Raw genomic sequence first — 230,686 nt, forward strand, 5'->3', positions numbered from 1 at the left:
AACTAGACCTGCAATTGTTCCACCAACTTGATTCCAATTTGCACCATCCCAGTCATAAATACGCACACGACCCGAATTACTAGTTTCTAATGGCGCTCCTAAAGCAATACGCTCACCATCATCACTGATTGTAATTGTTTTCCAACGTACACTACCAAGAGGGACTACACCTCGTTGAACCCAATCTGTACCATTATATTCATAAACAACGGGTCTAATTGATGCTGTCTGATCAATTTCTGAGGCAATAAAGACATTACCATCACCACTAAAATCTAAATATGTACCTAATCTTGCATTATTATCCCCATCTATTGAAGAGCCAAGCTGCACCCAATCTGTGCCATTATATTCAAATACACTAACCTGACCAATATTTGTACCCGCTCCCTGGTAATTAAATGCGCCAATAACTAAACGTTGCCCATCATTACTTAAAACAACACTATAGCCAAACTGATCGTTTGCATTTGCACCATCAATATCTGAACCTATTTGAATCCAACTAGAACCATTCCACTGATAAATTCTTACATGACCACTATCAACACCATTAGCACCATCATTAAATGCAGCACCAATTGCAACGATATTACCATCTGCGCTAAATGAAATTGAATTACCACTTTCATCACCAGCTGCTTCTCCATTAATATCATTACCTAATTGTTGAAATTCATATAGTGCTAACTCCGATGCATCATTAGTACCTGCAATATTAATTGTAACTGTCTGTGTATCCTGTGCTGTACCATCATCAGCTTCTAAAGTGTAAGTTAAAGTTAATGTCTCACCAACAGACAGATAGTCAAAGGCTTCTGCTCCTGAGTCAAACTGCCAAGTAAATTGATCTGATGTCTCTGATGAATTTAAAATTGGATTACTATCAACGATTGATAACATATTTAATAAAGTGGCATTGGCAATACCAGAGGTTGTACCTGATTCAACAACACTGATTACGTTTACTGGTACGGTATCTGTCGTATTTGTATCTTCAACAGTTAAAGTATCTGAAATACTTAAACCATTATCTGTTTCTGTTAAATTTCCTACCGCTGAATCACCAGCACCACTCGTATTGATATCTGGTGGATCATTTATAACATTATCAAAAGATAAACCTATTTCAATACCATCATTACCCGTACCATCATACCCTATACCTGACATTCTAAATTGAATGGTAGTAAAGGTACCATTAACTTGAACTGATCCAGCAGCTGTACTTCCAGGGTTAGTTGATGCTTCAGGGCTACCATTTAATGATTGAAAAGGAGTACGGCTAACTGTAGTTGATGTAACATCTAAGTGATTAACACCTGATAATTTAGTTAATGTACCACCTGAAATAAGTGTAAATAACGCACCATTACTAACTCCATTACCCGCACCACCAACTCTATCAAAATTAATAATCGGGTTGGTTCTGGCAGTTGAGAATGTAATAGTTAATAGACTTGTTCCACCATCATCAGTTGCAAGAATAGGCCCATCTTCATCTGAAGTATCCCAGACGAATGTAAATCTTAATGAAGGAGAATTCGCCACAGAAGAATCATGCCAGAAACTTGTATTCGAGTTAAGTGTCTGGTTAAAGTTAAGATTTGTAATTGAATTTGAACTTTCCTGAGTAAATGTTAATGTTGTTGTAATCCCACTTGTCGTATTTGTAGCAGTACCACCTGTTGCAGTATCTGAAATAGACCAGTTACCCGTATTAACATTAGCTAATAAATGCTCATAATCCTCAAAATCAACAATTTCCTCTGTTTCTACTAACTCATCAATTTCTAATATACTATCACCACCTAATTCTTCTCCACCTGTTAAATCAGTTGATGCTGCAATATCTGCATCCGTATATCCTTTTAATGCATCTATAAAAGCTAATCCTTTCTCTCCCTCTGCAACATTACACCCATAAAATAGTAAATCACCACTGGAAGAAAAAGATTGCCCCCAAGTAGCTAGTTGATTTTTATAAAATGATAAACTAGCTGAATTCAATACTGTATTTCCTAAGTATAATTCACCTTGATTACCATGCGAAATAATATGTACTGCATCAAGATTATTATATTTGCTTAATATCCTTGCAATCTCATCAACTCCGTTTTCATCAATATCTATAATTTCAACTGATGCTTTTCTTGAAATATCTTCAATCAGTGTATGCGGATCTTTTACTCTTGAATCAAAAATAACAACCTCTTGATAGACAGAATAGTCCTTTTCTAAATTAGAATTATTAATGCCTGTTAATTCTAATAAGCTCTCTGCAGCTTCAGTATTATCATTAACATTCAATGCTTCAAGAACTTTGCCCTGCTCACTTTCAGAAACCTCATCAGCAAGATCAACCGTTTCAACTGCAGCACCATCAAACATATAGCGAGGCTCTAAAGCTTGCCTTAATATAGAAATTTCCGTGGATTGATCTAAATTTAAATCCGTTTTTAAAGATAATATTGAGCTTATTGCATTACTTAATTTATTTTTTTGCAGATCTTTCTTTTTTATTTTTTTAATTTTTCTTACAATATCACCTAATTTATTGTTTTTAATAGTCATCACAGCACCAATCATCAATTTTAATTACACAAAAGCAATATTCGTAACAATAATTATATCAATTATTTTCAATATTGCTTATTGATTGATTTACAATGGATAATTATTTATTATATTTATTTATATAATGAGTTTTGTAATCTTTTTAGCTGCTGGAGAATAATTTCAATAAATATTGTTTGGTACGCTCAATATCCAAACGATGAATTAAATATTGCTGCTTACCGTCCAAATTATTAAAACTATCCCTCTCTGAATCTGATAATAATGACTCTTTTAATGTTGATAAATAGCCTGGGTTTATCACAGCGATTGATCTAAACTGCATTAAATTATCCGCAACTTTTATATCTAAATGATCACTTACTGTATCTAAAAACTGATCTGCTATTTCCTTATTTTTTTCTAATAATACTTGGTAAATATTTAAAATAAGATCTGAATCAATATGTTGGTTATTTAATACTGCTTGTATAACTTCTTGTCTATTATCACTTTCGATATTTAATATCATATAAGCTGTTAAATCTGCATATGCTTGACTGCCTAATAGATAGTTTGATGACTCGTTCATCACAAAATCAACCGTATCTGATAATTGATTTAAGTTAGTTGAGCTACTTAATAACCTTGAAGTAATTTTCTCTATTGCAGATAATGATTGTTCATGATTCAAGGCGTTAGTTAAATCAGATGCTAACCTATCAAGGTCTTGTGATGAATTACCTCCTAATAGATGTGAATAATAGTTATTTTCTCCTTTAATTAATGCTGTAAATTCTTTTTGATTAGAATTTGGGGCACTTAAAATGCGATCATTTTGATTAATATTCAGTTTATAATAAATATCATCACTTACTTTTTGCGAATCTTTTAATATAGATACCTGTAAGCTAATCTCACTTACATCTGCTCCTGTACGAATATAAATATCATTTTCATTGGCATCAACTAATGAATAAAATGAACTTTGCGTTGGATCCTTTTCTAATACATTAATATTTAAATTATTTGCTTGTAATGAAGTTAGTAAAAATATATGTTCAAAGTTTTGCACATTCAATATAAATGGATCACCTTCTGTACCAGAACCAGCAATTATATTTTCATTAACTCTAATAATAAAGCTTTCATAATTATTTCCAATTTGAACAAAATTATTTTCAAATAATATTTTTTCAACCTCTAAATCTCTTAATGCCAGCTCTTCTGTTAATTCACCAGTTTGTTTATTACTGTGATGGTGCAATATGATATTACTTGATTGTCGCGTTTCAAAAGTTGGCTCGTCAATAAGAGGCTCTTCATTTGGAGTTACATTAATAGTCATTACATTTGGAGTTGGATCTAAATCAATACCACCATTTGTTGTACCACCATCATCTCTTAATTGATATTCAAAACTAGCATAATCTGTACCATGTTCATTAATAGCAGGTTTAAATATCAAACGAGCCAAATCACTGGTAGAAATTTCCTGATTTGTTGTAATAGCTAAACTATCTAATTCTAAACTACTACCACTTGGTAAAGTTAAATTACTAATAATAACAGAACTCATATTATGATTTTCAAGATCAGTAAAATCAAAATCTAAATGACTAAATAAATGTTCTTTATTTTGTAAAATATTAATGGTTTTATCAATACCTTCAGGTGGATCATTAACTTCGGTTACATGAATTGTGATTGTATAACTCATTATCGAATCATCCAGGCCATCTGATACTGTAAAAGTAAACTGACTATAATTTAAACCATTTTCATTACTTTCAGGTGTAAATACTAAATTGCCCAAAGCAATATCTGCTGATAATATAATTTGATTTGATACTACATTAATACCATTTAGTATAAGACTACCTGCCGTTTCTAACGATACAATTTTAATACTCTCTAAACTAGCACTATCAACATCATTAAACCCAAAATCAGCCAATTCAAAAATATAACTACTATCTTCTAATACAGTTACTGTATTATCTGTACTTTCAGGTGGATCATTAACTAAATTAACCGTGATATTAAACGTATTTGGTGAATTAATACCACCATCTTCATCTAAGACACTGAAAGTAAAGCTATCAGATGTTGTTTCACTACCATTATGATCATAGGTAATTAAATTACTATTAATATCACCTTGACTAAAGGTATCATTAATACTTGCTGCAATACCATTAATATATAAAGTACCATTTGTTGTTAGACTATCTACTCGATAGATAATCGTATCTGCTAATACATCACTAAAAGCTAAATCAGCTGTTGCTATTATATTACCGCTACTACCTTCATCAACAGCAATGGCTAAGTCTCCACCTGAGGCTGGGGCAACATTATTAACTACAAAATCTATCGTTGTATTATCTACTGTTGCACTTACACCTGTATGGCCATTATCTGTGACATTAACATGTAAGGTATAACTATCATCGACTGTATCATCATCAGGTGCATTATAACTTAAGCTATTTAAAGCCGTTGCTACCTCTGTTTTAGTACCTGTAAATGTAATTAGATTTGCTGCACCATTACCATTACCTAAACCTGATGATCCAACACTAACGGCTGCCGGTGCTGTGAAACTAAAGCTACCAAAGGTTGAACCATCTAAACCAGTTAAATAAATACTTACTGTTATATCATCGACATTATCTGTATCCCCTGCATCATTATCTGTAATGCTAAAGCCACTAAATGAAACACTATTGCCTTCATTAATCGCTGCTGGATCGGCTGGATCATTGATATCGATTGGATCATTAATTGGATTAACCGTGATATTAAATGTATTGGATGAATTAATACCGCCATCTTCATCTAAGACACTGAAAGTAAAGCTATCGGATGTTGTATCACTACCATTGTGATCATAGGTAATTAAATTACTATTAATATCACCTTGACTAAAGGTATCGTTAATACTTGCTGCAATACCATTAATATATAAAGTACCATTTGAAACTAAGCTATCTACTCGATAGGTAATCGTATCTGCTAATACATCAGTAAAAGCTAAATCAGCTGTTGATATTATATTACCGCTACTACCTTCATCAACAGCAATGGCTAAGTCTCCACCTGAGGCTGGAGCAACATTATTAACTACAAAATCTATCGTTGTATTATCTACTGTTGCACTTACACCTGTATGGCCATTATCTGTGACATTAACATGTAAGGTATAACTATCATCGACTGTATCATCATCAGGTGCATTATAACTTAAGCTATTTAAGGCCGTTGCTACCTCTGTTTTAGTACCTGTAAATATAATTAGATTTGCTGCACCATTACCATTACCTAAACCTGATGATCCAACACTAACGGCTGCCGGTGCTGTGAAACTAAAGCTACCAAAGGTTGAACCATCTAAACCAGTTAAATAAATACTTGCTGTTATATCATCAACATTATCTGTATCCCCTGCATCATTATCTGTAATACTAAAGCCACTAAATGAAACGCTATTGCCTTCATTAATTGCTGCTGGATCAGCTGGGTCATTGATATCGATTGGGTCGTTAATTGGATTAACCGTGATATTAAACGTATTCGGTGAATTAATACCACCATCTTCATCTAGGACACTGAAAGTAAAGCTATCGGATGTCGTATCACTACCATTATGATCATAGGTAATTAAATTACTATTAATATCACTTTGACTAAAGGTATCATTAATACTTGCTGCAATACCATTAATATATAAAGTACCATTTGTTGTTAGACTATCTACTCGATAGGTAATCGTATCTGCTAATACATCACTAAAAGCTAAATCAGCCGTTGCTATTATATTACTACTACTACCTTCATCAACACTAATGGCTAAGTCTCCACCTGAGGCTGGGGCAACATTATTAACTACAAAATCTATTGTTGTATTATCTACTGTTGCACTTGCACCTGTATGACCATTATCTGTGACATTAACATGTAAGGTATAACTATCATCGACTGTATCATCATCAGGTGCATTATAACTTAAGCTATTTAAAGCCGTTGCTACCTCTGTTTTAGTACCTGTAAATGTAATTAGATTTGCTGCACCATTACCATTACCTAAACCTGATGATCCAACACTAACGGCTGCCGGTGCTGTGAAACTAAAGCTACCAAAGGTTGAACCATCTAAACCAGTTAAATAAATACTTGCTGTTATATCATCGACATTATCTGTATCCCCTGCATCATTATCTGTAATACTAAAGCCACTAAATGAAACACTATTGCCTTCATTAATCGCTGCTGGATCGGCTGAGTCATTGATATCGATTGGGTCGTTAATTGGATTAACTGTGATATTAAACGTATTCGGTGAATTAACACCACCATCTTCATCTAAGACACTGAAAGTAAAGCTATCGGATGTTGTATCACTACCATTATGATCATAGGTAATTAAATTACTATTAATATCACTTTGACTAAAGGTATCGTTAATACTTACTGCAATACCATTTATAAATAAAGTTCCATTCGTTGTTAGACTATCTACTCGATAGGTAATCGTATCAGCTAATACATCACTAAAGGCTAAATCAGCCGTTGCTATTATATTACCGCTACTACCTTCATTAACAGTGATGGCTAAGTCTCCACCTGAGGCTGGAGCAACATTATTAACTACAAAATCTATCGTTGTATTATCTACTGTTGCACTTACACCTGTATGGCCATTATCTGTGACATTAACATGTAAGGTATAACTATCATCGACTGTATCATCATCAGGTGCATTATAACTTAAGCTATTTAAAGCCGTTGCTACATCTGTTTTAGTACCTGTAAATGTAATTAAATTTGCAGCACCATTACCATTACCTAAACCTGATGATCCAACACTAACGGCTGCCGGTGCTGTGAAACTAAAGCTACCAAAGGTTGAACCATCTAAACCAGTTAAATAAATACTTGCTGTTATATCATCGACATTATCTGTATCCCCTGCATCATTATCTGTAATACTAAAGCCACTAAATGAAACGCTATTGCCTTCATTAATCGCTGCTGGATCGGCTGGGTCATTAATATCGATTGGGTCGTTAACTTCCGTAATATTAATTAATACGCTTATAACATTTGAATCAAACTCACCATCATTAACACTAAATTCAAGCATTCTTGGCGTTGTATTTGGTGCATCACTTGTATTTTCATAGGTAACAGAATCAAATATTGATTGATACTCTGCTAATGTTCCTGTTCCAGTTAGTGTAATTGCACCTGGGGTTGTAACATTAAAATCACCAGTAATACTACCTACTAATGTAAAGTCTAAAATATCTTCACTTGATTGGAATGTACCACCTGTAAACTCAATCAGTGCACTTTCAAGTGATGTATCATCCATATCTGTGACACTATAATCTGTAGAGATAACAACTGGTCCACTATTTTCAGTATAATCGATTGTTTTAGTCAATGATGTTAATTCATAGACTCTAACATGGCCATTATTGCCACCAGGGCCATCATCACTGAGTCTTGCTCCAATAACTATATGTTCCCCATCAGTACTTAAACCAATGCTTGAACCTGATAAATCATCTAATGCCTCACCATCTATATCAAAACCAAGCTGTGTCCATTGACCATTAAATAACTCATAAATACGTACATGACCACTTCGTATGCCATTAATACCATCATTTTGTTCTGCACTAATAGCAATACGATTACCATCTGAACTTAAATTAACTCTATGACCGCTTTCATCACCTAACGCCTCGCCATCAATATCACCACCTATTTGAGCCCAAGCCGTTCCATCCCAAATATAAACACGTACATGACCACTATCACTACCATTGCCATCATTAAACTTAGCTCCAACTGCTACACGAGAACCATCTGCATTAAGACTAACACTACTGCCTAACTGATCTAAACTAGCTTCTCCATCTATATCAACTCCTCTCTGAATCCAAGCTGTACCATTATAATCAAAAATGCGTACATGACCTGAGTCTGAACCATTACCATCATTTAAAATTGCGCCTATAGCAATCGTTAGACCATCATCACTTAAAGATAGTGAATGCCCAAATTGATCATTTGCTGATTCACCAACAATATCTGAACCCATCAGTGTCCAAACACCTGCAATCAACTCATAAACTCTAACATGGCCACTATCAGTACCATTGCTATCATTTAATGAACCACCTATAGCAATTCGTGAACCATCTGCATTTAGTTCAATACTACTACCAAATTGATCACCAGCAGCTGCACCATCAAGATCACTACCAACTTGAGTCCATACACCTGCAATCAACTCATAAACTCTAACATGACCACTATCTATTCCATTACCATCATTTAACAATGCCGAAATTGCAACTCTTGAGCCATCCGCATTTAAAGAAACTCTACTACCGGATCGATCATCAATCGCTTCACCATCAATATCATCTCCTACTTGAGTCCAAGCTGTACCATCCCAGTCATAAATACGCACATGACCACTTTGAGCACCATTACCATCATTTAATCTTGCACCGACTGCAATACGAGACCCATCAGAATTAATAGCAACTCCCTGACCTAAACGATCATTTAACCCTTCAGCTTCAATATCCACACCTTGCTGATTAAATAGTAAAAATTCTAGTTCAGGTGGATCATTTGAAGGGTTAACATTTAAAGAGGCTGTTTCTGTATTACTACTAAATGCTGTAATACCACCATTACTACTAACATTAACATTTACATCTCCATTATTGCCTGATGTTTGGTCCCATGCTCGATAAGTGATATTTCCTGAATTACCATTATAATCAGGCGATGGTAAAAAACGAACCTTACTATTCAAATCATCCGATACTAAAATTGCATTAAAATCGGATACATCTGTTGGAATACTAACCCAATTTGAACCACCATCTAATGAATATTGCCACTGCCCACTGCTATTATCAACACCAATAATTGCAATACCTTCAACTGCCAAACTATCTACATCACTAACTGTACTACCTAATAAAGAAGTAATTGTATCTCCAATAGGATTGGTATCATCTTCATTAATATCTGTTAAAGTACCTTGGCCACTTAGAACTGGTGCATCGTTAATTGGTATTACATTAATTGTAACGGTTAAAAAATTAGAGTCATCATCACCATCATTTACACTAAACTGAAGTGTTCTTGGTGTTGGGTTTGGTGCTTCACTTATATTTTCATAAGTAATGGAATCAAATATTGACTGATATTCTGCTAGTGTTCCTGTTCCAGTTAATGTAATTGCACCTGGGTTTGTAACATTAAAATCACCAGTAATGCTACCTACTAATGTAAAGTTTAGGACATCTTCACTTGACTGAAATGTACCACCTGTAAATTCAATCAATGCACTTTCAAGCATCGTATCATCAATATCTGTAATACTATAATCTGTAGAGATAACAATTGGTCCACTGTTTTCAGAATAATCAATTATTTTCGTTAATGATGTTAATTCATAAACTCTAACATGACCACTATTACCCCCTGGACCATCATCATTTAATCTTGCTCCAACAACTAAATGCTCTCCATCAGCACTTAAACCAATGCTTGAGCCTGATAAATCATCTAATGCTTCACCATCTATATCAATACCAAGTTGTGTCCAATTACCATTAACAAATTCATATATGCGAACATGACCACTTCGTATACCATTAATACCATCGTTTTGTTCTGCACTAATTGCAACACGATTACCATCAGCACTTAAACTAACTCGATGACCACTTTCATCATCAGTTGCTTCTCCATCTATATCTGTACCTAATTGTATCCAGTTTGAAGCATTCCATTGATATATTCTAACATGACCACTATCACTACCATTACCATCATTGAACTTAGCGCCAATTGCTAAACGATTACCATCAGCACTTAAACTAACACTACTTCCTGACTGGTCTTGATTTGCCTCACCATCTATATCAGTCCCGCGTTGAATCCAAACTGTACCATTATAATCAAATACACGTACATGACCACTACTTGTACCATTGCCATCATTTAATATAGCCCCAACTGCAAGTGTAAAACCATCATCACTTAAAGATACTGAATGCCCAAACTGATCACCTGCTGCCTCACCAAATAAATCAGAACCCATTAGTGTCCAAAAACCACCAAATAATTCATACACGCGTACATGGCCGCTATCAACACCATTACCATCATTTAATGTCCCACCAATAGCTATAATGGAACCATCTGCATTTAATTCAATATTACTGCCAAATTGATCATTAGCTGCTAATCCATTTAAATCTTGGCCCACTTGTGTCCAAACACCTGCAACTAACTCATAAATTTTGACATGCCCACTATCTGCACCACCATCATCATTTAATTTTGCAGCAATTGCTACACGAGAACCATCAGCACTTAAAGAAACACTACTACCTGATTGATCATTAGCTGCTTCACCATCAATATCACCTCCTACTTGAGTCCAAGCTGTACCATCCCAGTCATAAATACGCACATGACCACTTTGAGCACCATTACCATCATTTAATCTTGCACCGACTGCGATACGTGAACCATCAGCATTAATAGCAACTCCTTGGCCTAAACGGTCATTTAATCCTTCAGCATCAATATCCACACCTTGCTGATTAAATAATAAAAACTCTAACTCTGGAGGGTCATTTATTAAATTAAAATTAATTGTAATCACTGCAGCACTAGAGTCATTGTCTCCATCATTGACCACATACTCAATAAGTCTTGGTGTTACAGTTGGCGTTCCTATTATATTTTCATACGTAACTGTTGCCAATAAAGCTTCATATTGTGTTTTTGTCACTGTATTAGCTGTATTAGATGTAAATGTAATAACATTATCAATAATGTTACCTGTCACACCAATTGATATTGCAAAAGCATTATCAAAAGATAAAGAATCTTCAATCGCTTGATAAGTTGCAGGTGTAATCAATATAGTTGCAGATTCAATAAATTCATCATCTAAATCTGTAATGGTAAACTCTGAATATATAATTTTTTCGCCTTCACCTTCAGTGTAAGTTATTGATTCTGCCAATGATCCTAATTCATATATTCTAACAACACCATTTTCTGAAGCTTGTTCATGTGGGATACCGACAACTAAGCGTTTTCCATCACCACTTATCGTCAATGTACGGCCACGAGCTGTTACTTCTGAGCCTTCTCCTGAATAAGGTGCACTTAGATCAAAACCAACTTGTACCCAATCACTACCATTAAAGTCATAGATTCTTACTTGATTAGTATCTGGACCTCCATCGTCATTTAATGGTGAACTAATGACTAAACGACTACCATCTGAGCTTAAAGAAATACTTCGCCCAGAATGATCACCTGCAACTTCACCATCAATTTGACTGCCTAGTTGACTCCAAATTGAACCTCCTTGATATTCATAGACTCGAGTAAAACCACTATCTGTACCATTATCATCTCCTAATGGCGCACCAATCGCTAAACGATTACCATCAGCACTTAATGAGATTGAATAACCCCCTTGAACCCCTGCTGCATTAGTCTCAATGCCTGTTGCTCCACTAATATTAACCCAGTTTGCGCCATCCCAATCATAAATAACAACATGGCCTTCATCAGTTTCTACATTGTCAAACTGAACTGAACTAATCGCAACGCGTGTACCATCTTCATTTAAGGCAACTGAATAACCACTTTGATCATTGGCAGTTAAGCCATCAATATCTAAGCCTACTTTAACCCAACCTAATGTACTATTACTCCATTCATATACACGAACACTACCACTATTAATACCACCGTCATCATCATTTATTGCACCAATGGCTAATCTTAAACCATCATCGCTTAATGCAACTGAAAAACCACCTAAATCAGCTGCACCTGGACCATCAATATCTGCTCCCGCTTGAACCCAAGCACTACCATCCCACTGATAAACCTTTACATGACCTATTTCATTACCAAAACTATCATCACCTATAGCACCAATTGCTAATGTCAAACCATCACTACTTAAGCTTAACGAGCCACCAAACTGATCACCGCCTGTCTCTCCTGATAACGTTAAGCCCATTTGATTCCAGCTTGAACCATCCCATTGATAGACTCTAGCATTATTAGCATTAATCGCACCAATTGCTACAATTGAGCCATCTTCACTTGCAGATACTGCATAACCACTTTGAGCACCACTTGTACCAACTATCACATTACCTAATTGTTGAATATTAATAAATTCTACTTCTGGTGTATCTTCAACTCCTGTAACATTAATTAAAACAGTAGCTGGATTTGATACATTACTTTCATTATCTGATACTCTAAATTCAACAATACGCTGAGTTGTATCTGGATTAACTAAATTATTATTAACATAAGTTACTAAGCCTAAAGCACGCTCATAATTCTCTATCGTATCTAAACCTGTAAATGTTAAAGTTCCCGATGGAGTATCAAAACTACCGGTGATATTACCTAAATTTGTAAATCCTAATATATCTTCTCCTGATACATACGTACCGCCACCTATAATAACCGTCGCACTTAAAATATTCGTATCATCTAAATCAGTTATAGATACTTCTGAATTAAGCACTACTGCTGGATCACCTTCTGTATACTCAACTGGTAATGCTGGACTTGTTGATACTAAATCATAAACACGTACAACACCATTTTCTGAAGCTTGCTCATGTGGGATACCGACAACTAAGCGTTTTCCATCACCACTTATCGTCAATGAACGACCGCGAGCTGTTACTTCTGAACCTTCTCCTGAATAAGGCGCATTAATATCAAAGCCAACTTGTAACCAATCACTACCATTAAAGTCATAAATTCTAACCTGGTTGGTATCAAAACCTAAATCATCATTTAATGGTGAACTAATGACTAAACGACTACCATCTGAACTTAAAGAAACACTTCGCCCAGAATGATCACCTGCAAGTTCACCATCAATTTGACTGCCTAATTGACTCCAAATTGAATCTCCTTGATATTCATAGACTCGAGTAAAACCACTATCTGTACCATTATCATCTCCTAATGGCGCACCAATCGCTAAACGATTACCATCAGCACTTAATGAGATTGAATAACCCCCTTGAACCCCTGCTGCATTAGTCTCAATGCCTGTTGCTCCACTAATATTAACCCAGTTTGCGCCATCCCAATCATAAATAACAACATGGCCTTCATCAGTTTCTACATTGTCAAACTGAACTGAACTAATCGCAACGCGTGTACCATCTTCATTTAAGGCAACTGAATAACCACTTTGATCATTGGCAGTTAAGCCATCAATATCTAAGCCTACTTTAACCCAACCTAATGTACTATTACTCCATTCATATACACGAACACTACCACTATTAATACCACCGTCATCATCATTTATTGCACCAATGGCTAATCTTAAACCATCATCGCTTAATGCAACTGAAAAACCACCTAAATCAGCTGCTCCTGGACCATCAATATCTGCTCCTGCTTGAACCCAAGCACTACCATCCCACTGATAAACCTTTACATGACCTATTTCATTACCAAAACTATCATCACCTATAGCACCGATTGCTAATGTCAAACCATCACTACTTAAGCTTAACGAGGCACCAAACTGATCACCGCCTGTCTCTCCTGAGAGCGTTAAACCCATTTGATTCCAGCTTGAACCATCCCATTGATAGACTCTAGCATTATTAGCATTAATCGCACCAATTGCTACAATTGAGCCATCTTCACTTGCAGATACTGCATAACCACTTTGAGCACCACTTGTACCAGCTATCGCATTACCTAATTGTTGTATGTTAATAAATTCTACTTCTGGTGTATCTTCAACTCCTGTAACATTAATTAAAACAGTAGCTGGGTTTGATACATTACTTTCATTATCTGATACTCTAAATTCAACAATACGCTGAGTTGTATCTGGATTAACTAAATTATTATTAACATAAGTTACTAAGCCTAAAGCACGCTCATAATTCTCTATCGTATCTAAACCTGTAAATGTTAAAGTTCCCGATGGAATATCAAAATTACCAGTGATATTACCTAAATTTGTAAATCCTAATATATCTTCTCCTGATACATACGTACCGCCACCTATAATAACCGTCGCACTTAAAATATTCGTATCATCTAAATCAGTTATAGATACTTCTGAATTAAGCACTACTGCTGGATCACCTTCTGTATACTCAACTGGTAATGCTGGACTTGTTGATACTAAATCATAAACACGTACAACACCATTTTCTGAAGCTTGCTCATGTGGGATACCGACAACTAAGCGTTTTCCATCACCACTTATCGTCAATGAACGACCGCGAGCTGTTACTTCTGAACCTTCTCCTGAATAAGGCGCATTAATATCAAAGCCAACTTGTAACCAATCACTACCATTAAAGTCATAAATTCTAACCTGGTTGGTATCAAAACCTAAATCATCATTTAATGGTGAACTAATGACTAAACGACTACCATCTGAACTTAAAGAAACACTTCGCCCAGAATGATCACCTGCAAGTTCACCATCAATTTGACTGCCTAATTGACTCCAAATTGAACCTCCTTGATATTCATAGACTCGAGTAAAACCACTATCTGTACCATTATCATCTCCTAATGGCGCACCAATCGCTAAACGATTACCATCAGCACTTAATGAGATTGAATAACCCCCTTGAACCCCTGCTGCATTAGTCTCAATGCCTGTTGCTCCACTAATATTAACCCAGTTTGCGCCATCCCAATCATAAATAACAACATGGCCTTCATCAGTTTCTACATTGTCAAACTGAACTGAACTAATCGCAACGCGTGTACCATCTTCATTTAAGGCAACTGAATAACCACTTTGATCATTGGCAGTTAAGCCATCAATATCTAAGCCTACTTTAACCCAACCTAATGTACTATTACTCCATTCATATACACGAACACTACCACTATTAATACCACCGTCATCATCATTTATTGCACCAATGGCTAATCTTAAACCATCATCGCTTAATGCAACTGAAAAACCACCTAAATCAGCTGCTCCTGGACCATCAATATCTGCTCCTGCTTGAACCCAAGCACTACCATCCCACTGATAAACCTTTACATGACCTATTTCATTACCAAAACTATCATCACCTATAGCACCGATTGCTAATGTCAAACCATCACTACTTAAGCTTAACGAGGCACCAAACTGATCACCGCCTGTCTCTCCTGAGAGCGTTAAACCCATTTGATTCCAGCTTGAACCATCCCATTGATAGACTCTAGCATTATTAGCATTAATCGCACCAATTGCTACAATTGAGCCATCTTCACTTGCAGATACTGCATAACCACTTTGAGCACCACTTGTACCAGCTATCGCATTACCTAATTGTTGTATGTTAATAAATTCTACTTCTGGTGTATCTTCAACTCCTGTAACATTAATTAAAACAGTAGCTGGGTTTGATACATTACTTTCATTATCTGATACTCTAAATTCAACAATACGCTGAGTTGTATCTGGATTAACTAAATTATTATTAACATAAGTTACTAAGCCTAAAGCACGCTCATAATTCTCTATCGTATCTAAACCTGTAAATGTTAAAGTTCCCGATGGAGTATCAAAACTACCGGTGATATTACCTAAATTTGTAAATCCTAATATATCTTCTCCTGATACATACGTACCGCCACCTATAATAACCGTCGCACTTAAAATATTCGTATCATCTAAATCAGTTATAGATACTTCTGAATTAAGCACTACTGCTGGATCACCTTCTGTATACTCAACTGGTAATGCTGGACTTGTTGATACTAAATCATAAACACGTACAACACCATTTTCTGAAGCTTGCTCATGTGGGATACCGACAACTAAGCGTTTTCCATCACCACTTATCGTCAATGAACGACCGCGAGCTGTTACTTCTGAACCTTCTCCTGAATAAGGCGCATTAATATCAAAGCCAACTTGTAACCAATCACTACCATTAAAGTCATAAATTCTAACCTGGTTGGTATCAAAACCTAAATCATCATTTAATGGTGAACTAATGACTAAACGACTACCATCTGAACTTAAAGAAACACTTCGCCCAGAATGATCACCTGCAAGTTCACCATCAATTTGACTGCCTAATTGACTCCAAATTGAACCTCCTTGATATTCATAGACTCGAGTAAAACCACTATCTGTACCATTATCATCTCCTAATGGCGCACCAATCGCTAAACGATTACCATCAGCACTTAATGAGATTGAATAACCCCCTTGAACCCCTGCTGCATTAGTCTCAATGCCTGTTGCTCCACTAATATTAACCCAGTTTGCGCCATCCCAATCATAAATAACAACATGGCCTTCATCAGTTTCTACATTGTCAAACTGAACTGAACTAATCGCAACGCGTGTACCATCTTCATTTAAGGCAACTGAATAACCACTTTGATCATTGGCAGTTAAGCCATCAATATCTAAGCCTACTTTAACCCAACCTAATGTACTATTACTCCATTCATATACACGAACACTACCACTATTAATACCACCGTCATCATCATTTATTGCACCAATGGCTAATCTTAAACCATCATCGCTTAATGCAACTGAAAAACCACCTAAATCAGCTGCACCTGGACCATCAATATCTGCTCCCGCTTGAACCCAAGCACTACCATCCCACTGATAAACCTTTACATGACCTATTTCATTACCAAAACTATCATCACCTATAGCACCAATTGCTAATGTCAAACCATCACTACTTAAGCTTAACGAGCCACCAAACTGATCACCGCCTGTCTCTCCTGATAACGTTAAGCCCATTTGATTCCAGCTTGAACCATCCCATTGATAGACTCTAGCATTATTAGCATTAATCGCACCAATTGCTACAATTGAGCCATCTTCACTTGCAGATACTGCATAACCACTTTGAGCACCACTTGTACCAACTATCGCATTACCTAATTGTTGAATATTAATAAATTCTACTTCTGGTGTATCTTCAACTCCTGTAACATTAATTAAAACAGTAGCTGGATTTGATACATTACTTTCATTATCTGATACTCTAAATTCAACAATACGCTGAGTTGTATCTGGATTAACTAAATTATTATTAACATAAGTTACTAAGCCTAAAGCACGTTCATAATTCTCTATCGTATCTAAACCTGTAAATGTTAAAGTTCCCGATGGAGTATCAAAACTACCGGTGATATTACCTAAATTTGTAAATCCTAATATATCTTCTCCTGATACATACGTACCGCCACCTATAATAACCGTCGCACTTAAAATATTCGTATCATCTAAATCAGTTATAGATACTTCTGAATTAAGCACTACTGCTGGATCACCTTCTGTATACTCAACTGGTAATGCTGGACTTGTTGATACTAAATCATAAACACGTACAACACCATTTTCTGAAGCTTGCTCATGTGGGATACCGACAACTAAGCGTTTTCCATCACCACTTATCGTCAATGAACGACCGCGAGCTGTTACTTCTGAACCTTCTCCTGAATAAGGCGCATTAATATCAAAGCCAACTTGTAACCAATCACTACCATTAAAGTCATAAATTCTAACCTGGTTGGTATCAAAACCTAAATCATCATTTAATGGTGAACTAATGACTAAACGACTACCATCTGAACTTAAAGAAACACTTCGCCCAGAATGATCACCTGCAAGTTCACCATCAATTTGACTGCCTAATTGACTCCAAATTGAACCTCCTTGATATTCATAGACTCGAGTAAAACCACTATCTGTACCATTATCATCTCCTAATGGCGCACCAATCGCTAAACGATTACCATCAGCACTTAATGAGATTGAATAACCCCCTTGAACCCCTGCTGCATTAGTCTCAATGCCTGTTGCTCCACTAATATTAACCCAGTTTGCGCCATCCCAATCATAAATAACAACATGGCCTTCATCAGTTTCTACATTGTCAAACTGAACTGAACTAATCGCAACGCGTGTACCATCTTCATTTAAGGCAACTGAATAACCACTTTGATCATTGGCAGTTAAGCCATCAATATCTAAGCCTACTTTAACCCAACCTAATGTACTATTACTCCATTCATATACACGAACACTACCACTATTAATACCACCGTCATCATCATTTATTGCACCAATGGCTAATCTTAAACCATCATCGCTTAATGCAACTGAAAAACCACCTAAATCAGCTGCACCTGGACCATCAATATCTGCTCCCGCTTGAACCCAAGCACTACCATCCCACTGATAAACCTTTACATGACCTATTTCATTACCAAAACTATCATCACCTATAGCACCAATTGCTAATGTCAAACCATCACTACTTAAGCTTAACGAGCCACCAAACTGATCACCGCCTGTCTCTCCTGATAACGTTAAGCCCATTTGATTCCAGCTTGAACCATCCCATTGATAGACTCTAGCATTATTAGCATTAATCGCACCAATTGCTACAATTGAGCCATCTTCACTTGCAGATACTGCATAACCACTTTGAGCACCACTTGTACCAACTATCGCATTACCTAATTGTTGAATATTAATAAATTCTACTTCTGGTGTATCTTCAACTCCTGTAACATTAATTAAAACAGTAGCTGGATTTGATACATTACTTTCATTATCTGATACTCTAAATTCAACAATACGCTGAGTTGTATCTGGATTAACTAAATTATTATTAACATAAGTTACTAAGCCTAAAGCACGTTCATAATTCTCTATCGTATCTAAACCTGTAAATGTTAAAGTTCCCGATGGAGTATCAAAACTACCGGTGATATTACCTAAATTTGTAAATCCTAATATATCTTCTCCTGATACATACGTACCGCCACCTATAATAACCGTCGCACTTAAAATATTCGTATCATCTAAATCAGTTATAGATACTTCTGAATTAAGCACTACTGCTGGATCACCTTCTGTATACTCAACTGGTAATGCTGGACTTGTTGATACTAAATCATAAACACGTACAACACCATTTTCTGAAGCTTGTTCATGTGGGATACCGACAACTAGGCGTTTTCCATCACCACTTATCGTCAATGAACGACCACGAGCTGTTACTTCTGAGCCTTCTCCTGAATAAGGTGCATTAATATCAAAACCAACTTGTACCCAATCACTTCCATCGAAATCATAAATTCTAACCTGGTTGGTATCAAAACCTAAATCATCATTTAATGGTGAACTAATGACTAAACGACTACCATCTGAACTTAAAGAAACACTTCGCCCAGAATGATCACCTGCAAGTTCACCATCAATTTGACTGCCTAATTGACTCCAAATTGAACCTCCTTGATATTCATAGACTCGAGTAAAACCACTATCTGTACCATTATCATCTCCTAATGGCGCACCAATCGCTAAACGATTACCATCAGCACTTAATGAGATTGAATAACCCCCTTGAACCCCTGCTGCATTAGTCTCAATGCCTGTTACTCCACTAATATTAACCCAGTTTGCGCCATCCCAATTATAAATAACAACATGGCCTTCATTAGTTTCTACATTATCAAATTGAATTGAACTAATCGCAACGCGTGTACCATCTTCATTTAAGGCAACTGAATAACCACTTTGATTATTGGCATTTAAACCATTTAAATCAGAACCAACCTGTCCCCATGTAGATCCATTATATTCATAAACACGTACTTGACCACTATTAGAACCACCACCATCATCATTAATCGCACCAAGGGCTAACCTTAAACCATCATCACTTAATGCAACTGAAAAGCCACTTAAATCGCCGCTATTATTTCCATCAATATCTGAGCCTATCTGAACCCAAGCACTACCATCCCACTGATAAATCTTTACATGCCCACTTTCGGCACCAAAACTATCATCACCTATAGCACCGATTGCTAATGTCAAACCATCACTACTTAAACTTAACGAGCCACCAAACTGATCACCGCCTGTCTCTCCTGATAACGTTAAGCCCATTTGATTCCAGCTTGAACCATCCCATTGATAGACTCTAGCATTATTAGCATTAATCGCACCAATTGCTACAATTGAACCATCTTCACTAGCAGATACTGCATAACCACTTTGAGCACCGCTTGTACCAACTATCGCATTACCTAATTGTTGAATATTAACAAAATTTAGTTCAGGCTCATCATTAACTAGATTAATTGTAATATTAAATAAATTGCCAACATTTATTCCACCATCTTCATCCAGTGCGCTAAAAGTAAAGCTATCTGAAATTGTGTTACTAGCATCATGGTCATAAGTTATTAAATTTGTATTTATATCGGTTTGGCTAAAGATATCATTAATACTTGCAGCAATACCATTAATATATAAAGTACCATTTGAAACTAAGCTATCTACTCGATAGGTAATCGTATCTGCTAATACATCACTAAAAGCTAAATCAGCCGTTGCTATTATATTACCACTACTACCTTCATCAACGCTAATGGCTAAGTCTCCACCTGAGGCTGGGGCAACATTATTAACTACAAAATCTATTGTTGTATTATCTACTGTTGCACTTATACCTGTATGGCCATTATCTGTGACATTAACATGTAAGGTATAACTATCATCGATTGTATCATCATCAGGCGCAGTATAAACTAAAGTATCTAGTAAATTTGCTACATCTGTTTTTGTACCTGTGAAGGTAATTGCATCCGCCATACCATTACCACTACCACCAGCTACAGTCACATCACCTGCCAAACCATGACTAAAGCTGCCAAAGACCGCACCATCTAAACCAGTTAAATAAATACTTGCTGTTATATCATCGACATTATCTGTATCCCCTGCATCATTATCCGTAATACTAAAACCACTAAATGAAACACTATTGCCTTCATTAATTGCTGCTGGGTCGACTGGGTCATTGATATCGATTGGGTCATTAACTTCTGTAATATTAATCAATACGGTTGCAATATTCGAGTTATCATCACCATCATTAACAATAAACTCAACCATTCTCTGTGTGGTATCAGGCCCATTAGATGTATTTTCATATGTAACTAAAGAAAAAATAGTTTCATATTCTGCTAATGTCACTGTATTTGGCGCATTGCTTGTAAATGTTATGGTATCACCAGCTGGATTTATTGAACCTGTAATATTTGCTGTATTTGTAAATGCTAAAACATCTTCTCCAGAGACTAAATTAGTTAGTGTTACAACAGCGCTTTCAAGAAAAGTATCGTCTACATCTACAACTTCAAATAAGTTACTAAGTGCAACTACTCCATCATTTTCTGTATATTCAAGTACATCTGTTATTGTAAATAAATCAAAAACTTGAGCATAACCTCTACTAGAAAAAGCGTGTCTTGAAGAATTAATTACTCGAGTTCCATCACCACTTAACTGTAAATCCCAGCCATATAACTCTCCAGAACCACCAAAAAACTGTACTCCTGAATAAATCCAGTCTGCTCCATCCCAATTATAGGTTCTGACAATTCCATTATTTCCATTATGGCCAGTTCCACTAACAGCTAGCCTTGTCGCATCATCACTAACTGATACAACAGCACCAAAAGCCATACCTGCCTGAAAACCTGTCAATGTATGTATCAGATTCCAGTTTATGCCATCAAATTGATAAGTGTAGACTTGGCCTAGGTTGGATGATACACCTGCTGCACCAACAACTAGTGTATTCCCATCATTGCTTAATGACGTACTATAACCAAAAAAATGATTTCCTCCACCTGTTAATAAATCACTTCCTATCTGATTCCAACTACTTCCATCATATCGATAAATTTTCACCACACCACTATTTGCTGGATTACCGGTAATTTGTTGAGAAGTTATTGCTACTGTATCACCATCAGCATCAATTGATACTTCAGTCCCAGAAAATTGAGTACCAAGCCCATCAATATCACCAATTTGAGACCAAATTGAACCATCATATTCAAATATTCTGACATGCCCCTGATTACCAGTTGTATCATGCCATGCTGAAGCAGCAGCTACTCGATTACCATCATCACTAAAAACAGCAACAGAGCCAAATCGATCATGAATTAGTTCTGATGGGATATAACCACCATTCATTAATACCCAATCAGTGCCATTAAATTCATAAATTCGAATACTACCATCAATGGTTCCACCAGGATGTTCATCACTTGCCCAAGCACCGACAACAACACGCATTCCATCAGCACTTAAATGAGTCGAATAACCTGCAAGCTCTGAAGCGGCCAAGCCATCTATATCAGAACCCATTTGAACCCAAGCAGTTCCATCAAACTGATAAATTCTTACATGACCAGCTTCAGCACCACCATCATCATTTCTAGGTGCGCCTATTGCAATAATATTTCCATCACTACTTGTTGAAACACTCCAACCTGACATATCGACTGCAGCTTCACCTAATAGGTCTCCACCAAGCTGAGTAACACCAAATGATAGTATTGGTGGATCATTAACCGAAATCACATCAACCAGTACTGTTGCAATATTTGACTCATCATCACCATCATTAACTGTAAATTCGATGATTCTTTGTGTTTCATCTGGATCTTCTGATGTATTTTCAAACGTTATTGTCTCAAGAAATGACTCATACTCTGATAATAAAGCCGTACCTATAAAAATTAAATCAGTTGCTGTTGATGCACCATCTAAAGTTAAGCCTAGACTTGTGAATAACCCTAAATCATATGAAAGCACATCATCTGTTTGTGCGTTGGTTATTTGTATGCGAGCTGACTCTATATTTATATCATCTACATCTGTAATTAATAACTCAGAATGCAAAACCACTGCTGACTCATTTTCTGTATAAGTTATCATTTCTTGTAATGACGTTAAATCATACACTTTCACATGACCACTATCACTACCATTTCCATCATTACCTTCTGCACCAATTGCAAGGGTACTACCATCATAACTTAATGATACTGAACTATGTGTCGCACTATTATCATCTGCTGCCTCTCCATTTATATCAAAGCCTACTTGAATCCAATTAGAACCATTCCATTTATACAAACGTACATGACCACTATTATTACCATTACCATCATTTCCATCTGCACCTATGGCAAGTAAGTTACCATTACCACTTAAAGAAAGTGATCTACCAGAAAAATCATTTGCAGCCTCTCCATCTATATCACTACCCGCTTGTACCCAAGCTGAACCATTCCAATCAAAAACACGAACATGACCACTTAAACTTCCATTACCATCATTGCCATTGGCACCGATTGCAACACGTGAACCATCTGAACTTAATGCAATTGAATAGCCAAGTTGATCACCTGCTGCTTCCCCGTCTATATCTAAGCCAAGTTGAACCCAGTCACTTCCATCATATTCATATATTCTAGCATGCCCACTTTGACTTCCATTTCCATCATTATGTTCTCCTCCAATAGCTACACGTGAACCATCTGAACTTAATGAGACAGACCAACCAAATTCGTCATTTAAAGCTTCTCCATTTAGTGTTGAACCAATTTGTACCCAAGCACTACCATTCCAGTTAAATATACGCACATGACCATTTTGCCCAGCAGTACTTTCAACAGCACCAATAGCCAAATAATTACCATCTTGATTAAAGGAAACTGAATAACCGGATTGATCGCCAGCAGCCTCTCCATCTATATCTGTACCAAGTTGAACCCAATTACTGCCATCATATTCATATACTCTTACATGACCACTATCACTGCCATTACCATCATTAAGTGGTCCACCTATAGCTAGTCGACTACCATTTGCATTTAGTGTAATTGAGCGTCCAAATTCATCATTTGTTGCTTCTCCATCTATATCTGTACCAAGCTGCACCCAATTACTGCCATCATATTCATATACTCTTACATGACCACTATTACTGCCATTACCATCATTAAACCTTGCGCCAACTGCAACTCTTAAACCATCTGCACTTAATGCGACCCTGCTTAAACGATCGCCTGCTGCCTCACCATCAATATCAGATCCTAACTGTTGAAAACCAATAAGTGCTAACTCAGGTGGATCATTAACAGGTATCACATCAATTAAAATAGTTGCAATATTTGAATCATCATCCCCATCATTAACAGTAAACTCTACTACTCTTTGTGTTGCATCCGGATTATCTGAAGTATTTTCAAAAGTTATTGTTTCTAAAAATGACTCATATTCTGATAGTAAAGCAGTGCCAGTAAAAATTAAATCTGTTGAAGTTGATGCAACATCTAAAGTTAAGCCCAAAGTGCCTAATAGTGTTGCATTATAAGAAAGTACATCATTTCCTTGAGCATTGGTAATTTGTACGCGAGCTGATTCTATATTTATATCATCTACATCTGTAATTAAAATGTCTGAGCTAAGTACAGTAACTGGGTCATTTTCAGTATAAGTAATATTATCTAAAACTGTGGTTAACTCATAAACGCGCACATGACCACTTGCTGAACCATTACCATCGTTAAAATGTGCGCCAATAATCACTCGACTACCATCAGCACTGATTGCTGCACTCGATCCAAATCGATCTGCTGCTGCTTCTCCATCGATATCAATACCAAGCTGCACCCAGTTAGAACCATCCCAATCATAGATGCGTAGATGACCACTATCTGTACCATTACCATCATTTTTTGAAGCTCCAATTGCCACTCGATTACCATCATTACTTAGAACGACACTAGCACCTAAACTATCACCTGCAGCTTCTCCATCAATATCAACACCAGCTTGTACCCAAGTGAAGCCATTCCAGTCATAAATACGTACATGACCACTATTGCCACCATTACCATCATTTTGAGGGGCATTAATTGCCAATCGATTACCATCTGAACTTAACGAAACTTCCAGACCTGACCTATCTTGTGCTGCTTCACCATCAATATCAACACCAGCTTGTACCCAAGCTGAACCATTCCAATCATAAACTTGTACATAGCCACTATCAGCTCCATTACCATCATTTAAATATCCCCCAACTGCCACGCGATCACCTGCAGCATTTAATGATACACTTGCACCTAATTGATCTCCCGCTGCTTCTCCATCGATATCAGCACCCACTTGAATCCAACTTGTACCATTGAATTCAAAAATTCTTACATGACCACTGCCTGCACCATTTCCATCATTTCCAACAGCTCCTATTGCTAGTCGACTACCATCTGAACTTAATGAAACTTCTGTACCAAAATTATCAGCTGCAGCTTCACCATCAATATCAACTCCAACCTGAATCCAATTGCTTCCGTCCCAATCAAACACCCTAACATGGCCACTATCAGCACCATTGCCATTATTTGATACTGCACCAACTGCTAGTCGATTACCATCAGCACTTAAAGTAACTGAACGACCAAAGCGATCCCCTGCTGCTTCTCCATCAATATCAATTTCTGCTTGAATCCAAGCTGAACCATTCCAATCATAAACACGAACATGCCCTGCATCTGGACCAGTACCATCATTATTCCATGCACCAACTGCAATACGATTTCCATTATCACTAATAGTTGTACTAACACCAAAGTTATCTGTTGCAGCTTCACCATCAATATCTAAACCTAACTGTTGAAATTTAACAAATGACATATTTGGCGCATCATTAATTGGATTAATTGTAATATTAAATGTATTTGGTGAATTAACACCCCCATCTTCATCTAAAACACTAAAAGTAAAGCTATCAGAAGTTGTCTCACTACCATTATAATCATAAGTAATTAAATTAGTATCAATATCGTTTTGACTAAATGTATCATTAATACTTACCGCTACAGCATTAATATATAAAGTTCCATTCATAGGCAAGCTATCTATGCGATAAGTAATCGTATCAGCTGCAACATCAGTAAAGGCTAAATCTGTTGTAGCTATAATATTATTTATACTACCTTCATCAACTGCAATTAATAAATCACCACCTGAAGCTGGGGCAACATTATTAACAACAAAATCAATCGTAGTGCTATCAGTTGTCGCTGCAATTCCTGAATTGGCATTATCAGTTACTTCAACATTTAAGGTATACGTATCATCATTAGTATCATCATCAGGTGCGCTATAACTTAAACTATTTAATGTTGTTGTTACATCTATTTTAGTGCCTGTAAAACTAATAGCATTTATTAAACCATTACCATTACCTAACCCAATTGAAGTAACACCAACAGCTGCAGGCGCTGTATAACTAAAACTACCAAAGGTTGAACCCTCTAAACCAATTAAATATATGGTAGCTGTTATATCATCAACATTATCTGTATCTCCTGCATCATCATCTGTAATACTAAAGCCAGTAAATAAAACACTATTACCTTCACTAATTGCTGCTGGATCAGCCGGATCATTAATATCAATTGGATCATTTATTGGAATTACATTAACACTCGTTGATATAATTGCTTCACCAGTATCATCACCACCTAAAACAACACCACCGTTATCGGTTAAACTAGTAACCGTAATAACTCTAATACCTGGTGTTGGGTCATCACCTATATGTTCATACTGTAAATTATCTACCAATGTCTCAGCCTGGGCTTCTGAAATACCAGCACCTGTAGTTTCAACCGTAATAAATGCATTCTCTGAAACTACATTAACAGTAACACTTTCAAAATTAGCTGTAGATGTTGAACCATTGACTAAATCAACTGCTGTACCATCAATATATAATTTTTCTAAATTACCATCAACTACATCTTCAACAGTAAATGTAAAACCAATAATAGTCTGATTCGTTTCAATTGTAGAAACAGATGCATTTTCAAATAAATTAACTGGAGGATCATTTTCAGTATAATCAATTACCGACTCAAAAACACGCACATGACCTGAGTTTGAGCCACTCCCATCATTTAGATAAGCACCAACGGCAATTCGATTACCAGATTCATTAGTAGCAACTGAAGTACTAAATCTGTCTCCATTATCTTCACCAACAGCACTATCAATGAGATTCCAATTAGTACCATCAAACTCATAGATATGTACCTTACCCGCATTCGTTCCTAAGCTTGTTGGTGATCCTACTATTAAACGATTACCAGTTGCATTTAGTGCAACAGATGTTCCTGATTTATCATTAGCTGCTTCTCCATCAATATCTGCACCAACCTGATCCCACATTAAGGTTGAATTATTCCATTGATATACACGAACATGACCCCCATTAGAAAATACATCTGAATTATCCGGAGCTCCAATAGCTAACCGCTGACCATCACCACTGATAGAAACTGAAGTACCAGCCTCATCACTTGCAAACTCTCCATCAATATCCTGGCCTATTTGGTTCCAGGATCCTGCAACTAATTCATATACTCTGGTATGCCCGCTTGCTCCACCATTACCATCATTTAAAGGGGCGCCAATCGCTAGTCTTGTACCATCTGAGCTTAAAGAAATAGAATAACCTGAATCATCACCAGGATTTTCACCATCAATATCTGAGCCTAATTGGTTCCAAGATATACCATCCCAACTATAAACACGCACATGACCTCGAGAACTTCCAGAAGCACCATCATTATTTGGCGCCCCAATTGCAACTGTATTACCATCATTACTTAGCGCTACTGAATGACCTGAATCGTCTTGAGCTGCTTCACCTATTATTTCACTACGTAATACCCAATTAGTGCCATTCCAGTCATAAATATACACATTACCTGCACTTGCACCAGATGCATTATCATTATTTCTTGCACCAACTGCTAATACTAAACCACCACTACTTAATGAAACTGAACTACCGAATTCATCATTATCAGCAACACCATCAAGATCACTACCCATTTGTACCCAGTTACTTGCAACTAGCTGATAAACCCTAACATGGCCTCTTCCATTACCTCCACCATCATTTTCAATTGCTCCAACTGCAACAATCGTACCGTTTTCATTAAAAGCAATTGCTTCACCAGAATTATCACCCGTTATTTCACCATCAATATCTAAACCTAGCTGTTGAAATGTTCCTAAAGAATCGGCCGTTAATGTTGGTGGGTCATTAATTGGCAGTACTCTAATACAAGTAGAAAAAGCAAAATCACCTGTATCATCACCTCCGCCTACTGTCCCCCCATTATCAACTAATTGTGCTATTGTTATAGTTCTTGTACCTTCTGTTGGATCCTCACTTAAGTGTTCATAAGTTATCGTATCAATCAAAGTTTCAGTAAGTGCTTCTGAAATACTACCACCAGTTAAAGCAATTGTTGCTGTGTTACCTGTAAAACTGACAAGATAGGTAAATCCATTAGTTGCTGTTGTATTGGTATTTGTGTCATATAATGAAATAGCAGTGCCATCTATAGTTAACACTTCATCACTGGTTAATCCAATATCATTGCGATCAATGATATTAGTTATTGTAAATGTTATCTCAGTAATATTTTGTCCGCCTTCAACAGTAGATACGGATGCATTTTCAAATAAAGTAATTGGTGCTGCATTTTCAATATAATCTATATGTGGTGCACGGTAAGCTCTGACATGACCACTATTACCACCATTTTCATCATTTTTTGGCGCACCAATAGCAATCACTTCACCATCACCACTTAATGCAACCGCCCAACCTGAGTTATCATTTACATTAGGTGAACCTTCACCATTAATATCACCCCCTTTTTGAACCCAGTCCGATATATCCGTATCATAGACATATAATCTTGTTTGACCAACATTACCACCAGGAACGTCATTATTATGTCTTGCACCAATTAAAACAGCATATCCATCATCACTGATTGAAACAGAATAACCTGACTGATCTGCACCATCTTCACCATCGATATCATTACCTAACTGATTCCATGAGCTTCCATCATATTCATACACACGAACATGACCACTATTTGCACCATTAATACCATTATTAAAATGTGCACCAATGGCAACAATATTTCCTGCGCCACTTAAAGAGACACTATTACCAGACTGATCACTACTTGCTTCACCATCAATATTTGAACCTAATTGAACCCAGTTTGAACCAATATAACGATAGATCTCAACATGACCACTGCCTGTTGCATCAATTACAGGTGCGCCAATCGCTACAGTATCTCCATCACTACTTATTGATACAGAGCGACCAAAATCTTCATTAGCAGAACTTGCATCAATATCTAAGCCCTTTTGCACCCATGTTGCACCATCATATGTATAAACTCTGACATGTCCACCATTAGAAGCACCATCATCGTTATTAATTGCACCAATAGCAACTGTTAAACCATCATCACTTAATGAAACTGAATGTCCTGAACGATCACCAGCTGCTTCACCATCAATATCTGCGCCTAACTGATTCCAGTTTGAGCCATCCCATTGGTATAGACGTACATGACCTCGGTTATCTGATCCCACACCAGAAATCCCATCATTTCTTGGCGCACCAACAGCTAATATCGTACCATCAAAACTTAATGCAACTGAAATACCAAAGTCATCATTAATTGCTTCACCATTAATATTTACCCCTAACTGATTCCATGTAGCACCATCATACTGTAATATTTTGACATAACCAGTATTCCCTGCAAGTTGATCATGAGGCGCACCAACAGCCATAATAGTACCATCACCATTTAATGCAACAGATCCACCTAATCGATCACTTGGATTATCTCCATCGATATCTCCGCCAAGCTGTTCTAAAGCACCTGTAGAATCTACTGATAACGTTGGTTCATCATTAATTTCAGTAACATCAAATGTAATGGTATTGGCAGTTTGATCTGTATCTTGGCCTCCATTTGCCGTACCACCATCATCAGTTACTTGAAAATCAAAACTAGCATAATTACTACCACTACCATGTTCAGCTGGTGTAAATACTAAATTACCTAAGCTTGCAACAGGAATAACATCTAAATTAATTACATCGACAGTACTTAACTGTAATGTACTACCTACAGGTAATGTAATATTATTAACTATAATTGATAAAAAATTATGTGCTGGGCTATCACCTGAGTCGCTAAATCCAAAATCACCTGCACTAAACGTATGAGTTGCATCCTCATTAATTATGATTGTATTATCTGTACCCTGTGGCTCATTATTAATCGCATTAACATCAATACTTGTTTTGATATCTAATGTCGTCGTATCACTGCCACCATTGGTTACTCCACCATCATCTGTAATATTTTTAAAGTTAACTAACCTATCAATTTCATTTGGATTAGTACTAATATTTTCATAGCTAATTGCATTAATTAAATTTTCAGCTTGCGTGGCTGTTAAAGTACCACCTGAGATTGTAACTGTTGTAATTGAACCTGAAAGACTAACATTATAACTTAAGCTATTACCACCTGTTGTTGTACCTGAGTTACCATTATTTAAAGAAATTGCAGTATTATCTATATATAAAATCTCATCACTGCCATCAGATACATTAAATACTTCTAGTGTAAATCCAGTAATACTCTGAGTACTTTCAACTGTTGAAATAGCCGCATTTTGAAATAATGTAAGTGCACTATCGCCTTCATTAAAAACAACATACGGGCAAAAAGTACTTACATGACCACTATTTGAACCATTATCATCATTATTGAATGCACCAGCTATAAATACTTGTCCATCATTACTAATTGCAACTGAATAACCTAACTGATCACCTGCATTTTCACCGTCAAAATCTGAACCTAACTGTACCCAATCACTACCATCATATTCATAAACACGCACATGACCACGATTATCACCAGTACCACCACCAGCATCATTTTCAGGTGCACCAACAATTAATATATTTCCGTCAGCACTTAATGCAACTGCCTCCCCAGTATGTGCTGTATTGCCTTCTCCATTAATATCAGAACCCAACTGAACCCAAGCTGAACCATTATATTCATAAACACGTACTTGACCACTTGTACCACCTGCATCATCATTTAAAGGTTCACCAACTGCTAACCTTAATCCATCACTACTTAATGAAACTGATGAACCTGATTGATCTCCATTTGACTCACCATCAATATCTGATCCCAGCTGAACCCAAGTAGTTCCATTGTATTGATAAACCCGTACATGACCGCTATTACCACCATTACCATCATTTTGTGCAGCTCCAATGGCAACAATTGTTCCATCACCATTTAATGAAACAGCTCTTCCTGACTGATCCGTTGATGCCTCACCATCAATATCTTGCCCTATTTGATTCCAACTAGCGCCATCCCATTGATAAATTCTTACATGGCCACGATTATTAGTTGGTCCGAAAGCACCATCATTAATTGGTGCACCAACAGCTAAAATAGTACCATCATCACTTAAATCAACTGAGGTACCACTATCATCATTGGCAGCTTCACCATCAATATCAGCACCTAATTGAACCCAGTTAGTTCCATTGTATTGATAGACTCTTGCATGACCACTTGATCCACCAGCATCATCATTTAATGGTGCACCAATGGCTAGTATTGTCCCATCATTGTTTAATGCAACTGAACTACCTGACTCATCTGCATTCGCTTCACCATCAATGTCTTGTCCAATTTGATTCCACGTTGTACCATCAAACTGATAAACACGTACATGACCACTATTGCCACCATTACCATCATTTTGTGGCGCACCAATGGCAATAATGCTACCATCACCACTAACTGCTACTGCTGACCCTGATAGATCATTTGCAGCTTCACCTAAAATGCTTGGGCCTATTTGTGCAAATAAACCTGTTGATTCGAGTGTAATCGTTGGCGCTTCATTAACTGACAGTACATCAATATAAGTTGATATACCAATAAGGCCTGTATCATTACCACCACCGACTATACCACCATCATCTTTAAGACTTTCAATGGTTACTTTTTTACGTACTTCAGTTGGATTATTACTTGAATGTTCATAAGTTATTGTATTAATAATAGTTTCAGTTTGTGCTTCTGAGATACTGCCACTAGTTAAAGCAATAGTTGCAGTATTTCCTGTGAAATTAACATTATAATTAAAATTAGTAGTTGTACCGAAACTACTGTGAAATAATGAAATATCCGTTCCATCGATGTTTAATATTTCATCACTTGTTAGTCCTATATCATTACGATCAATAATATTTGTAATGCTAAGTTCTATTTCTGTAATACTATCCACTATTTCAATTGTAGAAGTAACCGTATTACCAAAATTTAAATCTACAGGAAGGTCACCATCAATATATTCAGTTACTAATGAATAAACTCTAACTTGACCACTCTCAGCACCATTGCCATCATTTCGAGGAGCCCCGATTACAAAGTGACTTGCATCTGCACTAACTGCAACAGACCAGCCATTTTCATCATCTGCCGCCATACCATCAATATCACGTGATAATGCCCAAAACGAACCTGTCCATTGATAAATTCTTACATGACCACTATCTGAACCATTATCATCATTTTTAAATGCACCTACTACCAATGTGTTGCCATCAGAACTTAATGAAACAGACCAGCCACTTTGATCATCTTCAGCCTCACCATCAATATCATTACCTACTTGAACCCAAGCTGAACCATTCCAATCATAAACCCTTACATGGCCACTACCTAAACCGTTATCATCATTTTCAGGTGCACCAATAGCAACACGCGTACCATCAGAACTGAGTGAAACTGATGCGCCACTTTGATCATTTACCGCTTCTCCAACTATATCACTTCCTAATTGCACCCAGGCTGTTCCATTATATTGGTATATACTTACAAATCCATTACTTCCAGCGCCAAGTGAACCAATGGCTAAAATATCGCCATTATCACTTAATGAAACTGACCAACCTTTAAGTTCAGTTAGTATTGCACCATCAAGATCAGCACCTTTTTGCACCCAGGCTGTACCATTATATTCATAAACTCGTACATGACCTGCCCAAAATGTAACTTGACTATTTTGCGCAGCGCCTATGGCAATGGTATTACCATCACTACTTAATGAAATAGATCGACCACTTTGATCGTTTGCTGCTTCTCCATCAATATCCGCTCCTAACTGAACCCAAGCTGTCCCATTAAACTCATAAATACGAACATGACCTGAATTTGCACCATTATCATCATTATTCATTGCACTTACTGCAATACGACTACCATCATTATTAAACGTAATACTATGGCCAACCAAATCATCTGCTGCTTCCTCTAAAATATTACTACCCACCTGATTCCAACTTGAACCATCCCAATCATAAACTGAGACGTAATTATCTAACGATGAAAAAGCAATACGACTACCATCATCTGTAATGGTCACAGCACGACCAACTTCATCACCTAAAGCGCCATAAATATCAGAACCTACTTGAGTTGAAACATCTGAGAATAAGGTTGGTGGGTCATTAATTGCAGTTAGATTAATCGTACTTGTAACTGTTGAAGAATCAGAAGTACCATCATTTAATGTCCAAGAAACTGTTCTTGATAATGTGTTTGGATCATCAGATGTATTTTCATAAGTTACTGCCCTTAATGCAGTTTGAAAATCTGCTGGAGTCTGTCCTAATGCACTTGTAATTGTTAACGTTCCTGTAACATCATCCCAATTTTGTATCATATCACCTATTAAAGTTGGCGCATTTAATGCATCCTGTGTATTATTATAATTTCCTGTAATTTGTATAGCAGCACTAGAAATATTACTATCTGGATCACTTACAGTTATTGTCATATCAATAGCTACTGGTGCATCATTTTCCGTATAATTTAAAGTAGCACCAGCTGTAATTGTGGGTGGCACTAGTAAATGCTCATAACTGCTAAAATCAATAATTTCATCTACATCAATAGCTATATCATATTCTAGTTGACTGTCACCACCTAAGACTTTACCACCAGTTTCATCAATTGATGCTGCAATATCTGCATGAGTATAACTTTTTAATACATCAATAAAGGTCATTCCTTTTGTGCCTTCTGCAACATTACAACCATAAAATAATAAATCACCATTTGATGAAAGTGATTGTCCCCAATTAGCTAGCTGATTTTTATAAAAAGATAAACTATCTGAATTTAATATTACATTCCCTAAATATAGCTCACCCTGATTTCCATGAGAGATAATATGCACGGCATCCAAATTGTCATATTTACTTAATATTCTTGCTATCTCATTAACACCATTTTTATTAATATCAATAATCTCAACTGATGATTTTCGTGAAATATCTTTAATTAAGGTATGAGGGTCCTTCACTCTTGAGTCAAAAATAACAACTTCTTTATAAACTGAATAATCCTTTGTTAAGTTATGATCATTAGCACCTATTTGTTCTAACAAACTCTCTGCTGCATCTGCGTTGTCATTTATATTGAGTGCTTGTAATACTTCATTTTGTTCATTTTCAGAAATATCATCGGCAAGATCAACCGTTCCAACAGCGGCACCATCAAACATGTAGCGTGGTTCTAGAGCTTGCCTAATTGTCGAAATATGAGTTGACTTATCTAAATCAAAGTCTTCTTTTGGAGCAAATATCAGGTTTATTGCAGTACTTAATCTATTCTTTCGTAAATTTTTATTTTTTACTTTTTTAATTTTTTTTACAATACCACCTAATCCTAATGTTTTATTCACTTTAGTCATCACAGCACCAATAGTTTTCAACAGTATTAATATAAATAAAATATTTGTAACAATAATTATATCAATTATTTATTATTTTTACTTTTATTGTATTATTTGAAATAAACATTGATATTTTTTAGATTAAAAATTATTTATATTAAATAAAAATTATATTTTATTAGAAATTAATAATGCTATAAAAAACAATATAATACTTAAGCTAAATTAGAGTTTTTAGAATTAAAAGTGTTAGACTGTGATATTTTCTGGATTTGTGATAATAGCGTTTAAGATAACCATTTGTTTACGTTCAGGTCCCGTTGAAATCATATCAACAGGGATAGAAGACTTCTCTTGAATATAGTTTAAGTATCTTTGAGCATTTAAGGGTAATTGTTTCCAATCTGTTACGCCATATGTAGATGACTGCCAGCCTGGCAATGTTTCATAAATTGGTTTACAACGAAGATAATCATCTGAATCATAAGGTGGATAATAACGAATATCCCCATCTAAGTCATAAGCAACACAAACTTTAATTTCTTCTAAATCATCTAAAACATCTAATTTAGTAATACACAAACCAGATATACTATTAATTTCAATTGCTCTTCTTAAAGCAACTAGGTCTAACCAACCTGTCCTTCTTTTACGTCCAGTTACCGTACCAAATTCATGTCCAACTTTTGCAATATACTCACCAACATCATCAAATAACTCTGTTGGATAAGCACCACTACCAACGCGTGTTGTATATGCTTTAGTAATACCTAAGACATAATCAATATAACAAGGGCCAAAGCCAGCACCAGCTGCTACTGCTCCTGCAGTTGTGTTTGACGATGTAACATAAGGATAAGTGCCGTGATCAATATCTAATAATGTACCTTGTGCACCTTCAAAAATTATTTTCTTATTATTTTTTCTTAATTGGTGTAATTCAGAACATACATCACCAACCATAGAGCGAACAACCTCAAATTGTTTCAACGTTGTTTCATAACACTCATCTAACTCTACAGCATCTTTGCCATAGCGCTGAGTGAGTATCTGGTTATGATAAGTAATTAAATAAGTTAATTTTTCTCTAAAACGTTCTGGCTTTAATAAATCACCTAAACGAATTGCACGACGCGCTACTTTATCTTCATAAGCAGGGCCAATACCTCGTTTAGTCGTACCAATTTTTTTATTACCTAACGACTCTTCTCTAGCATGATCTAATAAAATATGTACCGGTAATATTAATGGGCATGCTTCAGAGATCATTAAGCGCTTTTCTACTGGAACACCACGACTTTGTAGTTCTGTCATTTCTTCAATGAACGCTTCTAAAGAAAAAACAACACCATTACCAATATAGTTTTTTACATGACCATGTAAAATACCTGATGGAATTAATCTTAACTTAGTTGTTTCTCCATTAATCACTAATGTATGACCAGCGTTATGTCCTCCTTGAAAACGTACGACTGCATCAACCTGATCGGTTAATAGATCAACAACTTTACCTTTGCCTTCATCGCCCCATTGACTTCCTAAAATGACAATATTTCGATTCACATGGTGATCCTCATTCATTTATAACTTGATCATGTTATCATCTTCTAAAGGAAAGACAACCACGAATGATAAAAATTCTTGACTAAATGAATTAAATGCTCGAAGTTGAATTATGATCTAATTTAGAACTTCTTAGAGATGTAGAAGCTAACATAAAGATACTTGGAGCCTGGCTTATTTGATCAATTGTACTTTTAAAGTGATCATAATCGGCCTCTGTTTTAAGCATTTCATCTCTTAATAATATAAAATCTTTATATCCATCATTATCCATATAAGCACCCGCTCTAACATCTCTTAATACAGGTGTTTTATGATAAGGTGATTTAACATCAAAACTTTCATAATCCAATAAATTCATCATTGAGTTAAAAATTTCTTCTCGATACTCTTTTGGCCAATTATAGTCATAAAAACCACCAAGATCATCAATTAGCTCTTTTACATAGACATGCTGCATAAAAGCAGTTTGATCAAACCACTTTTGATACCAACTTAATTGATATTGACCATTTGATTTAGTAAATGATTCAAACTGAGGCCACCTAGATGAATCTGAAGCAGCTTTTTTAGTCTTTTCACAGCGCCATAATGAGACACCTTGTACTGGCGTATCAATCTTACTTTGTTTTAGATAATCACTTAGTAAATTGTAGACAGTAAAAATACTCTCACCACTGGTTGAGTAATCAATTAATACAATTTGTTTAAGACCTTTCTTTAGATATGGGGCAATCATATGATCAAAATGAGCTTTAGTATGCTTTCTTGCTTCTCCTATTGATTCTTTTGATAATTGATCTAACCTTGCTGATGAAAATGGTAAAATACACATCATGGGTGTATTGGCTGATAGCCATGCTGCAATTGGTGTTGGTGAACGCCCTAAACATACAAATAAACTAGACTTACCATGCTGCTGTAATAGATGTTTACTTAATTTAGCAAAACCTAAAAATGCAGCTTGACGATTTAATGATGGTGATGAACTTATCGACAACTGACTTTGATTAGCTGTTATACCATTTCCTTGCATACCATTTTCTAAAAGTCTTTTCATATTTCTTCTTGAGACATTATCAATTCTATATTTAATATCTCGAATAATAGTTTGATCTACATCATACTCAGATAAAATTTTTGGTTTTGATAATGTTGCCATATCATCGAAGCTAGTTGGCCTTTGTTCTGCCTGAATACGTATTTCTCTTAAAAATTCTTCTTTTTGAAGAAAGCCATAGGTAAATTTTACTTGATCATTTGTAATTAAATAAGACAAAGCATCTTTTTCTTTTCTACTTAATTTATCATAATCACGACCTAAAAAACTTTTTGCATCTTCAATTCGTTTAAATTCTTTTTTACCAAATAATGTATTTATATAAATCATAGCAACCCACCATTTAAATTGATCTCTTAAAAATCATATATTAAATAATCACATTTTTAATTATATCTTTTAGCAAATACAAATAATTTGATACAAACACGTAATCACTGATAGATTATTTTTCTAAATAATCGCTTATTTAAAAGATCGTAACTTTAAAATAAATACTACAAGCTAATCCATTGATAGAAGTAAAAATAATAAGATAATTAATTGTTAATTATTTAGCTAAAGAAGCCTCTTTTCCTTTAAACCAACGAATTGATTTTTTTTGATACAAAAGTATTAGTGCTGCAATGGTCAAACAAAACTGACCAAATAACGAAACGGTATTTAATGTGTGACCATATTTCCATGGCAATATACCGATTAAGATACCATACCAAACAACGGCAACTACGATATAAAGGATAATTGCTAAACTAAACCTTTTTGAAATAAAATAAGCAATAATAATCAACACAGCATAAGCAATTAAATCTAAATAAATAAGAGGGGTAAAAAACTTTAGCATTCTACCTGACATTAATAATTCCATTGCACCTAAAACGCTTGATGCATACAACAAAGCAACGGCAACAGATACACGTTGTGGCTTCATCATAAATGTATCCTCCTATCTGACTATCAAATTTTCCTAATAACAAAGCTCGTGGCCAGTTTAGCTTATGCGTTTATGAAATACCATCATTAATCTTGAAATTCCTAGGCGTTTTAGTATTTTTTTAGCATATCTGAAAAAAAATTGGTGCTGACCTAGCAAACTACCAACAACAACTAAAAGCACTTGATAAATTGGGAAAATAATTGCAATGCGAATCGGCCAAAAAATCCATGGATTGGTTGTTTCTCTACTTAAACCAAATAAATGCACAACTGGGTGCGCTAGTGCAACAGCCATAGACCCTGTAATTGAAAAAACAATAAATATCATGATAACTTGCCAATTAGATTGACAGCCCCAACGTTCCCTAAATGTACTACGTTGAGTTTGCTTAACTTCTGATTTAGACTTACTCATGATGATAGTACGCATTAACAATTATCTATTTTGATCACTATATTGCCATAAAAGTGGCTAAAATCAACAGGCTTTTTTTGTAGATATTATTTTTTTATTTTTGTATGATGTCGCTGTGTAGCTCTTACTCTTAAAAGGGAAACCGGACATTGAATAAGGGCATGGAACAAAAAGGAGCCGAAAAAACCCATGATTAAACAGATAGTTAATAGACTATTATGTCAAAAAAATAGACATCATTTTAGTCTCAATACAAAAACGCTTTTTAATGCGTTAAAAATATTAACGCTATCTATTGGCGCTATATTTTTATTAAGCGGTTGTAGCAGTATTATTAGTTGGCATCCAAAAGGAGCCATTGCAGCAGAAGAAAAAGAACTTTTCATTATTGCTACGTTATTAATGCTAATAGTTGTTATTCCTGTGATAGTGCTTACCTTATTAATCGCATGGCGCTATCGAGCATCTAATAAAAAAGCTACTTACAAACCAAAATGGGCGCATAGCACTATATTAGAAGTTGTTTGGTGGACGATACCCTGCATCATTATTATCATTTTGGCTGTTATTACTTGGGTTACAACGCATAAGCTTGATCCATATCGCCCTTTAGTTACAAAAGATAAAGAGAAACCATTAGTTGTTCAGGTGATATCACTTGACTGGAAATGGTTATTTATTTATCCAGAGCAAAATATTGCTACCGTTAACTACCTTCAAATACCAACCAATCGCCAAGTTGCATTTAGAATTACAGCTGATGCACCAATGAGCTCATTTATTATTCCACAGCTTGGTGGTCAAATTTATGCAATGGCTGGTATGCAAACTCAATTACATTTAATTGCTGATCATCCTGGAATTTATCGCGGGTTTAACGCAAATTATACTGGTAAAGGATTTGCTGGTATGCACTTTAATGCAAAAGCCACTTCAGAGTCACAATTTAATCAGTGGATAAGTCAAGTTAAACGTTCTGGCAATACATTAACTGAAAAGAAATACATGCAGTTGGTTAACCCAACGATTAATGCCCCAATTCAATATTACTCTTCTGTTTCACCAAATCTTTATCATGAGATATTAATGAAATTTATGATGCCGTCTAGTCGCTTGATTGAACAGCACCCTAAAAAAGAAGAAATCAAATTTTAAATAATGGAATAAAGCGTAGGAAACTAACATGCTTGAGAAATTTATTTTTGGAAAACTAAGCTGGGACTCCCTTGAGTTTATGCATGAAACACCCGTGTTACTTGCATTTATCTTAACAGTTGTTGTTGGAGTTTTAGTCCTTGGATCAATCACATATTATAAAAAATGGAAATGGTTATGGACTGAATGGCTTTGTACCGTCGATCACAAAAAAATCGGCATCATGTACATTATTGCAGCACTGATTATGCTTTTTAGAGGCTTTACTGACGCTGCTATGATGAGATCACAACAAGCCTTATCCAATGGTGATAACTATGGCTACTTAAGTGCACAGCACTTTGATCAAATCTTCTCTGCTCACGGCGTTATCATGATCTTCTTTATGGCAATGCCTTTAATGTTTGGTTTGATTAACTTAGTTGTTCCTTTACAAATTGGCGCACGTGATGTTGCATTTCCATTCCTAAACTCATTAAGTTTCTGGTTATTTGCAATGGGTGCCATCCTAGTTAATATTTCACTATTTGTTGGTGAATTTGCGCATACAGGTTGGTTAGCATACCCACCTTTTTCTGAACTACAATACAGTCCGGGGGTTGGCGTTGACTACTATCTCTGGTCGTTACAGATATCGGGGGTAGGAACACTTCTCTCCGGTATTAACTTCTTTGTCACAATCATTAAAATGCGCTGCCCAGGCATGTCTTTAATGAAAATGCCTATTTTCACTTGGACAGCTTTATGTAGTATGATTCTTGTAATTGCTGCCTTCCCTATTCTTACAGCAACATTAGGTCTTTTATATTTAGACCGCTTTATGGGCATGCATTTCTTTACCAATGGATTTGGTGGCAACATGATGATGTATGTCAACTTAATCTGGGCTTGGGGACATCCTGAAGTTTATATCTTGGTACTACCTGCATTTGGTGTTTTTTCAGAAGTGGTTGCAACTTTCGCTCAAAAAAGATTATTTGGTTATGCCACAATGGTATGGGCAACATTTGCGATTACTTTCTTATCATTTGCTGTATGGCTACACCATTTCTTTACTATGGGCTCTGGTGCAAACGTCAATGCCTTTTTCGGGATTGCAACGATGGTTATCGCCATTCCTACCGGTGTTAAAATCTTTAACTGGATGTTTACCATGTATCGTGGTCGTATTTTATTTACTTCCCCAATGTTATGGTCAATTGGATTTTTAATTACATTTACTATTGGTGGTATGACTGGTGTTTTATTAGCTGTACCAGGCGTTGATTTTGTTTTACACAATAGTCTTTTCTTAATTGCTCACTTCCATAATACAATTATTGGTGGTGTTGCATTTGGCTTCTTTGCTGGTTTAACTTTCTGGTTCCCGAAAGCATTTGGCTTTAGATTACATGAAGGTTGGGGTAAAGCAGCATTTTGGTTCTGGTTTATTGGTTTCTTTGTTGCATTTATGCCACTTTATGTTTTAGGTGGTATGGGCATGACTCGTCGTTTATATCACTATGATAACCCAGTATGGCATTCTCTATTAATTGTCGCAGCTTGCGGTGCCTTCTTAGTTGCTTGTGGTATCTTTTGTCAGTTTGCACAAATTATCTTAAGTTTCAAAAACCGTGAAAAATTAGCCGATGAAACAGGTGATCCTTGGAATGGTAGAACACTTGAATGGTCATTGCCATCCCCAGCACCATTTTATAACTTTGCTCATTTACCAACAGTTGACAGCCGTGATATGTTCTGGGAAATGAAAGAGCGTGGTGCCGCATATCCACAAAATACAAAGCCATATGAAGACATTCACATGCCAAAAGATACGCCATTAGGATTTATTATCTCTGCTTTTGCTGCAATCTTTGGTTTTGCTATGATCTGGCATATTTACTGGCTTGCTATTGCAGGGTTTGTCTGCATGTTCTTAAGTATTATGTGCCGTTCATTCAACTACAATCAGGACTATTATGTAAAAGCATCTGAAGTCGAACGTATTGAACGTGAAAATACACAAAAACGAGCTAATGCAAAATATAAATATCATGGTTTAAATGTTGAAAATAAACCTGATTCTGAGATTCATTTGCCACTTGATGGAGCAACCTTATGAGCACAGCAACAATGACACATGATGGTCATATTGATCATCACGAACACCACGACACCGGAGGCAATACTGTTTTTGGCTTCTGGATCTACATTATGAGTGACTGTATTTTATTCTCCTCACTTTTTGCAACGTTTGTTGTAATGAGACATAATACATTTGGCGGCCCAACGGCTGCTGATTTAGTCAGTATTCCTTATGTATTCGTTGAAACGATATTACTTTTATGTAGTAGCTTTACTTATGGCCTTGCCATGCTAAGCCGTTATAAAGGTAATAAAGCAACTGTACTTAAATGGTTACTATTAACTTTTATCTTAGGTGCTTCATTTATCGCAATGGAACTTTATGAGTTTTATCACTTAGTTCTTGAGGGTAATGGTTGGTATCGCAGTGGCTTTTTATCATCATTTTTCACCCTAGTTGGAACACATGGACTTCACGTAACCATTGGTTTGATTTGGATGGTTGTTTTAATGATTCAAGTTTCAATCCATGGTGTTAATAACCAAACAACAACTAAATTAAGCTGCCTTGGCTTATTCTGGCACTTTTTAGACATTGTTTGGATTTTCGTCTTTACCATCGTTTACTTAATGGGAGCTATCTAATATGTCACATCATCAACATATTGATCATGGAACTGGTAGCGATCATGGCACCTATACTTCATATATAGTTGGCTTTATCCTATCTATTGTTTTCACACTTTTATCATTTGGCGCAGTAAGTTATCATTTACTAAGTAATACTGGCCTTTATATAGCAATTACTGTGTTTGCTTTAGCACAGCTTTATGTACAAGTTGTCTTTTTCTTACATTTAAACACCAAATCCGAATCCAGGTGGAATCTTGTTGCATTCTTCTTTAGTCTTGTCGTTGTCTTAATCTTAGTCTTCGGCTCAATTTGGATTATGATTAATCTAAACTATAATATGATGCACTAGAATAATTATGAAACAATATGTCTCTCTTGCCAAACCTGGCATTATCATGGGTAATGTAATTACTGTATCTGGCGGTTACTTCTTAGGTATTGCCGGTAATTTCAGCTTTTTAACCCTACTTGCGACTTTAATTGGCATGTCATTAGTAATGGCTTGCGGTTGTGTTTTAAATAACCATATTGATCGTGATATTGATAAGTTAATGGAACGCACTAAAAACCGTCCTTCTGCAAAAGATTTAATTTCTAATAAAGTTGCAATTATATATGCAATTATTCTTGGCATTTGTGGACTTGGAATCTTATATCTTCTAACTAATACATTGACAACGTTAGTTGCCTTTTTAGGTCTTGTCTTTTATGTTGGTTTTTATACGCTATTATTTAAACGTGCTTCTATTTATGGCACAATTATTGGTGGTATTGCAGGCGCAGTCCCACCAGTTGTTGGTTTTACAGCAGCTACTAATGAATTAAATTTTGGTGCGTTATCATTATTTTTAATTTTATTTTTATGGCAAATACCTCACTCATTTGCTATTGCAATCTATCGATTTAATGATTACGCCAATGCGTCTATTCCAGTATTACCTGTCATTAAAGGTATTTCTTATACAAAAACCAATATGTTAATTTATATTTTAATCTTTTTATTTGCAGCAATTATGCCTAGCATATTAGGTTATACCGGTGTTATTTATTTTGTTGTGGCATTACTATTAAGTTTAGGATGGTTAATCCTTGGCTTAAAAGGCATTAACTCTGATGATGACCGAATCTGGGCACGCAAAATGTTTTTATTTTCAATTATTGTCATCACGCTTTTAAGCATTATGATGATGTTGCCATTGTATTAGTAATAAATAATTAAACTTACTTAATCATCAGTTGTCCATGGGCATGCTGGCTGTCCTGATTCTGTTTGAGCACAAGCAAAAATCAAATTATTATCATCATCACTTAAAAACTCAACACATGAAGGGCATGAGACTAGCTTATCTCTTATCAAACAATATTTTGAAGTCTTAGAAAATCTGATATAATAAGTCTCTTTTTCTTGAAAGCTAATTGAATGTGTTAAAGGTTCTACTGGAATTTGTTTTCCAAAACCATCAGTAACCACAACATCGCCTAAATTAATCGTATTGACTTGATACTGATAACCCGTTTCTTCAACAGTTACTTTAAAGTTAGACCCGCCATCTACCCAATCTGAACAGTTTACCCAACCATCACCATTTTCACATAACATATTGGTATAAGTCATAACATGGCTATAATACTCATCATCTATAATGTTCATCATTATAGTTTCCCAGTTATCATCATGGTTATCATGCATCCATCTAAGGACAGCCTCATAACCCACATCATCCAGTGGATCTATATCGTCTACATCAGCAGTAGCAACCATGTCAAATCGTTTACTATGGCCACCATTACAATCACTTCCGTCACCATCATCTTGGAAATCAAACCGACCTACTTTGCCAGGCCTAATTCTGATTTGAAAGTATTTTTCAATATTCTCATAAACATTACCTTCATTTTCAATGCGGTCAATACATTTGACGTTTTTTGCACTAATGATTATGTCAAAGCTAGTATTATTAGTGACATCCATCCAATATGTCGAATCTGCATACATCAAAGCAGGATAAAATAAAATAATTATAAATAATATTAAAATATGTTTCAGTTTATTCATTTTGCAACCCAATAAAAGTTAACCTTATCAAAAAAATAAAATTTTATATTGAAAATAAGTTACTTAATTTCAACAACACATGGTTTAAATAAACACAGCATCGCTACATCTACCATTGAAAAATTATTTCTTTTATTAAATTTATTACAATTAAAACAGAAATGCTCACACATTTCAAATAAAATTATCAAATATTTTTATATTATTTTTATATTAAAATTTAATTTAATCATTGAAGATTTATTAATTAAGACAAAAATCAAACCAGTAATATTAAGTTGAAGATATCTAGACTATGATGCTTTATAATATCGTACAACGTGAACTATCTTTTTTCTTTATTTTAACTTTGTCTTCTGTTGAAGCAACTTTAAATACGAAAGTCGGCTGTTCTTTAGCTTTTACTTTTAAGTTATCAAGTTGTTCCTGTATATCTCTAACATCACTTGAAGACTCTAAAATTGTTTTACATTCTTCTGGAAAATTTAATAATTTTTGAACATTAGCTTTATAGTCTATTTGTAATAATCTTAGCTAAATTAAATTATCAACAAAGCCATCTGTTTTAATCGATTTTAATTTATTCATATGATTATTTAAACCATAGCATTGAAGCATATCACCACACTTATCCATTGTTTTTTTGACTAGGTCAATTGGTAGCATAGATTCATCTTTCTGCTCATTATGTTTTTCAATTGTTGTAACTCGGTCTTCTTCAGTTAAAATATTTTCATTTTCTAAACCCATGTTATCTTGTGGCTGAAAACTTCCTTCAACAAGAGCACAAGCTAAATTGAAAAAAAATTGTTCTTTTTTAGCATATCGGTCTGGGTAATGATCTATTTTAGCTTTCATATGAGCTCTTATATCATCAATTGTATGAAATGTTTCTAAATATCCTTTTGACTTACTATAAATACTATCATCTTGATCACTTCTATGATTATCTGTAGTTACATCTGTATCTAATACTTGTTTATATACTTCAAAATATTCTATTTCACTTGTTTCAGTATCATAAATAACTAAATCTCTTCTAACAATCCCTGTTTTATCAGCTTGTTGATGTTTAGCGTTAAACCGTTCTAGCTCATCATGTCTAGTTCTAGTTAACATTTCCTGCTGTTCAATAACAAACGGTCTACCTTTAGCCAGCGCATCATTAATTACATCAAGAATTGCTTCTACACCCATATCGTTAGTAAAAATATTTCCATTACCTAGTACATCTTCTGTTTTAATAACTACTTTATTATTATGTTTTAATAAAAAGCCTTTTATTTTAGCTATTTCTTGATCATTCAGTGGGTCTTTAGATCCTCGATTAATAATCATAAAATCTGGATTATATTGAGCAGTTTCTGGATATTGCTGCAATAAGGCTCTTTGCTGTGCTTTATACTTAATTTTAAAGTTATTTACTTCATTCAAGTCATTAGGCAATGACCGATAAAACTGGTATGCTAACATCCCTTTATCTATATTAACTTGAATGATTTTATGAAGATTAGAAGCTAAAACATCCTGCAATTCATAAACTTTAAAATTGCCATTATCATCAGTTGTATAATCCACAATAAACGCTATTTTCATAAAACAACCATTATTTAATTAATATAAACCTTTGAAAATAAATAATAACTTTAAATTGAATAATGACTCCAATAAAATAGTGATAAAATTATATAAATTATTTTGGAATTTTTTTATCAGACGCAAGTTAAATACTTTTGGCTCTAATAACAAATTTAACTTGCTTGCTAGATAAATTAGCTATCCTATATTACTGACATTGACTGATCTTAAATTATTTGATTAAATAACGCATTGCTTTATATTTTTAATCTTATTTATCCAAATAAATTTAGGGGTTGTATATATGAATTATTTTAAAAGCAGAGTAGCTGCTTATAGTTATCTAATTAAATTATTGTTGGAGTATCGTACCAAACCTATTTGTAATTTAAATCAAAGCGCTATTAATCATTTTGTAAATAACCTATTTATAGCACTAGAAAATCATGAACAAAATATTAATAAACACTTAAAACCACTTAAATTTGTTATTAATAAAACACTTTCTACAGATCCAGAAAGTGCTAAATCTCTTAGTGAGATTATTAATGCTATAGACATTATCAACAATTCAAAATTTGATCAAACCCCTCAAGAAATGTGGGAGAATGAGATTGGACGACAGTTTGAATCACTAATTGCTATTGAATTATTATTAGACCCAACCTCAAAAATGATGGAACGTGTTTCTGAAGTTTCTAGCGCTATTGTAAAAAATCTAAACAATGATAATAATAAACATTCAGACAGAATTAATCTATTTTTAATATCATTAGAAGAAAACTTTAGCCCCATTGCATTAGGTGCATTTAAAGAAATACCAACACTTGATAAAGTACTAGAAATTTTAAACAATAATGACTCTGATCAATTATCAGAAATTATTCATATACACTTTAAATTTGCTCAAGTTCTATATAGACGCTTATCTATTTATAATTTAAATAATGAGTTAGTTGAGCATCCCTCATATTTACCTGATGATATAATTTACCCAAGCTCATTATTTAAACAATCACCTAACCGTGGAAGGTTCGGCCGTTTAGATACTAATAAAAAAACAGACCAATTAGGCATTATGTTAGAGTGCCAAACTAAAGGCACCATACCCAAGCGTATTGATAACAAATGGACCCCAGATTGTATTGCTCAACAACCACAACTAGATAATAAACATAATGATTATTGGATTGTACGTGACATGATAGAAAATGATACGCCTTATGTAGCAGGATATTCTGGAATGACATCGTTACTAATTCCCCAAATGATGGCACTATGTGCTATTGATGACCAATCAAAAATAAGAGATTATTTAAATGCAGTAATTGGTTATATTTGTGGTGGTGGATTTCATTCAATTCATGAAATATTAGGGCCGTGTGCTAAATTTTTAAGTCTAATACCCGGCTATCAAGTTGCTGATCCTGGAGTTACAAAATCCCTACCTCCAAACTATAATCACTACTTTACACTTATTCAACGTTATGATCAGGATCCAGAGCTTAAAGAGCGTTTTGCTCAAGTTAAAATAAAATTTATTGAGTACTTGATCAGTGTTGACTGGAGTAAGCACTTAACATCAAATAATAACCAAAACTCACTATTGTTTTATGATCAAGATGATGTTAAAAAAGACCAAAAAACTATAAATTTAAAAGCTAGTTAATAATAGCTTTAATCGCCTGCTTTTATTTCACAACCTACATTTTCCCAACTCACATCCCATACTTCCTTATTTGAGCTATATTTTTGAGGGTTTGGTCTATAACCTCCTTGAGCTTGTGTCTTACTACCAAGGTTATCTAGTTTAAAACCTGTTGGCAAAGTAAATGAAAAACCAACACAACCATCAATTGGACAAGCTACATCGTTACCAACCCAACTACAAGCTGTTCTTTGCTTAGGTTTATAATTAAGCGGTTTAATACATTCATTATAAAATGGTGAAGCACTATTACAACCACAAACATTTTCAGAAGCATCCCAAGTACAAATCGTATTACCATTACACTCCTCTTCTTGTGACTGTATTAATTTATCTTTAAACCCACTCATATCTATTTTAACGGTTAATATACCTGTATCTGCATCAAATGCACTTTCTCTTTTAGTCCACTGTGTTGGCCATTGCGCAGGTTTAAAATCAAAGTTATCACTATTTAATTCTGTTCTAATTGCTTTTAGTGATCCATAGTCAAAGTTTTTGCCGACATAAATTTGATAGGTTTGCTTAGTTTCAGGTGTCGTAAATAAAAAGAAAACATTATAGGTTTTTCCACCTGAAAACTCAGAAAACTGTATAAAAGCATTACTGCCGGGGTCACTTGGTGTAGATGCTTGTTTATCACGAGAGACGGTTGTATCTAAAAAATAAACACCATTATTAATTGTCAAAGAGCTACGCTGTGCATTACCTTGCCCCATAAGCAATATATATGGACTTTCACCATTACTAAATTCATCATCTGTTAATAATTGACGATATAATGGCACACCGAAACATTCAAAATTAGTACAAGCACTTGCCCAAGGTAGGCCTCTTTGCTCATTTCCTTTTTTTGTAATTGAATTATAATCACTTGGCACAATTGCTGTTGTTATATACTGATACGGACTTGTTTTAGCTGTATTTTCTGATAAACACTCAAATTCTTCAATAGGTGCTTTAAAAAATGGATCCTCACTAATAGAAATCGTACTTTTACCACTTAAGCGACCATTTTTATCATTAATACGACCTGTTAAAGTACCATCATCATCATTAAGAAATGTTTGTCTATCTACATCACTATAGCCTGTAAACATATTTGTTTGCGAACTTGTACAATAGAGTTTATCAAGCTCTGCTTTATCAATTGTTTTTGCAGTTCCTGGTATAAATCGCGGCACAATAACAAAATGTCGAATATCTACATTATCAAAAAATAAGTTCGTTGAATGGAATGCCGGTGGATAATAAAAACCATTTGGTTGCTTCCAGGCAATAGCAGCATGAGGTAAGTAACACTCATTGGTTTGCGTATCTTTTGGTATGCCTAACACAGGCCTGAATAAAAACTTATCACTTAATTTAATTGTTTTTTTATGAATATCAAGATAGGCATTTGAATCTTGCTGCATTGGTCCATCATAAATACTCAACATACGCTGCCCTGTATTGAAATTAGACATTAAGTAACTTACCCCTTCATCTTTCAAAATACATGGGTTGTTAGCTGGCCCATTATCACAAACTAAATCTGTCTCAGAATTAATTGGCCCCAAAGCATAAGCATATTTATTGTTAGGTTGCGTTTCTCCAACAAATACACTTTGTTTTACTAATGCTATATATCCAACTCGCGCATCTGACCTTGTATAACTACCCCCACTGACCATTGATACACCACCACCTAAAACATCTGTAATAGCACTATTTGTTAAAAAATACGAACTCGTTCTTAACCAAATAGCAGAAAAATTAATATCCGTTATCGTATTAAAAGATGATGTATAATAATCTATATGATTAACTGTACAGTTTTCAACTGAAGTCCCTGAGCATGGTATCACAGTAGAGCAATCTAGCGAGCCATCTGCATTGGGTGATATTTTATTACCACCTGCCCCGAGTGAGTTTGAATCACAGATAGTCGCTTTAATACCACCAATCACATTTGGATAGTACATTTTAGAATCCGGATTTAGAATTTTTCCTTCGGGGTTTTTAGGGTCAGGTATAATTTTTGGTGGTGCTAATTTATTAATTACACCCATCGATCCATAATTTTTTGTATTTTCAAAAAAACCTTGGCAAGCTGCTACATTATCAATTGTATTAAATGATATATAAGCTGAAGTACAAGAATTACCAACAAATGATTTAAGTGGTGCTAAACCATTTTGTTTTTTGATCAAAGATGCATATGAATCCCAGTTTTGTCCCATAGAGTGGCCACTAATTCTTGATGGCAACATCCAATAGCACATCCCACAAGCGCTAGCACCTGCTGCCATATTATGCCTAAAATCATTCCATCCATTCATAATCCAAAATACAGTTGGATGAACTGCATCTGATTTATATGGCACATCTTCGCTGGGAATTTGTACAATATCTGGTGCTGATAAAATCCCTGGTACAGTTCTTGGATTTTGAATATTATCCACAGCTGCACGTGCCAAAATTCCAATATTAGCAATTAATTGATTATTAATTTCGCTACCATCTTCAATATAATAACCATGACCAATCGATAAAAATCCAACATTTCTTTGTAATGTAACACCTTCTGTCGCATGTATTGTATACCAACGCGTCATTGAGTCATGCACAGAACTATCTTTAACAAAAGTATCTTTAGGTACTTTACGAGCCATATGAAAATGCACAGGATAATGCCCCATTTTACCACCTTGGCCCATTTGATAAAATTCAACACCTTGAATTTGTAATGCTTTAAATCCTTGTCTAAATACGCTATGCCCTCCAAAATAATAACCTGTTTCAGCAGCTGGAAATTGATCACCATAATTATCTCCTGCTGAAACAATACGTATACTACGTGTTAGTAATGCAACTGCTGCACGAGTTTCGATAGCTGGCAGTCCATTTACTTTAATATCTAAGTTTAATCTATCAGGAACTTTTTCAAGGGAATATGTTTCACCATTGTGCGTATAGCGAACGCCTGTATTTAATGCTTTATTTGTATAAGCATCATAAGCTGTTACTTCAAGTTTATTATCATCAATATCTTCAATAGTCAGTAATTCAGAGTGACCAGGCATATAGTCTGTTGTTGTAATAACAATTTGATCACCTTTTTGCCAATTATCATCAATCTTATATTTAGAGTCTATTAGCAAACTAGATGATTTACCATCTGAAGTTGGATTGACAGTTTTTGCCAAACGAACCCAACTAGGTCCAGTATGACTTTCTGGTATAGAGTGATGATAGTTAGCTCCTTTATAACCAAATAATTTAAGTGCGCCACCAAATGAAACAGCAAACACTTTATAGCCAAAGTATGCAGCTGAATCCCCTTTATCACCAAACATTGGCTTATACTGATAAAAATAATCAGTTACGCCATTTTTTAAATCTACTTTTGATTTTCCATTACTGTTCCAGATAGAATCTGGAATACCACAATGATCTTGAACACATCTAACACCTAAACCATTTTCTCCTTGATCTTTACCATAAAGATATATCGTTAGCTCCTGGCCAGATATACTACCAAATGGCTTTTGTGGGCTACCAGCAATTAAGCTACCATTATTTTCAATAACAATATTTTTTGCCCAAAAATTAGTTTTACCTTCACCAATAAATTCAAGAGAGCCACCACCATAAACATTTACATTGCCATAATGATATATTCCATTATTAACTGTACATTGACCAGTTACTCTTAAGTTTTCACCTTCTCCAGTAGCAATGCTACCGTTTTTACATTCCGTATAAGTTGCAGAAAAAGCTGAATTATAAACTCCAAGTGATACTAAAAAACAGATCACTAAACGTGATATATTCTGATATACATTCATTTTTATAATTCCAGAATTAACACAACATCAATATATTAATTATAGCTAAGAAATATAATTTTATTACTTAAATGGGATGTCTATCTTTCATCAAAATAAGTTAAATAAATATTATAATTGACAGCACAATCAAATCCATGAATAATCTTGCCAATAATATATAAACATAACAATTTAATATGGCTAAATCATCCAGCAGCAAGCGCTGGCTACAAGAACATTTCACTGATCAATACGTTCAGCAGTCTAAAAAAGATGGTTTTCGCTCTCGAGCGGCATATAAACTAATAGAACTTAATAATAAATATAAGCTTTTTAAACCTGGTATGACGCTTGTTGATTTAGGTGCTGCACCAGGTGGTTGGTCACAAGCTGCATTAAGTATACTCAAAGATGAAGGTAAAGTATTTGCACTTGATATTTTACCAATGGATCCAATTGCAGGTGTCACGTTTATTCAAGGAGATTTCACTGAAGATACGCCCTATCAAGAGTTATTAAAATTAACTGCAAATGATTGTATTGACTGGGTTATATCTGATATGGCACCTAATTTCAGTGGTAATAAAACAACTGATCAAACAAAGTCTATTTATTTAGTAGAGTTAGCCATTGCATTTGCTCAAGAAACACTTCAACCTCACGGATCATTTTTAGCAAAAGCTTTCCATGGAAAAGGCTTTGAAAAACTAGTTAAATCACTAAAATCACAGTATAAACAAGTAATTATATCTAAGCCTGATGCTTCTCGTGCTCGCTCTAGTGAAGTATATCTTATTGCACGTGATAAAAATCAATAATTATTGTCATTTATTGGTTACATTTATAGCGTTTATTTGTTATGATGAGCCCACTAGTTTATAGTTAATAATTATTTTATAGATATTATAGGATTACAAAAATGTCTCAAAAACAAAAAACAAAGATTCAAGAGTTAATGTTTTTATTAACTGACTCATCAAATATTGTGCGTCGAGTTTATAATAGCCATGCAAAAAAATTAGGTATCAACTCAATTGATCGTCGTGCTTTAGTTTATATCAATTATTGTGCAGGTTTAACTCAAGTAGAATTAGCTAAATTTCTTGATATTGAAGCACAAAACTTAATTTTGATCTTAGATCGTTTAGCTAAGCAAGACTTAATTAGAAAAGAACAGCACCCAGAAGATCGCCGTGCTAAATGTCTTTTCTTAACTGATAAAGGTAAAAGCTTACTTGATAAACTTAATCGTACTTTACAATCTAAGGTACACCCTCAGATTATTGATGGTTTAGAAGATGAAGAATTTGAAACGTTATACAATGCTATTATTAAAATCAAATCAAACCTTCAAAACGTTGACACAGCAAATATCTAACTCTTTTTTTATCTTCATATTTCAATTAATTATAATATAGCAAACCTTTTCAAATAGATAAAACTAATCCTCTACTAAGCCTGTTTTAGGAAAGTTTTCAAATTGTTTTCTATATTCTAACGTATGATACTCACGCCATTTTTGGACTTTATTAGCATCTGAAAACTCAACGATTGCAACAATTGGTAATGCAATCCATTGATTATCAATTTGCCAATGATCCACACGTTCAACCCAAACAGTTCTACCGTCAACACAATAACGTAACACTTCTTTTTTACCTGCTTGAACCCAATTCATAAAATCAATAACTCCCTGATTCCATGCAGTTTTGCCTTCAATCGCTACATGCTCTGGTACAAGTTCAAACACAAAATTATCTTCATAAAATGTCATTAAGCTATCTATATTTTTAGCACTTAGTGACTCCAATAATTGATCGAGTATATTAGCTAAATTTTCATTATTCATAATACCGCCTTAATGGATTAATAACGTATAAATTCTAGAAGCCGATTTGCTAGAAGGCAAATTTGTATTTAACTTATATTTATTAAGTCTAACCATTATTGGTTTTCACTATTTTATACATTATTGACCTAAATCAATTTTAAATTGATTAATTATATTTAAAGTCCCTCATCTCTTTATTACTACATCTAAAAAAGTAAACTAAGGTAATATTTTAAATAGCTTGGAGATTTAATAAAATGTTCTGTAATCAATGTGAACAAACGTTTAGACACGATCAAAGTATTGGATGTACCCTAAAAGGTGTTTGCGGCAAAATGCCCTCAACTGCAGCATTACAAAATGTCATTATCTATGCATTAGAAGGTTTATCAGTCTATCTATATAACCTAAGAAAAAATCAAATCATTAATGAAGAAATTAGCAAATATATCTTATATTCAACTTTTAGCACTTTAACTAATGTTAATTTTGATGATCAAGCACTTATTAATATAATTAAAAAATTAAGCGGCTATATCACTGAAATGAGAAATAAATGCAATATGCTTAATATTAAACTTGATAAGACACCCAAAGAAATTTTATTTAATGTATCAGAGCATACAAATGCCTCTTTAGTACAACTAGGAAATACGATTGCAAGAAAACAAAAAAATAACCTTATAAATGAGGATATCGACAGCCTTAGAAATCTCATTTTATATGGAATTAAAGGCATTTGCGCCTATGCGCATCATGCTTCAATATTAGATAAGACTGATCATGCAATATTTGAAAAAATTGAATACTCATTTTATTTATTAGCTATTAAAGAATCTGATAATAACACACTACTTAATTGGGCTGTTAACTTAGGTTCTGTTAATTTTGAAGTTTTAAAATTATTAAATGATGGGCATTTAGATGCTTTTGGCACCCCTCAACCAACTAAAGTAAATATCACAGCTAAAAAAGGCAAAGCGATCTTAGTGAGTGGCCACGATTTAAAAGACCTTGAAGCAATACTCAAAGCTACTGAAGATACAGGAATCAATGTATATACACATGGTGAAATGCTACCTGGAAATAGTTATCCTAAACTTAGTCAGTATAAACATTTAATTGGAAATTATGGTGGCGCTTGGCAAAACCAACACATAGATTTTGCCAAATTTCCAGGCGCTATTATAGTAACCAGCAACTGCATTCAAAAACCAATGCCAGAATATGAAAATAGGCTATTCACAACAGGTCCTGTTGGCTGGCCTGGCATTCAACATATTAGTGACAATGAATATAAACAACTTATCGACAGCGCCATGAAACAACCTGGTTTTAATGAGGATGAAGCTGAAAAACAAATTATGGTTGGCTTTGGAAAAGATACTGTTTTAAGTCTTGCTGATAAAATCATTGACAATGTTAAATCGGGTTCAATTAGACGATTCTATCTTATTGGAGGTTGTGATGGTGCTGAGCTCAGTAGAAATTATTTTACTGAAATAGCAGAACATATTGATAAAAATTCTATCATTCTAACATTAGGTTGTGCAAAATACAGGTTCAATAAGCAAGAGTTTGGTGATATTAATGGTATTCCAAGATTATTAGATATTGGCCAGTGCAATGATTCATATTCTGCTATACAAATTGCTATTGCTTTAGCTAATGCTTTTCAATGTAGCGTCAATGAATTACCATTATCTTTTTATATTTCATGGTTAGAGCAAAAAGCTGTAGCTGTATTTTTAACTTTACTATATTTAGGAATTACAGATATACACCTAGGGCCAAAATTACCTGGTTTTCTAAGCCAAAATATCCTAAACACCTTAATAGAAAAATATAATATTAAACCAACTACTAATGCCCTTAGTGACCTTCAAGCAGAAGCAATCTATTAAAGGGTTTTATGTCCCTTAATTAATTTTACTAGAATCTGATTTATATAACTTTTTTTACTTACGAAATAACACAACAACATATTGTTGACTGACTTTCTATCTCTTTCTGGGAAAAAACAAAGGTGCTTCATATGTATCATAAGTAGGTGATGATAATAATGGTTGCTGTAGCATAGTATTTTGATCAAGATCTTTTTGCTTAGTTTCATAATTCATTTTAATTGCTCTACTTAAATCATCTGTCCTAAATTGTCCAAACTCTTTTACATGCTCATATAACTCCAAAAAAGTAGTTTTTTGTCGCATCATCTGAATCATTATAATAAACAATAATTGGAAATTTTTCACACAAGTATGTCAATAAATCTTCTTTACTTTCAAAAAATGAACCATCATAAGCATTAAGTGAATTACTTATAAACTCAACCATAAAGTGTAGTGCATTAGTAGCTTTATGATGGAAATGACCACTATGAAAAAAGATATCATTTTTTCGAATGATTCCAGCACAATTGACAAGGCCTTGTGTACTTAAGCCTGGATGGCCAGCAGAACTACCGTAGAATTTTCCATAAACCCTAATTTCATTTGAGCTCTCCCAAACAAAATCACCAGTATAATGATCATCTATTAAATCATCAGCTTGAAAAATATTCTGATAACAATTGGCTAACTTTGTCGCTGCTGATGAATTTAAATCTCTAAATGCATTATCATATCTAACACCACTTTGTTGTAAATAATCACAATCTATATCGCTTGCAATATACTTAGATATTTCTTTAAACTGAGCTTCTTTCATCAATATCTCCATGACTAACACAACTATTATTTATCTTAAATAATAAAATGCCACAGATCAATTAATCAGATATTTCATAATCAAGCTAAATAATAAAGATAAAAATCAAGATGAAACAAATTTAATCACATTATTAATATTACAATTTGTTTAATAATAAATGGTTTATATATAACTTAAATTAATAGACTTCAGAACTAAAAAAGCCCCCAATGAAGGAGGCTTTTTGAATTAAATCCCCGGTAATGCCCTACTTTCACATGGCAACTGCCACACTATCATCGGCGCAAAGTGGTTTCACTTCTGAGTTCGGCATGGAATCAGGTGGTTCACACTCGCTATACTCACCGGGAAACTTTTTAGGTTTGACCCTTAACAATCTAGTCTACTGATATAACCAATTCACTCGAATCATTAGTACTGGTTAGCTTCATACATTGCTGCACTTACACACCCAGCCTATCAACGTCCTAGTCTCGAACGTTTCTTAAGGGAATAAATTCCCGGGATGTCTTATCTTGAGGGAGGCTTCCCGCTTAGATGCTTTCAGCGGTTATCCCTTCCGTACATAGCTACTGGGCAATGCATCTGGCGACACAACCCAAACACCAGAGGTACGTCCACTCCGGTCCTCTCGTACTAGGAGCAGATCCTCTCAAACATCCGACGCCCACGGCAGATAGGGACCGAACTGTCTCACGACGTTCTAAACCCAGCTCGCGTACCACTTTAAATGGCGAACAGCCATACCCTTGGGACCTGCTTCAGCCCCAGGATGTGATGAGCCGACATCGAGGTGCCAAACACCGCCGTCGATATGAACTCTTGGGCGGTATCAGCCTGTTATCCCCGGAGTACCTTTTATCCGTTGAGCGATGGCCCTTCCATACAGAACCACCGGATCACTAAGACCTACTTTCGTACCTGCTCGAGCCGTCACTCTCGCAGTCAAGCGCACTTATGCCTTTATACTCTTGGTATGATTTCCGACCATACCGAGTGCACCTTCGTACTCCTCCGTTACTCTTTAGGAGGAGACCGCCCCAGTCAAACTACCCACCATACACTGTCCTTGGTATTTCTACCTAAGTTAGAACTTCAACCATACCAGGGTGGTATTTCAAGGTTGGCTCCATATAAGCTAGCGCCTATACTTCTAAGCCTCCCACCTATCCTACACAGATAGGGTCAAAGTCCAGTGCAAAGCTGTAGTAAAGGTTCACGGGGTCTTTCCGTCTAACCGCGGGTACGCAGCATCTTCACTGCGATTTCAATTTCACTGAGTCTCAGGTGGAGACAGTGTGGCCATCGTTACGCCATTCGTGCAGGTCGGAACTTACCCGACAAGGAATTTCGCTACCTTAGGACCGTTATAGTTACGGCCGCCGTTTACTGGGGCTTCGATCCAGAGCTTCACTTACGTTAACCCCTTCAATTAACCTTCCAGCACCGGGCAGGCGTCACACCCTATACTTCCTCTTACGAGTTCGCAGAGTGCTGTGTTTTTAATAAACAGTCGCAGCCACCTGGTATTTGCAACCCACTTCTGCTTAGAGAGTAAATCTCATCACATAATGTGGGCACACCTTCTCCCGAAGTTACGGTGTCATTTTGCCTAGTTCCTTCACCTGAGTTATCTCATCGCCTTAGTATTCTCTACCTGTCTACCTGTGTCGGTTTACAGTACGGTTTCTTGTGCTATAAGTTTAGCTGCTTTTCCTGGAAGCCGAGCATCAATCACTTCGTAAAACCTAAGTTTTACTTCGTCTCGTATCTCGTCTATAACATAGCGGATTTGCCTACTATGCCAAACTACATACTTTCACCTGGATAACCATTCACCAGGATGATCTAGCTTTCTCCGTCACAACATCACTAACACAATAAGTACGGGAATATTAACCCGTTTCCCATCGGATTCGCCCTTCGGCTACTCCTTAGGGGCCGACTAACCCTACGTTGATCAACATTGCGTAGGAAACCTTAGACTTCCGGCCAATAAGAATCTCACTTATTTATCGTTACTCATGTCAGCATTCGCACTTCTGATACCTCCAGCATGCTTCTCAACACACCTTCATCGGCTTACAGAACGCTCCCCTACCCAGTACTTAAAGTACTGCCGCAGCTTCGGTTGTTTGCTTTAGCCCCGTTGAATCTTCCGCGCATGCCGACTCGACCAGTGAGCTATTACGCTTTCTTTAAAGGGTGGCTGCTTCTAAGCCAACCTCCTGGATGTCTCTGCCTTCACACTTCGTTTTCCACTTAGCAAACAATTGGGGACCTTAGCTGGCGGTCTGGGCTTTTTCCCTCTCCACGATGGACCTTAGCACCCACCGTGTGTCTCCTATAATTAAACTTCATCGTATTCTGAGTTTGCATCGGTTCAGTAAGATACGAATATCCCCCTAGCCGATACAGTGCTTTACCCCGATGAGTTACTTATAAGGCTCTACCTAAATAGATTTCGGGGAGAACCAGCTATCTCTGTGCTTGTTTAGCCTTTCACTCCTATCCACATCTCATCCCATAATTTTGCAACATTACCGGGTTCGGGCCTCCAGGTGGTGTTACCCAACCTTCACCCTGGACATGGATAGATCGCTACAGTTTCGGGTCTATTCCCAGCGACTTAGACGCCCTATTAAGACTCGGTTTCCCTTCGGCTTCACTATTCGCTTAACCTTGCCACTGAAAATAACTCGCTGACCCATTATACAAAAGGTACGCCGTCACATTTCTTAAAAATGCTCCGACTGCTTGTACGCAAACGGTTTCAGGTTCTATTTCACTCCCCTTAAAGGGGTTCTTTTCGCCTTTCCCTCACGGTACTGGTTCACTATCGGTCAATTGGTCATATTTAGCCTTGGAGGATGGGCCCCCCATCTTCAGTCAAAATTTCTCGTGTTCCGACCTACTTATTCGTATGCTTAGTTCCTAATCAATACTTTCGTGTACGGGACTATCACCCTCTATCGTTAAGCTTCCCAACTTATTCCACTAACATCAATTATAAATCATACAAGGCTAATCCCCGTTCGCTCGCCGCTACTAAGAGAATCTCGGTTGATTTCTTTTCCTACAGGTACTTAGATGTTTCAGTTCCCTGCGTTCGCTTTCCAATCAAAGATTAGAATATCCACCTTACAGTGGATGGGTTCCCCCATTCGGACATCAACGGATCAACGCTCTTTTGCCAACTCCCCGTTGCTTTTCGCAGACTTACACGTCCTTCTTCGCTTCCAATTGCCTAGGCATCCACCGTTTGCGCTTTTACCCTTGGCTATATCAGTAAACTAAATTGTTAAAGATCAACTATGCTAAAAAATAGTTTCATATGTAAACACTTAACGTTCTTTTGTATTTTTACCTTTAAGGAGGTGATCCAGCCGCAGGTTCCCCTACGGCTACCTTGTTACGACTTCACCCCAGTCATGAATCACACCGTGGTGACCGTCCTCTAATAGTTAGACTAGCCACTTCTGGTGCAACCCACTCCCATGGTGTGACGGGCGGTGTGTACAAGACCCGGGAACGTATTCACCGCGACATGCTGATTCGCGATTACTAGCGATTCCGACTTCATGTTCTCGAGTTGCAGAGAACAATCCGGACTACGAACACCTTTGTGAGTTTCGCTCCAAGTCGCCTCTTCGCTTCCCTCTGTAATGCCCATTGTAGCACGTGTGTAGCCCTACCCGTAAGGGCCATGATGACTTGACGTCGTCCCCACCTTCCTCCGTGTTAACCACGGCAGTCTCTATAGAGTGCCCAACTCAATGATGGCAACTATAAATAAGGGTTGCGCTCGTTGCGGGACTTAACCCAACATCTCACGACACGAGCTGACGACAGCCATGCAGCACCTGTATCTGAATTCCCGAAGGCACCGATCTATCTCTAAATCGTTCTCAGTATGTCAAGGGTAGGTAAGGTTCTTCGCGTTGCATCGAATTAAACCACATGCTCCACCGCTTGTGCGGGTCCCCGTCAATTCCTTTGAGTTTTAGCCTTGCGGCCGTAATCCCCAGGCGGAGTACTTAGCGCGTTAGCTACGCCACAAGAACCTTAACACCGATTCCTACAGCTAGTACTCATCGTTTACAGCATGGACTACCAGGGTATCTAATCCTGTTCGCTAACCATGCTTTCGTCCCTCAGCGTCAGTATTCGGCCAGAAAGTTGCCTTCGCCATTGGTGTTCCTTCTGATATCTACGCATTTCACCGCTACACCAGAAATTCCCCTTTCCTCTCCTATACTCTAGATACACAGTTTCAAATGACATCCCAAGGTTGAGCCCTGGACTTTTACATCTGACTTATTTATCCGCCTACGGACCCTTTACGCCCAGTAAGTCCGATTAACGCTCGCACCCTCCGTATTACCGCGGCTGCTGGCACGGAGTTTGCCGGTGCTTCTTCTGAAAGTAACGTCACAGTATTTAACTCTTAATCTAATACCTTTCCTCCTTCCTGAAAGTGCTTTACAACCCTAAGGCCTTCTTCACACACGTGGCATTGCTGGATCAGGGTTGCCCCCATTGTCCAATATTCCCCACTGCTGCCTCCCGTAGGAGTCTGGGCCGTGTCTCAGTCCCAGTGTGGCTGATCTTCCTCTCAGAACAGCTATGGATCGCAGCCTTGGTGAGCCCTTACCTCACCAACTAGCTAATCCAACGCAGGCTCATCTCAAAGCGCCAGGCCCGAAGGTCCCCAGCTTTGGTTCGTAAACTTTATGCGGTATTAGCACGAGTTTCCCCGTGTTATCCCCAACTTTAAGACAGATTCCTACGCGTTACTCACCCGTCCGCCACTCGCCATCAATCTAGCAAGCTAGATCATGCTGCCGTGCGACTTGCATGTGTTAAGCATGCCACCAGCGTTCAATCTGAGCCAGGATCAAACTCTTCAGTTTGTATCTCTGTAATTCATTGACAAGAACGTAAGTGTCTACATATCAATCTATTTTTTAAACATCTTTGCCGCTGACCACTCTCAGGCGACAAGGGTGAATTCTACCGATTCTGTAGGCTTTGTCAACTAATTAAAATCACTTTTTTAATTTTATTTCTATTCTTAATCAATCTGCCTATAATATGAACCAAAACCAATACAAATTCAGGAATTTTTATGGACTATTTAAGTAATGCACGTGAAGTGTTTACTATTGAGACTGACGCAATTAATCAAGTTAAAAAAAGTTTAGATCAACAATTTGTTGAAGCTTGTGAAATTCTGTTTAATGTTAAAGGACGCGTTATTGTCATTGGTATGGGTAAATCTGGTCACATTGGCAATAAAATTGCTGCAACATTAGCAAGCACTGGAACGCCATCTTTTTTTATCCACCCTGCTGAAGCAGCTCATGGTGATTTCGGCATGATTACTAAAGATGATATTATTGTCGCTATTTCAAACTCTGGCAATACAGAAGAAATTATTAAACTACTACCTTTAATTAGTCGCCTTAATATCCCACTTATTTCTATTACAGGAAATAAAAACTCAATGCTTGCTAAGTCAGCTACGGTTAATTTAGATATTCATGTCAATAAAGAAGCTTGCCCACATAACTTAGCTCCTACCGCAAGCACAACCGTAACTTTAGTTCTAGGTGATGCACTTGCCATTGCATTATTAAAAGCTAGAGGATTTACAGAAGAAGACTTTGCTTTTTCACATCCAGCAGGAACTTTAGGAAAACGTTTAATTTTGCGTGTAAAAGATTTAATGAAAACTGGTGATAAAATCCCGAAAGTTGCACCTAAGACTTCTTTAGAAGAAGCCATTATAACTATTACTGAAAAAGGCCTAGGTATGACAACTGTCGTTGATGATAAAAACCATTTACTAGGTATTTTCACTGATGGCGATTTAAGACGTATTTTTGCTAGTGGTTATGATATTAAAACAACACCAATTGCTAATATCATGATTAAAACGCCTAAAATAATTACTGAAAATGACATGGCAACTAAGGCAGTTCATATGATGGAGTCTTATAAAATAACTTCTTTAGTTGTTATCAATGATAAAAGAGAAATACTTGGCATTATTCATATGCATGATTTATTACAATCTGGCGTTGTTTAACCAAAATTTAATGCTTCTTCAAATGCCATAAAATCTAAATACTCTTCATCAATAGAAGGTTTTGTAAATATCTGCTTAGGTGATGATGACTCAAATGTTTGCAGCTCTAATCCCCTTTCAATGTTTGTTGGAATATATGACTGGTTTTCAAACCTCATGTTATTGACTACGATCTCATTAGTAAATATTTCTTCAAGCTTATTTATTATTGCTTGTGAACATGTATTTTTTTCAAATTCTTCATTATTAAATTCTGTTCCATAATTTTTCATAATATAAAATGCATGATGTTTTACGTATGCACCTGTCAAAATGCCTGTATTTGTTTCTTGATCAAGATTAACGACTGAACTATGTGTTCCTGGAATATTAATTTGTTTTGCCGCATGTTTAGTTTTTATAGACTTAAATTCTAAATCTGAACAGGTTAACGGGGAAAAACCATATCTATCTTCATCCATTGCATTAATAACTGTAATATTATTTACATTTTCAGGAATAGTCATCATATCTTCAGTTCTAGTTATCAAATCACCAGGAACTGGATCTAGCAATAATAAATTAACGTTAATGGATGGGTAGCTTTCATTCAATGCATTAGCAATCATAATAGAGGCAACCGCCCCTCTACTCCAACCAACCAAGTTAATTGTATCTGGTAATAGATCTATATGTTTTAACGATTCAACAAACACTCGAACATTCGCTCTCATTCCTGCTTCACCGTGCAATAGTCCTTCCATTATTACTTGATGTTCAATTTTACTTTTAAATTTTATTCTCTCTGGATCAGAGACTTTTCTATGCGCTCCTTTATCGAATATATCAGCTGAATATCTAAATGTTCCAGGTGTTCCTTTAGGGCCTTGAGAACCAGGCCCTGAAAGCTCAATGGTATGGCCACAACTTTCAGCAGCCCTTGCTATTAAATTAACTATTTCTTTTTCTGATCCTGGTTTATTAGCATAAAAATTTGTTCCATGAACAAATCCCGTATAAATCTTTGGCATTATTATGCAACTCCCATATTTGAGCAAAGTAAATTCAACTAAAATTCAAAAAATATTATAAAAACATATTTATTTAAATAAATATATAAATTACATTTATTGAAATTTAAAAACAAATAAAAAAACACTTTGAAACTTCAAGCTATATATTTTAGCAACTTTTTTACTTAAAAATAAAGACAAACCATATGAAATAATTTAATTGAATCTAAACTTAATGCTCTCGTGTTGCCCGAAAAACAACATCAGGGTGACGCTCTTCAGTTAAAGATAAATTTACTCGTGTTGGCGCAAGATAAGTTAAATTTTCAGCAGAATCTAATGCAAGATTTTCAAAACATTTTTTTCGAAAAGTATCCATTATTTTACCATCCGAACACTCAACCCAACGAGCGGTATGAACATTAATTGTATCATAAGCACATTTTACACCATACTCATATTGTAAACGGTGAGCTACCACATCAAATTGTAGCACACCTACTGCACCTACAATTAAGTCATTACTACTGAGTGGTCTAAATACTTGTGCAGCACCTTCTTCAGATAATTCAGTCAAGCCTTTTTGCAAAGCTTTCATCTTAAGTGGGTCTTTTAATTGAATTCGACGAAACAACTCAGGTGCAAAATTTGGAATACCGGTAAATTTAAGTGATTCTCCTTGTGTAAATGTATCACCGATTTGAATACTACCATGATTATGCAAACCAATGACATCACCAGGATATGCTTCTTCTACATGTTCACGATCACCAGCCATAAAAGTTAAGGCATTCGCTATTTGCATTTGCTTATTTGTTCTAACATGAAATAACTTCATACCTTTTTTATAATGACCTGAACAAACTCTAAAAAATGCAATACGATCACGATGTTGTGGGTCCATATTGGCCTGTATTTTAAATACAAAACCAGTTAATTTTTGTTCATCAGGATTCACTTCGCGCGTGGTTGTTTTCCTTACTAACGGGACTGGCGCATAATCAGCAAACGCATCTAATAGTTGCTTAACGCCAAAATTACCTAATGCTGTACCAAAAAATACAGGCGTTATTTTACCTTCTAAATATTCTTGATGATTAAATTCATTGCCAGCACCTTTAACAAGCTCTATCTCCGAACGAAGATCATCTGCAAGATCTCCTAATTTTTCATCAACTAAAGGATTATCAAGCCCATCGATGGTTTCAAAGTCATGTATATGTGAACCATGACCAGTTTCATACAAATAAATACGATCTTCATATAGGTGATAAACACCCTTAAAAAACTTGCCCATCCCAATTGGCCAAGTCATAGGCACACAATGAATATTTAAAACTGACTCTACTTCATCCATTAGTTCTAACGGATCACGCACATCACGATCAAATTTATTTATAAAAGTGATAATCGGTGTCGTTCTAAGTCGACAAACTTCCATCAATTTAATTGTACGCGCTTCAACACCTTTAACACCATCAATAACCATTAATGCAGAATCAACTGCAGTTAACGTGCGATAAGTATCTTCAGAGAAGTCTTCATGGCCTGGTGTATCTAATAAATTAATAACTGTATTTTTATAATCAAATTGCATAACAGAAGTTGTGACTGAAATACCACGCTGCTTTTCAAGCTCCATCCAATCTGAAGTAGCATGCCTAGATGCTTTTTTACCTTTAATTTCACCAGCAAGTTGGATTGCACCACCAAAAAGTAACAGTTTTTCAGTAATGGTTGTTTTACCTGCATCTGGATGGGAAATAATGGCAAAGGTACGGCGCTTAGATAATTGTTCTTTTAATAAACTACTCATTTGAGTCAGTATCTTTTTGCTTTGTCGTTTCTAATTCATTTTCAGGTTTAGATGTTTCTACTTGCTCAGATGTTGTAGTTGCCTCGTCAGAATCATTTTCACTTGACTGACTAGTGTATTCTTTTTCTTCTTCATTTTTATACTTTGACATCACAGTTCTTGGATCGACACCTTGTGCTCTTAAACGTGCTTTTTCTTGAAGTTCTTCTAATCTAATTTGAGCATGTTCTAAATGTTCATCAGAGATATCTTCTACTGCTTCACCTTCTAAATTAAAACGCTTTTTATGCTCAAGAATTGCTTTTTGATATGCTTGATCACCAACATAACGACGTAAAACACGAGTTAAAACACCAAAGTGAATTTGTCTTTGAGTACGCGCTAAGAAAGCTTGAACGATATCGTCATTAATACCAACTTTTAGTGGCTTTTTAGCTTTAGGGTTAAAGCAACCCGGAAAATTTCTACATAGCCAGCCAAATAAACGTCGAGATTCAACTTCCATCTGATCTTGAAGATTAACAGAAACCATAACTTCTGCTTCTTTTTGCGTATCTGGTCGAACACTTTGTTGCTGGCGATTCATTTTTTGACCAAACTGTGGTGTGCGCATTTGCTGGTTATGGCCGCTTGTATGACCTCGTTGCTGGCTGGGACGCTTTTGATTAGGTTTTCTATTATCTTGTCGATTTGTATAATCCGACTTACCTTGGTGCTTATTAGTACTCTTTTCTGATTGTGAAGTACCTTTTTTACCTTTTACCAAAGATTTTAATTGTTCAAAAGCACTTAGTTTTTTTCTACCATCAGACATTTTAGACCTTATACAATTATTCGTTCACACTCAATTACATTTGCTATATGGGGAACATCTCCCTTTAAAGTCCTCAAAGGGTAATCGAAGCAAGTGCATTTGTCTAGTCTTTCTTTGTTTAAAGTTATGGGGCATAAGGGGAAGAAGAGTAGAAAAATTTAGACAATATAGACAATTTTCTAGTAAAATAAACCTTCAACTAGGTTAATCAATTTATTTAAAGTATTTTAAGATAGCATATGGATAAAAAAATTAAAGCGCTTATTTATGTTCCTCACGGATCAGTACCTGATCAAAGAGGATTTGCTCCAGCAATTGTAGCACTGAAACAAACGGAATTATTATCTCGAAAACGTTTCACGCCATCTATACTCTCTGCAGTTGAGAATTTAAAATCATACGATGAGTATAACAACATACCTATTTATCGTTATGAACATAGCAAACTATATAAAAGACTTTTTACTAAAATCACAAAACTAAACCCTTATCCTCTAGAAAAGGTAGCAGCAAAATACCTTAATAAGATTAAGGCAGATTTACTCCATGTTCATCAATTAGATTTTAATGTTAAGCAGTTTCGTAAATATAACCCTAAAATTCCAGTTATTTTACATGCTCACATATCTGGTCGTTCTTACAATGATAAACTAGAAGAAGCCAATTATTATATTGCTGCATCTGACTTTATTAAAGACAATATGATAAGCAAAGGCTTTCCAAAAGATAAAATTTCAGTTATTTCAAATGCTGTTGATACAAATGTTTTTAAACCTCTTACTGAACAAAAAAACAATCAATTTAAGCAAGAAAATAAAATTTCAGACCAGTCATTTGTTATAACTTTTGCAGGCAGGAAGCAAAATATAAAAGGATTTCATACTTTTTTAACTACGTTAGATAAGCTAACAAAGAGTCACCCCCAAGTAATCGGTATTGCTATCGGTGCAGATATTATTGAAAATAATACACATTTAGAAAACTATAATAACTTATCTCAACTAAGAGCAAAGCTTAAGAATAATCATAAATTAATTGATTTATCCCCTTGTCCTCACCAAATATTAAATCAATGGTTTAATATTTCTGATGCAGTTATTTGTCCTTCACTTGCTGAGCCTCAGGGAATGATTATGATTGAAGCAATGTCTTCAGGCTCAATTTTAATTAGTAATCGAATTGGCGGTATTGCCAAGTCAGTAATTAATCAAAAGACTGGCATTTTATTAGATGACTTTGAAAATTCAGATCTATATACACAAGTAATAGAAGATATAATTGCAAATAAGCCTAACTATAGTTTTATGAAGTCTAATGCAAGATCACATATTTTAGAAAACTATACATGGCAAAAATGGGTCAAACAATTAGAATCTATCTATATAAAAGTATTAGTCTAAATAGATTAAGTATAACTTAACTTAGTTGATTTCACTCGTTGAATAAATGCTTCAAATAGCTCTTTACCATAGCTTGTTTGAATACTCTCTGGGTTAAACTGAACACCCTCTATAGGATATACTCGATGCTTTATTCCCATAATTGAATAATCATTATCAACTTGTGCTGTAACCATGAGCTCATCATGTGGAAAAGTATTTTGATCAGCAACAAAAGCATGATAGCGAACGACACTAAATCGCTTAGGTAGATCAGTAAAAACACCTTTATTAAAATGTTTAATAACACTTTTTTCTGCAAATGAAGGATTTTTAGATTTTACAACCTTACCATTAAATGCACATACAATTGCTTGCATCCCAGAACCTATACCAAAAATTGGTATTTGTTGTTTTATTTGCGCTATAATTTTATAATCGTCTGCTTGATTAGATTCTTCACTACTTCCCGCATAAATCATTCCATCATACTTCTGAATCATTTCGGTTTTTTCAATCAAATCAAATGATGATATAATTTCAGATCCTACATTTAACTCATGTAATATATGACTTATAACTTCAGAAAATACATTTTCAGCACTAACGATTAATAGCTTTAATTGCATAGTCCCCACCTTAACTTCCTTTCACTGCTTTTATCATTGGATTTAGGCTATCCTCTAATGTATTGATAACCACATATTCTGTTGTATTTGCCATCACACCAGCAGAAGCACAAGCCATATACATGCTATCTTGATAGATTAATGTTCTAACACAAAGTGCCGTTTGTACTATATTTCTAAAATCAATGTACCCTATACAGCCACTACAGTAAGATTGTTGAGCTATTTTTGATAAATGTGATGCTGCATTGGCTCTTGGTGCTCCAGTTAGCACAACAGGTGGCAACATTGAAAATAACACCTCATATTTATCGTGGCTTTCTGAGCAGTCACCACTAATATCTGAAACCAATCTCAATTGATTTAAATTAGACTCTTTTGTCGCATACTCATTTATTTTTAAACTACCAGCAGTTGATACTTTAGCAACATCATTTCTACATAAATCAACCAACAGTAAATGCTCTTTATTCAAAAGTGCATCATCACTACCATCTTTATAAACACCTAAAGAAACTGGTCGCATTGTGATTGTATCATCTTCTAATCTCATTAATAATTCTGGTGAAGCACCTATAATACGGAATGATTTAAAGCTTGCATAATACATATAAGGGGCAGGTGCTATTTTACATAACCTCTGATAAACATCAAAAGGGGCAACTGGTGTATTCATTGAAACTTGTTGGTTAACAAAAGCTTGAAATAATTCACCATCTGCTATAGAAGATTGAATTGTGTTTACATTTTCTATTAGTTGATGAGACTCATTAAGTATGGCTTCATTTTCAACTTCAGGTAATTTCTCATCATCAATTAAACTATAATTAATTTCTTTTTCATCAAATAATAATGCTTCAATTGACTGACGTGAATAACAAGGTGCTCCCTGTATCTGATTAATAATCAACGAAGTACTTTTACTAACTAAATCACTATAAACAAGCCCTTGATAAATACTTAAATGCAAATTAGGTAAATCAATACATACTTCATCTTTATTTGACACTAGCGCTTGATCAAAAGCTTCATTAATCCCACCATCAATATAACCAAAAAAGCCAAACTGAAACCCACGGTGGCTACCTAAATAATCAATATCAAATAGCGATTCTACTAGTCGTAAAGTTTCCAATAATTGAGCTTTACTTGATAATTTAAATTGATTTTTATCTACCTCAGAAAGCTCACAATTACTTTTGATCTCACCTACCACTGCGTCAGATAAATAGTCATTACCCGTAACTTTGAGCAAGTTATTTTGTAAGATTAAGTTAAGCATCGGATTAAAACCTACCAATACTTTATTTTTATCTGCCTTTGATCCAGATAAAGACTCAAGCAAAAATAGCTCATCTTCTGATAGTACTTGCCGCAATTTCAAATAAGCATTATTTGCGCTAACAAATCGATCTAGTTTTTGTAATTTACTTTTAACTTCAATCATTTATTCTTCCAAATCAAAATCAAACTGTTGCTTTATATTATCTGATGTATGTTTAAGTAAATTAGAGCATCGAGTAATTGTAGTTAAACTAACCTCAAGCTCTTTAGCAATTGTTCTTTGTGTTTTATCACCATAAATAAGGTAATGAGTTAAAATCACACGCTTTGCCATTTGTGCTTTTTCTTCATCCGTTAGTAAAAAATCTAATAATTGGTCTAGCTCTACTATATCATCCTTTGTATTATGAATTAATTGAACGAACTGTTGCCAACCTGATTTAACGTGCATAGACTTATCTCCAAAAACTACATCGTACTTATGTAACGTTACATAACTATAAATTAAAAGTCAAGCTTGATTATCAAGCTTTCTTTCATTTCAACTTACAAGCAAACATTTTAAATATTACTTAATGCCCACGATACCAATTATAGAGTCAAACAAAACCGAACGCTGATAAAATAAGGCATAACCTGAATTAATATGATTTGAATCACTTTTAGAAATTTTTATTTGCTTAGTAACTGGAATCGGATAATTAGTATTTATTAATGTTGCTTGTTTAATTTTACCTTCTAAATAACCATTTTTAGCATTTTCTTGAAGTATTTTAGGTAGTTTAGCTAATGCAAATTGAGTATGAACACCACCAGAGTCAAATAAAGTTCCAAAAGTATTTTTTAATATAATTTGCCCTTTAGCATCAGCAAAAGTATAGGTCACTGGAATCCTACCAGCTTGCCAACAGTTCACTTGATTAATTGGTACAGGTGGTGCAACAATATTAAAACAAAACCCTTTTCTAAGCTTATAAGAATGATAATTTTTTATTAACTCTTTAGATGATTGACCGAATATTAATTTTTTATTCGGTGCATCTAATATAACTATTTCGTTATAAGGTGATGGCAGATAATTTAACAGTGAATTTTGCGTATTAATTTTAAGCCCTAAAATACCTGAGATACCTTTAATACTGCCATTTGGTATCATCACAATAGGCACTTTTTTTGCTATTAACTTAGGCATGCTACTTAATAAAACATCTGCATAAACCAACTTACCAACAACTTTTTTTATTTCCTTATCATAACCATAACCTGTTTTAATGGTTTTATTCGTAGGCTGATAATTTGAAATAAATCGCTCTTCAAGTAACAACCAAGGTGAACCTGTATCAACAATAACTAATGCCTTTGGTGCTGTTTTTCCAACTTTAATACTGGTATATAGCCTTACTTTATTTGCTTTAATTAATGGTAAAATACTGTATTTTTCATGGTTATTTATTAACTTATTAAGGTTTGTTTTATTTTGACTTGATGCATATAAACTAACTGATAAAATCATAAAGAATATTAACAATAATATCCATCTTACTAAATATTTCACTTTTATCATATGCCAAAATTTATTATTTACCTCTTTGAGTATAGTTAATTTTTAATACAAATACTTATCTTCCCAAGTATGCATATGTAGATAATATAAATGCTTTTCATACTGAGTAACAATATCAGCAACTACTTGCGCTTGAGAATAATACATAATGTCATAATGTTGCCCACCATGTTCTAAGAATACCTCTGCTCGATAATAATGTTGATCTATTTCTTTATTTTCTAAAAAGCCAGGTATTAAAAATGGCCTAAGCTTGACACTATACATAAAATTATCACCATCTATCTTAGGTACAGTTAATGTAATTGAATCGACTTCAGGTGTAATTGATGCATCAATTTGATGCTTTTTAAAAATAGTTAAAAATTCTCTTATCGCAGGTAATACAGTTTCATCTAAAAATACTTTTGCTTTTTCATAATTAGGCTTATCTAACAACTCATTCAAGCGTTTTTGCCAACTAACATTAGCATTATCAAACTGAATAACTGTCTTATGTGTTTTAATACTTGAAGTTTTTAAATAATCCTCTCTTAACGCCTTAATTAATGAGAAACACATTAATAAAACAATCACTAGAAATGGAAAAGCACTAACAATAGTTGCAGTTTGTAATGCAACAAGACCACCTGAATATAATAAAGAAATTGCTAATAAGCCTTCTAATAATGACCAACACATTCTTTGAACTACAACTGATTTTTTCGCATTACCTGTCGCAATAATATCAACGACTAATGCACCTGAGTCTGCTGATGTTACAAAAAATATAATCACTAAAAGCATAGCAACTAATGAAATAATTGATGAAAAAGGAAAATATTCAAAAAAAACAAATAAGGCTTTTGGTACATTATTTTCAACTGCATGAACTAAATTTTCTGCAGTACCACTTTGTACTAGATCAATGCTTGAATTACCAAATACAGTCATCCATAAAAATGTAAACCCCGCTGGAATAAACAACACACCAATTAAAAACTCACGTATCGTACGTCCTTTGGAGACTTTTGCAATAAACATACCAACAAAGGGAGACCAAGCAATCCACCACCCCCAATAAAATAAAGTCCAACCACTTAACCAGCCTTGTTTATGTTCATAAGCATATAAATTAAATGTCTTATGAATAATCGTACTTAAATATACACCAACATTTTGTACATAAGCTTGTAATAAATGTGCAGTACTTCCAACAACAAGTATAAAAATCAATAAGACAACTGCAACAATTAGATTAAAATTACTTAATATTTTGATGCCTTTCTGTAATCCTAATACAACAGATACCGTTGCTATTAGTGTAACAGTAGTAATGATAAGCATTTGCATTGTTATATTATCTGGAAACTGAAATAAACTATTTAAGCCTGCATTGACTTGACTGGCGCCAAGCCCTAGTGAAGTTGCAATACCAAAAATTGTCCCAATAATGGCAAAAATATCAATTAAATGCCCCACAAGACCAAAAATTCTCTTTCCAAAAATAGGATATAATGCTGAGCGAGGCAAAAGTGGTAGCTTATGACGGTAGGCAAAATAAGCTAAAGATAACCCAACAACTGCATAAACACCCCAAGCTTCTAAGCCCCAATGAAAGAAGGTAATATTCATGGCTTCTCTAGCTTTATCAACTTGATTATCAAAATTACCTGGAGGTGCTAAATAATGCTTTAATGGTTCTGCCACTGAAAAAAACATCAATCCAATCCCCATGCCTGCAGCAAATAGCATTGCAAACCATGATAGATTATGATGCTCTGGCTGTTCATGATCTGAACCAAGTTTAATATCACCTAAACGGCTAACCATTAAAAATATACAAACACATAGAAAAACTGCCATTCCTACAACATATAACCAACCTAAATTATTTGTAAGCCAGTTTTGTATCGCTGAAAAAATTAATCTTGTCTTATATGGAAAAAGTATTCCAACTAATGTTAATAACACTACTAATATAATGGATGGAAAAAATACAGGTGCATAGATTCCCTTTACTTTACGATTCATACAATCCCTACCCTAATAGCTACTGTTGTGTACTATTTTATCACTTTAATTTTTAAAATTTAATTTGATTATTAAGTATTTATGCTTGTTAATATATTTGTATATTTAGTTTGGGTAATTTATATATACTTTAAACAAGATATTTTCATCTGTTCGATACAATAATATAAACAAACGTCTGATTTTTTAAATATGTATATTTCTGCTCACCTCTATAGTATATTGTCCAAACAGTACAGATTCACAGAAATTTATTCTTAGGAATCTGCTCTTTCCTAGGGGTTGCACTTAATAAAATTTTCACAGCATTCATGATAACAATTTAACATTCTCAATTGCTTTTCTAGTATTAAGCATTTTGATAAAATGTCATGTAAATAATTTTATTATTAAAGATTAATCATACAATGATCAACTACCCTCATATCTCTTATGCATTAAGTACAGCAACACTATATTTATTGCTTTTAATTGTGCCCTTAATTATTGGGTTATTCCATCAACTCATCCTAAAGCCAAAAAATAATTTACTAATTTATACAAACTACTTCATTAGCTTTAATATGACTTTAAGCTCACTTTTTATTGCCTGTGGGTATATTTTTAATGCACACTCTATGGCAAAACTTCAAAATTGGCCTTATTCACCAATGTTCATTGAATATGGTATCTTACACGCTGCTATCTTTATTATCTCTTTAGTTGCATTATGGAAAGGAAATCTTTTTAAAGCTGCAATTATAGGATTTTATAGCATCTATTTATTATTTTTTTCGATTGCTCAAGTCATACAAATTATTCAACAAACAACACAATATCAAGCAAGCCAATTAGTTGAATTAATCTATTCATTAGTGCTTTCTACTGTTTTCATAATTTTTTATAGGTTATTATCTAAAATGACGTCAAAATAACAAGGAATCACTTAGTATGTCGCCAAATAAACTAATCTATACTATCATCATTTTTATAATAAGCTGCTCTTTTGTATATGGAGAAAATATGATGTCTGATCGATTTAATAATAAAGTTGTTTTTATCACTGGTGGTACTTCTGGCATTGGACTTGCCACTGCAGTTGAGTTTGCAAAGCAAGGTGCAGCTCATGTTATTGTCAGTGGTAGAAGCGAAGAAAAATGGCAGCATGCACAGGCTTATATCAAAGAACATTTATCTAAAGAACAAGCTAAACACATCGAGTATATGAGCTGTGATATCAGAGTTGAATCACAGGTACAAGAAACGTTAAAGAAAATTTATGATCAATATGGACGCTTAGATATTGCATTTAATAATGCAGGTGTACAACCTGGCGATGTTACAGCTAAAGGAAATATTGAAGACTTTGACTTTAAGTCAGAAGTTCAGTCAGATGGTTCAATTGCTTATGTTTTACCTACACCGCAACCTGACTCTAAAAATAATCATCACGATACTAACTGGCGAGAAGAAATTCCTACACAGTCAACTGCAGCTTCTCATTACCGTGAAAGCCCAATTGCAACCAATGTGTTAGGCACTTTTTATTGTATGAAATGGGAAATAGCTTATACCTTCTCAAGACAACCTAAAGATCTACCAGTATCAATTATTAATACTTCTAGCCGAGTTGGCACACTACCAACTCCAAGTAGACCTTTATATAGCGCCTCTAAAGCATTTATTAATTCATTAACTCGCTCGCTTTCAAACCAAGCAGCGCAACGTGCTAATGCAGATGATAGAGCAATGGTTCGAGTTAATGCTGTTGCACCAGGACCTGTTGATACACCACTTGAACGTGCAGCATTTCCAGGCAAAAGCTTTGACACAGCTAAAGCAGGTGTACCTATGCAACGCATTGCTGAACCAGAAGATATTGCAGAAGCTGTTTTATTCTTAGCCGATAATAATATGTCAAATTATATTACTGGTGCCATTCTACCCGTTGATGGCGGGCATGTAGCAGCGCCTGTGATTAAGCCTTAAGATCAATCCTATACACTATAAGAACTTGAACTAATATTTAAGTGGCTACCAATCCAATCAGTATGGAAAAACTCACCTCTTTGTTTATCTGTACGCTCATAAGTATGCGCGCCAAAATAATCACGTTGTGCTTGTAGTAAATTTGCTGGCAAACGCCCTGTAGTAAAGCCATCAAAAAAGCTAATTGCTGAAGTCATTGCAGGTGTTGCAATACCTGACTGAATTGCTGCTGCTGCAACTTGACGAATATGCTTTAATTCTTTTGTTAAAATTACTTTAAAGTAATCATCAAATAATAAATTTTCAAGCTGCGGGTCCTTATCATATGCTTTTTTAATATGCTCTAAAAAGACACTTCTAATAATACAACCCTCACGCCACATTAAAGCAATACCACCATAATTAAGTTTCCAATTATAATGTGCTGCAGCCTCTGTCATTAGCATATAACCTTGTGCATAGGATATCACTTTAGCAAATAATAATGCACCACGAATCGCATCAAGTTCTATGCTACTTTGACTAATTGCTTGTTTATCAGTATAAAGCTTTTCAGCTTTAACTCTTGTTTCTTTTAAAGCTGATAGGCAACGAGCAAAAACACTCTCACCAATTAAAGTTAAAGGCACACCTAAATCCAGTGCATTTATACCTGTCCATTTCCCAGTACCTTTCTGGCCTGCTGTATCTAAAACCTGATCAACTACATAGTGACCATTTTCATCTTTAAATGAAAATATATTGGCTGTAATTTCTATTAAGTAACTATCTAACTCAGTTTGATTCCAAGAATTAAACGTATCACTTAATGCTTGATTATCGATTTGATTTAAATTTTTCATCAAGTGATAAGTTTCACAAATAAGCTGCATATCACCATACTCAATACCATTATGCACCATTTTAACAAAGTGACCTGAACCACCATCACCAACCCATTGACAACAAGGTTCACCATCTTTAGTTTTTGCTGCAATAGCCTGAAAAATTGGTTTTATAATTGGCCATGCTTTCTCATTACCACCTGGCATTAATGAAGGACCAAAACGCGCACCTTCTTCACCTCCTGAAACACCTGAACCAACAAAATAAATATCTTTCTCAGCTAATGATTTGCAGCGTCGTTCAGTATCTGGAAAGTTTGAATTCCCGCCATCAATAATGACATCGCCACTATCTAAAAATGGTACAATCTGTTCAATAAAATGATCAACTACATCACCTGCTTTTACCATTAACATAACAATGCGTGGTGACTGTAATTTAGAGATCATATCTTCAATAGAATAAGCACCGACAATATTAGTATCTTTAGCAGCTCCATTTAAAAAATCATCAACTTTTGATGTTGTACGATTATATGCAGCTACTTTAAATCCATGATCATTCATATTCAAAATAAGATTCTGTCCCATAACAGCTAATCCAACAACTGCAATATCTGCCTGACTCATACTAAGTATTCTCCTAACAATTATATAATTTAATGATATTATTTTTATAGTGTACTTGTTGACTGACTATCAGATACATCGCTTGTATAGGTTTCAAGTACTTTTTTTACTTTCATACCTTGTATGCCTTCAAATTTAACACCAACCCCTTCTTCAGTGGCCGATGCTTCGAAAGAAAGCCAAATAATCGAACCACGAAAGCTAAATGATTTACCTAATTCAGCTATATTTAACGTCACTTGAACCTGATCACCTAACTGATAATTTGAAGCATCAGTAGCAACAAAAATCCCACTTTCTTTTATAAAAGGCATCAATGCTTTATAAGCTGATATTTTATCATGAAAATTTATCGTATTAAGCGTCATAATCAGCTCCTTTTTGCCTCACTATCATGATCAACTGGATGCTTAATCAATTCATCAGCTAATTGAACATTTTTTTGTGATAATTGATCTGTTTCATTTTGCTTTTTTTCAAGCTCTGCTTGCATTATTTTTTGCGCTTGTGCATTTGCTTTATCTAACTCTATTTGTAATTGTTTTTTACGTTTACGATGTTTTCTATACCACATAATAAGAAAGTAAACCAAAAAAATAAATAAAATCAAAATAATGGCAGATAATAACCAATGTTCTCTAATTAAAGGTCCTAAATTTAACTTTTGTATAAGAATAATTAATCCTTGTCCAAAATAGTAGCCGCCAATAATAAAAAAACATGACCAAAGTATTGCGCCAATGGTATCAAAGAACATAAATTTTAAATTGGATATTTTACTAATACCTAAAGCAAATGGAATAATGGTTCTAACACCATACATAAAACGAAAAGCAATAATTAACCCAGCATCATATTTTTCTAATAAGCGTGTTACTTTTTCAATTTTACTTTGTGTTTTTGGGAATCGCTCAACAATTTGACGGCCAAAAAAGCGCCCTGAATAAAAGAAAAATGCATCATGGATCACACAGCCTACAATTGCTAAAAGAATCAAGCCAGGCAGGTGCAGCATATCATGAGCTGCTGCAATTCCACCAATAATTAAAAATGTTTCACCTTCTATGATTGCACCAAAAGCCATTAACCAATAACCCCAAGTTTGGATTAATGCTTCCCACTCAGCAGACATTGGCGCCGCTTGTACTACCACATCTGGTGTCATTTGTTTACCTCTCGATCAAAGTTTTGAGCTCTATGCCTAAGTAAATGATCCATTAACACAATAGCAACTTGAGCTTCTACAATTGGAACTGCACGAATTCCAACACAAGGATCATGACGCCCTTTAACTTGAATTTCAACTTCTTCATTATTAATATTAACTGTTTTTCCAGATTTTAAAATGCTTGATGTTGGCTTAAAAGCCACATGCGCAATAATTGGTTGGCCTGTAGTAATTCCGCCTAAGATGCCACCTGCATGATTAGATAAAAAGCCTTGTGCATTCATTTCATCTCGATGTTGGCTGCCTCTTTGTTCAACTGAATCAAAACCATCACCAATACTAACCGCTTTTGCAGCATTAATATTCATCAATGCATAAGCAATTTCAGCATCCATTCGATCAAATACAGGTTCACCTAATCCCACTGGGACATTAGATGCTTCAACCATCACTTGAGCACCAACAGAATCACCTTCTTTTCTGATTTGATTAATAAAATCTTCTAGTTGTGAAATTTGATGTTGATTGGGGCAGAAAAATACATTTTCTGCTGTATCCGCCCATGCATTAAAATCAGTTTTAATATGACCAATTTTTGAAATGCATGCACGAATTTCAATCTTATAAGCTTCTTTTAAATATTTTTTAGCAATCGCACCTGCTGCAACTCTTAATGCAGTCTCTCGAGCAGATGAACGTCCCCCACCACGGTGATCACGAATACCATATTTATGCCAATAGGTAAAATCTGCATGTCCCGGACGAAACTTATCTTTAATATCACTATAGTCTTTAGATTTTTGATCTGTATTTTCTATTAATAAACCAATCGGCGCTCCTGTGGTTTTACCTTCAAAAACACCAGATAGTATTTTGACTTCATCAGGCTCTCGTCTTTGTGTCGTATAACGGTTAGTACCTGGCTTTCTACGATCAAGTTCAAGTTGAATATCTTCTTCGGATATCACTAAGCCTGGTGGCATGCCATCAATAATTGCACCTAAAGCTTTTCCATGACTTTCACCAAATGTTGTTACGGTAAATAGTTTACCAATTGTATTACCAGCCATTGATTAGTTAACCTTTTAAAAACGTTTCATGATATTTTACCAGTTCATCTGCTGTTAATAAAAAAACACCATCGCCACCATCTTCAAACGTAATCCAAGTAAATGGCACTGATGGAAATTGTTCAGCTAAAGCATATTGTGAATTACCTACTTCAACAACCAGTATACCATTTTCATTTAAATGATGGACTGCTTGACGTAGAATTCGTTTAACAATGTCCAATCCATCTTGCCCTGCTTCTAGTCCTAGTTGTGGCTCTTTATGATATTCTAGTGGCATATCATTTAAATCTTTTCTATCAACATATGGTGGGTTAGAGACAATCAAATCAAAACGCTCACCCCCTAAGTTTGCAAATAAGTCTGACTGGACCACATCAACTTGATTATCAAGTTGATGAAGCTTAATATTCCTTTTAGCCACTTCTAAAGCATCTGTTGAAATATCTGATAGCACAACTTCAGCATTAGTGAAAACATCAGCTGAAGCAATACCAATACAACCACTACCAGTACATAGATCTAAAACTCGATGAACATTATTCGCATCAAGCCATGGTTGAAAATCATTTCGAATTAATTCACCTATTGGCGATCGAGGAATTAAAACACGCTGATCAACGTAAAACTCCTTATTGGCAAAATAAGCTTTATTAGTAATATAAGGCAAAGGTACACGATCAATTACCCGTCGATAAATCCACTCAATAACACGTTCACGCTCAATGGTTGTTAAACGAGAATCTAAAATTCTTTGATCAATATCTAATGGTAAATATAAAGCTTGTAGAACTAAATGTACTGCTTCATCCCACACACTATCACAACCATGGCCATAATAAAGTTCAGACTCTTCAAAACGACTCGTAGCCCAACGCAAATAATCACGAACTGTAATTAATTGATCAATTAAATGCTCTTTTTCATGTAAGTGTTCAGACATTGGTTATTTTTTCCTCCAAATTGTACCTTCACTTGTATCTTCTAAAGTAATATCCATCTTGGTTAATTTATCTCGTATTCTATCTGCTTCTGTCCAATTTCTTTCTTCTCTTGCAGTATTACGTTTAACGATTAGTGCTTCAATTTCACTTGCTAAATCATGATCTAAGTGAAAAAAGATTTCAGGGTCTTTCTGTAAAATGCCTAATACACTACCTAATTTTACCAACAGTGAACCTAAAGTTTGCGCTTTATCATAGTCTTTATCTGCTTTTAGGCGATTAATTTCCTTAGCCAAGATAAATAGCTGAGACAAAGCTTCAGGCGTATTAAAGTCATCATCCATTGCAGAAATAAATGCTTCTTCAAATACTGTATTTTTTTCAGCTTTATTAATATCAATTAATAAACCACGAATTGCAGTATAAAGGCGTGTTAATGCAGCATGCGCATTTTCTAAACTTTCTTTTGAATAATTAATCACACTACGATAGTGGCCTGACAGCAAAAAATAACGTGCTACTTCAGCATCAAATTCAGCCAATACTTCACGAATCGTAAAAAAGTTATTCAATGACTTTGACATTTTTTCTTCATTAATATTAACCATGCCAGAATGCATCCAGTAATGCGCAAAGGTACAACCATTATGTGCTTCTGATTGAGCAATTTCATTCTCATGGTGAGGAAATTTCAGATCATTACCACCAGCATGAATATCAAAGGTATCACCTAAACATTTTTTTGTCATTGCTGAGCATTCTATATGCCAACCAGGACGCCCCATTGACCATGGTGACTCCCAAGCTGGTTCATTTGGTTTTGCTGATTTCCATAGTGCAAAATCTAAAGCATCTTCTTTTTGTTCATCCACTTCAAAGCGAACACCCTCACGTAAATGTTCAATAGATTGTTTACTTAGTTTTCCATAGTCTTTAAATTGCCCAACACGAAAATAGACATCACCTTTATCAGTGCTATATGCAAAACCTTGGTCTACTAAACCTGCAATCATTTGAACAATTTCTTCAACTGTTTCAGTTGCTCTAGGTTCAAAGTCAGGTCTTAATAAATTTAAACTATCAAAATCTTCATGCATTCGTTTAATATAGTGATCTACTAAGTTATCACAGGAACAGTCCTGATCATTTGCACGATTAATAATTTTATCATCAATATCTGTAATATTTCTGACATATGTTACTTCATAGCCTCTATAGCGAAGATAACGAATCACCACATCAAATGCTGTATAGGTTCGGCCATGACCAATATGACAATCATCATAAACAGTACTACCACAAACATATAATTTTACTTTGTTAGGCTCAATTGTTTTTAATGGTAGTTTTTGCTGAGTTAATGAATCATATATCTGTATCATCTATTTTTTCCATTATATTTGGTATTTATCACAGTTATTTCTAAATAACTAATTTGACACTTTAGACTTAGCATCTAATAATCTCAAGCGTATTAGCTGATCTGACATTAAAGCACAAAACTCACTCATTTGTGGTCCATGCTCCATACCACTGATTGCAACACGCAATGGCTGAAATAACTTTTTACCTTTAACACCTTTTGTACTTTTTATATGTGATGTAACATCAGACCATATAAACTGTGCTTGTGATACTTCTAGTGCAGCATCAAAAAATCCGCTTCCTGCTTCAGATAAAATTGTCAATGCTTCATCTGAGTAAGCTAGAGATTCATCTGAAAATAATATATTACAATAAGCTAATGCATCATTAGGAGACGTTACATTATCACGAACAATCTGTATAAATGCATCTTTTTTATCTTCAGGCACTTGTCGAGAAATTTCATCACCTAACCACTTCCAAAGTTCTGCATCATTCGCATTTAATACGGCTTCTTTTTGCCAATAGTTAAGCTGATTTTCATCATAACGCGCAGCAGATGAGCCAAGACGTTCTAAAGAAAACTTCTCTGCCAACGCTTCAAAAGTCATTAAATCATTTTCTTCATAATAATGACCCAAGCGCGCTAAGTAATTAATAACGGCTTCAGGTAAATAGCCTAAATCTTGTAGTTGCTCTAAACTTCGTGAACCATTTCTTTTTGATAATGGTTTGCCATCAGAACCGATAATTAACGAAATATGAGCATAATGCGGTTTTTGTAATCCTAAAACATCTAAAATCATTAGTTGTCTCGGTGTATTAGTTAAATGATCTTCACCTCTTAAAACATGTGTAACACCCATTAAGGCATCATCAATTGCATTACAAAACATAAATGAAGGACTTTGATCATTTTTACGAATAATAAAATCTCCAAGATCATCCGCATTAAATTTTTGCTTGCCTTTAACGACATCTTCAAACTCTATTACTTGCCCTTGGGGTATTTTAAATCTTAAAGCTGGTTTTAAGCCTTCAGCTAATTTTGCTTGAACTTCATTTTTTGATAAATGTCTACATGTACCGGGGTATCTAGGCGCCTGGCCTGATGCACGTTGTACTTTACGTGTTAATTCCAGTTTTCCTTCTGAACAAAAGCATAGATAAGCTAAGTCTTCATCCATTAGTTTTTGGTAGAAATCTTCATAAATTTGATTTCTTTGTGACTGAAAATAAGGTCCATTACCTAAATCTTTATTAGGCCCTTCTTGCCATTGGCATTTTAGCCATTTCAAATCATTTTGTAACTGATCACTAAATTCAAGCTTTGAGCGCTCTTTATCCGTATCTTCAATTCTCAATAAAAATACATCATTATCTTTTTTTGCTAATAATGCACTAAAAAGTGCAGTTCGAGCATTACCTGTTGTAATTAATCCAGTTGGTGACGGTGCAAATCTTGTCTTCATCTTCTTATAAATAAATTTATCTTTATCAATGTGTAGATATCTTAGCGCGGATTGATTATCTAAGACAAGGTTAAAAGCGTTTAGAGTGAAAATTATCTATAGATTTCTTATCATATCTAAAGCTGTAATCCTAATTTGGTTTTATATAGACAAACCTAACACCTTATCATAAGCTTAAAGTTACCATTATTAAATATAACAAAACCTTAAAATACATAATATGACAGATAAAAACATATCCCAATTTGGAAGATGGAATTTATATCAAGTTGAAATTATTGAGCGATTTTCATGGGCAGCACTATCAGGCATCATGGTTGCTTATTTAGTGACAACTTTTAATGTCGATTATAAATACAGTTATCTTTTATATTCAGGCACTTCAGGCATGACCTACGCCATTATGGTTTTAGGGGGTTATTTAGCAGATATATTTGGCGCCAAACGTATCGTTTATATAGGGTTATTTACCAAAAGCATTGGATTTTTAGTACTTGCATTAGCAACCAACATCCATATTGCAACTGCTGCTTTATCAATTATATGTGTAGGCATTGGGCTATTTAAAGCCGCGCCTTCAGCATTACTTGCTCAAGTGACACAAAAAGGTGATGAAGATAAAAATTTTACAGCACTTTATATGTCTATTAATCTTGGTTCACTAATTGCCAAATTAGTACTAATGCTGATTGCCTTTAAATATATTGGCTATGTTACTTTATTTTGGGTTAGTACAATTTCTAGCTTTTTAGTTATTATCACATTTTATTTAATGCGCCATACGTTAAGTAATGTATCAACTAAAGGTGGTAGTGGACTATTAAATAAAAAATATTTGATTAATATTGGTATTACTATTCCAGTTTTATGTCTATTCGTATCAATCATATTAACTTACAAACTATTACTTGTTAGTCTAACACTCATTGTTGGTGTAATCGCAATCTTATATTTGATAGCGCTTGCTTTGAAAACACCAAGTGTTTGGGCAGTCGTTGCCTTAATGTTTATAATCGCACCATTTAATATTGTCTATGTACAGTTATATACAAGCTTTTTAACAGAAGCAAAATCAAACCTTGGCGTAGAAATGGGTCAATTGATGCTTGTACTTAACCCATTAACAATTGTTATTTTTGGAGGTATTTTCCTAAGGGTATATAAACAATTTAAAATACACAATTTTTATAAAATGGCACTAGGTACTGCTTTTATAGGCCTCTCTTGCCTAATCATTTCAAACTGGAATAACAATGAAGGCCTTATTCTTACTTATATTATCAATGCAATTGGTGAACTATTAGTCAGCGCAATTGGGCTTGGTGTTGTTGCATACTATATGCCAAAAGATAAAGTTGGTGTTGGCACAGGCATCTTTTTCTTATTTTTAGCAATTTGGAATATTGCAGGGGGCCATGTAGCCTCTCTAACCGTTGATTACTCAACGCAAACTATCGCATTATTTATTAGCATATCAGCATTTGTAATCGCGTTTATTATTTTTTTAGTGACTTATCTAATCACCAAACATATTGGTGATTAATTAAATTTCTATCAGTTAAATCTTCAATATAATGATTAAAATATACCCTACATAACTATACATTTACAGCCATTTTTAGGCTCTTTTTCATCATTAAATTCACTAAATACTTGTCTTGGTACATGCACTTGATTTTGTTGTAATTTTTCATAGCTAAATTGGCTCATTGCTTCTTCTATGCTTGTTCTTCTAATGGGTACATTTACAATGACAACATTGCTTAAGCCTTCTACTTGCTCTCTAAAATTATCACATCTAGTCTCTGTTGCAGAATACAAGATAAAGTTTGTTTGGGGATTTTGATTAATTGCAGCTAATAAGTTTTCTGAAATATACTCACCATTATCTAAATTACCATCACCAATATATAATTGATCAGGCTGTAAGTTATAACTATCCTCAAATTGAGGATCAAAATATTTATCCATATCACTTTTGGCTTGTGGGGCTGGATAAAACTCCTCTATTTGGTTTGTATAGGATGATAACACTTTCATAAGTACTGCATGCGTGACTGACTTTGGTTTATTAGCTGTAATATAAAGCTTCATTTTTGCTTAAACAATTTGATTATTTTAAGTATGATTATAATTAAAATAGATTTATATTCAACTTGTTAATAGCAAACTCAAGTAAAACTAATGGGCATTATATTTAAAGAATTTTAATAAAGGTCGCATTTCTATAAATAAACAATAAATTAAGCTTTTTCTTTATGCTTAACTGCTGCTTCAACAAAACTAATAAATAATGGATGACCATCTCTTGGATTAGAAGTAAACTCTGGATGAAATTGACAAGCAACAAACCAAGGGTGATCTTTTACTTCAACCATTTCAACTAGCCTTTTATCTGATGAACGACCACTAACGGTTAAACCCGCCTCAATTAATGGCTTAACATAACAATCATTGACCTCATAACGATGACGATGGCGTTCAGTAATAAATTCATTATTATAAATATCTCGAGAGTTAGTACCTTCCTCAAGATAACAGAGTTGTCCACCTAAACGCATTGTACCACCAAGGTCAGAATCTTCAGATCGCTTCTCTTTTTGGCCTTCTTTTGATTCCCATTCTGTTACAAGAGCGATTACAGGGTTTTCAGCAGATTTATCAAACTCAGTACTATTGGCATCATTTAGTTGTGCTACATGACGAGCATATTCAATTACTGCAACTTGCATACCAAGACAAATCCCTAAATAAGGTATATTATTTTCTCTAGCATACTTTGCAGCTTTAACCATACCTTCAACACCACGCTTACCAAAACCACCTGGGACTAGAATTGCGTCTAAATGATTTAATAAATCAACACCATTTTTCTCGATATCTTCACTGTCAATAAAGTCTATTTTAACTTTGGTTTTTTTATGAATTCCACCATGAAATAACGCTTCATTAATTGATTTATAAGCATCAGATAATCCGACATACTTACCTACCATACCAATGGTAACTTCACCTTTAGGATTTTTTTCAGCTTCAACAACACAATCCCATTCACTTAAATCAGCTGACTTAACTGGTAATTCTAATTGACCAACAACACAAACATCTAAGCCTTGATCATGAAAGTTACGTGGAATTTCATAAATACTCTCAACATCCATTGCAGCAAAGACATTACTCATCGGCACATTAGTAAATAAAGCAAGTTTTTGTCGTTCTGAATCAGAAAACGGCACTTCACAGCGACAAACTAAAACATCTGGTTGTATACCAATCGAGCGTAATTCTTTAACTGAATGCTGCGTTGGTTTTGTTTTCATTTCACCCGCTGCTTTAATATAAGGTAATAAAGTTAAATGTAAAAATAATGCGCGTTGCCTTCCAAGCTCTACACCTAATTGTCGAATTGCTTCTAAAAATGGTAGTGACTCAATATCACCTACTGTTCCACCAATTTCAACAATGGCAACATCAACATGATCAGCACCATCAATAATTTTTTGCTTTATCGTATCTGTAATATGAGGAATTACTTGTACTGTACCACCTAAGTACTCACCTTTACGCTCTTTTCGTATAACTTCTTGATAAACTTGGCCAGTTGTAAAGTTATTTTTCTTAGTCATTTTACCACGGACAAATCGCTCATAATGACCAAGATCAAGATCAGTTTCAGCACCGTCTTCTGTTACATAAACTTCACCATGCTGATATGGACTCATAGTACCTGGATCTACATTAATATAAGGGTCTAATTTCATAATCGTTACACTAAGGCCACGAGACTCTAATAAAGTCGCTAATGCTGCAGCTGTTATGCCTTTGCCTAGAGATGATACAACACCACCAGTGACGAAAATAAAACGTGTTTTTGAGTTTAATTGCATTGATATTTCCTCCGATTATCAACGCTGATACAGACTATCAGATAATATAGGTTACTACCAGAGATAAATGTAAAAAAGTTTACCTACAATAATATTAGGAATTCAATATATTAGATGAATTACGTATTGAAACTTCATTATATAAACTTTGCTCAAGATTAATTAATTGTGGTTGAACTAGCTCATTATTACTGTCAGGCTTGACATTCAATCCATTTGATGGCGCCTGATCAATTATTTGATGTATCTTGGTATTTCTTGTCAAATCTCTTGGTATTTCTCTATGTATATTTATCGCTTCTATATCTGCTCCACACTCAATTAAAAATTCAACCATTTTAACATTTTGCTTTAAGGCGGCTATATGTAATGGGGCATTGTTACTTAAAGCATTTGGTTGGTTAATAATATTATGATCCTTTTCATATAACGCCTTCACCACCGGCAAATGCCCATTTATAGCAGCTAAATGAATAGGCCCTTGTCCCCCATCACCTAAAGCATCAATATCTGCCCCATAATATGACAAGATTCCTACCATTCTGACGCTGCCTTTTTCTGCTGCTTTATGTAGTAAAGTATTATGATCTAAATCACGAATATTAACTAACTCTGGATCAGATTTTAATATTTGTGAAACTTTATCTATATCATCATCATCAACTGCCCAAAATAAATTTGCTGCATTATCTGTTTTTATTCTTTTTTGAGGATTTGAAGACTCTGTAGCAATTTTTCGTTTTCCCATTAATTAATATTCCTTTATTAATTATTTTTTAAAAAAATTTTAAAGATAGCTTTCTATTATACCACCAATAAATTCAATGCAAAAACAACTGCATCTTCTCTTGATTTACCATCAGCACTAGGATAATACCCATTTCTAACATTCAACATTTCAAAGTCATTTAGTTTATATAACTCTATAGCTCGATTATTTGATAAGCGTACTTCTAAAAAAAGTTTTTCTGCTTTATTTTTTTTTGCTTGTTTAATTAAAAATGATAATAATTCACGACCATAACCATAACCTTGTAACTTAGGCTCTATACAAATACTTAATAATTCAGCTTCATCCAAAATAATTGATAAAATACCAAAGCCAATTAGCTTTTCATCTTTAAACATGCCCCAAGCTCGTGTATGTGCTGCTAAAATACTATCTCGCATCATCGTCATCGACCAAGGTGGGTTATAAGTTTTGCGCTCGATCGCCATCATTGTACTCAACTGATCAAGACCGAGTGATAGAAACTGAGTTTCTGAAGACATCTAACATCACCTGTTTTTTTATTTGTGGCTTTTGTAACATTGATTCAAACATTGTGCTGTTTATCTTAATCACACTAGCTGTATCCTGGCAAGTACTTTGTGTGAAATTTATTACTAAATTTCCTGCGTAATTTAATTGTTTTTCTACGTTTTCTAAATCTTTTGCTAAATAAATGATTTTTGATTTACGTTGGTTGAACATCGAATTTAAAAACCAAAACATTAAATGTTTGATTTTTTTATTGTTTTCCCAAGATTTTGGACATAAACATAAAATATCAATTAACGACTTATTTTCAAATGTTTGATCAGGTGCATAATAAAGCATTACATCTTTTTTTAAATGCCAACAGTCAAGTCCTAATGCCCTTAAATATTCCTCTTTCAACATGACTGTTACTCCAAAATCAATCTCATTTTAAACAAAAAATAGTCTCTTATTCTTTAATAGTAATCAATTGATTAATAACACACAAGACTGAATTTCTATTTCAATTTATACTAAAACAGATATAATTAAACACATAAACATTTGATAAATAAAGTGATTCATAGACAGGCTTTGCTTTAGCATTAAATTAGCTTATTATAAATAGCTTATAAATAATCAATGAGGTATTAGAATTCCATGTGGAATCTTTTTAGAACAAAACGATTTTTGCCTTTATTTATTGTCCAATTTTTAGAAGCACTTAATGATAATTTACTAAAATATGCATTTATTATCCTAATTACTTATACACTGAATTATGAAACATCCACTGTTAATGCTATCAATGCAATTGCTGGTGGTATTTTCATACTTCCTTACTTTATTCTTTCTGCTTTTTCAGGTCAGCTAGCTGACAAATATAATAAAGCAACACTAATTCGGTGGATCAAAGTATTTGAAATTGCTGCTATGAGCATCGGTGGGTTTGGTTTTTACTTTCAAAGTACGCCTATTTTATTATTTACCTTATTCTTATTAGGTACTCACTCTACTTTGTTTGGACCAATTAAGTACTCCATCTTACCGCAACATTTAAAAGATAAAGAATTAGTTGCAGGTAATGCATTAATTGAAGGGGGTACTTTTGTTGCGATTTTAACTGGTACTATGCTAGGTAGTCAGTTATTTCCACTTCATTTTGGCCCAGAAATTGTTACAACACTTGGAATTGTATTAGCTGTAATTGGCCTTATGACTGCCTTTAAAATTCCACCAGCCCTCCCAGCTGATAAAGAGATTCAATTAAACCCAAATATTTTTGCTTCAACTTATCAAATTATCAAACGAACTAAATCAAATCGCCGTGTATTTATGGCAATTTTAGGTATTTCTTGGTTTTGGTTGGTTGCAGCATGTTACATGACATTATTTCCTGCATTTGTTAAAGATATTTTAGGTGGAACGCCAACTGTTTTTAACTTTTTCATTATATTATTTTCAATTGGTATTGCAGTTGGTGCATTGATTAGTAATCGAATTCAGCGTGGAGAAATTAGTGCGCGCTATGTTCCTTTAGCTGCACTCTTAATGAGTTCATTTATGCTATTACTCTATTTTGCTAGCCATATTTATACCATAACGCATCCAAACTTAACGACAGATCATCTAAATTTAAGTGAATTCTTATCATCAGGTACTGCATGGTTTGTATTTTTAATGACCTTTTTCATTTCCATTACTGGCGGTATTTATACCGTACCTTTATATGCAATGATTCAGCATTTAAGTAATGAAAAAGAATGCTCACGTACCATTGCTGCAAACAATATTATAAACGCACTTTTTATGGTGATTATGTCTGTTTTTGTGGCAATCTGGATGCAAGTATTTCAAATGTCAATTGGAAGCATCTTTTTAATACTCGCAATCCTAAATTTCTTTGTCAGTATCTACATTTGTCGACTACTACCTGAAGATTTATTTAAATCCCTAGCAGAGCGATTATTAAAATTTTTCTATCGTGTTGAAGTTAAAGGTATTGATCATTATAAAGAAGTAGATGATCGGGCATTAATTATTGCTAATCATACTTCATTTTTAGATGCATTATTACTGGCTGTATTCTTACCACAAAAGCCTATTTTTGCTATTAACACTTTCATTGCTGAACGTTGGTGGGTGAAAATTTTCTTACCCCTAGTTGACGCTTACCCGATGGACCCAACAAACCCAATGAACCTTAAAGGTTTAATTAATGAAATTAAAAAAGGTAAGCATTGTGTTATATTTCCAGAAGGTCGCTTAACAATGACGGGCGCTTTGATGAAAGTTTATCAAGGTCCTGGTGTTGTAGCTGACAAAGCGCAAGCACCTATTTTGCCAATTCGAATTGATGGCGCAATGTATACACCATTTACACGCCTAAAAGGTAAAGTAAAAATACGCCTTTTCCCTAAGATTACTTTACATATTTTACCACCAAGAGAATTTAAACTAAGTGATCAATTATCCCTACGAGAAAAACGTAAAATTGCTAGTCAAGAGTTATATGACTTAATGACAGATATGATGTTTGAATCAAGTCAAAGTCATAAACCACTAATTCAAGCATTATTTGACGCTAAGAAAACACATGGGGCTAGTACTAAAATAGCTGAAGATATTAAGCGTCACCCAATTAGTTATCGTCAAATACTTAAAAAATCATTAATTCTTGGCGCGCATATTAAATCATTTAGTAGTAGGCAAAAAAATATTGCCCTACTACTACCAAATATAAATGCAACCATTGTCAGCTTTTTTGCAACGCAAGCTGCACAATGTACGCCAATTATGCTGAACTTTTCTAGTGGTGTTAAAAATATACTAAGTGCTTGTCAAACTGCAAAAGCAAAAAATTTAATCACATCAAAAGCATTTATTGAGCAAGCTGAGCTTACTGAAATAGTTGAAGCACTCAAAAAAACAGGCATAATGATTCATTATCTTGAAAATATACCTGAAATACTAACTAACTGGGAAAAAGTAAAAGGTTTATTAAGCTATTATTTTTCAAGTATCTTTTTAAAACTCTATAAACGTCGTGTTAAACCAGATTCAAGTGCTATTATACTTTTCACATCTGGTTCAGAAGGCACACCAAAAGGTGTTGTTTTAAGCCACAAGAATCTACAAGCTAATCGTTATCAGTTAACAGCTAAAATAGATTTTAATAAAAGTGATCGTATCTTTAATGCATTACCATTATTTCACTCATTTGGCTTAACTGTTGGTACACTTATACCTATTTTCTCTGGAGTTCCGGTCTTTTTCTACCCATCACCACTACATTTTAAAATTGTTCCTGAATTAGTCTATGATACCAATTCAACCATTCTATTAGGCACTGATACTTTCTTAAATGGTTATGCACAACATGCACACCCATATGATTTTTATAATGTGCGTTATATTTTTGCTGGCGCTGAAAAATTAAAAGATGATACACGTAAACTCTATATTGAAAAATTTGGCTTACGTATCTTTGAAGGCTATGGTGCAACAGAAACAGCACCTGCACTTTCAATGAACACGCCAATGGAAAATAAAATAGGCTCTGTTGGCAAATTATTGCCTTTAATTCAATCAAAACTTAAACCGATTGAGGGCATTGATCAAGGTGGTAGACTTTGGGTAAAAGGGCCAAATATTATGACAGGCTATATGCTTTTTAATGAACCCGGTGTTTTACAACCTCTAAAAGATCACTGGTATGATACAGGTGATATTGTCACTATCGATGAACAAGGCTATGTTTTTATACTTGGTCGAGCCAAACGGTTTGCTAAAATAGCCGGTGAAATGATTTCATTAACTCAAATTGAAAATGAACTGACGAATCTATGGCCTAATTATTTACATGCGATTATCAATCTCCCGGATGAGAAAAAAGGTGAACGCTTAGTGCTTGTAACAAATTACCCTAATGCCGAACGTAATCAAATTAGAGAGCATTTTAAATCTATAGGCTTAAGTGAATTAGGTATTCCAAAAGAAATTATTATTCAAGATAATATACCACTATTAGGTACTGGAAAAATTAATTATGTTGAGATTCAAGACCAGCTGAAGCGCCAAAACTAATTTCTTGTTGAAGCCTGAATCTTGAAAATAAATAGTGACTCTTTTTTGAACTTTTTTGCTTTACGGTATTATCGCAATTATTAGACTTTACTTGATTAATTTTAGTTTTATAACTTTCTCTATCTGCATAAGTTTGGCCTTCACTATCCAATGCAAAAAATACGCTATTAGATTGATTATCAGCTTGATTGATCTCATATAAAAAATTAATGCATGTGTTTCTTTGTATTGTTCTAGCCAATTTTTAATATCTTTTTCAGCTGAGTTATACTTGATATTTCCTTGACTAAAATAACCCCCGATAGGACCAACATGCAATAAAATTTTCACATGACTATTATTTTTTGCAGTATCAAGCATTTGAGTAAATGCACAAGCAAAATAACTTTGATCAAATGACTTTAGAGATCTACTAATCTTAGGATCAAGTAATTGCTCTCTTTGATCAAAACTGAATTTTTTTATAATTTTGCAATAATTTTTCTATTTCACCTAAATTAGATGAATAGTGCTCACTAATTGAGTGACATATCGAAATTTGATCCAATTTATTACTTTCATTATAAACTAACACTCCAATGCCTAAACAATCACTAATGCCATCTGTATGTAAAATAGTAAAATTACCATTACACTTAGTATTAGATACCACCCTATGGCAATTTGGTGCTCCTCTACATTGATCATCTGTATTTGTAATTATTTTCATTAAACAACCCCGCATATATGAATCTTTGCTTCATGTATTATATGATATAAAAATAAACGTCAACCTCAAAATTAAAATTACCTAATTACCAACATAAACAGCTTGAGTAAACTTATCGTAAACTATAAAATAACAATAAGTTAATTACTCAAGGACGAAACATTGACTACATGTAAAATCTTATCGATTGATGGTGGTGGCATTCGCGGTATTATTCCAGCGGTTATTTTAAAATGTATCGAAGATGAAATAAATACACCGATTTATGAAAAATACGATATCGGTGCTGGTAGTTCTGCAGGCGCATTAATTATGCTGCAATTAAATGGATTAAAACTATCTGCAACAAGCATTTTATCAAATTTTACTGATCATAATATGATTGGGCAAATGTTCCATAAACGCCTTTTTAGATTTTTTTCAGTATTTTATGGCCCCATTTATGATGGTACTTCAAAGTCTAAAATGATTGAATCTATTTTAAGTATTGATAGAAAGTTTATTAGTATTGAAAAACCGACATTAATTACCGCTTATGATTTAACCAATAAACAATCTGTCGTTTTTAAAAGTACCGGTGGTAGTGACTCAGAAAGAAATGCAACCATTGCCCAAGTTGCTGATGCATCCAGTGCAGCACCAACTTACTTTCCTCCTGTTAAAGTTGGTAATGACTGGCTAGTAGATGGTGGTATTGCAGCAAATGATCCATGTATGTGTGCATTAAGCTATGCTTTAAAATTAGGCCATTCACTTGAAAATATTAAAATTTTATCACTGGGAACAGGTCTTTCAAAAAAACAGTCTAATATACGGAAAAAACATGTTCAAGACTCTGATCATTGGGGAAAGTTAAGTTGGCTTAAACATGGTATTATTGATGATTTGATGCGTGGTAATACAACGATTAGTGAATATCAATGCCGTACATTATTAGGTAATAACCACTTACGTATTAACCCTGATATTGAAACTGCAGACCCTGCTATGGATAATATTACAGAAGATAATATTAAAAATTTAATTGATGTTGGTATTAAAGCCTATAGCCAATATCGAGAACAAATTATTGGTTTTTTATCTTAGTTACATATAGCTATAATCATCGTATAATTAGTTTTTTTATTTATTTAGAAAATTGAGACTTTACTATGAGTGATAAACCAAATCGTATTTTTATTATTGGGCATTCCGGCGCTGGTAAAGGCGTACTTGCTCAAGCTGTTGCTGAAAAATTAAACTGGAAATTTATTGATGCAGATTTTTCATTAGAACCCTCCATTGGCCAGTCTATGACTGATACTTTATCAGAGTCTGGAAAAAGTGCATTTCAACAAACTTTATCCAATATTTTAAAATATCAAACGACATTAGATAACATCGTTGTAACAACGGATGATAGTCTTATTGAGTTAGCTGAAAATCGCGCAATTTTAAAATCCGAATTTAGCGTATTTCTTCAAGTCAGTTTATCTGTTCAACTTGATCGAATTGCTCATAACCGACCTTTATTGCCGAACAAACAATATAGTGATTTTTTATATAACTTTCGCACCAAAAGAGATCATCTCTACAATGAAGTTCAAAGTTATGCCTTAAGCTCTGATGATGGTGATATAGACCAACATGCCCAAGCTATCATTAAAGCATTTAATGCTAAAAATAATTAACTTGGATTAAAAGCAGATTTTGTTTCATATAATTTCGGGTATATATCTGTTGGTTTAGTTGTATCTACTGTTTTTTTAATAATCTCTTTATCAATATCATGTGATAGAAATAAAAGACTTGCATCATGCGGTAATTTTCTTTTAAAAAGTTTATCTGAAGCTTCTTTAAAATCCTTACAATCATCAACCTCAAAGTTTTGACTAAATTCTATATATTCAGATACTTTAAAAGCATATTTATCATCAAAATATCTACCCACATGTTGTGTTAAACCTTCTATATTTTTATCACTTGCCCATGGATCAACTGCTATTATCCATGATGTAATAGGTTTCTTTACTGTTGTTAATCTTAGTGTACAAAAGGCATGTGGTGCTTTATTATCCATTGCTTGCTCAATTTCACTGATTTGAACATTGGTCTTTTTTTCTATTTCATTTTGTAAAGATCTGATAAAGTATTCAGAAATGATACTGAAGTGATCACAATTACCGCCCCCTTTAAAAAAAGCTGTTGCTGCACTATATAAATTAATATCTGCTAATTTAGTACCATGAATTGGAATTTCATCATTACGCATTTTTTTCTCCAAAAGATCACCAAACTCATAGGCTTGGAATGAACGAATTGAATGAATAAGCTCTGATTGTATTTTATTTCCAGGAGACATTTGCTTGCGAATTTTATAAGCTATGTTATTAATTTCATATATAGCATACGCTAAGTCTTTTTCTCTATTTAGCTTACTAACTTGATTATCAGTAACATCATGTGACATTATTCCGTTCTCCCCTATAATAAATCTCTAATATTATGGACTTTAAAATAAACAATTAAAATAAAAGCAATAATAATAATTTATATAGGCTATCAGTTATTCTGATTGTACATCTAATTTAGCTAATGTTATGCTTCAGTCTTATGCTATCTTTTCCTTAATATTAAGTGATACAGTCATGAAAGAAAAACAACAAGAAAATCCATCTTCAACCCCAAGCCAGCTACCACTATTAACCTTAATTTTATTAATTTCAATTGCATCAGTTGGTAGTGTTTTACCTTCTGCAGCTTTACCTGCTATTGCTAAACATTTCAATATCAGCCTAAGTTACAGCGAATTAGTTATTACTATCTTTGTTTTAGGTTATGCTATCAGCCAACTCCCTTATGGTGCATTAGCCAATCGTTATGGTAGAAAAAATTCACTTTATATTGGCCTTATTATCGCATTAATAGGTGGTATTATTTCATCTATTTTTGATAATTTTACAACCGTTATTATTGGCAGATTGATTATGGCTTTAGGTTGTGGTGCAGGATTAACATTAACATTTACAATGATTGGTGATGTCTATCAAAGTACAACTGCAAGAAGAGTAACAGCTTATGCAACAAGCTCTTTTGCTATTATGCCAGGTATTGGTATTTTTATCGGTAGTCAATTAACGACTTATTTTAACTGGCAGAGTAATTTTATATTCTTAACTTTGTATACATTATTAGTCTTAGTCTTGACGTATTTTTTACCTGAGACAAAACCAAGACACATACCAAAAGCATCATTAAAAGAAATTCTAAATCGCTACCGTATCGAATTAGGTAAATCCAATGTTTATCGTTATGGCCTAATTTGGGGATTAACTGTATCAATTATTTATATTATGGCAGCAACGGCTTCTATTATAAGTATCCATGAGATAGGACTATCTAGTACTGCATTTGGTATTGATTATTTAGTCATTATGTTTGGCTATTTTATTGGCAACTTATTGACTGCTAAATTAAACCATCGCTTAAAAGCATCCTATATTATGTTTTTAGGTACAGTGATCGCTTTAATTAGCTCGTTTTTCTTAATGCTATTTCCTTTATTTAAAACACCTGACCCTTATGCATTTTTTATCCCATCAATTATTATGTTTGTTGGACTGCCAATGATTTTTTCAACCGCAGGTGCTTTAGCTGTTCAAAATTCAGATGATAAACCAACTGCATCTTCTTTAACGACATTTATCGCTATGACAATTGGATTTATTGCTTCAACCTCTGTTGGATTTATCCACCAGGAATTATATTTTAAAGTACCTTTAGTAATGCTAATCATTAGTATCTTAGTACTTTTAGTTGTGCTTTATGAAGTAATACGTGAATTAAATTCAAACTGATAGTTGCCTCTAGTTTATTAACTGCTATTACTTAAATATAAGTTTATTCTTTTATATGAGGGTAATATGAAATATATCATTTCAAGTATATTAGCTGGCTTATTATCTATTAACAGCTTTGCTAGCGCGCCTAAAGGTTCTGGAATTCCAATTTATGATTTATCATCTGACTTAGTATGTAGCTCAACTAATAAGTGTCAATCAGCCAATTGGTATAAAAATATTTTACAACAACATGCCAGTAGTACTAATTTAAAGTATATTTATCCTAATTATCCTTATATTAATTATTTTGTAAATGTCGATCCAACTCAATATAAAGACCAAATGAATGATATGGTTGATAATAACTGTAGCCAAACTTCTCCTGTATTTATCTCTTACAATGTTTATCCTCAAGGCTCAAGTCAATGCACTGCAACAGGTCAAGCTGCCAATAATGCTTATAATTTATCAAAACAATTTAATGTATTACCTACATTTTCATTTAACACTGTATTAGTTGATTATGCTAATCAATGTTATGATAAGTCTGGTCAGTTTAATGCCAATAACTGTTATATACCATGTAATACCAAAAACACTAATCCACTATTCAATCAAGATAAATTACCTGCCGAATGTGTTTATGATCCAAACGATCCAGCGTATGATAAAATGCATATTACAAATGCTACTACACTTAACAAACTGATCTATCAAACTGGTCAATTAGTCGGCATGATTATTACAAATGATACAAGTGCTGATGGTGCATCATTTGATATAGAAGGCCCTCCTTTTATTTCTACTCTAGCTGAACAGTTTTATAGCGGGCTAATTGATCAAATTAATAATAAATTCATTGGTATATGGCGTGGGGTTAATATTTTTGGTCGTGATCAACAAGATTTTACGACCTTAGAGAAAATTGCTAATAATAATGGTTTTATCATCCTATCAATGTATGACATCGGCCCAACTGATGCAGTAACCGTAATTCCAGATAAAGGCATACAGCTAAGCTATAACCACAGTGGTGGACTAGAAGTAGCAAACCCAGCTAACTGGTATGCTGGAAACCCAGTTTCATCCATTACGCCAATACTTCAGCCAGGTCAAGGTGGCTTTAGTAATTACAGTAATTTTGAAATTACATTATTTGGTGTGCCAGTCTATTGGAATAATGTCACCGTACTTGATTGCCATCCAAAAGAGTTAATGATGAGTAAAAATGCCCAACAAAAATATACCTGGATGACTGGCTTTAATGGCTGCACTGGTAGTGTTTCTTTTATGCAACGATTTGCTTTGAATAATCAACTTAATATCCCCTTTCAAGTTGGCATTCCCGCTGTTTCATCTACAACTGAGTGGGTTAATGCAATTGCTTGGGGAATGGAAGAAAAGCTAAACCAATTAGAACTACATACATCTTTTGCAGGTTCAACTTGGATAACAAGCCAAGTTTGTCCTAAGAATATGAACATCAATGGTGTTCAATGCCAACAGTTTTCATTTAAAAAAGATTATCAATCTACAAATAACAGCCAAGCTGATTTTTTAAGTTCAGGATATGATGGTGCTTTAAACATCCTATCAAATTACTTAAAAGGTACGCAAACATCCAAACACAGTCCAAGTTTTAAGCAAAACCAAACGACCCAAGCAACACTTAAATTACTACAACAATATATGAGAAAAAACTTCATGGGTCTATATATCTATGGATTAAAGCCATCTGACTTTGATAAAACAAACTGCGAATATCAAATCAATAATAGAGGTGCGAGTATTTGCTTTGCGAACTATCCAAATAATAATTTAAACAATCAAATTCCTGATGATGTATGGGCTGTAATTAAGTCATTTACTGAAAATGCACTTTAAATTATTCGGCCACACATTTATGAACAGCCTTACTTGACTGCCATTTACCATATTTATAAAAATTTTTAATTTGATTATAATAAAAGTCGAAGTCTACTAACTCTTTCGTAACCCAATGGTTATTATAGTAAGTATCATTATACAAATCACCTGAATCACAACATAGCGTTACAATTGATCCTTCTTTACTAGAGCAATACATTTCATACGCTAATAAAAATGCACTATATATATTTGTTCCAGTGGACCCACCAACTTTTAAGCCCAAAACTTCTTTAATAAAATGTATAGCAGCAATACTCGCCGCATCTGGGACTTTAATCATTTTATCTATAAAAGCCGAATTAAAAGAAGGTGAAATTTGCCTCCTACCAATTCCTTCAATTCTAGAAATTTGACTTGTAGTAAAATTTTTAGAATTGGTAAGATATCCTTGATAGTAAGCAGAAAACTCTGAATCTACAATACAAAGTTTTGTAGATATTGAATTTTTTAATATACATTCGGTTAATGATTGAGCGGTTCCTCCTGTACCCACTCCACAAATAAACCAATTTGGAATTGGATTATCTTCTGATTTCATCTGATCTAATATTTCATCACCAAAATTATCTGAATAAGAAATACCAAATACTTGTTTAGCTGACTCAAATTGATTCATAAAATAGCCATCAGTTATCTCTTCTGCAAGAGCTTCTGCAACAGCAACGTCATTTTGTTCTTTCTCAATTAAATAGCATCTTCCTTTGTACTTTTTAATTCGATCAATCTTTTGTTTAGATGTAGATTTAACCATTACAGCAATATATGGTAAATCTAATAATTTTGCGAAATAAGCCTCAGATATTGCTGTATTTCCAGAAGATGCATCTATAACCGTAGAGTTTTTTGTCAGCTTACCTTGAAGAACTGCATGAGCAAAAAGAGATTTAGCAAGACGATATTTTAAACTACCTGTTGTATTACTTGATTCATCTTTTAAATAAATTTTCACTTTTGAGGTAAAAGGTAAATCAATTTTAATTAAATTTGTTTCTAAATTTTTCTGTGAATCTTCGCTAAGTTTATATAAAGAATTTCTAGCCCAATTAATATCATTTATCATTACTTTTTATCTCAACATTCATTACTATTTATTGATTTTTCCGCTTTTTCTTCTTCTATTCCTTTCTGATAGTCATATAATAAATAAAGACTTGTATCTTTTACTGTTTGAAAATCGCTTAACGTTGTTTTTTCATTAGATTCAAGAAACATCTCACATGCTTGTACCCATACATCACCTACCAATTTAATATTGCAACCCCCTGATTTCCTATGATGTGTATCAGATGAGCGCTTTAAATAAGTATTATATGCCTTATTTCTATTTTCATAGGAATCAAACTCAAGATAAAAGCCCCTATCATGGCTTTTATCATTGCTTTTAATTCTTGTCATTTTCTCAAATCCATCTGATTGTATCAAATATTTAAGTAAACAATCTTTTTGAGATAATAAATATAATTCTTGGTAACCAAAATTATTGTTTTTCATTAGTTTTATTTGTTTCTTTTATTAAAAAGATTAATATAAAACATTTAGTTGTGCAATACAATAATAATATCACAATGCTTTTTGCATCATTTCTGATGCAGCCATAACTAAAGGAGATATAATAAACTGCGCACCTAAGCTTTTTGCTTTTCTTATATTTGACTTCTGGTTAATACGTGTAATTACCTTAACATCATTGATGTTTTTTTCTTTTGATAATTCAGCCACTGTTAACAATGCCAAAATATTATCTGCGTCTTTTTCATAAGCTAAGATAACTGACCGTGCTTTATCAATATTTGCTTTTTCTAATATGACCTCATTGGAAGCATTTCCCTTTACAACAAATTGGTCTAGCTCCTGTAATAAAGGATCATGCGTATTATCTTCAACAATCAAAAATGGCGTTTCATTTTTTTGACACTGATTAATAATAATTTGTGTTAATGTATTATAACCACAAATAATAACATGATTTTTCATATATTTTTTCCCTTTATTCAGTGTCTTAAATAAATCTTGAATACGATCAGATAAAGCACCAATTACATAGGTTAGAATCGTTGCAAAAGCACCCAAACCAACAAATATCATCGACACAACAAATAATTTTGCATTTTGTGTTACTGGCGTTATATCACCATAGCCAACTGTACTAAATGTTTCAATAGTAAAATAAAGTGCATCAGTTAATGATTTTAAATCATTAAATTCATCCTTTAACATATAGCTACCAATTACACCATACAATAAAGCTAATACGAATGACACAATGACAATAAATTGAGAATAACTGAGTGTAAATAACTTTGTTTGCTGATCAAAGATTTGATAACAAGCAACTAAAGCTAGCATCTCAATTAAATAAAACCAAGTCAATAAATTACTACATCCATGAATCATAAAGCTATTGCTTAAAAGTATAAATAGCATTAATAATGCTAATGCCCAAAAAAAGCGTAGCCTTCTATAAATGCCTCTACCGGTTAAAAGCAATAAATAGCCAAATACAATTAAAACCGCCACATTAAACTTTAGCGGTGTACTCATTGTAATAAATTGTGCAATAAATTCGGCATGCGGTAATGATAAAACATCTCTAAAATAAGGATAGGTTCCTAAAAGAATTGACATTAAGCCATTTATAACTAATAAAAATGAAAAGAATAAAGGAATGTAACGAAGTTTTATTTTGTCATTTTTAATTAAACTTAACAGCATGTTTTATCTTTATTTAATCAGTTTACCTAACTATAAATTATATACGAAATAGTAAAATTTGTTAGTTTATAACTATTGATATATTTTATGCTAAACTATCCGATATGATTTCAAGCAAATGCATTTTTTACCAACTTTTCTAAAAAAATCTCACACTACGAAACTGTTTTATTTTAGAAAAGAAACATTCAATTAAATACCTTTCTTTATAAATATGCTTATCAAATTGATGAGGTATAATGGCATTGGATCTTGATGGTATAACAACTTCACAATGATTATCGTTTAACATTTTCTTCATTTTATTTGAATAATAAACTTTATCAGCAAGAGCAGTTGTATGTTTAACATACTTTAACAGTTGGTAAGCTACTAGCATATCATGTTCTTTGCCTTCAGTTAACCTAAATATAATAGGGTTACCTAATGCATCAGCAACAGCGTGAATTCGAGTAGTAAAACCACCAACACTTCTGCCTAAAGCATATGACTTATTACCATTAAGTATTTGACCAGAAGCACAAGCATGTGCCCTAACAATAGTAGCATCAATCATAAGCTCTTGGAAATCAATGACCTTAGCTTGTTGGGTGACTGCACTTACAATATCTACTAAAAACGGTGGGACATTGAAGCTTATCATAGATCTCTGAAACAAAATACCTCTTTAACGAAATCACCAACGAGTACTCAAAAAACACAAATAAATCATATTGGTTTAAGTTTGATTGCATATTCGAGACTTAAAAGTTTAAAAACACTTCAAAAAAATAATCATTATGCTATCAAAAGGAAATTATTAATTGCTGCTAATCAGGCCAACTATAAAGCTTATTTGGATATGAAATTAGAATATGAAAAATAAAAAAGTGCGTAACTCCAGTTATCACTGAAATCTTGACGTCTAAATATAATATTTAATTCCTTTGAATGCCTGGATAATGTGGTGTAATTAGGTGCTTTCAACTTCAAACCCATTTGAGAGAGTGAGCCTTTAATAAATCCTTGTGTTTAACGAAATGGGATTCTAAAGAAATAGCATATGGTTAGAATAAACTCAATAATTTAATCACTATAAGTATTAGAACGGCCTGATTTTGGATCTAAATCATCTGTAGCATACCACCAGATACTTATATCAGCAGAAAATTGTAAAAAAATATTTCCCGCATCAATTTTAGATTAATTATATGATGAACAGTTTTTAGGTTTATACTGCTTCTTTTCCATAACTGCTTAACACTTAAATGAAAAAAAGTATGAATAAAGAATAATAAGAGTGTCAATATCTTAATTATGCAACAAGCCCCATTAATATCTAAAGGTAAGGTAAATTGGGCCATTTTTACAAAATTTTTATTTTTTATGACACCATTGTAACCCTTATCTCTCCTATATCCCAAACCCACAAAAACTGGAAAAGAGCCTATATTTATTTGAAATTATCCAAATAATCTCAGTAAATATTTTTTCATCTTCTCCACTTGATAGCGGGAAGTTATTTCTTTAGTTTTAGCATCTAACTGCTTATCAAGCTTGGAATTTTTATCATTTGAAAATATAGATTCTTTTAAAGCTGCTAAATATCCAGAATTAATAACTGAAACCGAACCTAGTTTAGTGATATTTTTTTCCATTTCTTGTTTGTTTGATGCTACTAAATCTCTAATAGAGTTTTCCAATTCATTTACCACAAGATTTTCATCAGTTTCTTCTTCAGATATATTGATTATAAAATATAATTCATATTGAAGTTGATCATCTTTATAAATTTTAATACTAGTTTGTACAGTATGCCCAACTTCTGCATTTGAGTTAGATTGAAACTCTAAACTTAGTATGCCATTATTATTTTTTTGATTAAAACTACCTTCTCCAGATATTACTGATGTATTTATTGTAACACCAGGGCTTGTAGAAATTGATAGTAAATTAATACTCTTACCTTTAGGAACATCTACAATATATGGATCACCAAATGATCTTTCAGCATCATAAACATTTCTTACATCTAAAGACAATAATAGTGGAAGTTCATACTCTAGATTAGCATTTTGATCTATTTTAAGATTTATTAAAAAATCACTATCTTGTTGGTTTATAAACATCCTATTGATACCATCATTAGGCTTATAAATTCGGTTATATACCTCTGAAATATGTGGATCATCTTGAGTACCAGTAATTGCAATTACCACATCCTGAGTATTCAATCCTCCTTGACTGTCTGTTGCAATAATTCTATAGATTAAAACTAAGTTCTCTCCTTCAGCTAAATAATTAAAAGCATCTATTCCAGTGTCAAAATCCCAATTAAATCGCATACTTGTTGCCGCATTATCTAATATAGGATTACGAATCAAACTAAACATTGCTAATAATTCTGCATTTGTCTGTCCATTTAAATTACCTATCACATTAACTATTGGATTTATAATCAAATTAACTTCATCTGATAAATCTAAATCAGTTATTGTTAATGTGCCTGAAATTGACAAGCTCAAATCAGTCTCTGTTAAGCTTTCAGCTGCTGAATCACCGGCTTCAATAGAGATAACTGGTGCATCGTTGGTGCCATTTATAGTAATCACTACATCTTGTGTATCGGTAGCACTTTCGCTATCTGTTACTGTTAAGCTATAGGTTAATACTAATGATTCACCTGCTGCTAAATAATCAAAGGCCTCTACCCCTGAGTCAAAGCTCCAAGTAAAGGTATCTTGCATTTCTGCACCATCAATAAAGTTACCTGTTGTTGCACTCATCATGCCTAAAAGAGTTACATTGGCAATGCCTGAAGTATCGCCTGACTCTACTACTGAAGTAACAGCAACTGAAACCGTATCGGTTAAATCAAGATCGGTTGTTGTTAACGTATCACTAACTGTTAAACCAGCATTACTCTCTGTTAAGCTTTCAGCTGCTGAATCACCGGCTTCAATAGAGATAACTGGTGCATCGTTGGTGCCATTTATAGTAATCACTACATCTTGTGTATCGGTAGCACTTTCGCTATCTGTTACTGTTAAGGTATAGGTTAATACTAATGATTCACCCGCTGCTAAATAATCAAAGGCCTCTAATCCTGAATCAAAGCTCCAAGTAAAGGTATCAACCGTTTCTGTACCATCAATAAAGTTACCTGTTGTTGCACTCATCATGCCTAAAAGAGTTACATTGGCAATGCCTGAAGTATCGCCTGACTCTACTACTGAAGTAACAGCAACTGAAACCGTATCGGTTAAATCAAGATCGGTTGTTGTTAACGTATCACTAACTGTTAAACCAGCATTACTCTCTGTTAAGCTTTCAGCTGCTGAATCACCGGCTTCAATAGAGATAACTGGTGCATCGTTGGTGCCATTTATAGTAATCACTACATCTTGTGTATCGGTAGCACTTTCGCTATCTGTTACTGTTAAGGTATAGGTTAATACTAATGATTCACCTGCTGCTAAATAATCAAAGGCCTCTACCCCGGAATCAAAGCTCCAAGTAAAGGTATCTTGCATTTCTGCACCATCAATAAAGTTACCTGTTGTTGCACTCATCATGCCTAAAAGAGTTGCATTGGCAATGCCGGATACATCACCACTTTCTACAACACTTGAAACTGCAACTGAAACTGTATCGGTTAAATCAAGATCGGTTGTTGTTAACGTATCACTAACTGTTAAGCCAGCATTACTCTCTGTTAAGCTTTCAGCTGCTGAATCACCGGCTTCAATAGAGATAACTGGTGCATCGTTGGTACCGTTAATGGTAATTACAACAGTTTGGGTATCAGTAGCGCCTGTTGGTGCATCTGTTACTGTTAGGGTATAGGTTAATACTAATGATTCACCCGCTGCTAAATAATCAAAGGCCTCTACCCCTGAGTCAAAGCTCCAACTAAAGGTATCAACCGTTTCTGTACCATCAATAAAGTTACCTGTTGTTGCACTCATCATGCCTAAAAGAGTTGCATTGGCGATGCCTGAAGTATTGCCTGATTCAATTACGCTACTAACTGCTACAGATACCGTATCGGTTAAATCAAGATCGGTTGTTGTTAACGTATCACTAACTGTTAAACCAGCATTACTCTCTGTTAAGCTTTCAGCTGCTGAATCACCGGCTTCAATAGAGATAACTGGTGCATCGTTGGTGCCATTTATAGTAATCACTACATCTTGTGTATCGGTAGCACTTTCGCTATCTGTTACTGTTAAGGTATAGGTTAATACTAATGACTCACCCTCTGCTAAATAATCAAAGGCCTCTACCCCTGAGTCAAAGCTCCAAGTAAAGGTATCAACCGTTTCTGCACCATCAATAAAGTTACCTGTTGTTGCATTCATCATGCCTAAAAGAGTTGCATTGGCAATGCCTGAAGTATTGCCTGACTCAACTACGCTACTAACTGCTACAGATACCGTATCGGTTAAATCAAGATCAGTTGTTGTTAAAGTATCACTAACTGTTAAACCAGCATTACTCTCTGTTAAGCTTTCAGCTGCTGAATCACCGGCTTCAATAGAGATAACTGGTGCATCGTTGGTGCCATTTATAGTAATCACTACATCTTGTGTATCGGTAGCACTTTCGCTATCTGTTACTGTTAAGGTATAGGTTAATACTAATGATTCACCTGCTGCTAAATAATCAAAGGCCTCACTACCTGAGTCAAAGCTCCAAGTAAAGGTATCAACCGTTTCTGTACCATCAATAAAGTTACCTGTTGTTGCACTCATCATGCCTAAAAGAGTTGCATTGGCAATGCCGGATACATCACCACTTTCTACAACACTTGAAACTGCAACTGAAACTGTATCGGTTAAATCAAGATCAGTTGTTGTTAAAGTATCACTAACTGTTAAACCAGCATTGCTCTCTGTTAAGCTTTCAGCTGCTGAATCACCGGCTTCAATAGAGATAACTGGTGCATCGTTGGTACCGTTAATGGTAATTACAACAGTTTGGGTATCAGTAGCGCCTGTTGGTGCATCTGTTACTGTTAGGGTATAGGTTAATACTAATGATTCACCCGCTGCTAAATAATCAAAGGCCTCTACCCCTGAGTCAAAGCTCCAAGTAAAGGTATCAACCGTTTCTGTACCATCAATAAAGTTACCTGTTGTTGCACTCATCATGCCTAAAAGAGTTGCATTGGCAATGCCGGAAGTATTGCCTGACTCAACTACTGAAGTAACAGCAACTGAAACTGTATCGGTTAAATCAAGATCAGTTGTTGTTAAAGTATCACTAACTGTTAAACCAGCATTACTCTCTGTTAAGCTTTCAGCTGCTGAATCACCGGCTTCAATAGAGATAACTGGTGCATCGTTGGTACCGTTAATGGTAATTACAACAGTTTGGGTATCAGTAGCGCCTGTTGGTGCATCTGTTACTGTTAAGGTATAAGTTAATACTAATGACTCACCCGCTGCTAAATAATCAAAGGCCTCTACCCCTGAGTCAAAGCTCCAAGTAAAGGTATCAACCGTTTCTGTACCATCAATAAAGTTACCTGTTGTTGCACTCATCATGCCTAAAAGAGTTGCATTGGCAATGCCTGAAGTATCGCCTGACTCAACTACTGAAGTAACAGCAACTGAAACTGTATCGGTTAAATCAAGATCGGTTGTTGTTAACGTATCACTAACTGTTAAACCAGCATTACTCTCTGTTAAGCTTTCAGCTGCTGAATCACCGGCTTCAATAGAGATAACTGGTGCATCGTTGGTGCCATTTATAGTAATCACTACATCTTGTGTATCGGTAGCACTTTCGCTATCTGTTACTGTTAAGGTATAGGTTAATACTAATGATTCACCTGCTGCTAAATAATCAAAGGCCTCTACCCCGGAATCAAAGCTCCAAGTAAAGGTATCAACCGTTTCTGTACCATCAATAAAGTTACCTGTTGTTGCACTCATCATGCCTAAAAGAGTTGCATTGGCAATGCCTGAAGTATCGCCTGACTCAACTACTGAAGTAACAGCAACTGAAACTGTATCGGTTAAATCAAGATCGGTTGTTGTTAACGTATCACTAACTGTTAAACCAGCATTACTCTCTGTTAAGCTTTCAGCTGCTGAATCACCGGCTTCAATAGAGATAACTGGTGCATCGTTGGTGCCATTTATAGTAATCACTACATCTTGTGTATCGGTAGCACTTTCGCTATCTGTTACTGTTAAGGTATAGGTTAATACTAATGATTCACCCGCTGCTAAATAATCAAAGGCCTCTAATCCTGAATCAAAGCTCCAAGTAAAGGTATCAACCGTTTCTGTACCATCAATAAAGTTACCTGTTGTTGCACTCATCATGCCTAAAAGAGTTGCATTGGCAATGCCGGATACATCACCACTTTCTACAACACTTGAAACTGCAACTGAAACTGTATCGGTTAAATCAAGATCAGTTGTTGTTAAAGTATCACTAACTGTTAAACCAGCATTGCTCTCTGTTAAGCTTTCAGCTGCTGAATCACCGGCTTCAATAGAGATAACTGGTGCATCGTTGGTACCGTTAATGGTAATTACAACAGTTTGGGTATCAGTAGCGCCTGTTGGTGCATCTGTTACTGTTAGGGTATAGGTTAATACTAATGATTCACCCGCTGCTAAATAATCAAAGGCCTCTAATCCTGAATCAAAGCTCCAAGTAAAGGTATCAACCGTTTCTGTACCATCAATAAAGTTACCTGTTGTTGCACTCATCATGCCTAAAAGAGTTGCATTGGCAATGCCTGAAGTATTGCCTGATTCTACTACTGAAGTAACAGCAACTGAAACCGTATCGGTTAAATCAAGATCGGTTGTTGTTAACGTATCACTAACTGTTAAACCAGCATTACTCTCTGTTAAGCTTTCAGCTGCTGAATCACCGGCTTCAATAGAGATAACTGGTGCATCGTTGGTGCCATTTATAGTAATCACTACATCTTGTGTATCGGTAGCACTTTCGCTATCTGTTACTGTTAAGGTATAAGTTAATACTAATGATTCACCCGCTGCTAAATAATCAAAGGCCTCTACCCCGGAATCAAAGCTCCAAGTAAAGGTATCAACCGTTTCTGTACCATCAATAAAGTTACCTGTTGTTGCACTCATCATGCCTAAAAGAGTTGCATTGGCAATGCCGGAAGTATTGCCTGACTCAACTACTGAAGTAACAGCAACTGAAACTGTATCGGTTAAATCAAGATCAGTTGTTGTTAACGTATCACTAACTGTTAAACCAGCATTACTCTCTGTTAAGCTTTCAGCTGCTGAATCACCGGCTTCAATAGAGATAACTGGTGCATCGTTGGTACCGTTAATGGTAATTACAACAGTTTGGGTATCAGTAGCGCCTGTTGGTGCATCTGTTACTGTTAAGGTATAAGTTAATACTAATGATTCACTCGCTGCTAAATAATCAAAGGCCTCTACCCCGGAATCAAAGCTCCAAGTAAAGGTATCAACCGTTTCTGTACCATCAATAAAGTTACCTGTTGTTGCACTCATCATGCCTAAAAGAGTTGCATTGGCAATGCCGGAAGTATTGCCTGACTCAACTACTGAAGTAACAGCAACTGAAACTGTATCGATTAAATCAAGATCAGTTGTTGTTAAAGTATCACTAACTGTTAAACCAGCATTGCTCTCTGTTAAGCTTTCAGCTGCTGAATCACCGGCTTCAATAGAGATAACTGGTGCATCGTTGGTACCGTTAATGGTAATTACAACAGTTTGGGTATCAGTAGCGCCTGTTGGTGCATCTGTTACTGTTAGGGTATAGGTTAATACTAATGATTCACCCGCTGCTAAATAATCAAAGGCCTCTACCCCTGAGTCAAAGCTCCAAGTAAAGGTATCAACCGTTTCTGTACCATCAATAAAGTTACCTGTTGTTGCACTCATCATGCCTAAAAGAGTTACATTGGCAATGCCGGATACATCACCACTTTCTACAACACTTGAAACTGCAACTGAAACTGTATCGGTTAAATCAAGATCAGTTGTTGTTAAAGTATCACTAACTGTTAAACCAGCATTGCTCTCTGTTAAGCTTTCAGCTGCTGAATCACCGGCTTCAATAGAGATAACTGGTGCATCGTTGGTACCGTTAATGGTAATTACAACAGTTTGGGTATCAGTAGCGCCTGTTGGTGCATCTGTTACTGTTAGGGTATAGGTTAATACTAATGATTCACCCGCTGCTAAATAATCAAAGGCCTCTACCCCGGAATCAAAGCTCCAAGTAAAGGTATCAACCGTTTCTGTACCATCAATAAAGTTACCTGTTGTTGCACTCATCATGCCTAAAAGAGTTGCATTGGCAATGCCTGAAGTATCGCCTGACTCAACTACTGAAGTAACAGCAACTGAAACTGTATCGGTTAAATCAAGATCAGTTGTTGTTAAAGTATCACTAACTGTTAAACCAGCATTACTCTCTGTTAAGCTTTCAGCTGCTGAATCACCGGCTTCAATAGAGATAACTGGTGCATCGTTGGTGCCATTTATAGTAATCACTACATCTTGTGTATCGGTAGCACTTTCGCTATCTGTTACTGTTAAGGTATAGGTTAATACTAATGATTCACCCGCTGCTAAATAATCAAAGGCCTCTAATCCTGAATCAAAGCTCCAAGTAAAGGTATCAACCGTTTCTGTACCATCAATAAAGTTACCTGTTGTTGCACTCATCATGCCTAAAAGAGTTGCATTGGCAATGCCGGAAGTATTGCCTGACTCAACTACTGAAGTAACAGCAACTGAAACTGTATCGATTAAATCAAGATCAGTTGTTGTTAAAGTATCACTAACTGTTAAACCAGCATTGCTCTCTGTTAAGCTTTCAGCTGCTGAATCACCGGCTTCAATAGAGATAACTGGTGCATCGTTGGTACCGTTAATGGTAATTACAACAGTTTGGGTATCAGTAGCGCCTGTTGGTGCATCTGTTACTGTTAGGGTATAGGTTAATACTAATGATTCACCCGCTGCTAAATAATCAAAGGCCTCTACCCCGGAATCAAAGCTCCAAGTAAAGGTATCTTCTGTTTCTGCACCATCAATAAAGTTACCTGTTGTTGCACTCATCATGCCTAAAAGAGTTACATTGGCAATGCCGGATACATCACCACTTTCTACAACACTTGAAACTGCAACTGAAACTGTATCGGTTAAATCAAGATCAGTTGTTGTTAAAGTATCACTAACTGTTAAACCAGCATTGCTCTCTGTTAAGCTTTCAGCTGCTGAATCACCGGCTTCAATAGAGATAACTGGTGCATCGTTGGTACCGTTAATGGTAATTACAACAGTTTGGGTATCAGTAGCGCCTGTTGGTGCATCTGTTACTGTTAGGGTATAGGTTAATACTAATGATTCACCCGCTGCTAAATAATCAAAGGCCTCTACCCCGGAATCAAAGCTCCAAGTAAAGGTATCAACCGTTTCTGTACCATCAATAAAGTTACCTGTTGTTGCACTCATCATGCCTAAAAGAGTTGCATTGGCAATGCCGGAAGTATTGCCTGACTCAACTACTGAAGTAACAGCAACTGAAACTGTATCGGTTAAATCAAGATCAGTTGTTGTTAACGTATCACTAACTGTTAAACCAGCATTACTCTCTGTTAAGCTTTCAGCTGCTGAATCACCGGCTTCAATAGAGATAACTGGTGCATCGTTGGTACCGTTAATGGTAATTACAACAGTTTGGGTATCAGTAGCGCCTGTTGGTGCATCTGTTACTGTTAAGGTATAAGTTAATACTAATGATTCACCCGCTGCTAAATAATCAAAGGCCTCTACCCCGGAATCAAAGCTCCAAGTAAAGGTATCAACCGTTTCTGTACCATCAATAAAGTTACCTGTTGTTGCACTCATCATGCCTAAAAGAGTTGCATTGGCAATGCCGGAAGTATTGCCTGACTCAACTACTGAAGTAACAGCAACTGAAACTGTATCGATTAAATCAAGATCAGTTGTTGTTAAAGTATCACTAACTGTTAAACCAGCATTACTCTCTGTTAAGCTTTCAGCTGCTGAATCACCGGCTTCAATAGAGATAACTGGTGCATCGTTGGTGCCATTTATAGTAATCACTACATCTTGTGTATCGGTAGCACTTTCGCTATCTGTTACTGTTAAGGTATAGGTTAATACTAATGATTCACCCGCTGCTAAATAATCAAAGGCCTCTACCCCGGAATCAAAGCTCCAAGTAAAGGTATCAACCGTTTCTGCACCATCAATAAAGTTACCTGTTGTTGCACTCATCATGCCTAAAAGAGTTATATTGGCAATGCCGGATACATCACCACTTTCTACAACACTTGAAACTGCAACTGAAACTGTATCAGTTAAATCAAGATCGGTTGTTGTTAACGTATCACTAACTGTTAAACCAGCATTACTTTCTGTTAAGCTTTCAGCTGCTGAATCACCGGCTTCAATAGAGATAACTGGTGCATCGTTGGTGCCATTTATAGTAATCACTACATCTTGTGTATCGGTAGCACTTTCGCTATCTGTTACTGTTAAGCTATAGGTTAATACTAATGATTCACCCGCTGCTAAATAATCAAAGGCCTCACTACCTGAGTCAAAGCTCCAAGTAAAGGTATCAACCGTTTCTGCACCATCAATAAAGTTACCTGTTGTTGCACTCATCATCCCTAAAAGAGTTGCATTGGCAATGCCTGAAGTATCGCCTGACTCAACTACAGTGGTAATAGCAACACTTACGGTATCTGTTATATCTAAATCAGTAACAGTTAAAGTACCTGATGAAGTTAAACCTGTATTTATTTCATCTAAAGAAATTGATGTATATGAGCGAGGGCTATAAACTCTTACATGGCCACTACTACTTCCACTTCCATCATTACCAACAGCACTAATTGCTACAATATTACCATCAGCACTTAAACTAACTGAAAAGCCGCTTTGATCACCTAGGGCTTCACCATCAATATCATTTCCTAATTGAATCCAGCTAACACCATCCCATTGATAAATCCTAACATGGCCACTAACATTTCCATTATTATCATTAAAAGGGGCACCAATGGCTACTATATTACCATCAGAACTTAGACTGACTGAATAGCCACTTAAATCATCTGCTGCTTTACCGTCAATATCATTCCCTAATTGAATCCAACTTACACCATCCCATTGATAAATCCTAACATGGCCACTATTACTTCCACTTCCATCATTACTAGTAGCACCAATTGCTACAATATTACCATCAGAACTTAAACTGACTGAATAGCCACTTAAATCACCTGCTGCTTCACCATCAATATCATTCCCTAATTGAATCCAACTAACACCATCCCATTGATAAATCCTAACATGACCACTATTACTTCCATTTCCATCATTACCATTAGCACCAATAGCTACAATATTACCATCAGAGCTTAAACTGACTGAATAGCCACTTAAATCACCTGCTGCTTCACCATCAATATCATTCCCTAATTGAACCCAACTACTACCATTCCATTGATAAACTCTAACATGGCCACTACTACTTCCATTTCCATCATTAAGACGTGCACCAATTGCTACAACATTACCATCAGCACTTAAACTTACAGAATGACCATTTACATCAGAACTTGTTTCACCATCAATATCACTCCCTAATTGAACCCAACTACTACCATCCCATTGATAAATTCTTACATGACCACTATTAATTCCATTATCATCATTAAAAGGGGCACCAATGGCTACTATATTACCATCAGCACTTAAACTGACTGAAAAGCCGCTTTGATCATCTAGTGTTTCACCATCAATATCATTTCCTAATTGAACCCAGCTAACACCATCCCATTGATAAATCCTAACATGGCCACTATCACTTCCATTTCCATCATTAGAAGAAGCACCAATGGCTAAAGTATTACCATCAGCACTTAAACTTATAGAGCGACCACTTAGGTCACCTAGTGCCTCACCATCGATATCATTTCCTAATTGCAAAAATTCAAATGCTGCATTTGATGATAAATCATTTATTTCTGGATCATCATTAGTACCATTAATGGTAATTACTATATCATGGGTTCCTATACCACCTTGAGAGTCTGTTGCTTCAATAGTATAAGTTAAGACTAAGGACTGACCTAAAGCTAAGTAATTAAATGCTTCTACCCCTGAGTTAAAGCTCCAAGTAAAGGTATCTTCTGTTTCTGCACCATCAATAAAGTTACCTGTTGTTGCACTCATCATCCCTAAAAGAGTTGCATTGGCAATGCCGGATACATCACCACTTTCTACAACACTTGAAACTGCAACTGAAACCGTATCAGTTAAATCAAGATCGGTTGTTGTTAAAGTATCACTAACTGTTAAACCAGCATTGCTCTCTGTTAAGCTTTCAGAAGCTGAATCTCCTGCTTCAATAGAGATAACTGGTGCATCGTTAGTACCGTTAATGGTAATTGCAACCGTTTGGGTATCAGTAGCGCCTGTTGGTGCATCTGTTACTGTTAAGCTATAGGTTAATACTAATGACTCACCCGCTGCTAAATAATCAAAGGCCTCTACCCCTGAGTTAAAGCTCCAAGTAAAGGTATCTTCTGTTTCTGCACCATCAATAAAGTTACCTGTTGTTGCACTCATCATTGCAAGTAAGGTTGCATTGGCAATGCCGGATACATCACCACTTTCTACAACACTTGAAACTGCAACTGAAACTGTATCGGTTAAATCAAGATCAGTTGTTGTTAAAGTATCACTAACTGTTAAACCAGCATTGGTCTCTGTTAAGCTTTCAGCTGCTGAATCACCGGCTTCAATAGAGATAACTGGTGCATCGTTGGTACCGTTAATGGTAATTACAACAGTTTGGGTATCAGTAGCGCCTGTTGGTGCATCTGTTACTGTTAGGGTATAGGTTAATACTAATGATTCACCCGCTGCTAAATAATCAAAGGCCTCTACCCCGGAATCAAAGCTCCAACTAAAGGTATCAACCGTTTCTGTACCATCAATAAAGTTACCTGTTGTTGCACTCATCATTGCAAGTAAGGTTGCATTGGCGATGCCTGAAGTATTGCCTGATTCAATTACGCTACTAACTGCTACAGATACCGTATCGGTTAAATCAAGATCGGTTGTTGTTAAAGTATCACTAACTGTTAAACCAGCATTACTCTCTGTTAAGCTTTCAGCTGCTGAATCTCCTGATTCAACAGTTATATTTGGAGAATTATTTGTTACTATAACATTCAGTGTTTTGCTTATTGGATCGCTTACCCCAACTTGACCATCATCTAGCGTTAATTGAATGATTCTTGAAGCAGTCGGCACCCCCATTGTTGTATTTTCATATTCAATTGCTCTAATTAATGCTTCAGCAGAAACTTCATTTGCATTAACTGAAGTAAAAATTATTTTTAAATTATTACCATTGAGACCATTATCAACGGCATCAATTGTACCAATTTGGTTGCCTTCATAACTTATTACACTTCCAGAAACTGAGATCTCTCCAGATCCACTACCAATATTCTTAATAGTAAAATCATCTTCAACATTACCAGTATTGATTAGTAATAATTCACCACTATTAAAATCTGAAGGATTTGCAGATATTGAAAATATATCATTCAAAAATATTTGTGTTTTACCTGAACCTAACGCTATATCTAGAGTTTCAAATGGCTCAAAGCTTAAATCTGCACTATGTAATTCATATCCATTTGTACCATCATTTGCTCTAAAATATAACGTATTACCAACCGCTATTAAATATGATGGGTAACTACTACTTGACCCTGCTATTATATCAGCTACTAGCTGTGCACCAGCTCCTGGATTACTTGTATCAAATGAATATAACTCATAACCATTTACACCATCATCACCCTCAAAATACAATGTACTTCCAACAAGAACTATATCACCATTATAACCATTACCCGAACCCGAATTAATATCAACCACCAGCTGCACTCCTGCACCTGGATTACTTGTATCAAATGAATATAACTCATCACCATTTACACCATCATCACCCTCAAAATACAATGTACTTCCAACAGCAATTGCATTACCATTATAACCATTACCCGAACCCGAATTAATATCAACCACCAGCTGCACTCCTGCGCCTGGATTACTTGTATCAAATGAATATAACTCATCACCATTTACACCATCATCACCTTCAAAATACAATGTACTTCCAACAGCAATTACATTACCATTATAACCACTACTCGAACCTGGCTTTATATCAGCTACTAGCTGTGCACCAGCACCTGGGTTACTTGTATCAAATGAGTATAATTCATTACCATTTGTACCATCATTTGCTCTAAAATATAACGTATTTCCAACTGCTATTAAATATGATGGGTAACTACTACTTGACCCTGCTCTTATATCAGCTACTAGCTGTGCACCAGCTCCTGGGTTACTTGTATCAAATGAGTATAATTCACCACCATTTGTACCATCATATGCTCTAAAATATAACGTATTTCCAACTGCTATTAAATTACCAATAGAACTATTACTTGACCCTGCTCTTATATCGGCTACTAGCTGTGCACCAGCTCCTGGATTACTTAGATCATATGAATATAGTTCATCACCCGTTATGCCATTGTCTCCATCAAAATATAGTGTATTTCCAACAAGAACTATATCACCATTATAACCATTACCCGAACCCGAATTAATATCAACCACCAGCTGCACTCCTGCACCTGGATTACTTGTATCAAATGAATATAACTCATCACCATTTACACCATCATCACCCTCAAAATACAATGTACTTCCAACAGCAATTACATTACCATTATAACCACTACTTGACCCTGCTCTTATATCAGCTACTAAATTTGTAGCTGACTGAGTAATAAACTGTGGTGGGTCAGCAACTAATGTTAAATCAGTAGTTTGAGTTATATTTGTCCCTGGTTGAAACCCAAAAAGATTAAAACCAGTTGTTACAACATTATTTGATATAGTAGGATTATAAGTACTATTAACACCACCTATTACACCACTACTAGCAACTTCAGTTGCACTAGTTACTCTATCAGCAGATTCACCAACTAAAGAGCTAAATTCAAATAGTAAACTTGACCCTTGAGCAGTACCATTAAATCTAACAAATATATCACTATCATCAACATCAACACTAATATTACCAGAAAAATTTTGAGGAAATCCACTTGACATAAATGAATCTGAAATTGAAACATTAGTAACTTCCGCTCCTGCAGTAACTGTAAAAGTAGAACTATATAAAGTATTTCCAGTAGTAGTAAAGATAACATTTAATGATACTTCTTCTCCTAACAAAGATGGTGTTAATATATGATCATAATTCATAGATTTTGAAAAAATACTCTGGTAATCAACATTATAATCATATTCAAAAATCCAGTTACCTCCAAGATCTTCATTTCCTGTAATATCCTCTGAAGCAGCAATACCTTTATCTATATATCCCTTTAATATGTCAATAAATGCTTGGCCCGTATCACCCTCAGCTACATTACAACCATAAAATAACAAATCACCATTGGATGAAATAGACTCCCCCCATCTAGATAAGTCATTTTGATAAGTAGGTAAATTATCAGAGTTTAATGTATTATTACCTAAATAAAGCTCTCCCTGGCGACCATGAGAAATAATATGTACTGCATCAAGATTAGAATATTTAGAAAGCATATCAGCAATTACACTAATACCGCTTTCATCTCTATTAACTACTTCAACCGAAGCTTTACGTGAGATATTTTTAATCAGTGTATGAATATCTTTAACTCTTGAATCAATAATTATAACTTCTTTATAGACTGAGTAATCTTTTTCCAGATTAGGGTCATTTGAATCAAAAAGCTCAAGCAAACTATTGGTTGCATCTGCTTGATCATTACTATTTAGTGCTTCCAAAATCTTACTTTGCTCAGTTTCAGATACCCCATCAGCAATATCAACTGTCTCAACAGCAGCACCATCAAACATGAACCTTGGTTCTAAAGGCTGCATAAATTTGGAGATTTCAGTAGATTGATCATTTCTTAATTTGTTTGAAAATATATATGAAATAATTTTTGATAGTTTTTTCTTTGTCATGCCGAGCCGCCTATTTATTAAAAATATTACAATAATCAAAAATAAAGTTACATATTTATTTATATAATTTCAAATATTTTAAATAAAAAAATCACACACTACACGACAGTAACGCTGTAACCCATTGATTTTTCATTGTTATCATTCATTCTCATAGTCGCCAAAAAACAAAAAAGAGCGATATCATGAAACACATCAATGAATTACAACAGTCACTGAAGCACTATTTTAACTTATCTTTTTGAAATACTGAATGCTTAACTTACTTTATTATTGCCCTACAGATAATAAATGATGTTAATCTTTCACAAATTGCTAAATGCTTTCCATCAAAAGCATCAACTATGTCATGTTATAGACGTCTTCAACGTTTTATCACAAGGTTTGAAATATCTTTTCTTAGCCTCTGGAAACTAACCGACACCATTTTCAATTTATCTGATCAAGTAATATTATGCATGGATAGAACTAACTGGAAGTTTGGCAAGGTACATATTAATTTTCTAATGATTGCTATTGCTTATAAAGGTGTTGCAATTCCTGTGATTTGGTCACTGCTTCCTCAGCGAAAAAGAGGTAATTCAAAAGCCATTGATAGGCAGAGACTATTTGATCAACTACTTGAATTTATTCCTGCAATTAGAATTAAAACACTTTTATGTGATCGTGAATTTATTGATGGAAATTGGATAGCTTATTTGTCTAGCAAACAAGTTAAATTTGTTATTCGAGCCAAAGGTAATTACCTAGCTTCTAATAAAAAGATTTCAAAATTATTTCTAACTTTTAAAGCTTCACAAGTAAGAACACTTCATAATACAAAGTGTATAGTAGGGTGCGATTTATATGTTTCAGGACTGCGACTGCCTACAGATGAATTAGTTATTGTTATAACTAGAGAATTTAACCTAAATGCACTCGATCAATATAAAATAAGATGGGAGATTGAGTCATTTTTCTCAGCTATTAAAAAACGTGGTTTTAACCCAATTAACTGATATGCAAAAACTTTCAAGGCTTATGTTTGTTGTATCCATTGCATTAATATGATCTTATCGTACAGGTGAAATATTAGAAAGCATTAAACCTATTAGAATTAAAAAGCATGGATTTAAAGCTAAGTCTTTGATTAAAATTGGTACTGAAACTATTGCTAAATCGTTAGCTAGTGCCATTAATTCTTCAGAATATATCTGTAATATTATTAAAGCTACATTTAAACCTGAAATATCAATTAGTCAAAGAATGGCTCTGATAGGTGTCATGTAGTGTGAAAAAATTATATTTATTAATATATGCAATTATTAAACCAATACTTTATACTATCTATTGAAAGAAAAATATAAGCATATACTAATGACGTTAAATGATTTAAAAGTTCTTAAAACGATTATTGATGAAAAATGTATATCTAAAGCAGCACTAAAGCTACATTTATCGCAACCTGCTGTCAGTAATATTCTAAGAAAAATACGAATAGAATTAGATGATGAGTTATTCATTAAAAGTAATACTGAGTTAATTTTAACGAACAAAGCAAAACAAATTTATGGCTATATCCAAGAAATTTTAAAAAACTATCAACTAATATTTGAAGAAGATAAAATATACAATCCTAAAAAAGATCCAGTTAATTATCGAATTGCATGTCCTTTACACTTTATCGATTTTTTTGTTGAAGATTTATTTAAAGAAATTAAAAAACACCATTATAAAATAAAGATTGAATTATCAATACTCTCAAACTATCACCAGTTTGAAAGTTTTGACAGTTACTTTGACTTTATCATTGCATTTAATTCTGCCCCAGATAACTATATTAAAATAACATTACTCAATGATAAAATGGTTGTTGCACATCAAGGGGCATTAAATCACTTAAAAAAACCTTTGAGTTTACCTGAATATTATAATCTCGATCATTTAGTCTATTATACTGATAATAACCCTTACTCATATTTTCAAATAAAAAAGCATGACCCAAGGAATATTGTTTTTGCAGTTAATACACCGGCAGAAGTTATTTTTTCAAAAATATTAGATGAATCATTAGTCATTACAGTTGCAGAGTCCTATGCAAAATACTTTAATCTTGATTATGTTAACTTACCAACCGAACTATCTGATATGGTTTCAACTGAAAGTATGTTTTATCCAAGTTGGGCTAAACAATCTGCAGCACACCAATGGTTTAAAGTGCTTTTATTAAAGATCATTCGCCAAAACAATCCTTGTGTAAAACAATAATATTCCAATTTTTAAAATTTATAACGAACTGTATTTTAATTATTTTTTCTAATTATATTTGTTTTTTATTATAGTGAGTATTTAAATATAAAATTCTCAAAATATATAAATCATACCAATTGATCATTAGCATCATCAAATAAGATATTTAAATTTGGAAATTAGCAATGAAATATTTTTTTATTATTATAATAACTATTTTATCCTATCAAGCTGGATACTCTGCTCAAGACTATAATTTAGAAGTAGTCAATAATTCGAATAATTATTTATATTTTTATTCATATGATAAACATTGCATTCATGGAGGCTTTAGTGGAACTGTTAACCCTCATTCATCAGATAACGTCGATTTTACAGATGATGATGGTTTAGGCTCCTGTCATGGGAATAGAAAACATGTGAATATTAAATTTTTATCATTTCGTGCTAATAGCAAATGGTTTCAAGAAAGCACTAATTATCCCAGAATCGATGGTTATCCTCCAAATCAAGCATGTGCGTTGGGACTAGCTCTCCCTTACTATCTAAATAAAGACTGCTCTTCAATTAATGAGCTTCAAACTGATGTTGAGTGGAACCATAAAACCGTAGGAGCCCATATAAAAAGTAATTGGGGAACAATGTTTGAAACTTCGGAAAACGATGGTTATTTAATAATCTCAAAAGCAACTTGTGATGGCACAGATTGTTTAAACACTTATGGTGAGGGTGGCAGTGATCTAAAGTTAATTTTAGGTTATAACCCTATCAAAGGTTCACCTGTATTGCCCGGCTATTATAAAATTGTCACAGTTGGCTTGGGCAAAGTCTATGTTACAAGTAACTATAACAGAAAAGTAAAAGAAAATGACTCTGGAAAAGTATATTTAGATCCAGAAAAGAATATTTATACTTTCCATTTTACAACTAGTGCAAGAGGTTGTACTTTGGCCAACCAACAGTTTCAATGTCCTAATACAATTAGTGCAACTATTCCATACTATACTGGTGAAAATACAATGCTATTTGTCTGCCAACAATCAAAATCATCTCAGTCTAAATGCCCATGGGTTTTAAGTGATGAAAATAAAAATAATTATGTTTTCAATTACACATAATCATAAAAATTATATTTATTTCATTATTTTTTTACATTTAGCTATTTATTTATAGCGCTTTTTAATATTAAATAATCAGACATAAAACCAAGTAAACACAGGGGATTGTAATGAAAAACTTATTAAAAGCTATGCAAAAAATGTTTCAAGCTCAAAGCGTATATGAGTTTGCAACACAACGTAATTTATTTTTACCTACCAACCAAGCCATTTACAGGCTCCATGGATCATGTCCAACTAATGGCCTTGAAGCTAGATCATATCAGTTTCCATTTACCTTTCAACAGTTAGCAGATTATGTTGCATTTAATGCAACACATGGCTGTAAACCTTTAGTTTATGGAAGCTGCCAAAGTATTGAAGACTTAGAAACTGGATTTTTAAATGATAGAAAATTAGAAACTAATGACCAACATGGACTATTAGTTGGCATGCCAAAGCATAAACTGTATTTACCTGGTGCACTTGGCATAGAAATACAAATGTGTGCTGATGAAGATGCTCAAAAAGCATTAGGTGATAAAATTTCAAGAGAAAAAGAAGTTATCTTTGATGAAATGACTCAACAGCAAGCATTAGTTTATGTCAAAGATTTATCAGCTTTAAAAGGAGGTGATAAAGTTCATAATTTACTACATGAAGTGAATCCTAAACTTCCGAAACTAGTTACTTTAGATGAAATAAATAGTCAAGAGTACCTTCAAGATTTATACCAACATATCCTAGAAAATAAATCAGTCCACCCCATATTTTTTAATGCTGGTGCATCAACAGATAATTCAAATGAAACATCACATGATCAGGCAGTTTGAAGCACTACAGTCTAATTATTTGCTAGAAAAAATCTTGCAAGATAACCAGACATAATATATCTTATCCTTCCTTTTCAATCTAATAAAGGAAGAAATTGTATGAAATTTCAACTAAAATCACTTATAACAATGTCAATAATATTACAAGCATCAATTTTATTATCTGGTTGTTTTAGCTCAGGCTCAGGTGATAGTTCTCCTTCACCTTCACCTACTGGACCAACAAGTGGTGTTACTTTAGATGAGTTTAATGTAGAAACTAGCTCAGGTGATCCTGTTTATTTGACTTTTAGGAAAGGTAGCACATATCAAGTTGTTACTTCAGCTGTACTTGATCAACCACAAAATAATTTAATGATTGATACGACACCACCAAAATTAAATACTATCATAGATTTTAGTGGCTGTAGTCAGGACTTAGATTTAACAAAAACAAAAAATCTAGTTAATTGCTCTCCAAATGGTAATAACCCTTACTGTATTAAACTGAAACTTGCAGCTGGCGATATGCCCACAGTTTCTAAGTTCTATATTCGTCCAGATGCACAATCTGGCGATAGCTGTGCAGTTGCTATCTCTGCAAACTATTTTTATCGAAATAAAGATGGTTCATATGTTAGTAGTCATAGTATAAATGAATCTGTTTCTTATAATATTAGTTAATTGATACATCAATTATCTCTTTTTGAATATCTGATGCATTAAATTGTACCCCTACTTTGTTAATGGCTTTAATTTTTTCAATATCTCCTAATTTAAAAACTTCTTTAAAAGCTTTAACACCTTCATTATTCCACACTTTAAAATCAGATATATCTCGTCTTAATACATAATCTTTCAAAGCAATATCAAATAATTGATCATTCTCTTTATCAATAGCGTACATCAGTAAATTCTATTGTTTATTATTTGAAATTAACTGAGCTTTCGTAGATTGATAAGCTATTTCATGATTATTTAGTTTTGCAAATCGAATATACATATACTTTTCAAGACTCAATGCTTCTGCTATTGTAGGACCTTCATTAAATTTATCTTTCCAATAGATATCTGCTTTAAGCAGATTGTTATAATTACGACAACTATTCATATTGCTAAAGTCACTGCAAACCAAACTTGCAGTGAAAATAATAACTTATAATTTATTTTAAATAAAAAATCACCTAATTAAATAGGTAATTATAATGTTTTATTCTATTTTTATATAAATTAAGCATCATTTTCATTTAAAGTCATCAATGATGCATTACCGCCTGATGCTGTCGTATCAACGCTAACTGTTCTTTCAACTGCTAAGCGGTATAAATACAATGGACCACCTGCTTTAGGACCTGTTCCTGATAAACCTTCCCCACCAAATGGCTGTACACCAACTACCGCACCAACAATATTACGATTAACATAAATATTACCTACTCGAATACGCTCTTGGAAATATTTTACGGTTTCATCAATGCGACTATGGATACCAAAGGTTAAGCCATAGCCTGTACTATTAATTTGATCAATAACGCCATCTAAATTATCAGCTTCAAACCGAACAATATGTAAAACTGGACCAAATATTTCTCTTTTTAGAGCATTAATATGATCAAGTTCAAATACAGTTGGCGTAATAAAAGTACCACTTAATTCACCAGTTTCAACTTCATAGATAAACTTAGCATCTTTCTTCATCTGATCAATATGGTTCTGCAAGTTAGTCTGCGCTTCTTTATCGATAACAGGGCCAATGTCTGTTTTTAAATTGTTTGGATCTCCAACTGTCAGCTCCTTCATCGCACCTTTTAACATTTCAATAATATTATCAGCAACATCAGATTGTAAAAATAAAACACGCAAAGCTGAGCAACGTTGACCAGCGCTATCAAATGATGAATTAATCACATCAGCAACCACTTGCTCTGGTAATGCAGATGAGTCAACAACCATGGCATTTTGACCACCTGTTTCAGCAATTAACGGTACAATTGCGCCTGGTTTAGATGCTAAGGTCCTTTGAATAATATGTGCAACTTCTGTTGAGCCTGTAAAAACAACACCCGCTACTTTTGGATGATCAATTAATTTAGCACCAACTTGTTCACCTGTACCCGGTAATAGTTGTAAAACTCCCGTTGGAATACCTGCCTTATGAAATAATTTCACTGCTTCATAAGCAATTAATGATGTTTGTTCTGCTGGTTTTGCCAAAACAACATTACCTGCTGCTAAGGATGCTGCAACTTGACCTAAGAAAATCGCTAATGGAAAATTCCAAGGGCTAATACATACCACCACACCTCGACCATGAAGACTAATTTGATTTAACTCACCCGTTGGTCCTGGTAACGTTTTAGCTTCTGCAAAATGCTCTTTTGCTTGTTGTGCATAATAACGACAAAAGTCAATTGCTTCTCTTACTTCTGCTATCGCATTAGATAATGTTTTACCTGCCTCATTAATCGCAATTGCCATTAATTCAGGTGCATGCTCTTCAAGTAAGTCAGCCATTTTTTCTAAATATTCAGCTCGTTGATGAGCCGAAGTTAAGCGCCAATTCTCAAATGCCTTTAATGCACAATCAAATGCAATATCTGTTTGATCAGAAGTTGCATACAATACTTTACCCACTAACTGACCAGTAGATGGCGAAATTATATCAACTGCTCGATCTTTACCATTGACTAATTCAATACCCTCAATGATAGGCTTTGCAAAATATTCATTCTTAGCAAATGTATCTTTCATTTGTTGTGATAACTTTTCTAATGTCGCAACATCATTGATATTGTAACCTTGTGAGTTCATACGTTCTTCTCCATAAATAAATCTAGGTAATGCAATTTGACTATGCGGCTTAAATTCAAATCGTTTGGCTTTTTCTATTGGGTCTTCAACTAGTTGCTCAATTGGCACTTTCTCATCAACAATACGATTAACAAATGAACTATTCGCACCATTTTCTAATAACCTACGAACTAAATAAGGTAATAAATGCTCATGCGTACCAACAGGCGCATAAATACGACATGGAATATTAAAATTATCTTCACCAACAACATGATCATAAAGTGCAGTTCCCATACCATGTAAACACTGAAACTCAAAATCACGGTAATCGCCTGCTAGCTCTAAAATAGTTGCAACACTAAGTGCATTATGTGTTGCAAACTGCGGGTAGATATAATCTGTATTTTCTAAAATTTTCTTAGCACATGCTTGATAAGAAACATCAGTATAGCATTTACGACTAAATACTGGATAACCACCTAAACCTTCTTCTTGAGCATGTTTAATTTCAGCATCCCAATAGGCGCCTTTAACTAAACGAATCATAAATCGATGATTGGTGCGCTGTGCTAAATCAACCAAATAATCCAAAACAAAGCTTGCTCGCTTTTGATAGGCTTGAACTACAATACCGATACCTTGATATCCATGTAATGACCGTTCAGTTGCCAAACGATCTATTAATTCTAATGATAACTCTAAGCGTTCAGTTTCCTCAGCATCAATATTTAAACCAATATTATATGATTTAGCTAATTCCATTAATTGAAGTAATTTAGGGTATAGCTCTTTATGTATACGATCAGACTGAGCAACTTCATAGCGAGGATGTAACGCAGATAATTTAACTGAAATACCTGCATTATTTTTGATACTACCTAATTGTGCTGATTCAGATTTTCCAATGGCATTAATTGCATCAGTATATTCTTTAAAATAAAATTCAGCATCACCCATAGTCCTAGCTGCTTCACCTAACATATCATAAGAATAACGATAACCTTGCTTTTCATATTGACGCGCTCTTTTTAATGCAGCATTAATCGTCTCACCCATAACATACTGCTTACCTAATACTTTCATTGCATGCTTAACTGCACTACGAACGACTGGCCGCGAACGCTTAGATAGAAAGCTCTTTAATGTATTAGAAAAATGTTCTGTATTCTCACGATCTTTATGAATGAGTCTACCAGTAAGCATTAAACTCCATGTTGCTGCATTCACAAATAATGATTCACTTTTACCTAAGTGTTCATTCCAATTTGCTGCGGTTAATTTATCACGAATTAGCTTATCTGCTGTAATTGTATCTGGGATACGTAATAATGACTCAGCCAAACACATCAAGACAATACCTTCTGATGAAGATAAATCATATTGCATCATAAATGCATCAAGGCCACTTTTACTTAATCTCTCTCTTCTAACTTGAGCAACTAATTCACTAGCAATTGATTGAACTTTTTCTATTTGACCTTCTTGTAATTGTGCTTGGTTTGCCAAAGACTTTACGATTGTCTCTTCATCAATCGCCCAATAATCACTAATCGTTAGCATTAATGGATTCTTGCGGTAAGTTAAAGATAATTCACTTAATCTCATTAAACGCCCCCTTTGTTTGTAATCGAGTTATTCTCAACATCAATATTTACCTTCATTAATTTAATAAATGTCACTAAACCTAAAACACTAGAAAGTGTAAAAATAATACCAAGTAATTGTACAGCATCAAGTGGAATTTGGGTAATAATAGATGAAATTATACCTGCAGTTAACATTTGAAGTGCACCGGTTAATGCACCAACCGCACCTAAACGTTTGGCAAAAGGTAAAATTGCAGCTGCACCACAGGATGGAAAAACAATACCTGCAGCAAAATTAAACATCATCACTGAGAATAGTACAGAAATTACGGTAATATGATTAAATAACATAAATAGTATTAAACTAATTGCTGCAACTAAACCAAAAGCAATGCCAACACCTATATTTACTTCTAAATTAAAGCGTTTTAATAATCGTGGATTAGCTAGCATACCTAAAATTAAAAAAGCATCACCTAACGCAAATGTCCAGCTAAACTGTGTCATTGTTAAGCCTAATGTTTTTTGAAATAAGAATGAACTTAAAGCCAAATAACATAAAATTGATGCCATAAACAATGAAGAGATAAATACATTAATCGAAAAGTATGGCTTTGAAATAATGCTAAGGTAGGTTTTATAAGTCAACTTAGCTGATAGCCGATTTTTACGATTTAATAATGTCTCTGTTAGAACAAAATGCGCTAATAATAAACCAATTATATTTAGTATAATTAAAAAAACAAAATTACTCCGCCAACCAAAATGTAATGCTAGATACGCACCAAATAATGGCGCCATTACAGGAGCGATTAAAATCATTGAACCCATATAGGATGAAACCGTAACATATAATGTATTATGCTTAATTAAATCTCTTAAAATTGCTCGGCTAATTGACATGGGAGCTGCCATCCCAATCGCTTCAATGGCACGCCCAATAAACAATTGATAAATTGAGAAACTAAAGACAGTAATAATACTACCGATTAAAGCAATATATAAGCCACATAATACAATAAATTTACGCCCAAATTTTTCAGATAATGGTCCAAAAAATAATTGTCCCAAAGCAAACAATAAAAAATAAAACGGAATGCTGAACTCTAATGATGGCTTTGATGTTTCTAAATCAACAACCAAAGACGGCATTGATGGAATAAATATATCTGAAATAAATATAGCTGTCATAGAGATAAAAATTACAATCAGTACAGTCTGTAGCTGATGCTTGGATAATTTACCATCTGCCATATTCAATACCCTATCTATCAATATGTTAAATAACTATAAATGCATCTTTTTTGAGTCAGTTACAACCGAATGCCACCCCTATGATCATAGCACTTGATATCCTATAAAATCAGTCTTTTATATTCTTAATTTTTAGTGATTAAGCGATTAGACGCTTTAAGACTTTAAGATGCTTTAGATGAGTATATTCTATATTGATATTACAGTCATTAAAAATAAATTTATTTATTAATTAATACGGTTTAAGTACGATGAAATTAAATGATGGGCTATAGCAATTTTCGCTGGCAATTCAGGCAAATTATCAATATCAAACCACTGAGCATCTTCAATTTCTTTAGGGTCAATATTAATTTCACCAGAGTCATATTCTGCACTAAAGCCAACCATTAATGATGAACTAAATGGCCAAGGTTGTGATGTTTGATATTGAATGTTTTTAACCTTTATTCCAACTTCTTCAAATACTTCTCGTTCAACTGCTTGTTCTAATGTTTCACCTGGTTCAACATAACCTGCAACTAAACTATAACGTCCTTTAGTAAAATAATGAGATCGTGCTAATAAAATCTGATTATCTCTTTTGATTAATACAATAATTGAAGGTGAAATTTGAGTATAAACCACATGGCCACACTGATGACAAATACGTGCCTGCTCATCTTCTTTATCTTCCATTTTATGACCACAAGCACCACAGTTACGATTGACTTTATGCCAGAAAGATAAATGTGATGCATAACTCGCTGCCTGAAAAACAGCGACATCAATTAACTCAAAGACAAATCGTAAATCAATATAATCATAAGTATCAAATGGTTTATTAGGATAACAAATGTAACAAGTTCGCTCATTAATTTTACCAAAAGCATAAAAACTTGCCTGTGATAGCTCATCTTTCACTTGTTTATATGTGATTGGTTTAAACTCATCTAAGGCCATTCTTCTTTTATGGTCATAGATAAATAAATAGTCATCATCATTTGGTTGAATGCTGGCAGATAATGGGCTACGTTCAAATGCTGTTTTAGTTGTAAAAATCTCCATCATAATCACACTAACTCCAATAAGGCATTAAGAACTAGAGTCGGTGGTATTGTTTCATAACAAGGTGGATAAATAACATGATCCTTTTGATCATATTGACACTGTCGCTTTAGGCAAGGTGCACAATGATAGTGTGCTTTAAGATGCAGTTGATTTTTGCCTTTTGTTGAAGTTAATGATGGATTCGTAGAACCATATATTGAAACGGTTGGCACTTCAATTGCTGCAGCTAAATGTGCTAGCCCTGTATCAACCGATACAACTGCTGATAATGATGAGAAATACTCTGCTAATTGTGTTATCGACATTTTAGGCAATAAACTAACATGCGAAAAGCCTAATTGAATGGCTTGTGCTCTTTCTTTTTCTTTTTCATTACCCCAAGGTAGAACAATCTTATAATTTTCTTTAGCCAACAATTCTGCTAACTGGCGCCAGTAGTCAGCTGGCCAATGCTTACTCTGCCATGTCGTTGCATGAAGGAAACAAACCGTTTTATTTTGTTTTGTTTTATCCCAACAATAAGATAAACCATAATCAATAGTAGCTTGATCCGTTTTATAATCAAGTGAATGGGCAAATAACTGTTTAACACGATCAATTGCATGTTGACCTTTTTTAACATCATATGCTTTTTTATAAAATAATGGAGCAATCCAACCTTCTCTTGCACTTTTACGATCTAAGCCAACGACATTACCTTTAGCAAATTTAGTAATCATTGCGCTTTTAAATAAGCCTTGTGCATCGATGACTAAATCATAATCTTCTTTTTTTAACGCTTTTAAAAAAGCTTGAACTTCTTTATTTTTAAAATGCTTTAACCAACTTTTACGCCAACGTCTAATTGCAACTGGGATAACACGATCAACTGCTGGGTGTAATTTGGGAATTTCTTGCAATGATTCTTCTACAACCCAATCAAAAATAATATCTGAATGATATTTTTTAGCTTCAGTAATTGCAGGTAATGTATGAATGACATCACCTAAAGAAGAAGTTTTAACGATTAATACACGTTTTGGCATAGTTAATACCACTATTATTATTTTGATGGTCGGGACGGCGGGATTTGAACCCACGACCCCTAGCGCCCCATGCTAGTACGCTACCAGGCTGCGCCACGCCCCGAACTTTCGCTCAATCTTACCAGAATTATAGTTAAAAACAAGGAGAAGGGTTATGTTTTATACCTTATAAAACAACTAATACATAAAATTTAAACAATTTTATCTTTATAGAAAGTAGAGTCTTAGTTTCTGATTTATAAATTATATTTTAATTTCAACATATAAATATAGATTATTTGTGCATTTTTCGATCAAAGCATCAACAATACAATGCCTAAATTAAACATTTAAAATTATATTAAGAGTTAATTATGGGTTTATTTGATCAAGCAAACACTATCAAAAACGGTAAATTCTACAGACAATTTTCTCAAGCTTATGGCAGTAAAGACCTAGAAACTTATTTTAGTGGCTCAAAGGTTGCACAAAGTGGTATTTGTTCTGGTTCAGGATTACTTTGGATTAGGCATTATCTTACAAATGCAAAACCATACAGCAACGAACAAATGCTAAAAGATCAAGGTGATATTTTAACCGCGCAAAAAGCTGTTCGTGTCAGAGATCAATCACTGAGAAACCTTCTAATTGAATGCGGTATGAAGCCAAGAGCCAATCATTTGAATAACTATAAATTTAAAGCAGATGAAGCTAGAGGTGTTGCAGATTTGATTTGTTCTTCAGAAGGTATTAACACCATAAGCTATCATCACCCTAAATTTGGTAATCATGTGGTAACTTGCTTTGTTGATAAAGAAAATAAACAACTCTATTTTTCAGATGTACATAAAGGTGATGTTACTTTACCCTACCCTGCAAGTATTGATTGGTTAACTAAATATTTTGAAATTTTTCACAAAAGCTGTGGCGAGATTACAGTTACTCACTTTGAGTCCAAATGGAATGAAAAAGCCTATCAAAAAACACTTGCCTCATTAACAGAGGACGCAAAGCTATATGATAAACCAAAGCCAAGTGAAGAAACTCCGCTTATATTCCATGAAATTATACATAGTTCAGATAAAACTACAGAAGCTACACTAAGTTAATATATTATAGCTTCATAACTTTCCTCATTCATCAAATTCTTAATCAGTGGTATACTTCAATTACTAATGATCATAAAATTAACATTAAATAATGACTGAAGAAACTAAACAATCAATAAGGCTTGATAAATGGCTTTGGGCTGCACGTTTTTTTAAAACAAGAAGTATTGCAAGAAATGCAGTTGAAGGTGGTAAAATTCACTACAATGGTCAGCGCAGTAAGCCTAGTAAAGTCGTCTGCATTAATGATAAGTTAACCATACGCCAAGGTTCAGTTGAAAAAACTGTTATTATCAAAGCACTATCCGATAAACGTGGGCCTTTTTCTGTTGCATCAAAACTCTATGAAGAAACCCAAGAAAGTATACAAAATCGTGAAAAACAAAGTGCCATGAATAAAGCAATGAAAGAATCTCGTGCACCAGATAAAAAACCAACCAAAAAACAACGCCGCCAGTTACTAGACTTGAAAAATCAATCCTAGTTTATGTTGCAACACACAATAGCAAAATAAGATTAGTATTTGTAACCCTTACTAAAACTAGGCATAATACTATTCGATTTACTAAAATTATAAATAAAAATTTAAGCATAAAGTGAGGAATTCAATGCGCTTAATTTTACTTGGCCCGCCTGGTGCTGGCAAAGGTACCCAAGCCAAAATTATTGAACAACAGTTTAATATCCCACAAATCTCAACAGGTGATATGCTACGCCAAGCAGTTAAATCTGGTAGTGAATTAGGAACTGTTTTAAAAGAGACACTCGCAAATGGTCAACTAGTCTCTGATGATTTAATTATAGAAATTGTAAAAGAACGCTTAAGTCAACCTGATTGTAATAATGGTTATTTACTTGATGGCGTACCAAGAACATTAGCTCAAGCTGAAGCACTTAAAGAAGCAGGTGTTCAAATTGATTTTGTTGTCGAAGTTCAGGCCGATCCAAATATTATTGTTGAGCGTATTACTGGCCGTCGTATTCATGAACCATCTGGCAGAACTTATCATATTGCTTTTCATCCACCAAAGAAAAAAGATATTGATGATGATACAGGTGAACCTTTAATTCAACGCGATGATGATAAAGAAGAAACCGTTCGTCATCGATTGGATGTCTACTCGCAACAAACAGAGCCCTTAATTGAATACTATAAAAACTTCAAACCTACTTCAGCAGTATCTAAACCTACATTTATTATTGTTGATGGCGAGCTACCAGTTAAACAAGTCAGTCAATTATTGATTGATAAATTATGTGAATTATCTGAGAAATAACAAAACTGCCATCCATTTCATAATCAATAGGACAAAATCATGGATCGATTTTTAGAAGCCGCAATACAACAAGCAGAAAAAGGTTTATCTGAAGGAGGCATCCCAATTGGATCTGTTTTAGTTATAGATAATGAAATCGTTGCACAAGGCCACAATCAGCGTCATCAGAAAAACAGTGCTATTTTACATGCTGAAATGGATTGTTTAGAAAATGCGGGTAGATTAACGGCTAAAGATTATACTAAAGCAACGCTTTATACTACTTTATCACCCTGTGCTATGTGTACAGGCGCAACACTACTTTATGGTATTAAAAAAGTGGTTATTGGTGAAAATATTAATTTTTTAGGCGGTGAAGATTTATTAAAGGCAAATGGTGTTGAAATCACTGTATTAAATGATCCAAAATGTATCGAACTTATGAAAAATTTTATCTCCTCAAAGCCAGAGCTTTGGCATGAGGATATTGGGGTTTAAACCTTCCAAACTAGACAGAATAATATGATAAATTTACTTTAAGTCCTAAAAAATATAAGCACTATTAACTATAATCATAATTAATATTTTTATAGTTCATTATGCAAGCTATATTCAACAGGTTTAGGTGGATTATTTCTATTCCAAAATAAATAACTATTCTTATTTTTACCTGTATTACCATTATTTTGTTTATCCAACTCATATTTAAATTCACAAGCTAATAATTTAGGATTAACTTGCTCTCCTTCTTTATTAGTATTTTTAACATCACACCCTAGTACTTCATTTAATATATCAGTTGATACTATACTGAAAAAGTCATGATTTTTTATCTTACTCAACTGTTTAATTAGATCATTAACACACTCATTTGATGTTTTAGTATTTCTGGTATCATATTTAGATAAATTAACTGCAATGGTTAATTTTCCTTCATCAAACTTATTCTCAAGCATTAGTACTTGCCTATAAGCATTTCCTATCGAACGGATAGTATTTGAATTAATTGAATCACCATCATTTAAATTTTCAAGTATTTTGTAGACCTCTGAAGATATAAATAGCGCTTTCACTTTAATTCTACATTGATTGTGTAGACCAACCTTATCTTTAATTTTATTAAAACTTTTATCATCAAATATTTTAGCAAGTTCATCTTGTCCAAAATATTGAAGATAAATCATATCAGACAATACATTATAAACATTTAAATAAGTAACTTCTGGAACTCCTAATTCTTTCACCCTATCTAACAATTTGTTTATAAATTTTACACTAGCACTATTTTTTTCTAATGAGCTTTTCATTGCAACCCTCTTAATTTTAATTATTAAATTTAGTACAGAACTAATGATAACAAACACAAATAAATGACGCAATGATTCATTTATTTCAATAGTTTTCCTAAATTAAGTGATAACTAACTATTTAAAATTCATGATTTTTAAATACAAATCTTCAGTATATAAAGCAATAATTTATTAGCTATATATTTCAATACTATCTTTATCCATTTATAATTATGCTAGCCAAATTATAACTTACAACAAAAGGCACTTAATTGTGTTTCTATATGATTTGATTATGGCTTCAAAAAAATTTTATAATTCGTTATAGGATGATTTATCACTACTTTTTAATAATGACTGAAACTGAGAAAATATAAATTTAGATGACCGTTTTTGTTTACTATTGCTATTTATATTTTTTGCCATTTTTGATTGATTTGCCAACAAACTTTCACTTTCTAAATTATCAAAGTTAGTTTTATTTTGTATTTCAGTATTTTTATCTTTAGATAATAATTTATCATTAATTATATTCACACTACATGACACCTACCAGAGCCATTCTTTGACTAATTGATATTTTAGGTTTAAATGTAGCTTTGATAATATTACAGATATACTCTGAAGAATTAATGGCTCTGGCTAGCGATTTAGCAATAGTTTCAGTACCAATTTTAATCAAAGACTTAGCTTTAAATCCATGCTTTTTAATTTTAATAGGTTTAATGCTTTCTAATATTTCACCTGTACGATAAGACCATATTAATGCAATGGATACAACAAACATAAGCCTTGAAAGTTTTTGCATATCAGTTAAGTGGGTATTCTCAAAATTAAAACCACGTTTTTTAATAGCTGAAAAAAATGACTCAATCTCCCATCTTATTTTATATTGATCGAGTGCATTTAGGTTAAACTCTCTAGTTACAACAATAACTAATTCACCTGTAGGCAGTCGCAGTCCTGAAACATATAAATCGCAGCCTACTATACACTTTGTATTATGAAGTGTTCTTGCTTGTGAAGCTTTAAGAGTTAGAAATAATTTTGAAATCTTTTTATTAGAAGCTAGATAATTACCTTTGGCTCGAATAACAAATTTAACTTGTTTGCTAGACAAATAAGCTATCCAATTTCCATCAATAAATTCACGATCACATAAAAGTGTTTTAATTCTAGTTGCAGGAATAAATTCAAGTAGTTGATCAAATAGTCTCTGCCTATCAATGGCTTTTGAGTTACCTCTCTTTCGCTGAGGAAGCAGTGACCAAATCACAGGAATTGCAACACCTTTATAAGCAATAGCAATCATTAGAAAATTAATATGTACCTTGCCAAACTTCCAGTTAGTTCTATCCATGCATAATATGACTTGATCAGATAAATTGAAAATGGTGTCGACTAGTTTCCAGAGGCTAAGAAAAGATATTTCAAACCTTGTGATAAAACGTTGAAGACGCCTATAACATGACGTAGTTGATGCTTTTGATGGAAAACATTTAGCAATTTGTGAAAGATTAACATCATTTATTATCTGTAGGGCAATAATAAAGTAAGTTAGGCATTCAGTATTCCAAAAAGATAAGTTAAAATAGTGCTTCAGTGACTGTTGTAATTCATTGATGTGTTTCATCATATCGCTCTTTTTTGTTTTTTGGCGATTATAAGAATGAACGATAACAATGAAAAATCAATGGGTTACACCGTTACTGTCGTGTAGTGTGAATTATATTATGTATTTTTATCTTTAGAATCAAGCAAAGGTCCGTCATCTAATATTTTGGCAAATAATAGTTTTGCATTTTTTATAGCTATATCATTAGTACAATTAAGTAATTGTTTATTTAAACTATGTAATAAATTAATTGGAGTTGCTCTCATTGTTTGAAAGCCGGTTATTTTATCTGATAGGCCCTGCATTTCTAAAAACATATTATAATATGCACAATAGGTTAAACTATTAATATTTCCGCGCTCTACTGAAGCTAAAATTTCACTAAACGCCATAAATTCATCAAAATTTTTCATTAAAATATCCTTTTTAGTTTTAAATATTTAGATTAGTTAAATCCGTATCTATTACTTTTAACTACGATGTAGGTGTATTTGCTAGCGAAGTTGTTGAAGTAGTGGTTGTTTTTAAAAATGGAAAAAATGATGATTTTGCACTACTATTCTGCTCTTTTGATAACTTATCAGCAAGCTCATTAATATTACCAGTAATACGATTATCTCCGTCTAAATAGTTTTTAATTTTTTTACGACATGTGTCTGAAATATGATATTCTTGTCCTTGAAATGAAACTTTATTTCTAAATAGTTGCGTATATGTATGGTGATGCTCTTCAAGAAATGAATGTATTTTAGTAATATTTGTTAAATCTTCTGGCTTAACATGCTTAACATAACCATTATCTTTACCTCCAGGCTTTGGCTCATTACCATATCCATCAATAAGTGGATCATATAGTGGAAGTTTAGACTCAGTAATTGTATACATATTTTTAACCGTTTGACGATAATTAAAGTCTACTTTCCCAGTTCCTTGAATACTTCCTATTGATAGTTTGGAATGACGGTCAGATAGATCAGTTTTAGTCCTATCCATACCATAAGCATGTAACTTTAAGGTCACATTTGTTGGTAGCATATTAGAATTTCTAGTAAAAAAATTATTTAAGCTTTTTAGTAGGTCATCTCTTTCACTATTCTCATGATATTTATCATCATAAAAATCAAAAATAATCTCTTCATCAGGGTTTTTAGTAGCTATTTCATGTATCTGGGCATATAAAATAGCTAACTTAGATTCATCAACAGTACAATAATCTATTGTACCTTCTTGAGGGGCAGGCCACATTTGTAATTGATTTTCATCCATTCTAGCATCATTTGGATTAATATTGATCAGTCTATTATTAAACCCAACAGCAGTATTATTAAATGCTGTTCCATTTTGAAGGTTATGTTCAATATCTGCTAATAATAATTTATTGATTGATACCTGAACCTGTTTCTCATGAAAATAGTTCTCAATCTTTCCTAATGCAATAACACTTGGCTCTGTTGGATGCCTACCAGCACTATTTAAACGCTCTGCATTATAATTTTGACGATTAGAGCCAACCATTAAAATAATTTGCTCTTCATTTTCATTAGCTTGTGAAATAATCTGATCAAATAATGCCTTATTTGCTGAAATTACAGCTTGCTGTACATTTTCATTATTATATACATAATCATTATCCTTAAGAATTTCATGATATGCTCGATTGAACATACAGCCGTCAAAATCTAATGAAACTACTCGAATCGTCATAATTTTACCCCTAATTTTATTGATTAATTTAAAACCACTTAAATATTAACAAGCATAAATTTATGAAGCAATGCTTTTTATGTTGCAAGAATATTAGAAACTAAATTAAAGCTAAGCATCTAATTTTAATAAGTTAAATTAAAAATGAAAATTTAAAACGCAGTGATTCAATTAATCATGTATTTCAATATAATTGCATTTTTGATCAATAAATAATTATAGCTAATCTATAAAACGCAATAAATTGCGTTTCTACATGGATTTGCTATGCCTCAGTTAATACTTTTAATGGTTTAGACTTTTTATGCTTTTGTTTAGCATGCCAAAGATCATAAGCACTTTGTAAATTTATCCAAAACTCAACTTCCATTTCAAAAGCTTCAGCAAATGCTAAAGCAGTATCTGGGGTGATGCCTCGTTTACCATTAACTATTTCATTAATCCTTGGATATGTCCACCCCAAGTGTTTTGCAAATATAGACTATTCATATATCCTATTAGCCGGACAAGTAGTTTGGTTTAACTGACCTTGATAAAACGGAGTATGACTATTTGATGACAATGGAACATCTACCTTATTTGGATTTGGAAGCTGATCATAGTATTTTTGATCTTTAGCTAAGTGCAAAAATGCCAATTGATCATCTGGATTTAATCTTTCATAAATATACATAAAGTTATCCTGATCTTTAATAATTCCATTATCTCCAAAAAAGAATTTTTTTTCTTTGGCTAGTTTAAATAAATCTGACTGCACATCTAAACTCCAATCCTCAAAAATATATAAAAAGTCATCAAAGTTTTTAATAATTCCATTGTCTCCAAAAAAGAATTCTTTTTCTTTAGCTAGTTTAAATAACTCTGATTGATTATCTAAACTCAACGACTCTAAAATATATATAAAGGTATCATAATTTTTAATAATTCCATTTTTTCCAAAGAAATTTACCTCATCTTTTAACTGTTCAAAAAGTTTATTCATACCAACAAGTGCTAAGTGTCTACAAAAAAATTCAAAATCATTAAATGATCTAAATTGTTTATTAATATTTTTATTCGCTATTAATTTTATAATGTCATCACCAAAACTAAAAGTTTCACAAGATGCTCTTATAAAATCAGAAATAATATTAAAACTATACAAACAATGATTATCTATAAGTTTACACAATAATTCCAAATAATTAAGGTATGCTGTATTATCATATTTTCTAAAGCATCCTGTATCATCTGAAAAATATTGTTTACAAGAATCGTCATTAAATGAAGAAAAAATTGATTGAATTTTTTCAATAAAATATGATGATTTTAACTTTAATTTGTTTAATTTTTCCCTATTTTCACCAATTAAAACTTGATATTCTGAGTCATCAAACTGACTGCCTTCTAACATATTTTCAGGGTGATATATATAAGGATTACGAAGTTGTATAGCATCAGGCGTTTTTCCTCCAGTACCAATAACAACACGAGTTATACTTGAGTTTTTCTCAAATATCTTATTAGCAAATATAGGTAACATACCTTCAATTATTCCATCATCTACTTCTGGGCGCAAATTTTCCCAAGAATCAAAAACTAAATTTCCATATTCACTTAACCAAGCATAACTTTGCCCAACAATATCAAAATCACCATAATTAAGACTACCATCATGATTTAATGGATCTTTAGATAGCTTATTATGTTTTGATTTTAGCAAAACATAAAAGCCATTATTCTTACAGCTAATACCATCAATAACACACTGTTTACCATCACCATCAATTGATTGACAACAATTTGTCATCTCACCTAAAAAATAAGCATTTAGGTCGCTAGCTGGAAGTTTAACTAAATAATAACCATCACATTTTACCTCCTTACCATCAAAAATAACATCTGGTAGATTATCTTGAGTCTTCCTTAAAGACTCTACCTGAAGACAGTAATCAAATACTTGCTGACTTTTATTATACTTGTTACAAAGTAGTGCTAACTCTAAATTTTCATTTGCATTATGGAACGTTAATTTTGCCGTTATACCAAAAGCTTCATCAATCGTCTTTGGTGCTCTATTTTCATTATTTTCTGTAATTTTTTGAGCATTTTGAAAAAATGATAAACCTTTATATCCATATGTATTAATAAGCCTTAACCAACCAGATAAATCATCTATCTTAGGGTTATTAATAGCTATACTTTGCACAAGTGCATCATGAACTAACTTACGGTTATCTTTACTATGTTGTTTTAAATAATCATAAGCTAATACTACAGGGCTTTTTGCTTTTTTCTGCTGATGCTTTAGTTTTTCACTAATAATAATTAATAGTTTATAAGCATGCTCAAATGCAACACTATTATCTTGATCATTATTTGCTTCTAGAAAGTCTACAGCTAACTTACAGGCTTTAAATAACTTTAGATAATGTCGATTAATAGGCTCATTAGTTAAATCAAAGAATTGATATTCATCATTTAATTTTTTAAAACCAGATAACACATCCTCATTACTTAGAACACTATGTGAATTTTTGATCTCTAATGTTTGTTGCTCACCAAAAAGTGTATTCTTTAAAAATGTGACATTTTCTTTAGTTCTTATATCTGTATCATTACTATCTATTAGTTGATTTAATAAAATGAATAAATTTTCTTTGTGAGATTCATTTTTCATAAGCAAGTCAAAAGCATGAATAAGTTCTTCTTTTTTAGCCGCTTGCTTTTTATTTTTAATATCTTCAGTTAAAGCCTCTAAAATCTTTGGTAATGCTTTATCTTCAAAGATATATTGGTACAATTCTGAAAAATTCATAACAACCCTCTATTTTTGTTTGATTAATTTACAAACATAAAATTATAACAGATACAATTATGCAACTCAATGCTTCATATATTTATAATTAACCTAAACACGCTAAATCACGTTTCTACATGAAATATTAATTTACTATGCAATTATGCATCGTTACAGTAATACAGTTTTTACTTTATTTCTTTATGATTTCTCGTACAATAAGCATTTAATCAATAAATCAGACAAAATATAGATGTTATGAATATTACGACAAGACGAACAATTGGCGGCGCATTTCTTGTAATTGGTAATACCATTGGTGCTGGTATGTTATCACTACCTTTAATTACTGCAGCGACTGGTACAATTACAGCAATTATACTAATGATACTTTCCTGGTCTGTGATGTATGTAACATCATTTAAGTTATTAAAACTTTGCTCAGAATACCCCTTAGGGGTTAATTTTACGACGCTAAATGCTAAGCGTATGCCAAAAATACTACAGCCTTTATTTATACTAATGTATTTACTTTTGTTATATTCATTGATGTCAGCTTATACTACACAAGGCGCATCACTGATTAAAATAGTCTCTCAAAATGCGGTTTCAAATACAGCTGTAGATACCCTAGTCTATATTTTAATTTTTGGTGTTATTATTTTAAATACTAGATTAAGTGACTATCTTAACCGTTCATTTGTTTCATTAAAATTAATTTTCTTCACATTATGTATAATTTTGATGATTGCTTATTTTAATTTAAGCTATACCTTATCTATGCCATTATCCATATTTGCATTACTCTATGCCTGGCCTACCCTATTACCTTCTTTTGGCTTTCAAAATATGGTACCTGTTTTATATGAATATCAACAAGGTAATCTTAAAGCCATTAAACGCAGTATTCTTATTGGTAGTTTATCAGTACTTGGGATTTATATTATCTGGATTGTAATTTGTCTTGGGCTTATTCCACAATTAGGCTCAATCAGCTACAAGACGATTTATGCTGATGGTAATACCCTAGATAATTTCATTGCTATTATCAAAGAAGGTACAAACAGTCACTGGGTTAATACTTTCTTGACAATTTTCATCAATATTTCAATTATCACTTCATTTATCTGTGTTGGTTTATCTTTATATCATTATATTCGTGATATCTTTAAACAGTTTAAAATTAACCTATGGAAAGTATTTGGCTTTATTTTTAGTTTCTTACCACCCTTTATTTTTACTGTTTTCTATCCAAAAGGCTTTATTCTAGCATTACAATATGCAGCAATTTTTGCAGTTATTGCCCTTGTGTTTACACCAATTTATTTAGATAAATCTGTCAATCGACTCAATATAAAAAATCTCTATCCACTTGCTTTAGGCTTACTTGTAATCATTGCACAAATTTTTAATCTCTTAGGTATATTTACACCGTTTTAGTTATATTAATTCCCCTCTAATTTTAAAGAAGTGACTGCGAAGCAGGCGGGGTGTTGTAAATAATTTCACAAAAATTATCAACACGGAATATGTCTGATTTTTTCTGAAATATTACTTTTATTATTTTTTAGCTGTAATTTTATTACAATAGTGCTTAATTTAATCATAGGAAATACTTTCATGCCTAATCGAACCCAACAATTAAAACAAGCACTAGTTCATAAAATATTAGATAAATATCAAAATAAAGGTGAAAATTTATTTTATTTAAATCAAAAAAACACACGTTTCGATGGTAAATCTTATACAAATGTTCCTAACTACGTAATCGAACATGTTGAACTTGCAATAAGAGAAGATAAACAATATTTTAAACAAAACCAAGAATACGCTGCATATGATTCATTTCATCAATATTTATTAAATAATATAGCAAAAGCTCAATATGAATATGAAACTACTTTATCAGGCTCAATTTCAACCTGCTTATTAGATAATTCATCCTCTCCAATTCAAGACATCATACAATCTGGTGCAGAAAACTTGCAATCACAATTAAGAAATCGTTTTCCTAATCTTAATGATGAACATAAAAAAGCAGTATTAGTAATGCAATTGCTAGTAGATGCCCAGTTAAAAACAAACTGTTTTTTTGCACACAACAGAAAAGATATTGAACATGAAGGAAAATTATTTAAAAACATTCCAGGGCCAATTGTTGATGCAGTAAAGGCATCTAAGGCTATAAATGAAAGTTACCAGAATGATCCTCAAAAACAACCTTTAAGCTATCGTGACTTTCGAGCTATATTAAGTGATCGTTTATCTTGCTTTGAAGATAATGAAAGTTTTTATAATACACATCTAGAATCTAACTGGGCAGCAAACTTATACCGCAATCCAGAGCCAATTTTTCAATCTTATGAACCTCCCAAACAAACAACAGAATCAGAACTCTATTTTTAATGTATCAACTACTTAATCTGGATATTTAAACTGTCATCCTCTTGTAAACTTGTAACATGAGTTTGATTATTTAATTTGTAAATTATTGTTTTACAATTATATATTTGATTTATTTTTGCAATAACTCTCAATTTCAACACAACCAAAATTAATGATACTATAAAGTTTGATTATTTTATTTTTGGTTTTTGGAGGTTGTAAAATGGGCTATCGAATTAATTCTCAAGCAGGTATAATTGATGCAATCAGTAAAGGTATTCCACTTGTTATTACACATTCAGATACTCAAAATCCATTAAATGTTCACGGCCAATTTTATGTACCAAAAGTAGGCAATGATGGTTGTGGTATTGTTTATGAAGGTTTATTTTGGGCAGCTGAATTTGGCATAGTCGATGGAATGACGGTCATTGATACTGCAGAGCATAAAGATGAATATGATGATATGACGTATGGGAAAAGGGATTTTATACTAAGAAAGCAACATGTACGCGCAGATCTTTATAAGCAATATTATCAGGATAAATATTGCCATCAAGCTGAAGATGATAAATATAAAGTTATTGCCTACCCAGAATTAACAGCAGAAATGATTGATGATGCAGCAACTGCTGAGCAGTTTAATGGTAAAGGTTATCCTGAATATAACTGTCATACTTTTGTAAAACATGTCATTGATCATGCTTATAGCAACAATTATGTTAATGAATCTAATCGAGATAATTTCTTTAAAATCTATAGTGCACTTTATGATGGAACAACCACAATATTTAAAAAACAAAATATTACCAGTACTAGTTCTATTGCTGCTATTAACCAACATATCATTGATCATCCAACAAGCCGAGCTGCTAAAGCATTAACATTATTAAATAAATATAAAGACTCAAGTGATGGTATTAGTAAAAATAACAATAATTTGTTTAAAGAAATTCACAAATACGCTTATGAAAGCTCTAAACTATTTAGTAAAACAAATACTCAAAACAATGCCAGTTTTATTTTTGCAACCTATGCCGAACAACACCCAGGGAGTCGTTCAGCTAAAATTGCATTAGCATTGGATAAATAACTCTAGCTAAAATATTCTAATCTAAACTGCAATACAACATTAAGTAATTTTTGTTATTTAATTGTTTTATATTTAATTATTTTGGTTTTATTTGTAATTATTTTTAACAAAAACTATTTCATGATAATGATAGAATTAGATTCGATTATTATAAAACTTAAAGGATTAAGACTATGGGTTATGAAATCACTGAAAATGAAGAATTAATCACTGCAATTGAAAATGGTTATCCTATTTTAATTACACACTCCGATACACAAAAACCCTTAGATGTTCATGAACAAATTTTTGTTCCAAACAAAGAAGGCTCTCATAGCGTTTATGAAGGTTTATTCTGGCCACGTGTCCATAAAACACCTCAAAGCATGACAATCATTGATACCGCACCCCACAAAGATGAGTTTGATAATATTAAATATGGTACACAAGATTTTATATTACGTAAAAATTCATTTAATAATGATTTTTTTAATAAACATTATTTAGATAAATATAAACATGAAGTTAATGATTCAAAATATAAAGTCATCGCCTTTCCAGAGTTAACTTATGAGATGATTGATCAATCTGCAATGACTGAAAGATTTCATGGTGAGACATACCCTGAATATAGTTGCCATACGTTTGTTAATAATACCATTCAAAAGTCTATTGAAATAAGCAAAGAACGCCAACCAAAAGAAACACCAAAACCGTTTTCAGGGGCGAAAAAAAGCGCTACCTCTACTAGTTGTTGTGTAATATGCTAACTTAGTATTTTATATATCTTGAGTGTTTTTGTTTTCATTTTTTGGATTATTCCTACCTTCAGTAGAAAAAGGATGCGGAACAACATGGAAATGACTTTTAGCAATTTTTTCTACAATTGTTAAAAATTCATTGGTATTTTTATCTGATAAGTCATATTGAAGCAAGTGTTCATTAACTTCATCTAGTTGTTGCGGCTCGCTTATATAAATACACTGGACCGCTTTTATCCGCGACTTTTGGCCCAAATTAAATGCAACTATAAATTAGCTCCGACCCACATTAAATGCGTTTATAAATTCTCCAAATTTTAATTCAAAATTATTGGCTCACATTAATTGCAACTATAATTTTACCACTCGATAAACGAAGGTTTATTTAGTTACTCTTAAAATCAAAAAAATTGCTTAAATAATCGCTCAATAAACCATTGCAATAATCAAGGTCTTGTTTATACTCTATTTAAAGTTTTTGGAATGATCTAGGTGGCTTTATGTTAATTGGTTATATTAGGGTTTCTAAATCAGATGGTTCTCAGCTTCTTGATTTGCAAAAAGATGCTTTAATTAAGGCGGGTATTAAAGAAGAAAGAATATATAGTGACCTTGAGTCTGGTAGTAAAGATAGTCGACCTGGATTGGATTCTTGCCTTAAATCATTACAGCCAGGGAATACATTAGTTGTTTGGAAATTAGATAGGCTTGGCAGAAGCATGAAGCACCTAGTAAATTTAGTAGATGATCTTGGTAAGCGTAATATTAGTTTTAAAGTATTAACTGGTCATGGAGCTAATATTGATACCTCTACTCCAAGTGGGAAAATGATATTTGGAGTATTCTCAGCATTATCAGAATTTGAAAGAGATCTTATTATAGAGCGTACACGAGCAGGTTTAGCTGCAGCTAGGGCTAGAGGTAGAAAAGGTGGCCGTCCACAAAAAGTAGATAAATCATTACTTACAATGGCTATAGCATCTATGTCTGATAGAAATTCCATTGCCTCTGATGTGGCCAAAAGGTTAGGTATCACAACAAGCACATTATATTCCTATGTGAATGGTGACGGGTCGTTAAAGGAAGCAGGTAAAAAAATAATGGATGCTAAGTAGTGTCTAAGAAAATACCGGTAGAACAATTAATTTTTCTGAGCTATGAACTTGATAAATTACCAATAAGGGATATCAAACGTAAAGAACTTGTTTCTCAATGTGCTGATGATTTTGGCGTGTCAGTTTCGACAGTTTATAGACAGATTAAAAATGTGCTTGAGAAAAAATCAACGTATCGAAAAGATTTTCACAAACCTAGAGCCTGTTCAGAAGTAGACATGCGAAAGTATTGTGAAGTTATAGCTGCTATGCGCTTACTAGCAAAGAATAAAAAACGACATAGAATATCGACTCCGAGATGCATTAATTTACTTGAAACTACAGGTGTTTATTTGGGTAATGATTTAATTATTGTACCCAGAGGTTTTCTAAAGAAAAGCACTATTAATAGGTATCTTTCTATATGGGGTTTAAATGATGCGGCTATGTGTGTAGAGCCTGTAATTACACACTTTGAAGCTAAGTATAGCAATGAATGCTGGCAGTTTGATTTCACACCATCTGACCTTAAAAAAATCAAATTCATTTCTGGCAATGAAAAGCTGTTACTTGCTTTGTTTGTTGATGATGCAAGTGGAGCGGTATCTGGAGAGTATATAATCACACCTGGAGAAAGTGCTATTGCAGCTTTAAGTGCTCTATATAATGCCACATCTGGGAATAATTGTGATTCTTTTATTAAAGGGATACCCGAATCTATTTATATGGATAATGGTAGTTTTAGTAAAAGTGAATTATACCGTCGTGTCTTGATGCAATTAAATATCAGTGTTGAGCAACACTTACCAAAAGATAGTGATGGTCGAAGAACTACAGCAAGATCTAAAGGGAAAGTTGAAAGAGCCAACCGTACATTTAAAGATGATTTTGAATCATTGTTCCATTTCCAAAAACCCGAAAGTTTAAAGCAGCTCAATCAATGGCTACATGAATATATTAAAAATTATAACCATAAGGCTCATCGACGTGGTGGTTGTAGCAGATATGAATATTGGAAGTCACACTTACCTGATTTAGGCTATCAAGAGATGTGTTCAAAAGAACACTATGTAAGACTTTGTCGAACACCAGAACCTCGAACTGTTGGTTCTGATGCTTGTATTTCAGTAAACGCTATTGTGTTTCAATTAGATCCAGAATTTGCTGGCGAAACAGTTAATGTATTACATGGTATTTTTGATGATCATATTTATATAGAACACCAATTAAATACATTCGGACCATTTTACCCATATGATGGTCCTATTCCATTTGGCACTTATAAGAAAAAACCAAAAATCAACAAAGAGAAACGCGCAGATTACATTACAGAACTTTCAAAAAAAATATCTATTCCTATTTCTGCCCTTTCTGGTTTGGAAAATAATAATAATAAGCTTGTATTAATCGATGCTCAGTTAATTGATGAAAATATAGCATCAAAGCCATTTAAAATAGAAGACCTTAAACAAATAGACTTTAAAAGTAAAATAGAAGCTAAGCAATATATATCAAATCTTTTAAGTAGGCCGCTATCAACGCTATCACCAGAAGACTTAAATTATATTAATGGCCTTGTTACCACAACATTAAACCGACATGAGATTAAACGTCAACTCAAAGCATACTTTTCACCAAAGCTTATTAAGACATCCAATTCGGAGTAAACCCTATGTACCAACAAGCACTAAATAAATTCCATTTGAACAAGCCTTTTATGAAGGCAGGTTATTTTGAAACAGAGCAATATCGAGATATTTATAGTGATCTAAAGAAAATTATTTCTTTGGGTGGGATTGTTTCATTAACTGGCATGGTCGGTTCAGGTAAAACAACAATGCTCAGAAAAATTAAGCAAGAACTTGATAAAGATAAAAAGATTATAACTTCTCAATGCTTAACCACTGATAAAGCAAAATTAAGCATTAATAATATCTTATTGGCTTTATACTATGATCTTTCACCTAAGGGAACCAAAAATATTACAGTCCCCTCTCAAAATGAAAGAAAAGAACGGCTACTTCTTGAGCTGATTATAAAACAAAAATCTTCGGTTGTGCTTTTTATTGATGAAGCTCATGACATACACGGAAATACTCTTGTTGCGTTAAAAAGAATTGTAGAAATGGTCTCAAATAGTAATTATCACTTATCTGTTGTCTTAGCCGGACACCCTAAATTAAAAAACTACCTATCAAAGGGCACAATGGAAGAAATTGGTGCTCGGGTAGAGAAATTTGAAATTGATTCCGGTTTTTTTCAAAATAAAGCAAAATATATAGAATGGATCATTAAAGATTGCTTAGAAGACAGTAAAACAAAAGTATCAGACATTATTACACCTGAAGCAATGAACCTTTTAGAAAGCTCATTAGTTACTCCTCTTCAAATCAATAGATGCTTATTTGATGCAGTTCAAAAAGCTTATAATACTGGTGAAGATATAATATCAGAAGATGTTATTAAAGATATTTTAAGTCCTGATACAAATAATATGGATTCAATATTAGCTAGAAATGGTTATCAGCAACTATCCTCAGTTGCTGAGCTTCTTGGCACTACATCAAAAGAAACAAAGGAATTTTTATCTGGCAAAACCGTAGGTTCAAAGCGACAAACACACCTACAAACATTGCAAGCTGTCGGTTTAAATTTTGAATAACTTAAGGGTATAAAGATGGCTAAATCAGATAAAAAAATAGTTGGTTACCAAGATTTTTTTCAGGCAATTGAGGATAAGATATCAAATACTAAAACGCAAATTATTAAAAGCACCAACACAAAGCTAATAGACTTATACTGGTGGATTGGAGAGCATATTGTTATAAACCAGAATAAATATGGCTGGGGAAAAGCAATAGTTGATCAGCTATCCAAAGACCTCATTAAATCACTTGATGCTCCACATGGGCTATCATCTAGAAATTTATGGTATATGCGCCAGTTTTATCTTGAATATAAAGACAAACCAAATCTGCAACAGCTTGTTGCAGAAATTCCTTGGGGACAGAATTTAATCATTTTAAGTGGCTCACTAACAGATAAAGAAAAAGAATACTATATACATAGTACTTTAGAGTTTGGTTGGACTAGAAATGTGCTTAAACTACAGATTAAAGCAAACGCTTATGAGAAAAGTCTATTGTTAGAAAAGCAAAATAATTTTAAGGATACATTGCCAGAGCACCTGGCAGAACAAGCAAATGATACTATGAAGGATGTCTATACTTTGGATATGCTGGGGATTAGTAAACCAGTGTTGGAAAGAGAGTTAGAAAGTAGGATGATCCAAAAAATCAAACACGTTATTCTGGAACTTGGTTATGGCTTTAGCTTCATAGGAAATCAATACAAAGTTGCCACACCAAGCTCTGATTACTTTATAGATCTTCTTTTCTATCATCGAAAATTAAGGTCTTTGGTTGCTATTGAATTAAAAACTGGGAAGTTTAAAGCAGAATATGCTGGGAAAATGAATTTTTATTTAAATCTGCTGGATGACTTTGTTAAAGAACCAGATGAAAACCCTTCTATTGGCATTATATTGTGTGCTGATAAAAATAATTTTGATGTTGAATATGCCTTGAGAGGGCTCAATAAGCCTGTAGGTGTGTCAGAATATATATTAACATCAAAACTTCCAAAAACCCTGCTCGATAAACTACCAGATTCTAAAACATTACAAAAAGAAATTGGTGATCAATTTGAAGTTATCAGTAAAAATTATAATCGCAAATAAAGTGGGCCAATGAATTATAAATGCAGGTCAAAATTTTATAGACGCATTTAATGTGGGTCGGGGCTAATTTATAGTCGCATTTAATGTGGGCCAAAAATCACGGATAAACGCGGTCCAGTGCATTTATAAAAGCGAGCCGCAACATCTAGTTCTTTTGAGGAACAATTTGAAGAAATTCTATTTATCTTATCAATTAATAGCTCTTTCTGATTATCTAATATTTTATTATTTTTTAGCATACTTAAAAGCTTGTTACCACTTGTATCTGATATTAATTTATTATTCAACCATTTATTCACTTTTAGTTCTAAAGGTTTAATATCAAATAGATTATTTGAATCCACACTAGAAGAACTTTCATCTAGTACATTTCTTAGATGTAAGGTACAGTAATCAGTCTCATCATCACTATACATAATAAATTTTCCTTTTACTTTATAACTTGACTATAAAATCTAATTAAATATTCAAGCCATTCTTTTGTTAACTTAATTTCATTGAACTGATAATTACTATCCATAAACTAAATATACCCCTTAATTTTAAGAATAGATTAAGTATATTTGTCTATTTGGTTGGTTGTTAGCGTAGAAGTACTCATTAGTGTGCTACAGATTTAATAAATAACCCATCTAGTAATTATCAATAATCAATTTGCAAATTTTCATCGTTAGTTTTTACCTGTTCTAAACTAGAACTTTGAAAAATAAATTCTATTCTGCGATTTAATGCTCCTTTAGAGTTTAGGTTCTGAAGTCTATTACGAAATATTTTAAGTTCATCTAAATATTTTTTGATATCTTTTTCACCTTTATTATTCTCTATAAACTTTTTTACAGCTTCAGTATGATGCTTATTTTTGAAAAATTTATTACAGCCAGTCCCTTCATTTACGTAGTCTTGGAGAAGTTTTTCTATACCATTTTTTTCAACTTTATTTTCAGCTTGGAAGAAAATAGATTCGTATTTTTTAATTTTTGAATAATCGCTATTGGATAAAAGTTTGATTTTATCTTCTATTAATTTCTTAGCTTTATCATAGCTACTTGTCTTTTTATATTCTGTATCAGAATAATCATAGTCGTTTACACGTCTTTGGCAAATCCTACTAAAAGCATTAAATTCTTTACTTGTACTGGCATTCTCTAAATCTGTTCTTAATTTAGACAAGGTTACTAAGTTACAATAAGGTAATACTTTTTTTTCTAATTTTTCAAGAAATTCATGTTTCTCTTCACCAAATGATGTGAATTCATCAAAAGCTATTGCTCTACGTTTACACCCAAATGGATCGGAAGTACAAGCTAATGGATCATCTAATTCTAGTAATTGGTTTTTTCTTGGATTTTTTATATATAATAAATATTTATTAACAATATTATACTGTATTTTATTAGGTATATATTCAATTATTTTTGGTATTTTATCAATAATAGGTTTTTTATTATAATTATTTACTTTACTTAAATCAATAAAAAGTATATTTTCAATATCAGTGATATTTTTATTGTCATTATGATACCTCTTTGCTTGATGAAATCTTATAAAAACCTTTGTGATACTTTGACTAAGTTCATCGTCCTTTTTATAAGGATAGATTTTTAATAATTCAGCATATTCATCTTTAACCTTACTGTCAGACTTTAAAAATGCATGCCTTGTTCTCGAATTTGGAAACTGATCTTCCATATCAATATAAGAAAAAATATTTGATACGAGAGGCAATCTTAAATTATTAAATTTTGATTTTTTTTTCTCTTTAGGGTCAGACATACTAAATATCTCCTTTAGAGACTACTAATTATAAGTACTATTAAAAACAGTCATATTATTTTTATCATAAGCATTGTAAAAAGGGTGTTGAATTTCTGTTTGGTTTAATTTCTCTGAATTAGGCTTTTCTTCTTTAAGTAAATTTTTAAAAATCTCAAAATTATCCTTCCCTTCTACAAAATCGCTATACGTATGCTCATTGTCTCCATCACCATAACAGTCACTAGTTAAAACATTTAGCCACTCATCTGAATAAATATCTAAAGCTTCCCTAATAAACTCTATATAAGGCACTGATGCTTGATAAGCATTTGTTAAACTATTAGATGACCTAGATTTAAATATATTTGTATGATGGGACATCGTGCGAGCAAAGTTTTTGACTAAATCTTTATAGCCATCAATACTTTTAATTTTACTTGTATCAAGTTCATCAATATAATTTTTTTTATGTTCATCTGAAGTTTTATTCCTAGCTTCGTTGCATGCATACTTAAATGCCTTTTGTATGCATTCTAAAAAAATTGATTGGCAATTTTTATCTCGTTTTAAGGTTCTAATACCTTTAAAATCAATATATTCATCATTAAAAATTTTTTCTAATTCGTTTTGTATTATCGGCGTTATAAAGCATTTAATTAGTTCTAACTTTTCGTCTGACAAAAAGTGACACTCAATTTGACTATCATCAATAATATTTATTAACTCATATGAATTTAAAGCTAAACCATTTTCATCAATTAAGTCATCTTTAATTATCTTTAATAATGCTTCAATTTTATTAATATCATCAACTGCAGCTAAGATTCTTCTTAATGTAAGTGGGCATTTAATAATACAATCAGGGAGATATCTATCATTTGTTGATTTATCACTTGATCTTTTAATGAATATTAATTTTTTATCATCCTTAAGTTCCTGTAATTTAGCTTCACATTTTTCTTTATCATTATTATTAAGAAACTTAATCAAGTCTGAAGCAGTTTGCATATCACTCATAATAACAGTCTCCATCATCTAGTTTTATAGACTACAATTGTCTATAAACGTAAAAATACAAAAAAGCGTAATAATACTTAAATTTAAATCCTGCTATTATCTTGAGTGATAAAATTCTCTCTAATATTTTCAGATACACTTTTTTCAGAATCTTTAAAACCATCGTAAAATAAATTAAGTACTAAGGATCTATTAGGAAAGTAAGTTGCTAAGCTATCACCCCAAGTTTGATACTTATCATCTCTAAATTGCTTTAATTCCTTATCTTCTAAGATACCTAATTTTACTAAATTTTCTAATGTTAATCGCTTATTTTGTAGGGCCTTCATAGCATCTGAAGGAAAATCAATTATCTTATTCATCTTGGTTGAACCCAAGCCAAACTTATGAAAAAAAGCCTGAACTTCTTTCTGAAAATCTAAAATAGTACAGTCTTTTATTTGTTTATCTCCTAAAACTTTATTTGATAAATTCTGATCATCAAATTTAGCATGCTTCAAAAAATAATTTTTAAAATAGAAATATAGATTCATAATGCAACCCCTTTAATTTATATTATGAGTCAAATATAAAGCTATTAATGATATATAAAAACCGCAAAAATACTTATTTTAAAATTAAATATTATCTTTTACTTATTATCATTACTTTTAACATTTAAATCTATTTCTTTTTTATTATTATATTTTAATCCATAACGATATCCTTTTGCATATTCCTTATTTAATTGACTCTTTTGAGCTTCAGGCATATTAATATACTCACAAATTCCAGCATAATCAGTATTCATGCTCATACCCTCTTTTGCTTGATTAATTCCATTTGCATAAGCGGCAGAAGGTGTACAATTTTGTCGCGCCATTTCAGCACAACCCGATAGAAATAAACAAATACTACCTACTAGATATAGACTAATAACTTTCATACTTACCTCACAACATTGATTGTTTTTTATTCTACTTATTTAATGTTTGATTAGTATAAATTTAATCTCATTTTAATTGCAAGTGATAAAAAGCAACACCCAGTAAATCACGTAGTTTTACGCTATTTTAAATCACTATTTTTTATTATTTTCACAACTACTTTAAAATATAAAGTAGGAAATATAAGAATCATGGGAAAAGATAATCAATTTAGCATTACCGACTCAAATAATAGCCTTGAATTAAATGAAAATCAAAAAGATAACATAATTGGTACTGGCTCTACAGCTATTATTTATAAGATAAATAGTAATAATGTTAAAAAAGAATTTAAAGATGACATCACGCTAGATCAGCTAAACTATCAAAAAGATATGATAAATAAAATTCATCCTAATTTTGAAGTTGAAATTCAAGAATCAACAAAGCAGCATAAAGCCTCTATCACTATGCCATTTATTAATGGAAGCCATGATATATCAAATGAAAAAATTCAATTAGCGGTTAGAGATTTATTCAATACATATAAACTTATCATAACAGACCCTGTTAAAGAAAATTTTATTAAAACCCAAGATAATGAAATCATATTATGTGACTATGGCTCAGTACTAGATTTAAATAAGGAAATTATAGAAACTCCAAAAGATGCCTTATTTGAAATTTATCAAAATTACTTAAAAAGCAAGTTTTCAAAATTTAACTTAGACTCTATTATTAAAAATGAAACTAAAAAATCATTAAGTGAAGTATATAACTTACTGAAAAGTGATGAAACATATAGAACTAAGATACAAAGTATTCAGCATGATATACAAAGTAAATTAGATCATCAGTCATCTAAAAACGTTGATCCTGGACTACAACCCATTTCACCATTTTTAGGTAAAAAACTAGACTTTGGCAAATTTATTCCTAATAACAAGCAAGATAACTCATTACCAGAAAATTTATTTATGAAAAATGATAATAGTAATACTAAAATAAAGTTAGATTTTGATAAATAATATACTCAAATATTTAATATATTTTAGTCACTGGGGATAAGTTAAATGAAGAACTATTTTTATTTTTAATGGTCCAAGGACATACCGGATCATTAGATGATTTTCTTTGACACACAAATGCCAATTTTATTAATGAGGCATTATTATCTAGTCGTTTATAGTCAATATTATCAGAACAATTAATATTACCATTCACTATACTACATTTTCCTGGAAATTTTGAAAAACTGACTTTGTATGCTTTATCATTATCTAACTCATATTCACCTGATGATGAAGTTATAATTTCACCGTATTCACCTTCTACAGATTCTTTACCTAAACCTACTGAGTGTAAATCAAAATTATGACTAAATGCTCCTGGAACCCCCGTTATTTCAACAGCTAAATTCATATTATTTCCAGAATAAAATCTAGTTGGATATAGACAATCATTATCACTACAAGTTGCCTTATTTATTTTTAACATCTCACTTTCATCTGCTTTAATATATGTATTCCAATCAAAGTATTTATCTGGGGTATATTTAGTATGAATAAATGAAAATTGAACTTTTGGGTTATCTTTTAATTTTTTGATTTCAGCAACTATTTTTAACTCTTTAGTTGCATCTGTACAAAAAGGAAAAGCATTAGAATCTGTAAATTGAATTTTGCCTGTGCTTTTTGCAGCTACAGTTAACCACTTTGGTTGTATGGTATCTGTTTTCATACATGAGCTATCTAAAGTAGAAATCCATAACTCATAATTTGTATTATTATGAATACTCATTGTGTAGTCAGCTGATGCATATAAGTCTAAATTTATGAAAAAGCAAAATATTACACATACAAATTTTCTATACATATTATTGCAACCTCACCTGTGAAATTATTAATTATTATGATCAATAATATAAAGATTTGAGTCAGAGAAAATAAGCGCAAAAGTACGCGATTTATTAGATATGTTTTAATCACCTGAAAGAGTACTTTTACGCTATTCACTGATCTATTTCTATTTTAAGTTTTAATTAATTCAATTAATTAATTTAAGGGGATGCATAAAATGATTGATACTAAAAACTCGAAATTTGATGACTTAAAACTACTTTCTGATACTAGAGACTACCCAATGTTATTAGAAAAACTTAATAAAAATAATCATACTAATTTTGAAACGTTAAGTAAATGTATTGGAATGCCTTATATTTCTATTGGTTTTGATAAACTCAAAGAAAAAACAGGTATATCAGATGAAAATGGGAGGCTAGGGTTTAAACTTAATGATAATCTTTGCAAGCATTTATTTGAAATGACTGTACTCAAAGAAAATAATACATATAAATATAATTGGGATAACCGTAACAAAGGACTATCTCGGGAAGATTACCTAGCTCTAAATGATAAAGAACGCTATCAATTAGAAAGGCTTCATGCCATTAAAGCTGATCTTTTTGAAAGTATAGTTATATACTTTGATGAGCATAGAAATGAAGATGATTCCTTACAATCAGATAATGAGCAATCTAATATACAGTCAGAAAAAGAAAAATATAAAAATTTTATTGCTAATATAGATCAAGATGATAAAGAAATTTTAAAGTTTCATGAGACAATATGTACTTATTATTCTGAAAATTATCAATCAACTGATGGTGAGTTAACTAACTCAGTAAAAGAAGCTTTTAAAAAAGAGCTAGGCATAGATAAAAATTCACTAGAAATAAAAGTAAAATGTACAGAGGCATCTGAAAAAATTGCAAATCTATCCAAAAAACTAAATGGCACATCGCAAACTCTACAAAAACTAATAAGTCCTTTAAATAATATATTAATGGATCAAGACTTTTACAATGCTCAAATTACATCAGAAAAAAGGCTAGAAAGGCTAAATGAATTTAATAAAAAGTTAGATGTTTTAAATAAAATAGTTGATGAAAATACTGACTCAACAAATAATAAGTTAATCATTTCAATACTTGCTTATTTTCCTAAAAATGCTTTTAACTTAAGTTCTGAAGAATGCAATGAAATTTCCAAAATTTCAGCTTGCAACCAAACCTTACAAAAAAGCTTAAGGGATCAAACCTGTAATAAATTCAGTAATAATCTAAACGCTCAAAACTTTAAAGACCAAATTAATAATATGGATAGTTTATCTTTATCACTATTAAACAAAAAAATTAGTGAAAAAGGTAAAGTTTATGCTAGCATTTCAGTTAATGAGTTCATTAATATTTTAGAAGAAATACCATCTAAAATTACAAACAAAGACTTAGCAAAGATACAGAAAAAGCAAAATATAAAGAAAATTTATGATGCCCTATATGAAGGTGAAACAACTATTTGGAAAAAAAGAGGTACCATCATTGATGATTTAATAAATGATAAATTATCACTAAATGATTTCTATAAACATGTTGAAAACAATCCAAACAGCAGAACTGCAAAAGCGTTTAACCTTTATACTCATCACAATAAAAATGGAATTTCAAAAAATAATTTTTATCTTCTAAAAGACATTCATGAATATTGCAAAAACCACTCAGGACTGTTCTATCAGACTGACAACAATCTAAATAATACAACCAATAAAAATAAAGAGAGCTCTAATTCTCTAACCTTATTTAAAGACTATGCTGAAAAGAATCCGTATTCAAGATCAGCAAAAATTTATAACACTATATAGAAGCGACTTCTTATGTATATATTCCTTGAAGTACTTAGCTTTTTATCTCAGCCATCTAAAACAACAAAACCTAAGCCACACTAGCTAAAGGCAATTTTAAATCTAAAGAGTATAAATATTTTATATACTTATTATTCTGACTAACATCTACAAAAAGCTCATAACGATTTTTAAAGTCGAGTTTTTGAACAACAGATTGGATTAAACCTTGTACCGTTCTTACAGAACGACATAAATAATCAGCAATATCCTTTGCTTCAAAATTACCATAATAAATTGCAGCAATACATGCAGCTTCAGCCTTAGATAGAATGTTTAGTTTAGGATCAAAAAAATCTTGGTCTTCTTGAGCAATTTCATCATCAATGGCTTCAACAATAAAATCCTTTAAAAAGCTTTGATTTTCTTTAGAAAGAAATATCTCTTCAACTTTTCTAGTTAATTGACTGATATTTAACTGCTGATAGTTTAATAATGCATCAAGATAGTTTTCTTTTTTAACAAAAATACAAATACAACTGATTGAATAATCTGCATTGTAAACAGAATGAATCGGAAGTAATTCCAACTCATTTTGTGTGATCATATTCAGATGATATTTTTCATCTTCTTTTGACTGAATTAAGTCTAAATCACTTAAACTAATAACACTTGGAGAAGCAAGTAATGAATTAAATCCTGTAATATGAGCCTGATCAGACAAAGCCCAATCAACAAACTGCTGACAGAACTTAATAGGTACATCAATTGCATAACCTGATTTAAATACTCTAGTATAAGAAAGCCCCTCTACTTCAAAAGGAAAACTTAATTGATTAAAAACCTTAGTTAAAGTATAAGTATGCTTTCTCCAAAGGCTGGTATATAAATCTTTTAAAGTATTTGTTTCTATATTTTCATATATTAACATTTGATATTCTCTCTTATATTTATTTTAAATAATCAAACATTTGTTTGGTATTATATATAATCTTAAAAAAATGAAAAGCGTAAAAGTACGCATTTTAGAAAATAATTAATTATTATAAATATATAAAAACTCACCATGCAAGAGCATACATATGATTCTTAAGGTTTTATTTCATTAGAGTTATAATTAAAATCATCAATATACTTAGAAAAATATTTTGGCGCTTCTTGATCACCTGACAGCTTTTTATCTAAAAATGATAACTCTTTCTTTGTTTTATTATAAAAATCTATCCCACTTTCAAAGTCAATATGATCATCTTGATCAAAAGAATGCTTATTAACTGATTTTTTTCTAAAGCCAGTATATTGAACTTTAAGAGCCTCAAGTTTGGATTGCACTGATAAAACTAATTTAGATAATGGCTTTTTATCATTATGAATATCTTTATCTGTTAAGAGGAGTGTTTCAAGATCAACCGTACTAGAACGCTTTCTTTTTTCATTCGATGGGACAGTTGTTGAATAACCTTTTAAACCATCATACTCATCATCAAAGTCACTCTCTATAAGATTAATGCTATTTGAATTACTTTTATACTTATTAATAAAATTATCTAAAATTTCATTATATTGATTTATCTTTTTTAAAGTATCAGCAAGATAAGATCTAACTTCTTGTTCGTTCATATATAATTCCTCTTTAATGCTTAATAATTTATTTTCTTAAATCAAAATTTTAAAATTCACGCAATACAAATCAAAGCGTAGATGTACTTGAAACTTTAGCCAATACATTGTTTTCGCCATGTTTTGAAAAATCTCTTTCTAATTTTTCATGCATTTCACTACTAAAAAATAAAAATTTATTATCAAGCTTTTTACGCTCATTATGAAAATTACTCCAATCATCATTAACTGCTAACCAACGAAAATCACGCTGGCGTAGCTGTAATGATTCTTTTTTATCATTTATAAATTTATCTAGTATAGATTTTAGGCTTAACGACTTACTAGTTTGAAAGGTTTCACTATTATTATAGATTCTAACTAAATCTTTCAAACCTTGAGTCGAACCACAACCACTCGACCTTGATGCTGCCACTTTAAATATTGATTGAAGTTTTTTCTTTAATTCATCGTTATTGTGAAAGCTAAAGTCATTTATAGAAAACTTATTTTTAGTTTTCTTTTGATTACTGTTAGCTATATGTTTATTGTTTGCTAATTTATCATCATATCGCTTAGGATTCTTAGAATTTATTTTTAATGCATCAGAAACTAGATATAGTGTTTTGATCTTATTATTATAGCTGTCAAATAACTCTGAAAAATTAATATTATTTGTACTTTCAGTTGTAGCATAACTCCAAAAATCACTATCTTGAGAACTATTATTTTCACAAACTTTAGACCAGTCTTGAATTAAATTACTACTATCAAGTTCATTATTAAATATGGCATTAATTAAACAAGTAATTTGTTCTCTTTTGAGTGATTGATCTGTAGCACTTAGTTTTTTGACACTATCGAATATATCATTTTTGGTTTCCGTAGTAAATTTATAAAATTTGTTCAAAACTTCACTATTTATCTTACCCAACAATAACTTTGTTCTGATTTGCATATATAAGGTTTGATCAGAATCTTTATCATAATCGTTACTATTATTAGTTTCATTTATTATCTTTTTATACTCTTCACCTTTCTCTGCATTTTCCCAAGCTTTTATCTCAGCTACAATTGATTCTTTTTTATCCCGAAACGCAACAATTGTTTCAAATTGCTTAAGATCCATTTTACCTAACTGTGAAAGATTATAACTTTCTAAATTTATTTTATTATTTGTTAATTTTAACGCAATAGATTTTATATCTTCATCATTTACACTTGTGTTAAAGTATTTAGTTAAATTGACTAAATGCTCACAAAATCGACGATGCTCCGTAACTTCATTTGCACAGTTATATATATCATTAAAATCATTTACAGTTTTCAATATGAGATTTTTAAGAAGTATATTACTAAGTTTTGGGTTGCTATTTATATTACCAAGTGCTTCTGCATTAAGCTCATCTAAGTTTGTTGCTGCCAATTTTACTGCATTAAGCAATTCTGATTGATCATTGTTGCTATTTAGACTATTTTTTATGTTATCTAAAGTCTTACTATCTGAAATACTAATAATACCATTAGCAATTTTTTGTACTAAAATACTATCTGGACAATCTTTAAATCTACCAACAAGTTCTAATATAATAAGCAATTGTTGCTTATTGATTAAGTTGGATTTAGCAGCTTGACTATCATTATCTTTTTTAAGAAATTCAAATTTTTCTAACCTGCTGACTTTATCCTTCTGATAATCAGATAAAAGTTTTGTAACTTCACTTTCATCAAATTGTATACTCTCAGCATTTTTTAACTCATTCAAAAGATTTGATAACTTTAGTAATGGATTACGAATGTTCACCTCATCACTAAAGTCAAAGTTATCAGCTATTTTAATATTTTTATTCTTTACACATTGAATAACTGTTTTAATATCATAAATATCATTATAATGTTGAGCAAGTTTATCTAGTACTTTAATATTATTTAAACTCGATAGAATTATATTAATAGACTCTGTATTAGCCAAAAAATCTTTTTTATTTTTAGTGTCTACAGTACTAAAGTTAAATTGTTCAAGGCTGTTTAATAAATTAATCTGATTCTGATTACCTTTAAAATCTTTAATTAAATCACTGCTAAGATCAATACCATTTTTAAGATAGAAATCTACAAATTTTGCTAAATTTTTAGCATCGGTAACTTTTTTAAAAACACCTTCCATTGTAACTATTTTTTGAATGTAATTACTTAAGGTGCTATCGTCTAAATTATCTTTCTGTATCAGTATTAAATATTCTTCAATAAATTCAGGACATAATTTAACAAGCTTCTGAATATCATCTTTGTCAATATTACGAATTTTAAGCCATAAGCTAATATCTCTAAGATTACTTGGTACTGTAATAAATTCAGATAGTAGCTTACCTGGTTGTTGGAGTGAACTATCTTCAGTTTTAGAGACATCATTTCCTATTTCTATTTTATAACTCTCATTACAAAAATTAACCAATGAAGTATTTTTACTTTGCTTATAACCTTCTAAAATTTTTGTTGCTTCATCTTTTTCAATTTTAAAACTAGCAGCTTTATATGTTTTTTCTCCCAACGTTAATGATTTACTTAATAATGCTGCATCAATATTGTTATTAATATCTTTAATAAAACCTGGGTAATCTTGGTAGTACTTTTCATATATCCCACTTAGATCTTCATTAGTATCAATAATATGAAAAATATGATGCTTTATTAAATGATTGTAAAATTGGTCAATTTTTTCATTATTATTATCTTTTTTTAATTCAAGTATTGTTTTAGTGATGTTTTCATCTAAATAATTTTTATCTATAGAGCTGTCTATATTATTAATTGTTAAATCAGTTATAGTTTGAGCATAATCAGTATGATCAACCTGTTTATTTTTAACATTTTCAGATGCCTTTTTATACTGATCAAAAAAATCTTTAAACACTGCTTTGAAATTATAATTAATAATTCCTGACCCTTTTACATGTATCTGCTCATGATCTTTGATATAACCATCTACTGTCTTTTTAAACACTAAAATCACATTTCTTGGGATAAGAGCAGCATTAGCTTTATAAAACTCAAAATTTGTACGTAAAATAGGATTTTTTTTTTCATCATCATATTTATCATCATGAAGATTAAGCATATGCAGCTTATTAGGATCAGATGCTGCTAACTCTTGTGCAATACCAAAAGTAAGATTAAGCTTATTTTCTAAAATAGCCTTAGATATATCCTCATCACCACTTAATTGGGTACTTCTAAAATGACCAACATCAACTACACTATCATAATATGTTCCTGATTTTTTATTTAAATATGCATCAGCAAATAAATATGTTTGCAAATTAATGTTTAATTCTTTATTAGCCTCATTATATTCACTTAAATAACTATTGACTTTCGGTATATATTCACCATTGCCATTGTTTTTAGCATTGAGCTGATCTAAAGATTTTGTTTGTCTTAAACTAAAATTGTAGTAATCAATTTTACCCTTAAAACCTTGGTACTTTGCAAGTAGTTTCTGGATATTACGATAGGTTTGTTCCTTCTCTTGCTTCAGATCTACTTTATGACCAATACAACCATCATAATCAACTGCCAAAGCAATATGCATTTTAGTATATCTTTCTTTTATATTGTTAAAATTCTTACTATTATCATCAATATTCTCAATTTGAAAGATAGTTGCATTGATAATTAATTGAATATCTTGAGCATTTATTTTATATTCACTTTTGCCTTTTATTTGTTTTGTATAAAGCAAAGAATTAGCTAATGCTTCTAAATTTTCTTTATTTTTCTCAGTTACTTGAGTGTCACATATACAATCTATAAAAAATTCAGCTTGGTCTTCATCTAGTAATACAAGTAAATCTTTTTCTGGCAAGTTATCTATATTAGTTTTTGATATTTTATTTTTTTGGTTTTTGCTCAAGTAATATTTAACCAGCTTATCAAATTTTTCAAAATTAATACTATTTTTTAAAATTAGTAATTTATTTATTAAAGTATGATTGTCTATTTGTAATGTAGATATTAATAGTTGATTGTATTTTTTAACTATTTCATCATCATTTAGCTCTTTTAGTTTATTTGTCTGCTCTAAATCTAATAAAATAGGCTTAACTAATGTACTACTAAACTTTTCATCTCCTAATATTTGCACAAGATTATTTTTTATTTTTCCATATTTAATAATATCTTCAAGATAATCTTTTATTGAAAAACAATTATCTAATGCTTGAGTTAAATTGCTTTCCTCTGTACGTTCAATTATGCTTATTAAAAATTCATTAAATTTATTATTGGAGTCAATGTAGCTTTTTATAGAATTAGACAAGCTAAGATAATTGATATTATGATTACTTAGAACAAAATCACTTAACTTTCTTTTTAATTTATCATTAAGATTTATATTCGAGATTTGCCCTAAAAGTTGTAATTCGACTATGTTTCGATGCAAATTTTGTTCATTTATAATTTTAGATTTATAATTATTATATAAAACTCTTTCTAATCTATATTGCGTAACTGCCTCGTCAATTTCATTATCTATTTCTTTACAATACCTTGAATCTACAGATAGTTTACTTTTATCATTTTTATATTGACTAACCTTATGCTTATCAGTATTTATTCCAAGTCTGTGTTTAAAGGTATCTCTATAATCTTTATGTTTATCATTATCAATACTATTATCATCTATATAACTATTAATAATATTACTAAATTTATTAAGTTCATTTATTAACTTTGTTTTGTGTTCATTGCTATCCGATTGAGCATTTAAATTAAAACTAGAATTTAATAATGAATCATCTATATTAACATTAGTTTGATTTATAGTTGAATCTAATTGAGAATTATATTTATGTTTTTTATTCTCTTGAATCAATTTTAATATATAAGAACAGTATGATTTATCTAAATCTTTATATCCAGTCATATCTAAATCGGTTCTTGTAAAATGAGTCGCACTTGTAGGTGTAAGTAAATAATGAGAATCTAAAGTAGTTGGGTCAAAGTTTTTTTCATTAATTTCTTGCCAATTTTTTCCAAAAAAATAATCATTAATTATGCTATCTTTTTTTGAGCTTTTTTCTCCATATTTTCTAACATTACCCACTAAGTTATTAATATTAATTTGCATTTGCTTAATATCAATACCAATACCCTTACCTTTATATGTATTTTTTTTATATTCAATTTCAATTGAACTTGGAATTAGTTGTAAATTTTCATTTTTTTGTAAAAATTTTATTAGATCATTAGATAATTTTTGATTATTTAAATCAGGAATTTCAATTTTAAAACTTTCTTTCTTATTTCCTTGCTCATAAGCTTGTTGCAATAAAACCATTTGCAATCTTAAACTTAATTGAATTCGAAGAGTTGCTTCTAAAGTCTGACTACTTTGTATAGTCTTAATAACTGGATTTTTAAAAAAAGAATCTAAGCTAGTTTCAATTGAACTGTTGAAGTAGTTTGTAATTTTTTGATTTTTTATTAAGCCAGGCAAATCGCTAAAGTTTTTTTTAGTTTTAAGTAAGCGAGAGAAATCGAAACTTGTGTTCTCCTCTGTGTATTCTAAATAACAATAGTCAATTTCAGAAGTACCTTTAATAGGCGTTGTATTATCACTACCTTTAACCTCTATGATTAAGTTATCTGGCAAAAATTTTGAACTATCTTCCTTGAGAAAATTATTAAATAGCTCACAATTAGTACCACAATGAATTTTTATCTGACCTGATTTTTTTTTGTCAAAAATCCCAACTTTCTTTTCAAAGTGTTTTGAACATAGTAAATGAGACACTGCATAAGCTTTATGCAAATTATTACATCCCTGTTGATCAACAGTTTGCTCAAACTTCATTTTAAATGGATTAAATAATGCAACCTTATCTTTAAACACAAAAGCACTATAATATTTAGATAAAATTATCTTCATATAGTTATCTAAAAAAGCAATATTTGAGATTAAACAAGAATTATATTTAGCATCAATATTAACAATATATCCTTTTTGATCATTATCACTAATTGGGTAATTTAACTTATTAAAGATCTGATATTCGTTCGCAATATCTATTGACTTATTTTGTTTAATTACTTCCGAATATTTTTTTAGATCATTTTGCTTACATTGTAATTTTAAATTACTAGTATTAAATTCTTTATTTTTATTTAAGTCATTAGATAAACAATAAATCTCTAATAATCTTAATTTAGTGCTAATTATATTATCTTTACTTTCGATTTTTGATAACTCACCTGTCATTGTTTTGTAAATTGGAGTTTTGAGTAATTTTTCTAAAGCTAACTCATTATTTATATTAGAACTTATAAACTCTTCAAATTTTTTATCATGAAATTTATCAAAATCAGTAACTGCAGAATTAGAAGAGTACTTTACTTTATCTTCTTTTTGATCCACAAATAAATAGTCTAAACTTCCATTACCAGTTATTTTTTCATTGTTAGTGGGATTTTCTCCATAGGCAATTACTGTTACACCAGAAGGAATATAACTATCTGTTATAACTCTTTTGCCTTTAATATCAGATTCTTTATATTTTTTAATCTCATTATTTTTAAAATTTATCTTTTGTCTAGCATATTTATAATTATTAAAGTTTATTTGTATTTCTTCATTTGGATAGTATGATTTTAAGCTGTGAATTAACCAATAAATAATACCAAGACGATGTTTAGAAGCAAAAACCATTTCATTTTGTTTGTTTTTTACACAATACTGTTTTTTATTATTGTAGTCTTGTTTTTTATCAGTAAACGTATATAAAAATTCACCATCTGATGATTCAATTTTTAGTTGCTTATCATCTTTACTGAAAGTAAAATCACCACCCATAACACACCCTCCTAAACAAAGTAATTTGATTAAATTTTGTTAATCCTAAGACTCAAACTAACAGTGGAATTTACTGGGTAATAGCGTAGAAGTACTTAATCCGATGGCAAAATATCTAAGAAATTGATCTGTCAACCTTTTACTAGACACTTGGCTATGGGATATTGTGGTTGATTAAAATAATTTCTTTCAAACTCCTCTGGTGATAAATAGTTTAACGTTGAGTGCATCCTTTGGCGGTTATAAAAAACTTCAACATATTCAAAGATACAGCGCATTGCTTGATTCCTAGTTTGGTATTTCTGATCATGTACAACTGCTAATTTCAAAGTATGGAAAAAACTTTCAGCTACAGCATTGTCATAGCAGTTACCCGTACTACTCATGCTTAATCTAATTCGATGCTTTTTAGTTAATTGATGATAAACTCGGCTTGTATATTGAGATCCCCTATCAGAGTGTAATATCAACCCTGAATCAGGCTGTCGCCTTTTAACTGCTTGATTAACTGCCCTTAAAACTAAATCAGCTGTAATACGCTGACTCATAGCCAAGCCAACAACTTTCCTTGAAAATAAGTCAACAACAGTTGCTAAATATAACCATCCTTCATTAGTTGGCACATAAGTGATATCACTCACCCATACCTCATTAGGAGCTTCTACCATGAATTTTTGTTTTAACAAATTAGGTGCAACATAATAAGGTCTTTTACTTTGATTGGTGGTTACCTTAAACTTTCTTCTTGCTTTAGCATAAAGCCCCAATTCTTTCATTAGCTTAGCAATACGTTTACGACCGACATAGATATCTAGTCGTCTAAGTAAAAGCTGTAACCGCCTTGTGCCATATTCTCCCTTTGAGTTTATGAATGCTTTGATTAACAGAGGGCGTAACTGGCTATTTATTATCTCTTTCTTAGACAAGTTACCACGACTGTACTGATAGTAAGCGCTACGACTAACACCAAAAATCTTTGCCATTCTCTCAATTGAGAAATCTCGCCGATACAAATTAATAAATTCATAAAGCTCGGCTCTTTTTACTTTTTCTTTGAGAAAATGGTTAACGCCTTTTTTAATATATCACGCTCCATGCTAACATCAGCTAATTGCTTTTTAAGCGCAAGTAATTCTTTTTCTTGTGCCGAGAGTTCTTTGGGTTTAAAGCTTTCATCTCCTCGTTGACGATACTCACTAACCCAGTTGTATAAAGTAGATTCTGCTACTCCTAATTGCTTTGTTAATTCTGATAAGCTTTTTTTACCATTAACATATAACGATGCTGCATTACGTTTAAATTCAGCATCATAAGAATGACGTTTTCTAGTTGTCATAAAGTTCTCCTGGTTTGTTGATAAGATGATAATTCATCCCATAACAAAGTGTCTACCTAATGGTAACCAGATCAAATTTCAGAAAAATGATTTTATAACGTCTTGAGAAATACTCATTATATGAGTTCAGTTAAAGGTAATAAATATAGAAAATATTAAATAAAGCAACTTATAAATATATTTCAAGAACATCATATTTATTGAGTACTTATACGCTACTATCTACCCTCAAACTAAGTAAATTTACATTACTTCATAAAACTTTTAGTATCAGGAATATTGCAATGGGGCTTAAAAAATTTAGTGATTTTATAAAAAGCATTAAAAAAGGACAATTAGAACCTGAAAATTTACAATACATTGGAAAAAAATATTATAAGGAGTTTGATAACTGGTTTTCGAGATTAAATCATAATAATTTTGATCAAGCAGACATCCTTAAAAATTATACAAAACCAGAGTCTGCTGAAGAGTGCTGCTATCAACTTATTAAAATATCGAATATGGTGGCTGGCTTTTTAAACGATGCGCTGAAACACTCAACAAAGTCTTGGGTAAAGATGTTCAATTATATGAAGGTAGTGGCGGTGAAATTGAACCACGAGACAAAGAAAAAATTATATCTGACTATAACGAATTATGTAATGACATATCCTATTATGAGGGTGATGACCCTCCTTATCCTGGAGATGAGCCAGATTTATCCTCTCCTAATAGCCTTTTCTACAACAGCGAAAAAAATAAGTTTAAATCTATAGATTTTCATATTTGATAATCATTATTTTTTACAATTGCATATTATACAATTAAATCCATCTTCTTAGAAAATTAATATATTTTTAAGCACTTCTACGCTATTTATATATCTTATTTAATTTAAATATAAATAATGAACAAATTAATAAATAAGGTAAACTACAATGACAAAAAAAGTTCTTATTATTCATGACTCATCAAATAAAGCTGATGATAATCTAATTGACCAGTTATATAAAGGATGTAATATATATTTTCCATCTAATAAGCTATCTACAACTGGCGTTGATATGATTAAACATAATGATACTCAAATATGGCTATCTAAAAACTTAGAAAGATTTAAATCAACTACTAAAAGCTATTTCAAAGGTGCTGACTTAGTTGTTTTTTCTCCTAATTTAAGTCGTGAAAATGATATACATACATGCAAGGATATGAAGATACCATATTTAATACTTTCTAAAAATGATGTTCAATCTAATAATGTACTAAATTTGATTGAAAATTATCCTTTGCAGCCTAAGGTTAAGCTGAAGAAAGAAATAACCATAACTAGCGAAGTTATACAAAATGACCCTCCTTATCCTGGAGATGGCCCAGACTTATACTCCCTTTTCTATAAAAATGATTTAAATAAAAGCAGTCAATCAGATGATTTAACATCTAAACAATCACTAGATAAGTAATTAACCTCTATACTCTCTAATAAGAATTATTATTTCTTAATTTCAATTGAATTGACACTATAATGATCACCAGAATTATTATTCCCATGCTCATTATAAAAGTGGTTTAATACTTTTATTTTTAGAGAACCAGGGATAATAGCAGGCCTCTTTATTAATTCATTGGTAAGTTCAATTTGTATTTCTGTAAACTGCCCAATTTGCTGGCCAACTAATGTATCATAATAATTTTTAGCTTTATGCATTGATTCAATTGCTTTCTCAATATTTGTTAAAGCACTCGTGGGTTGACATGATTTTATATGTTCATTTGGTAGTCTAAAATAATCTGAAATATCAAAATAAGTCAATGATAAATTAAAGTGAACATCTCCTATTTCTTTCATATCTAAAAATTGATCTAATTGTTTAATATCTAAAACTTGATGATATAATTCAATACCTTTTATTAATGAGGTTAAATCTTTTTTTGATTTATTTGCTTTAGCTATAATTTTTATAATTTCATCTCTGATTATTTGTTTTCCTTCGTAATAAATATCTTCTAAGTCATCTTCTGTTATATAAATCCCTTCTATAAACGGCTTGATAAATAAATCATGAATCTTACTATTAAGTAAATCATACTTACTTTGATGATTAATAAATAAACTTTTAATAATTTGATAAAATCTCTCGTATTCCAATAAAGAGGCATTAAGAATAATAAGCCCATGACGATACTTACTTTTCTCAAAACCTTCTAAATTAACAAGCTCATCTATTCTTAACCATTTATTTAATTGGCTAATTAGAGGGTTAATTTTTTCTAATTTATACAGTTGCTTTTTAAGGATAGTTTTTTGAGCCTGGATTTGTTTATCAATTATACTTTCTATAAACATATATCTTTGCTTAAATCTCTCATTTCATATGATTTTGAGCCTTTATAATTCTCTTTATAAAACAAAAAAAGTTTTTGCATTTTTTTATCTGATTTAAATCTATAAGCTTTATCAAATTTTTGTTTAAATTCTTCTACAACAGATTCTGGAGTTTTATCAATGATTAAACCATGTTCACCAGGCAAACAATAAGTTAGACTTATGTCAGATTTCATCACCTTATTGAGAACCTTTGAAATAGAAACGGCTAACTCACCTCTTAAATTAGGTAATAAACCCAATACATCAATCAAAGTAATTGCCGATTTAGTACTATTTTTAACATCATCAATACAGCTACTTGTTGTAACTAACAAATTTGCCACAGCTTGATTACTATGAAATAGTGATTTTTCAGGATACTTTTCCAAGTATCTTTCACCTAACAGTTTTAATACCTCTGGAGTTAGTGTTTCCAATTGACCAATTTTTACTAAATTAACTATTTTATCAAATTTCATCTAATTACCCTCATATATTATTAAAATTCAAACTAATATAAGAAAAAATAAACGAGGCAGAAAGCGTATAAATACTTAATATAAATAATTTACTTGCAATGGATTTTATTTTTTTAGAGTACATTTACGTTATTATTTTGGCAATAAAAGATTAAAATATCATTTATATTAACTACTACTATTGAAAAGTATCATATTAAATTACAACTTATATCCACGATCTATGATCGTTTAATAATCCAATAAAATCATGCTAAAAAGAGGTTGTTATAATCTATGTCAGCTAAAGAAGCTATAAAAATTCAAAGTTTATTTAGAGCTTATCGAACACGAAAAAAATTTCAAAAACCAAGCCCTACAAAATTAGTTCATTATACTACGTTTGCTGTAGGAAATGATCCATTACTTGAAATTCACAAATTAGAAAAACCAGATGATAGTTATGCTATTGTCGGTACCGGTGGATTAAGAAACTTATCTATTGCTCATGAGTTGTCATTAAACAATTTAAGGATTAAACCTCATATTTTTATCATTGATAACTCTTCTGATGTTCATCAATTTTGGTCTTTAATAAAAAAAAATTTTCAAATATCAAAATCAATCGATGACTTTTTAAAAAATCTTATGATCCCTAAATTTGGTAAATCTAGATGCTTTCGTCATTTATCAGATAAGTCATTTAAAAATTTAGCAATAAAAATGCAATGTGATCCAGATTCCTATCCAACTCAAAATTTAGCTAAATATTTTAAAGCTCTCTGGCAAGGAGATAATAATAAGTTTGAATGGTGCAAAGAATTGATAGACAAAGGGGTAACTTTACTTGAACAATCTTGGACAAATGAAAAAGCTTTTAAATTTATTAAAAATATTTGTGATTATCATGAATATAATATTTACTGCTACCCTTCAAATATCTACGAATGTTTAAACAATGATGGGCATAAAAAATTACTTAAAAAAAATATCCAGTTATTAAAACCAAAAGCAACTATCTATACAAGTGGTAGAATCTTCCCTAATATAGTCTATCATCAAATTGGAAAATACAACTTTCCAGTTCTAAATACTCAAGCTAAAGCCAAAGATAAGCAATTTTTGAAAATTAAAAATATTCTTGAAAACTCTAATACTACGAAATTAAAACGTTCATCATTTGCTAATTGTAAAACCTTACAAGATTTATGTTTTGCTGCATCGATTCGACAGAAAAGTGGGTGGAGACATCCAAAAAGCACTACAACAACCGGTGATGAACTTGTCAAATTTTTAAATCTTTCTAAAAACAATTTACTTAAGCTAGAAATTTGCCCAAATAATGAAAAGATTCGTATGAGAGGTATAAGAAGTTATGCCATCTATGGAGTGAAAAGTTCAAGTGGATATTTTTTTAACTCTCAAGATAAAGATAATGAAAAGTTCTTCCATCATTCACAAAATGAAAATCAGAAAGAACCTATGCTCCTTTTTGAAAAATACTTAAACAAAGATGATATTTCTAATCATACCTTAACCACTTAGGCTTTGCAGTTTTAAAGAACTCAGCCTTTTGGTTTTCTCTTTTTTTAGCATAATAGTTTGCAGCAAAGTCAAATATATCTTGGATGATTCTTCGAATATGCACTGAACTTTCTATTGCACCATAGCCCTTTAATTTAGAAACCAGTGGAATATCAGATTCGTCATCAACAGGTAATGGACTTAAGGCTAAATATCTTCTCCAACGAATAAGCGCAATTAAAGAGTTTTCATCAAACTCAACTTCTCTTTTTTTATTGGTCCTTAAATACCATTTATTATTTTTTTGAATAATATCCGCCATAGTTGGCGTAAAACTACCTTTTATAACTAACTCTGATGGCTTAATACGCATATTAATAATTAAGTTAACTATAAAATATGAACGTTCATGTAGTGATATATTTTTCTCGGACATATAATTAGCAATAAACAAAGTATCAGCTAACTGCTCTTTAGTAAATTTAATCTTAGTCGTGACAGTTTCTATTTTAGAACAAATTTTCTGACGCAATAATATAATAGGATTATGTGAGGCATAGTTTACTTTTAAAAGATAATTAAAAAATGTGCTTAAAATCATAATCATTTCTTTTAGAGAATTTTTTGCTATATTAAAAGATCTACTACTAGGGGCAGTCTCTTTACTCGATGATAAAATACCCCCATTAATGCCTAAAAAAGGACGCCAGTTTGGATTTGGAATTCTTGTATGATCTTCACTATTAATAAACTTGCTTAATTTTCGCTCACTTCTCCAGCTTTGAGGTGGAGACTGACAAAACTCAAGATATTTATTGATATCTTCTATTGTAAGCAATGGTAGTGATTTTTTTGCAACCAGCCAACACCAATGCAATAATCTTTCAACTTCTCGTCTATAAGAGTTAAATGTACCTTCAAATCTGGCATTATTTTGTAAAAAAAGCTTTGCATATAGATAGTCATTTTCATTTTTTATGTTTAACTGATTATCATTAGTATTACTAAATATATATTTTTTTGTATCAAATAATGGAACAGGTATAGATTGTTCAATGGTCATAGTCATTTTTAGTCTCCAAAATAAACTTAATTAATATCATTAAATAAAACGCCAATTAATTTAATTAATGTTGACAAGTACATAAACCGCAAAAGTACGCAAAATAACCAACCATTGAATTGATTATTTTATATCCCATATCTAATTTCACGTAGTTCTACGCTATTTTTATTTTTTAACGCACTATAAAATCCATAAAAATTACAAAAGATATACTTTTGTGCCACTTTAAACAAATTAAAATAGAGGAGCATAACAATGAAAAAGATAAATACAGTACTCACTTCACTAACGTTATTAACAGCGGCAGCATCAATGAGCTACGCATCTACAGCAGCAAAATCTGGTATTAAAATCCAAGGTCAAGCATCTTATAATATGACACCTGATAATATATTTAACCAATCCAGTAATGATATAGTTACTATTCCTGAAGTAACAAGTACAGAAACAACCAATGGTGGTTATGGTGGGGGCGTATTTGTAGGATATGAATATGCATTTCATAGCAATATGACTTTAGGCGGAAAATTGGGTTATCAATATGTATATGACATAAATTCTCTAAATATTACTACAACTGACGGCTCTGATAATGTAAAGCTAAATGTACATAATATCCCTTTACTTGCAACATTTAGTTACTATTTCAATTCAGGTTGGTTAATCTCTACTGAAGCAGGTATTGATTTACAAAAATGGCAAATTAAAGAACACGCTGATAGTTATGGCAGTTCTACGACTTCATCAAACTGGAATATTGCCCCAATGCTTGGCGTCTCTAGCGGCTATCAATGGCAAAATGGATTATCATTAACAGCTAGCTATAGCTATGTTTTTGGCAAGAGCACCGATGATCTTGGTTCAGTAGGAACGAATAAAGCACTTGCTTTTTCAAGCATTGGAATCAATTTAAGTTATATTATTCCAATGTAACTATATACCACTAATAAAAGTTTAAACTGTAATAATACAAATTTACCAACCTATCTCTTGATAATAATTATAAAGGTAAGTCAAAATGACCATTAAAAAACATAAATCTATTTCTATTCTAATAAATATGATGGTACTTAGCCTATTCTTAAGTGGTTGTTTCCATAGCTCTACAGGTGATAACTCATCAACTCCAACCGAAGCAAAATATAAAGCTTCAATCGACTCAATAGAGCTAAACTCAAGAAATACGGATAATATGGGAAAAGTTGAAGTTAGTTTATCATCCTTAACAAATCTAGCTTTAGCAAGTGATAAACAAACATTTGAAATTCACTTATCTGATACGGGCGGCTATCAATTTAGCCCTTCAAGCTGCAAGATTTCCTTATTACACCCATGTAGCTTTACTGTAGATGGTAAAAATAATGAAAATTCTGATCACACTATATCAATTCTAACGAAAGAGTCTGATATCGTGACAGACACACCTATCCTATTACACGCACTTCCAAATGAAGCATTTCCAGTGGCTATCACACCTGAATATATATTAATGCAGTCAAGTAATACACTTTATCTTGCTAACTATAATCTTAACTCAGAAGATATCATTATCAATACAATTAATATGCCAAATGATGCAACTAAAATCAGCCATATTTATACCAGTAAAGCTGGAAATACAATTATTACTTATGAAAATACTGCAAAAGCAATCTTAGTTAATAAAAATGGCGATTTAAAACTAATTAATCCACCTGAAAAAACTGATAAAGTAGCTAAAGTTTATATGAGTGAAAATGCTAGAACACTCATTCAATATAATAAACTTTCAACTGTTAAATTAATTGATCAAAAGAGTATTTCATCAGATATTAAAGCGCCTAATAAAACTGCCAAAGTTAAAGAAATTGCTTATACTCAAAATGGTCAGTTTGTAATTTCATATACAAATACGCCTAATGCAACCTTAATCAAAGCAACGAATGAAATTAATACAATTACACCACCAGAGAATAGCCACTATCTATCTGATTTATTAAATTCAGCCAATCGCAATCAAATAGCAATAGTATATGATAGCAATCTAATCCAACTCATAAAATCAGATGGTTCTTTATTAACAATAAACTTAAATGAGATTAATGATGCTATTGATAGTAAAGATTATAAAATAGATAAATTTTATTTAAAATCTATTTTTATCTCTAAAAATAATAACGTAAATATTCAGTATAAAGCTGATTTAGGTGAAGATATACTTAATAACTTTATTATCTATACAGCTGATAAACAAATTATTAATCCATGCTTTAGCCGATGTAGTTTTGAACATATTATTTACTCAGAAAATAAAATAGTTATCATTTATGGGACTCAAATCATAACAATTGATAATGAAGGTAATAGACAACCCTATAAGTATCCTAAAGGGTTTTATTCATTTGACTTTCTTTCTGCTATAGTTACTGATAATGGGTCTGTATTAATACAGTTTAAAAATACCAATGACACATTATTATTAAAAAATGATGGTTCTGAAACGATTATTAACCCTATAATAAATCATAATATACTAAATATTTATACAACTGGAAATAGTAACTTTATTATTACCTATGAAAGTACGCCAATTAGTCAAATGCTTGATAAGGACTATAAGTCAACGATTCTACCAAGCCCTGATAATGCAAAAAGCATCACTAATATAATTTCAGACTCAGATGGTGATTTTTCGATTGCTTATAGTGGAACTGAGATTGATTATATAGTTAATAAAAATAGAAAGATCATGCAGTTATAAGAAATTATTATTTTATTGGAGAATAAGACATACTTTTATATTTAGTATGTTTCATAAGGATAGGTGGTGTTATCGGAACATCAACATTTTTAACATCAATTTGTTTATTATTTAATAATACATTGCCCTTTTTAAAGTTTTTCAAACTCTCATTATACTGATTAACTTGATTATATAGGTTTGAAATATATTCAAAACGATATCTAATTTTATCGCTAGATTTTGACTTATTTTGATCTATTGCATATTTACAACATTTAAGTGTTAGCATCATTCCAAACTCAAAAGTACTAAACATCTCGGTATCTTTTTTTAACTTACTCAAAAAACTATTTCGGCGACAATTTATTATTTCGCTATGCATAATATATAGCTTTGAACTTATCAGTTCTAAATTTTTTTTAGTAATTGATTGCCAATGATCCTTACCTTTAATGACTATTTCATTTCTATAAATATTCATATCAATCAATAATTCTTTTAAGTTAAAAGAAACTTTATTCCGATCCTTATAATTTTTTAAGTAGCTTTTATCATACATCAATAATTTTGAATTAAGGCTTGCCTGCAAAAGCTCAATATCATCTTTTAATTTTAAGATATTCATCATAAATCCTCCATAATCTATTTGATTGAATTCATTAGTAACCAAAGAACCAACAATTCAGTTACCTGGTCACTAATATATTTTAATTTAAAGCTTATGTATAATTTTTCAAATTTTAGATGAAACAATACAAATAATATTTAAATTTTAATTTAATGAATTATTTATCAAAAATTAATCTTTAATCTGTAATAATATTTTAAAAATTTGAAGTTATTTAATGAAACATAAAATAATTTTACATTAAATATCATATAGATAATTTTATTATTTATTTTTTATATGATCTAAATTAATTTTTTATTATTTGGTTATGTAAAATTTGATTTTTAGCAAAAAATAATTTAATATAAACTCCGTTAAAATAACTGATTATAAAAATAAAAATATGCTAAATAACATAACTAAATTTGAATATCACTCTCTTAAAGATATTCACCATGACTTGTGGAAAAAACATTATCTATCATTGAGAAAAATTGTTAATCAATTAGATATTCCTTTTGCAGTAGAAGGCCTTACCTATACCAAAGTATTTAAATCAGGACTTGGTATTAATATACCACTTAAAACTTGTGATGAGTTTAAAACTTGGGCAGCATCCAATAATGCAAAGATTTCTAGCTTTGATGAAATTTTATATCGACCTGCTATCGTTAACTTGAATGACTTAGCACAATTATCTTGTGAAAATGCTTATCACCTAGATATCGTTACTCAAGACAGACTTAGATTATTACCTATTCATTATATCTATAATTTAGATAACTCAATTAGTAACCTTTGTTTTTTTGTTAAAACGCCATTATATACTAACTCATTATCAAAGCTTCAATGGTTAGATATGTCTCAAATGATTAATAAAATTGAAAAATTAATTCAAATTAATCATCCAAAACTTATAACTGACTTTACTGTTAAACCAATTGCAAATACACATATAAATCTATGTTCCTCAATCCCGTTATATTTTCAAAGTTTAAATAAATCTGAAATACTTTGTATTATTGCTATTTATCATGGCAATTTTGAAGTAAAAGATATTGCATCAATCCTATGTCGCTCAGTTAGAACCGTTCAAACATTAGTCCAATCATTAGTTAAAAAATTTGGCTTTAAAAATCGTTATGAGCTATATGCTGAAATATATAATAATGCACAATATATCAAATACTTTTATCAGCGTGAATTAGATTTGAAACTACCTAAGTCTATAATGGCTGCTCCATCTTTAGTTTAGCGCTATATTTAACATAGCCATCCCTTAACACTCGTCGCATTACTTTATTGGATGCTGTTCTTGGTAATTTATCTACAATTATAATATCAGATAATTTAAATAAAGGATTTAAATGCTGGTTAATTAATTGCTGCATCTTATATTTTAAATTATTTTCATTTTCCTCTTTTGATAAAACAATAAAAATCACAAGCTTTGAAGGTCCTCCCTCCGTAGCATTAATGGCAATGGCTGCAGATTCATAAATGATTTCTAGCTTATTTACACAACGCTCAACTTCAGCAGAAGAAGTCTTTATTCCTCCTAAATTCATAGTATCGTCTGCGCGCCCTTGCGCTCTATAAAAATAGCCTTCATTATTTTTTATTCTTTTAATTTCATCGCCATGACGTCTTAGTTGTTTTCCATTTATATTGGGCATATCTTTATAATAAACCGCATTATGATCTTTATTTAATAAATCTAAAGATAAACCAAAAGATGGTCCAATTAATGCCACTTCTCCTTCAGCCTCACCTTCTATTACTTGAGCCTTATCATCTAATAAGCACAAATCCAATCCAAATGTAGGTGTTGTAAATGTTGATGGGATTAATGGCTCAACGGTCGTTGCTGTAATATAAGCACCCCCTATTTCAGTGCCGCCACAATACTCAACCACAGGTGCATAATTAGCTTTAGATGATAAATACAGCATATCATCAAAATTTGAACATTCACCGGTAGAGCCAAATGCTTTTATTCGCCCCCAATTAATCGTTGAGTCCAAAAAACCTTTTGATCTTAAAGCACTAACAATACTCGGCACAATACCCAATTTAGTTACTTTTGCATTTTCAATAAATTGTGCAAAAGCTTTGCTAGTTGGTGCAGCATAATAAAGTGCTAACGTTGCACCATGCAATAAGGCTGTTAAGCTAACCCATGGCCCCATCATCCAGCCTAAATTTGTTGGCCATGCCCATATATCTTCACTATTTGTATCAAAGTGTAATAAGCTATCTGAATAGACTTTTACTGCTGTTGAATGACTCCAAGGAATTGCTTTTGGTTGTCCTGTTGTACCAGATGAAAATAATACATTAATCTCATCATCTGCTTGGCATGAAACAGATTCAAATACATCTAAAGCATTATCAATCAATTGATCAAAGCTTACATCCTGATCTCGCATTTCTATATCTGAATTGGAAGATTTTATAACAAATATTTTTTCTGGATTTGCTTGTTTTACCTTATCATATAGTGGAATTTTTTTATTATTTCTTATGATATAATCTTCTGTAAAAATTGCTTTTGCACTAGTAATATCTAAACGTACTTTAATTTCATCGCTGGCAAAACTATCAGCAATTGAAACAACACTTAAACCCGCTTTAATGATTGCAAGATAAATAGCAACAGCTTCAACTGTCATTGTCATATTAATGGCGATACGATCACCCTTTTTAAAGCCTTGACTAATCAAACCATTGGCTACTTTATTAACCAATAGATTTAATTGATCATATGTAACTGAATGACAAAAACCATCTTCTTTTGCATAAATAATCGCAACTTTATTTTTATCATGCTCTAAACAATTATCAACAATATTAAACGCTGCACCAATTAACCATTTAGGATTAATTGGATCACTAATATCCATTAAAGAGGCATAAGGCTTTTTATAGTGAATACCCATCTGCTCAATAATTTTTTGCCAAAATTGAAGCTTATTCTCAATGCTATATCGATGAAAGTCACTTACAGAATCAATATCTAATGATTTCATCCATAACGCCAGATAGGAATTTGCAATCGTTTCATTATTAGGGATGTAAGCATAGGCATTAGTTTTATTTTGATAAATTAAATCAAATAGGTTTTTTTGCAGATCAAAAGGTATTTTAGACTCTTTGATTATGGATAAAATATGTACCCACTTCTGTTGCGATGCGACAGTAGATTGTAATATAGATTTAAGCTTATTTATCTGATTAATATTTAGATAATTAGATAAATAACTTAATTGTTCAAACCTATGATTATCAAGCGCCATTTAATTCTCCTAAGCATATGAGATTCCCTGAAATTATTGCAATTAGTTTTAACTTAATTTTATCTATGCTGCAACTAATAAACGCTTATTTATGTTTAAATTAATTGATGCGCCATTAAACAGTTAACATAAAAAATATTAGACAAAACAACTGATTCTATTTACTATCGTATTAACTCTTATGACGCTAGTAGTTAGTTTTTCTTATAAGAGATTTTAAAAAGAAAAGCTCACTAAATCTATTTTAGAAATTTATTTAGTTTAAGGATTTTGACATGGATACAATGGATATGACCAATATTACAGAAATAACAAACGATACTGATTATTTAACCGAATTTCAGGGTCAAGTAATTCACAATTTAGAAGCATTTACACAAAAAGAGCCCGAAATCAAATTCACCTGGAAAGATAGTCATTCAGACACTCGAGGTTTTTTAGTTATCAACTCGCTTAAAGGCAATGCTTGTGGTGGTGGTACAAGAGTTCATGAAAATGTTAGTGTTAATGAAGTGACAACATTAGCAAAAATTATGGAAATTAAATTTGCCTTTTCAGGTCCTGAAATTGGTGGCGCTAAAACAGGTATTCAACTCGATCCAACCCATCCTCAAAAATATGAGATTTTAGAGCGCTGGTATCAAGCCATTAAACCTATTTTAAAAAATTGCTATGGTACCGGAAGTGATTTAAATACTGATATTCATAAAATCAATGAAACACTTAAACCAATGGGTATTGAAAACTCGCAAGAAGGTATTATCTATGCCGTAACTAAAGGCGATGAAGCTAAAAAAAGCCAAGCAATTAATAATATGAAATTATTAGCTCAATCAGTTCAATTAACCTCAGAGCTATCTGTTCAACTAGCTGAGCTTGTTACAGGTTATGGCGTCTTTGCTTCTATTGATAGTTTTTTAACGATTGCTAAAGACTCACTACAAGATAAAAAAGTATTTATTCAAGGTGTTGGCAATGTTGGTGCTGCTGCTTTGTGGTATTTGTACAATGCTGGCGCTAAAATTGTTGCATTAAGTGATCATAATGGCGGCTTATTATTTGACAATGGCATAAGTAAAGAACAATTGATTAGTGTTATAAAAAATAGATCACTAAGTCATTTAGGCATAGAGCTTTATAACCATGATGAATTTAACCAACAATTTATTAATACTACGGTCGATGTTTTTGTTCCAGCAGCTGGCTCTAACCTAATTAACAAATCATTTATCGATCAACTTTATGATAATGGGCTTAGCCTAATTGCTTGTGGAGCAAATCATCCTTTTGTTGAAAATGAATATTGCTATGGTGTCTGCTCACAATATCTAGATCGTAAATTAACCGTCATTCCAGACTTTCTAGCTAATATGGGTATGGCAAGAACATTCTACCATTTGATGAGCGAACAATCCGATCATAATTTAACTACAGAAAATGTATTTAAAGATATCTATCAAGAAATTCATCAAAATATTGAACAAGCCTATGCAATCAATAACGGTAAACTAATGACTGCATCGCTTTATAAAATGGCATTAGATCGTATATCATAGAGATCGTTTTATGATGGAGATAAAAATTAGGAATTTATAACTATGGTTATTTATGAAATTAATCTAAGTGTTCATCAATCAATCTATGACACCTATCTAACATGGCTTAAGCCTCACGTTGCAGATATGTTAAATTTTGATGGCTTTAGACGCGCACAAATTAATGAAGAAATTCAAACAAACAGTTCTGAAATGTGCTTAATAACCGTGCGATATGCAATCGATAGCTGGCCTTATTTAGAAGATTATTTAGAAAATCATGCTCAAAGCATGAGAGATCAAGCAGTTGATTTATTTGGTAATAAATTTAGTGCCACAAGACGAATTTTCACAATTTTAGATACCATTAGCATTAGCAAACAAACGGAAGCTAACATCATTTAAGGAGTAAGCCATGCAAGCATTCGATAATCCGGCCAATACCAATGGCTTTGCATTTTTAGAATATACTTCTACCTCACCTGAATCATTAAGAGCACTTTTTCAAAGTTTAGGCTTTAGCCATGTTGCCAATCATAAAACAAAAAAATTAGAAGTATGGCAACAAAATAATATTTTCTTTTTAATCAATGCCGAAGCTGGTGGCTTTGCAGAGTCCTTCGCTAAAAAACATGGTGGTGGTGTCTGTAGTATGGGTTTTTTAGTTAAAGACTCTAAAGCAGCTTATCAATATACAAAAAACGCTGGTGCAAACGATGTTGAAGCAGCAAGCGATAATTGGCATGATGATTCAATTAAATTAATTCATGGTATTGCAGATACGCGCCTATATTTAACACCTTATGCAAATATTCTTGATAGTGATTTATTTGATAAGCTGCCTAATAGTGATGAAACTATGAAGAATAATCAAGTTGGTCTTAAGACGCTCGATCATGTTACACACAATGTATTTAGAGGCAATATGGACAAATGGGCGGGCTTCTATGAAAAACTATTTAATTTTCGTGAAATTCGCTACTTTGATATCGAAGGGAAATTAACCGGTCTATTTAGCCGTGCTATGACTAGCCCTTGCCATAAAATTCGTATCCCAATTAATGAATCGGCTGATGATAAGTCTCAAATTGAAGAATTTTTGCATGAATATCATGGTGAAGGTATTCAACATATTGCATTAGAATCTAGTGATATTTATAAAACGATTGAAACACTGCGCAGTCAAGGTAGTGAATTTATGCATACACCAGATACGTATTATAAAAATATTCATAAGCGCTTACCTCATCATACTGAATCAGTCGAACGTATGCAGAAAAACCGCATTTTAATTGATGGCGCACCGACTAAAGATGGTGGTATTTTACTACAAATTTTTACACAAACAGTTATTGGCCCAGTTTTCTTTGAAATCATTCAACGCAAAGGTGATGAAGGCTTTGGTGAAGGTAATTTCCAAGCTTTATTTGACTCAATTGAGTTGGATCAGATTGAGCGTGGTGTTTTAGAGGATACCAAAAAATGATCAAGCTCTATGATTATTTTCGATCTTCAGCATCCTATCGTGTACGCATTGCACTTGAATTAAAACAAATTACCTATGAATTAGTCCAAGTGCATCTTGTCAATAATGGTGGTGAGCAATACAGTGATGATTATCAAAAACTAAACCCAATGCAACGCGTACCAACACTTGTTGATGGGGATTTTACTTTAACTCAATCATTAGCAATTATTACTTATCTTGACAATAAATACCCCAATAACTCCCTACTTTCAACAAGCAAAGAAACCTCTGCACAAATCTTAAGTTTTGCTCAAACCATTGCTTGTGATATTCATCCTTTGAATAATTTATCTGTCTTAAAATATCTCAAAGCTAACTTAAACTGTAGTGAAGATGAAAAAATAAAGTGGTATCACCACTGGATTCATACAGGCTTTAAAGCAATTGAAACTCAACTTAAAAAAACAAAAGGTCTTTATTCATTTGACAGTCAAGTTACGCTAGCTGACTTATGCCTTATTCCACAAGTTTATAATGCCATTCGTTTTGAAGTGGATTTGAGTGATTATCCTTTAATTAACTTAGTTTACAACAACTGCAATAAATTAGATGCATTTAAAAAAGCATCGCCAGAATATGTAGAACAAAATCAGATTAAGGCTAAAACTGCCGTTTGAACAAAAATTTTTGGAGTATTCAATGACACAAACATATCAATCAGGCTTTCATAACTACTTTCAAAGTGAAAGTATTGAAGGTGCTTTACCCAAAGATCGCAACTCCCCTCAAAAAGCACCGTTTGGCTTATATGCTGAACAAATCAATCATAGTGCTTTTACAGCGCCTAGAAGCCAAAACTTTAATAGCTGGTTATATCGAATCCACCCATCTGTTTTAAATTGCGCACCTGCAAGCCGTGTTATTAATCATTTAATACGAGATTATCATTATCAAGATGACTTAATTACACCACCAGATCAAATGCGCTGGTCGCCACAACCTGAACCTCAAAAACCAACTGACTTTATCTCATCCTTAGCAACGATGGCTTATAATCATTCAGCTGCAATTCATCTATATCATGCTAATACATCAATGGAAGAGAGCTTCTTTTATAATGCTGATGGCGACTTTTTAGTTGTACCACAGATGGGTGGCTTAACATTTAAAACTGAGCTGGGTGTTATTGATGTATCTCCGGGTGAGATTGTTGTCATCCCACGTGGCATTCGCTTTCAAGTTATTTTAAATGAGTCTCATGCACGCGGCTATATTTGTGAAGTTCAACAAAGCACACTCTACCTACCAGAGCGAGGCCCTATTGGTGCAAACGGCCTAGCTGAGGAACGTCATTTTCTATCTCCTTGTGCAAACTTCGAAGATAAACAAGGTGATTTTACGCTATATAGTAAATTTCAAGGTCATTTATGGCAGATGGATATTCAACATTCGCCTTTAGATGTGGTTGCCTGGCATGGTAATTGTGCACCTTATAAATACGATTTATCACTATTTACCCCCATTAATAGTGTCTTAAAAGATCATGCAGACCCAAGTATTTTTACTGTATTAACTGCACCATCAACTATAGCAGGTACTGCTAATATGGATTTTGTCATATTTCCAGAACGTTGGATGACTCAAGAAAACACCTTTAGACCCCCCTATTATCATCGTAATATTATGAGTGAATTTATGGGCTTAATTTTTGGTCAATATGACGCAAAAGAAACAGGGTTTATTCCTGGTGGTACAAGTTTGCATAATACCATGAGTGGTCATGGCGTTGATGCTGAAGTATTTGAAAAAGCATCAACAATGAAAGAAGCTCCACAACGCTATCAAAATACTCTAGCATTTATGTTTGAAAGTAATGCAACATGGCAAGTAACAGAATATGCATTTAATGCAGCCTTTCGCCAAAGAGATTACTTAGATTGCTGGAAAGGATTAAAATCTAATTTTACTAATAGCAAAACAACCGCAACAATAGATCAGTAATTAATAGGATATAACTATGATTGAAGCAAATAACCCAAAACTTTCTTCGTTTATTACCATCCCACATGGACATGATTTTCCAATTCAAAATTTACCTTTTGGTATTTTTAGTGATACACAAAATCCTCAAAAGCGTATTGGCGTTGCCATTGGTGATTTTGTCTTTGACCTATTCAGCGCATTTGAGAGTGATTTATTTACAGATCAAGCCATTGATAAAAATATTCTCAAAGGTGAGTCTCTAAATGACTTAATGGCCCTTGAAAGAAATAAAATTACTGAGCTTAGAAATGCCATTAGTCGATTATTAAGGCATGACACCCTCACCATACAAAACGATGATGAGTTAAAACAAAAATTGTTAATTTCTATGGATCAAGTAACCCTACATATGCCCGTTAAAATTGGTGGCTATACTGACTTTTATTCATCCATCGAACATGCATCAAATATTGGTAAATTATTTAGAGATAAGGATAACCCACTTTTACCTAACTGGCGTCACCTACCTGTTGCTTATGACGGCAGAGCCGGTAGTGTCGTTGTCAGTGGTACTAATTTCAGACGTCCCATTGGCCAAACTAAGCCTAATGAGGGAGCACCTACTTATTCAGCTTCAAAGGCTTTAGATATTGAAGTCGAAGTCGGCTATTTTGTTGGTAATGCAACCACGCACGGTGAACAAATAACAACTGAAAAAGCCCCCCAACATATCTTTGGTATGGTTTTAGTCAATGATTGGAGTGCCAGAGATATTCAAAAATGGGAATATGTGCCACTAGGTCCATTTTTAGGTAAAAATTTCTGCACATCGATCTCACCTTGGGTTGTCACATTAGATGCCTTAGAACCATTTCGAGTAGAAAGTCCAAAACAAGACCCACAAGTTTTACCTTATCTTCAACGTGCTGCTGATTGGGGCGTTAATATTAACTTGGAATTTGCCATCCAAACGCCAACTATGAGTAAGCCAGAAGCCATTGCAACGATGAATTTTAAAGATATGTATTGGGATTTTACACAACAACTAGCACATCATAGTGTTAATGGTTGTCCTATGAATACTGGTGATTTATTAGCATCTGGCACAATCAGCGGCTCGAATGAAAAAAGTTTTGGTAGTATGATTGAGCTAACCTTTGGTGGTAAAGAAACCATTAAATTAATGAATCAAGAAGAACGCAAATTCCTCCAAGATGGTGATACTGCTGTTATTAAAGGCTATTGTCAAAATGAAGATTATCGTATTGGTTTTGGTGAAGTCAAAGGTACGGTCTTACCAGCTTTAAATACAACTGAAACTGAAAGTTTTACAACAGAAAAAGAAACAGCCTAAGGTTTCTTTTTTATCTATACATCGTCTTAATCAAACGATATCATAATACTGCTTTAACGGTACAAATCTAATTATTTAAGGCTATTTATGTTTAAATATCTCATTTCCCGTGAATTTGGTGGTGCTTTAATCATTACCGGCACCTGTATTGGTGCTGGCATGCTATCTATTCCTTTAGTAACAGCGGCCAGTGGCTATACAACATCAATTATTTTATTGGTACTTGTTTGGTTACTGATGACTATTACAGCCTGTTTAATTAATGAAACCAACCTTGCTTTTAAAGATGGTACTAACTTTAGTAATATGGCTTATTATACTCTAGGTAGAGTTGGCCAACTGATTACCTTTTTATCTTATTTACTTTTGCTGTATTCACTATCAGCAGCTTATACAACTGGTGGCGCTTCCCTTTTAAGCTTATTATTATCTTATTTTGGTATTAGCTTAAATGTAAAACTAAATGCTGCCATATTTGTTATTGTTCTAGGTGCATTTGTCTATTTTGGAACTCGAGTCGTTGATCAGATTAATAAAGTACTATTAACCTTTAAAGTAATTACATTTCTTGGCTTAGTCATCTTTATTGCGCCACAGCTATCCATTGAAAAATTAATTCAAGCCAATGCAGGTATGCCTTATATTTGGGCAGCTTTTCCAATTTTAATTACCTCATTTGGCTTTCATCATATTTTACCTACGGTTAGAAGCTATCTTAACTCTGATCGCAAAAAGTTATATAGGGCAACGATTGTTGGCAGTACACTGCCATTAATAATCTATATAATTTGGAATACCGTTTCATTAGGTGCAATTCCTTTATATGGCGATGATAGCTATCAAAATATTGCAGCAAATGGTAATCAATTGGGTGACTTTGTTTCAACGATTGCAACCTATCTAAATGTACCTGAGGTAACTGCATTTATTAATGCATTTACAAATATTGCCGTCACCACCTCATTTTTAGGAGTAACTTTAGGTTTATATAACTTTAATCAAGATACTTATAAATTAAAAACTAAGCCACATAGTCATCGCTTATTAGCCTTTATCATTACATTTTTACCTGCATGGTTATATGCAATTTACTATCCTGATGGGTTTAAAAATGCACTTGGTTATGCCAGTATCTTTGTTGCAATTATACTCATTAGTATACCTGCTTTAATGAATTGGAAAGTCAGAAAAAGCCAAAAACGTCTTACATTATTTAGTAAATTATTATTAATTTTAGTTTTCTTAATTGGTATTGGTATTATTTTACTTCAAATTGCTACTGATTTTGGCCTACTTTCTGTTTTAAAATAAATTAAAGCGACTGTAAAAAGTCAATTAATGACTTAGCCATGGTCTGATAAGATCTTTTTTCTAAAATAATTTCACGACCTTTTTTACCCATTTCAACTAGTTGTGATTTAGGTAATTGAACAATTTTTTCTATAGCTTTATGTATACTTTGTTGATTAAATTCACAAAAAAATGCACACGTATTATTAAATAACAAATCATATTCTGGGATGTGGTTTAACAATGCTGGTAAACCTATACCAAAATACTCAATCGTTTTTGTTGGTGAAGCACTACGATATGTTTTAGATTCAGGAAAAATACCAACAGCAATATCTGATTGAATCAAGGCATTAAATAAATCATCTCTTTTTAACGGTACACACCAATGAATTCTGGGATCTACTTGACTGCGTAACTGAAGTTCTTTAACACAATCGTTATTACTGGCTGTGTAAATAAAAAGCTTATAAGCTTCTTTAACATTAAGAAATGCATCCAAAATAATATCAAAATTTCTTAACTGATCTATTGTACCAGTATATACAAATGAGGTTAATTCACTGTCATCCAAAACTTTTTTATCTGTTTTAGGTAGTATATCAACATCAACACCTAAGGATAATGGGTAGCTTGCTGTTGTTAAATTAAGATAAAAGTCATCCTGAAGCTGTTGAGAAATTGGTAGATAAAAATCAGATCGATTAATTAAACTCTTCTGATACTTATACTTAAAATACCATTCAATTGATTTACGCCACAAGGATTTACGAAAACGCTTTGCCTCCTCATAACGTCGATAATTATGTGGAAATGACTCCCAAAACCCAACTTTGAAATTAAATTTTTTCCTTACCTTTAAAAACTGTCTTAATGTAGAAAAATAATTACGTATAACAATAAAATCATATTGATTTAAATCAATAATTGCTGATAAACACTTAATTATTTTTATATGCTTTGTTCTTTTAGGTACTTGTATTTTATTTTGCTTAAGCCAAGATGCTTTATCTAACTGATCAGAAAAATATACAACATCAGAATTTACATCACTAAGTTGATTAATTGCATTATAAAATAGTCCCTCAACAGAAGAGTGATCACTTTTTGCCTTTTGGTCAGATATCAATAATATTTTCATTTCAGACACCTATTGAAGCTTTATTATCAAAATAATGGTTCAGTTCATTGACAACCACTTCTAAACTAGGTTGTTTCATATATTCACCATACTGATGATAATCTACCATTAAGACTTTTGTATAAGCATGATTTAGTATTGGCCAAGCTTCAAAATAAAACTTTTTAAGTATAATCACAATCATCGGTATATGAAAAGCCTCACCTAAATGCATAGGACCCGTATCATTTGTTAACATAAATTCAGCATTTCGAATAATCCCAGCAACAACCTTCACTGGAAACTCTCCCTTTATGCTAATAACATTCTCATTTAATCCTTTTGTTATCGTTTCAACTAATTTAATTTCATTTCTTGAGCCTGAAACTACTACTTTTTTATTTAGTTTCTGAGTCATAAAGATCACTGCTTGACGAAAATTATCTGGTGACCATTGCTTGTGCTTGCCATTAGCTCCCGGCTGAACAAATACATAGTTATCTTTTTCTAATTGATGCTTCATACAAAACGCATCAACCTGTTCGTTTTCCTTATCAGTTAGGAATATTTTAAGTTGTGGTTGAAATATTTCGACATTAGATTTTGGATAAAACTTTTCAACCAAGTTAAGTCGCCATTGTACTTGATGAGACTCAGGGTAATCTGAAATCCTAAATATCTCAGTATACATATCAGCAACTTTATTAGATAAATGATCAATGCAATAAAATGCCTTAGGGTTTGCTAAATAAGCTATATAAGGTACAATTCGTTGAGAAGCATGAAATAAAAATACTTGATCATATGTATTGAACAACATGGTTTTGATCAACTTAAATAAGGCAAAAAAACTATTTGACCAATAACAATAGATTTTATTAATATCTGGATTGTGCATTAATACTTGAATACCAACTGTCGATGTTAATACATCAATATTACATTGATGGTATTTAGCCAAATAATTAATCGCTGGTGTTCCCCAAAGTGAGTCTCCCATCCCTGTAGTTGAAACAATTAACACGTTTTTCTCAGAAGTTATTTTTTTTGTTCTAGAGAACTTTCCTAAAATAGTAAATACAAACTTTAATATTGTATTTTTAAATGAACTCATAATATTGCTATATTTCCAACACTACTTTAATACAGAAAATATTAACTTATGGTTGTTCTCTTAGCAATTACTAACTCCCTAAAAACATTAGATTATGTTAGAATTTCAACCAAAGAAAAAATTTAAGTAACAAATAAATTAAACAATGTCAAAGACTATCAAAAACTTACTAATAACCAGTACAGTCAAACTGTTTAATCTTTTTCATAAGACAAATACATATCATCAGGATAAACCAAAAATTTTATTAGTTTGCACAACAGCGCTAGGTGATAATATTTGGTCTACGCCATTTTTTAAAAGTATTAAAACTACTTTACCACAAGCTCAAATTAGTTATCTAACCAGTAATTTAGGCGCTGCTGTTAGTGAAAATAACCCCTATATTGATCAATTATTTAATGCAGATAAACTCAGTAAATTCAAACTCTATAAATCTTTAGACAAACAAAAATTTGAAGCAATTTTTATTTTTCATGCTAGTGATCGATATGTCTTTCCATTATGTGCCTTACTAAAGCCTCAATATTTAGTTGGTATTAAAAATGAAGCAAAAAAATTAGATAGTTTATTTACCCACCTAATTAACGGAAATGGTGATCATCCAGTACACATAAGAAATCGAATGCTTGAGATAATTAACTTATCCTTTAACCTTAAGCTACTAGAATTAGTTTTATACCCTCAGCCAACCCATTTTGAATCGGCAAAACAATACCTTCTAAAGAAAAACTTAAATGACAAGTTTATTATTGGTATACATCCTGGTTCTAGCCAAGTTAGAAAACAATGGCCAACAGAGAAATTTAAACAGCTCATTGAAATTCTTCATCAAAAATATCCTGATTATATATTTCTTATTACCGGTTCAAAAAAAGAACAAAACTTACTAAATCAATTTAAGTCACTTAATCCTAATATTGTTTGTATGGATGAAAGTTTTGATATCTTAACGCTAACAGCGATTTTATCTTTTATCAATTTATATATCACAAATGACACAGGCCCCATGCATATTGCTTCAGCTATGAAAGTAGCGATTGTTGCTATTTCAAAACTAGATAATAATACCTGGCCTTATAATGACTCACCTAAAGCAATTATTACCTGTGGTGAAAAATTAAGGCAACCCATTCCTAAAGATACTGCTGAGTATATTCATCGTGTAGAAGTCCAGGATATACTTAATGCAACAGAACAGTTATTAAACAAAATTTCAAATAAGTAAGGTGAATCACTTGACTAAAAAGCATATTGCATTTTTTTTAGAAAAACTCAGTATTGGTGGTATAGAACGTGTTGTATTGACACTTGCTGAAACTATGATTAAAAATTTTAATTGTAATGTCTATATTATTACATTAAATAAAGCACAAGACTATGACATTAATTTTAAAGTTAATCAGGTTCAGCTTCCTTTAATCAAAAAACCCAAAATACGTTTATTGTCGAACCGTTACTTTAAACAGTTAGCCAACTCTTTTGATCAGACAATAGCTGAAATTGAAAACACCAATCAATTTAAATTTGACCTTATCTTATCGAACAAAAAAGACTGTGATCGGATATTAACTTATTCAAGATACCCTTCAGATAAAATTTACTCAGTCTTACACATTGCACTGTCTTGGCAAACTAACTTAGAGAATAAATCTGGTATCAGTCGATGGCTAAAGCTACATCGTTATCAAAAAATTTATAACCATAAAAATTTAATTACTGTCTCTAATGGCATTCAAAAAGATGCTATTAATACCATGAAAATTATACCTAACTCAATTCAAACTATTTATAACCCGTTTGATTTTGATAATATAGATAAGCTTGCTAATATGGAATTACCCATAGCTGTCAATAAACCATATATTGTTTATTTAGGCAGATTTGCTGAACACCAAAAACGCATTGGTCGATTATTAAAAGCATATTATTTATCAAAGATAGATGCAAAGTTAGTTCTAGTTGGTAAAGGCAATAAAACTGAAGAAGCTAACATTAATAAATGGATATCTGAACATCAATTAGATGGTAAGGTTGTTATGGCTGGCTTCTACCAATATCCTTATGCGATTTTAAAAAATGCAAACCTTTTAGTTTTAAGTTCTGACTTTGAAGGACTACCCACAGTTATCATAGAGTCACTTATATGTAAAACACCTGTTGTTAGTACTAATTGTTTATCTGGTCCTTCAGAAATTTTAACTGATGAAATGGCAATCGGTTTATCTGATCTTACAGCTGAAAGTTTAGCTAAAAAAATAAAAGAAATTTATACTAATCCATACCCTATCGATATCGATCGACTAAAAGAGAAATTCTCAGTTGAGCGAGTTGCCAAACAATATTTATCAGTTGGGCATGACAATGCGTAAAGAATTAAAAGTAGCAATTGTATATTTTTGGGATAATGCAACTGACTTATCTGCCCCAGTAGCAAAGCTGATACTTGATCAAGCAACTGAATTACAAAAAAATGGTTATACAGTTGAAGTATTTTCAAAAGATGATTTAAATGATACTGTATTTCACTCAATCAACTATCGTTTTTTCTCTGAAAATAAATTTATAAATAGAGTGTTTAATAAATGGTTTAAATTAAATGTGTTTACATTTAATCAATTAATTAAAAAACTAAATCATTTTAATGCAGATATTATCCATATACATAATCGTCAAGGATTTGTTGATACGATTGCAAAAAAAATAAAAAACTCAAAAACCAAATTTGTTGTACATTACCATCGTAATTTCGAGTACCCTGTCATCCCTGAAAAAGCAGAAACTCTAGTTGCAGTTAGCCAATCCACTAAAAACTGGATTGAAGATAAAACACATAAAGATGACCGATTTCATGTTATCCAAAATTGTGTTTTCTCAGAAGTTTTAAAACTAGCTGAAACAGCCAAACCGATCAAAGCTAGAAAAAATGACATCAAACTTCTTTATGCTGGCGGATATCAAGAGCATAAAGGCTACTTTGATTTAATTAATGCATTAAAATATATTGATAAAGACTTTCAATTGTCTATTTGTGGCCCTAAAACTGATCAAATCAAGCAGATTGATGACAAAAGAGTGAAAGTAATTGGAAATCTAAAATTTAAAGCATTTTGTAATATAATGGCAAATTCTGATATTGTTATTTTTCCATCTAAAAAAGAACCGTTTGGTCTAGTTACGCTTGAAGCTTTAGCATTTAATAATATTCTTGTTGCAGCAAACTCTGGGGGTTTAGATGAGTTTTTAAATGAAGAGGTTGCTTTTTTACATCAGCCAAGTAACCCACAAGATTTAGCTATCAAGATAAATGAAGCGATAACTTTACTATCAAATGAAAGTGACCTAAATAACTACCTAACAAATACTAATAAATTTATAAAGCTATTTAACCCTAAACACATGGTTGATCAGTTGGATAAACTGTATCAAAAACTAATTTCTGACACATAACCTACCAAAGCTATAATACTAGTAACCTTGATTAAGTTCTTCAATCTGCTTTTTATCCTTTTCATCAGCTGCTGAAAATAAGTTTGGTGGTAACTCTTCTTTATTTTCTTTTTTATTCGCTGGCTCTACTGGATGTGTTAACCTTGAGTGGCGTAAACGAGCTATTTTTGAAGTATCATTATTTTCAACAAGAATGCCTTCAACACTTTCTAGTAAACTAGCTTGAATGTTAGTATTTTCAAGTTGAGTTAGTTGATAATGCTTATTACTAATTGCTTGCTGAAGCACCTGTAATGCTTCATAACCACTATTAGCATTACCATGTCCAGGCAAACCTCTTAATTCCCATAAGTGGTGATAAGCACTTCTATCACTATTTTTTGCCTGCTTAATGTCTTGATATAACTTAACTAAACCCTTTAAATTTAAATGAGTTGCATATGATTTTAATGCTGTTAAAAATATTGCTTTATTTTCTACTCGTGGATCAATATTATCATGTTTTTGGTTATGCTTTAGATAATCTATTGATTTTCTAAAAAAAGCAAGCGACTGATCTTGAGTTAGTTGGCTACCATAACCTGCCATAAAATTTTTCAATAACTGCTTATTTTCAGGTGAATTACTTCTTAATTGCACCAATTGATCAGCTAATACCCTAATGCTAGCTACCCGCACTGGAATACGTTCTATCATTAAAATCTCAGCAACCTGCTTTAATAATTGAGATTCCCGAACTAATTTATCTGAACTTAATAATAAATTTTCAAATGACTGACCATGCAATTTTATTTCACCTAATGATTGCTTAACCATTTGACAAAATGCATTACTATTAAGACGATCCATTATCCCATACAAGCTCATTTTAGCTACTTCATCACTTAAAATTAGGTTAATATTTTTTCTATCTATTAAATTAAAGCAATCTACATTTGAAACAAGTTTTCTTGCCATATTAACTCTATCACCATATTTTGCAACTCGATTTAATGCCTGATAATAATCAATTGATTGTTGCCGAGTTGGATTTATCCTTAATAAATCGTTAGCAACTTGATTACACTGAGCTGTTGATAAGTCAGTTACGTGTTGAGATAAAGTAATTAATATATCATCAGGTATTTGCTCTCCTGTTTGACCTTGATGAATTAAACCTAAGTTTAATATTTCTTTCATATAGTGCTTAAAATGACGACCTGCATTATGATGTGAATTAATTGTATCAAAAGAATTACGCATCACGCCGTAAAGTGTATTGAGTAAACTATCAACTGGTGTTGTTTTATTTAATTCCACTAGACGGGCAAATATAAAAGAAGTTAACATTGCATTTTGTTCATTATTTTTCAATCTATAAGCATTATTTAAAATTACTTTAAAAGTCTCGATATTATTCCCAACAAACACAAATTCTTGACCGTGCCAAGTGTTCCTATAACTACCTACCTGATTTGTAAAATATTCAAAAGCTTGATCATTTTGAATATCTGCTGACTTACTTAAAAGAGCAAATAATGCTTCAGGAGAAAGTTTACCTCCTCTTGTCATCACAGTTTCAGCAATTGTAGCTAATTTCTGAGAATCATGAATAAATTCACTTTTAATACATAGTGCCTCCAATACCTGATTATCTAATTGATCAATCTCTAAATGATTTAATAATAGATCTAATGAATTGCTTGGTTCAGATATATCTTCATTAGTAATAATCTTATGAGCCTTAATTGCAAGTGCTCTAAATGCATCGCTAGTAGATTGATCTGGGTGATCATCTAAAATTAATAATGTTGTCAGTTGTTTAATTTTTTCAATATCATTAATTGGTGTGTAAATAGCTAATTGCTTGATTGCATTTATATCACATTCATTAGGTGACTTTAAAAGTATATCTAAAATAATAGATAAAATTTCTGGACCTTCTCCTAGTTCTTCATTTCTTATTATTGAAGCTGCTTTAGCTAATTGATTCAATGATTTATTATTTAATAGGTCAATAAACGGTAAAATTTGCTGGATAATTTCTTTTTTCTGATCAGAAAAACAACTCGCATCATTAACAACTTCATCTAATGACGAAAGGACGGGACGCTCGGCAATACCATCATCATACTCAGCAATAATAAAAATACCATCTCCTGTTTCTACAAGGTGTGCATTTTCATCTTCATTAACTTTGATAACAGGATTATCATTTGTATATCCATTAATCATTAATAAATAGGTTAAAAATGCTTTAACTTTTGATTGTAACTTTAATGCATCATCAGGTAGTTCTTTCATACCACGATTATCTGCAGTTACTTCTACTCCTGAGTCTAATGGTGGATAAAACATAGATGCTATACTCGAATCTCCAGCAAGTGCTCCTAATTGAGTATTATTTTCTTGTGTCCATTGAGGTGTTGGTTGCTCTGTAAACTGTGTAAATTGTTCAATTAATAAATTAATTGTAATATTTCTACCTAGACGATTATTGAGTTCCTGCTGAAGATCTGATTGAGCAGTAAACATTTGCTCAATATCACTAATATCATTTCTTAAAACAAATTTAGTCCAAAAATAATTAATATACTCTTCATCTTCAACCAAAGCCAAATGATAATCATTAGAAGCTAGATTATAAATTGCATTGGTATCATGGACTTCATTACCATGATGTAGACCTAAGTTTGGGTGCAAACTATGATTTCTAATTAGTTCATACCTATCCCTTCTTATTTCCTCTCTTATCTCTTGCGCACTTTGACGAATAATTTCTTTTTTTATTGGCACCATTAATGCACTAAGTCCTGAACCATAAATACATCTATCAAACATCATAATTGCATTAGAGTTAGCTCCAGCAAAACAAGCATTAAATGTTAAGTCATTTAATTGCTCATTTGTTAATTGTTGAAAATTAGCTTCATAGTTCACCAAAACTGATTCTAAATTTTTTTTTAAATTATTTAAAATTAGTACCTTATCTGTATTTTTAGCATTAGCATTTAAATTATCTCTAATATTAATTTTAAGTTCATCTAATTTATCTAATTGATTAATTGTATATAATTTATCAAGCACTTCAATAAGTTGTGCTTTTGCTGTATTAAAGTCTGCATCATTTTCATAATAAACAGGTATATCACCATTATATACAGTAGTATTATCTTGAGGTATTGGTACTAACGGTATCTCTTGCTGCTGTTTAAATTGATCATTTAATGTAATTAATGGCACAACAATCCCCTTATATTAATCAATTAATTTGATATTTAAATAAATACCATTAAAATATCAGATCACATAATAACCAGACATTACTGCTGTATTCAAGTAAAATGTAGCATTCAATTATTTTAATGATGATTAATATATTGATCAGTTGCTTTATAATTAGTTGATCTATTCGCCATTTAACTCTGCTTGATCTAAAATCCCTTTAGGTAATTTTTTATTTATTGGTACACCTAGCTTAATTAATCTATCAGCCTGATTAATCAAATTACCGTTACCTTTCGATAATTTATTCATTGCCTTTTCATGTGTTTCTCTAACACGTGCTAGTTGATCACCCATTTTATCTAAATCTTCGACAAAACCTCGAAATTTATCTAACATGCGCTTTGCACGATCAGCAATATCTTGAGCATTTTTATTCTGATTTTCATAGCGCCAGATATTTTGAATAGTTCTTAATGTTGCTAGAAGTGTTGTTGGTGTTACAACAATAATTCGCTTATTAAATGCATCTGAAAATAAATGTTCATCATTCTGAAATGCTAAGACAAATGCTGACTCAATTGGAATAAATAATAAAACGAAATCTAGTGATTTAACGCCTAATAATTGCTGATATTCTTTATCACTTAATTGGTTAATATGAGTTCTGATCGCTTGGATATGCAGTTTCAAGTTTTGATTTGACTCATTTTCATCACTAGAGCGTGTATATCGTTCATAGGCATTTAATGAAACTTTTGAATCAATAATTACATCTTTACCTTCAGGTAAATGCACAATAACATCTGGACGATAAATTTGATGATCATCGTTTTTTAATGTCTTCTGTAATGTATATTCTATACCTTCTCTTAAGCCTGATGTTTCAAGTACTCGCTCTAATATTAATTCCCCCCAATTACCTTGTATTTTCTTATCACCTTTTAATGCACGAGCTAAGTTATCAGCTTCATTTTTCATTTTATGACTTAATTCCATCATATTTTTAACTTCTGTTGCTAAGGCAGTTTTTAGCGCCACTTGATCTGCTTTGCCTTGCATATGATATTTTTCAATTTTTTCTGAAAATCCTTTTACTTGTTCTTTAAATGGTGCTAGTAAAGTATCTAAAGAATCTTTATGTTGCTTAGATTTCTGATCTAAAACTTCTTGAGCAACCACTTTAAATTGCTGCGATAAATTGTCTTTGGCTTCTTTTAAATCTGCTAATCGTTTTGCATCATTTTCTAATTGGTTTTTTAATTTTGCAATTATTTGAGATTGCTCTGAGTTTATTTGATTTAAATTCAGTGTCTTTTCAGTTTCTTTTTCAATTTTTTGAGTTAATAATGCAACTTCATTACTTTTAGTTTCTAAAGTTTTATTTAAAACTGCAGCATCTGTTTTTAATTCCTGATAATCATTTGTTAAATCATCATTTTTAGCTGTCTCTCTTATCAAAGAGTTATTTAAATTATCAATCGTTTTTTCTAAATCTTCTAATTTTTGCAGTTTAAGTTTTAATTTTGATATTTTACGTTCACAGATGATTAAAATAGCAAGTCCACCAAATATCAACCCTGAAATAGCATATATCCATAGCATAGAAAATACCTTTTATTTTAGATAAATTAAATCTTGTTTTAAGCAATTTCTCTTAGCATTGGAAAATCCAGTGCTTGTCGAGCGTCATAATAACTTTGCGCTACCTTTTTAGCTAAAGCACGAACACGCAAAATATAGCCCTGACGTTCAGTAACAGATACTGCATGGCGCGCATCTAACATGTTAAATGTATGGGATGCTTTTAGCATCATTTCATAAGCTGGTAATGGTAATTTTTTATCAATTAATCGATTGGCTTCTCGTTCTAAATAATCAAATTGAGTTAATAGAAAATCTACATCTGCTTCTTCAAAATTATAATGTGACATTTCAACTTCATTTTGTTTAAATACATCACCATAATAGACTGGACCATTTGGTCCTTCTGACCATATTAAATCATACATTGTATTGACATTTTGAACATACATTGCAAGACGCTCAAGGCCATAAGTAATCTCTCCTGTTACAGGCTTACAATCAAGTCCTCCCACTTGTTGAAAGTAGGTAAACTGTGTTACTTCCATGCCGTTTGCCCAAACTTCCCAACCTAAGCCCCAAGCACCTAATGTTGGTGACTCCCAATTATCTTCAACAAAACGAATATCATGAATTAATGGGTCAAAGCCTAACACTTTTAATGAGCCTAAATATAATTCTTGTATATTATCTGGAGATGGCTTCATAACTACTTGAAATTGATAATAATGCTGGCCACGATTAGGGTTTTCACCATAACGCCCATCCGTTGGTCTACGTGATGGCTGAACATAAGCCGCATTCCATGGTTCAGGGCCAATTGAACGTAAAAATGTTGCTGGATGAAAAGTACCAGCTCCTACTTCCATATCATAGGGTTGTACAATAATACACCCTTGTTCTGCCCAATAATTTTGTAGCGCAAATATCATCTCTTGAAATGTCATTACCTTTGACATAGAAACCTCTTAATCTTAAATAAATTATATTTTAAATCTAGGATTGGTAGTATATCAAAGGTTTAGATTTAGCTTAAGATAAATCTTTAAAGGCCTGTCTCTAAACTACTAGAAGATTTTTTAGTTTCCATACCACTAAATATTTTTTGGCTTTCTAAATATTGAGGTTTATTTCCACTATCCATGCGAATATCTGGATCTGCCCCAGCTCCTAATAGCACACCAACAATTTCTTTATATTTTTCACTTGCTTTTCCTTTACTAAAAGCATAAGCATAATGTAATGATGTAGGGCCATTGCCAAATAATTGAGTATTAAGTTCTACCCCTTTTGAAACTAATAGTTTAACTGTCTCAATAGAACCTGATTTAACAGCTGCATGTAATGGTGTATTAAATACTTTTATATCTTCAATACTTCCATCTTGGATTATTTTTTCATAATTCACATTTGCACCAGCATCAAGTAATTTTTTTACTTCGTCAAAATTACCCTCTTTCGCATAAAGCAATAAATCATTATTAAGTTTTTGTTGTAACATTTCTGCTATTACAACATGATCAAATTCTAACGCATAATCACGTGGTGTTTTGCCTCCATTATTCCTTAGAGTAATATCAGCACCACATTCAATCAATAAACCTGCAACTTCAGCATGACCAAAACATGCTGCAATATGTAATGGCGCAGGACCATTGCCAAATAATTGAGTATTAAGTTTTGCACCTTTTGAAACTAATAGTTTAACTGTCTCAATAGAACCTGCTCTAACAGCTGCATGTAATGGTGTGTTAAATACTTTTATATCTTCAATACTGCCATCTTGAGTTATTTCTTCATAATTAGCATTGGCACCAGCATCAAGTAATTTTTGTACTTCGTCAAGATCTCCCTCTTTCGCATAAGATAATAAATCATTATTCAACTTTTGCTGTAAAGTTTTTGCTATTGCAAAATGACCAAATTCTAACGCGTAATCACGTGGTGTATTGCCTATACTACCCCTTATTCCATTATCCCTTAAAGTAATATCAGCACCATATTTGATCAATAATTCTACAGCTTCAGCATGACCTTCAAAAGCTGAAATATGGATTGCTGTTTCATTATTAGATCCCTGTATGTTAGGGTCGAATTCTTCTAACAGTGCTGTTAGTGCTTCAATATGACCTTCATTAGCTGCAACATGGACAGCAGTCCAACCTAAGTTGTCTTTTACTAGATTGGTTTCATTTTCAAGTAATACCCTTATAGCTTCAGCTTGGTTATTTTTAGCTGCTAAATATAATGGTGACCAGCCACTATTATTTTGTTCATTAATACGAGCGCCGTTTTCTAGCAAAAGCTCTATGATATCGATATGACCACTCGAAGCTGCATAATGTAATGGCGTATCCCCATGTTTATCTCTTTGATTAGGATCAACACCACTTTCAAGCAATAATTCTACAACTTTAGCATGGTCATTGAAAACTGCATCTAAAAGATAATCAAATACGGTTTTACCTTGATTATCTTTAGCATATAAATGAGCACCATTTTGAAGCAAAATTTTAAGTGTTTCTTTATGACCATTTTTAGCGGCTATGTGAATTGGTGCTAAGCCAAACTCATTTTTTTTATTAACATCTGCTTTTTTTTCAATCATCCATCTTATGATATCAGGATAAGTTATTAATGTTTCTTCCTCATCTGGCTCTTCTTCAGAAGGCTGAATAAAATCATATTGAGCTATAAAAGTAAGTGGTGTTTCACCATTTACAACATCATTAATACTTGCTCCTTGTGAAATTAACTTTTCAGCTTCATTAAGATCTCTGAAAAATAATTGACGCTGAAGCTGAGTATTTAATTCATTTTTTCCTGACATATTTAGCAACTCCTAATATTTTTATATCAAGATTTAAAAATAATTAATTATAATTAAACATTCAAATAAAAAGATTATAAAAACACTATAAAAAACTTATAAAATAAAGCTTTCACTAATATTTCTATTAGCAAATTTTGTTAATATGGTTTGAATTTTGCTTAAGACAATTCTTGAGAATAACTTAACTTTGAAAGTTGTAGTTGATTAGCTTGAAAAGGATTCGGTGGCTGTAACTCATCTCTAGAATCAATTTTAGAATCTAAAATTGCAAATACCTGATTCACACTAGTAGCTACACCAAAACTAATAATATTTCTGTTTTGCCAAAGATTTTTATAGTCACCTTCACCTTTTTTGTTTATCTCACCTTTTAAGCTCTTTAAATCATCTATATTACAATATTCGACATAACCTCTTAAAGCCGCAATAAATAAGTCTTTTACTTCTTTTGGACTACTTGCATATATTTCATCATTTAATAAATAATTTTTAGCTTGATCAAAAATTAACTCAATTTGTTTAGAATGTATTTTATCTCTGTAAAGATCAAGGAACTTAGCCATTAGTTTCATAGTTTCACAATTCGGTTCATTTGCTACAATCAATCTAATAGATATATCTATATTATGCTCTGTTACAAATCGCGCTTGTTTTAAAAATATGGTTAAAAGACTTTTATTTAATATTACTTGCATCTTTAGGTCTAATGTAGATTCAATTAATTTGTTTGAAAGCGCAACTAATAAGCGTTTAAAATCATCATCTTTTATATAATTTATTTCAGCTGAAATTTTTTCTAAAAATACCACTAGTGCTGTTTCAGGTAATCTATCTATTGCCTGAAATAAACGATCTTTACCACTTTTAAATAATAATGAAACATTATGTGCATTTAGAAACTTAAAGCTCTCAATATCTGCATTAACTAATTGGTCTATTAATAACTCCATCCAAGTCTTTACAGAAATATCATTTTCAAACGCGCCACTATAATTTTTAAATGAAAAAATTAGTCTATTTAAAACAATAAAATATTTATCTTTAATATTATCTGTCAAATCGCTTTCATTTAATTCATTAACAATATAACTTAATACTCTTTTATAATTTAGTAGTGAAATTACATTTGCAACTGCTATCAAAGATAAATTCACTTGAGCATCAAAACTGATCACATTAGGATGATAATAACTGTCATTAAAATGTAATGGTAAAAGCTTACTATAAAAAGATGCAATTTCCATATTTGGTTGAACGACTTTAAAGTCAATACATTGATAAAGCTTTGATACAATATCAGAAAGTGCTTCAGTAATGTCTAGTTTATTTTCATCAGAACTCATTAGTTCTTTTATTAAATTTTCACCCAAGATAATTAAAAACTTAACATCGTATTGTCTCTGAGAATTAATTAGCTCCAAATATCTTTTAGCTGAACAGATAATTGCTAGACTTCTAACTTTAGTACTGCTGATATCAACTTTTTCATTTGTGACTGCCTCAATCCATTGTTTTAATAAATCGATATTTTTAATTTTTTTACTATTAGCCAGCGCCTTTAAAACTGTATCATAATCTATAAAATTCTGATTAAAATGAATTTTTTCCAAAAGATTTTCATAATAATTTGAAGAGCTGAGTGAGCTAAGTAAACCAGTTAGCCTCTTAATATTATCAATTGAAATCAAATCTAAAGAATAGAAATGCTCCAAAATTACATCTAAATAACTTTTCTCAATGAGAAAATTATTAGATAAACCTAGTTTTTTATAAATTATTTCAAAAAGGCCACATGCTTCTGCTTGATCATATTGTTCAAATCTTAATAACTTCAAGATCAATGATTGTAGTTGATTATTTTCAACACAATCAACTGATTCAATTAATCCTTTATATGCTAATTGATCATGTTGTTGCTCATCATTAATATATTTTTCTAACATAGATACTTTAAACGCTTGGTCATCTATAAATCCAGCATATTTACATAGTTGTTCAAGTGATGTTTCATTTAAGTTATCTTTATGTAACAGCATCTGGGATATTAAGGCGTTCTTGTCAGATGAGTTAGCGTAAGTTAACATAATTTCATCAAGTGAATATAGTACATGCCTTGATGTATTAAGATACTGATCATCTATTTCTGCAACAATAAATAGTCCATCTTGAGTTTCTATCAAATTGGCTTGATAATTATTATTTAACATAACTTTTGGTGTCTCATTGGTATAACCATTTATCACTAATAAATAGATAATCAATGCATTAAATTTTGATTGAATTGACTCTGTTTTCTCAAGTGCATTTGCACCTGTCAAATACAGCATGTATGCTAATTTACTACTACCTGCTAATAAAGACAGTTGTGCATGACTTTCATAACTCCACCTATCTGGTGGTATTGCAAAGAAAGAATTAACTTCAAGCATTGGATCAAATACTGTGGTATTTAAGTTACTTTGTACTTTTGATAAAACATCTACTTTTGCTTGTAACTTTCTTTCCTTCCTATCTTTCTTGGTATTTGATAGCCCAACTTTTAACCAAAAATTATCTGAACCCGAATATGAATTTTTAATATCTATTGGCACAAGCCCATAATCTTGAGCAACTAAATTATATATTAAAATACTGTCACAATTTTTAGTACTTGAATTAAAATATGGGTTAATATCAAAATCAAACGCCTGCTTATTAAACTTGACCTGATTATCTCTATCTTGCTGTAAACTATCCCAAACTTCTCTAGATACTTTGGTTAAAAGCGCTTCTTTCAGTGAAACAAGAAAAGCATTAAATATTGAGTCATAATTACATTGACTAACCAGTAAATTAACATTAGTAAATACTTCATTAAAACAACCATCAAATGCCAAATTTTCAAGTTGAACATTCTTTAGCTTACGATATTGATCAATATTAAAAACTAGACTTTCTAATAACTTTTTAGCACTATTAAGTATTAAATGTTTATCATTTTCAGATGCATTTTCAATATAAGCTTCAATATTATTTTTTAGTTTTAATATTTTAATTAAAGGATTAATTTTATATAGATAATCCAACAAACTGAGCATTTGATTTTTTGATGAATTAAAATTTTGATATTTAAATTTATATTTAAACTCCTGATAATAGATAGACATATAGTTATAGATACCATTGAGCAACTTAGCTTCTACAACAAACTGATTTTCCTTTATTGATTTAATTTTTTGTTGGTTAACTGTAATCAGTGGCATATTTTATCCTTTTAATAGCTACATTTTAAATGGCAAAATATAACGCAGTGATTCATATATAGCAATATAATGAAATTAATAATTATATTTTTACTGTAATAAAAAACTGTACTTAAAGCTAACTTATACAGATTAATGCTACTTCATCTGCTGTTAGCTTATCCACTGAGAATGGATAGGGTGGTCTTTGTAAATTTTTCTGACTAATCATGATTCTATCTAACTTAGATAAAATATCATTTGCATAGATAGATGCGTGATTAATTACGCCTAACTCATTATTCCAAAGGTTTTTAAAGTTACCATGTTCTTTTTCAGAAATTTCATGATATAAATTATTTGCATCTAATGAATCAAGATATGCTGAATAAGCATTAAATGCTAATATAAATAAATCTTTAATCTCTTGTGGAGAGCGATTATATTTTTTATCATCCAATAGATAGGTCTTTGATAATTTAAAAAATGATTCAGCTTGTGACTCCTTTAAATCAGCATTATTTAATAATACTTGTATTAATACAGTTAATGCTTTTGGAGATAGTCGATTTGCTGCTTGTATAAGCTCATCTTTTACTTCGCTATTTTGACATAGCATTTCAATGTTTTTAGAATAAATATACTGACAACCTATTAAATCTGAAGTTATTTTTTTTACTAGTTTATTTTGTAGCTCTAAAAGGCTATTATTACTATCACAGCTAATTAAATTAAATTGAATCAATAGGAGTGATTGATTTAATGAATGATAAAAATGCTTTTTTTCATTCTCTTGTAACGCTTCAATATTAATATCTAGTAAATAGGCACAACTATTCTGATAACTATCTTGATCTAAGGTTTTTTTATTGTTATTTACATTAGATAATATTTTATGAAAAATTTTTAATTTATTGATCTGCTTATACTGATCCGATTTTACTATTTTTAATATTAATTGATTGATTGAATCTTCATCAAATTCTTCTAACTCATCTAATAACTTACTAATGATTTTTAGATTTGGCATATAGTTTTTATCTAACATCAGCTTAATAAAGATATTAGATTTAATTGAACACACATTGATGTCATCTATATACTTAGCTAGCTGTTCAAGCGATTGGCTATTTAATTTAACAAAAATACCTGCAATTTTGTCTAATATTAAGACATCTTGATATGTTTTAATAAATTCATCTAGTTTATAAGCCAAATTATTTGAAACTAAAAGTAATCCCTTATTATTCTGCCATATACTAATTTCAGCATTTATTTTACTAATATTTATCTTTGCGATTTTTTTAGATTGTTGAACTAATTGATCCATATTGCTTAATGGCATAACTATTCCTTAGTTTATATCCCTGTTATCAACAATTGAAATATAACGCTATGCTTCATATACAGCAACAAGATTAGGTAAATTAACTTGTTTCTTTCGTAATAAAAAGTAAAAACTACGACTAATAAATAATGTTAAAAGAAATCAATACTATTTATTAATAAGCATCCGGTCCTGAATCACCAATAGCTGCACTTTTAGAATGCTCTGAATTTTGATGATACGGCACACGATCAGGCATATTATTTTTCTCATTCTCAAACCATGAAGTCGCATCAAGCATTTTTTCAACTAGATAAGAATGACGCCAAAGATCTGATGTACTAATATTATCTGATAAATTAACCACATTAACAATTAAAGTCAGAATAATGAAAGTTTTAACAAAACTTACGATCATGCCACCAATTCGAGAAGTAAAACTAATATCACGATTATTCGTTAATACCATTGATAATAATCTACCAGCAATCCAAACTACAATTAGAATTGCTGCACTACTAACAAGTGAGCTTAGTCTTTGATCGCCAAGCCAAGAAAAGGCCTTATCAGCAACGATATCTGAAAAAAAGTAAGTTAAGATACCTGCGGCAAACCAAACAATTAAAGAATAAATTTCACGTACAAACCCTTTTGAAAGACCCGATAGTACAGAGATAATAAAAATAACTAAAATAACCCAGTCGAGCCAGTTAAAACTAGCAAATATACTACTCATTATATTAATCCATAATTAACTTATATACCTACTTTACAGTTTTAATGAATTATCTTAAGCAATCAAGTGATTTATTAGTATTTAACATATAGATAAATCAACTTTAGTTGTTTGTATACGACTAGAACCTAAGTTCACCCAAAATAAAGGCACTTCTTCTGTTTTATGAAAATGATTAATATATAAATTAAATGACTCTACTACCTCTTCATATGAGTGCATACCAGCAGCAACAATAAAGGCACTTGCTGCTTTCATAAAATTAACCCCATCTTCTGAATGGGGGGAAATATTTAATATATCTAACAGTTTACAATACATATTAGCAATGCCTGAAACTCCTGAGATAAAAGGCAAACTTTTCTCTAAACATTCTTTTGCAAATTGAGTTTTTGGACTTTCTTTGCTTTTAATATATTCTACACTTCTAACCCAAGGCATAAATAACTGACTATTAAATACCCTACCATCATGAATTTCCCCAGAATTACCAATTGTATCGTTTCTGAACCCCTCACCTCTATCTCTAATATTAGAGAGACTTGCCAGAATTAATTTATTCCTAAACGTTATATCATTAATAGAATAGTCTTCATGTGTTGGATATATCTGCTCTTGATATAGCTGGTTAATACCTTTTATATTACCACCAGAAAATGAACTAATTATAGGCCAAAGTATCGATAGTTTAGCGATATGATCTGTATCACCATCTTCTAAATACACTAGCAACTGGTCTGCTGACGAAATATTAGCTTTTTGAAGATCAATCATTGGGTATAATGATTTTCTGCCATTGACAGAAGTAACAAATAAAGTGTATAAAAGTGTTTTACCTGCTTTATCAAAATTAGAATTTATATACCTACATAATGCCTTTGAAACTTTATTTACAATAACTGCTGTATCTAAGTTCTTAATTATTTTAAGTGCCACTTGATCTTGATGTTTTAGTCTCTCTTTTTTACTTTGAGACACTCGATAACTATATTCTAAATTAACTTTTCTACTGGGTAAAAAATCATCATACTGAACTTGATCACCACTTACTTGGCCATATTTTTTAATACCTCTAACAAGCATCTGAATTGATGCTGTCATATTAGTCATACCAAACCAGTTAACTTTTGCTTCATTTCCACTATGTTTAGAAAGAATAATACAAATTTTAATATAAGTAGCAACCTGATCATTATCATTAATCCTGTAATCATCTCTAAGTCGCGCATAATATTGGTTGATTGAATCAGAATCTAAGCTAGCATTATTAATTTTTCTTTGAATATCTAAAGCAATTTCATTTAGCGCATCCAACACTTTATCACGATCATTGGCTAAAATATTTTTCAGTTCAATGCCCTGATTTGTAAGTATACTTTTTTTATGCTTACTATATGCACTCCTAGAGTTATAACTGGTAAAGTAATTAGATTGACTAAACACTTTTTTTTTGGGCATTTTATATTCCTTACAAATAATTAATGTAGAATATAACTTTCTATGCTACATGAGTTATCAAAAAACTAAGGCATAAAATTAATATAAAACTCAACAATTACCCAGCAATTCCCGCTATTAATGACACGGGTTGCAAATAAAGACTTTTAGACCGATCATATATTTATTTTTCGTAACCTAGTTATTTTACAATGAACAATCAATTTAAAAAACATCTATCTATACCAGGTTTATTACACACATTAAGAAATAGCTTTGCAAAAGCTACTGATAGGAAGTCATCCAGCATTTACTCACTTGTTGATTGTTTGATGTGTGGCATGGCAGTATTTGGAATGAAGTATCCTTCATTACTTAAATTTGATAAAGATATGCGATCAGAGGGCAGTTTGGTTAAAAATAATATTAGCTCATTATATAAAGTTGAAAAAGTGCCATGTGATACATATTTACGTGAACGTTTAGATGAAATTGATTATCTTCAATTACGTCAGTCATTTAATGCATTACTAAGCAATCTACAAAGAGGTAAAGTTCTAGAGCAATATTGTTTTTATAATGATTATTATTTGATTTCCAGTGACGGCACAGGGATGTTTTCATCACATGAAGTGCATTGTGATAATTGCTGTGTAAAACATCACCGTAATGGAACAAAAACTTATTATCATCAAATGTTGTGTGCTTCGATTGTACATCCTGATATAAAGCAAGTGATTCCATTAGCGCCTGAGCCAATTATTAAAAGTGATGGAACAAAGAAAAATGATTGTGAGCGAAATGCAGCCAAACGTTTAATTAAACGTCTTCGCCAAGAACACCCGCACTTAGCAATGATTTTTGTTGAAGATGCCTTATATGCCAATGGCCCTCATATTGATGACCTAAACAAACATAATATTCATTATATTCTAGGAGTAAAACCAAGTGATCATACCTGGCTTTTTGACTGGGTTAAAGCAAGTAAATCCGAGTTTTTGTCGATGTCACTAGAGGGTGTTAAACATGAATTTGAGTGGGTTAATCAAGCTGAATTAAATGAAACTAGAAGTGATATTAAGGTTAACTTTTTGTCTTATAAACAGACAAATAAAAAAGGTAAAGTACAGCATTTTACTTGGGTGACAGACCTTGATCTTAATTCAAACAATGTATTTAAAATAATGACAGGAGCACGTGCACGCTGGAAAATTGAAAATGAGACATTTAATACATTAAAAAATCAAGGGTATAATTTTGAACACAATTTTGGTCATGGAGCAAACAACTTATGTACAGTATTTGGCTTTTTGATGCTATTGGCATTTTTGGTAGATCAAATTCAAGAACTATGCTGTCCATTATTTAAGTCGGCATTAAAAAAATTAGAGACAAGAAGTCGTTTATGGGACAGAATAAGAAGTGCTTTTTTTATAGCACAGATTAATAGTTGGGAAGCGCTATATTTACACCTATCAGGAAAAGTTAAAGCCCAATTGATCATCGACACTGGTTAATTATATTTTGCCATGAACATCGTGTTTTTAACTATACCCGGTTATTTATTAATGAGACATAAAAATCTAATATACGGTGCATATGCTGTAGCGGTAAGTATTGTCAATGAGAATGCTAATGGAATTAATAATTAAATGAAAAATTAAGCGGGAATAGCTGACAATTACCTAACAAACTGGCAATTTTTTAAAACTTGTGCGACAATTCTTCATAATTAATAAAAGCATATGTACTTAAACAAATATGGCAGAAATTTTATTATTAAATGGTCCTAATCTAAACTTGTTAGGCCAAAGAGAACCAGAAAAGTATGGTTATACAAGCTTAAAAGATTTAGAAGGGCAACTACTTGAAGTAGCTAATGACAATCAGGCAAGTTTAGCTACATTTCAATCAAATAGTGAGGCTGAGTTAATTGATCGAATTCACATAGCAAAAAGTGAAGGTGTTCAATTCATTTTATTTAACCCGGCAGCATACACACATACAAGCGTTGCACTAAGAGATGCTTTATTGGGTGTTAACTTACCATTTATTGAAATTCATATTAGTAATGTACATGCGCGTGAATCTTTTAGACATTCTTCTTATTTTTCAGATATCGCTTATGGTATTATTTGCGGTTTAGGCTTAACTGGGTATAAATTAGCCCTTAATGCAGCCATTGAATTTATTAAAACTTAAAAAACAAATGTAAGTGAGTTATAGTAATGGATATAAAAAAAATTGAAAAACTGATTAAACTTGTTGATGACAGTCAAATCTCTGAACTTGAAATTGGTGAAGGTGAGAACGTCATTCGAATTGCAAAAACAGCTAACCAAGTGGTTCAAGTTGCTCAGGCGCCGATGCCTGTTCAACAAGTAGCTGCTCCACAAGCTCAACCTGCACCTAATATCCCAAGTGATTCAATGCCTAAAACTCAAAAGGAACCAGAGTCTGATTTAAGTGGTGGTGAAATTGTTCGCTCACCAATGGTAGGTACATTCTACCGCTCACCTGCTCCTGGCTCTGACATGTTTGTTTCAGAAGGTAAGAAAGTTAACCCTGGTGATACGTTGTGTATTATTGAGGCGATGAAAATCATGAATCAAATTGAATCAGAAACAAGTGGTGAAGTTAAAAAAATCCTTGTTGAAGATGGTAGTCCTGTTGAATACGATCAACCATTATTTATTATTGGTTAAAAGGAGAACAGGTAAGTGATTAAAAAAGTTCTCATCGCTAATCGAGGCGAAATTGCACTTCGTATTTTAAGAGCATGTCATGAATTGGGCATTAAAGTCGTTGCTGTACACTCAACTGCAGACCGTGATTTAATGCATGTTAAACTTGCTGATGAAACCGTCTGTATTGGACCTGCTAAGTCAGTTGACAGTTATTTAAATATTCCAGCTATTATTGCTGCTGCTGAATTAACTGACTGTGATGCGATTCATCCAGGTTATGGCTTTTTATCAGAAAACGCTGACTTTGCTGACCAAGTTGAAAAAAGCGGTTTTATCTTCATTGGCCCTCGTGGTATAACAATCCGTCAAATGGGTGATAAAGTTGAAGCGATTAAAGCCATGAAAGAGGCAAAAGTGCCTTGTGTGCCAGGTTCTGACGGCCCACTAGGTAAAAATGACAAAACAAACCTCGCTTTAGGCAATAAAATTGGCTACCCAGTTATTATTAAAGCTGCAGGCGGCGGTGGCGGCCGTGGCATGCGTGTTGTCAGAAATAAAGATGAATTAATTAATGCCATAACCATGACCAAAGCTGAAGCAAAAAGTGCTTTTAATAACGACATGGTTTATATGGAAAAATTTCTTGAAAACCCAAGACATATTGAAATCCAAGTCTTAGGTGATGGTAAAGGTAAAGCCATCCATTTATGTGAGCGTGACTGTTCAATGCAACGACGTCACCAAAAAGTCATAGAAGAAGCTCCTGCACCTGGTTTAAGTGAAAAAGAACGTAAAGAAATTGGTAAAGTTTGTATCAAAGCCTGTAAATTGATGAAATATCGAGGTGCCGGTACATTTGAGTTTCTTTATGAAGATGGTCATTTCTACTTTATTGAAATGAATACGCGCGTTCAGGTTGAACACCCTGTCACTGAAGCAATTACTGGTGTTGATATTGTTAGAGAGCAATTACGTATCGCTTCAGGTGAAACATTTTTACTTAAGCAAGATGATATTCATATCACAGGCCATGCGATTGAATGCCGTATTAATGCTGAAGATCCTATTAAAATGCTGCCATCTCCAGGTACAATTAATATTTATCATGCACCTGGTGGGCCAGGCGTCCGTGTAGATTCTCATATTTATTCACATTATACGGTTCCACCTTATTATGATTCCATGATTGCAAAAGTGATTGTTCATGGACGTAATAGAGAGGCCGCTATTCGTAGAATGAAATCAGCATTAAATGAAATGATCATCGATGGTATTAAAACCAATATACCATTACATCAAATCATTCTTGATGATAAAACATTCAATGAAAAAGCACCAAACATCCATTATCTTGAATCTCTACTAAAGAAACTGTAAAATCTCAACTCTAATGAACCTAAAAGGTTTTAGTTGAGATTACTATGCTTTGGAAAGAAATTACATTTACTCTAAAACGTGATGATGTTGAATCATACGAAGATGCCCTTCTAACATTAGGCGCTTGCTCTATTACATTAAAAGATGCCGAAGATAACCCAATTTTTGAACCTGGCGTTGATGAAACACCCCTTTGGGATCAATTACAATTAACTGCACTTTTTACTGAAGAGTTTGACTTAGCTTTAATATTAAACCAACTCCCTGAAATACTCTCTATTAGTCAATTACCAGTTTATACAACAAAAATCTACCCTGATGAAGACTGGGAACGTAGCTGGATGGAACATTTTAAACCGATTCAATTGGGTGAACGATTATGGATATGCCCAAGCTGGCATGAAACTCCAAATCCTAATGCAGTTAATATCATTTTAGACCCAGGATTAGCTTTTGGCACAGGCAGTCACCCAACAACAGAACTTTGCCTACGCTGGCTAGATAAAACAATTACAGGCAATGAAACAGTTATTGACTATGGGTGTGGTTCAGGTATTTTAGCCATTGCTGCAATAAAACTAGGTTCAAAAAAAGCCATTGGTATTGATATTGACCCTCAAGCAATTACAGCTTCTAATGATAATGCACAAAGAAATGAGATTAATCAGAAACAATTTAATTTTTTGATGGCTGATAAAATAACAAATGATGTCACTTGTGATATTCTAATTGCTAATATTCTTGCCAACCCATTAATTCAGTTAGCACCTAGTATAGCTAAGCTTGTCAAACCCAAAGGTAAAATTGCTTTATCTGGTATCTTAGAAGAACAAGCCCAATTAGTAATCGAAGCCTACCAACCATACTTTAGTTTTGAACCAATTGAAACTAAAGAAGAATGGGTACTTTTATCTGGTAAACGAATCTAACTATGATCCAAATCGGCCCGTATACGACACCTAACCGCTTAATTTTAGCACCAATGGCAGGTGTAACTGATCAACCATTTAGAGTGCTTTGTCGTCAATATGGCGCAGGTTTAACACCTTCTGAAATGGTCTGGTCACAAGGCCATCTCTATAAAACTAAAAAAACACAAAACCGTATTACCCATGACGGTGAACCAGAGCCTATCATTGTACAGATTGCTGGTGGCGATCCTCAAATGTTAAAAGAAGCAGCATTGTTAAATATCAAAGAAGGCGCTCAGATTATCGATATTAATATGGGCTGCCCTGCTAAAAAAGTATGTAATAAACTTGCTGGCTCTGCTTTGATGCAAAATGAAAAATTAGTTGCTGATATTTTAACTACGGTTGTAAAAAGTGTCGATATACCTGTAACACTTAAAATACGTACAGGCTGGAATACAAATAATAAAAATGCATTAACAATAGCTAAGATTGCAGAAGATGCTGGTATTCAATTATTAAGCATACACGGACGTACTCGCTGTCAAAAATATACGGGTTTTGCTGAATACGATACAATTTCATTGATCAAGCAATCTATTTCAATTCCAGTCATTGCCAATGGTGATATTGATAGTGAAGAAAAAGCTAAATATGTACTCGAGTATACGAAAGCTGATGGCATTATGGTCGGCCGTGCTGCACAAGGCAGGCCTTGGATTTTTAAACAAATACAGCACTATCTTGATACTGGAGCGTATTTAGCTGAACCCGCAAATAATGAAAAATACCAACTAATGAAACAACATTTAAATAATCTACATCAGTTCTACGGTGATTATATGGGCATCCGTATTGCGAGAAAACATATTGGTTGGTACTTAGATACAATCAATGACTATCAACAACAAGCCAAAGCATTTAAACGCCAATTTAACCGCCTGGAAACTACTGAACATCAATTTAATGCATTAGCATCATTTTTTAATGATTTAAACAACCTCAATCAACATAAGGTCCCTTTATGAAACCAATTAAACGCGCATTACTAAGTGTCTCTGATAAAACAAATATTGTTGAATTTGCCAAAACCCTGGTTGATCTTAATGTAGAAATTATCTCCACTGGCGGCACTGCCAAACTACTTGAACAACATCAAGTGCCAATGATTGAAATTTCAGAGTATACTGGCTTTCCTGAGATGTTCTCTGGCAGAGTAAAAACGCTACACCCTAAGGTTCATGGTGGTATTCTTGCACGTAGAGGAGTTGATGATCAAACAATGAATGAATATGATATACCGCCAATTGATCTAGTTGTTGTTAACCTTTATCCGTTTAAAGAAACGATTAAGCGTAATGATGTAACTTTTGATCTGGCAATTGAAAATATTGATATTGGTGGCCCTACAATGCTTAGAGCTGCAGCTAAGAATCATCAAGATGTCACTGTTATTTGTAATCCAAATCGTTATGATGAAATCACTCAAATGTTAATAAATCAAAATGGTAAGCTCGATGCAAGCACACGCTTTATGCTTTGTTGTGAAACATTCGAGCATACTGCAGCATATGACGGCGCTATTGCTAACTATTTAGGTAGTTTATCCGATGAGTCAGAAGAAATTAACAATCAATTCCCACGTACTTTAAATTTAAATTATCAAAAGCATTCTGATATGCGCTATGGTGAAAATCCACACCAAAATGCTGCACTATATGCAGAAAATGAATTTATTGAACCTTCTTTATGTAAGGCAACACAGCTAAATGGTAAGGCATTATCTTATAATAATATTGCCGATACTGATGCTGCGCTATCTTGTGTCAATGAGTTTGAAAAAGATGCCTGTGTCATTGTTAAACATGCGAACCCCTGTGGTGTTGCTGAAGCTGATTCAATCTATGATGCCTATTTAAAGGCATTTGCTTGTGATTCTACATCAGCATTTGGTGGTATTATTGCATTCAATCAAAGATTAGATGCAAAAACAGCTAAACAAATTATAGATAACCAGTTTGTTGAAGTGATTATTGCGCCAGAAGTTGAACCTGAAGCAGTAACAATTATAAGTAGCAAAAAGAATGTGCGCTTATTGGCTTGTGGTTATCCAAATAAAAATAACAAAAATGCATTTGATTTTAAAAAAATTCAAGGTGGACTATTAATTCAGGATAAAGATCAGCAGTTATTTAATGAAAATGAATTAAAAATAGTTACCAATCAATCACCAACAGATACACAAATGAATGATTTATTATTTGCATGGAAAGTGGTCAAGCATGTAAAATCAAATGCAATTGTCTATGCTAAAAACAATCAGACAGTCGGGATTGGTGCAGGTCAAATGTCACGTGTATTCAGTTCAAAAATTGCTATTGAAAAAGCACAACAAGCTAATCTTTTATTAGAAAATGCCGTTATGGCATCTGATGCCTTTTTCCCATTTCGAGATGGCGTTGATCAAGCAGCTGAAGCCGGTATAAATGCTATTATCCAACCTGGTGGTTCAATTCGCGATCAAGAAATTATCGACGCTGCTAATGAACATAATATTGCTATGGTATTTACCTCAATGCGCCACTTTAAACATTAAAGGAGAAGTTTATATGATTATCTTATCTGGTGATATAGGTGGAACAAATACACGTTTAATGCTTGCTGAATTCAAAAAAACTTCCCGTTCAGAAGCATCATTTATGAATCAATTAAATATATTATTTACACATACTTATCATAGTGCAAATCACAAAAGTTTAACTGATGTAATTAAACTATTTCTAAAAGATGCCAAACTAAAAGATAAGTTAATATTTTCTGCAACTTTTGCTGTTGCAGGCCCTATTGTTGATGGCTCAGTCCAATTTACGAACCTACCTTGGCTTGTCAAAGAAGAAGAGCTTAAAGAAACATTAAAAACTGAGCGTGTTAAATTAATCAATGACTTTGAAGCCATCGGTTATGGTATTGAGACATTAGAATCTAAAGATTTATGTACCTTACAAGAAGGTAAAATAGATAATGATAACTTAGTGGCTGTCATTGGCGCTGGTACAGGCCTTGGTGTTACATTTCTTTATCAAGATGACAAGAAACCACGCGTTCAACCCACAGAAGGTGGGCATGCTGACTTTGCACCAGTTGATGATGAACAAGTAGCACTTTTACAGTATATGCGTAAAAAGTTGCATCGTGTATCTGTTGAACGATTTGTTTCAGGCCCAGGCTTAGTTAATATTTATCGCTATGTAACTGATAATCCATTATATAACCAAAAAGAAAACCCAGAATTAAAGCGTAGTCTTTACTTATCTGATAACCCCGCTGCTGAAATTGCCAATTTTGCTCATATTCATGGCGATCCAATGGCACTACGAGCCATTGATATCTTCGTTAAAATATATGGTGCATCGGCAGGTAACCTTGCATTAACTACTTTACCTAAAAAAGGCTTATATATTGTTGGTGGTATGGCTCCAAAACTATTATCACAATTATCTGATGGCCGTTTTATCAATACGTTTTGTGATAAAGGTAGAATGAATAAATTAGTTAAATCAATTCCTGTGCATGTAGTACTCAACACCGATGTGGGTATTCAAGGTGCGACAATTTATGCTTCAAGATTGTAGCTATTGTAAAGAATAAATATAACTTTATATTAAATACCCCGCCTGCTTCTTAAATCTGCTTCAATTTGAAAGAAGAATTGTGTAATTAAAAACACCCCGTCTGCTTCGCAGTCACCCATCTAAAATTAGAGGGGAATTTAAAATTGATTTATATATTATTTACATCTTTATATTTATTTTAACTCTTCAACAAATGAATAAATCCTAGCCTTCTCAATAATATTATGACTTACTTTAGTCACTTCAATCATATGCCCTTGAACTTTAATACAACAAGGTGCTGAAGGAATTGCTTCTAAGTGCTCTGTAATTAAACCTGATAATGTATTTGGACCCTTAGTTAACAATTTTAAATTTAAATGACGATTTAACTCTCGAATTGTTATACTACCAGCTACTAGATAGGATTGATCTGATAATTTAGTAATAAACTCAGATGGCTCAAAAGTATCGGCAAATTCACCGACAATTTCCTCAATAATATCTTCAACCGTTACAATACCCTCAATTGCACCATACTCATCAACAATAATACCAAAACGCTCACCTTTACTTTGAAAGTTTAAAAGCTGAGTCTGTAATGATGTTGTTTTTGGAATATAATACGGCTCTTTAATTAATTTTAAAATATCAGCTTTAGTAATACCGTGTTTATGACTATATTGCATTAAAAAATGATAGATGTTTAAAATGCCAACAATATTATCAATATTGTGTCGATAAGTAATTACTTTTTTATGTGAACAACTAAATATATCTTTGACAAGATTATCAACTGACTGATTTAAATCAATTGCTTCAATCTTTTTTCTTGGTAGCATTACATCTGATACTGTCATTGTTTCAAGCTCTAAAATACCCAAAAGCATATTTCTATATTTTCGCGTTAATATTACGTTCGCTTCAGCAATAACTGAGTAAAGCTCATCTTTAGTGAGTCGATCAATTACATTTGTTTTTGGTATATGAATACCAAAGAGCTTTAAAAGTGAATTAGATGATAAATTAGCTAACCAAACTATCGGATATAAAAGCTTTAATAAAATTTTTAAAATTAAAGATGCTGGAAATGCAAAACGCTCTGGATAAATAGCAGCTAATGTTTTAGGCATAATTTCTGCAAAAATTAAGATCACTAATGTTAAAAAAACGGTAGAAATTAAAATACCTATTTGCCCAAACCAACGTTCAGCTAATACAGTAGCTAACGCCGCTGCTAGAATATTAACAAAAGTATTACCTAATAAAATAATACCTAAAACTCTATCTGGACGCTTTAAAAGCTTTATCGCTCTTTTAGCACCTTTATGTTTATTTTTTGCTAAATGGCGTGCTCGATATTGATTTAAAGACATCAATGATGTCTCAGAACCAGAAAAGAAGCCATAGCAAATAATTAGTATAAAAATAAAAGCTAATATAATAATATCTATTGTCATCTAAAGCGCATATTTAATTTAACCCTCCATAAGTATATCAAAGTACATAATTAATAATTTTTCAAATATGCTACATACATAACGTACTTTCATTAACTGATATTTCTTTCTTAAAACCATTTAAGACTTGATGCGGTTTACTATAAAGTGCTTCTATATCTGGGTCTCTACCTCCCATAACATAACTTGTCCAGCCAACACTTGTATTTTTAGCTTTATTAAGTCCATTGGCAAAGATTTGAATAAAATTATCTATAGATTCTTTAAAATTTCCAGCGGTTAACTTATCAACTACTTCTGCAACATGACTTGGTACATAATAATAACTTTTGCCATTAAAGTTAACAGTTTTTCCTCCGTAGCCAACATATCCTTTTGCCTTATTTTGAGTAGCATTAAGCACTTTTTCAACCAATTGAATATTTAAATCATTGAGAACTTCAGAATTACTTTTAACGCTTTCAATAAAGAAAAAGCTGTTATCAGTCAAACTGGGGATCGATGTATTACCTAGTACTTGAGTAGTTTGATGATCATTTTCTAGTTTATGATTTGGTTGGCTATGCTTTAGATCTAATTGAGTACTCTCTGCTATTTCATTTTTTACTACCTCGCTTTCTACTTTCTCTTCTTCTAATAAAGCATCTTTACTTAATTGATCGGCTGTTTCTAATGGCTCAGCTTTAGTTTTATCTTGCAACGAAAATTCTCTTGATACTTCTAAACTATGAAAACTTACATTTTCAGAGTCCGTTAAACTAGCTTCATCATGGGTAACTTCTTGGGGTAAATTTGCTAAAGTTTTTGCTAACTCCATTTGCATCAGGAGCATTGGTCCCATACCTGGGCTATGTAGTAAATGATTTTGTAAAAATAGCCTTCCTGGATGCAATGGAAACATTGGTCTTTTAATTATCATATCTTGTATAACTTTTAAATTTTCCATTACTTGTCTTTGCTCTTGTAGGGCTTTTTCTTGTTGCTCTATTTGTATTTGCCTTTGCCTTTCAGTTTCAGCTATTTTTTCTTGTTGTTGCACTAAAGCTTCGATCACTTGTTCAGTTGTAGGACGTTCATCTTTTGGTTTTATTATGGCATCTAATAAAACTTGATTTGATAAATAAAAGCTAGGATCTGACTGATATATTAAATGCTTTTCGTTTAAAAACTTATTTAACTCATCATTTATCTTAGCCAACCTCGAGGATATAGGTAATTCTTTACCAATATTTTCTATTCGTACATGATCTTGAGGAAATTTTAACTCAATCTCATGTAACAAAAGCGATTTAACTAAAGCGTATAAATCTGTTGAAGCTGAATAATCAGGTCCATCTGTTTGTAACACTTCAGGTGCCATCATTAATGGTGAGCCACAGTATTGTTTATCAACTTCATCTTGTGATACGGCAAACCCATAATCTATCAAAGTTACCTTACCACTATCATCTTCAGTAATATTAGCTAATTTTAAATCCCGATGTAAATATTTAGTACTTGTCTTTGATAACTCTCCACTATGAAGTTTTTGTAATTGTTCAAATGCTTTGATCGATGTTGCAATTGGAATAGTTTGCTTGTGATATTTTTTTTTCAAATCTTTAGGGTTATTTTCATATGGCATTACCATAATAGAATCCCCCCCACCTTTACCTACTTTACCAATATATTGTTTTGAAACAGTCGTATAGGCTAAACCGACATCAAATGCTATTTGTTGCTCTCTTTTAGATCTTTGTATTTCTTCAACGGTTCTACTTTTACTAGGTTTATGCTCAATTTTATGTAATGACTGTTCTTGTTGTTCATTTTCTCGAATAACAACTTTTCCATACTGCCCTTTTCCAATGAGCGCTTTTACTTTCTCTTCATGATTGGGTAATGCCCATATTTGACCACCAGCTACAATAAATGAATGATCAAAAGTTATTTTTTTAGTTTGCCCATCTTCATCTTGATATTGATATTCTTGTGGCTGTTTTACCCTACCTATTCTATGAACATATCGACTATATCGATGTTTTAATTTCGTACCTTCGGGCTTATCTTTTAATAGGATATTAATTGCTTTCCACTGTTCAGCTGATACATTAATGACACCCATAATAATCAAATCCTTAATTATTAATTTCGTATGGTTAATTTAACGCTAATCGCTTTATATGTCACCGTTAATAACCGCTACAAACAGTGATTTATAAGGCTTTATTTCAAAATTTATATTAAGAGATTACCTGCAATTAATAGATTACTATACAAACAAAAAAAAGTTTTATTGCAAAATCTAATATTATTAAGATTCATCCAAAGTCCATGGACAGACTGTGTCTTTAGAAGTCGTTTGAGCGCAAGTAAAAATAAGTTCATCACCTTCTTCTATTCGCTCAATCGATGAGGGACAACTGACTTTGCCCCACTGAGCTTTACAAAAACCTTCTGTTTTAGAAAAGTGTATTTCACAATACTTATGGTAATTAAAATGAATATAACCTTGATCATCTAATGGTACTATTTTACCATAACCATCAGTCACTGTTAGATTTCCTAAATTTTTTAATGCCTCTGGTTTAACTGTACTTGAATCATCAACATAGCCAACAGTTAACTGAGTTGGATACATTGGATCACCATAGGTTTTATGCCAATGAGCAAATGTTTCCCAATAATCATCTTCATAAGTCTCTACATATTTAGTACTTGATGAAGAACAATCAACATTATTACAAGTTGCAGCTGAAACATACATAATCTGATTAACTGATGGATCACTATTCGTATTATCTGTTAAATCAAACCACAAATATTTATTATAAGTATAATGATGCGTTTTATTATTGTCATAATTAGGATCTTTATAAGTATCATCACCAATTTTATCTCGATCAAAATTCCATTTATAATGATACGTATAGGTATTACTACGATATATTGTTGAAATCTTAAAATCAATATAACCACCATCACACTCTAAATCTTCTGCTTCCGTGAAATAAGCAGTTCTTCCAGAAGCCACTTTTAAAGGTAGATTATACTGCTTATCAGAATCATAACAGTGATGCTCTACATCATAAATGGTAATTATACTTCTTAGATTATTATGCACATAGAAACTGCGATTACTATAATAATGCTTTGGCCCTTTATCTGCATAGCTAATAACTGGAAAACTATATAAATACCAGCTATTCCCGCTTAATTTTTCATTTAATTATTAATTCCATTAGCATTCTCATTGACAATACTTACCGCTACAGCATATGCACCGTATATTAGATTTTTATGTCTCATTAATAAATAACCGGGTATAGTTAAAAACACGATGTTCATGGCAAAATATAATTAACCAGTGTCGATGATCAATTGGGCTTTAACTTTTCCTGATAGGTGTAAATATAGCGCTTCCCAACTATTAATCTGTGCTATAAAAAAAGCACTTCTTATTCTGTCCCATAAACGACTTCTTGTCTCTAATTTTTTTAATGCCGACTTAAATAATGGACAGCATAGTTCTTGAATTTGATCTACCAAAAATGCCAATAGCATCAAAAAGCCAAATACTGTACATAAGTTGTTTGCTCCATGACCAAAATTGTGTTCAAAATTATACCCTTGATTTTTTAATGTATTAAATGTCTCATTTTCAATTTTCCAGCGTGCACGTGCTCCTGTCATTATTTTAAATACATTGTTTGAATTAAGATCAAGGTCTGTCACCCAAGTAAAATGCTGTACTTTACCTTTTTTATTTGTCTGTTTATAAGACAAAAAGTTAACCTTAATATCACTTCTAGTTTCATTTAATTCAGCTTGATTAACCCACTCAAATTCATGTTTAACACCCTCTAGTGACATCGACAAAAACTCGGATTTACTTGCTTTAACCCAGTCAAAAAGCCAGGTATGATCACTTGGTTTTACTCCTAGAATATAATGAATATTATGTTTGTTTAGGTCATCAATATGAGGGCCATTGGCATATAAGGCATCTTCAACAAAAATCATTGCTAAGTGCGGGTGTTCTTGGCGAAGACGTTTAATTAAACGTTTCGCTGCATTTCGCTCACAATCATTTTTCTTTGTTCCATCACTTTTAATAATTGGCTCAGGCGCTAATGGAATCACTTGCTTTATATCAGGATGTACAATCGAAGCACACAACATTTGATGATAATAAGTTTTTGTTCCATTACGGTGATGTTTTACACAGCAATTATCACAATGCACTTCATGTGATGAAAACATCCCTGTGCCGTCACTGGAAATCAAATAATAATCATTATAAAAACAATATTGCTCTAGAACTTTACCTCTTTGTAGATTGCTTAGTAATGCATTAAATGACTGACGTAATTGAAGATAATCAATTTCATCTAAACGTTCACGTAAATATGTATCACATGGCACTTTTTCAACTTTATATAATGAGCTAATATTATTTTTAACCAAACTGCCCTCTGATCGCATATCTTTATCAAATTTAAGTAATGAAGGATACTTCATTCCAAATACTGCCATGCCACACATCAAACAATCAACAAGTGAGTAAATGCTGGATGACTTCCTATCAGTAGCTTTTGCAAAGCTATTTCTTAATGTGTGTAATAAACCTGGTATAGATAGATGTTTTTTAAATTGATTGTTCATTGTAAAATAACTAGGTTACGAAAAATAAATATATGATCGGTCTAAAAGTCTTTATTTGCAACCCGTGTCATTAATAGCGGGAATTGCTGTATAAATACAACAAAATTGACATCATTAATATATATTTTATTAGTCTCATTATCACAACCCCAAAGCAACACTAATACTAGCTATCTTAAGTTATTTAAAATTTGATACATTATGAATAATTTATGCAATAAATACAATATTTTATGTAAAATTTATGATTATATTTTAATGTGACAATAAATATATATAAAGTACAATTAGTTTAAATATTTATTTTATATTAGATTTATTCATATTTTAAGTTTATACACTAAATTTCAGTTTTAATAATATATTTAATAAATTTAGTAGCCTATACCGTTTACTTCTTTAGCCAAATAAATTATGAATAAACATCAGGTCCTGGTTGAGGTTGAGGATTGTTATCTTCAGTTGTCCAAGGGCACACAGAGTCTCCTTTACCTGTTTGAGCACAAGTAAAAACAATTTCGTTAGTACCACTTTTCACATATTCAATTGAAGAAGGACATGTTAAAATCAAATTTTTAGTCTCGCAGACTTGTTGGGTCTTAGAAAAGTGAAACACATAGCTTTTTAACGTGTTTAATGTTACATAACCTTGCCCATCGGCATCAATAGGATTGCCATAGCCGTCAGTTACAGCAACAGCTCCTAATTGAATTGATACAAATTTAACTGACTCATTGTTACCATTAGGATTGCCAACTGTTATATCAACATCCATTGGCTTAAAGTGATGATCAATCGAATCATAATAACCTGCACCTGGAGTTGAACCCTCTTTAGCAAGTGTGGTAATCAAACAAGCTCCTGTTACTTTAGTACCAGATTGCTCTTGACAGTCTGAATCATATATACCAGGTTGCCCATCAGTTACATCCGTTTGATGAATACCTACTTCCCATTTTTTTAAGCCATACTCATCATCATCAGATGAATAATTACCATCATCATCTAACGGGGTTCTCTCATAATGAAATTCCAATTGGTACTCTCCTTGACCATCAGGCATCTGAGCAGTTGCTCTAAAGTCCATATGCTTTTGACTGTTAGCGCAAGGTATCCCTTGATTATTTTCATACTCTGAGAACGATAGTGATGTATGTGCTTTAATAGTTGCAGGAAGGCCCTGCTGTTTATCTGTATTAAAACAGTGGTTATTATAATTGTTTACAGATAAGTCATAATCTGTATTATTATGAATTGTGAAACTATCATATACCTTTGCATCTGCTAGAGCTGAAATAGGCAAAATGACTATTAAGATTGGCAAAACCAACCAATGTACTTTATTTATTTTCATTATTTAAACAACCCCTGATTTTATAAAATCAATAATCAATCATAATCTGATAATGTAAATATTATGTTTTTCTTTTAATTTATTCAATATATTTAATGTAAATTTTTCATAAAATATTGCATATATATTGCTTTTATTGACAAATATTAAATTAAATGCATACAATCTTTTAGATATGGATATGAAATTTAACAATAAAGGGAGTTGTTGATATGTGCTATCTTGTAAAAGTCATTATATGCTTATTTATTATAATACCCACATATACTTTAGCGCTTAATAACGATAAGTATTCGATGTATATGACCAATACTTTAAATGTCGATCTTGATATGAATGAAACGAGCAATCACTGTATTCATAATAGAGATTATAGTCAACTAGATGATGGTCATATACTTCATGCACATACTAAAGCTATGATTAGTTTTAAGTCTGACTGTGACACAGGCGAAAAAAGGTTATATCTTAAATTTACTGCACTATTAGATGAATCTAAAGAGCTTCCAGATAATACCTATAATTTTATCATGGAGTTCCACCATAAAAACAATACGCCTTGGCAAACTAAAATAGAAGATGATGGAGACCCAAGTGTTCCCTTTGCAGTAATTGATGCCCAGTGTAAGCAAACAGGTAAATCAGACTCTAAAAATTGTCTAAATACATGGGCTCATGTTGAATTTGATGAAACCATTACAGTTACTTTTGGTGTTCGACCTCTTGTTGATGGACAATATCGATTTGATACATTAAATTTAGGTGAAGTTAGAGTCACAACGGCTTATGGCAAACCTGTCCAATATGATCCAATATCTCATGCTGTAGATTTAAGAGCTCAAGATGGTAAGTATGATATTAGATTTAGCAAAACTCAAAGAGCATGTAAAGTAAGAAGTGGTGAATTAATTTGCCCAACTTCCATTGATTATTATTATACAGTTGTTCCATATGAAGAATTTGTATTTGCTTGCCGTCAAGCTGAGTCCAATGACACTGTTTGTCCTTGGACAACTAAGCATAATGATAATGGTCAATGGCAGTATGCTGGTTATTAATATACACTAAAACTAATGATAGCCTGTTGCAACAAAGCCTTGATTGCCATTAGTAGCACTATTTGCGCTTGACATAACCCATGGACAATTAGGATCACCTGACTCTAGCTGTGTACATGTGAATACTGCTGTACTACCTTGGTAAGTAAAATCAACTGAAGACGGACAATGAAACATACCTTTTAGTGCGGTACATTTTGCTTGAGATTTAGTAAATCGAATAATATATTTTTCATCATACTTTAAGTCTACTCTGTTCGATAAAGGATCAGAATAAACCGGTTTGCCAAAGCCATCAGAGACAACAACATCACCTAACTGTAAACTCTGTAACTCAATACTATATTCAGCACCTGGAGCAGATTCAATTCTAATAACTAAGTCCATATTACCTTCACTATCACGCCATTTATTTAAACAATCTTTTCCCTTACAAAGCGCTTCTGTTAATGAAAGCATCGTTGTATCTTTATGATCAATTTCATACATTTTAGTTGCCCACGGTAACTGATTTTCATGTCGCCATCTGACATAAAAATCATAAGTTTTGCCTTCAACTTTTGCATCCCCTAAGTGAGGGTCAATCTTAAATGTAATCTTTTTCTGCTTATTCAAACAAGAGAAAAGTCCAGCATTATCATCAGTAAAGGTATAAGTTGCTTCACCATATTCAGCATTTCTTGGTTTAGCTGGAATGACTTTAGGTCCATCAGCACGTTTAATACATTGTTTACTCATTCCTGAAACAGTAACTGGTACCGAAAGCGTATTTCTAACATACAAGGTATAATCTGCTTTAGCATAACTCGATAAAGGTATAATACTTAACGGTATAGTTAATACAGATATAGAAATAAATTTCTTAAAATTCATTATAATGCAACCCTCAATTATTTACATTTATCAAATAAACTATAATCTATCTACAAACTTATCATGTCTGATAATTGTAGCGCAATATTTTACGCATAAAATATTTATAAAATTTCTTATATTTAATTTATTTAAGTTAAATATTCTAAGTCACAGCCCAAGGACAACTTGAGTCCCCAGAATGTGTTTGAGTACACATAAAAATGACCGTGTTATTCGTATAAACAAAGTCAATTGAAGAAGGGCAATTAATAATCCCTTCCATAATCGTACATACCGATGAAGTTTTTGTAAAACGAATAAAATAGTTTTGATCATACATTATGCCAATATAATTCGTTGATTCATCTATACTTGCTGGCCTACCATAACCATCAGTAACAACAACCTCACCTAATTGAATAGAACGAAAGTTATATTCACCATCATAAGCATAACTCAATAACGGAATTAATAAAAATATAATAGATAATTTCAATTTTGAAATAAACAATTTTAAACTCATTGCAAAGCAACCCCAAAGTAATCAATAATTTATCAAGCCAAATATACTAGTTTTTTAAAAAATATCATGTCTAGTAATTGTATTGCAATATTTGCAACATAAAATTTATATAAAATATTTTTCTCAACTTTTAGCTAAACGCTGTTAAATATCATTAAATTGTCATTAACCTGTAGTAGCCCATGCACAACTAGGATCTCCCCTATGTGTCTGAGCACAAGCAAATACAATTGTATGACCTTGATCAAGATAAGAATACTCAATAGAAAAAGGACAGCTAATTAGCCCTTCAATTATTGTACATACTTCCTGAGATTTAGTAAAATGAATCACATATTTTTGATCATATGCTAGATAAATTGGACTATTGGCTGTTAATCTAGTTGCTGGCTTACCATATCCGTCTGTAACAACTGCATCACCAAGTTGTATGGTGTTAAAATTATATTCACCATCATAAACACTATCACTATCTGGATTATCTTTTACCTCTATGAAATCTTCACTACCATCTCCTTCTTGACTGGCCCAATCATTACCCCAGCAAGTACTTGTATATCCTGATTTTGCCGAAGTACAGCTAGCATAATCCACATTTAATCTACTTGAAGTTGAATCTTTTTGATACATATTAGTAGCCCAACCAGAACCATTACCAAATGCAAAAGCTCTATTTTTATGTCTCCATCTAATATAATATTCATACTCAGCACCACTTTCTCCAGATAGTCCCATTTTAGCAGTTATTTTAAATGTCATTTTCTTTTCACCATTACTACAGCTTCCTGTCACAATGGAATATGCTTTTTGGCGATATGTATTAGCAGGAATCGTTACAGCTGTCCCCCCAGTGCTAGACATACACTTTGAATCCGAACTAAGTCCTTCAATAGTAATCGGTACATTAAGCCTATTTGTTACTGAAATCCAATACCTTTTATTACCATCAGCAAAAGAAAGTAATGGTAAAACAAATAATGATGTAAAAATCATGATATATGAGAAATTAAATTTGTTTAGATTCATTGTAAAACAACCCCAAAGTGATCAATATTTATTAAGCCAGATTTTGAATATTTGAGGTATACTAACATGTCTGATAATTTAAAATCAATTTTTGAAGCATAAAATTATTATAAAAATTTTATTTATTGTTTATATTTACAAATGAAGAAATGTCATATTCCTAAATTTAGCTATCTAATGATAGCCCGTTACTAAAGAATCATTTATCGTACTACCTATCCTTTGATTTATCCAAGGACAGTTTGAGTGCTTGGAGTCAACTTGCTGACACATAAATACCAGATTTTTATAATCATTCATAAAAAATCCTTTAATACTGTCATTAGAACAAGAAAGTCCATAATATCCACCTAGATGATCGTATTTTATTTTACAACTGGTACCAATAGAACTAAATGAGAATATGTACAAATCTTCTTCATTTAAGACAACCTTTTCCTCTGTATGAGGCTGATGATTAATTTCAATATTCATTCTTCCCAGACCTATTGAGTCTGGTTTCATTGCATAACCATTAGTGCATATAGTTAAATTATATCTAACCGTTAATCTTTGAGGAACGCCCATTTCTCGCCCATGCTTGCTATAATTATTCAATCCCTCATCTAAACCTTTTGTATCATCAAACCCATGTGTATGCCAATAACTCCATTCCCATTTACATCCATCCCACCAATTTCCTTTTGCTTTACCATCAAATTCAGCATATTCATTTGCAATACCGTCAGTAACTCTTAATGTTCCTTTACTAACTGTTGCAGAGGCAACTTCACGCTCTTCACCTGGTTGAACAATTTCTACTTTTTTCTCACCTATACCCTCATCATTAACTATTACTTCCAATGGGAATGGGCAAGAATTCTTCATTTTTATTGTATTTATAGTACTGCATTTAAATGCATGTGAAATAGCAGGTACTGTAAATAACAAACACAACTGTGCACATAAAAATACTTTATTAAACTTCATAAACTGCAACCCTTAATTAATCAATATTTATCAAACCAGATAAATTTTTAAACTAACCAAAAGATAACATGTCTGATAATAATTTTGCAATATTATAAAGATAAAACAATTATAAAATTGTTATAAATATTATATAAATTAATTATGCTTCAATCGTCCATGGGCAGGTTGAATCGCCTAATTCAGTTTGGGCGCAGGCAAAAACTACATCTTTATCATAGCTGATAAAATCAATTGATGAAGGACAGGTTATTAATTCATCTTTTATCATACAATAGGTTGATATTTTAGAGAATCTAACATAATAAGTTATACCCTCTCTAAACTCGATAGAATTAGTTAACGGTTCTATTGGTATAATTTTTCCAAATCCATCAGTTACAACAGCATTACCTAAATTAAGTGTATCTATTTGATATTCATAATTAGTTTCTTCAACTGTTGCTTTAAAGTTAGAGCCACCATCAATCCAACTAGAACAACCAATCCAATCACTGCCACTTTGACATAATACATTAGTATAAGTTAATACATTACTTGAGTAGCTATCATCTGTAAACGTGGTCATCATTGTTTCCCAATTACCATCATTTTTATCATGAATCCACCTAAGATAGGTTTTATAGTCTACTCCATCTAATGGCTCTATACCTTCTGAACTTAAAAGGGCTCGAGAAACCAAATCAAATCGCTTACTATTTCCACTACAAGACCCTGTATCTTCATCTTTAAGATAAAGATTATAAGTATTACCAGGTGCAATATTAACTTGAAAATATGTTTCAATATTATGAGTACCACCTTCATCTTCAATTTGTTCCATACACTTAACATTCGTAGCACTAATTTGAATTGTCACATCTGTATTATTTGTAATGTACATATTGTATTCAGAGTTTGCATAAACAAATAATGGAAAGTTAAATATAGATAAAATCAAAATAATACGCGACTTTAAATTTTTTGTATTCATTTTTTACGCAACCCTAATAATTAGTTATTATTAATAAATTTTCATACAACTTAATAACTAAACATTATTACAAACAATAAATGTAATTTCAAATTATTTTTTATATTAATTTTATATTTTATTTATTATTATTTTATTTTTTATTTGTAGGCCGAGAATAAAAAGTTGATTTATAATAAAGATTTTTATTTTATGATTGAGCTAAGCGCCATAATTATAGTGATAATCACTATCATCATCTTTTGAAATAATTGTAGGACACTTTGCAGCACCATTATCTACTTGTTGGCAAACAAAGACAAGATCACGATGATTATCTAAAAATATACCGGCAACATTACTATGATCACAGGATAATAAATAATGACTATCGGCATACTTCATATGACAAGCAGTACCAATTGAGGTAAATGTAAAATCATATCTATCATCTTGATTATTAAAATTGACTTGTTGTGTATCTTGTACCAGCCCATTTTTGGATACGAATACTTTACCTAAACCTATCGTTTCAGGATTTACTTTATAGCCATTTTTACAGATATTTAAATTAAATGTATAAGTTGCTTTTTGATCTACACCCCATGATGAATCATGCCAATGCGCATGTTTTATGCCATCATCTAAGCCTTGAGCATCATCAAATGCTCCCCAATAAGTATATTCTATATGTGACGAACAACCATCCCACCAATTACCATGTGCACTTGTTTCAATCTTAGCATTACCTTTAACAATACCATCTGTAAAATAAATAGTGCCATTACTAAAAGAACTAACTTTAATCGTCGCCCCCGAGTCAATAACTTTTGGATGACTATCATCATTATTTACAGCAACACTTAACGGAAATGGACATGAATTTTTCATATTAATCACAGCTTCTGTTTTACAGTGAAACGCATAACTTGATAAAGGAAAAAAACTTCCAACTAAGATAATAGCCAATATAAATTGACTTGGTATTCTATTCATGAGAACAACCCCAAAAAATCAAAAAATTAATAATCAAACATTACAATGGATTCATTATGACAAAAATAACAAACAATGGCAATTCGACATTAAAAATTAGTTGGAATTTTAGTTAACTCGAGGATCTAAGCTACCAGTAGCGTAACGCTCAAACATAACTTCCAATGAAACTGGCTGAACCTTAGAAGCCATACCGCTTGAGCCAAACACTTCATAACGCGCTTTACAAATATCACGCATCGCTTTTTTAGCTTCCATATTATATTTACGTGGATCAAACTCAGCGCGATTGGTTGCCATATAACGGCGAATTGCACCTGTAGATGCCATTCTTAAGTCGGTATCGATATTAATTTTACGAACGCCATACTTAATTGCTTCTTGAATCTCAGTAACAGGAACACCATAAGTTTCTCCCATATCACCACCATATTCATTGATCACTTTTAACCAATCTTGCGGCACTGACGAAGACCCATGCATCACTAGATGTGTATCAGGAATTCTTTCATGAATTGCTTTTACTTGATTAATTGCTAAGATATCACCTGTTGGTGGGCGCGTAAACTTATAAGCACCATGGCTTGTACCAATTGCAATTGCTAAAGCATCAACTTTAGTTGATTTAACAAATTGGGCAGCTTCTTCAGGGTCTGTTAATAGTTGATCATGTGACAACTTTCCAACAGCGCCAACACCATCTTCCTCACCTGCCTCACCAGTCTCAAGAGAACCTAAACAACCTAATTCACCTTCAACTGAAACACCACAGGCATGTGCCATTTCAACTGTTTTAAGTGTCACATCTACATTATAATCATAATCTGCTGGCGTTTTACCATCATCTTTTAATGAGCCATCCATCATAACAGATGAAAAACCCAATTGAATTGAACGCTGACAAACAGATGGTGATGTACCATGGTCTTGATGCATTACAACTGGAATATGAGGATATTCAGCAATAGCAGCTAAAACTAGATGACGAATAAAGTTTGAACCTGCATATTTTCTAGCACCTGCTGATGCTTGTAATATAACCGGACTGTTAACCTCATTTGCCGCTTCCATTACTGCTCTGATTTGTTCTAAATTATTTACATTAAATGCCGGCAAGCCATAATTATATTCTGCCGCATGATCTAATAACTGTCTTAATGAGACTAATGCCATCTTCTACAATCTCCTTTATACCACATTACCAACTTGTACAACTTTAATTTTATTCGTACCACCATGTAACCCCATATGATCACCTGAGGTTAATATTACCCAGTCACCTTCTTGAACAACACCTCGTTTAACTAGCTCTTCAACTGCTGAACGGTTAACATAGAATCTTGGCATACGTGTTGAATCAAACTGAATTGGCTCAACACCACGAAACAATGTCATTCGTCCTTTAGTATCTTTATTTCTAGTTAAACCATAAATCGGCAATCGCGTATTTAAGCGCGACATCCAACGTGTACTTGCACCTGACTCAGTTAATGAGATAATTGCCTTAACACTAAGATGATTCGCTAAATTAACTGCAGCCATAGCTACAGCTGTATCAATACGCTCATATTCACGCTCTATGTTCATTTTTTTAACAATACTTACCAAATCACTTTTTTCAGCGGCTTCACATGTACGACTCATATGCTGAATGGTTTCAACTGGATAATCTCCTGCAGCCGTTTCAGCCGATAGCATAACAACATCTGTACCATCTAAAACAGCATTTGCAACATCAGATACTTCTGCTCTAGTTGGTGTTGGTGAGTTAATCATAGATTCCATCATTTGTGTTGCTGTAATTGCAATTTTATCTTTCTCACGTGTCTTTTCTATAATCATTTTCTGAATAGCTGGTACATTTTCCTGACCAACTTCAACTGCTAAGTCACCACGTGCAATCATCACTGCATCTGAAGCATCAATAATTTCATCGACATTAGCAACTGCTTCTACACGCTCAATTTTAGATACTAATGAAGCATACTCCCAACCAGCTTCTTTAATTAGCTGTCTTGCATATTCCATATCTTTACCATCACGAGGAAATGAAACAGCTAAGTAATCAACTTCAAGCTCAGCAGCGAGCTTTATATCTCTTTTATCTTTATCGGTTAATGCAGGTGCTGTTAAACCACCACCTTTTTTATTAATACCTTTATTATTTGATAAAACTCCGCCAACAGTTACCGTAGTAAACACTTTATTACCATCTACTTTTTTAACTGTTAGTATCACCTTACCATCATCTAATAATAAAGTATCACCTTCTTTAACATCATTAGGTAAGTCTTTGTAATCAATACCAACTGATTTAACATCACCCGAATCATCTGGTTGATCAGCATCTAATATAAATTCAACACCTTTTTGGAGGAGTACTTCTTTATTTTTAAATTTAGCTACTCTAATTTTTGGCCCCTGAAGATCACCTAAAATACCAATCGTTACGCCTAGTTTTTTAGCAACTCTTCGAATCATTTTGATACGCTGTTTATGATCTTCGGCAGTTCCATGAGAAAAATTACAACGAACAGCATTTAACCCTGCTTTAACCATTTTAGTAAGCGTTTCTTCTGATTCACTTGCAGGTCCAATAGTTGCCAGAATTTTTGTTCGCTTAATCATATATTCACCTTATTTTTTGCTCTTCTTTCGAGTATTTCAATTGCAGGTAATACTTTGCCTTCTAAAAATTCTAAAAAGGCACCACCTGCAGTTGAGATATATGAAATTTTATCTTCAACATGAAATTTTTCAATTGCTGCTATTGTATCTCCACCACCGGCAACTGAAAACGCTGATGATTCAGCAATTGCTTTTGCTAAAATTTCGGTCCCTTCAGAGAAATTATCAAACTCAAATACACCAACTGGCCCATTCCATAATATAGTCCCAGCTTGCGCTAAAATTTGTTCTAACTCAGTTTCAAAGCTTGGTCCAACATCTAATATCATATCATCTGGCTTAATTTCTGATAATGTTTTTATCATTGCCGGAGATTCTGCTGAAAACTCTTTGGCAACTCTAACATCACTTGGTAGTGGAATATCACCACCACGACTATTAACTTCAGATAAAAGTGATTTGGCTTCATCAATTAAATCAGGTTCATATAATGAAGCACCAACAGAATTACCGGTTGCAGCTAAAAATGTATTGGCAATACCACCACCAACAACTAATTGGTCAACTTTCTTAGCTAAGTTTTTTAAAACGGTTAACTTAGTTGTTACTTTAGAACCACCAACGATTGCAACTAATGGGCGTTTAGGGTTTGATAGTGCCTTTGATAGTGCGTCAACTTCTCTTGCTAACAATAATCCTGCACATGCAACTGGGGCATATTCTGCAACACCATAAGTTGAGGCTTGAGCACGATGTGCTGTTGCAAATGCATCCATCACAAATAAATCACAAGTTTGTGCTAGTTTTTTAGCTAAATTATGACTATTTTCCTTTTCGCCAATATTAAAACGAACATTTTCAAATAAAGCCACTTCACCTGAATCAACTAAAATTTCTTCAGTTAAATAATTTTTAATTAATTTCACTGGTTGATCTAATAATTCACTTAAGCGATCTGCAACTG

157 protein-coding genes, 1 tRNA gene and 3 rRNA genes (2 of these 161 only partly in view) are annotated in these 230,686 nt (G+C 32.7%); 63 read left to right on the plus strand and 98 right to left on the minus strand.

The features are described 5' to 3' along the window. From KFE69_08225 to KFE69_08250, 6 genes are all read right to left on the minus strand, one after another. Window positions 1-2,574, minus strand: the beginning of a protein-coding gene (locus KFE69_08225) for a tandem-95 repeat protein (GenBank protein UTW41498.1). The gene continues 37,623 nt to the left of window position 1, outside the view; only the first 2,574 of its 40,197 coding nucleotides appear in the window; its start codon is at window positions 2,572-2,574; the stop codon falls past the left edge of the window. A 145-nt stretch (window positions 2,575-2,719) separates the two neighbouring features. Beyond that, complete coding sequence (locus tag KFE69_08230) at window positions 2,720-35,206, minus strand: DUF4347 domain-containing protein (GenBank protein ID UTW41499.1); 32,487 nt, start codon at window positions 35,204-35,206, stop codon at window positions 2,720-2,722. Between the two features lie 231 nt (window positions 35,207-35,437). Beyond that, window positions 35,438-36,751 (minus strand): adenylosuccinate synthase, encoded by a 1,314-nt coding sequence (locus KFE69_08235; GenBank protein UTW41500.1) that lies wholly within the window; start codon window positions 36,749-36,751, stop codon window positions 35,438-35,440. A 91-nt stretch (window positions 36,752-36,842) separates the two neighbouring features. After that, a complete protein-coding gene (locus KFE69_08240; protein ID UTW41501.1) occupies window positions 36,843-38,141 on the minus strand; it encodes a hypothetical protein in 1,299 nt (432 codons plus the stop codon). A 220-nt stretch (window positions 38,142-38,361) separates the two neighbouring features. Beyond that, window positions 38,362-38,745 carry a hypothetical protein gene (locus KFE69_08245; GenBank protein UTW41502.1) on the minus strand — a complete coding sequence of 128 codons (384 nt, stop codon included), beginning with the start codon at window positions 38,743-38,745 and terminating at the stop codon, window positions 38,362-38,364. Between the two features lie 57 nt (window positions 38,746-38,802). Continuing rightward, the gene (locus tag KFE69_08250; protein UTW41503.1) at window positions 38,803-39,162 is read right to left on the minus strand and encodes a diacylglyceryl transferase; all 360 of its coding nucleotides are present in this window, start codon (window positions 39,160-39,162) and stop codon (window positions 38,803-38,805) included. A gap of 189 nt (window positions 39,163-39,351) precedes the next feature. Between KFE69_08250 and cyoA the strand changes: the two genes are divergently transcribed. Genes cyoA through cyoE form a run of 5 tightly spaced genes read left to right on the plus strand, consistent with a single transcriptional unit; the run spans window position 39,352 to window position 44,219 of the window. After that, the gene (gene cyoA, locus KFE69_08255; protein ID UTW41504.1) at window positions 39,352-40,317 is read left to right on the plus strand and encodes a ubiquinol oxidase subunit II; all 966 of its coding nucleotides are present in this window, start codon (window positions 39,352-39,354) and stop codon (window positions 40,315-40,317) included. A 43-nt stretch (window positions 40,318-40,360) separates the two neighbouring features. Further along, window positions 40,361-42,418 (plus strand): cytochrome o ubiquinol oxidase subunit I, encoded by a 2,058-nt coding sequence (gene cyoB / locus KFE69_08260; protein UTW44040.1) that lies wholly within the window; start codon window positions 40,361-40,363, stop codon window positions 42,416-42,418. Further along, window positions 42,415-43,026 carry a cytochrome o ubiquinol oxidase subunit III gene (gene cyoC, locus KFE69_08265; GenBank protein ID UTW41505.1) on the plus strand — a complete coding sequence of 204 codons (612 nt, stop codon included), beginning with the start codon at window positions 42,415-42,417 and terminating at the stop codon, window positions 43,024-43,026. Before cyoB ends, cyoC begins: the two co-directional genes overlap by 4 nt. Window position 43,027: 1 nt before the next feature. Beyond that, window positions 43,028-43,363 carry a cytochrome o ubiquinol oxidase subunit IV gene (gene cyoD, locus KFE69_08270; GenBank protein UTW41506.1) on the plus strand — a complete coding sequence of 112 codons (336 nt, stop codon included), beginning with the start codon at window positions 43,028-43,030 and terminating at the stop codon, window positions 43,361-43,363. Between the two features lie 4 nt (window positions 43,364-43,367). Further along, window positions 43,368-44,219 carry a heme o synthase gene (cyoE, locus tag KFE69_08275; GenBank protein UTW44041.1) on the plus strand — a complete coding sequence of 284 codons (852 nt, stop codon included), beginning with the start codon at window positions 43,368-43,370 and terminating at the stop codon, window positions 44,217-44,219. A gap of 20 nt (window positions 44,220-44,239) precedes the next feature. Here cyoE and KFE69_08280 read toward each other — a convergent pair whose 3' ends face one another. Beyond that, a complete protein-coding gene (locus KFE69_08280; GenBank protein UTW41507.1) occupies window positions 44,240-45,070 on the minus strand; it encodes a hypothetical protein in 831 nt (276 codons plus the stop codon). A gap of 534 nt (window positions 45,071-45,604) precedes the next feature. After that, window positions 45,605-46,666 carry a hypothetical protein gene (locus KFE69_08285; protein ID UTW41508.1) on the minus strand — a complete coding sequence of 354 codons (1,062 nt, stop codon included), beginning with the start codon at window positions 46,664-46,666 and terminating at the stop codon, window positions 45,605-45,607. A 286-nt stretch (window positions 46,667-46,952) separates the two neighbouring features. Here KFE69_08285 and KFE69_08290 point away from each other — a divergent pair, with 286 nt between their 5' ends. After that, a complete protein-coding gene (locus KFE69_08290; GenBank protein UTW41509.1) occupies window positions 46,953-48,317 on the plus strand; it encodes a hypothetical protein in 1,365 nt (454 codons plus the stop codon). A gap of 8 nt (window positions 48,318-48,325) precedes the next feature. On the opposite strand, the gene KFE69_08295 is transcribed toward KFE69_08290, so the two are convergent. After that, window positions 48,326-52,186 (minus strand): G8 domain-containing protein, encoded by a 3,861-nt coding sequence (locus KFE69_08295; GenBank protein ID UTW41510.1) that lies wholly within the window; start codon window positions 52,184-52,186, stop codon window positions 48,326-48,328. 179 nt (window positions 52,187-52,365) lie between these two features. Here KFE69_08295 and rlmE point away from each other — a divergent pair, with 179 nt between their 5' ends. Beyond that, window positions 52,366-52,986: a 23S rRNA (uridine(2552)-2'-O)-methyltransferase RlmE gene (rlmE, locus tag KFE69_08300; GenBank protein ID UTW41511.1), complete on the plus strand. Its 621-nt coding sequence runs from the start codon at window positions 52,366-52,368 to the stop codon at window positions 52,984-52,986. A gap of 101 nt (window positions 52,987-53,087) precedes the next feature. Then, window positions 53,088-53,546 carry a MarR family transcriptional regulator gene (locus KFE69_08305; GenBank protein ID UTW41512.1) on the plus strand — a complete coding sequence of 153 codons (459 nt, stop codon included), beginning with the start codon at window positions 53,088-53,090 and terminating at the stop codon, window positions 53,544-53,546. A gap of 63 nt (window positions 53,547-53,609) precedes the next feature. Here KFE69_08305 and KFE69_08310 read toward each other — a convergent pair whose 3' ends face one another. Next, window positions 53,610-54,017: a hypothetical protein gene (locus KFE69_08310; GenBank protein ID UTW41513.1), complete on the minus strand. Its 408-nt coding sequence runs from the start codon at window positions 54,015-54,017 to the stop codon at window positions 53,610-53,612. A gap of 239 nt (window positions 54,018-54,256) precedes the next feature. Here KFE69_08310 and hcp point away from each other — a divergent pair, with 239 nt between their 5' ends. Then, the gene (hcp, locus tag KFE69_08315) at window positions 54,257-55,903 is read left to right on the plus strand and encodes a hydroxylamine reductase (protein UTW41514.1); all 1,647 of its coding nucleotides are present in this window, start codon (window positions 54,257-54,259) and stop codon (window positions 55,901-55,903) included. Between the two features lie 96 nt (window positions 55,904-55,999). Here hcp and KFE69_08320 read toward each other — a convergent pair whose 3' ends face one another. The 5 genes from KFE69_08320 to KFE69_08340 form a co-directional block, all read right to left on the minus strand. Next, window positions 56,000-56,212 (minus strand): hypothetical protein, encoded by a 213-nt coding sequence (locus KFE69_08320; protein UTW41515.1) that lies wholly within the window; start codon window positions 56,210-56,212, stop codon window positions 56,000-56,002. Beyond that, window positions 56,175-56,705, minus strand: a complete 531-nt coding sequence (locus tag KFE69_08325; GenBank protein UTW41516.1) for a hypothetical protein — start codon at window positions 56,703-56,705, stop codon at window positions 56,175-56,177. Before KFE69_08325 ends, KFE69_08320 begins: the two co-directional genes overlap by 38 nt. 237 nt (window positions 56,706-56,942) lie before the next feature. Then, window positions 56,943-57,057 (minus strand): 5S ribosomal RNA (gene rrf, locus KFE69_08330). A 41-nt stretch (window positions 57,058-57,098) separates the two neighbouring features. Beyond that, window positions 57,099-59,990 (minus strand): 23S ribosomal RNA (locus tag KFE69_08335). Between the two features lie 88 nt (window positions 59,991-60,078). Next, a 16S ribosomal RNA gene (locus tag KFE69_08340) occupies window positions 60,079-61,621 on the minus strand. Together the 16S, 23S and 5S rRNA genes form the textbook arrangement of a ribosomal RNA operon. Before the next feature lie 215 nt (window positions 61,622-61,836). Here KFE69_08340 and KFE69_08345 point away from each other — a divergent pair. Next, on the plus strand, window positions 61,837-62,799 hold the full coding sequence (locus KFE69_08345; protein ID UTW41517.1) for a KpsF/GutQ family sugar-phosphate isomerase: 963 nt from the start codon (window positions 61,837-61,839) through the stop codon (window positions 62,797-62,799). Here the strand turns inward: KFE69_08345 and KFE69_08350 are convergent. The 3 genes from KFE69_08350 to KFE69_08360 form a co-directional block, all read right to left on the minus strand. Next, window positions 62,796-63,809: a hypothetical protein gene (locus tag KFE69_08350; protein ID UTW41518.1), complete on the minus strand. Its 1,014-nt coding sequence runs from the start codon at window positions 63,807-63,809 to the stop codon at window positions 62,796-62,798. The genes KFE69_08345 and KFE69_08350 overlap by 4 nt on opposite strands. Window positions 63,810-64,023: 214 nt before the next feature. Continuing rightward, entirely contained in the window at window positions 64,024-65,607 is a 1,584-nt protein-coding gene (locus tag KFE69_08355) for a peptide chain release factor 3 (GenBank protein ID UTW41519.1), read from the minus strand. Beyond that, window positions 65,600-66,421: a ProQ/FinO family protein gene (locus KFE69_08360; protein UTW41520.1), complete on the minus strand. Its 822-nt coding sequence runs from the start codon at window positions 66,419-66,421 to the stop codon at window positions 65,600-65,602. Before KFE69_08360 ends, KFE69_08355 begins: the two co-directional genes overlap by 8 nt. A gap of 239 nt (window positions 66,422-66,660) precedes the next feature. Here KFE69_08360 and KFE69_08365 point away from each other — a divergent pair, with 239 nt between their 5' ends. Beyond that, a complete protein-coding gene (locus KFE69_08365; protein ID UTW41521.1) occupies window positions 66,661-67,821 on the plus strand; it encodes a glycosyltransferase family 4 protein in 1,161 nt (386 codons plus the stop codon). A 5-nt stretch (window positions 67,822-67,826) separates the two neighbouring features. Here the strand turns inward: KFE69_08365 and KFE69_08370 are convergent, their stop codons facing one another. The 5 genes from KFE69_08370 to KFE69_08390 all read right to left on the minus strand — a co-directional run bounded on the left by KFE69_08370 (window position 67,827) and on the right by KFE69_08390 (window position 73,290). Beyond that, entirely contained in the window at window positions 67,827-68,429 is a 603-nt protein-coding gene (locus KFE69_08370) for a gamma-glutamyl-gamma-aminobutyrate hydrolase family protein (GenBank protein ID UTW41522.1), read from the minus strand. Window positions 68,430-68,439: 10 nt separating this feature from the next. Beyond that, window positions 68,440-69,876, minus strand: coding sequence for a chorismate-binding protein (locus KFE69_08375; GenBank protein ID UTW41523.1), 1,437 nt, complete (start codon window positions 69,874-69,876; stop codon window positions 68,440-68,442). Then, the gene (locus tag KFE69_08380) at window positions 69,877-70,164 is read right to left on the minus strand and encodes a transcriptional regulator (protein ID UTW41524.1); all 288 of its coding nucleotides are present in this window, start codon (window positions 70,162-70,164) and stop codon (window positions 69,877-69,879) included. It abuts the gene before it with no gap. A 117-nt stretch (window positions 70,165-70,281) separates the two neighbouring features. Further along, window positions 70,282-71,226 carry a hypothetical protein gene (locus KFE69_08385; protein UTW41525.1) on the minus strand — a complete coding sequence of 315 codons (945 nt, stop codon included), beginning with the start codon at window positions 71,224-71,226 and terminating at the stop codon, window positions 70,282-70,284. A gap of 93 nt (window positions 71,227-71,319) precedes the next feature. Continuing rightward, window positions 71,320-73,290 (minus strand): BCCT family transporter, encoded by a 1,971-nt coding sequence (locus KFE69_08390; GenBank protein UTW41526.1) that lies wholly within the window; start codon window positions 73,288-73,290, stop codon window positions 71,320-71,322. A gap of 407 nt (window positions 73,291-73,697) precedes the next feature. On the opposite strand from KFE69_08390, the gene KFE69_08395 reads away from it, so the two are divergent. Beyond that, window positions 73,698-74,204: a hypothetical protein gene (locus KFE69_08395; protein ID UTW41527.1), complete on the plus strand. Its 507-nt coding sequence runs from the start codon at window positions 73,698-73,700 to the stop codon at window positions 74,202-74,204. A 91-nt stretch (window positions 74,205-74,295) separates the two neighbouring features. Beyond that, a complete protein-coding gene (locus tag KFE69_08400; protein ID UTW41528.1) occupies window positions 74,296-75,258 on the plus strand; it encodes an SDR family oxidoreductase in 963 nt (320 codons plus the stop codon). Between the two features lie 8 nt (window positions 75,259-75,266). Here the strand turns inward: KFE69_08400 and gnd are convergent, their stop codons facing one another. The 7 genes from gnd to gltX are packed head-to-tail and all read right to left on the minus strand — an operon-like array spanning window position 75,267 to window position 82,731. Continuing rightward, entirely contained in the window at window positions 75,267-76,712 is a 1,446-nt protein-coding gene (gene gnd / locus KFE69_08405; protein UTW41529.1) for a decarboxylating NADP(+)-dependent phosphogluconate dehydrogenase, read from the minus strand. 44 nt (window positions 76,713-76,756) lie between these two features. Beyond that, window positions 76,757-77,080, minus strand: a complete 324-nt coding sequence (locus KFE69_08410; protein UTW41530.1) for a PilZ domain-containing protein — start codon at window positions 77,078-77,080, stop codon at window positions 76,757-76,759. Between the two features lie 2 nt (window positions 77,081-77,082). After that, window positions 77,083-77,877, minus strand: coding sequence for a VTT domain-containing protein (locus KFE69_08415; protein UTW41531.1), 795 nt, complete (start codon window positions 77,875-77,877; stop codon window positions 77,083-77,085). Further along, window positions 77,874-78,950: a chorismate synthase gene (gene aroC, locus KFE69_08420; protein ID UTW41532.1), complete on the minus strand. Its 1,077-nt coding sequence runs from the start codon at window positions 78,948-78,950 to the stop codon at window positions 77,874-77,876. Before aroC ends, KFE69_08415 begins: the two co-directional genes overlap by 4 nt. A gap of 7 nt (window positions 78,951-78,957) precedes the next feature. Continuing rightward, window positions 78,958-79,893, minus strand: a complete 936-nt coding sequence (gene prmB / locus KFE69_08425) for a 50S ribosomal protein L3 N(5)-glutamine methyltransferase (protein ID UTW41533.1) — start codon at window positions 79,891-79,893, stop codon at window positions 78,958-78,960. 3 nt (window positions 79,894-79,896) lie between these two features. Continuing rightward, a complete protein-coding gene (gene cysS, locus KFE69_08430; GenBank protein UTW41534.1) occupies window positions 79,897-81,276 on the minus strand; it encodes a cysteine--tRNA ligase in 1,380 nt (459 codons plus the stop codon). Window positions 81,277-81,324: 48 nt separating this feature from the next. Continuing rightward, window positions 81,325-82,731, minus strand: coding sequence for a glutamate--tRNA ligase (gene gltX, locus KFE69_08435; GenBank protein ID UTW41535.1), 1,407 nt, complete (start codon window positions 82,729-82,731; stop codon window positions 81,325-81,327). A gap of 220 nt (window positions 82,732-82,951) precedes the next feature. Between gltX and KFE69_08440 the strand changes: the two genes are divergently transcribed. Then, on the plus strand, window positions 82,952-84,274 hold the full coding sequence (locus KFE69_08440) for an MFS transporter (protein UTW41536.1): 1,323 nt from the start codon (window positions 82,952-82,954) through the stop codon (window positions 84,272-84,274). 47 nt (window positions 84,275-84,321) lie between these two features. Here KFE69_08440 and KFE69_08445 read toward each other — a convergent pair whose 3' ends face one another. The 5 genes from KFE69_08445 to KFE69_08465 form a co-directional block, all read right to left on the minus strand. After that, the gene (locus tag KFE69_08445) at window positions 84,322-84,825 is read right to left on the minus strand and encodes a hypothetical protein (protein UTW41537.1); all 504 of its coding nucleotides are present in this window, start codon (window positions 84,823-84,825) and stop codon (window positions 84,322-84,324) included. A gap of 149 nt (window positions 84,826-84,974) precedes the next feature. Further along, window positions 84,975-86,618 (minus strand): CTP synthase, encoded by a 1,644-nt coding sequence (locus KFE69_08450; protein UTW41538.1) that lies wholly within the window; start codon window positions 86,616-86,618, stop codon window positions 84,975-84,977. 94 nt (window positions 86,619-86,712) lie between these two features. Continuing rightward, window positions 86,713-87,366, minus strand: coding sequence for an ankyrin repeat domain-containing protein (locus tag KFE69_08455; protein ID UTW41539.1), 654 nt, complete (start codon window positions 87,364-87,366; stop codon window positions 86,713-86,715). A 56-nt stretch (window positions 87,367-87,422) separates the two neighbouring features. Next, a complete protein-coding gene (rimI, locus tag KFE69_08460; GenBank protein ID UTW41540.1) occupies window positions 87,423-87,890 on the minus strand; it encodes a ribosomal protein S18-alanine N-acetyltransferase in 468 nt (155 codons plus the stop codon). Continuing rightward, entirely contained in the window at window positions 87,853-88,281 is a 429-nt protein-coding gene (locus KFE69_08465; GenBank protein UTW41541.1) for a hypothetical protein, read from the minus strand. The genes rimI and KFE69_08465 overlap by 38 nt, the downstream gene beginning before the upstream one ends. Window positions 88,282-88,518: 237 nt before the next feature. On the opposite strand from KFE69_08465, the gene KFE69_08470 reads away from it, so the two are divergent. Beyond that, complete coding sequence (locus KFE69_08470; GenBank protein ID UTW41542.1) at window positions 88,519-91,944, plus strand: acyl-[ACP]--phospholipid O-acyltransferase; 3,426 nt, start codon at window positions 88,519-88,521, stop codon at window positions 91,942-91,944. Here the strand turns inward: KFE69_08470 and KFE69_08475 are convergent. Both KFE69_08475 and KFE69_08480 read right to left on the minus strand, forming a co-directional pair. Then, window positions 91,901-92,185, minus strand: coding sequence for a hypothetical protein (locus KFE69_08475; GenBank protein UTW41543.1), 285 nt, complete (start codon window positions 92,183-92,185; stop codon window positions 91,901-91,903). The genes KFE69_08470 and KFE69_08475 overlap by 44 nt on opposite strands. Window positions 92,186-92,389: 204 nt before the next feature. Further along, window positions 92,390-92,653 (minus strand): hypothetical protein, encoded by a 264-nt coding sequence (locus tag KFE69_08480; GenBank protein ID UTW41544.1) that lies wholly within the window; start codon window positions 92,651-92,653, stop codon window positions 92,390-92,392. A gap of 162 nt (window positions 92,654-92,815) precedes the next feature. Between KFE69_08480 and KFE69_08485 the strand changes: the two genes are divergently transcribed. Further along, window positions 92,816-93,739, plus strand: coding sequence for a patatin-like phospholipase family protein (locus tag KFE69_08485; protein ID UTW41545.1), 924 nt, complete (start codon window positions 92,816-92,818; stop codon window positions 93,737-93,739). 65 nt (window positions 93,740-93,804) lie between these two features. After that, on the plus strand, window positions 93,805-94,323 hold the full coding sequence (locus tag KFE69_08490) for a hypothetical protein (GenBank protein ID UTW41546.1): 519 nt from the start codon (window positions 93,805-93,807) through the stop codon (window positions 94,321-94,323). Here KFE69_08490 and KFE69_08495 read toward each other — a convergent pair. Then, window positions 94,320-95,102: a hypothetical protein gene (locus tag KFE69_08495; GenBank protein UTW41547.1), complete on the minus strand. Its 783-nt coding sequence runs from the start codon at window positions 95,100-95,102 to the stop codon at window positions 94,320-94,322. The two genes, KFE69_08490 and KFE69_08495, sit on opposite strands and share 4 nt — an antisense overlap. Window positions 95,103-95,280: 178 nt before the next feature. On the opposite strand from KFE69_08495, the gene KFE69_08500 reads away from it, so the two are divergent. Then, the gene (locus KFE69_08500; protein ID UTW41548.1) at window positions 95,281-96,489 is read left to right on the plus strand and encodes an MFS transporter; all 1,209 of its coding nucleotides are present in this window, start codon (window positions 95,281-95,283) and stop codon (window positions 96,487-96,489) included. A 66-nt stretch (window positions 96,490-96,555) separates the two neighbouring features. Further along, entirely contained in the window at window positions 96,556-98,358 is a 1,803-nt protein-coding gene (locus KFE69_08505) for a hypothetical protein (GenBank protein ID UTW41549.1), read from the plus strand. A 1-nt stretch (window position 98,359) separates the two neighbouring features. On the opposite strand, the gene KFE69_08510 is transcribed toward KFE69_08505, so the two are convergent. The 5 genes from KFE69_08510 to KFE69_08530 all read right to left on the minus strand — a co-directional run bounded on the left by KFE69_08510 (window position 98,360) and on the right by KFE69_08530 (window position 117,221). Then, window positions 98,360-99,463 carry a pyridoxal-phosphate dependent enzyme gene (locus KFE69_08510; protein ID UTW41550.1) on the minus strand — a complete coding sequence of 368 codons (1,104 nt, stop codon included), beginning with the start codon at window positions 99,461-99,463 and terminating at the stop codon, window positions 98,360-98,362. Window positions 99,464-99,474: 11 nt separating this feature from the next. Continuing rightward, window positions 99,475-99,798, minus strand: a complete 324-nt coding sequence (locus KFE69_08515) for a hypothetical protein (GenBank protein UTW41551.1) — start codon at window positions 99,796-99,798, stop codon at window positions 99,475-99,477. Between the two features lie 165 nt (window positions 99,799-99,963). Then, window positions 99,964-101,115: an NAD-binding protein gene (locus KFE69_08520; GenBank protein UTW41552.1), complete on the minus strand. Its 1,152-nt coding sequence runs from the start codon at window positions 101,113-101,115 to the stop codon at window positions 99,964-99,966. Between the two features lie 139 nt (window positions 101,116-101,254). After that, entirely contained in the window at window positions 101,255-101,773 is a 519-nt protein-coding gene (locus tag KFE69_08525; protein UTW41553.1) for an IS5 family transposase, read from the minus strand. A gap of 784 nt (window positions 101,774-102,557) precedes the next feature. Beyond that, entirely contained in the window at window positions 102,558-117,221 is a 14,664-nt protein-coding gene (locus tag KFE69_08530) for a VCBS domain-containing protein (protein ID UTW41554.1), read from the minus strand. Window positions 117,222-117,490: 269 nt separating this feature from the next. On the opposite strand from KFE69_08530, the gene KFE69_08535 reads away from it, so the two are divergent. The 5 genes from KFE69_08535 (at window position 117,491) to KFE69_08555 (ending at window position 122,043) form a co-directional block, all read left to right on the plus strand. After that, window positions 117,491-118,219 (plus strand): IS4 family transposase, encoded by a 729-nt coding sequence (locus KFE69_08535; protein ID UTW44042.1) that lies wholly within the window; start codon window positions 117,491-117,493, stop codon window positions 118,217-118,219. A gap of 358 nt (window positions 118,220-118,577) precedes the next feature. After that, a complete protein-coding gene (locus KFE69_08540; protein ID UTW41555.1) occupies window positions 118,578-119,468 on the plus strand; it encodes a LysR family transcriptional regulator in 891 nt (296 codons plus the stop codon). A 167-nt stretch (window positions 119,469-119,635) separates the two neighbouring features. Next, entirely contained in the window at window positions 119,636-120,568 is a 933-nt protein-coding gene (locus tag KFE69_08545) for a hypothetical protein (GenBank protein ID UTW41556.1), read from the plus strand. A gap of 110 nt (window positions 120,569-120,678) precedes the next feature. Further along, window positions 120,679-121,380, plus strand: a complete 702-nt coding sequence (locus KFE69_08550; protein UTW41557.1) for a hypothetical protein — start codon at window positions 120,679-120,681, stop codon at window positions 121,378-121,380. A 99-nt stretch (window positions 121,381-121,479) separates the two neighbouring features. Continuing rightward, window positions 121,480-122,043 (plus strand): hypothetical protein, encoded by a 564-nt coding sequence (locus KFE69_08555; protein ID UTW41558.1) that lies wholly within the window; start codon window positions 121,480-121,482, stop codon window positions 122,041-122,043. Here the strand turns inward: KFE69_08555 and KFE69_08560 are convergent. The 7 genes from KFE69_08560 to KFE69_08590 all read right to left on the minus strand — a co-directional run bounded on the left by KFE69_08560 (window position 122,036) and on the right by KFE69_08590 (window position 129,170). Beyond that, entirely contained in the window at window positions 122,036-122,266 is a 231-nt protein-coding gene (locus KFE69_08560) for a hypothetical protein (protein ID UTW41559.1), read from the minus strand. The genes KFE69_08555 and KFE69_08560 overlap by 8 nt on opposite strands. Before the next feature lie 9 nt (window positions 122,267-122,275). After that, window positions 122,276-122,470 carry a hypothetical protein gene (locus KFE69_08565; GenBank protein ID UTW41560.1) on the minus strand — a complete coding sequence of 65 codons (195 nt, stop codon included), beginning with the start codon at window positions 122,468-122,470 and terminating at the stop codon, window positions 122,276-122,278. 119 nt (window positions 122,471-122,589) lie between these two features. After that, window positions 122,590-125,757: a bifunctional proline dehydrogenase/L-glutamate gamma-semialdehyde dehydrogenase PutA gene (gene putA, locus KFE69_08570; GenBank protein ID UTW41561.1), complete on the minus strand. Its 3,168-nt coding sequence runs from the start codon at window positions 125,755-125,757 to the stop codon at window positions 122,590-122,592. Next, entirely contained in the window at window positions 125,757-126,992 is a 1,236-nt protein-coding gene (locus tag KFE69_08575) for an MFS transporter (GenBank protein UTW41562.1), read from the minus strand. The genes putA and KFE69_08575 overlap by 1 nt, the downstream gene beginning before the upstream one ends. Before the next feature lie 228 nt (window positions 126,993-127,220). Then, entirely contained in the window at window positions 127,221-128,042 is an 822-nt protein-coding gene (gene nudC, locus KFE69_08580) for an NAD(+) diphosphatase (GenBank protein ID UTW41563.1), read from the minus strand. A 2-nt stretch (window positions 128,043-128,044) separates the two neighbouring features. Then, complete coding sequence (waaC, locus tag KFE69_08585; protein ID UTW41564.1) at window positions 128,045-129,067, minus strand: lipopolysaccharide heptosyltransferase I; 1,023 nt, start codon at window positions 129,065-129,067, stop codon at window positions 128,045-128,047. 26 nt (window positions 129,068-129,093) lie between these two features. Continuing rightward, a tRNA-Pro gene (locus KFE69_08590) sits at window positions 129,094-129,170 on the minus strand. A gap of 250 nt (window positions 129,171-129,420) precedes the next feature. On the opposite strand from KFE69_08590, the gene KFE69_08595 reads away from it, so the two are divergent. From KFE69_08595 to KFE69_08610, 4 genes are all read left to right on the plus strand, one after another. Continuing rightward, window positions 129,421-130,155 carry a hypothetical protein gene (locus tag KFE69_08595; protein ID UTW41565.1) on the plus strand — a complete coding sequence of 245 codons (735 nt, stop codon included), beginning with the start codon at window positions 129,421-129,423 and terminating at the stop codon, window positions 130,153-130,155. Between the two features lie 91 nt (window positions 130,156-130,246). After that, window positions 130,247-130,639, plus strand: coding sequence for a ribosome-associated heat shock protein Hsp15 (gene hslR, locus KFE69_08600; GenBank protein UTW41566.1), 393 nt, complete (start codon window positions 130,247-130,249; stop codon window positions 130,637-130,639). Window positions 130,640-130,763: 124 nt separating this feature from the next. After that, window positions 130,764-131,432: an adenylate kinase gene (gene adk / locus KFE69_08605; GenBank protein ID UTW41567.1), complete on the plus strand. Its 669-nt coding sequence runs from the start codon at window positions 130,764-130,766 to the stop codon at window positions 131,430-131,432. Between the two features lie 39 nt (window positions 131,433-131,471). Continuing rightward, window positions 131,472-131,909: a nucleoside deaminase gene (locus KFE69_08610; GenBank protein UTW41568.1), complete on the plus strand. Its 438-nt coding sequence runs from the start codon at window positions 131,472-131,474 to the stop codon at window positions 131,907-131,909. Between the two features lie 89 nt (window positions 131,910-131,998). Here KFE69_08610 and KFE69_08615 read toward each other — a convergent pair whose 3' ends face one another. The 7 genes from KFE69_08615 to KFE69_08645 all read right to left on the minus strand — a co-directional run bounded on the left by KFE69_08615 (window position 131,999) and on the right by KFE69_08645 (window position 138,816). Then, window positions 131,999-132,718: a hypothetical protein gene (locus KFE69_08615; protein ID UTW41569.1), complete on the minus strand. Its 720-nt coding sequence runs from the start codon at window positions 132,716-132,718 to the stop codon at window positions 131,999-132,001. Window positions 132,719-133,012: 294 nt separating this feature from the next. After that, on the minus strand, window positions 133,013-133,237 hold the full coding sequence (locus KFE69_08620; GenBank protein UTW41570.1) for a hypothetical protein: 225 nt from the start codon (window positions 133,235-133,237) through the stop codon (window positions 133,013-133,015). 1 nt (window position 133,238) lies between these two features. Then, window positions 133,239-134,336, minus strand: a complete 1,098-nt coding sequence (locus tag KFE69_08625) for an IS4 family transposase (GenBank protein UTW41571.1) — start codon at window positions 134,334-134,336, stop codon at window positions 133,239-133,241. A gap of 95 nt (window positions 134,337-134,431) precedes the next feature. Then, a complete protein-coding gene (locus tag KFE69_08630) occupies window positions 134,432-134,728 on the minus strand; it encodes a hypothetical protein (protein UTW41572.1) in 297 nt (98 codons plus the stop codon). Between the two features lie 61 nt (window positions 134,729-134,789). Next, on the minus strand, window positions 134,790-136,019 hold the full coding sequence (locus tag KFE69_08635; GenBank protein UTW41573.1) for a hypothetical protein: 1,230 nt from the start codon (window positions 136,017-136,019) through the stop codon (window positions 134,790-134,792). Window positions 136,020-136,284: 265 nt separating this feature from the next. Next, entirely contained in the window at window positions 136,285-136,497 is a 213-nt protein-coding gene (locus KFE69_08640; protein UTW44043.1) for a HigA family addiction module antidote protein, read from the minus strand. Between the two features lie 3 nt (window positions 136,498-136,500). Further along, entirely contained in the window at window positions 136,501-138,816 is a 2,316-nt protein-coding gene (locus KFE69_08645) for a hypothetical protein (protein ID UTW41574.1), read from the minus strand. 240 nt (window positions 138,817-139,056) lie between these two features. Here KFE69_08645 and KFE69_08650 point away from each other — a divergent pair, with 240 nt between their 5' ends. From KFE69_08650 to KFE69_08665, 4 genes are all read left to right on the plus strand, one after another. Next, window positions 139,057-140,238 (plus strand): amino acid transporter, encoded by a 1,182-nt coding sequence (locus tag KFE69_08650; GenBank protein ID UTW41575.1) that lies wholly within the window; start codon window positions 139,057-139,059, stop codon window positions 140,236-140,238. Between the two features lie 180 nt (window positions 140,239-140,418). Further along, window positions 140,419-141,204, plus strand: a complete 786-nt coding sequence (locus KFE69_08655; GenBank protein ID UTW41576.1) for a hypothetical protein — start codon at window positions 140,419-140,421, stop codon at window positions 141,202-141,204. 202 nt (window positions 141,205-141,406) lie between these two features. Beyond that, window positions 141,407-142,276: a hypothetical protein gene (locus tag KFE69_08660; protein UTW41577.1), complete on the plus strand. Its 870-nt coding sequence runs from the start codon at window positions 141,407-141,409 to the stop codon at window positions 142,274-142,276. A gap of 173 nt (window positions 142,277-142,449) precedes the next feature. After that, window positions 142,450-143,025 (plus strand): hypothetical protein, encoded by a 576-nt coding sequence (locus KFE69_08665; GenBank protein UTW41578.1) that lies wholly within the window; start codon window positions 142,450-142,452, stop codon window positions 143,023-143,025. Window positions 143,026-143,034: 9 nt separating this feature from the next. Here KFE69_08665 and KFE69_08670 read toward each other — a convergent pair whose 3' ends face one another. Further along, entirely contained in the window at window positions 143,035-143,271 is a 237-nt protein-coding gene (locus KFE69_08670) for a hypothetical protein (GenBank protein UTW41579.1), read from the minus strand. Window positions 143,272-143,516: 245 nt separating this feature from the next. On the opposite strand from KFE69_08670, the gene KFE69_08675 reads away from it, so the two are divergent. From KFE69_08675 to KFE69_08690, 4 genes are read left to right on the plus strand one after another with little or no spacing between them, the layout of a single operon-like run. Beyond that, entirely contained in the window at window positions 143,517-144,131 is a 615-nt protein-coding gene (locus KFE69_08675) for a recombinase family protein (GenBank protein UTW41580.1), read from the plus strand. Beyond that, the gene (locus KFE69_08680) at window positions 144,131-145,777 is read left to right on the plus strand and encodes a transposase (GenBank protein UTW41581.1); all 1,647 of its coding nucleotides are present in this window, start codon (window positions 144,131-144,133) and stop codon (window positions 145,775-145,777) included. Before KFE69_08675 ends, KFE69_08680 begins: the two co-directional genes overlap by 1 nt. 5 nt (window positions 145,778-145,782) lie before the next feature. Beyond that, on the plus strand, window positions 145,783-146,772 hold the full coding sequence (locus tag KFE69_08685; GenBank protein ID UTW41582.1) for an AAA family ATPase: 990 nt from the start codon (window positions 145,783-145,785) through the stop codon (window positions 146,770-146,772). A gap of 15 nt (window positions 146,773-146,787) precedes the next feature. After that, window positions 146,788-147,849: a DUF1016 family protein gene (locus KFE69_08690; GenBank protein UTW41583.1), complete on the plus strand. Its 1,062-nt coding sequence runs from the start codon at window positions 146,788-146,790 to the stop codon at window positions 147,847-147,849. Window positions 147,850-147,929: 80 nt separating this feature from the next. On the opposite strand, the gene KFE69_08695 is transcribed toward KFE69_08690, so the two are convergent. From KFE69_08695 to KFE69_08715, 5 genes are all read right to left on the minus strand, one after another. Next, on the minus strand, window positions 147,930-148,265 hold the full coding sequence (locus KFE69_08695; protein ID UTW41584.1) for a hypothetical protein: 336 nt from the start codon (window positions 148,263-148,265) through the stop codon (window positions 147,930-147,932). A 226-nt stretch (window positions 148,266-148,491) separates the two neighbouring features. Continuing rightward, on the minus strand, window positions 148,492-149,622 hold the full coding sequence (locus KFE69_08700; GenBank protein ID UTW41585.1) for a DUF5617 domain-containing protein: 1,131 nt from the start codon (window positions 149,620-149,622) through the stop codon (window positions 148,492-148,494). A 24-nt stretch (window positions 149,623-149,646) separates the two neighbouring features. Further along, entirely contained in the window at window positions 149,647-150,621 is a 975-nt protein-coding gene (locus tag KFE69_08705; GenBank protein ID UTW41586.1) for a hypothetical protein, read from the minus strand. 83 nt (window positions 150,622-150,704) lie between these two features. Next, window positions 150,705-151,154 (minus strand): hypothetical protein, encoded by a 450-nt coding sequence (locus tag KFE69_08710; GenBank protein UTW41587.1) that lies wholly within the window; start codon window positions 151,152-151,154, stop codon window positions 150,705-150,707. A gap of 98 nt (window positions 151,155-151,252) precedes the next feature. Then, complete coding sequence (locus KFE69_08715; protein ID UTW41588.1) at window positions 151,253-151,546, minus strand: hypothetical protein; 294 nt, start codon at window positions 151,544-151,546, stop codon at window positions 151,253-151,255. Window positions 151,547-151,738: 192 nt separating this feature from the next. On the opposite strand from KFE69_08715, the gene KFE69_08720 reads away from it, so the two are divergent. Continuing rightward, window positions 151,739-152,554 carry a hypothetical protein gene (locus tag KFE69_08720; protein ID UTW41589.1) on the plus strand — a complete coding sequence of 272 codons (816 nt, stop codon included), beginning with the start codon at window positions 151,739-151,741 and terminating at the stop codon, window positions 152,552-152,554. Between the two features lie 13 nt (window positions 152,555-152,567). Here KFE69_08720 and KFE69_08725 read toward each other — a convergent pair whose 3' ends face one another. After that, a complete protein-coding gene (locus KFE69_08725; GenBank protein UTW41590.1) occupies window positions 152,568-153,326 on the minus strand; it encodes a hypothetical protein in 759 nt (252 codons plus the stop codon). Window positions 153,327-153,602: 276 nt separating this feature from the next. Between KFE69_08725 and KFE69_08730 the strand changes: the two genes are divergently transcribed. Next, window positions 153,603-155,225: a hypothetical protein gene (locus KFE69_08730; GenBank protein UTW41591.1), complete on the plus strand. Its 1,623-nt coding sequence runs from the start codon at window positions 153,603-153,605 to the stop codon at window positions 155,223-155,225. 70 nt (window positions 155,226-155,295) lie between these two features. Here KFE69_08730 and KFE69_08735 read toward each other — a convergent pair whose 3' ends face one another. The 5 genes from KFE69_08735 to KFE69_08755 form a co-directional block, all read right to left on the minus strand. Beyond that, entirely contained in the window at window positions 155,296-156,135 is an 840-nt protein-coding gene (locus tag KFE69_08735; protein ID UTW41592.1) for a hypothetical protein, read from the minus strand. Window positions 156,136-156,293: 158 nt separating this feature from the next. After that, window positions 156,294-156,824, minus strand: a complete 531-nt coding sequence (locus tag KFE69_08740) for a hypothetical protein (protein ID UTW41593.1) — start codon at window positions 156,822-156,824, stop codon at window positions 156,294-156,296. A gap of 70 nt (window positions 156,825-156,894) precedes the next feature. Further along, on the minus strand, window positions 156,895-163,653 hold the full coding sequence (locus KFE69_08745; protein ID UTW41594.1) for a hypothetical protein: 6,759 nt from the start codon (window positions 163,651-163,653) through the stop codon (window positions 156,895-156,897). 131 nt (window positions 163,654-163,784) lie between these two features. Further along, entirely contained in the window at window positions 163,785-164,735 is a 951-nt protein-coding gene (locus KFE69_08750) for an IS3 family transposase (protein ID UTW44044.1), read from the minus strand. Continuing rightward, the gene (locus KFE69_08755; protein UTW41595.1) at window positions 164,696-164,989 is read right to left on the minus strand and encodes a transposase; all 294 of its coding nucleotides are present in this window, start codon (window positions 164,987-164,989) and stop codon (window positions 164,696-164,698) included. The genes KFE69_08750 and KFE69_08755 overlap by 40 nt, the downstream gene beginning before the upstream one ends. A gap of 284 nt (window positions 164,990-165,273) precedes the next feature. Here KFE69_08755 and KFE69_08760 point away from each other — a divergent pair, with 284 nt between their 5' ends. Further along, window positions 165,274-165,747, plus strand: a complete 474-nt coding sequence (locus KFE69_08760; protein ID UTW41596.1) for a hypothetical protein — start codon at window positions 165,274-165,276, stop codon at window positions 165,745-165,747. A 162-nt stretch (window positions 165,748-165,909) separates the two neighbouring features. Next, window positions 165,910-166,434: a hypothetical protein gene (locus KFE69_08765; protein ID UTW41597.1), complete on the plus strand. Its 525-nt coding sequence runs from the start codon at window positions 165,910-165,912 to the stop codon at window positions 166,432-166,434. A gap of 29 nt (window positions 166,435-166,463) precedes the next feature. Here the strand turns inward: KFE69_08765 and KFE69_08770 are convergent, their stop codons facing one another. Next, window positions 166,464-167,318: a hypothetical protein gene (locus KFE69_08770; protein ID UTW41598.1), complete on the minus strand. Its 855-nt coding sequence runs from the start codon at window positions 167,316-167,318 to the stop codon at window positions 166,464-166,466. Continuing rightward, window positions 167,309-167,818, minus strand: a complete 510-nt coding sequence (locus KFE69_08775; protein UTW41599.1) for a hypothetical protein — start codon at window positions 167,816-167,818, stop codon at window positions 167,309-167,311. The genes KFE69_08770 and KFE69_08775 overlap by 10 nt, the downstream gene beginning before the upstream one ends. 276 nt (window positions 167,819-168,094) lie before the next feature. Between KFE69_08775 and KFE69_08780 the strand changes: the two genes are divergently transcribed. After that, window positions 168,095-169,342 carry a hypothetical protein gene (locus KFE69_08780; protein ID UTW41600.1) on the plus strand — a complete coding sequence of 416 codons (1,248 nt, stop codon included), beginning with the start codon at window positions 168,095-168,097 and terminating at the stop codon, window positions 169,340-169,342. Here KFE69_08780 and KFE69_08785 read toward each other — a convergent pair. Continuing rightward, complete coding sequence (locus KFE69_08785) at window positions 169,320-170,390, minus strand: hypothetical protein (protein UTW41601.1); 1,071 nt, start codon at window positions 170,388-170,390, stop codon at window positions 169,320-169,322. The two genes, KFE69_08780 and KFE69_08785, sit on opposite strands and share 23 nt — an antisense overlap. 252 nt (window positions 170,391-170,642) lie before the next feature. Between KFE69_08785 and KFE69_08790 the strand changes: the two genes are divergently transcribed. Both KFE69_08790 and KFE69_08795 read left to right on the plus strand, forming a co-directional pair. Then, entirely contained in the window at window positions 170,643-171,320 is a 678-nt protein-coding gene (locus KFE69_08790; GenBank protein UTW41602.1) for an outer membrane beta-barrel protein, read from the plus strand. An 85-nt stretch (window positions 171,321-171,405) separates the two neighbouring features. Continuing rightward, window positions 171,406-173,127: a hypothetical protein gene (locus tag KFE69_08795; protein UTW41603.1), complete on the plus strand. Its 1,722-nt coding sequence runs from the start codon at window positions 171,406-171,408 to the stop codon at window positions 173,125-173,127. 7 nt (window positions 173,128-173,134) lie between these two features. On the opposite strand, the gene KFE69_08800 is transcribed toward KFE69_08795, so the two are convergent. After that, window positions 173,135-173,734: a hypothetical protein gene (locus tag KFE69_08800; GenBank protein UTW41604.1), complete on the minus strand. Its 600-nt coding sequence runs from the start codon at window positions 173,732-173,734 to the stop codon at window positions 173,135-173,137. A gap of 388 nt (window positions 173,735-174,122) precedes the next feature. On the opposite strand from KFE69_08800, the gene KFE69_08805 reads away from it, so the two are divergent. Then, window positions 174,123-174,974 (plus strand): hypothetical protein, encoded by an 852-nt coding sequence (locus tag KFE69_08805; protein UTW41605.1) that lies wholly within the window; start codon window positions 174,123-174,125, stop codon window positions 174,972-174,974. Here the strand turns inward: KFE69_08805 and KFE69_08810 are convergent. Then, on the minus strand, window positions 174,946-177,015 hold the full coding sequence (locus tag KFE69_08810; GenBank protein ID UTW41606.1) for an AMP-binding protein: 2,070 nt from the start codon (window positions 177,013-177,015) through the stop codon (window positions 174,946-174,948). The two genes, KFE69_08805 and KFE69_08810, sit on opposite strands and share 29 nt — an antisense overlap. 275 nt (window positions 177,016-177,290) lie before the next feature. Between KFE69_08810 and KFE69_08815 the strand changes: the two genes are divergently transcribed. The 7 genes from KFE69_08815 to KFE69_08845 all read left to right on the plus strand — a co-directional run bounded on the left by KFE69_08815 (window position 177,291) and on the right by KFE69_08845 (window position 184,666). Further along, window positions 177,291-178,571 (plus strand): Glu/Leu/Phe/Val dehydrogenase, encoded by a 1,281-nt coding sequence (locus tag KFE69_08815; GenBank protein UTW41607.1) that lies wholly within the window; start codon window positions 177,291-177,293, stop codon window positions 178,569-178,571. Window positions 178,572-178,613: 42 nt separating this feature from the next. Next, window positions 178,614-178,955, plus strand: a complete 342-nt coding sequence (locus KFE69_08820; protein UTW41608.1) for a DUF4286 family protein — start codon at window positions 178,614-178,616, stop codon at window positions 178,953-178,955. A 10-nt stretch (window positions 178,956-178,965) separates the two neighbouring features. Next, window positions 178,966-180,036 (plus strand): 4-hydroxyphenylpyruvate dioxygenase, encoded by a 1,071-nt coding sequence (hppD, locus tag KFE69_08825; protein ID UTW41609.1) that lies wholly within the window; start codon window positions 178,966-178,968, stop codon window positions 180,034-180,036. Then, window positions 180,036-180,695: a maleylacetoacetate isomerase gene (maiA, locus tag KFE69_08830; protein UTW44045.1), complete on the plus strand. Its 660-nt coding sequence runs from the start codon at window positions 180,036-180,038 to the stop codon at window positions 180,693-180,695. The genes hppD and maiA overlap by 1 nt, the downstream gene beginning before the upstream one ends. Window positions 180,696-180,717: 22 nt before the next feature. Beyond that, window positions 180,718-182,019: a homogentisate 1,2-dioxygenase gene (hmgA, locus tag KFE69_08835; protein UTW41610.1), complete on the plus strand. Its 1,302-nt coding sequence runs from the start codon at window positions 180,718-180,720 to the stop codon at window positions 182,017-182,019. Window positions 182,020-182,035: 16 nt separating this feature from the next. Then, entirely contained in the window at window positions 182,036-183,355 is a 1,320-nt protein-coding gene (gene fahA / locus KFE69_08840; GenBank protein UTW41611.1) for a fumarylacetoacetase, read from the plus strand. Window positions 183,356-183,442: 87 nt separating this feature from the next. Further along, window positions 183,443-184,666 (plus strand): amino acid permease, encoded by a 1,224-nt coding sequence (locus tag KFE69_08845; protein ID UTW41612.1) that lies wholly within the window; start codon window positions 183,443-183,445, stop codon window positions 184,664-184,666. A gap of 1 nt (window position 184,667) precedes the next feature. On the opposite strand, the gene KFE69_08850 is transcribed toward KFE69_08845, so the two are convergent. Further along, a complete protein-coding gene (locus KFE69_08850) occupies window positions 184,668-185,786 on the minus strand; it encodes a glycosyltransferase (protein ID UTW41613.1) in 1,119 nt (372 codons plus the stop codon). 1 nt (window position 185,787) lies between these two features. Further along, window positions 185,788-186,879, minus strand: a complete 1,092-nt coding sequence (locus KFE69_08855) for a glycosyltransferase family 9 protein (GenBank protein ID UTW41614.1) — start codon at window positions 186,877-186,879, stop codon at window positions 185,788-185,790. 145 nt (window positions 186,880-187,024) lie between these two features. Between KFE69_08855 and KFE69_08860 the strand changes: the two genes are divergently transcribed. The 3 genes from KFE69_08860 to KFE69_08870 are packed head-to-tail and all read left to right on the plus strand — an operon-like array spanning window position 187,025 to window position 190,329. Then, a complete protein-coding gene (locus KFE69_08860; GenBank protein ID UTW41615.1) occupies window positions 187,025-188,107 on the plus strand; it encodes a glycosyltransferase family 9 protein in 1,083 nt (360 codons plus the stop codon). 10 nt (window positions 188,108-188,117) lie between these two features. Continuing rightward, window positions 188,118-189,251 (plus strand): glycosyltransferase, encoded by a 1,134-nt coding sequence (locus KFE69_08865; protein UTW41616.1) that lies wholly within the window; start codon window positions 188,118-188,120, stop codon window positions 189,249-189,251. Beyond that, complete coding sequence (locus KFE69_08870; protein UTW41617.1) at window positions 189,244-190,329, plus strand: glycosyltransferase family 4 protein; 1,086 nt, start codon at window positions 189,244-189,246, stop codon at window positions 190,327-190,329. Before KFE69_08865 ends, KFE69_08870 begins: the two co-directional genes overlap by 8 nt. A gap of 18 nt (window positions 190,330-190,347) precedes the next feature. On the opposite strand, the gene KFE69_08875 is transcribed toward KFE69_08870, so the two are convergent. From KFE69_08875 to KFE69_08910, 8 genes are all read right to left on the minus strand, one after another. Further along, window positions 190,348-193,551, minus strand: coding sequence for a hypothetical protein (locus tag KFE69_08875; GenBank protein ID UTW41618.1), 3,204 nt, complete (start codon window positions 193,549-193,551; stop codon window positions 190,348-190,350). Window positions 193,552-193,716: 165 nt separating this feature from the next. Then, window positions 193,717-195,138 (minus strand): DNA recombination protein RmuC, encoded by a 1,422-nt coding sequence (rmuC, locus tag KFE69_08880; GenBank protein ID UTW41619.1) that lies wholly within the window; start codon window positions 195,136-195,138, stop codon window positions 193,717-193,719. 38 nt (window positions 195,139-195,176) lie between these two features. Then, window positions 195,177-196,076 (minus strand): glycine--tRNA ligase subunit alpha, encoded by a 900-nt coding sequence (gene glyQ, locus KFE69_08885; GenBank protein ID UTW41620.1) that lies wholly within the window; start codon window positions 196,074-196,076, stop codon window positions 195,177-195,179. An 86-nt stretch (window positions 196,077-196,162) separates the two neighbouring features. Next, on the minus strand, window positions 196,163-197,947 hold the full coding sequence (locus KFE69_08890) for an ankyrin repeat domain-containing protein (GenBank protein UTW41621.1): 1,785 nt from the start codon (window positions 197,945-197,947) through the stop codon (window positions 196,163-196,165). 161 nt (window positions 197,948-198,108) lie between these two features. Beyond that, window positions 198,109-201,192: a hypothetical protein gene (locus tag KFE69_08895; protein UTW41622.1), complete on the minus strand. Its 3,084-nt coding sequence runs from the start codon at window positions 201,190-201,192 to the stop codon at window positions 198,109-198,111. 118 nt (window positions 201,193-201,310) lie between these two features. After that, complete coding sequence (locus KFE69_08900; GenBank protein UTW41623.1) at window positions 201,311-202,516, minus strand: hypothetical protein; 1,206 nt, start codon at window positions 202,514-202,516, stop codon at window positions 201,311-201,313. A gap of 157 nt (window positions 202,517-202,673) precedes the next feature. Further along, on the minus strand, window positions 202,674-203,234 hold the full coding sequence (locus KFE69_08905) for a CvpA family protein (GenBank protein UTW41624.1): 561 nt from the start codon (window positions 203,232-203,234) through the stop codon (window positions 202,674-202,676). An 81-nt stretch (window positions 203,235-203,315) separates the two neighbouring features. Next, the gene (locus KFE69_08910; protein UTW41625.1) at window positions 203,316-204,692 is read right to left on the minus strand and encodes a hypothetical protein; all 1,377 of its coding nucleotides are present in this window, start codon (window positions 204,690-204,692) and stop codon (window positions 203,316-203,318) included. A gap of 191 nt (window positions 204,693-204,883) precedes the next feature. On the opposite strand from KFE69_08910, the gene KFE69_08915 reads away from it, so the two are divergent. The 8 genes from KFE69_08915 to KFE69_08950 all read left to right on the plus strand — a co-directional run bounded on the left by KFE69_08915 (window position 204,884) and on the right by KFE69_08950 (window position 213,278). Next, entirely contained in the window at window positions 204,884-206,188 is a 1,305-nt protein-coding gene (locus KFE69_08915; protein UTW41626.1) for a transposase, read from the plus strand. A gap of 244 nt (window positions 206,189-206,432) precedes the next feature. Beyond that, the gene (gene aroQ, locus KFE69_08920) at window positions 206,433-206,873 is read left to right on the plus strand and encodes a type II 3-dehydroquinate dehydratase (protein ID UTW41627.1); all 441 of its coding nucleotides are present in this window, start codon (window positions 206,433-206,435) and stop codon (window positions 206,871-206,873) included. Window positions 206,874-206,899: 26 nt separating this feature from the next. Continuing rightward, on the plus strand, window positions 206,900-207,376 hold the full coding sequence (locus KFE69_08925; GenBank protein ID UTW41628.1) for an acetyl-CoA carboxylase biotin carboxyl carrier protein: 477 nt from the start codon (window positions 206,900-206,902) through the stop codon (window positions 207,374-207,376). A 15-nt stretch (window positions 207,377-207,391) separates the two neighbouring features. After that, complete coding sequence (accC, locus tag KFE69_08930; protein UTW41629.1) at window positions 207,392-208,735, plus strand: acetyl-CoA carboxylase biotin carboxylase subunit; 1,344 nt, start codon at window positions 207,392-207,394, stop codon at window positions 208,733-208,735. Window positions 208,736-208,779: 44 nt separating this feature from the next. Then, on the plus strand, window positions 208,780-209,664 hold the full coding sequence (gene prmA, locus KFE69_08935; GenBank protein UTW41630.1) for a 50S ribosomal protein L11 methyltransferase: 885 nt from the start codon (window positions 208,780-208,782) through the stop codon (window positions 209,662-209,664). 2 nt (window positions 209,665-209,666) lie between these two features. Further along, window positions 209,667-210,674: a tRNA dihydrouridine synthase DusB gene (gene dusB, locus KFE69_08940; GenBank protein ID UTW41631.1), complete on the plus strand. Its 1,008-nt coding sequence runs from the start codon at window positions 209,667-209,669 to the stop codon at window positions 210,672-210,674. Then, window positions 210,671-212,242, plus strand: a complete 1,572-nt coding sequence (purH, locus tag KFE69_08945) for a bifunctional phosphoribosylaminoimidazolecarboxamide formyltransferase/IMP cyclohydrolase (protein ID UTW41632.1) — start codon at window positions 210,671-210,673, stop codon at window positions 212,240-212,242. The genes dusB and purH overlap by 4 nt, the downstream gene beginning before the upstream one ends. A 13-nt stretch (window positions 212,243-212,255) precedes the next feature. Continuing rightward, window positions 212,256-213,278 carry a glucokinase gene (locus tag KFE69_08950; GenBank protein UTW41633.1) on the plus strand — a complete coding sequence of 341 codons (1,023 nt, stop codon included), beginning with the start codon at window positions 212,256-212,258 and terminating at the stop codon, window positions 213,276-213,278. Between the two features lie 173 nt (window positions 213,279-213,451). Here KFE69_08950 and KFE69_08955 read toward each other — a convergent pair whose 3' ends face one another. The 5 genes from KFE69_08955 to KFE69_08975 all read right to left on the minus strand — a co-directional run bounded on the left by KFE69_08955 (window position 213,452) and on the right by KFE69_08975 (window position 220,715). Next, the gene (locus KFE69_08955; protein ID UTW41634.1) at window positions 213,452-214,717 is read right to left on the minus strand and encodes a DUF21 domain-containing protein; all 1,266 of its coding nucleotides are present in this window, start codon (window positions 214,715-214,717) and stop codon (window positions 213,452-213,454) included. Between the two features lie 70 nt (window positions 214,718-214,787). Next, window positions 214,788-216,821: a protein kinase gene (locus KFE69_08960; protein ID UTW41635.1), complete on the minus strand. Its 2,034-nt coding sequence runs from the start codon at window positions 216,819-216,821 to the stop codon at window positions 214,788-214,790. A 189-nt stretch (window positions 216,822-217,010) separates the two neighbouring features. After that, entirely contained in the window at window positions 217,011-217,820 is an 810-nt protein-coding gene (locus KFE69_08965) for a hypothetical protein (GenBank protein UTW41636.1), read from the minus strand. Between the two features lie 236 nt (window positions 217,821-218,056). After that, the gene (locus KFE69_08970) at window positions 218,057-219,361 is read right to left on the minus strand and encodes a transposase (GenBank protein UTW41637.1); all 1,305 of its coding nucleotides are present in this window, start codon (window positions 219,359-219,361) and stop codon (window positions 218,057-218,059) included. 412 nt (window positions 219,362-219,773) lie between these two features. Further along, window positions 219,774-220,715: a hypothetical protein gene (locus tag KFE69_08975; GenBank protein ID UTW41638.1), complete on the minus strand. Its 942-nt coding sequence runs from the start codon at window positions 220,713-220,715 to the stop codon at window positions 219,774-219,776. Window positions 220,716-221,017: 302 nt separating this feature from the next. On the opposite strand from KFE69_08975, the gene KFE69_08980 reads away from it, so the two are divergent. Further along, window positions 221,018-221,773: a hypothetical protein gene (locus KFE69_08980; protein UTW41639.1), complete on the plus strand. Its 756-nt coding sequence runs from the start codon at window positions 221,018-221,020 to the stop codon at window positions 221,771-221,773. 12 nt (window positions 221,774-221,785) lie between these two features. Here the strand turns inward: KFE69_08980 and KFE69_08985 are convergent, their stop codons facing one another. From KFE69_08985 to KFE69_09025, 9 genes are all read right to left on the minus strand, one after another. Then, entirely contained in the window at window positions 221,786-222,646 is an 861-nt protein-coding gene (locus KFE69_08985; GenBank protein ID UTW41640.1) for a hypothetical protein, read from the minus strand. Between the two features lie 145 nt (window positions 222,647-222,791). Next, on the minus strand, window positions 222,792-223,151 hold the full coding sequence (locus KFE69_08990; GenBank protein ID UTW41641.1) for a hypothetical protein: 360 nt from the start codon (window positions 223,149-223,151) through the stop codon (window positions 222,792-222,794). Window positions 223,152-223,316: 165 nt separating this feature from the next. Further along, window positions 223,317-224,177 carry a hypothetical protein gene (locus KFE69_08995; protein UTW41642.1) on the minus strand — a complete coding sequence of 287 codons (861 nt, stop codon included), beginning with the start codon at window positions 224,175-224,177 and terminating at the stop codon, window positions 223,317-223,319. A 174-nt stretch (window positions 224,178-224,351) separates the two neighbouring features. Further along, complete coding sequence (locus KFE69_09000) at window positions 224,352-225,146, minus strand: hypothetical protein (protein UTW41643.1); 795 nt, start codon at window positions 225,144-225,146, stop codon at window positions 224,352-224,354. Window positions 225,147-225,288: 142 nt separating this feature from the next. Beyond that, window positions 225,289-226,119 carry a hypothetical protein gene (locus KFE69_09005; GenBank protein ID UTW41644.1) on the minus strand — a complete coding sequence of 277 codons (831 nt, stop codon included), beginning with the start codon at window positions 226,117-226,119 and terminating at the stop codon, window positions 225,289-225,291. A 201-nt stretch (window positions 226,120-226,320) separates the two neighbouring features. Next, window positions 226,321-227,094, minus strand: coding sequence for a hypothetical protein (locus KFE69_09010; GenBank protein ID UTW41645.1), 774 nt, complete (start codon window positions 227,092-227,094; stop codon window positions 226,321-226,323). A 108-nt stretch (window positions 227,095-227,202) separates the two neighbouring features. Then, window positions 227,203-228,267 carry a fructose-bisphosphate aldolase class II gene (gene fba, locus KFE69_09015; GenBank protein UTW41646.1) on the minus strand — a complete coding sequence of 355 codons (1,065 nt, stop codon included), beginning with the start codon at window positions 228,265-228,267 and terminating at the stop codon, window positions 227,203-227,205. Window positions 228,268-228,282: 15 nt separating this feature from the next. Next, a complete protein-coding gene (gene pyk, locus KFE69_09020) occupies window positions 228,283-229,719 on the minus strand; it encodes a pyruvate kinase (protein ID UTW44046.1) in 1,437 nt (478 codons plus the stop codon). Further along, window positions 229,719-230,686, minus strand: the 3' portion of a protein-coding gene (locus KFE69_09025) for a phosphoglycerate kinase (GenBank protein UTW41647.1). Its footprint extends 226 nt past the window's final position; only the last 968 of its 1,194 coding nucleotides appear in the window; the start codon falls outside the window, past its right edge — the gene reads right to left on this strand; the stop codon is at window positions 229,719-229,721. Before KFE69_09025 ends, pyk begins: the two co-directional genes overlap by 1 nt.

The organism is bacterium SCSIO 12844 (assembly GCA_024397935.1).
In the GTDB taxonomy this organism is placed as follows: domain Bacteria; phylum Pseudomonadota; class Gammaproteobacteria; order Francisellales; family Francisellaceae; genus M0027.

Bases quoted from the DNA above. Each gene is read 5' to 3' on its own strand.
- hppD (UTW41609.1), top strand. From the start codon at position 178,966: ATGCAAGCATTCGATAATCCGGCCAATACCAATGGCTTTGCATTTTTA.
- KFE69_08610 (UTW41568.1), top strand. From the start codon at position 131,472: ATGGATCGATTTTTAGAAGCCGCAATACAACAAGCAGAAAAAGGTTTA.
- KFE69_08365 (UTW41521.1), top strand. From the start codon at position 66,661: ATGGATAAAAAAATTAAAGCGCTTATTTATGTTCCTCACGGATCAGTA.
- KFE69_08890 (UTW41621.1), bottom strand. From the start codon at position 197,947: ATGTCAGGAAAAAATGAATTAAATACTCAGCTTCAGCGTCAATTATTT.
- KFE69_08760 (UTW41596.1), top strand. From the start codon at position 165,274: ATGGGGCTTAAAAAATTTAGTGATTTTATAAAAAGCATTAAAAAAGGA.
- KFE69_08455 (UTW41539.1), bottom strand. From the start codon at position 87,366: ATGGGAAAACGAAAAATTGCTACAGAGTCTTCAAATCCTCAAAAAAGA.
- KFE69_08575 (UTW41562.1), bottom strand. From the start codon at position 126,992: ATGGCAGATGGTAAATTATCCAAGCATCAGCTACAGACTGTACTGATT.
- KFE69_08630 (UTW41572.1), bottom strand. From the start codon at position 134,728: ATGAAAAATTTTGATGAATTTATGGCGTTTAGTGAAATTTTAGCTTCA.
- KFE69_08240 (UTW41501.1), bottom strand. From the start codon at position 38,141: ATGATTTATATAAATACATTATTTGGTAAAAAAGAATTTAAACGAATT.
- KFE69_08660 (UTW41577.1), top strand. From the start codon at position 141,407: ATGGGCTATCGAATTAATTCTCAAGCAGGTATAATTGATGCAATCAGT.
- gnd (UTW41529.1), bottom strand. From the start codon at position 76,712: ATGAGTCAGGCAGATATTGCAGTTGTTGGATTAGCTGTTATGGGACAG.
- KFE69_08480 (UTW41544.1), bottom strand. From the start codon at position 92,653: ATGAAAATAATTACAAATACAGATGATCAATGTAGAGGAGCACCAAAT.
- KFE69_08380 (UTW41524.1), bottom strand. From the start codon at position 70,164: ATGCACGTTAAATCAGGTTGGCAACAGTTCGTTCAATTAATTCATAAT.
- KFE69_08815 (UTW41607.1), top strand. From the start codon at position 177,291: ATGGATACAATGGATATGACCAATATTACAGAAATAACAAACGATACT.
- KFE69_08805 (UTW41605.1), top strand. From the start codon at position 174,123: ATGCTAAATAACATAACTAAATTTGAATATCACTCTCTTAAAGATATT.
- prmA (UTW41630.1), top strand. From the start codon at position 208,780: ATGCTTTGGAAAGAAATTACATTTACTCTAAAACGTGATGATGTTGAA.
- KFE69_08770 (UTW41598.1), bottom strand. From the start codon at position 167,318: ATGTTTATAGAAAGTATAATTGATAAACAAATCCAGGCTCAAAAAACT.
- cyoC (UTW41505.1), top strand. From the start codon at position 42,415: ATGAGCACAGCAACAATGACACATGATGGTCATATTGATCATCACGAA.
- KFE69_08870 (UTW41617.1), top strand. From the start codon at position 189,244: ATGCGTAAAGAATTAAAAGTAGCAATTGTATATTTTTGGGATAATGCA.
- rmuC (UTW41619.1), bottom strand. From the start codon at position 195,138: ATGCTATGGATATATGCTATTTCAGGGTTGATATTTGGTGGACTTGCT.
- KFE69_08710 (UTW41587.1), bottom strand. From the start codon at position 151,154: ATGAATCTATATTTCTATTTTAAAAATTATTTTTTGAAGCATGCTAAA.
- KFE69_08385 (UTW41525.1), bottom strand. From the start codon at position 71,226: ATGATTTTATCAGTTAGTTTATATGCATCAAGTCAAAATAAAACAAAC.
- KFE69_08755 (UTW41595.1), bottom strand. From the start codon at position 164,989: ATGACAACTAGAAAACGTCATTCTTATGATGCTGAATTTAAACGTAAT.
- KFE69_08520 (UTW41552.1), bottom strand. From the start codon at position 101,115: ATGCTGTTAAGTTTAATTAAAAATGACAAAATAAAACTTCGTTACATT.
- KFE69_08820 (UTW41608.1), top strand. From the start codon at position 178,614: ATGGTTATTTATGAAATTAATCTAAGTGTTCATCAATCAATCTATGAC.
- KFE69_08495 (UTW41547.1), bottom strand. From the start codon at position 95,102: ATGTCACATGATGTTACTGATAATCAAGTTAGTAAGCTAAATAGAGAA.
- glyQ (UTW41620.1), bottom strand. From the start codon at position 196,076: ATGTCAAAGGTAATGACATTTCAAGAGATGATATTTGCGCTACAAAAT.
- KFE69_08450 (UTW41538.1), bottom strand. From the start codon at position 86,618: ATGCAATTAAACTCAAAAACACGTTTTATTTTCGTCACTGGTGGTGTT.
- hmgA (UTW41610.1), top strand. From the start codon at position 180,718: ATGACACAAACATATCAATCAGGCTTTCATAACTACTTTCAAAGTGAA.
- KFE69_08465 (UTW41541.1), bottom strand. From the start codon at position 88,281: ATGTTGAAAGAGGAATATTTAAGGGCATTAGGACTTGACTGTTGGCAT.
- KFE69_08410 (UTW41530.1), bottom strand. From the start codon at position 77,080: ATGACGCTTAATACGATAAATTTTCATGATAAAATATCAGCTTATAAA.
- KFE69_08795 (UTW41603.1), top strand. From the start codon at position 171,406: ATGACCATTAAAAAACATAAATCTATTTCTATTCTAATAAATATGATG.
- prmB (UTW41533.1), bottom strand. From the start codon at position 79,893: ATGTCTGAACACTTACATGAAAAAGAGCATTTAATTGATCAATTAATT.
- dusB (UTW41631.1), top strand. From the start codon at position 209,667: ATGATCCAAATCGGCCCGTATACGACACCTAACCGCTTAATTTTAGCA.
- KFE69_08850 (UTW41613.1), bottom strand. From the start codon at position 185,786: ATGAAAATATTATTGATATCTGACCAAAAGGCAAAAAGTGATCACTCT.
- KFE69_08290 (UTW41509.1), top strand. From the start codon at position 46,953: ATGAATTATTTTAAAAGCAGAGTAGCTGCTTATAGTTATCTAATTAAA.
- KFE69_08280 (UTW41507.1), bottom strand. From the start codon at position 45,070: ATGAATAAACTGAAACATATTTTAATATTATTTATAATTATTTTATTT.
- rlmE (UTW41511.1), top strand. From the start codon at position 52,366: ATGGCTAAATCATCCAGCAGCAAGCGCTGGCTACAAGAACATTTCACT.
- KFE69_09005 (UTW41644.1), bottom strand. From the start codon at position 226,119: ATGAATACAAAAAATTTAAAGTCGCGTATTATTTTGATTTTATCTATA.
- fba (UTW41646.1), bottom strand. From the start codon at position 228,267: ATGGCATTAGTCTCATTAAGACAGTTATTAGATCATGCGGCAGAATAT.
- KFE69_08650 (UTW41575.1), top strand. From the start codon at position 139,057: ATGAATATTACGACAAGACGAACAATTGGCGGCGCATTTCTTGTAATT.
- hslR (UTW41566.1), top strand. From the start codon at position 130,247: ATGACTGAAGAAACTAAACAATCAATAAGGCTTGATAAATGGCTTTGG.
- KFE69_08845 (UTW41612.1), top strand. From the start codon at position 183,443: ATGTTTAAATATCTCATTTCCCGTGAATTTGGTGGTGCTTTAATCATT.
- KFE69_08510 (UTW41550.1), bottom strand. From the start codon at position 99,463: ATGATAAATGATATTAATTGGGCTAGAAATTCTTTATATAAACTTAGC.
- KFE69_08250 (UTW41503.1), bottom strand. From the start codon at position 39,162: ATGAGTAAGTCTAAATCAGAAGTTAAGCAAACTCAACGTAGTACATTT.
- KFE69_08695 (UTW41584.1), bottom strand. From the start codon at position 148,265: ATGTATAGTGATGATGAGACTGATTACTGTACCTTACATCTAAGAAAT.
- KFE69_08540 (UTW41555.1), top strand. From the start codon at position 118,578: ATGACGTTAAATGATTTAAAAGTTCTTAAAACGATTATTGATGAAAAA.
- KFE69_08615 (UTW41569.1), bottom strand. From the start codon at position 132,718: ATGAAAAGCTCATTAGAAAAAAATAGTGCTAGTGTAAAATTTATAAAC.
- KFE69_08550 (UTW41557.1), top strand. From the start codon at position 120,679: ATGAAAAACTTATTAAAAGCTATGCAAAAAATGTTTCAAGCTCAAAGC.
- KFE69_08515 (UTW41551.1), bottom strand. From the start codon at position 99,798: ATGACAAGAATTAAAAGCAATGATAAAAGCCATGATAGGGGCTTTTAT.
- KFE69_08705 (UTW41586.1), bottom strand. From the start codon at position 150,621: ATGAGTGATATGCAAACTGCTTCAGACTTGATTAAGTTTCTTAATAAT.
- KFE69_08980 (UTW41639.1), top strand. From the start codon at position 221,018: ATGACCAATACTTTAAATGTCGATCTTGATATGAATGAAACGAGCAAT.
- KFE69_08500 (UTW41548.1), top strand. From the start codon at position 95,281: ATGAAAGAAAAACAACAAGAAAATCCATCTTCAACCCCAAGCCAGCTA.
- KFE69_08595 (UTW41565.1), top strand. From the start codon at position 129,421: ATGGGTTTATTTGATCAAGCAAACACTATCAAAAACGGTAAATTCTAC.
- KFE69_08350 (UTW41518.1), bottom strand. From the start codon at position 63,809: ATGCCAAAGATTTATACGGGATTTGTTCATGGAACAAATTTTTATGCT.
- KFE69_08400 (UTW41528.1), top strand. From the start codon at position 74,296: ATGTCTGATCGATTTAATAATAAAGTTGTTTTTATCACTGGTGGTACT.
- KFE69_08505 (UTW41549.1), top strand. From the start codon at position 96,556: ATGAAATATATCATTTCAAGTATATTAGCTGGCTTATTATCTATTAAC.
- KFE69_08950 (UTW41633.1), top strand. From the start codon at position 212,256: ATGATTATCTTATCTGGTGATATAGGTGGAACAAATACACGTTTAATG.
- cysS (UTW41534.1), bottom strand. From the start codon at position 81,276: ATGATACAGATATATGATTCATTAACTCAGCAAAAACTACCATTAAAA.
- KFE69_08740 (UTW41593.1), bottom strand. From the start codon at position 156,824: ATGAACGAACAAGAAGTTAGATCTTATCTTGCTGATACTTTAAAAAAG.
- KFE69_08360 (UTW41520.1), bottom strand. From the start codon at position 66,421: ATGTCTGATGGTAGAAAAAAACTAAGTGCTTTTGAACAATTAAAATCT.
- KFE69_08800 (UTW41604.1), bottom strand. From the start codon at position 173,734: ATGAATATCTTAAAATTAAAAGATGATATTGAGCTTTTGCAGGCAAGC.
- aroQ (UTW41627.1), top strand. From the start codon at position 206,433: ATGGCAGAAATTTTATTATTAAATGGTCCTAATCTAAACTTGTTAGGC.
- KFE69_08895 (UTW41622.1), bottom strand. From the start codon at position 201,192: ATGCCACTGATTACAGTTAACCAACAAAAAATTAAATCAATAAAGGAA.
- KFE69_08285 (UTW41508.1), bottom strand. From the start codon at position 46,666: ATGAAAATAGCGTTTATTGTGGATTATACAACTGATGATAATGGCAAT.
- KFE69_08995 (UTW41642.1), bottom strand. From the start codon at position 224,177: ATGAATCTAAACAAATTTAATTTCTCATATATCATGATTTTTACATCA.
- fahA (UTW41611.1), top strand. From the start codon at position 182,036: ATGATTGAAGCAAATAACCCAAAACTTTCTTCGTTTATTACCATCCCA.
- KFE69_08625 (UTW41571.1), bottom strand. From the start codon at position 134,336: ATGATGAAACACATCAATGAATTACAACAGTCACTGAAGCACTATTTT.
- KFE69_08915 (UTW41626.1), top strand. From the start codon at position 204,884: ATGAACAATCAATTTAAAAAACATCTATCTATACCAGGTTTATTACAC.
- KFE69_08910 (UTW41625.1), bottom strand. From the start codon at position 204,692: ATGCCCAAAAAAAAAGTGTTTAGTCAATCTAATTACTTTACCAGTTAT.
- KFE69_08690 (UTW41583.1), top strand. From the start codon at position 146,788: ATGGCTAAATCAGATAAAAAAATAGTTGGTTACCAAGATTTTTTTCAG.
- KFE69_08390 (UTW41526.1), bottom strand. From the start codon at position 73,290: ATGAATCGTAAAGTAAAGGGAATCTATGCACCTGTATTTTTTCCATCC.
- KFE69_08305 (UTW41512.1), top strand. From the start codon at position 53,088: ATGTCTCAAAAACAAAAAACAAAGATTCAAGAGTTAATGTTTTTATTA.
- KFE69_08470 (UTW41542.1), top strand. From the start codon at position 88,519: ATGTGGAATCTTTTTAGAACAAAACGATTTTTGCCTTTATTTATTGTC.
- KFE69_08565 (UTW41560.1), bottom strand. From the start codon at position 122,470: ATGAATAGTTGTCGTAATTATAACAATCTGCTTAAAGCAGATATCTAT.
- KFE69_08990 (UTW41641.1), bottom strand. From the start codon at position 223,151: ATGAGTTTAAAATTGTTTATTTCAAAATTGAAATTATCTATTATATTT.
- KFE69_08530 (UTW41554.1), bottom strand. From the start codon at position 117,221: ATGACAAAGAAAAAACTATCAAAAATTATTTCATATATATTTTCAAAC.
- KFE69_08370 (UTW41522.1), bottom strand. From the start codon at position 68,429: ATGCAATTAAAGCTATTAATCGTTAGTGCTGAAAATGTATTTTCTGAA.
- KFE69_08555 (UTW41558.1), top strand. From the start codon at position 121,480: ATGAAATTTCAACTAAAATCACTTATAACAATGTCAATAATATTACAA.
- purH (UTW41632.1), top strand. From the start codon at position 210,671: ATGAAACCAATTAAACGCGCATTACTAAGTGTCTCTGATAAAACAAAT.
- KFE69_08445 (UTW41537.1), bottom strand. From the start codon at position 84,825: ATGAAGCTTTATATTACAGCTAATAAACCAAAGTCAGTCACGCATGCA.
- KFE69_08545 (UTW41556.1), top strand. From the start codon at position 119,636: ATGAAATATTTTTTTATTATTATAATAACTATTTTATCCTATCAAGCT.
- putA (UTW41561.1), bottom strand. From the start codon at position 125,757: ATGAGATTAAGTGAATTATCTTTAACTTACCGCAAGAATCCATTAATG.
- KFE69_08645 (UTW41574.1), bottom strand. From the start codon at position 138,816: ATGAATTTTTCAGAATTGTACCAATATATCTTTGAAGATAAAGCATTA.
- KFE69_08675 (UTW41580.1), top strand. From the start codon at position 143,517: ATGTTAATTGGTTATATTAGGGTTTCTAAATCAGATGGTTCTCAGCTT.
- adk (UTW41567.1), top strand. From the start codon at position 130,764: ATGCGCTTAATTTTACTTGGCCCGCCTGGTGCTGGCAAAGGTACCCAA.
- KFE69_08775 (UTW41599.1), bottom strand. From the start codon at position 167,818: ATGAAATTTGATAAAATAGTTAATTTAGTAAAAATTGGTCAATTGGAA.
- KFE69_08725 (UTW41590.1), bottom strand. From the start codon at position 153,326: ATGAGTATTCATAATAATACAAATTATGAGTTATGGATTTCTACTTTA.
- KFE69_08320 (UTW41515.1), bottom strand. From the start codon at position 56,212: ATGATGCGACAAAAAACTACTTTTTTGGAGTTATATGAGCATGTAAAA.
- KFE69_08720 (UTW41589.1), top strand. From the start codon at position 151,739: ATGGGAAAAGATAATCAATTTAGCATTACCGACTCAAATAATAGCCTT.
- KFE69_08635 (UTW41573.1), bottom strand. From the start codon at position 136,019: ATGACGATTCGAGTAGTTTCATTAGATTTTGACGGCTGTATGTTCAAT.
- KFE69_08780 (UTW41600.1), top strand. From the start codon at position 168,095: ATGTCAGCTAAAGAAGCTATAAAAATTCAAAGTTTATTTAGAGCTTAT.
- KFE69_08955 (UTW41634.1), bottom strand. From the start codon at position 214,717: ATGACAATAGATATTATTATATTAGCTTTTATTTTTATACTAATTATT.
- KFE69_08440 (UTW41536.1), top strand. From the start codon at position 82,952: ATGACAGATAAAAACATATCCCAATTTGGAAGATGGAATTTATATCAA.
- KFE69_08735 (UTW41592.1), bottom strand. From the start codon at position 156,135: ATGTTAATATATGAAAATATAGAAACAAATACTTTAAAAGATTTATAT.
- KFE69_08960 (UTW41635.1), bottom strand. From the start codon at position 216,821: ATGGGTGTCATTAATGTATCAGCTGAACAGTGGAAAGCAATTAATATC.
- KFE69_08345 (UTW41517.1), top strand. From the start codon at position 61,837: ATGGACTATTTAAGTAATGCACGTGAAGTGTTTACTATTGAGACTGAC.
- KFE69_08905 (UTW41624.1), bottom strand. From the start codon at position 203,234: ATGAGTAGTATATTTGCTAGTTTTAACTGGCTCGACTGGGTTATTTTA.
- KFE69_08745 (UTW41594.1), bottom strand. From the start codon at position 163,653: ATGGGTGGTGATTTTACTTTCAGTAAAGATGATAAGCAACTAAAAATT.
- KFE69_08715 (UTW41588.1), bottom strand. From the start codon at position 151,546: ATGAAAGTTATTAGTCTATATCTAGTAGGTAGTATTTGTTTATTTCTA.
- KFE69_08355 (UTW41519.1), bottom strand. From the start codon at position 65,607: ATGAGTAGTTTATTAAAAGAACAATTATCTAAGCGCCGTACCTTTGCC.
- KFE69_08855 (UTW41614.1), bottom strand. From the start codon at position 186,879: ATGAGTTCATTTAAAAATACAATATTAAAGTTTGTATTTACTATTTTA.
- KFE69_08700 (UTW41585.1), bottom strand. From the start codon at position 149,622: ATGTCTGACCCTAAAGAGAAAAAAAAATCAAAATTTAATAATTTAAGA.
- KFE69_08900 (UTW41623.1), bottom strand. From the start codon at position 202,516: ATGCCATTAAGCAATATGGATCAATTAGTTCAACAATCTAAAAAAATC.
- rimI (UTW41540.1), bottom strand. From the start codon at position 87,890: ATGTCTTCAGAAACTCAGTTTCTATCACTCGGTCTTGATCAGTTGAGT.
- KFE69_08325 (UTW41516.1), bottom strand. From the start codon at position 56,705: ATGAAAGAAGCTCAGTTTAAAGAAATATCTAAGTATATTGCAAGCGAT.
- KFE69_08415 (UTW41531.1), bottom strand. From the start codon at position 77,877: ATGACACCAGATGTGGTAGTACAAGCGGCGCCAATGTCTGCTGAGTGG.
- KFE69_08810 (UTW41606.1), bottom strand. From the start codon at position 177,015: ATGGCGCTTGATAATCATAGGTTTGAACAATTAAGTTATTTATCTAAT.
- nudC (UTW41563.1), bottom strand. From the start codon at position 128,042: ATGATGGAGATTTTTACAACTAAAACAGCATTTGAACGTAGCCCATTA.
- KFE69_08490 (UTW41546.1), top strand. From the start codon at position 93,805: ATGAGTGATAAACCAAATCGTATTTTTATTATTGGGCATTCCGGCGCT.
- cyoD (UTW41506.1), top strand. From the start codon at position 43,028: ATGTCACATCATCAACATATTGATCATGGAACTGGTAGCGATCATGGC.
- KFE69_08665 (UTW41578.1), top strand. From the start codon at position 142,450: ATGGGTTATGAAATCACTGAAAATGAAGAATTAATCACTGCAATTGAA.
- waaC (UTW41564.1), bottom strand. From the start codon at position 129,067: ATGCCAAAACGTGTATTAATCGTTAAAACTTCTTCTTTAGGTGATGTC.
- KFE69_08310 (UTW41513.1), bottom strand. From the start codon at position 54,017: ATGAATAATGAAAATTTAGCTAATATACTCGATCAATTATTGGAGTCA.
- KFE69_09010 (UTW41645.1), bottom strand. From the start codon at position 227,094: ATGAATAGAATACCAAGTCAATTTATATTGGCTATTATCTTAGTTGGA.
- KFE69_08230 (UTW41499.1), bottom strand. From the start codon at position 35,206: ATGACTAAAGTGAATAAAACATTAGGATTAGGTGGTATTGTAAAAAAA.
- KFE69_08765 (UTW41597.1), top strand. From the start codon at position 165,910: ATGACAAAAAAAGTTCTTATTATTCATGACTCATCAAATAAAGCTGAT.
- KFE69_08970 (UTW41637.1), bottom strand. From the start codon at position 219,361: ATGAACAATCAATTTAAAAAACATCTATCTATACCAGGTTTATTACAC.
- KFE69_08245 (UTW41502.1), bottom strand. From the start codon at position 38,745: ATGATGAAGCCACAACGTGTATCTGTTGCCGTTGCTTTGTTGTATGCA.
- KFE69_08790 (UTW41602.1), top strand. From the start codon at position 170,643: ATGAAAAAGATAAATACAGTACTCACTTCACTAACGTTATTAACAGCG.
- KFE69_08975 (UTW41638.1), bottom strand. From the start codon at position 220,715: ATGAAAATAAATAAAGTACATTGGTTGGTTTTGCCAATCTTAATAGTC.
- KFE69_08730 (UTW41591.1), top strand. From the start codon at position 153,603: ATGATTGATACTAAAAACTCGAAATTTGATGACTTAAAACTACTTTCT.
- KFE69_08985 (UTW41640.1), bottom strand. From the start codon at position 222,646: ATGAATTTTAAGAAATTTATTTCTATATCTGTATTAACTATACCGTTA.
- KFE69_08295 (UTW41510.1), bottom strand. From the start codon at position 52,186: ATGAATGTATATCAGAATATATCACGTTTAGTGATCTGTTTTTTAGTA.
- KFE69_08685 (UTW41582.1), top strand. From the start codon at position 145,783: ATGTACCAACAAGCACTAAATAAATTCCATTTGAACAAGCCTTTTATG.
- KFE69_08395 (UTW41527.1), top strand. From the start codon at position 73,698: ATGATCAACTACCCTCATATCTCTTATGCATTAAGTACAGCAACACTA.
- KFE69_08375 (UTW41523.1), bottom strand. From the start codon at position 69,876: ATGATTGAAGTTAAAAGTAAATTACAAAAACTAGATCGATTTGTTAGC.
- aroC (UTW41532.1), bottom strand. From the start codon at position 78,950: ATGGCTGGTAATACAATTGGTAAACTATTTACCGTAACAACATTTGGT.
- KFE69_08925 (UTW41628.1), top strand. From the start codon at position 206,900: ATGGATATAAAAAAAATTGAAAAACTGATTAAACTTGTTGATGACAGT.
- KFE69_09000 (UTW41643.1), bottom strand. From the start codon at position 225,146: ATGAAGTTTAATAAAGTATTTTTATGTGCACAGTTGTGTTTGTTATTT.
- KFE69_08560 (UTW41559.1), bottom strand. From the start codon at position 122,266: ATGTACGCTATTGATAAAGAGAATGATCAATTATTTGATATTGCTTTG.
- KFE69_08655 (UTW41576.1), top strand. From the start codon at position 140,419: ATGCCTAATCGAACCCAACAATTAAAACAAGCACTAGTTCATAAAATA.
- hcp (UTW41514.1), top strand. From the start codon at position 54,257: ATGTTCTGTAATCAATGTGAACAAACGTTTAGACACGATCAAAGTATT.
- gltX (UTW41535.1), bottom strand. From the start codon at position 82,731: ATGAAGACAAGATTTGCACCGTCACCAACTGGATTAATTACAACAGGT.
- KFE69_08860 (UTW41615.1), top strand. From the start codon at position 187,025: ATGTCAAAGACTATCAAAAACTTACTAATAACCAGTACAGTCAAACTG.
- KFE69_08785 (UTW41601.1), bottom strand. From the start codon at position 170,390: ATGACTATGACCATTGAACAATCTATACCTGTTCCATTATTTGATACA.
- cyoA (UTW41504.1), top strand. From the start codon at position 39,352: ATGATTAAACAGATAGTTAATAGACTATTATGTCAAAAAAATAGACAT.